The organism is Mycobacterium sp. 050272, assembly GCF_039023525.1.
Lineage (GTDB): Bacteria > Actinomycetota > Actinomycetes > Mycobacteriales > Mycobacteriaceae > Mycobacterium.
This window is the reverse complement of sequence record NZ_JBCHKV010000005.1, coordinates 171,753-396,126: the sequence shown is the minus strand read 5'-3', so window position 1 is coordinate 396,126 and position 224,374 is coordinate 171,753. Positions and strand designations below refer to the sequence as shown.

General features: G+C 66.0%; 187 protein-coding genes and 3 tRNA genes (1 of these 190 running past the window's edge). 118 read left to right on the top strand and 72 right to left on the bottom strand.

Features of this window, described 5'->3' with window-relative positions:
• Nucleotides 1-322: 322 nt before the first annotated feature.
• From AAHS21_RS13800 to AAHS21_RS13780, 5 genes are all read left to right on the top strand, one after another.
• Nucleotides 323-796, top strand: coding sequence for a single-stranded DNA-binding protein (locus AAHS21_RS13800; protein WP_342928206.1), 474 nt, complete (start codon nt 323-325; stop codon nt 794-796).
• A gap of 80 nt (nt 797-876) precedes the next feature.
• On the top strand, nt 877-2,553 hold the full coding sequence (ettA, locus tag AAHS21_RS13795) for an energy-dependent translational throttle protein EttA (protein ID WP_342928205.1): 1,677 nt from the start codon (nt 877-879) through the stop codon (nt 2,551-2,553).
• 103 nt (nt 2,554-2,656) lie between these two features.
• On the top strand, nt 2,657-7,483 hold the full coding sequence (locus AAHS21_RS13790; protein WP_342928204.1) for an NAD-glutamate dehydrogenase: 4,827 nt from the start codon (nt 2,657-2,659) through the stop codon (nt 7,481-7,483).
• Nucleotides 7,480-7,893, top strand: a complete 414-nt coding sequence (locus tag AAHS21_RS13785) for a thioesterase family protein (RefSeq protein WP_342928203.1) — start codon at nt 7,480-7,482, stop codon at nt 7,891-7,893. The genes AAHS21_RS13790 and AAHS21_RS13785 overlap by 4 nt, the downstream gene beginning before the upstream one ends.
• Nucleotides 7,881-8,552: a hypothetical protein gene (locus AAHS21_RS13780; protein WP_342928202.1), complete on the top strand. Its 672-nt coding sequence runs from the start codon at nt 7,881-7,883 to the stop codon at nt 8,550-8,552. The genes AAHS21_RS13785 and AAHS21_RS13780 overlap by 13 nt, the downstream gene beginning before the upstream one ends.
• 10 nt (nt 8,553-8,562) lie before the next feature.
• On the opposite strand, the gene AAHS21_RS13775 is transcribed toward AAHS21_RS13780, so the two are convergent.
• The 3 genes from AAHS21_RS13775 to AAHS21_RS13765 form a co-directional block, all read right to left on the bottom strand.
• A complete protein-coding gene (locus AAHS21_RS13775; protein WP_342928234.1) occupies nt 8,563-9,579 on the bottom strand; it encodes an FAD-dependent oxidoreductase in 1,017 nt (338 codons plus the stop codon).
• A 75-nt stretch (nt 9,580-9,654) separates the two neighbouring features.
• Nucleotides 9,655-11,220 (bottom strand): glycoside hydrolase family 13 protein, encoded by a 1,566-nt coding sequence (locus AAHS21_RS13770; RefSeq protein WP_342928201.1) that lies wholly within the window; start codon nt 11,218-11,220, stop codon nt 9,655-9,657.
• A 25-nt stretch (nt 11,221-11,245) separates the two neighbouring features.
• A complete protein-coding gene (locus tag AAHS21_RS13765; protein ID WP_096291272.1) occupies nt 11,246-11,641 on the bottom strand; it encodes a globin in 396 nt (131 codons plus the stop codon).
• A gap of 143 nt (nt 11,642-11,784) precedes the next feature.
• Here AAHS21_RS13765 and AAHS21_RS13760 point away from each other — a divergent pair, with 143 nt between their 5' ends.
• From AAHS21_RS13760 to AAHS21_RS13750, 3 genes are all read left to right on the top strand, one after another.
• Complete coding sequence (locus AAHS21_RS13760; RefSeq protein WP_342928200.1) at nt 11,785-12,432, top strand: HNH endonuclease; 648 nt, start codon at nt 11,785-11,787, stop codon at nt 12,430-12,432.
• Between the two features lie 67 nt (nt 12,433-12,499).
• Nucleotides 12,500-12,724 carry a hypothetical protein gene (locus AAHS21_RS13755; RefSeq protein WP_096289357.1) on the top strand — a complete coding sequence of 75 codons (225 nt, stop codon included), beginning with the start codon at nt 12,500-12,502 and terminating at the stop codon, nt 12,722-12,724.
• A complete protein-coding gene (locus AAHS21_RS13750) occupies nt 12,711-13,178 on the top strand; it encodes a DUF5130 domain-containing protein (RefSeq protein ID WP_207768555.1) in 468 nt (155 codons plus the stop codon). Before AAHS21_RS13755 ends, AAHS21_RS13750 begins: the two co-directional genes overlap by 14 nt.
• A gap of 3 nt (nt 13,179-13,181) precedes the next feature.
• Here the strand turns inward: AAHS21_RS13750 and pepN are convergent, their stop codons facing one another.
• Nucleotides 13,182-15,761, bottom strand: a complete 2,580-nt coding sequence (gene pepN, locus AAHS21_RS13745; protein WP_342928199.1) for an aminopeptidase N — start codon at nt 15,759-15,761, stop codon at nt 13,182-13,184.
• Nucleotides 15,762-15,879: 118 nt separating this feature from the next.
• Here pepN and AAHS21_RS13740 point away from each other — a divergent pair, with 118 nt between their 5' ends.
• The 3 genes from AAHS21_RS13740 to AAHS21_RS13730 all read left to right on the top strand — a co-directional run bounded on the left by AAHS21_RS13740 (nt 15,880) and on the right by AAHS21_RS13730 (nt 17,851).
• Entirely contained in the window at nt 15,880-16,500 is a 621-nt protein-coding gene (locus AAHS21_RS13740; protein WP_342928198.1) for a DsbA family protein, read from the top strand.
• A 69-nt stretch (nt 16,501-16,569) separates the two neighbouring features.
• Complete coding sequence (locus AAHS21_RS13735; RefSeq protein WP_342928197.1) at nt 16,570-17,049, top strand: ribose-5-phosphate isomerase; 480 nt, start codon at nt 16,570-16,572, stop codon at nt 17,047-17,049.
• 1 nt (nt 17,050) lies between these two features.
• The gene (locus AAHS21_RS13730; RefSeq protein WP_342928196.1) at nt 17,051-17,851 is read left to right on the top strand and encodes a DNA-formamidopyrimidine glycosylase family protein; all 801 of its coding nucleotides are present in this window, start codon (nt 17,051-17,053) and stop codon (nt 17,849-17,851) included.
• A gap of 118 nt (nt 17,852-17,969) precedes the next feature.
• On the opposite strand, the gene AAHS21_RS13725 is transcribed toward AAHS21_RS13730, so the two are convergent.
• Nucleotides 17,970-19,160, bottom strand: coding sequence for a serine hydrolase domain-containing protein (locus tag AAHS21_RS13725; protein ID WP_342928195.1), 1,191 nt, complete (start codon nt 19,158-19,160; stop codon nt 17,970-17,972).
• Between the two features lie 31 nt (nt 19,161-19,191).
• Nucleotides 19,192-19,262, bottom strand: a tRNA-Gly gene (locus AAHS21_RS13720).
• A 134-nt stretch (nt 19,263-19,396) separates the two neighbouring features.
• Between AAHS21_RS13720 and AAHS21_RS13715 the strand changes: the two genes are divergently transcribed.
• The 4 genes from AAHS21_RS13715 to clpP2 all read left to right on the top strand — a co-directional run bounded on the left by AAHS21_RS13715 (nt 19,397) and on the right by clpP2 (nt 22,263).
• Nucleotides 19,397-19,473 (top strand) — tRNA-Pro (locus tag AAHS21_RS13715).
• A gap of 40 nt (nt 19,474-19,513) precedes the next feature.
• Nucleotides 19,514-20,905, top strand: a complete 1,392-nt coding sequence (tig, locus tag AAHS21_RS13710; RefSeq protein WP_342928194.1) for a trigger factor — start codon at nt 19,514-19,516, stop codon at nt 20,903-20,905.
• Nucleotides 20,906-21,031: 126 nt separating this feature from the next.
• Complete coding sequence (locus AAHS21_RS13705; protein ID WP_096441443.1) at nt 21,032-21,622, top strand: ATP-dependent Clp protease proteolytic subunit; 591 nt, start codon at nt 21,032-21,034, stop codon at nt 21,620-21,622.
• The gene (clpP2, locus tag AAHS21_RS13700; RefSeq protein WP_096289341.1) at nt 21,619-22,263 is read left to right on the top strand and encodes an ATP-dependent CLP protease proteolytic subunit ClpP2; all 645 of its coding nucleotides are present in this window, start codon (nt 21,619-21,621) and stop codon (nt 22,261-22,263) included. Before AAHS21_RS13705 ends, clpP2 begins: the two co-directional genes overlap by 4 nt.
• Nucleotides 22,264-22,282: 19 nt before the next feature.
• Here the strand turns inward: clpP2 and mmuM are convergent, their stop codons facing one another.
• Complete coding sequence (mmuM, locus tag AAHS21_RS13695; RefSeq protein WP_342928233.1) at nt 22,283-23,185, bottom strand: homocysteine S-methyltransferase; 903 nt, start codon at nt 23,183-23,185, stop codon at nt 22,283-22,285.
• 288 nt (nt 23,186-23,473) lie between these two features.
• On the opposite strand from mmuM, the gene clpX reads away from it, so the two are divergent.
• The 17 genes from clpX to proB all read left to right on the top strand — a co-directional run bounded on the left by clpX (nt 23,474) and on the right by proB (nt 45,506).
• Complete coding sequence (gene clpX, locus AAHS21_RS13690) at nt 23,474-24,754, top strand: ATP-dependent Clp protease ATP-binding subunit ClpX (RefSeq protein ID WP_036470433.1); 1,281 nt, start codon at nt 23,474-23,476, stop codon at nt 24,752-24,754.
• A gap of 49 nt (nt 24,755-24,803) precedes the next feature.
• Entirely contained in the window at nt 24,804-26,003 is a 1,200-nt protein-coding gene (locus AAHS21_RS13685; protein ID WP_342928232.1) for an MFS transporter, read from the top strand.
• Between the two features lie 271 nt (nt 26,004-26,274).
• Entirely contained in the window at nt 26,275-28,218 is a 1,944-nt protein-coding gene (locus AAHS21_RS13680; protein WP_342928193.1) for a 2-oxoacid:acceptor oxidoreductase subunit alpha, read from the top strand.
• Complete coding sequence (locus AAHS21_RS13675) at nt 28,215-29,309, top strand: 2-oxoacid:ferredoxin oxidoreductase subunit beta (RefSeq protein WP_342928192.1); 1,095 nt, start codon at nt 28,215-28,217, stop codon at nt 29,307-29,309. Before AAHS21_RS13680 ends, AAHS21_RS13675 begins: the two co-directional genes overlap by 4 nt.
• 11 nt (nt 29,310-29,320) lie before the next feature.
• A complete protein-coding gene (gene mobA, locus AAHS21_RS13670) occupies nt 29,321-29,917 on the top strand; it encodes a molybdenum cofactor guanylyltransferase (RefSeq protein ID WP_342928191.1) in 597 nt (198 codons plus the stop codon).
• Nucleotides 29,918-31,023: 1,106 nt separating this feature from the next.
• Nucleotides 31,024-31,563 carry a transglycosylase family protein gene (locus tag AAHS21_RS13665; RefSeq protein WP_342928190.1) on the top strand — a complete coding sequence of 180 codons (540 nt, stop codon included), beginning with the start codon at nt 31,024-31,026 and terminating at the stop codon, nt 31,561-31,563.
• 111 nt (nt 31,564-31,674) lie between these two features.
• Nucleotides 31,675-32,931: a trans-acting enoyl reductase family protein gene (locus AAHS21_RS13660; RefSeq protein ID WP_342928189.1), complete on the top strand. Its 1,257-nt coding sequence runs from the start codon at nt 31,675-31,677 to the stop codon at nt 32,929-32,931.
• A 285-nt stretch (nt 32,932-33,216) separates the two neighbouring features.
• Entirely contained in the window at nt 33,217-33,849 is a 633-nt protein-coding gene (locus AAHS21_RS13655; protein WP_342928188.1) for a LysM peptidoglycan-binding domain-containing protein, read from the top strand.
• Between the two features lie 85 nt (nt 33,850-33,934).
• Nucleotides 33,935-36,583 carry a valine--tRNA ligase gene (locus AAHS21_RS13650; protein WP_342928187.1) on the top strand — a complete coding sequence of 883 codons (2,649 nt, stop codon included), beginning with the start codon at nt 33,935-33,937 and terminating at the stop codon, nt 36,581-36,583.
• Nucleotides 36,580-38,043, top strand: a complete 1,464-nt coding sequence (locus AAHS21_RS13645; RefSeq protein WP_342928186.1) for a Mur ligase family protein — start codon at nt 36,580-36,582, stop codon at nt 38,041-38,043. The genes AAHS21_RS13650 and AAHS21_RS13645 overlap by 4 nt, the downstream gene beginning before the upstream one ends.
• Entirely contained in the window at nt 38,040-38,417 is a 378-nt protein-coding gene (locus AAHS21_RS13640) for a DUF4233 domain-containing protein (protein WP_342928185.1), read from the top strand. The genes AAHS21_RS13645 and AAHS21_RS13640 overlap by 4 nt, the downstream gene beginning before the upstream one ends.
• 29 nt (nt 38,418-38,446) lie before the next feature.
• Nucleotides 38,447-38,857 carry a nucleoside-diphosphate kinase gene (ndk, locus tag AAHS21_RS13635; RefSeq protein WP_342928184.1) on the top strand — a complete coding sequence of 137 codons (411 nt, stop codon included), beginning with the start codon at nt 38,447-38,449 and terminating at the stop codon, nt 38,855-38,857.
• 319 nt (nt 38,858-39,176) lie between these two features.
• Entirely contained in the window at nt 39,177-41,984 is a 2,808-nt protein-coding gene (locus AAHS21_RS13630) for an Rne/Rng family ribonuclease (RefSeq protein WP_342928183.1), read from the top strand.
• Nucleotides 41,985-42,327: 343 nt separating this feature from the next.
• Entirely contained in the window at nt 42,328-42,639 is a 312-nt protein-coding gene (gene rplU, locus AAHS21_RS13625; protein WP_096289317.1) for a 50S ribosomal protein L21, read from the top strand.
• 15 nt (nt 42,640-42,654) lie between these two features.
• Nucleotides 42,655-42,921, top strand: a complete 267-nt coding sequence (rpmA, locus tag AAHS21_RS13620; RefSeq protein ID WP_342928182.1) for a 50S ribosomal protein L27 — start codon at nt 42,655-42,657, stop codon at nt 42,919-42,921.
• A gap of 42 nt (nt 42,922-42,963) precedes the next feature.
• Nucleotides 42,964-44,406 (top strand): GTPase ObgE, encoded by a 1,443-nt coding sequence (obgE, locus tag AAHS21_RS13615; RefSeq protein ID WP_342928181.1) that lies wholly within the window; start codon nt 42,964-42,966, stop codon nt 44,404-44,406.
• On the top strand, nt 44,403-45,506 hold the full coding sequence (proB, locus tag AAHS21_RS13610) for a glutamate 5-kinase (protein WP_342928180.1): 1,104 nt from the start codon (nt 44,403-44,405) through the stop codon (nt 45,504-45,506). Before obgE ends, proB begins: the two co-directional genes overlap by 4 nt.
• Here the strand turns inward: proB and AAHS21_RS13605 are convergent.
• Nucleotides 45,503-46,147 (bottom strand): TetR/AcrR family transcriptional regulator, encoded by a 645-nt coding sequence (locus tag AAHS21_RS13605; RefSeq protein WP_342928179.1) that lies wholly within the window; start codon nt 46,145-46,147, stop codon nt 45,503-45,505. The genes proB and AAHS21_RS13605 overlap by 4 nt on opposite strands.
• Before the next feature lie 94 nt (nt 46,148-46,241).
• Between AAHS21_RS13605 and AAHS21_RS13600 the strand changes: the two genes are divergently transcribed.
• Entirely contained in the window at nt 46,242-47,510 is a 1,269-nt protein-coding gene (locus AAHS21_RS13600; RefSeq protein WP_342928178.1) for a cytochrome P450, read from the top strand.
• Here AAHS21_RS13600 and AAHS21_RS13595 read toward each other — a convergent pair.
• Nucleotides 47,507-48,328, bottom strand: coding sequence for an NAD-dependent deacetylase (locus tag AAHS21_RS13595; RefSeq protein ID WP_342928231.1), 822 nt, complete (start codon nt 48,326-48,328; stop codon nt 47,507-47,509). The two genes, AAHS21_RS13600 and AAHS21_RS13595, sit on opposite strands and share 4 nt — an antisense overlap.
• Nucleotides 48,329-48,484: 156 nt before the next feature.
• On the opposite strand from AAHS21_RS13595, the gene AAHS21_RS13590 reads away from it, so the two are divergent.
• Nucleotides 48,485-49,978, top strand: coding sequence for an FAD-dependent oxidoreductase (locus tag AAHS21_RS13590; protein ID WP_342928177.1), 1,494 nt, complete (start codon nt 48,485-48,487; stop codon nt 49,976-49,978).
• Nucleotides 49,979-50,022: 44 nt separating this feature from the next.
• Here AAHS21_RS13590 and AAHS21_RS13585 read toward each other — a convergent pair whose 3' ends face one another.
• Together AAHS21_RS13585 and AAHS21_RS13580 are read right to left on the bottom strand one after the other, a co-directional pair.
• A complete protein-coding gene (locus AAHS21_RS13585) occupies nt 50,023-50,520 on the bottom strand; it encodes a CHAP domain-containing protein (RefSeq protein ID WP_342928176.1) in 498 nt (165 codons plus the stop codon).
• Between the two features lie 82 nt (nt 50,521-50,602).
• The gene (locus AAHS21_RS13580) at nt 50,603-52,540 is read right to left on the bottom strand and encodes a serine/threonine-protein kinase (RefSeq protein WP_342928175.1); all 1,938 of its coding nucleotides are present in this window, start codon (nt 52,538-52,540) and stop codon (nt 50,603-50,605) included.
• A gap of 127 nt (nt 52,541-52,667) precedes the next feature.
• On the opposite strand from AAHS21_RS13580, the gene AAHS21_RS13575 reads away from it, so the two are divergent.
• Entirely contained in the window at nt 52,668-52,970 is a 303-nt protein-coding gene (locus tag AAHS21_RS13575) for a hypothetical protein (protein ID WP_342928174.1), read from the top strand.
• 59 nt (nt 52,971-53,029) lie between these two features.
• On the opposite strand, the gene AAHS21_RS13570 is transcribed toward AAHS21_RS13575, so the two are convergent.
• A complete protein-coding gene (locus tag AAHS21_RS13570) occupies nt 53,030-53,569 on the bottom strand; it encodes an isochorismatase family cysteine hydrolase (protein ID WP_342928173.1) in 540 nt (179 codons plus the stop codon).
• Nucleotides 53,570-53,627: 58 nt separating this feature from the next.
• On the opposite strand from AAHS21_RS13570, the gene AAHS21_RS13565 reads away from it, so the two are divergent.
• Complete coding sequence (locus AAHS21_RS13565) at nt 53,628-55,670, top strand: NAD(+) synthase (protein ID WP_342928172.1); 2,043 nt, start codon at nt 53,628-53,630, stop codon at nt 55,668-55,670.
• 48 nt (nt 55,671-55,718) lie between these two features.
• Here the strand turns inward: AAHS21_RS13565 and AAHS21_RS13560 are convergent, their stop codons facing one another.
• From AAHS21_RS13560 to AAHS21_RS13535, 6 genes are all read right to left on the bottom strand, one after another.
• On the bottom strand, nt 55,719-56,126 hold the full coding sequence (locus AAHS21_RS13560; RefSeq protein ID WP_342928171.1) for a hypothetical protein: 408 nt from the start codon (nt 56,124-56,126) through the stop codon (nt 55,719-55,721).
• Nucleotides 56,127-56,250: 124 nt separating this feature from the next.
• Nucleotides 56,251-56,796 carry a YbhB/YbcL family Raf kinase inhibitor-like protein gene (locus AAHS21_RS13555; RefSeq protein WP_342928170.1) on the bottom strand — a complete coding sequence of 182 codons (546 nt, stop codon included), beginning with the start codon at nt 56,794-56,796 and terminating at the stop codon, nt 56,251-56,253.
• A complete protein-coding gene (locus tag AAHS21_RS13550) occupies nt 56,796-57,356 on the bottom strand; it encodes a 3-isopropylmalate dehydratase (protein ID WP_342928169.1) in 561 nt (186 codons plus the stop codon). The genes AAHS21_RS13555 and AAHS21_RS13550 overlap by 1 nt, the downstream gene beginning before the upstream one ends.
• Entirely contained in the window at nt 57,347-58,600 is a 1,254-nt protein-coding gene (locus AAHS21_RS13545) for an aconitase/3-isopropylmalate dehydratase large subunit family protein (RefSeq protein ID WP_342928168.1), read from the bottom strand. The genes AAHS21_RS13550 and AAHS21_RS13545 overlap by 10 nt, the downstream gene beginning before the upstream one ends.
• Nucleotides 58,591-59,475: an isocitrate lyase/PEP mutase family protein gene (locus AAHS21_RS13540; RefSeq protein WP_342928167.1), complete on the bottom strand. Its 885-nt coding sequence runs from the start codon at nt 59,473-59,475 to the stop codon at nt 58,591-58,593. The genes AAHS21_RS13545 and AAHS21_RS13540 overlap by 10 nt, the downstream gene beginning before the upstream one ends.
• A 10-nt stretch (nt 59,476-59,485) precedes the next feature.
• Nucleotides 59,486-60,916 (bottom strand): MmgE/PrpD family protein, encoded by a 1,431-nt coding sequence (locus AAHS21_RS13535; RefSeq protein ID WP_342928166.1) that lies wholly within the window; start codon nt 60,914-60,916, stop codon nt 59,486-59,488.
• Between the two features lie 78 nt (nt 60,917-60,994).
• On the opposite strand from AAHS21_RS13535, the gene AAHS21_RS13530 reads away from it, so the two are divergent.
• Entirely contained in the window at nt 60,995-61,813 is an 819-nt protein-coding gene (locus AAHS21_RS13530; RefSeq protein ID WP_342928165.1) for a GntR family transcriptional regulator, read from the top strand.
• On the opposite strand, the gene AAHS21_RS13525 is transcribed toward AAHS21_RS13530, so the two are convergent.
• Both AAHS21_RS13525 and AAHS21_RS13520 read right to left on the bottom strand, forming a co-directional pair.
• A complete protein-coding gene (locus AAHS21_RS13525) occupies nt 61,810-62,418 on the bottom strand; it encodes an isoprenylcysteine carboxylmethyltransferase family protein (protein WP_342928230.1) in 609 nt (202 codons plus the stop codon). The two genes, AAHS21_RS13530 and AAHS21_RS13525, sit on opposite strands and share 4 nt — an antisense overlap.
• The gene (locus tag AAHS21_RS13520; protein WP_342928164.1) at nt 62,418-63,293 is read right to left on the bottom strand and encodes a ribokinase; all 876 of its coding nucleotides are present in this window, start codon (nt 63,291-63,293) and stop codon (nt 62,418-62,420) included. The genes AAHS21_RS13525 and AAHS21_RS13520 overlap by 1 nt, the downstream gene beginning before the upstream one ends.
• A gap of 125 nt (nt 63,294-63,418) precedes the next feature.
• Between AAHS21_RS13520 and AAHS21_RS13515 the strand changes: the two genes are divergently transcribed.
• The 10 genes from AAHS21_RS13515 to AAHS21_RS13470 all read left to right on the top strand — a co-directional run bounded on the left by AAHS21_RS13515 (nt 63,419) and on the right by AAHS21_RS13470 (nt 74,257).
• Nucleotides 63,419-65,632 carry an adenylate/guanylate cyclase domain-containing protein gene (locus tag AAHS21_RS13515; RefSeq protein ID WP_342928163.1) on the top strand — a complete coding sequence of 738 codons (2,214 nt, stop codon included), beginning with the start codon at nt 63,419-63,421 and terminating at the stop codon, nt 65,630-65,632.
• Complete coding sequence (locus AAHS21_RS13510; protein ID WP_342928162.1) at nt 65,632-67,035, top strand: mechanosensitive ion channel family protein; 1,404 nt, start codon at nt 65,632-65,634, stop codon at nt 67,033-67,035. The genes AAHS21_RS13515 and AAHS21_RS13510 overlap by 1 nt, the downstream gene beginning before the upstream one ends.
• 58 nt (nt 67,036-67,093) lie before the next feature.
• Nucleotides 67,094-68,341 carry a glutamate-5-semialdehyde dehydrogenase gene (locus AAHS21_RS13505; protein WP_342928161.1) on the top strand — a complete coding sequence of 416 codons (1,248 nt, stop codon included), beginning with the start codon at nt 67,094-67,096 and terminating at the stop codon, nt 68,339-68,341.
• A 29-nt stretch (nt 68,342-68,370) separates the two neighbouring features.
• The gene (locus AAHS21_RS13500; RefSeq protein WP_342928160.1) at nt 68,371-69,246 is read left to right on the top strand and encodes a MoxR family ATPase; all 876 of its coding nucleotides are present in this window, start codon (nt 68,371-68,373) and stop codon (nt 69,244-69,246) included.
• Nucleotides 69,246-70,694: a VWA domain-containing protein gene (locus AAHS21_RS13495; protein ID WP_342928159.1), complete on the top strand. Its 1,449-nt coding sequence runs from the start codon at nt 69,246-69,248 to the stop codon at nt 70,692-70,694. Before AAHS21_RS13500 ends, AAHS21_RS13495 begins: the two co-directional genes overlap by 1 nt.
• Nucleotides 70,695-70,895: 201 nt before the next feature.
• A complete protein-coding gene (nadD, locus tag AAHS21_RS13490; protein ID WP_342928158.1) occupies nt 70,896-71,576 on the top strand; it encodes a nicotinate-nucleotide adenylyltransferase in 681 nt (226 codons plus the stop codon).
• Nucleotides 71,573-71,962, top strand: a complete 390-nt coding sequence (rsfS, locus tag AAHS21_RS13485; RefSeq protein ID WP_342928157.1) for a ribosome silencing factor — start codon at nt 71,573-71,575, stop codon at nt 71,960-71,962. The genes nadD and rsfS overlap by 4 nt, the downstream gene beginning before the upstream one ends.
• A complete protein-coding gene (gene gpgP, locus AAHS21_RS13480) occupies nt 71,959-72,633 on the top strand; it encodes a glucosyl-3-phosphoglycerate phosphatase (RefSeq protein ID WP_342928156.1) in 675 nt (224 codons plus the stop codon). Before rsfS ends, gpgP begins: the two co-directional genes overlap by 4 nt.
• Nucleotides 72,623-73,417: a diglucosylglycerate octanoyltransferase gene (gene octT / locus AAHS21_RS13475; protein WP_342928155.1), complete on the top strand. Its 795-nt coding sequence runs from the start codon at nt 72,623-72,625 to the stop codon at nt 73,415-73,417. The genes gpgP and octT overlap by 11 nt, the downstream gene beginning before the upstream one ends.
• A 3-nt stretch (nt 73,418-73,420) precedes the next feature.
• Nucleotides 73,421-74,257 (top strand): DegV family protein, encoded by an 837-nt coding sequence (locus AAHS21_RS13470; protein ID WP_342928154.1) that lies wholly within the window; start codon nt 73,421-73,423, stop codon nt 74,255-74,257.
• Here the strand turns inward: AAHS21_RS13470 and AAHS21_RS13465 are convergent.
• From AAHS21_RS13465 to AAHS21_RS13435, 7 genes are all read right to left on the bottom strand, one after another.
• Complete coding sequence (locus tag AAHS21_RS13465) at nt 74,240-77,176, bottom strand: MMPL family transporter (RefSeq protein ID WP_342928153.1); 2,937 nt, start codon at nt 77,174-77,176, stop codon at nt 74,240-74,242. The two genes, AAHS21_RS13470 and AAHS21_RS13465, sit on opposite strands and share 18 nt — an antisense overlap.
• Nucleotides 77,173-77,601 (bottom strand): MmpS family transport accessory protein, encoded by a 429-nt coding sequence (locus AAHS21_RS13460; protein ID WP_165796459.1) that lies wholly within the window; start codon nt 77,599-77,601, stop codon nt 77,173-77,175. Before AAHS21_RS13460 ends, AAHS21_RS13465 begins: the two co-directional genes overlap by 4 nt.
• Nucleotides 77,602-77,801: 200 nt before the next feature.
• Complete coding sequence (locus AAHS21_RS13455; protein WP_342928152.1) at nt 77,802-78,860, bottom strand: dihydrodipicolinate reductase; 1,059 nt, start codon at nt 78,858-78,860, stop codon at nt 77,802-77,804.
• Between the two features lie 70 nt (nt 78,861-78,930).
• Entirely contained in the window at nt 78,931-80,670 is a 1,740-nt protein-coding gene (locus tag AAHS21_RS13450; protein WP_342928151.1) for an AMP-binding protein, read from the bottom strand.
• 10 nt (nt 80,671-80,680) lie between these two features.
• Nucleotides 80,681-81,796 carry an acyltransferase PE gene (gene pe / locus AAHS21_RS13445; RefSeq protein ID WP_342928150.1) on the bottom strand — a complete coding sequence of 372 codons (1,116 nt, stop codon included), beginning with the start codon at nt 81,794-81,796 and terminating at the stop codon, nt 80,681-80,683.
• A gap of 57 nt (nt 81,797-81,853) precedes the next feature.
• A complete protein-coding gene (locus AAHS21_RS13440; RefSeq protein ID WP_342928149.1) occupies nt 81,854-84,841 on the bottom strand; it encodes an MMPL family transporter in 2,988 nt (995 codons plus the stop codon).
• A gap of 141 nt (nt 84,842-84,982) precedes the next feature.
• Nucleotides 84,983-86,404, bottom strand: coding sequence for a condensation domain-containing protein (locus AAHS21_RS13435; protein WP_342928148.1), 1,422 nt, complete (start codon nt 86,402-86,404; stop codon nt 84,983-84,985).
• A 302-nt stretch (nt 86,405-86,706) separates the two neighbouring features.
• Between AAHS21_RS13435 and AAHS21_RS13430 the strand changes: the two genes are divergently transcribed.
• On the top strand, nt 86,707-97,710 hold the full coding sequence (locus tag AAHS21_RS13430) for an SDR family NAD(P)-dependent oxidoreductase (protein ID WP_342928147.1): 11,004 nt from the start codon (nt 86,707-86,709) through the stop codon (nt 97,708-97,710).
• A 10-nt stretch (nt 97,711-97,720) separates the two neighbouring features.
• Here AAHS21_RS13430 and AAHS21_RS13425 read toward each other — a convergent pair whose 3' ends face one another.
• The 3 genes from AAHS21_RS13425 to AAHS21_RS13415 are packed head-to-tail and all read right to left on the bottom strand — an operon-like array spanning nt 97,721 to nt 100,442.
• Nucleotides 97,721-98,143 (bottom strand): PPOX class F420-dependent oxidoreductase, encoded by a 423-nt coding sequence (locus tag AAHS21_RS13425; RefSeq protein ID WP_342928229.1) that lies wholly within the window; start codon nt 98,141-98,143, stop codon nt 97,721-97,723.
• Between the two features lie 12 nt (nt 98,144-98,155).
• Nucleotides 98,156-99,274, bottom strand: coding sequence for an acyl-CoA dehydrogenase (locus AAHS21_RS13420; protein WP_342928146.1), 1,119 nt, complete (start codon nt 99,272-99,274; stop codon nt 98,156-98,158).
• Between the two features lie 7 nt (nt 99,275-99,281).
• Nucleotides 99,282-100,442: an acyl-CoA dehydrogenase family protein gene (locus AAHS21_RS13415; RefSeq protein WP_342928145.1), complete on the bottom strand. Its 1,161-nt coding sequence runs from the start codon at nt 100,440-100,442 to the stop codon at nt 99,282-99,284.
• A 197-nt stretch (nt 100,443-100,639) separates the two neighbouring features.
• Between AAHS21_RS13415 and AAHS21_RS13410 the strand changes: the two genes are divergently transcribed.
• From AAHS21_RS13410 to holA, 3 genes are read left to right on the top strand one after another with little or no spacing between them, the layout of a single operon-like run.
• A complete protein-coding gene (locus AAHS21_RS13410; RefSeq protein ID WP_342928144.1) occupies nt 100,640-101,482 on the top strand; it encodes a ComEA family DNA-binding protein in 843 nt (280 codons plus the stop codon).
• Nucleotides 101,475-103,079, top strand: a complete 1,605-nt coding sequence (locus AAHS21_RS13405; protein WP_342928143.1) for a ComEC/Rec2 family competence protein — start codon at nt 101,475-101,477, stop codon at nt 103,077-103,079. The genes AAHS21_RS13410 and AAHS21_RS13405 overlap by 8 nt, the downstream gene beginning before the upstream one ends.
• Before the next feature lie 14 nt (nt 103,080-103,093).
• Nucleotides 103,094-104,044: a DNA polymerase III subunit delta gene (gene holA / locus AAHS21_RS13400; protein WP_342928228.1), complete on the top strand. Its 951-nt coding sequence runs from the start codon at nt 103,094-103,096 to the stop codon at nt 104,042-104,044.
• 8 nt (nt 104,045-104,052) lie between these two features.
• On the opposite strand, the gene rpsT is transcribed toward holA, so the two are convergent.
• The gene (gene rpsT, locus AAHS21_RS13395; protein WP_025736070.1) at nt 104,053-104,313 is read right to left on the bottom strand and encodes a 30S ribosomal protein S20; all 261 of its coding nucleotides are present in this window, start codon (nt 104,311-104,313) and stop codon (nt 104,053-104,055) included.
• A gap of 273 nt (nt 104,314-104,586) precedes the next feature.
• On the opposite strand from rpsT, the gene AAHS21_RS13390 reads away from it, so the two are divergent.
• From AAHS21_RS13390 to AAHS21_RS13355, 8 genes are all read left to right on the top strand, one after another.
• Nucleotides 104,587-106,185 carry a circularly permuted type 2 ATP-grasp protein gene (locus tag AAHS21_RS13390; protein ID WP_342928227.1) on the top strand — a complete coding sequence of 533 codons (1,599 nt, stop codon included), beginning with the start codon at nt 104,587-104,589 and terminating at the stop codon, nt 106,183-106,185.
• Nucleotides 106,185-107,162, top strand: a complete 978-nt coding sequence (locus AAHS21_RS13385) for an alpha-E domain-containing protein (RefSeq protein WP_096289240.1) — start codon at nt 106,185-106,187, stop codon at nt 107,160-107,162. Before AAHS21_RS13390 ends, AAHS21_RS13385 begins: the two co-directional genes overlap by 1 nt.
• Nucleotides 107,162-108,001, top strand: a complete 840-nt coding sequence (locus AAHS21_RS13380; RefSeq protein ID WP_342928142.1) for a transglutaminase family protein — start codon at nt 107,162-107,164, stop codon at nt 107,999-108,001. Before AAHS21_RS13385 ends, AAHS21_RS13380 begins: the two co-directional genes overlap by 1 nt.
• Before the next feature lie 156 nt (nt 108,002-108,157).
• Nucleotides 108,158-109,600 carry a hypothetical protein gene (locus AAHS21_RS13375; protein WP_342928141.1) on the top strand — a complete coding sequence of 481 codons (1,443 nt, stop codon included), beginning with the start codon at nt 108,158-108,160 and terminating at the stop codon, nt 109,598-109,600.
• A gap of 193 nt (nt 109,601-109,793) precedes the next feature.
• Nucleotides 109,794-111,023: an EspA/EspE family type VII secretion system effector gene (locus tag AAHS21_RS13370; RefSeq protein WP_342928140.1), complete on the top strand. Its 1,230-nt coding sequence runs from the start codon at nt 109,794-109,796 to the stop codon at nt 111,021-111,023.
• Between the two features lie 25 nt (nt 111,024-111,048).
• On the top strand, nt 111,049-111,366 hold the full coding sequence (locus AAHS21_RS13365) for a type VII secretion target (RefSeq protein WP_342928139.1): 318 nt from the start codon (nt 111,049-111,051) through the stop codon (nt 111,364-111,366).
• Between the two features lie 40 nt (nt 111,367-111,406).
• Entirely contained in the window at nt 111,407-112,024 is a 618-nt protein-coding gene (locus AAHS21_RS13360) for a hypothetical protein (RefSeq protein ID WP_342928138.1), read from the top strand.
• A gap of 33 nt (nt 112,025-112,057) precedes the next feature.
• Nucleotides 112,058-112,396, top strand: a complete 339-nt coding sequence (locus AAHS21_RS13355) for a YbaB/EbfC family nucleoid-associated protein (protein WP_342928137.1) — start codon at nt 112,058-112,060, stop codon at nt 112,394-112,396.
• A 25-nt stretch (nt 112,397-112,421) separates the two neighbouring features.
• Here AAHS21_RS13355 and AAHS21_RS13350 read toward each other — a convergent pair whose 3' ends face one another.
• The 3 genes from AAHS21_RS13350 to AAHS21_RS13340 form a co-directional block, all read right to left on the bottom strand.
• Entirely contained in the window at nt 112,422-114,362 is a 1,941-nt protein-coding gene (locus AAHS21_RS13350) for a secretion protein EspK (RefSeq protein ID WP_342928136.1), read from the bottom strand.
• A 192-nt stretch (nt 114,363-114,554) separates the two neighbouring features.
• Nucleotides 114,555-115,592 (bottom strand): glycosyltransferase family 9 protein, encoded by a 1,038-nt coding sequence (locus tag AAHS21_RS13345; protein ID WP_342928135.1) that lies wholly within the window; start codon nt 115,590-115,592, stop codon nt 114,555-114,557.
• Nucleotides 115,593-115,596: 4 nt separating this feature from the next.
• Nucleotides 115,597-116,439: a ribonuclease Z gene (locus tag AAHS21_RS13340; RefSeq protein ID WP_342928134.1), complete on the bottom strand. Its 843-nt coding sequence runs from the start codon at nt 116,437-116,439 to the stop codon at nt 115,597-115,599.
• A 150-nt stretch (nt 116,440-116,589) separates the two neighbouring features.
• Here AAHS21_RS13340 and AAHS21_RS13335 point away from each other — a divergent pair, with 150 nt between their 5' ends.
• Nucleotides 116,590-117,018, top strand: a complete 429-nt coding sequence (locus AAHS21_RS13335; protein WP_342928133.1) for a CBS domain-containing protein — start codon at nt 116,590-116,592, stop codon at nt 117,016-117,018.
• Between the two features lie 92 nt (nt 117,019-117,110).
• On the opposite strand, the gene AAHS21_RS13330 is transcribed toward AAHS21_RS13335, so the two are convergent.
• Complete coding sequence (locus AAHS21_RS13330; RefSeq protein ID WP_342928132.1) at nt 117,111-117,713, bottom strand: type II toxin-antitoxin system PemK/MazF family toxin; 603 nt, start codon at nt 117,711-117,713, stop codon at nt 117,111-117,113.
• Between the two features lie 45 nt (nt 117,714-117,758).
• On the opposite strand from AAHS21_RS13330, the gene lepA reads away from it, so the two are divergent.
• Genes lepA through AAHS21_RS13315 form a run of 3 tightly spaced genes read left to right on the top strand, consistent with a single transcriptional unit; the run spans nt 117,759 to nt 121,181 of the window.
• Nucleotides 117,759-119,687 (top strand): translation elongation factor 4, encoded by a 1,929-nt coding sequence (gene lepA / locus AAHS21_RS13325; protein WP_342928131.1) that lies wholly within the window; start codon nt 117,759-117,761, stop codon nt 119,685-119,687.
• Nucleotides 119,684-120,415, top strand: a complete 732-nt coding sequence (locus tag AAHS21_RS13320) for a sensor domain-containing protein (protein ID WP_342928130.1) — start codon at nt 119,684-119,686, stop codon at nt 120,413-120,415. The genes lepA and AAHS21_RS13320 overlap by 4 nt, the downstream gene beginning before the upstream one ends.
• A gap of 46 nt (nt 120,416-120,461) precedes the next feature.
• Nucleotides 120,462-121,181, top strand: a complete 720-nt coding sequence (locus tag AAHS21_RS13315; protein ID WP_342928129.1) for a sensor domain-containing protein — start codon at nt 120,462-120,464, stop codon at nt 121,179-121,181.
• A gap of 53 nt (nt 121,182-121,234) precedes the next feature.
• Here the strand turns inward: AAHS21_RS13315 and AAHS21_RS13310 are convergent, their stop codons facing one another.
• Nucleotides 121,235-123,274 carry a glycoside hydrolase family 15 protein gene (locus tag AAHS21_RS13310; protein WP_342928128.1) on the bottom strand — a complete coding sequence of 680 codons (2,040 nt, stop codon included), beginning with the start codon at nt 123,272-123,274 and terminating at the stop codon, nt 121,235-121,237.
• A gap of 74 nt (nt 123,275-123,348) precedes the next feature.
• Nucleotides 123,349-124,575, bottom strand: a complete 1,227-nt coding sequence (locus tag AAHS21_RS13305) for an FAD-dependent oxidoreductase (RefSeq protein ID WP_342928127.1) — start codon at nt 124,573-124,575, stop codon at nt 123,349-123,351.
• 55 nt (nt 124,576-124,630) lie between these two features.
• On the opposite strand from AAHS21_RS13305, the gene AAHS21_RS13300 reads away from it, so the two are divergent.
• From AAHS21_RS13300 to AAHS21_RS13280, 5 genes are all read left to right on the top strand, one after another.
• The gene (locus tag AAHS21_RS13300; protein ID WP_342928126.1) at nt 124,631-124,825 is read left to right on the top strand and encodes a hypothetical protein; all 195 of its coding nucleotides are present in this window, start codon (nt 124,631-124,633) and stop codon (nt 124,823-124,825) included.
• A 320-nt stretch (nt 124,826-125,145) separates the two neighbouring features.
• Nucleotides 125,146-126,183 (top strand): sulfate ABC transporter substrate-binding protein, encoded by a 1,038-nt coding sequence (locus tag AAHS21_RS13295; protein ID WP_342928125.1) that lies wholly within the window; start codon nt 125,146-125,148, stop codon nt 126,181-126,183.
• Nucleotides 126,180-127,061 (top strand): sulfate ABC transporter permease subunit CysT, encoded by an 882-nt coding sequence (gene cysT, locus AAHS21_RS13290; protein ID WP_342928124.1) that lies wholly within the window; start codon nt 126,180-126,182, stop codon nt 127,059-127,061. Before AAHS21_RS13295 ends, cysT begins: the two co-directional genes overlap by 4 nt.
• Entirely contained in the window at nt 127,058-127,876 is an 819-nt protein-coding gene (gene cysW / locus AAHS21_RS13285) for a sulfate ABC transporter permease subunit CysW (RefSeq protein WP_342928123.1), read from the top strand. Before cysT ends, cysW begins: the two co-directional genes overlap by 4 nt.
• Nucleotides 127,877-127,891: 15 nt before the next feature.
• Complete coding sequence (locus AAHS21_RS13280) at nt 127,892-128,965, top strand: sulfate ABC transporter ATP-binding protein (protein ID WP_342928122.1); 1,074 nt, start codon at nt 127,892-127,894, stop codon at nt 128,963-128,965.
• A gap of 3 nt (nt 128,966-128,968) precedes the next feature.
• Here the strand turns inward: AAHS21_RS13280 and AAHS21_RS13275 are convergent, their stop codons facing one another.
• The 4 genes from AAHS21_RS13275 to AAHS21_RS13260 are packed head-to-tail and all read right to left on the bottom strand — an operon-like array spanning nt 128,969 to nt 132,462.
• On the bottom strand, nt 128,969-129,295 hold the full coding sequence (locus tag AAHS21_RS13275) for a hypothetical protein (RefSeq protein ID WP_342928121.1): 327 nt from the start codon (nt 129,293-129,295) through the stop codon (nt 128,969-128,971).
• Nucleotides 129,296-129,341: 46 nt separating this feature from the next.
• Entirely contained in the window at nt 129,342-130,073 is a 732-nt protein-coding gene (locus tag AAHS21_RS13270; protein WP_342928120.1) for a sirohydrochlorin chelatase, read from the bottom strand.
• Nucleotides 130,052-130,795, bottom strand: a complete 744-nt coding sequence (locus AAHS21_RS13265; protein ID WP_342928119.1) for a phosphoadenylyl-sulfate reductase — start codon at nt 130,793-130,795, stop codon at nt 130,052-130,054. Before AAHS21_RS13265 ends, AAHS21_RS13270 begins: the two co-directional genes overlap by 22 nt.
• A complete protein-coding gene (locus AAHS21_RS13260; RefSeq protein WP_342928118.1) occupies nt 130,792-132,462 on the bottom strand; it encodes a nitrite/sulfite reductase in 1,671 nt (556 codons plus the stop codon). Before AAHS21_RS13260 ends, AAHS21_RS13265 begins: the two co-directional genes overlap by 4 nt.
• Before the next feature lie 508 nt (nt 132,463-132,970).
• Here AAHS21_RS13260 and hemW point away from each other — a divergent pair.
• Entirely contained in the window at nt 132,971-134,143 is a 1,173-nt protein-coding gene (hemW, locus tag AAHS21_RS13255; protein WP_342928117.1) for a radical SAM family heme chaperone HemW, read from the top strand.
• A gap of 5 nt (nt 134,144-134,148) precedes the next feature.
• On the opposite strand, the gene AAHS21_RS13250 is transcribed toward hemW, so the two are convergent.
• The 12 genes from AAHS21_RS13250 to AAHS21_RS13195 form a co-directional block, all read right to left on the bottom strand.
• Complete coding sequence (locus AAHS21_RS13250) at nt 134,149-135,381, bottom strand: sodium-dependent bicarbonate transport family permease (RefSeq protein WP_342928116.1); 1,233 nt, start codon at nt 135,379-135,381, stop codon at nt 134,149-134,151.
• A 282-nt stretch (nt 135,382-135,663) separates the two neighbouring features.
• The gene (locus AAHS21_RS13245; RefSeq protein WP_342928115.1) at nt 135,664-135,870 is read right to left on the bottom strand and encodes a hypothetical protein; all 207 of its coding nucleotides are present in this window, start codon (nt 135,868-135,870) and stop codon (nt 135,664-135,666) included.
• A 545-nt stretch (nt 135,871-136,415) separates the two neighbouring features.
• Nucleotides 136,416-137,360: a MerR family transcriptional regulator gene (locus tag AAHS21_RS13240; RefSeq protein WP_342928114.1), complete on the bottom strand. Its 945-nt coding sequence runs from the start codon at nt 137,358-137,360 to the stop codon at nt 136,416-136,418.
• A 14-nt stretch (nt 137,361-137,374) separates the two neighbouring features.
• Nucleotides 137,375-138,877 carry an NAD(P)/FAD-dependent oxidoreductase gene (locus AAHS21_RS13235; protein ID WP_342928113.1) on the bottom strand — a complete coding sequence of 501 codons (1,503 nt, stop codon included), beginning with the start codon at nt 138,875-138,877 and terminating at the stop codon, nt 137,375-137,377.
• Nucleotides 138,874-139,794: a ferritin-like domain-containing protein gene (locus AAHS21_RS13230; protein WP_342928112.1), complete on the bottom strand. Its 921-nt coding sequence runs from the start codon at nt 139,792-139,794 to the stop codon at nt 138,874-138,876. The genes AAHS21_RS13235 and AAHS21_RS13230 overlap by 4 nt, the downstream gene beginning before the upstream one ends.
• A gap of 26 nt (nt 139,795-139,820) precedes the next feature.
• Nucleotides 139,821-140,681 carry an SDR family NAD(P)-dependent oxidoreductase gene (locus tag AAHS21_RS13225; RefSeq protein ID WP_342928111.1) on the bottom strand — a complete coding sequence of 287 codons (861 nt, stop codon included), beginning with the start codon at nt 140,679-140,681 and terminating at the stop codon, nt 139,821-139,823.
• Between the two features lie 2 nt (nt 140,682-140,683).
• Nucleotides 140,684-141,694: an alpha/beta hydrolase gene (locus AAHS21_RS13220; protein ID WP_342928110.1), complete on the bottom strand. Its 1,011-nt coding sequence runs from the start codon at nt 141,692-141,694 to the stop codon at nt 140,684-140,686.
• A 61-nt stretch (nt 141,695-141,755) separates the two neighbouring features.
• Entirely contained in the window at nt 141,756-142,745 is a 990-nt protein-coding gene (locus tag AAHS21_RS13215) for a toluene hydroxylase (protein ID WP_342928109.1), read from the bottom strand.
• Nucleotides 142,746-142,748: 3 nt separating this feature from the next.
• Complete coding sequence (locus AAHS21_RS13210) at nt 142,749-143,060, bottom strand: MmoB/DmpM family protein (RefSeq protein WP_342928108.1); 312 nt, start codon at nt 143,058-143,060, stop codon at nt 142,749-142,751.
• On the bottom strand, nt 143,057-143,395 hold the full coding sequence (locus AAHS21_RS13205; protein WP_342928107.1) for a Rieske 2Fe-2S domain-containing protein: 339 nt from the start codon (nt 143,393-143,395) through the stop codon (nt 143,057-143,059). The genes AAHS21_RS13210 and AAHS21_RS13205 overlap by 4 nt, the downstream gene beginning before the upstream one ends.
• Nucleotides 143,388-143,633 (bottom strand): toluene-4-monooxygenase system B family protein, encoded by a 246-nt coding sequence (locus AAHS21_RS13200; protein ID WP_342928106.1) that lies wholly within the window; start codon nt 143,631-143,633, stop codon nt 143,388-143,390. The genes AAHS21_RS13205 and AAHS21_RS13200 overlap by 8 nt, the downstream gene beginning before the upstream one ends.
• A 4-nt stretch (nt 143,634-143,637) precedes the next feature.
• Complete coding sequence (locus AAHS21_RS13195; protein ID WP_342928105.1) at nt 143,638-145,146, bottom strand: toluene monooxygenase; 1,509 nt, start codon at nt 145,144-145,146, stop codon at nt 143,638-143,640.
• 317 nt (nt 145,147-145,463) lie between these two features.
• On the opposite strand from AAHS21_RS13195, the gene AAHS21_RS13190 reads away from it, so the two are divergent.
• A complete protein-coding gene (locus AAHS21_RS13190) occupies nt 145,464-146,000 on the top strand; it encodes a MarR family winged helix-turn-helix transcriptional regulator (protein WP_342928104.1) in 537 nt (178 codons plus the stop codon).
• Nucleotides 146,001-146,039: 39 nt separating this feature from the next.
• Here the strand turns inward: AAHS21_RS13190 and AAHS21_RS13185 are convergent, their stop codons facing one another.
• Both AAHS21_RS13185 and AAHS21_RS13180 read right to left on the bottom strand, forming a co-directional pair.
• Nucleotides 146,040-147,122, bottom strand: coding sequence for a GGDEF domain-containing protein (locus AAHS21_RS13185; protein WP_342928103.1), 1,083 nt, complete (start codon nt 147,120-147,122; stop codon nt 146,040-146,042).
• A 158-nt stretch (nt 147,123-147,280) separates the two neighbouring features.
• Entirely contained in the window at nt 147,281-147,733 is a 453-nt protein-coding gene (locus tag AAHS21_RS13180) for a nitroreductase family deazaflavin-dependent oxidoreductase (protein WP_342928102.1), read from the bottom strand.
• Between the two features lie 232 nt (nt 147,734-147,965).
• On the opposite strand from AAHS21_RS13180, the gene AAHS21_RS13175 reads away from it, so the two are divergent.
• On the top strand, nt 147,966-148,436 hold the full coding sequence (locus tag AAHS21_RS13175) for a DIP1984 family protein (RefSeq protein ID WP_342928101.1): 471 nt from the start codon (nt 147,966-147,968) through the stop codon (nt 148,434-148,436).
• A 256-nt stretch (nt 148,437-148,692) separates the two neighbouring features.
• A complete protein-coding gene (locus AAHS21_RS13170; RefSeq protein ID WP_342928100.1) occupies nt 148,693-149,511 on the top strand; it encodes a 3-hydroxybutyrate dehydrogenase in 819 nt (272 codons plus the stop codon).
• 4 nt (nt 149,512-149,515) lie between these two features.
• Here the strand turns inward: AAHS21_RS13170 and AAHS21_RS13165 are convergent, their stop codons facing one another.
• The 3 genes from AAHS21_RS13165 to AAHS21_RS13155 all read right to left on the bottom strand — a co-directional run bounded on the left by AAHS21_RS13165 (nt 149,516) and on the right by AAHS21_RS13155 (nt 153,523).
• A complete protein-coding gene (locus tag AAHS21_RS13165; RefSeq protein WP_342928099.1) occupies nt 149,516-152,350 on the bottom strand; it encodes an RND family transporter in 2,835 nt (944 codons plus the stop codon).
• Entirely contained in the window at nt 152,347-152,745 is a 399-nt protein-coding gene (locus tag AAHS21_RS13160) for an MmpS family transport accessory protein (RefSeq protein WP_342928226.1), read from the bottom strand. Before AAHS21_RS13160 ends, AAHS21_RS13165 begins: the two co-directional genes overlap by 4 nt.
• 352 nt (nt 152,746-153,097) lie before the next feature.
• Nucleotides 153,098-153,523 (bottom strand): hypothetical protein, encoded by a 426-nt coding sequence (locus AAHS21_RS13155; protein ID WP_342928098.1) that lies wholly within the window; start codon nt 153,521-153,523, stop codon nt 153,098-153,100.
• A 208-nt stretch (nt 153,524-153,731) separates the two neighbouring features.
• Between AAHS21_RS13155 and AAHS21_RS13150 the strand changes: the two genes are divergently transcribed.
• The 10 genes from AAHS21_RS13150 to AAHS21_RS13105 all read left to right on the top strand — a co-directional run bounded on the left by AAHS21_RS13150 (nt 153,732) and on the right by AAHS21_RS13105 (nt 174,570).
• Nucleotides 153,732-155,180: an FAD-binding oxidoreductase gene (locus tag AAHS21_RS13150; RefSeq protein ID WP_342928097.1), complete on the top strand. Its 1,449-nt coding sequence runs from the start codon at nt 153,732-153,734 to the stop codon at nt 155,178-155,180.
• A 535-nt stretch (nt 155,181-155,715) separates the two neighbouring features.
• Nucleotides 155,716-156,474, top strand: a complete 759-nt coding sequence (locus AAHS21_RS13145) for an alpha/beta fold hydrolase (protein ID WP_342928096.1) — start codon at nt 155,716-155,718, stop codon at nt 156,472-156,474.
• A complete protein-coding gene (locus AAHS21_RS13140; RefSeq protein ID WP_342928095.1) occupies nt 156,461-157,786 on the top strand; it encodes a polyketide synthase in 1,326 nt (441 codons plus the stop codon). Before AAHS21_RS13145 ends, AAHS21_RS13140 begins: the two co-directional genes overlap by 14 nt.
• Entirely contained in the window at nt 157,786-160,839 is a 3,054-nt protein-coding gene (gene mbtD, locus AAHS21_RS13135) for a mycobactin polyketide synthase MbtD (protein ID WP_342928094.1), read from the top strand. Before AAHS21_RS13140 ends, mbtD begins: the two co-directional genes overlap by 1 nt.
• Nucleotide 160,840: 1 nt before the next feature.
• Nucleotides 160,841-167,419: an amino acid adenylation domain-containing protein gene (locus tag AAHS21_RS13130; RefSeq protein ID WP_342928093.1), complete on the top strand. Its 6,579-nt coding sequence runs from the start codon at nt 160,841-160,843 to the stop codon at nt 167,417-167,419.
• Nucleotides 167,416-171,810, top strand: a complete 4,395-nt coding sequence (locus AAHS21_RS13125; protein ID WP_342928092.1) for an amino acid adenylation domain-containing protein — start codon at nt 167,416-167,418, stop codon at nt 171,808-171,810. Before AAHS21_RS13130 ends, AAHS21_RS13125 begins: the two co-directional genes overlap by 4 nt.
• Nucleotides 171,807-173,090: an NADPH-dependent L-lysine N(6)-monooxygenase MbtG gene (mbtG, locus tag AAHS21_RS13120; protein ID WP_342928091.1), complete on the top strand. Its 1,284-nt coding sequence runs from the start codon at nt 171,807-171,809 to the stop codon at nt 173,088-173,090. The genes AAHS21_RS13125 and mbtG overlap by 4 nt, the downstream gene beginning before the upstream one ends.
• Nucleotides 173,087-173,314: an MbtH family protein gene (locus AAHS21_RS13115; RefSeq protein WP_342928090.1), complete on the top strand. Its 228-nt coding sequence runs from the start codon at nt 173,087-173,089 to the stop codon at nt 173,312-173,314. Before mbtG ends, AAHS21_RS13115 begins: the two co-directional genes overlap by 4 nt.
• A gap of 159 nt (nt 173,315-173,473) precedes the next feature.
• On the top strand, nt 173,474-173,989 hold the full coding sequence (locus AAHS21_RS13110) for a hypothetical protein (protein ID WP_342928089.1): 516 nt from the start codon (nt 173,474-173,476) through the stop codon (nt 173,987-173,989).
• A 62-nt stretch (nt 173,990-174,051) separates the two neighbouring features.
• The gene (locus tag AAHS21_RS13105; RefSeq protein ID WP_342928225.1) at nt 174,052-174,570 is read left to right on the top strand and encodes a hypothetical protein; all 519 of its coding nucleotides are present in this window, start codon (nt 174,052-174,054) and stop codon (nt 174,568-174,570) included.
• Here AAHS21_RS13105 and AAHS21_RS13100 read toward each other — a convergent pair.
• The 3 genes from AAHS21_RS13100 to AAHS21_RS13090 all read right to left on the bottom strand — a co-directional run bounded on the left by AAHS21_RS13100 (nt 174,567) and on the right by AAHS21_RS13090 (nt 176,445).
• Nucleotides 174,567-175,427: a sigma-70 family RNA polymerase sigma factor gene (locus AAHS21_RS13100; protein WP_342928088.1), complete on the bottom strand. Its 861-nt coding sequence runs from the start codon at nt 175,425-175,427 to the stop codon at nt 174,567-174,569. The two genes, AAHS21_RS13105 and AAHS21_RS13100, sit on opposite strands and share 4 nt — an antisense overlap.
• Nucleotides 175,424-176,020, bottom strand: coding sequence for a carboxymuconolactone decarboxylase family protein (locus AAHS21_RS13095; RefSeq protein WP_342928087.1), 597 nt, complete (start codon nt 176,018-176,020; stop codon nt 175,424-175,426). Before AAHS21_RS13095 ends, AAHS21_RS13100 begins: the two co-directional genes overlap by 4 nt.
• Nucleotides 176,021-176,103: 83 nt before the next feature.
• Nucleotides 176,104-176,445 (bottom strand): type II toxin-antitoxin system VapB family antitoxin, encoded by a 342-nt coding sequence (locus AAHS21_RS13090; protein WP_342928086.1) that lies wholly within the window; start codon nt 176,443-176,445, stop codon nt 176,104-176,106.
• A gap of 156 nt (nt 176,446-176,601) precedes the next feature.
• On the opposite strand from AAHS21_RS13090, the gene hrcA reads away from it, so the two are divergent.
• From hrcA to AAHS21_RS13020, 14 genes are all read left to right on the top strand, one after another.
• Nucleotides 176,602-177,633, top strand: a complete 1,032-nt coding sequence (hrcA, locus tag AAHS21_RS13085) for a heat-inducible transcriptional repressor HrcA (protein WP_096289136.1) — start codon at nt 176,602-176,604, stop codon at nt 177,631-177,633.
• Between the two features lie 68 nt (nt 177,634-177,701).
• A complete protein-coding gene (gene dnaJ / locus AAHS21_RS13080; RefSeq protein WP_342928085.1) occupies nt 177,702-178,844 on the top strand; it encodes a molecular chaperone DnaJ in 1,143 nt (380 codons plus the stop codon).
• A gap of 24 nt (nt 178,845-178,868) precedes the next feature.
• Nucleotides 178,869-179,675, top strand: coding sequence for a 16S rRNA (uracil(1498)-N(3))-methyltransferase (locus AAHS21_RS13075; RefSeq protein WP_342928084.1), 807 nt, complete (start codon nt 178,869-178,871; stop codon nt 179,673-179,675).
• 55 nt (nt 179,676-179,730) lie between these two features.
• Nucleotides 179,731-180,789, top strand: coding sequence for a PhoH family protein (locus AAHS21_RS13070; RefSeq protein ID WP_342928083.1), 1,059 nt, complete (start codon nt 179,731-179,733; stop codon nt 180,787-180,789).
• Between the two features lie 18 nt (nt 180,790-180,807).
• Nucleotides 180,808-181,341, top strand: a complete 534-nt coding sequence (gene ybeY / locus AAHS21_RS13065) for an rRNA maturation RNase YbeY (protein ID WP_096289128.1) — start codon at nt 180,808-180,810, stop codon at nt 181,339-181,341.
• Nucleotides 181,342-181,427: 86 nt separating this feature from the next.
• Nucleotides 181,428-182,618 carry a hypothetical protein gene (locus AAHS21_RS13060; RefSeq protein WP_342928224.1) on the top strand — a complete coding sequence of 397 codons (1,191 nt, stop codon included), beginning with the start codon at nt 181,428-181,430 and terminating at the stop codon, nt 182,616-182,618.
• Between the two features lie 5 nt (nt 182,619-182,623).
• Nucleotides 182,624-183,928 (top strand): hemolysin family protein, encoded by a 1,305-nt coding sequence (locus AAHS21_RS13055; protein ID WP_342928082.1) that lies wholly within the window; start codon nt 182,624-182,626, stop codon nt 183,926-183,928.
• Nucleotides 183,921-184,241, top strand: a complete 321-nt coding sequence (locus tag AAHS21_RS13050; RefSeq protein ID WP_342928081.1) for a cytidine deaminase — start codon at nt 183,921-183,923, stop codon at nt 184,239-184,241. Before AAHS21_RS13055 ends, AAHS21_RS13050 begins: the two co-directional genes overlap by 8 nt.
• Entirely contained in the window at nt 184,238-185,137 is a 900-nt protein-coding gene (gene era / locus AAHS21_RS13045; protein WP_342928080.1) for a GTPase Era, read from the top strand. Before AAHS21_RS13050 ends, era begins: the two co-directional genes overlap by 4 nt.
• A 159-nt stretch (nt 185,138-185,296) precedes the next feature.
• Nucleotides 185,297-186,766, top strand: coding sequence for a hypothetical protein (locus AAHS21_RS13040; protein WP_342928079.1), 1,470 nt, complete (start codon nt 185,297-185,299; stop codon nt 186,764-186,766).
• Nucleotides 186,763-188,715, top strand: coding sequence for a secretion protein EspK (locus AAHS21_RS13035; RefSeq protein WP_342928078.1), 1,953 nt, complete (start codon nt 186,763-186,765; stop codon nt 188,713-188,715). Before AAHS21_RS13040 ends, AAHS21_RS13035 begins: the two co-directional genes overlap by 4 nt.
• 24 nt (nt 188,716-188,739) lie before the next feature.
• The gene (locus tag AAHS21_RS13030) at nt 188,740-190,080 is read left to right on the top strand and encodes an EspA/EspE family type VII secretion system effector (RefSeq protein WP_342928077.1); all 1,341 of its coding nucleotides are present in this window, start codon (nt 188,740-188,742) and stop codon (nt 190,078-190,080) included.
• 63 nt (nt 190,081-190,143) lie between these two features.
• Nucleotides 190,144-190,458 carry an ESX-1 secretion-associated protein gene (locus tag AAHS21_RS13025; RefSeq protein WP_342928076.1) on the top strand — a complete coding sequence of 105 codons (315 nt, stop codon included), beginning with the start codon at nt 190,144-190,146 and terminating at the stop codon, nt 190,456-190,458.
• A gap of 114 nt (nt 190,459-190,572) precedes the next feature.
• Nucleotides 190,573-191,151: a hemerythrin domain-containing protein gene (locus AAHS21_RS13020; protein ID WP_342928075.1), complete on the top strand. Its 579-nt coding sequence runs from the start codon at nt 190,573-190,575 to the stop codon at nt 191,149-191,151.
• A 56-nt stretch (nt 191,152-191,207) separates the two neighbouring features.
• Here the strand turns inward: AAHS21_RS13020 and AAHS21_RS13015 are convergent, their stop codons facing one another.
• The gene (locus AAHS21_RS13015; protein ID WP_342928074.1) at nt 191,208-192,104 is read right to left on the bottom strand and encodes a manganese catalase family protein; all 897 of its coding nucleotides are present in this window, start codon (nt 192,102-192,104) and stop codon (nt 191,208-191,210) included.
• A gap of 244 nt (nt 192,105-192,348) precedes the next feature.
• A complete protein-coding gene (locus AAHS21_RS13010) occupies nt 192,349-193,836 on the bottom strand; it encodes an amidase (RefSeq protein WP_342928073.1) in 1,488 nt (495 codons plus the stop codon).
• A 61-nt stretch (nt 193,837-193,897) separates the two neighbouring features.
• Here AAHS21_RS13010 and recO point away from each other — a divergent pair, with 61 nt between their 5' ends.
• The 3 genes from recO to AAHS21_RS12995 all read left to right on the top strand — a co-directional run bounded on the left by recO (nt 193,898) and on the right by AAHS21_RS12995 (nt 196,179).
• The gene (recO, locus tag AAHS21_RS13005) at nt 193,898-194,719 is read left to right on the top strand and encodes a DNA repair protein RecO (RefSeq protein ID WP_342928072.1); all 822 of its coding nucleotides are present in this window, start codon (nt 193,898-193,900) and stop codon (nt 194,717-194,719) included.
• Between the two features lie 162 nt (nt 194,720-194,881).
• Nucleotides 194,882-195,751: a decaprenyl diphosphate synthase gene (locus AAHS21_RS13000; protein ID WP_342928071.1), complete on the top strand. Its 870-nt coding sequence runs from the start codon at nt 194,882-194,884 to the stop codon at nt 195,749-195,751.
• Nucleotides 195,751-196,179 (top strand): hypothetical protein, encoded by a 429-nt coding sequence (locus AAHS21_RS12995; protein WP_342928070.1) that lies wholly within the window; start codon nt 195,751-195,753, stop codon nt 196,177-196,179. Before AAHS21_RS13000 ends, AAHS21_RS12995 begins: the two co-directional genes overlap by 1 nt.
• 79 nt (nt 196,180-196,258) lie before the next feature.
• Here AAHS21_RS12995 and AAHS21_RS12990 read toward each other — a convergent pair whose 3' ends face one another.
• Together AAHS21_RS12990 and AAHS21_RS12985 are read right to left on the bottom strand one after the other, a co-directional pair.
• Complete coding sequence (locus AAHS21_RS12990) at nt 196,259-196,651, bottom strand: Fur family transcriptional regulator (RefSeq protein WP_342928069.1); 393 nt, start codon at nt 196,649-196,651, stop codon at nt 196,259-196,261.
• Nucleotides 196,648-197,058 carry a metalloregulator ArsR/SmtB family transcription factor gene (locus AAHS21_RS12985; RefSeq protein WP_342928068.1) on the bottom strand — a complete coding sequence of 137 codons (411 nt, stop codon included), beginning with the start codon at nt 197,056-197,058 and terminating at the stop codon, nt 196,648-196,650. Before AAHS21_RS12985 ends, AAHS21_RS12990 begins: the two co-directional genes overlap by 4 nt.
• 172 nt (nt 197,059-197,230) lie before the next feature.
• On the opposite strand from AAHS21_RS12985, the gene AAHS21_RS12980 reads away from it, so the two are divergent.
• The 4 genes from AAHS21_RS12980 to AAHS21_RS12965 all read left to right on the top strand — a co-directional run bounded on the left by AAHS21_RS12980 (nt 197,231) and on the right by AAHS21_RS12965 (nt 201,199).
• Nucleotides 197,231-198,622: a glycine--tRNA ligase gene (locus AAHS21_RS12980; RefSeq protein ID WP_342928223.1), complete on the top strand. Its 1,392-nt coding sequence runs from the start codon at nt 197,231-197,233 to the stop codon at nt 198,620-198,622.
• 154 nt (nt 198,623-198,776) lie between these two features.
• Nucleotides 198,777-199,952 carry a PPE family protein gene (locus tag AAHS21_RS12975; protein ID WP_342928067.1) on the top strand — a complete coding sequence of 392 codons (1,176 nt, stop codon included), beginning with the start codon at nt 198,777-198,779 and terminating at the stop codon, nt 199,950-199,952.
• A 642-nt stretch (nt 199,953-200,594) separates the two neighbouring features.
• Nucleotides 200,595-200,855, top strand: coding sequence for a hypothetical protein (locus tag AAHS21_RS12970; protein ID WP_342928222.1), 261 nt, complete (start codon nt 200,595-200,597; stop codon nt 200,853-200,855).
• Between the two features lie 59 nt (nt 200,856-200,914).
• On the top strand, nt 200,915-201,199 hold the full coding sequence (locus AAHS21_RS12965; protein WP_036469090.1) for a WXG100 family type VII secretion target: 285 nt from the start codon (nt 200,915-200,917) through the stop codon (nt 201,197-201,199).
• Between the two features lie 60 nt (nt 201,200-201,259).
• Here the strand turns inward: AAHS21_RS12965 and AAHS21_RS12960 are convergent, their stop codons facing one another.
• Nucleotides 201,260-203,242: a TPM domain-containing protein gene (locus AAHS21_RS12960; RefSeq protein ID WP_342928066.1), complete on the bottom strand. Its 1,983-nt coding sequence runs from the start codon at nt 203,240-203,242 to the stop codon at nt 201,260-201,262.
• Between the two features lie 65 nt (nt 203,243-203,307).
• Here AAHS21_RS12960 and AAHS21_RS12955 point away from each other — a divergent pair, with 65 nt between their 5' ends.
• The 3 genes from AAHS21_RS12955 to dnaG are packed head-to-tail and all read left to right on the top strand — an operon-like array spanning nt 203,308 to nt 207,202.
• Nucleotides 203,308-204,585 (top strand): deoxyguanosinetriphosphate triphosphohydrolase, encoded by a 1,278-nt coding sequence (locus AAHS21_RS12955; protein ID WP_342928065.1) that lies wholly within the window; start codon nt 203,308-203,310, stop codon nt 204,583-204,585.
• A gap of 30 nt (nt 204,586-204,615) precedes the next feature.
• Complete coding sequence (locus AAHS21_RS12950) at nt 204,616-205,224, top strand: superoxide dismutase family protein (protein WP_342928064.1); 609 nt, start codon at nt 204,616-204,618, stop codon at nt 205,222-205,224.
• Between the two features lie 55 nt (nt 205,225-205,279).
• Nucleotides 205,280-207,202 (top strand): DNA primase, encoded by a 1,923-nt coding sequence (dnaG, locus tag AAHS21_RS12945; protein ID WP_342928063.1) that lies wholly within the window; start codon nt 205,280-205,282, stop codon nt 207,200-207,202.
• Here dnaG and AAHS21_RS12940 read toward each other — a convergent pair.
• On the bottom strand, nt 207,177-207,455 hold the full coding sequence (locus AAHS21_RS12940; protein ID WP_342928062.1) for a hypothetical protein: 279 nt from the start codon (nt 207,453-207,455) through the stop codon (nt 207,177-207,179). The genes dnaG and AAHS21_RS12940 overlap by 26 nt on opposite strands.
• A 175-nt stretch (nt 207,456-207,630) precedes the next feature.
• On the opposite strand from AAHS21_RS12940, the gene AAHS21_RS12935 reads away from it, so the two are divergent.
• Both AAHS21_RS12935 and AAHS21_RS12930 read left to right on the top strand, forming a co-directional pair.
• A tRNA-Asn gene (locus tag AAHS21_RS12935) sits at nt 207,631-207,703 on the top strand.
• Nucleotides 207,704-207,898: 195 nt separating this feature from the next.
• Entirely contained in the window at nt 207,899-208,195 is a 297-nt protein-coding gene (locus tag AAHS21_RS12930; RefSeq protein WP_342928061.1) for a DUF3349 domain-containing protein, read from the top strand.
• Between the two features lie 178 nt (nt 208,196-208,373).
• Here the strand turns inward: AAHS21_RS12930 and AAHS21_RS12925 are convergent, their stop codons facing one another.
• From AAHS21_RS12925 to AAHS21_RS12905, 5 genes are all read right to left on the bottom strand, one after another.
• The gene (locus AAHS21_RS12925) at nt 208,374-208,820 is read right to left on the bottom strand and encodes a hypothetical protein (protein WP_342928060.1); all 447 of its coding nucleotides are present in this window, start codon (nt 208,818-208,820) and stop codon (nt 208,374-208,376) included.
• A 500-nt stretch (nt 208,821-209,320) separates the two neighbouring features.
• Complete coding sequence (locus AAHS21_RS12920) at nt 209,321-209,599, bottom strand: ANTAR domain-containing protein (protein WP_342928059.1); 279 nt, start codon at nt 209,597-209,599, stop codon at nt 209,321-209,323.
• A gap of 280 nt (nt 209,600-209,879) precedes the next feature.
• On the bottom strand, nt 209,880-210,560 hold the full coding sequence (gene cysE, locus AAHS21_RS12915; protein ID WP_342928058.1) for a serine O-acetyltransferase: 681 nt from the start codon (nt 210,558-210,560) through the stop codon (nt 209,880-209,882).
• A 2-nt stretch (nt 210,561-210,562) separates the two neighbouring features.
• The gene (cysK, locus tag AAHS21_RS12910) at nt 210,563-211,495 is read right to left on the bottom strand and encodes a cysteine synthase A (RefSeq protein WP_342928221.1); all 933 of its coding nucleotides are present in this window, start codon (nt 211,493-211,495) and stop codon (nt 210,563-210,565) included.
• Nucleotides 211,482-212,750: a thioester domain-containing protein gene (locus AAHS21_RS12905; RefSeq protein WP_342928057.1), complete on the bottom strand. Its 1,269-nt coding sequence runs from the start codon at nt 212,748-212,750 to the stop codon at nt 211,482-211,484. Before AAHS21_RS12905 ends, cysK begins: the two co-directional genes overlap by 14 nt.
• Nucleotides 212,751-213,119: 369 nt before the next feature.
• Here AAHS21_RS12905 and AAHS21_RS12900 point away from each other — a divergent pair, with 369 nt between their 5' ends.
• From AAHS21_RS12900 to AAHS21_RS12855, 10 genes are all read left to right on the top strand, one after another.
• Nucleotides 213,120-214,043 carry a family 2A encapsulin nanocompartment shell protein gene (locus AAHS21_RS12900; protein WP_090609307.1) on the top strand — a complete coding sequence of 308 codons (924 nt, stop codon included), beginning with the start codon at nt 213,120-213,122 and terminating at the stop codon, nt 214,041-214,043.
• Nucleotides 214,030-215,937 carry a family 2A encapsulin nanocompartment cargo protein cysteine desulfurase gene (locus tag AAHS21_RS12895; RefSeq protein WP_342928056.1) on the top strand — a complete coding sequence of 636 codons (1,908 nt, stop codon included), beginning with the start codon at nt 214,030-214,032 and terminating at the stop codon, nt 215,935-215,937. Before AAHS21_RS12900 ends, AAHS21_RS12895 begins: the two co-directional genes overlap by 14 nt.
• 667 nt (nt 215,938-216,604) lie before the next feature.
• Entirely contained in the window at nt 216,605-217,372 is a 768-nt protein-coding gene (locus tag AAHS21_RS12890; protein ID WP_090603872.1) for an ABC transporter permease, read from the top strand.
• Complete coding sequence (locus AAHS21_RS12885) at nt 217,369-218,217, top strand: ABC transporter permease (protein WP_342928055.1); 849 nt, start codon at nt 217,369-217,371, stop codon at nt 218,215-218,217. The genes AAHS21_RS12890 and AAHS21_RS12885 overlap by 4 nt, the downstream gene beginning before the upstream one ends.
• Nucleotides 218,218-218,220: 3 nt before the next feature.
• Nucleotides 218,221-219,489, top strand: coding sequence for an MCE family protein (locus tag AAHS21_RS12880; protein WP_342928054.1), 1,269 nt, complete (start codon nt 218,221-218,223; stop codon nt 219,487-219,489).
• Entirely contained in the window at nt 219,486-220,514 is a 1,029-nt protein-coding gene (locus tag AAHS21_RS12875) for an MCE family protein (protein WP_342928053.1), read from the top strand. The genes AAHS21_RS12880 and AAHS21_RS12875 overlap by 4 nt, the downstream gene beginning before the upstream one ends.
• Nucleotides 220,511-221,695 (top strand): MCE family protein, encoded by a 1,185-nt coding sequence (locus AAHS21_RS12870; protein WP_342928052.1) that lies wholly within the window; start codon nt 220,511-220,513, stop codon nt 221,693-221,695. Before AAHS21_RS12875 ends, AAHS21_RS12870 begins: the two co-directional genes overlap by 4 nt.
• On the top strand, nt 221,692-223,041 hold the full coding sequence (locus AAHS21_RS12865) for a virulence factor Mce family protein (RefSeq protein ID WP_342928220.1): 1,350 nt from the start codon (nt 221,692-221,694) through the stop codon (nt 223,039-223,041). Before AAHS21_RS12870 ends, AAHS21_RS12865 begins: the two co-directional genes overlap by 4 nt.
• A complete protein-coding gene (locus tag AAHS21_RS12860) occupies nt 223,038-224,159 on the top strand; it encodes an MCE family protein (RefSeq protein ID WP_342928051.1) in 1,122 nt (373 codons plus the stop codon). The genes AAHS21_RS12865 and AAHS21_RS12860 overlap by 4 nt, the downstream gene beginning before the upstream one ends.
• A protein-coding gene (locus tag AAHS21_RS12855) for an MCE family protein (RefSeq protein ID WP_342928050.1) crosses the window boundary here: on the top strand, nt 224,160-224,374 show its start. Its footprint extends 1,255 nt past the window's final position; the window shows 215 of its 1,470 coding nt (coding positions 1-215); the start codon lies at nt 224,160-224,162; its stop codon lies beyond the right edge, outside the window.

Here is a 224,374-nt window from a genome sequence, read left to right as displayed (position 1 = left end):
CAACCGCAACGCACGTTGACGAAACTCCGGCGAATACTGGCGGGGCATGTTCTCGATCCTCCTACAAAGATCGGAACAAAACCTGGGGCGGTTCACAGATGCGGTCAACGACATAACAACATCCTCGCCACCGAGTACGACAAATCCCGGCCGCTCAAAGCCGCACCGCACCCACCTCGCGTCCCTATCCACAGTCACGAATTTGTCCACAGACCCTGCCGACCATCGGCCGTGGTTAGCCATGGCTCGTCGGTGGCTCGGCGCTCAATGGGCAGCAAGCAAAGAGCGCTATCTGAGACACCTGCGAAAGGAAATTGAGCCCATGTTCGAAACACCGCTGACCGTGGTCGGCCACATCGTCAACAACCCCGAGCGTCGACAGGTAGGCACCCAGGAGGTGATCAAGTTCCGGGTGGCCAGCAATTCTCGACGCCGGACGGGTGACGGCAGCTGGGAGCCGGGCAACTCGCTGTTCATCACCGTCAATTGCTGGGGAAAGCTGGTCACCGGGGTCGGGGCCGCGCTGGGCAAGGGCGCGCCGGTGATCGTGGTGGGCCACGTCTACACCAGCGAGTACGAGGACCGCGACGGCAATCGCCGTTCGTCGCTGGAGATGCGCGCTACATCGGTCGGCCCGGACTGCTCGCGGGCGATCGTGCGCATCGAAAAACCCGGCTACACCGGTCCCGCTGTGGAACCGGCGGCTGCTAACAGCGCGGAGGAACCGGCCGACGTGGACTCGGTCGGATCCGGCGACGGCGCCGAGAACCCCAGCGCGCTACCTCTGTCGGCTTAGCGGGCGGGCCGGGCATCCCGGGCGATGCATAGGATGGTCCGCGAGATCATTCTCGAAGACCAGAAAGGCACAACCCCGGCATGGCTGAGTTCATCTACACGATGAAAAAGGTCCGCAAGGCGCACGGCGACAAGGTGATCCTGGACGACGTCACGCTGAGTTTCTTCCCGGGCGCCAAGATCGGTGTCGTCGGCCCCAACGGCGCCGGTAAGTCGAGCGTCTTGCGGATCATGGCCGGACTGGACAAGCCGAACAACGGCGACGCGTTCCTAGCCAACGGTGCCACGGTCGGCATCCTGCAACAGGAGCCCCCGCTGAACGAGGAGAAGACCGTTCGCGGCAACGTGGAAGAGGGCTTGGGCGAGATCAAAGTCAAGCTCGACCGCTTCAACGAGGTCGCCGAGCTGATGGCCACCGACTACTCCGACGAGCTGATGGAGGAGATGGGCCGGCTGCAAGAGGAGCTGGACCATGCCGACGCGTGGGACCTCGACTCGCAGCTGGAGCAGGCGATGGACGCGCTGCGCTGCCCGCCGCCCGACGAGCCGGTGACCAATCTGTCCGGTGGTGAGCGACGCCGGGTGGCGCTGTGCAAACTGCTGCTGTCCAAGCCCGACCTGCTGCTGCTCGATGAGCCGACCAACCACCTGGACGCCGAGAGCGTGCAGTGGCTCGAACAGCATCTGGCCAGCTATCCGGGCGCGATCCTGGCCGTCACCCACGACCGCTACTTCCTGGACAACGTCGCCGAATGGATCCTGGAACTCGACCGCGGCCGCGCCTATCCCTACGAAGGCAACTACTCGACCTACCTGGAGAAGAAGGCCGAGCGGATCGCGGTTCAGGGCCGCAAGGACGCGAAGCTGCAGAAGCGGTTGCAAGAGGAACTGGCCTGGGTGCGCTCCGGCGCCAAGGCGCGACAGGCCAAGAGCAAGGCCCGGCTGCAGCGCTACGAAGAAATGGCCGCCGAGGCGGAAAAGACGCGCAAGCTCGATTTCGAGGAGATCCAGATCCCGGTCGGGCCGCGGCTGGGCAATGTGGTGGTCGAGGTCGACCACCTGGACAAGGGCTTCGAGGGACGCACCCTGATCAAGGATCTGTCGTTCACCTTGCCCCGCAACGGCATCGTCGGCGTCATCGGCCCCAACGGCGTCGGTAAGACCACGTTGTTCAAAACGATCGTCGGTCTTGAGCAGCCGGACAGCGGCACGGTCAAGGTCGGCGAGACCGTCAAGCTCAGTTACGTGGACCAGAGCCGCGCCGGCATCGATCCGAAAAAGACCGTCTGGGAAGTCGTCTCCGACGGGCTGGACCACATCATCGTCGGCCAGACCGAAGTCCCGTCGCGGGCTTACGTGTCGGCGTTCGGATTCAAGGGTCCCGACCAGCAGAAGCCGGCGGGTGTGCTGTCCGGTGGTGAGCGCAACCGGCTCAACCTCGCGCTGACCCTGAAGCAGGGCGGAAACCTGATCCTGCTCGATGAGCCGACCAACGACCTCGACGTCGAAACACTGAGTTCGCTGGAGAACGCCCTCGAACAATTCCCCGGCTGCGCGGTGGTGATTTCGCACGACCGCTGGTTCCTCGACCGCACCTGCACGCACATCCTGGCTTGGGAGGGTGACGAGGACAACGAGGCCAAGTGGTTCTGGTTCGAGGGCAACTTTGGTGCATATGAGGAAAACAAAGTCGAACGACTCGGAGCCGAAGCCGCCAGGCCGCACCGGGTGACGCATCGCAAGCTGACGCGGGACTAGTGTCACCTTTGCCAGCAGCCCCGCAACGATGCGCCCGGTTCGGTCGCCGAGATGTGGGGTGACTGCGCGTAGTGCCAACCGTCCTGAGTAGGGAGCTAACGGCATGACGATCGGTTCCGGACCGAAGCAGGCAACCATCCCGTGGACCGCGTTCGCCACGATGTCGGACGTTCCTGACTGGATCTCCAAGGCCTACGTCGAGACCTATCGCGGCCCCCACGATAAAGAACCCGGAACGCTCGAAACCGGCGTCATCGACCTGACCATCCCGGCCACCATCCTCACCCCGGCGTTGCTGAGCGCCCACTACCGGCTGGGCCAGCACCGACCGCCCGGCGAGAGCTGCGTGGCGGTCTACCCTCCCGACGATCCCGCGGGCTTCGGGCCCGCGCTGCAGGTCGTCACCGATCACGGCGGCATGCTGATGGACTCCGTCACCGTGCTGCTGCACCGGCTCGGTGTCTCCTACTCCGCGCTGATGACCCCGGTATTCGATGTGCAGCGCAACCCGGCGGGCGACCTGGTCAGCATCGAACCCAAGGCGCCCGGCACCCCGCAATACGTCGGCGAGGCGTGGATCCACATCCAGTTCGTGCCCACCGTCGACACCAAGGCGCTCGCCGAGGTCGAGAGGGTGCTGCCCAAGGTCCTCAGCGACGTCCAACAGGTGGCCGCCGACGCCGCGGCGATTATCGCCGCCCTGAGCAACCTGGCCGCGGATGTCGAAAACAACCCTGGCGGGCGGTTCACCGCGCCCGACCGCGAGGATGTCGCGGCGCTGCTGCGCTGGCTGGGTGAGGGGAACTTCCTGCTGCTGGGCTACCAGCGGTGCCGGGTGCACGACGGTCTGGTTTCTGGCGACGGGACCAGCGAGCTCGGCGTGCTGCGCAGCCGGACCGGTTCTCGCCCGCGACTGACCGACGACGACAAGCTGCTGGTGTTAGCCCAGGCCACCGTCGGTAGCTACCTGCGCTACGGCGCCTATCCCTACGCCATCGGGGTGCGCGAATACGTCGACGGCGGCGTGCTCGAGCACCGCTTCGTCGGGCTGTTCACCGTCGCCGCGATGAACGCCGACGTGCTGGAGATCCCGTCGATCTCGCGCCGGGTCCGCGAGGCCCTGGCGATGGCCGACAACGACCCCGTCCACCCGGCTCAATTGATCCTCGACGTGATCCAGACCGTCCCGCGTTCGGAGCTGTTCACCCTCAGCGGCGAACGGCTATTCACGATGGCAAAAGCCGTGGTGGATCTGGGATCCCAGCGCCGGGCGTTGTTGTTCGTCCGGGACGACCGGCTGCGCTACTTCGTCTCCTGCCTGGTCTATGTGCCCCGCGATCGCTACACGACGGCCGTGCGGTTGCAGATCGAGGACATCCTGGTCCGCGAATTTGGCGGGACGCGACTGGAATTCACCGCACGGGTCAGTGAATCGCCTTGGGCGCTCATGCATTTCATGGTGCGGCTGCCCGAAGATGCGGGCCCGGTCGACGTCTCCGAAAAGAACCGGATGCGAATCCAGGCCCTGATCAGCGAGGCCGCGCGCACCTGGTCGGACCGGCTCGTCGCCGCCGCACCCACGGGAGCGATCTCGCACGCCGACGCCGAGCACTACGCCGGTGCCTTCTCCGAGGCCTACAAGACCGCGGTGACCCCGGCCGACGCCATTGGCCACATCAACATCATCAACGAGCTGACCAGCGATTCGGTCAAGCTCGTGTTCACCGATCGCGGCGAGGAAACCGCGCAGCTGACCTGGTTCTTGGGTGGGCACAGTGCCTCGCTGAGCCAGCTGCTGCCGATGCTGCAGAGCATGGGTGTTGTCGTGCTCGAGGAACGGCCGTTCACGGTCATGCGGCCGGACGGATTGCCGGTCTGGATCTATCAGTTCCGGATCTCGCCGCACCCGACCATCCAGGTGGCGCAGACGCAAGCCGACCGCGACGCGACGGCACAACGATTCGCCGAGGCCGTCACCGCGATCTGGCACGGGCGGGTCGAAGTTGACCGGTTCAACGAGTTGGTGATGCGGGCCGGGCTGAGCTGGCAGCAGGTCGTGCTGCTGCGTGCATACGCAAAGTACTTGCGGCAAGCCAACTTTCCCTACAGCCAGTCCTACATCGAATCGGTGCTCAACGAGCATCCCTCGACAGCGCGATCGCTGGTGCGGCTGTTTGAGGCGCTGTTCGATCCGAGCGGATCGGCGACGAGCCGCGACGCGCAAACGGCCGCCGCCGCCGTCGCCGCGGACATCGACGCGTTGGTCAGCCTGGACACCGACCGCATCCTGCGTGCCTTCGCGTCACTGGTGCAGGCCACGCTGCGCACCAATTACTTTGTGACGCGCGAGGGTTCGGCACGGGCCCGCAACGTGCTGGCGATCAAGCTGGATGCCCAACTGGTCGACGAGCTCCCGCTGCCGCGGCCCAAGTACGAGATCTTCATCTACTCACCGCGCGTCGAGGGTGTGCACCTGCGGTTCGGCCCGGTTGCCCGTGGCGGGCTGCGCTGGTCGGACCGGCGCGACGACTTCCGCACCGAGATCCTGGGTCTGGTCAAGGCGCAAGCGGTCAAGAACGCCGTCATCGTTCCCGTCGGAGCCAAGGGCGGTTTCGTCCTCAAACGCCCGCCGCTGCCCACCGGCGACGCCGCGGCCGACCGCGACGCGACCCGCGCCGAGGGCGTCGCCTGCTATCAACTCTTCATCTCCGGATTGCTGGATGTCACCGACAATGTCGACCACTCAACCGGAAAGGTAAGCCCCCCACCGCAAGTGACGCGCCGCGACGGCGACGACGCCTATCTGGTGGTCGCCGCGGACAAGGGCACCGCGACCTTCTCCGACATCGCCAACGACGTCGCCCACTCCTACGGGTTCTGGCTGGGCGATGCCTTCGCCTCCGGCGGATCGGTCGGCTACGACCACAAGGCCATGGGGATCACTGCCAAAGGCGCCTGGGAAGCCGTCAAACGACACTTCCGCGAGATGGGCGTCGACACCCAGACCCAGGACTTCACGGTGGTGGGCATCGGCGACATGAGCGGTGACGTGTTCGGCAACGGCATGCTGCTGAGCAAGCACATCAGGCTGGTCGCCGCGTTCGATCACCGGCACATCTTCTTGGACCCCGACCCTGACGCGGCCAGGACCTGGCCGGAGCGCCAGCGGATGTTCGACCTGCCGCGCTCCAGCTGGGAGGACTACGACAAGTCGCTGATCAGCGAGGGCGGCGGGGTATACAGCCGCGAGCACAAGTCGATCCCGATCAGCCCGCAGGTGCGCCTGGCCCTGGGCATCGACGACGAGGTCACCGAGATGGCCCCGCCCAACCTGATGAAGGCAATCCTGCTCGCACCGGTGGACCTACTGTTCAACGGCGGTATCGGTACCTACGTCAAAGCCGAATCCGAGTCCGACGCCGATGTCGGCGACCGGGCCAACGACCCGGTGCGGGTCAACGGAAACCAGTTGCGCGCCAAGGTAATCGGCGAGGGGGGCAACCTCGGCGTGACGGCCCTGGGCCGCGTCGAGTTCGACCTCGCGGGTGGGCGGGTCAACACCGACGCGCTGGACAACTCTGCCGGCGTGGACTGCTCCGACCACGAGGTCAACATCAAGATCCTGATCGACTCGCTGGTCACGGCCGGCAAAGTTCACGCCGACGAGCGCAGCGCGCTGCTGGAATCGATGACCGACGAGGTCGCGAAACTGGTGCTCGCCGACAACGAGGACCAGAACGACCTGATGGGCACCAGCCGCGCCAACGCCCCGAGCCTGCTGCCGGTGCACGCCATGCAGATCAAGTTCCTCGAAGAGAACGGCGTCGACCGCGAACTGGAAGCGCTGCCGTCGGAAAAGGAGATCGTGCGGCGCACCGAAGCTGGTCTCGGGCTGACCTCACCCGAGCTGTGCACGCTGATGGCCCACGTGAAGCTGCTCCTGAAAGCGGAGATGCTGACCACCGAACTGCCAGAGCAGGACGTCTTCGCGTCGAGGTTGCCACGCTATTTCCCGACGCCGTTGCGGGAGCGATTCACCCCGGAGATCCGCACTCACCAGCTGCGCCGCGAGATCGTCACGACGATGTTGATCAACGACATGGTGGACGCCGCCGGTATCAGCTACGCGTTCCGGATCACCCAGGACGTCGGGGTCGGGCACATTGACGCGGTCCGCACCTGGGTGGCCACCGACGCCATCTTCGGGATCGACGAGATCTGGCGCGGTATTCGCGCGGCGGATATCCCGGTCGCGCTCTCGGACCAGATGACGCTGGATACCCGACGTCTGATCGATCGGGCCGGACGCTGGCTGCTCAACTACCGCCCGCAGCCGCTGGCCGTCGGCGCCGAAATCAACCGCTTCGCCGCCAAGGTCAAAACGCTGACCCCCCGGATGTCGGAGTGGCTGCGTGGCGACGACAAGGCCATCGTCGAACAGGAAGCCGCAGCGTTCGCCGCCGAGGGTGCGCCGAAAGAGTTGGCCTACCTGGTGGCGGCCGGTCTGTACCGCTTCAGCCTGCTCGACATCATCGACATCGCCGACATCACCGATACCGAAACAGCCGACGTCGCGGACACGTATTTCGCGCTGATGGACCGGCTGGGCACCGACGGCCTGCTCACCGCGATATCCGCCCTGCCCCGATACGACCGCTGGCATTCCTTGGCGCGCTTGGCAATCCGCGATGACATCTACGCCTCGCTGCGGTCGCTGTGTCTCGACGTGCTCGCGGTGGGGGAGCCGGACGAAAGTGGGGAAGAGAAGATCGCGGAGTGGGAGCACATCAGCGCGTCCCGGGTGGAGCGGGCAAGGCGAACGCTCACCGAGATCTATGCCAGCGGCGCCAAGGATCTTGCAACGCTGTCGGTGGCCGCGCGACAGATCCGCCGCATGACCCGCACCAGCGGACGGGGGACTTCCGGGTGACCGTCGGATTCGTCGCCCAGGTGCCGGTGCGCTGGTCGGACATCGACATGTACCAGCACGTCAACCACGCCACGATGGTCACGCTGCTGGAAGAGGCGCGGGTTCCTTTCCTCAAACCGGCGTTCGAGGTCGATATCTTGGAGATCGGGCTGCTGATCGCCGACGTACGGGTCACCTACAAGGCGCAGCTGAAGTTGGTCGATTCGCCTCTGCAGGTGACTATTTGGACCAAGCAGCTGCGGACTGTCGATTTCACGCTCGGCTACGAGGTACGTTCGGTCGGCGCCGACCCCCAGTCCAAGCCGGCCGTCATCGCCGAGTCACAGCTGGCCGCGGTTCACATCCAGGAGCAGCGGTTGGTGCGCCTCTCGCCACAGCATCGGGAGTACCTGCAACGGTGGCTGCGCTAGCTGACCGCGGATTGTGGCTGGGCCCTGCATCGATGGCGGCCCATCGATCCGACCTGGCTGCGTTCGTCGATCGTGCTCTGCGCCTCGACGATGCCGCGGTCGTTCGGTTGCGGACTCGCGCACCCGGCTTGCTAACAGCTTGGATGGCAACGGGTTTCGACGTGCTCGCCAGCCGGGTAGTGGTAGGCCGGGTGAGCCCGGACGACATGACGGTCGCCGCGGACGGATTGGGCCGCGGGCTGTCGGCGATGGATGACACCGGCTACGTCGACCCGGGTTTCGCAATGGACTCGTCGTGGCGCAGTGCACTGCCGCCGGAGTCCGGCTTCACCCACCTCGACGACGTGCCGGCCCAGGTGATGCTGGATCTGGCGCAAGAAGGCGCACGACTGGCCAGGGAGCACAGCAGCTCGCACGGCCCGCCGGCCTCGCTGCTCGACCAGGAGGTGATCCGGGTCAGCTCGGCCGACACCAGCGTCGGGCTACCGATGCGTTGTGTGTTCGCTTTGACCGCAATGGGTTTCCTGCCGCAGTCAAGGGATGCAATCGACGCGAGTGAAATCATCCGGGTTCGCACCCTTCCGGCCTGGTTGCGTCTGGACGCCCGCTTCGGATCGGTCTACCGCCGGCGGGGCGAGGCGGCGATGGTGCTGCGCTGAGTGAAGCGTGTCAGGTCCGGTACAACAACCACAACGGCAAGACGGCATCCAGGTAATCCATAAACTTCTTGAGCCCCACCCGGTATTGCCCGAATCCGTATGGATCTTCGGCATATTCGGGAAAACCGATGCCCAGCCCGAAGAGTCCCGGGGCAAGGATGCCGTTTCTCCTGTTGTAATCCAACAGGCCCCACTGCGGCGTCTCGGGCAGCTTTCTGCGTTCGAAACCGACGGTGTAGACCACGCGATCGCATTGCGCGAGTTTGTCGTCGAATTCCGGGCTTGATACCCAGCATCGGTCCAGCCGTTCCGGATAGACGCCGTCGATGTTCTCCCGCGCCCACGCGGCCGCCTGGCCTTTGAGGCCGGTATCATCGAACAGAATCCAATCATCCAGGTACACAGCGTATTTCAGCGGGCTCTGGTAGAAGTTGATCACCCGTTCGACCGGGTGGCGCAGCAGATTCGGCAGCACGATCATCGACGAGTGTGACGAGCCGAAGACGGCCACCGTCGCGCCGTCGAGCGACTGCTCGGCCAGCCGGTCGGGATCCAGCGCGACCTCGACGTCGATCTCCCGCAGGCCGGGATATGCAAGCTTTTTGGGCGCCGCGCCGACGGCGAGGATCACATTTTCGGAGACGATCTCTTGTTGTCCGGTTTCAATTCTCCATTGCCTGTTGCCCAGAAAAAGCGAGGTCGCTGTGGTCTGAAAGACGTGTACCCGCTGGCGCAGGTGCGTGGTAATCCACACCAGCGGATCGGCCACCAGGTCCAGCGCGCACGTCTGGCCCGGCTTCACATCCCGCAGCGGTAGCGGCGGTGCCTCCGAGAACCGAAATGCCGCAGAGCCGTTCAGGAAGTGCAGGAAGGTTTCGGCGATGGTATTACTCGACACCGCCCGCCACTTCTGGCCGAGATCGCCTGCCGCAAAAGCGGGATCGATCCAAGCGATCTTCTCCGCCGCGATGCCCTGATCTAAAAGCCTTCCCACCGCGGCAATTCCGGCGGGGCCGGCTCCGATCACTGCCCACGCATACGCTGCCATGTAACACATATAGGCCAGCGCGGGCCGCGGCGCGAATCGGCCCCCGGTGGAAGGCTAGACCAACCAGGCCGCCGCGTCGGCCGGCAACTGGTCGTCGACCAACGGTGCACTGGCGAAAATGAGTTCACCGGCTGGCAGTGCCATCGGACGATCTCCGGTATTCAGCGCGCACACCAGGCCGCCTGGCCGCCGGAATACCAGCGCATCGTCGGTTGCCGTCAGCCACTCCAGCTCGACGCCGTCGAATTCGGTGCGCTCCCTGCGCAGTTTGAGCACCGTGCGAAAAAACGCCAACGTCGAATCGGGATCCGCGTCCTGCTTTTCGACCGTCAGCGACGCCCAGTCGGCCGGCATCGGCAACCAGGTGTCGGGCGAACTGGAGAACCCGAACGGGGGAGTGTCGCCCGACCACGGCAGCGGAACCCGGACCTTGTCGCGGCCCCGCTCGGTGTGCCCGGACCGTTCCCAGGTCGGGTCCTGCAGCGCCTCTTCGGGCAGGTCCAGCACGTCGGGCAGCCCGAGCTCCTCGCCGTTGTAGATGAACACCGTGCCGGGCAGGGCGAGCATCGCCATCGCCATCGCCCGCGCCCGGCGCAACCCGATTTCGCCGCCGCCGTAGCGGGTGACCTCACGGTCGATGTCGTGGTTGGACAGCGTCCAGGTCGGAACGGAGTCATAGATGGCGGTGGCCTTCAGCGAGTTCTCGACGGCGTCGTGAATTTGGTGCGCGTCGAAGGCGACCTTGGTCAACCGGAAATTGAAGCCGAGATGCAGTTCGTCGGGCCGCAGGTACTCGGCCCAGAGCATGTTGTCCAGCACCCACACTTCGCCGATGGTCACCGCGCCGTCGTATTCGTCGACGATCTTGCGAATCTTGCGATGGATGTCGTGTACGGCCGGGTTGTTGAAACGCGGGTCGTCGTCGCGGTGCGACAACACCTTGACGGCTTCCTGCGCGTCGGGCAGGCCGGCCGGCTTGGCCATCCCGTGTGCCACGTCGATGCGGAACCCGTCCACCCCACGCTCCAGCCAGAACCGCAGCGACGCCTCGAAGTCGTCGAAGACCTCGGGGTTTTCCCAGTTCAGGTCCGGCTGGTGGGTGTCGAACAGGTGCAGGTAGTACTGGCCGGGTTTGCCGTCAGGCTCGACCACCCGCTCCCAGGCCGGCCCGCCGAACACCGACGTCCAGTTGTTCGGCGGCAGTTCCCCGTCGGGTCCCTTGCCGTCGCGGAAGTAATACCGCTCCCGCGCTTCGGTGCCCGGGCCGGCGGCCAGCGCGGCCTGGAACCACGCGTGCTGGGAGCTGGTGTGGTTGGGCACCACGTCCATGGTGATCTTGATGTTGCGCTCGTGGGCTGCGGTGATCAGCCGTTCGATCGCCGGCATCCCGCCGAACAGGGGATCGATGTCACGCGGATCGGCGACGTCGTAGCCGTGGTCGGCCATCGGCGAGACGGTGACCGGGCTGAGCCAGATCGCGTCGATGCCCAGCTGCACCAGGTAATCCAGATGGGCGACGATGCCGTCGATGTCCCCGACGCCGTCGCCGTTACTGTCGGCGAAGGACCGTGGATAGACCTGGTAAAAGACCGCGTTCGACCACCATGCTGCGGGGCTCATATTGCTCCGTTCGGTTGCGAGGTATCTACAAGGGCGAATTGACGAGTGAGTGAGCTGCCATTTCCAGATAGTTGAGCAGCTCTCGGCGATGCTCGTCGTCGAGAGTGTGTGCGTCGATCGACGCGACGGCGGTGTGCATGCAGCGCAACCACGCATCGCGCTCGATCGGGGTGATCCGGAACGGCACGTGACGCATCCGCAGTCGCGGGTGCCCGCGCTGGTCGGAATAGGTGCGCGGGCCGCCCCAGTACTGCTCGAGGAACATGCGCAGCCGCTCTTCGGCGCCCTGCAGGTCGTCCAGCGGATACAGCTCACGCAGGATTTCGTCCTCGGGGACCTGGGCATAGAAGCGCGCCACGATCGTTTTGAAGGTCTCGGCACCGCCGACGGCGTCGTAAAAGGACTGTTGTACCTGATCCATCACCCCCCATTGTGGTGCATCGGCAAGCCGGCGCAGTCAAACGGGCGGAGTCGCTCCTGCTGTTCACCGGTTCGACACGGCGTGCACCAGCAATTAGGCGTGCGATTGGCGACGAATCATGGTGGACTATCGGCGGAGGATTTATGGCGCAGGGCAAGAGACGCCGCAGCCACCGAAGTTCAGGGGCCGCGGCAGGGCTGACCGGACCCACACCCGCGTCGTCTCTCCATAGCGTCGATACCCATCCGCCCAACCGGCACGAAAGCGCTTCCATCTGGAGCCGCCGCCGGGTTCTGCTGCTGAATTCCACCTACGAACCGCTGACCGCGCTGCCGATGCGGCGCGCGATCGTGATGGTGATCTGCGGCAAGGCCGACGTGGTGCACCACGACCCATCCGGGCCGGTCATCCACTCGGCGAGCGAGTCGATCCCGGTGCCGTCGGTGATCCAGCTGCGGACCTACGTCCGGGTTCCCTACCGGGCCCGCGTCCCGATGACCCGCGCGGCCCTGATGCACCGCGACCGCTTCTGCTGCGCCTATTGCGGAGCGAAAGCCGACACCGTCGACCACGTCGTGCCGCGCAGCCGCGGCGGCGGCCACTCCTGGGAGAACTGCGTCGCCTGCTGCTCGACCTGCAACCACCGCAAGGGCGACAAGCTGCTCGCCGAGCTCGGTTGGACACTGCGCCGGGCGCCGCTGCCGCCGACCGGGCAGCACTGGCGACTGCTGTCCACGGTCAAGGAAATGGATCCGTCCTGGGTCCGATACCTCGGCGAGGGCGCGGCCTGACGGCCAATCTCGTGTCCAAGCGCGCCGCGGGATCACTCGGTGGGATACGGTTTCCGTCGTGAGCGCTATGGAGATTCACCTGTACTTAATTGGAATCCCGGCGTTGCTGGTGATCGTGCTGGCGGCGCTGATCTGGTCGCGCAAGGGGCCGCACCCGGCGACTTACAAGATGTCCGAGCCGTGGACGCATCCGCCGATTCTGTGGGCGGCCACCGACGAATTCGTCGGCCACTCGCACGGACATCACGCATCGGAATTCTCAGTCGGAGGTGGCGCCAGTGGCACATGGTGAGGTAGCGACGAAGGCCCCGGCGGAACTGCCCGCCGGCTTTGCGATCACCTCCAGCGGACGGGTTTCCGGCGTCACCGAGCCCGGTGAGCTGTCGGTGCATTACCCATTCCCGATCACGGACCTGGTCGCGATCGACGACGCCCTGAAATACGGCTCGCGCCAGTCGATGACGCGGTTCGCCATCTACATCGGCGACCTGGGCAGCGACACCGCGGCCCGGGCGCGCGAGATCCTGGCCGACGTGCCGACGCCCAACAATGCGGTGCTACTGGCCGTTTCGCCCGACCAAGCGGTCATCGAGGTGGTCTACGGCTCCGAGGTCCGCGGACGCGGTGCCGAATCGGCCGCCCCGCTGGGCGTGGCCGCGGCCTCGTCGGCGTTCGAGCAGGGGCACCTGGTCGACGGCCTGGTCAGCGCGATTCGTGTGCTGAGCGCCGGTATCAGCCCGGCCTAACGGCTAGGCACCGTCGAAGAGGCGGGCCCGCAACGCCCGCTTCACCCCGGCCTGGCCCTCCAGCACCAGGCGGCGCAGCGCCGGGGGCACCTCGGAGTCCGGCGCCGACAGGAACTCGTCGGCGGCGGCGATGCCCTCCTCGCTGATGTTCCAGGACGGGTACAGCCCGATCACCACCGTCTGCGCGACCTCGCTGGAACGCCGTGCCCAGACGCCGGGAATGGCCTGGAAATAACGCGCCGTGAACGGCTTGAGCAACTCACCCTGGCCGGGCGCCGCGAATCCCCCGACGATCGAGCGCGCCGACGTGTTGGCCACGGTGTCGTCTTCGACCACCGTGATGAACGCCTGCTCCTTGACCTCGAGCTGGGGACGGGCCGCGGCGGCCTGGGCGCCGTGGCGCTTGCCGGTCGCGGTCGGGTCGCGTCGCACCTCGGCGTCGATGAACGGCGTCTCGATGCCGTCGGAGTCGATATCGCCGGCGGTGGCCAACGCGGTCACAATGCGCCAGCGCAGGTCGGTGTCGATCTCGAGGCTCGCCAGGCCCAATTCGGACGGATCCCGATCGAGCAGATCGGCCAGCACCGCGATGTGCCGGTCAGAAAGCACCGACGAGCACAGCGTGTTGACGAAGGCGAGCTGGTGATCCGATCCCGGTTCGGCAGCCCGCGCCAGCGCCAGCACCCGGTCGGTGAACTGCGGCCAGCCGTGCTCACTGGCCCAGCCCGGCTCGGCGTAGGAACCCAGCGCGGTCTGCGCCTGCATCAGCAACCGTTGTGCCACACCGACTTCCGTCTCGGCCTGCACACCGCCGGAGACCAGCGCGACGAAGTCGCGGGCCCGCAGCTCCGCCTCGCGGGTCATCTCCCACGCGGCCGACCACACCAGCGAGCGGGGCAGTGGATCGGCGATGTCGGCGATGCGCTCCAGCGCGGTCCGCAACGACTGAGTATCCAGGCGAAGCGAGCAGTAGGTCAGGTCGTCGTCGTTGACCAGAATCAACTTGCCCGACGAAACGCCAACCAGCCCAGGCACTTCCGTCTGTGGCCCGTCGACGTCGAGCTCCTCCCGGTGCACCCGCACCAGCTTGCCCGCGCCGTCGTCGTCGTAGATCCCGACGGCCAGCCGATGTACCCGGGTCTCACCGGCCCCCGGGGCCGCGCCGCTCTGCGTCACCACGAAACGAGTGAACTTCCCGTCGGCATCGGTGTCGAATTCGGGCCGCAGCGTGTTGAGCCCGGTGGTTTTCAGCCACTGCTGTCCCCAATTCGACAGGTCGCGACCGGAGGCCTGCTCCAGCGCGGACAGCAGGTCGCTGAAGGTGGCGTTGCCGAAGGCATGCGTGCGGAAGTAGTCGCGCAGGCCGGCCAGGAAGTGCTCCAGCCCGACGTAGGCCACCAGCTGCTTGAGCACCGAAGCGCCCTTGGCGTAGGTGATGCCGTCGAAGTTCACCTCGACCGCGTGCAGGTCGGGGATGTCGGCGGCGATGGGATGCGTCGACGGCAACTGGTCCTGGCGGTAGGCCCACGACTTCTCGACGGTCGCGAATGTCGTCCAGGCTGAGGTGTATTCGGTCGATTCGGCCTGACACAGCACCGACGCGAACGTCGCGAACGACTCGTTGAGCCACAGGTCGTCCCACCACGTCATGGTGACCAGGTCGCCGAACCACATGTGCGCCATCTCGTGCAGCACCGTTTCGGCGCGCCGCTCGTAGAAGGCACGGGTGACCTTGCTGCGGAAGACGTAATCCTCCAGGAAGGTCACCGCCCCCGCGTTTTCCATTGCGCCGGCGTTGAATTCGGGAACGAACAGCTGGTCATATTTGCCGAATGCGTATGGCACCCCAAAGTTCTTGTGGTAGAAGCCAAATCCCTGCTTCGTCTCGGTGAACAACCGCTCGGCGTCCATGTGTTCGGCCAGTGAGGACCGGCAGTAGATGCCCAGCGGGATCTCGCCGTGCTCATCGCGGTAGGAGTCGGTCCACTGCGAATACGGGCCCGCGATCAGCGCCACCAGATAGGTGCTCATCCGCGGGGTGACGGCAAAGCTGTGCACGCCGTCCTCGACCGACGTGGTGGCGCCGTTGGAGATCACCTTCCAGTGCGCGGGCGCGGCCACCCGAAGGTCGAACGTTGCCTTGAGGTCGGGCTGGTCGAAGCAGGCGAACATGCGCTTGGCGTCCGCGGTTTCGAACTGCGAGTACAGGTAGGTCTCGTTGTCGACCGGGTCGACGAAGCGATGCAGTCCCTCGCCGGTGTTGGAGTAGCGGCAGTCGGCGTCGACGACGACCACGTTGCGGTCGGCCAGTCCCCGCAACGGGATGCCGGTCGACTCGTCGTATCCCGAGACGTCCACGTCGCGCCCATTGAGGGTGGCGCTGCGTACGGTCTGTGCCGACAGGTCGATAACCGTGTCGGCGCCGGCGAGTGCGTCGAACACCACGGTGGTGGTGGAGCGGAAGGTTCGTTCGCCGGGCCCGCCTTTGCCGTCGGTGACGTCGAGGCTGATCTGGTAGCTGTCGACGGTGATCAGAGCCGCGCGTTCGACGGCTTGGTCGCGGGTCAGGTTAGGAAGGGCCACCCGTCCAACTTAATAGCGTCGCGCGCTCACAGTGCGCAACGGGAACACGCGCGCGGCGACTACGGTTGTCCACAACGGTGCTTTAACCGTTTCCGATCTCTTGCGAGAGGACTGCGCAATGTCCGAGAAGGCCCCCGCGAACAAGGCCGATTTCTGGTTCGACCCGCTGTGCCCATGGGCATGGATCACGTCGCGCTGGATCCTCGAAGTCGAAAAGGTTCGCGACATCGAGGTGAACTTCCACGTGATGAGCCTGGCAGTGCTCAACGAGAACCGCGAAGACCTGCCCGAGCAGTATCGCGAGAACATGAAGCGGGCCTGGGGCCCGGTGCGGGTGGCGATTGCCGCCGAGCAGGCGCATGGCGCCGAGGTGCTGGCCCCGCTCTACACCGCGATGGGCACCCAGATTCACAACAAGGGCAACAAGGAACTCGGCGACGTCATCAAGCTGGCGCTCGACGAGGTCGGCCTGCCGGCCGAGTTGGCCGCCGCCGCCGACAGCGACGCCTACGACGAGGCGCTGCGCAAGAGCCATCACGCCGGCATGGACGCGGTGGGCGACGACGTCGGAACGCCCACCATCCACGTGAACAACGTCGCGTTCTTCGGGCCGGTGCTGTCGCGGATCCCGCGCGGCGAGGAAGCCGGCAAGCTGTGGGACGCCTCGGTGACCTTCGCCGCCTACCCGCACTTCTTCGAGCTCAAGCGGTCGCGCCACGAAAAGCCCGAGTTCGACTGAGCCGTCTGGCGCCGGGCGGCGTGACCCCGCGCGTTGCGTCGCCCGGGCCGCCGGGTAAGGATTGCGGTCATGCGCGTCTACCTGGGTTCAGACCACGCTGGATTCGAGCTCAAGCAAGCGGTCATCGACCACCTCAAACAGACCGGACACGAGCCGATCGACTGCGGCGCCTTCACCTATGACGCCGAGGACGACTACCCCGCCTTCTGCATCGACGCCGCGAGCCGCACGGTGGCCGACCCCGACAGTCTGGGCATTGTGATCGGGGGATCGGGCAACGGCGAGCAGATCGCCGCCAACAAGGTGCCGGGCGCTCGGTGCGCGTTGGCTTGGAGCGTCGAGACCGCGTCGCTGGCGCGTCAGCACAACAACGCACAGCTGATCGGCATCGGTGGTCGGATGCACACCGTGGACGAGGCGCTGACATTCGTCGACGCCTTCCTCACCACGCCGTGGTCGAAAGCCGAACGCCACCAACGGCGTATCGACATTCTCGACGAGTACGAGCGCACTCACCAGGCCCCGCCGGTGCCCGGCGCGCAGGCTTGAGGTGCCCGAAGGGCATACCCTGCACCGCTTGGCCCGGTTGCACCAACGGCGCTTCGGTGGCGCGCCCGTCGCCGTGTCCAGCCCGCAGGGCCGCTTCGCCGATGCGGCGTCCGTGGTCGACGGTCAGGTGCTGCGCAAGTCCAACGCCTGGGGCAAGCACCTGTTCCACCACTACGCCGGGGGCCCGATCGTGCACGTGCATCTGGGTCTCTACGGCACCTTCACCGAATGGCACCGCGGCGACGACCTTCCCGAACCGGTCGGACAGGTGCGGATGCGGATGGTGGGCGCCGAGTTCGGAACCGACCTGCGCGGCCCGACGGTGTGCGAGGTGATCGACGAGGCTCAGGTCAATGACGTCGTCGCGAAGCTTGGTCCCGATCCGTTGCGCAGCGACGCCGACCCGGCATGGGCGTGGAACCGAATCACGAAGTCCCGCAGGCCTATTGGTGCGTTGCTGATGGACCAGGGCGTGATCGCCGGGGTGGGAAATGTGTACCGAAGTGAGCTGTTGTTCCGTCATCGCATCGATCCGTACCGACCCGGGCGAGGGGTCGGTGAAGCGGAGTTCGACGCCGCATGGACCGATCTGGTCGCGTTGATGAAAGTCGGATTGCGGGGCGGCAAGATCGTGGTGGTGCGCCCCGAACACGATCACGGCCCACCGTCGTATGCACCCGACCGGCCTCGCACGTATGTGTACCGGCGCGCCGGCGAGGCGTGCCGCGTGTGCGGCGGGCCGGTCAGCACGGCAGTCCTCGAGGGCCGCAACGTGTTCTGGTGCCCGAACTGCCAAAAGTGACGGGTTCGAATTATCAGGAAACCCGCCGCCGCCTCCCGGATGGCACCCCTGATTCACGTCCGTCGACAACTGCGCCCTGCCGGCATCTGTTCGGCAGGGCGCGGTTGTCTCGGGTGACTCAGCAGACGTCGACACCCAGCACGGTGTACACCGCGTTGGACAGGGCGAGGCTGCGTGGGTCCGCGTTGGCCTTGGTGGCATCGAAGCGGTTCGCCACATACGCGTAGCCGATGCCGTGCTCCAGGTCGACGAACCCGAACGAGCCGCCCAGCCCGCCGTGACCGAAGATGCGCGGGTTGGGCCCGTTGACGCACCGCTGGTTGAGCATGTAACCCAGGCCCCAGCCGTGGTCGGCGACGCGGGGGCCGAGCACCAGGTCGTTCTCCAGCCCGCCCTGCGATACCCGGATCAGGTCCATGTGTTCGCGGCTGAGCAGCTTCTCCTGGGCGAGCGCGTTGTAGAACGTGGCCAATCCCAGGGCCGACACCTGCCCGTTGGTGCCCGGGAATTCGAGCCGGCGCCACAGCTCGAGGTCGTAGGAGCTGACCTCGTCGTCGGGCGCGAAGCCCATGGCGACCGCCAGTCCCGCCTTGGGGTGGTCGCTGAGGGCGGTCGGGTCGCTGGGGATATGGGTGAGCAGGTCGCGCATATGCGGCTTGTTGACCCGCTCGGCGCAACGCCGTTGCTCGGCGTCGGACAGGCCGATGTGGACGTCGGCGCCCAGCGGCTCGGCGATCTCAGTGCGCAGGTACTGACCGATCGTGCGGCCGGTCGTGCGGCGGAAGACCTCACCGCAGATGAATCCGAAGGTCGTCATGTGGTAGCCCTGCGCGGTCCCTGGCTCCCACCACGGTTCGGCGGCGGCGATCTGTGCGCAGGCATAGTCCCAGTCGGTGACCTGCTGCCAGCTCATCGGCACCCGCGGTCCGATGACGCCGGATCGGTGGCTCATCACCATGGCCAGCGTGATGTCCTGCTTGCCGGCTTGGCCGAACTCGGGCCAATAGCGTGCGACCGGCGCGTGCAGGTCCAGTTCACCGCGGTCGATGAGCTGGTGCACACAGGTGGCCGACAAGCCCTTGGTGCCGGACAGCACCGTGGTCAGTGTGTCTTGCTCCCAGGGCCGCGTGCCGGCCGCGTCGGCCCAGCCGCCCCAGAGGTTCACGACGAGATCCCCGTCGACCCACACCGCGACGGCCGCGCCTTGCTCCAGACGCTCGGCAAAGTTGCGCTCGAACGCGTCGCGGACTCCCGCGAAGTCCGGCGTGCATGAGCCCTTAATGTCCACGTCCAGTTTCAGGTCGCTCATGGCGCCTTTCTGTGGAGCACTACTTACCCGGAGCGGGCGACGGGAATCGAACCCGCGTAGCTAGTTTGGAAGACTAGGGCTCTACCATTGAGCTACGCCCGCATGTATTAGTCGAGCGTGACTGTATCTGGCGGCGAACATCAAATCTAATCGACGCGGCCTTGTGACCGCTTCGTTAGGTCTGCGAGGCCGTTGGTGGGCCGACGCCGCCGCGCCGTAGGATCGCGAGGTCAGCGCGGGGTGTAGCGCAGCTTGGTAGCGCATCCGCTTTGGGAGCGGAAGGCCGCAGGTTCAAATCCTGTCACCCCGACCACGCGCCGCACCACCGAAAACAAAGAACGAGGAGCACATCCGTGAAGAGCAGCGTCGAGCAGTTGAGCCCCACCCGGGTGCGCATCAACGTGGAGGTGCCGTTCACCGAACTCGAGCCCGACTTCCAGCGCGCTTACAAGGAACTGGCCAGGCAGGTCCGGCTGCCCGGGTTCCGGCCCGGCAAGGTGCCGATGAAGTTGCTGGAGGCACGTTTCGGCCGCGAGGAGATGCTCGACCAGGTCGTCAACGAGGCGCTGCCCACCCGGTATGGACAGGCGGTCACCGAAACCGAGGTGCACCCGATCGGCCGGCCCGAAATCGAGGTGACCAAGAAGGAGTACGGCGAGGACCTCGCGTTCACCGCCGAGGTCGATGTCCGTCCCAAGATCACCCTCCCGGACCTCAGTGCGCTGAAGGTGTCGGTGGACCCGATCGCGGTCAGCGACGACGACGTCGACGCCGAGCTGCAGTCGCTGCGGGCCCGGTTCGGCACCCTGACCGGAGTGGACCGTCCGGCGGCCGACGGTGACTTCGTCTCGATCGACCTGTCGGCGACGATCGACGGCGAGGAGGTTCCGGGCGCCGCCGCGCAGGGCCTGTCGCATGAGGTTGGCTCCGGCCGGCTGATCGAAGGCCTCGATGACGCGATCGTCGGGCTGTCCGTCGAGGAGTCCAAGGAATTCACCGCCAAGCTGGCCACCGGCGAACACGCTGGCAAGGACGCGTTGGTGACCGTCACCGTCAAGACGATCAAGCAACGCGAACTGCCCGAGCCGGATGACGAATTCGCGCAATTGGCAAGCGAATTCGACACGATCGAGGAGTTGCGCAGCAACCTGCGCGATCAAGTGGCCAACCTCAAGCGCGCCGAGCAGGCGGGCAAGATCCAGGAAGCCGCGATGGATGCCCTGCTCGAACAGGTCGAGGTGCCACTGCCGGAAGGCATCGTCGCCGAGCAGTTCGACAGCGCCATGCACGGCGCCATCGACAGCGTCAACCATGACGAAGCCAAGTTCGTGGAGGTGCTTGCCGAGCAGGGCAAGACGCGCGAAGAGTTCGAGACCGAGACGCGCGCCGCGGTCGAGAAGGACGTCCAGCGCCAGCTGTTGTTCGACGCGCTGGCCGATGAATTGGAAGTCCAGGTCGGCCAGGATGACCTGACCGAGCGACTGGTGGCCACATCGCGGCAGTACGGCATCGAGCCGCAACAACTGTTCTCCTACCTTCAGGAAAACAACCAGCTGCCGGCCATGTTCGCCGATGTGCGGCGCGGTCTGGCGATCGCCGCGGTGGTGTCCAAGGCGACCGTCACCGACACCGACGGCAACACCATCGACACGAGTGAGTTCTTCCCGGACCGCACGAAGAACGACGCCGAAGCCGAGGACGCTACGGACGCTGACGACGCGGCCGAAGAGTCGAGCGAGGAATGATCCGACCGTGACGCTGTGAGCGAACGCGCCCGTTTCGGGGGTGCGTGGCCGCGAAACGGTGCGCTTGGTTGGTTAGTGTCGTCAGTACAGATCGCAAAGAAAGCAGGTAACCCAGTCGTGACTGATATGCGTTCGAATTCGGTGGGCCTCAACCTCACGGACTCGGTCTATGAGCGCTTGCTCTCCGAGCGCATCATCTTCCTGGGTTCGGAGGTGAACGACGAGGTCGCCAACCGGTTGTGCGCGCAGATTCTGCTGCTCGCCGCCGAGGATGGCGACAAGGACATCAACCTCTACATCAACTCCCCGGGCGGATCGATCAGCGCGGGCATGGCGATCTACGACACGATGGTGCTGGCGCCGTGCGATATCGCCACCTACGCGATGGGCATGGCCGCGTCGATGGGCGAGTTCCTGTTGGCGGCGGGGACCAAGGGCAAGCGCTACGCGCTGCCGCACGCCCGCATCCTGATGCACCAGCCGCTGGGTGGGGTGACCGGTAGCGCGGCCGACATCGCCATCCAGGCCGAGCAGTTCCACGTCATCAAGAAGGAGATGTTCCGGCTGAACGCGGAGTTCACCGGTCAGTCGATCGAGCGCATCGAGGCCGACTCCGACCGCGACCGGTGGTTCACCGCGCAGGAGGCCCTGGAATACGGCTTCGTCGACCACATCATCACCCGCGCCGCCCACATCACCAATGGAGAAGCCCGATGAGTTTCCAGAACCCCGAAACCCAGCCCCAGGCGCGCTACATCCTGCCGTCGTTCATCGAGCACTCGAGCTTCGGCGTCAAGGAATCCAACCCCTACAACAAGCTGTTCGAGGAACGCATCATCTTCCTCGGCGTGCAGGTCGACGACGCCTCGGCGAACGACATCATGGCGCAGTTGCTGGTGTTGGAGTCGCTGGACCCCGACCGCGACATCACCATGTACATCAATTCGCCCGGTGGCGGATTCACCTCGCTGATGGCGATTTACGACACCATGCAGTACGTGCGCGCCGACATTCAGACGGTGTGCCTGGGTCAGGCCGCCTCGGCCGCGGCGGTGCTGCTGGCCGCCGGCACGCCGGGCAAGCGGATGGCGCTGCCCAACGCGCGGGTGCTTATCCACCAGCCCTCGCTGCAGGGTGTGATCCAGGGGCAGTTCTCCGACCTGGAGATCCAGGCCGCCGAGATCGAGCGGATGCGCACGCTGATGGAGACCACGCTGGCCCGGCACACCAACAAGGAGCCCTCGGTCATCCGCAAGGACACCGACCGGGACAAGATCCTGACCGCCGAAGAGGCCAAGGATTACGGGATCATCGACACCGTTCTCGAGTACCGGAAGCTGTCCGCTCAAACGGCATGAGTTTCCGCCCAGCGTGCACTCACTGCGAATCTCGGCTTGATTTCTCGCGCTGAGCGCACACTCGGCGAACATCGGCAATGTCCTTCGGCCCGACCTGGCAGCATCCGCCGACGATGCGCGCGCCGGCGGCGATCCACTGCCGGGCGAGCTCGGCGGAGAACCGCGACGTTCCGGTCCAACTGTGACCGTCCCATTGTTGGCCGCTGTTCGGGTAGACGATCACGGGCTTGCCGACGGCCGATGCGAGCTCGATGGCTGCCAGCACGTCGTCGGGTGCGCAGCAATTGACACCGACCGCGACGATCTCGTCGACCCCGGCAGCCACCGCGAACGCCTCGGCGAGCGGTTGACCCGCACGCGTCGCCGTCCCGTCGATGGTGTAGCTGAGCCAGGCCGGCACGCCGACCGTACGCACCAAGTCCACTAGCGCCTCGGCCTCGTCGGCGTCCGGCACGGTTTCGCACGCCAGCACGTCGGCGCCCGCAGCGGCCAGGGCCTCCAGTCGCGGCCGATGCCAGCGCCTCAGTGCCGCAACCGAGAGGCCGTAGCGGCCGCGGTATTCGGATCCGTCGGCCAGCATCGCGCCATAGGGCCCGACCGAAGCGGCGACGAGAAGGCCGGCGGCGCCGGTCGCTTCGCGCGCCACCCGGGCGAGTTCGACACTGCGGCGCAACAATTCGGCGGAGCGGTCGCGGTCAAACCCGCGAGCCGCAAAGCCCTCGAACGACGCCTGATAGCTGGCGGTCGTCGCGATCGCGGCGCCGGCCCGAAAGTAAGCGGCATGCACCGCGACGATTTCCTCCGGGGCATCGGCCAGCAGCCGCGCCGACCACAGCGGGTCCGACAGGTCGTGACCGCGTGCTTCCAGCTCGGTGGCCAGGCCGCCATCGCTGATCAGGACCGATTCGTCCGCCCTGAAAATTCCCCCAGCCAATCCCACCTGGCCACTGTATGGTGGTGGCCTGGCAACCAGCCCGTTTGGTGTTAGCAGCCTCGGTGGGGTAACGACCGCGACACGCCAAAGACACGGAAAGCGCGTCTGCGGCAGTGACGGGGGTTGTCGGGCTATATGTTTTCGGACAGGCATGAATACCACCGACGCGATTCGGCGCTAATGGTCGCGGCGGGCCCGATCCAACGGGTAGCGTCGGGGGAATACATGCGGCACGTTAAAAGACGTACGGCAACAGGAAGTAGGCACTGAGGCACCATGGCGCGCATCGGAGACGGCGGTGATCTGCTGAAGTGCTCGTTCTGCGGAAAGAGTCAGAAGCAGGTCAAGAAACTCATTGCGGGCCCCGGGGTCTATATCTGCGATGAGTGCATTGATCTTTGTAACGAGATCATCGAAGAGGAGCTGGCTGACGCCGACGACGTCAAGCTCGACGAGCTCCCCAAGCCCGCTGAGATCCGGGAGTTCCTCGAGGGCTACGTGATCGGGCAGGACACCGCCAAGCGCACCCTGGCCGTCGCGGTCTACAACCACTACAAGCGAATTCAGGCCGGCGAAAAGGGTCGTGACTCCCGGTGCGAGCCGGTCGAGCTGACCAAGTCCAACATCTTGATGCTCGGCCCCACCGGTTGCGGCAAGACTTACCTGGCCCAAACCCTGGCCAAGATGCTCAACGTGCCGTTCGCCATCGCCGACGCCACCGCGCTGACCGAAGCCGGTTACGTCGGTGAGGACGTCGAGAACATTCTGCTCAAGCTGATCCAGGCCGCCGACTACGACGTCAAGCGCGCCGAGACCGGCATCATCTACATCGACGAGGTCGACAAGATCGCCCGCAAGAGTGAGAACCCGTCGATCACCCGCGATGTCTCCGGCGAGGGCGTCCAGCAGGCCCTGCTGAAAATCCTGGAGGGCACGCAGGCGTCGGTTCCCCCGCAGGGCGGCCGCAAGCACCCGCACCAGGAGTTCATCCAGATCGACACCACCAACGTGCTGTTCATCGTCGCGGGTGCGTTCGCCGGTCTGGAGAAGATCATCTACGAGCGCGTCGGCAAGCGCGGCCTGGGCTTCGGCGCCGAGGTTCGTTCGAAGGCCGAGATCGACACCACGGACCACTTCGCCGAAGTGATGCCCGAGGACCTGATCAAGTTCGGTCTGATCCCCGAGTTCATCGGCCGGCTCCCGGTCGTCGCCTCGGTCACCAACCTCGACATGGAGTCGCTGGTCAAGATCCTCTCCGAGCCGAAGAACGCGTTGGTCAAGCAATACACCCGCTTGTTCGAGATGGACGGTGTCGAGCTGGAGTTCAGCGACGACGCGCTCGAGGCGATCGCCGACCAGGCGATTCACCGCGGCACCGGTGCCCGCGGTTTGCGCGCCATCATGGAAGAGGTGCTGCTGCCGGTGATGTACGACATCCCGAGCCGCGACGACGTCGCCAAGGTGGTCGTCACCAAGGAGACCGTGCAGGACAACGTCTTGCCGACGATCGTGCCGCGCAAGCCGTCGCGCACCGAGCGCCGCGACAAGAGCGCCTAACTAGGACTCGGGCACGCCCGTACCGTCCAGCGACGCAGTTCCGCGCCGACTGGCCCGTTCGCTGGATCTGCTTAATTTCCTGCTGGCCGACGTGCGCGACGGGCTGGGGCCCTATCTCTCGATCTACCTGCTGCTGACCCACCACTGGGACCAGGAGTCGATCGGCTTCGTCATGGCCATCGGCGGTGTCGGCGGCATTCTTGCGCAGGCGCCGGTAGGTGCGCTGGTCGACAACACCACCGCCAAGCGAGCCCTGATCATTGCCGGTGCCTCGACCGTCACCGTCGCGTCGCTGGCGATGCCGATCTTTCCCGGCTTTTACTCAATATCGGCGCTGCAGGTCCTGACCGGAATCGCCGGCTCGGTATTCGCGCCGGCATTGGCCGCGATCACCCTGGGCATCGTCGGGCAGGGACGGTTTTCGCGCCGAATCGGCCGCAACGAGTCGTTCAACCACGCCGGAAACGCCACGGCCGCAGCCATTACCGGGGGGCTGGCCTACTTCTTCGGACCGGCGGTGGTGTTCTGGGTGCTTGCCGCGATGGCTGCGGCCAGCATCGGCGCGACCCTGGGCATCCCGCGCGATGCCATCGACCATGACGTCGCCCGGGGCATGGATCACGTGCCCGGTGCGGAGCACAACAAGCCGTCACGCCCGAGCGTGCTGTGGCACAACCGCAGGCTGATGATCTTCGCCGCCTCGGTCGTCGCCTTCCATTTTGCGAACGCCGCGATGCTGCCGCTGGTCGGCCAGTTGCTCGCGCTGCACAACAAACAAGTCGGGACCGCGCTGATGGCTCTCTGCATCGTCGCGGCGCAAGTGGTGATGGTGCCGGTTGCCTATCTGGCCGGCGCCAAGGCCGACTCCTGGGGACGAAAGCCGCTCTTTTTGTTCGGATTCGCGATTCTGACCGCTCGCGGCTTTCTCTACCCGCTGTCGGGCAATTCGTATTGGTTGGTCGGTGTACAGCTACTGGACGGGGTGGGTGCCGGCATTTTCGGGGCGCTGTTTCCTCTCGTCGTGCAAGACGTGACTCATGGAACGGGCCGATTCAACCTCAGCCTGGGAGCGATCACAGCGGCGACGGGATTGGGTGCCGCGGTGTCGAATTACGCCGCGGGCGCCATCGTGGTCGCGGCCGGCTACAACGTCGCCTTCTTGGCTCTGGGCGGCCTCGCCGGTGCGGGTTTCGTGCTGTATTTGCTCGCGATGCCCGAGACGGCGGTGCGTGCACTACGTGCTGGGTAACGATTGATTACGGCGGACAAACGCATTGGCAACGACGTGACCAAGACCACAGTTTTGTGTCGTACTCGTCGGTAGCCCTTGCTGACTACGTGTTTTGCTTAAGATATTGGTAAGTACGCGTAGCCGAGGACGTCCTTGTGACACGAAAACCAGTGCAATAATTGGTACTACGAGTCTCATACAACCGTAAGTGCGTGGGACTCGCTTTGACGGCGCGTAACCTGAAACTTCGGCAGTGTGCCTGTCCGGTTAACAAATGGAAGGCGGAGACGTGGATTTGAACGGCAGTGGAGCCGGATCAGATTCTCATGGCGGGTCCGCGGACCGTCAACGCCTGGAACAGGTCGTCATCCGATTCGCCGGCGATTCCGGCGACGGTATGCAGCTGACCGGTGACCGGTTCACCTCGGAGGCCGCGCTGTTCGGCAACGACCTCGCGACCCAGCCGAACTATCCCGCCGAGATCCGCGCCCCCGCAGGCACATTGCCCGGGGTCTCGTCATTCCAGATTCAAATCGCCGACTACGACATCCTGACCGCCGGCGACCGGCCCGACGTGCTAGTTGCGATGAACCCGGCCGCGCTGAAGGCCAACATCGGTGACCTGCCGCGCGGCGGAATGGTGATCGCGAACTCCGACGAATTCACCAAGCGAAACCTGACCAAGGTCGGTTACGTAGCAAACCCGCTGGAGACCGACGAGCTGTCCGACTACGTGGTGCACTCCGTCGCGATGACCACGCTGACGCTCGGCGCCGTCGAGGCGATCGGCGCGTCCAAGAAAGACGGACAGCGCGCCAAGAACATGTTCGCGCTTGGACTGTTGTCGTGGATGTACGGGCGGCCGATCCAGACCAGCGAGAACTTCATCAGGGAGAAGTTCGTCCGCAAGCCCGACGTCGCAGAGGCCAATGTGCTCGCGCTGAAGGCGGGCTGGAACTACGGCGAGACCACCGAGGCCTTCGGCACCACGTATGAGGTGTCCCGGGCGACCCTGCCGACCGGCGAATACCGTCAGATCTCCGGCAACACCGCGCTGGCTTACGGCATCGTGGCGGCCGGCCAGTTGTCCGGCATTCAGGTCGTGCTCGGCAGCTACCCGATCACTCCGGCGTCGGACATCCTGCACGAGCTGTCCAGGCACAAGAACTTCAATGTGATCACCTTCCAGGCCGAGGACGAAATCGGCGGCATCTGCGCCGCGATCGGCGCCTCGTACGGCGGCGCGCTGGGTGTGACCAGCACCTCCGGGCCGGGTATCTCGCTGAAGTCCGAGGCGGTCGGCCTGGCCGTGATGACCGAACTGCCGCTGCTGGTCATCGACGTGCAGCGAGGCGGACCGTCGACCGGCCTGCCCACCAAGACCGAGCAGGCCGACCTGCTGCAAGCGCTCTATGGCCGCAACGGCGAGTCACCGGTGGCGGTGCTGGCGCCGCGGTCGCCGTCCGACTGCTTCGAGACCGCCCTGGAGGCGGTGCGCATCGCGGTGTCGTACCACACGCCGGTGATCCTGTTGTCCGACGGCGCGATCGCCAACGGCTCGGAGCCGTGGAAGATCCCCGACGTCTCGACGCTGAAGCCCATCACGCACACCTTCGCCAAGCCCGACGAGCCCTTCCAGCCCTACGCGCGGGACCCGGAGACGCTGGCCCGCCAGTTCGCCGTTCCGGGCACGCCGGGTCTGGAGCACCGGATCGGCGGCCTGGAGGCCGCAAACGGTTCGGGCGCTATCTCTTACGAGCCGGTCAACCACGATTTGATGGTTCGGCTGCGCCAGGCCAAGATCGACGGGATCTCGGTGCCTGACCTGGAAGTCGACGACCCGACCGGGGATGCCGAGCTGTTGCTGATCGGCTGGGGCAGCTCGTACGGCCCGATCGGCGAAGCCTGCCGGCGCGCGCGGCGCAAGGGCATCAAGGTCGCCCACGCCCACCTGCGCTATCTCAACCCGTTCCCCGCCAACCTCGGCGACGTGCTGCGTCGGTACCCGAGGGTGGTGGCACCGGAGATGAACTTGGGTCAGCTGGCGATGCTGCTGCGCGCCAAGTACCTGGTCGACGTGCAGTCGGTCACCAAGGTGCAAGGCGTCGCCTTCCTCGCCGACGAGGTCGGGCGGCTCATCCGCGCGGCCCTGGCCGGGACCCTGGCCGAGATCGAGCAAGACAAAGCGATGGTCGCCAGAATGGCGGCAGCAACGGTTGGAGCTAACGCATGACGAGCGGGATCGCTGGCGACCTGGCGGGCACGGACCTCGGCTTGACTCCGAGGTTGAAGAAGAACGATGGTGTGCCCACCACCGATCAGCCGCAGAAGGGCAAGGATTTCACTAGTGACCAGGAGGTCCGCTGGTGCCCGGGCTGTGGTGACTACGTCATCCTCAACACGATCCGCAACTTTCTGCCGGACCTCGGCCTGCGCCGCGAGAACATTGTGTTCATCAGCGGTATCGGCTGCTCCAGCCGCTTCCCCTATTACCTCGAGACCTACGGGTTCCACTCGATCCACGGCCGCGCGCCGGCGATCGCGACCGGCCTGGCACTTTCTCGCGAGGACCTGTCGGTCTGGGTCGTCACCGGCGACGGCGACGCGCTGTCGATCGGCGGCAACCACCTGATCCACGCGCTGCGTCGCAACGTCAACATCACGATCCTGCTGTTCAACAACCGGATCTACGGGTTGACCAAGGGCCAGTACTCGCCGACGTCCGAGGTCGGCAAGATCACCAAGTCGACGCCGATGGGTTCCCTGGATCACCCGTTCAACCCGGTGTCGTTGGCACTGGGCGCCGAGGCGACCTTCGTCGGTCGGGCGCTGGACTCCGACCGCGCCGGGCTGACCGAGGTGTTGCGCGGTGCCGCCGAGCACCGCGGGGCCGCGGTGGTCGAGATCCTGCAGGACTGCCCGATCTTCAACGACGGCTCGTTCGACGCGCTGCGTAAAGAGGGAGCCGAGGACCGCGTGATCAACGTGCGTCACGGTGACCCAATTGTGTTCGGCGCCAACGGCGAATACTGCGTGGTGAAGTCGGGCTTCAGCCTCGAGGCCGCCAAGACCGCCGACGTGGCCGTCGAGGAGATCGTCAAGCACGATGCGCACACCGACGACCCGGCCTACGCGTTCGCGCTGTCGCGGCTGTCGGACCAGAACCTCGATCACACCGTGCTGGGCATCTTCCGGGATGTCTCGCGGCCCACCTACGACGACGCGGCCCGCGCTCAGGTCACCGCGGCCCGGGCCGCCACTGCGTACGACTCGGCCGCGCTGCAGTCTCTCCTGCGCGGGCGTGACACCTGGACCGTCGACTAAGGGCAGCGCTCGTGTCCGATGCAGTGTCCTTGGCCGCAGTAGTACTCGCCGGGGGCGAATCGCGGCGCATGGGCCGCGACAAGGCCACCCTGCCGGGCCCCGGCGGAGCCGCGACGATGGCCGAGTATGTCGTCGGTGTCGTGGCGCAGCGCTGCGAGCCGGTATTCGTCGTCGCCGCCCCGGGCCAACCGCTGCCCACGCTAGCGACGGCGCATGTCATCCGTGACGAGATCCAGGGACTGGGGCCACTGCCGGCAACCGGGCGAGGACTGCGCGCTGCCGCGGAGGCGGGTGCCCAATTCGCCTTCGTCTGCGCGGTCGACATGCCGCTGCTGACACCGGAATTGATCGACGAGCTGATGGCGCTCGCCACCAAGACCGACGCCGAAGTGGTCGTGCCCTGGGACGGCCGCAGCCACTTCCTGGCTGCGGTGTACCGCACCGCTCTTGCCGACCGCATCGATGCACTGGTGGCCGCCGGCGAGCGCAGGATGAGCGCGCTGATCGACGCCTCAGACGCCCAGCAGATCGTGCTGCCGGATTCGCGCGCGTTGACCAACGTCAACACCGACGCCGAGCTCCGCGCCCTGGTGCTCCCCGGCGCCTGACGCGCCTCGGCGAGTTTTCGCCATTCTTGAGATTAGTTATTCGGTTTCATCTCAATTATCGCGATAAAAGCATCGCTTTAATGCTCGACCAGTTAACCGTTTATTCATCCTCGTCTGTGATTCGAATGTAGTAAATATCCGGGTATTCGGCGCGTCGTTTCCGCATGTGCCGTAATCGGAGCCTGCCATGGGCAGTGGGTCACGTTGTGCCACAGCATGTTTCGAGTGCTGCTCGGCGTGCTGGCGGGACGGGTCGTCACCGGCGCGGTCGTGCGGGCAGTTGAAGAAGCGCGGTGGATTTCTCCAGCAAATTGCTTTGTGCAAATCAGTCGGCGCGCGGCACACGGTCTCGTCCTTGGCGCCAGGGACCGACGTGTCGGAGGGGCGCCGCAGCTCCTCCAGGCCGGAGTTCTCATTAAAGTCGTTGAAGCACTGCGTAACTCGGCTGAAACGTTTGTCGAGACGTGTTTACGCGATGCTGACGCCTGCCGCTGGGGCGCCCCGCGCTTGCGTCGACGAACGACGTTGTGGAAGAGCATGTTTCAGCCGCTAGCAGCGTATTTTTTCGGATGATGCGACTCGAGCTGAACCGATCAAGATCAATGATAGTGCGCCTGCCGATCGACCTCGATCGCGTCCGCCAGCGAGCGAACCGGCCGGTAGCTCGACCGTCCGGCAAACAGGTGGCCCAGCTCACAAAATGGGCGTGATTCGAGTCACGAAAACGCCATGATCTTGACCTGGGAGTTTGCGAAGAAAAGGCGTCGCTGACCTGCAGAAATTATTCTCTACTCACGTCGTGATCTGCTCGTTATTGTTCCGAGATATCGGCGTGTCGGATATGACGAACGCTCCGCCGTCCCATACGGTGCCTTTTAGCCCGAAAGGGGTTAAACAAAATTTAATCCACATACCCGTGTGTGAGCGAGGTTGCGGACGGCGATCGCCGTCCGACAGCCAGCGGCTTTGTGCCTGCTGGGCAAACCCTGCCCTCGCTGTCGTGCCGGAACGAGACGGCACGGTCCAGAGCACCTATTTCCACTTCACGAACCACCTAAACCCATCCGTGGGTTTGCTTTGGCGCGCGCGCTCGCGAAAGGAACGCTTTGAAAAACGTCCGTAAGACGCTCATCCTCGCTGCTATCACAGGTTCGCTGGTGACGCTTCCGTCCGCCACCGCGAGCGCGGATGTGCCCCCGCCGCCGGCTCCCGACGCCCCCGCTCCCGGCGCGCCCGCGCCGGCGGGCTTCGACGTTCCGCCGCCTCCGGCACCGGACGCCCCGCCGCCTGCGCCGGTGGGCTTTGACCCGAACGTCCCGCCGCCGCCGGCGCCGGACGCTCCGCCGCCGCCCGCCCCGGTCGGCTTTGACGCCCCGCCGCCACCGGCACCGGAAGCCCCGGCGCCGATCAAGGCGTACAGCGTGAACTGGGATGCCATCGCGCAGTGCGAGTCGGGTGGCAACTGGGGCATCAGTACCGGCAATGGCTTCTCCGGTGGCCTGCAGTTCACCCCGAGCACCTGGCGCGCCAACGGCGGGTCGGGTTCCCCGTCCGGCGCAAGCCGCGAGGAGCAGATCCGGGTGGCCGAGAACGTGCTGCACTCGCAGGGGATCGGCGCGTGGCCGGTCTGCGGCCGTCGCGGCTGACCTCACAGATCACAGAAAATGCCGGGCCTTTGTGCCCGGCATTTTCTGTTGGGCAAGCTGCGGTACGCGCGGCTGCGGAGCAGCCGATGTCGATCCGGTACCGTCGCGACGATGACCGCATCGGGGCGTGAATTCGACATCGTGCTGTACGGGGCGACCGGCTTCGTCGGCAAGCTCACCGCCGAATACCTGGCACGCGCCGGAGCCGGTGCGCGGATCGCCTTGGCCGGCAGGTCGGCAGATCGCGTGCGCGCCGTCCGCGACAGCCTCGGGGAGTCCGCGCAGTCCTGGCCGGTGCTGAGCGCCGATGCGGCGTCGCCCTCGACCCTGGAAGAGATGGCCGCTCGCACCCAAGTCGTCGTCACCACGGTCGGGCCGTACGCCCGCTATGGCATGCCGTTGGTGGCTGCGTGCGCCGCGGCGGGTACCGACTACGCGGACCTGACCGGTGAGGCGATGTTCATCCGCGAGGCCATCGATCTGTATCACAAGCAGGCTGCCGACAACGGCGCCCGGATCGTGCACTGCTGCGGATTCGATTCTGTCCCTTCGGACCTGACGGTGTACGCCCTGTATCGGGCGGCCCAAGACGACGGCTCCGGCGAGCTCGGGGATACCAACTTCGTGATGCGCGCATTGATGGGTGGGTTCTCCGGCGGGACGGTCGCGTCGCTCATGGGCGTGCTGCGAGCCGCGTCCAGCGACGCGAATGTCCGCAGCCTGCTTGTCGACCCGTACACGCTCAGCACTGATCGCGGCGCCGAACCCGAACTCGGGCGGCAGCCCGATCTGCCCTGGCGGCGGGGTCGCTACATCGCGCCGGAGCTGACCGGAGTATGGACAGCCGGTTTTTTCATGTCGTCCATCAACACCCGAATCGTGCGCCGCAGCAACGCATTACTGGGTTGGGCGTACGGCCGGCGCTTTCGCTACACCGAACACATGAGCCTGGGCTCGTCGCCGCTGGCACCGGTGGCGTCGGCGATCATGGCCGGGATCGGCAACGCGACGTTTGGACTGGGCAGTCGCTACTTGCGGCTGCTGCCGGAAGCGCTGGTGGACCGCATCACACCCAAACCCGGCACCGGTCCGAGCGAAAAAACGCGTGACCGCGGCTACTACCGGCTCGAGACCTACACCACTACAACCAGTGGTGCGCGGTATGTGGCGCGGATGGAGCAGCAGGGGGACCCCGGCTATAAGGCGACGGCGGTGTTGCTGGGGGAGTGTGGCCTGGCCCTCGCACTGGACCGGGACAAGCTCACGGACTTGCGCGGTGTGCTCACTCCGGCGGCTGCGATGGGCGACGTTTTGCTGGCCCGGCTGCCCGCCGCCGGCGTGTCGCTGCGGACCGAGCGGTTGGATTAAACCCGCTGCCACAACGGCTTTCGATCGGCACCGCATCGGACTAGTGTCCTAGGCGACCTGCCTGAACATCCGTGCAAGAGATGGTTCGTCGCGACAGACCACGCCGCACGAAGGAGCCAAGCGTCACAGCACGTCTGGGGCGATCTCCGAAGATTTCAGATGGTTTCGATTCCGTCGAGGGAGGTATGCCAGCTGCGACCGATTTTCAGTGGGCGCCCACTCACCGGGCACCGGCAGACGCGTCCGGCGTCATCACGCCGGACTAGATGATGAGAGGGAAAAGCCATGTCAGACACGCTAACTGAAGGACAACAGCTGCAGCGGGGGCAATCGCTCGCCTCCAAGAACGGGGCCTACACACTGACGCTGCAAGACGACGGCAACCTCGTGCTGGCCGCGCGTGGGGAAGCGCTGTGGGCGACGGCGACCAACGGCCAAGACGTGCAGCGCGCCGAGGTGCAGCCCGACGGCAATTTCGTCCTGTACACATCGGACAAGCCGGTATGGCACACCGACACCAAAGGCAAGAAGGACGTCCGGCTGGTGCTTCAGGACGACTGCAACCTTGTGCTCTACGCCGCGGACGGACCGGCGTGGTCCACCCACACCGAGACCGACGGTCCGCCACCTCCGGCGCCGGCCGCCGAACCCGCGGATGTGACGACCGACACGTCCGAGCCCGTCGCCGAGCCCGCCCCGGAACCGATGTCCGGTCCCGTCGGCGGCATTCCGGAGCCCGCGGGCGAGGCGCCCCCCGAGCCCGCGCCGCGCACCTACACCGTCGTATCCGGCGACACGCTGTGGGCGATCGCGGAGCGGATTTACGGTGACGGCAGCAAGTATCAGGTGATCGCGGACGCCAGCGGTGTCTCCGATCCAGACCTGATCCACCCCGGCCAGGTGCTCACGATTCCCTGATTGGGGCGGTGGCACCGAGAGTGACCGAGCACACCCGTGTTCGGGCGCTTACACGCGGGCCTGTCGCGGTTCCTAGAATTGACCGGTGACCGCCAGCCCCCGCTCCGCCGCCGACCTGCCCAAGTCGTGGGATCCGGGCGCGCTGGAGTCGGCCATCTACCAGAAATGGGTGGACGCCGGTTACTTCAAGGCCGACCCGACCAGTTCCAAGCCCGGGTACTCGATTGTGCTGCCGCCGCCGAACGTCACGGGCAGCCTGCACATGGGCCACGCGCTGGAACACACGATGATGGACGCCCTGACCCGTCGCAAGCGCATGCAGGGATACGAGGTGCTGTGGCAGCCGGGGATGGATCACGCCGGCATCGCGACGCAGAGCGTCGTGGAAAAGCAGCTCGCGGTCGACGGCAAGACCAAAGAGGACTTCGGCCGCGAGCTCTTCGTCGACAAGGTCTGGGATTGGAAGCGCGAGTCCGGCGGCGCCATCGGCGGCCAGATGCGTCGCCTCGGCGACGGGGTCGACTGGGACCGCGACCGGTTCACGATGGACGAGGGCCTGTCCCGCGCGGTCCGGGCCATATTCAAACGGCTCTACGACGCGGGGCTGATCTATCAGGCCGAACGACTGGTCAACTGGTCGCCGGTGCTCCAGACGGCGATCTCCGATATCGAGGTCGACTATCAGGAGGTCGAAGGCGAACTGGTGTCGTTCCGGTACGGGTCGCTCGACGACTCGCAGCCACACATCGTGGTGGCCACCACCCGGGTCGAGACGATGCTCGGTGACACGGCGGTCGCGGTGCATCCCGACGACGAACGCTACCGCCGCCTGGTCGGCACCACGCTGCCGCACCCATTCCTCGATCGGCAGTTGATCATCGTCGCCGACGAGCACGTGGACCCCGAATTCGGCACCGGCGCAGTCAAAGTCACGCCTGCGCACGACCCGAACGACTTCGAGATCGGGCTGCGTCACGAGTTGCCGATGATCTCGATCCTCGACACCAAGGGACGGATCGTCGATACCGGAACACAATTCGACGGGATGGACCGCTTCGAAGCTCGTGTCGCCGTGCGTGAGGCGCTGGCCGCGCAGGGCCGGGTGGTCGCGGAGAAGCGTCCCTACCTGCACAGCGTCGGGCACTCGGAGCGCAGCGGCGAACCGATCGAGCCCCGGCTGTCGCTGCAGTGGTGGGTCCGGGTGGAGTCGCTAGCCAAAGCCGCCGGCGACGCGGTGCGCAACGGGGACACCGTGATTCACCCGGCCAGCCTGGAACCGCGCTGGTTCGGCTGGGTCGACGACATGCACGACTGGTGCATCTCGCGACAGCTGTGGTGGGGCCACCGCATCCCGATCTGGTACGGGCCAGACGGCGAACAGGTCTGTGTCGGCCCGGACGAGACCCCGCCACAGGGCTGGACCCAAGACCCCGACGTGCTGGACACCTGGTTCTCGTCGGCGCTGTGGCCTTTTTCCACGCTGGGCTGGCCGGATAAGACTCAGGAACTGGAAAAGTTTTATCCGACAAGTGTTTTGGTGACCGGATACGACATCCTGTTTTTCTGGGTAGCGCGGATGATGATGTTCGGCACCTTCGTCGGCGGCGACGACGCGATCACGCTCGGCGGCTCCCGCGGCCCGCAGGTGCCGTTCACCGACGTCTTCCTGCACGGGCTGATCCGCGACGAGTTCGGCCGCAAGATGAGCAAGTCCAAGGGAAACGTGATCGACCCGCTGGACTGGCTGGAGATGTTCGGGGCCGATGCGCTGCGGTTCACCCTCGCCCGTGGTGCCAGTCCCGGCGGCGACCTGTCCGTCGGTGAGGATGCCGTCCGGGCGTCGCGCAACTTCGTCACCAAGCTGTTCAATGCCACCCGCTTCGCGTTGCTCAACGGCGCGCAACTGGCACCGGTGCCGCCGGCCGCAGAGCTGACCGATGCCGACCGGTGGATCCTGGGGCGGTTGGAAGAGGTTCGCGCCGAGGTGGATTCGGCGTTCGACAGCTACGAGTTCAGCCGGGCCTGCGAGGCGCTCTACCACTTCGCGTGGGACGAATTCTGTGACTGGTATGTCGAAGTGGCAAAGGTGCAGCTCGCCGACGGGCTCATCCACACCACCGCGGTGCTGGCCGCGGCCCTCGATACGCTGCTTCGGCTGCTGCACCCGGTCATCCCGTTTGTCACCGAGGAGCTGTGGCAGGCCCTGACGGGGGAGGAGTCCCTGGTCATCGCCGAGTGGCCGAAGCCCTCCGGTATCAGCCTGGATCAGGTTGCGGTGCAGCGTGTCAGCGATATGCAGCGGTTGGTCACCGAGGTTCGCCGGTTCCGCAGCGACCAGGGTCTGGCCGACCGGCAGAAGGTGCCGGCCCGGCTGGCCGGTGTCGAGGACAGCGGTCTGAGCACTCAGGTGTCCGCGGTGACGTCGCTGGCGTGGCTCACCGCGCCGGGCCCCGAGTTCAACCCGTCGGCATCGGTGGAAGTTCGGTTGAGCGGCGGCACCGTCGTCGTCGAACTCGACACCTCGGGCACCATCGACGTCGCCGCCGAGCGCCGCCGCCTGGAGAAGGACTTGGCTGCAGCGCAGAAGGAATTAGCCTCCACTGCAGCTAAATTGGGCAACACTGACTTCCTGGCCAAGGCGCCGGAACAAGTCGTCACCAAGATCCGCGACCGTCAGCGGGTTGCTCTAGAGGAAACCGAGCGCATCAACACCAGGCTGGCCGGGCTGCAATGACCGACGAGCCCGACTGGCTCGACGAACCTGGGCCCACCAGCTCTGCTCCGGCGCCGGATGCCGCTCCGACGCCGGACGAGATCGCGTCCCTGTTACAGGTCGAGCACCTGCTGGACCAGCGTTGGCCCGAGACGAAAATCGAACCGAGCCTGACCCGTATCAGCGCCCTGATGGATCTGCTCGGCTCGCCGCAGCTCGGCTATCCGTCGATCCACGTCGCGGGCACCAACGGAAAAACGTCAGTGGTGCGCATCATCGACGCGCTGCTGACCGCGCTGCACCGGCGCACCGGCCGCACCACCAGCCCGCATCTGCAGTCGGCGATCGAGCGCATCGCGATCGACGGAAAGCCGATCAGCCCAGCGCAATACGTGGCGACCTACCGCGAGATCGAGCCGTTCGTCCAGATGATCGACGCTCAGTCGCAGGCCGTGGGCGGTCCGGCGATGAGCAAGTTCGAGGTGCTGACGGCGATGGCATTCGCGGCCTTCGCCGATGCGCCGGTCGAGGTCGCCGTGGTCGAGGTCGGCATGGGTGGGAGCTGGGATGCCACCAACGTGATCAACGCGCCCGTCGCGGTCATCACCCCGGTCGGCATCGACCACGTCGAATACCTCGGTGAGGACATCGCCGGGATCGCGGGCGAGAAGGCGGGCATCATCACCAAGGCGCCAGAAGGTGCGCCCGACACCGTCGCGGTCATCGCCCGCCAAGTGCCAGAGGCGATGGAAGTGATTCTGGCACAGACTGTTTCGGCCGACGCCGCCGTCGCGCGTGAGGACTCGGAGTTCGCGGTGCTGAGCCGTCAGGTCGCAATCGGCGGGCAGGTCCTGGAGCTGCAGGGCCTCGGCGGGGTGTACTCCGACATGTACCTGCCGCTGCACGGCGAGCACCAGGCGCACAACGCGGTGGTGGCTCTAGCGGCGGTCGAGGCCTTCTTCGGCGCCGGTGCGCAGCGTCAGCTCGACGTCGAGGCGGTGCGGGCCGGTTTCGCCGCCGTCACGAGTCCGGGCCGGCTGGAGCGCATGCGCAGCGCGCCAACGGTTTTCATCGACGCCGCCCACAATCCCGCCGGAGCGGCCGCGCTAGCGCAGACCCTGGACAGAGAATTCGACTTTCGCTACCTGGTCGGGGTCCTGTCCGTTATGGCAGACAAGGACGTCGACGGAATCCTGGCCGCGCTGGAGCCGGCGTTCGATGCCGTCGTCGTGACCCACAACGGGTCGCCGCGGGCACTGGATGTCGAGGCGCTGTCGCTGGCCGCCCAGCAGCGGTTCGGGCCCGACCGGGTGCTGACCGCCGAAAACCTGCGCGACGCGATCGACGTCGCGACCGCGCTGGTCGACGATGCCGCCGCCGAGGGCGAAGCGGAAGAGTTTTCCGGCACCGGGATGGTGATCACCGGCTCGGTGTTCACCGCCGGGGCGGCGCGTACCTTGTTTGGTCGTGACCCCCAATGACCGATAGCGAGCAGAACCCGCCGCCGGCCGACCCCTGGAAGAGCTTCCGGGGCGTGATGGCAGCAACGCTGATCCTGGAGGCGATCGTGGTGCTGCTGGCGATCCCGGTGGTCGGTGCGGTCGGCGGCGGATTGACCTCGGTGTCCCTGGGCTATCTGGTCAGCGTGGCCGGGTTGCTCATCGTGCTGTCCGGAGTGCAGGGCAGGCCCTGGGCGATCTGGGTGAACCTGAGCGTGCAGGTCGTCGTCCTCGCCGGGTTCGCGGTGTACTCGGGCATCGGATTCATCGGCGTGTTGTTCACCGGGCTGTGGCTGCTGATCGCCTACTTCCGCGCCGAGGTCCGTCGCCGTCAGCGGCAAACACCGCCGGGCTGAGTCGCGATTCTTTCTGTACGCTGACCGCCGTGACGGAACGGACCCTGGTACTGATCAAGCCCGATGGCGTCGAACGGCGGCTGATCGGCGAGATCATCAGCCGCATCGAGCGCAAGGGCCTCACGATCGCGGCGCTCGAGCTGCGCAGCGTCAGCAAAGAGCTGGCCACGCAGCACTACGCCGAGCACGACGGCAAGCCGTTCTTCGAGTCGCTGCTCGACTTCATCACGTCGGGGCCGGTCGTGGCGGCGATCGTCGAGGGACCGCGCGCCATTGCGGCGTTTCGGCAGCTCGCGGGGGGTACCGACCCGGTGGAGAAGGCCATCCCGGGCACCATCCGCGGTGATTTCGGGCTGGAAACGCAGCTGAATCTGGTGCACGGATCCGACTCGGTCGATTCAGCCAAGCGCGAAATCGCGCTATGGTTTCCCGGCGCTTAGGCCCTTAGACCCACTCCCCGTCGCCGGGGTTCCAGGTCAGGCTCGTTTGGGCCCGCGGCGTGATGTGGGATACTGACTGCGGGTGAACGTCGCCGGACCGGCGTCAGACACCCGAATGAAGACTTAGACAAGCGCGACCATTGCCAGCTCGCAATGTTGCGCCGCATGTCAGGCCGACATTCAGCACGGTACCGAGTGGGTTCTAGCCGAGCCGCTCGGGGCAAGACCATCACAAGTCCGGGAGAAGTGACCCGGGTACATAGCGAAGCCCTCGCGTGGCCGCGTCGACAAGACGCGCCCGGGGGCTTGAGGAGAATAAGTGATAGACGGTGACCAAACTTCAGACAGTTCAACTGTGCCGGCCCAGGAGGACCTGCCGGACCGTTTGAGAGTCCATTCACTGGCACGAGCACTGGGAACGACCAGCAAGCGAGTGGTCGACGCGCTCAGCGCACTGGATGGACGCATCCGCAGCGCGCATTCCGGCGTGGACTACGAGGACGCGATTCGGGTGCGCGATCTGTTGTCGCCGCGGCCCCCGGAGAACTTCGTGGCCTTCAGCAGCGCGGAGGTCGCTTCACCTGGAGAAACCGCGTCCCGGACGACGGTCGAGAACGCGATCGACCGCCCCGCCTACATGCCGCTGTTCGTGGCGCCACAGCCCGTGGCGACCGACGTTCAAAGCCGCGCCGACGACGGCGTCGACACTGAGACCGACGATTCCGATGACGGTGACGACGACGAGGAACAGGCCGACCGGCCGGCTAACCGGCGGCGGCGCCGGGGCCGGCGGGGCCGCGGCCGGGGCCGTGGCGAACAGGGCGGGTCCGACCTGGACGACGACGGTGACGGCGAGCAGCGCGGCCAGAGATCCGCTGACTCCGACGACTCGGACGACTCCGACGATCAGGACTCGGACGACTCCGACGACGACAACGGCGCCGATGACGGTTCGCCGGACAGCGCCAACCGGCGTCGTCGCAGGCGTCGTCGTCGTAAGTCGGGTTCGGGTGACGACAACGACGACAGCTCCTCCGCGCCCGACGATCCGCCGAACACCGTGGTGCACGAACGAGCGCCGCGCGGCAAGGGCGGCTCATCCGATGACGGCAGGGGCAACAACGGCTCGAGCAATGCCGAGATCAAGGGCATCGACGGGTCGACGCGGCTTGAGGCCAAGCGGCAGCGCCGCCGCGACGGGCGTGACGCCGGACGGCGCCGCCCGCCCGTACTCACCGAGGCCGAATTCCTGGCGCGCCGCGAGGCCGTCGAACGGGTCATGGTGGTGCGCGACCGAGTCCGCACCGAGCCGCCGCACCCGGGTGCGCGCTACACGCAGATCGCCGTGCTCGAAGACGGCATCGTGGTTGAGCATTTCGTGACATCGGCGGCGTCGGCGTCACTGGTCGGCAACATCTACCTCGGCATCGTGCAGAACGTGCTGCCCTCGATGGAGGCGGCCTTCGTCGACATCGGTCGCGGCCGCAACGGCGTGCTGTACGCCGGCGAGGTCAACTGGGAGGCCGCGGGGCTGGGCGGGGCCGAGCGCAAGATCGAAAAGGCACTCAAGCCAGGCGATTACGTTGTCGTCCAGGTCAGCAAGGACCCGGTCGGACACAAGGGCGCCCGATTGACCACCCAGGTCTCGCTGGCAGGCCGCTACCTGGTTTATGTCCCGGGGGCCTCATCGACCGGGATCAGCCGCAAGCTGCCCGACACCGAGCGCCAGCGTCTCAAGGAGATCCTGCGTGAGGTGGTGCCGTCCAACGCCGGAGTGATCATCCGGACCGCGTCCGAGGGTGTCAAAGAAGAAGACATCCGTGACGACGTCAACCGACTGCAGGAGCGATGGGAGCAGATCGAGGCCAAGGCGGGCGAGACCAAAGAGAAGGCCGCCGGCGCGGCAGTCGCGCTGTACGAAGAGCCCGACGTGCTGGTCAAGGTCATCCGCGACCTGTTCAACGAGGACTTCGCCGGTCTCATCGTCTCTGGCGACGAGGCGTGGAGCACCATCAACGACTACGTGAATTCCGTTGCGCCCGATCTAGTTTCGAAGCTGACGAAATACGATCCCCCGCCCGTTGCGGACGGGCAGCCCGGGCCGGACGTGTTCGCGGTGCACCGCATCGACGAGCAGCTGACCAAGGCGATGGAGCGCAAGGTGTGGCTGCCCTCGGGTGGCACCCTGGTCATCGACCGGACCGAGGCCATGACGGTGGTCGACGTCAACACCGGCAAGTTCACCGGATCCGGCGGCAACCTCGAGCAGACGGTCACCAAGAACAACCTCGAGGCGGCCGAGGAGATCGTGCGTCAGCTGCGGCTGCGGGACATCGGCGGCATCGTGGTCATCGACTTCATCGACATGGTGCTCGAGTCCAATCGCGACCTGGTGCTGCGGCGGCTCACCGAGTCGCTGGCCCGGGACCGCACCCGCCACCAGGTGTCCGAGGTGACATCGCTGGGCCTGGTGCAATTGACCCGCAAGCGACTGGGAACCGGTCTGATCGAGGCGTTCTCGACGTCGTGCCCGAACTGCGGCGGCCGCGGGATCCTGCTGCACGCCGATCCGGTCGACTCGGCCCCGTCGAACGGGCGCAAGTCCGAGTCGGGCGGCGGCCGTCGCGGCAAGCGGTCGAAGAAGAATCGATCCGAAGAGCCCGCCGATCAGCCCGCCGTCGCCAAGGTGCCCGTGCATGCGCCGGGCGAGCATCCGATGTTCAAGGCGATGGCCACTCGCGACAACGGTGACGTCGAGGAGGCCGGCGAGGACGTCACCGAGATCGACGAGCAGACCCAGGTGGAGGGTGAGGGTCCCGCCGACCTGGAGGACACCGACTCCGATGCCTTCGAGGACGACGACACCGATCAGGACACCGACGACGTCGACGAGGAGGACTCGGTCGACGAGGATCTCGACGACGAGGATCTCGACGATGACGACGAAGACCTCGACGACGACGAGGATCTCGACCTTGACGACGAGGACGAGGATCTCGACGACGACGAGGATTCCGACGACGAAAACGGTTCGCCGAACGGGTCCGACAGCGACTCGGGCTTCGGACGTCCGCGTCGCCGGCGCGCGGCGGGCAGACCGGCAGGTCCGCCCATCCACGCGGACTGAACCGTCACGCGGCGGCGGGCACGATCGGCAGAAGACGGGCACCTCGGCGCTTTGGCCGGCCTCCGGCGCTGTGTGGAGTTAGCTAGAAGCTAAGATATGCCTGGAAGGATCGATTTGTCCGGTTGCTGACGCTGGTCTCGGGGGAGCGCGGATCCCGCTGCGGCGGGCCCGGGTGCTGGTTTGACCCTGTAGCCGCTGGTCACGTACCCTTGGACAGTTGTCGTCAAGCCGGGCAGCTGACTTCGGCGGACGACAGGCGGGAAATTCTCCCGCTCCCCAGACCCACCACGCGCATCGCAGTTGGTACGCGCGCGGAAGACGTGAAGAAGAGGCAGGAGCAACGATGGCGACCTACGCAATCGTCAAGACCGGTGGCAAGCAGTACAAGGTTGCCGTCGGCGACGTGGTCAAGGTCGAGAAGCTCGAATCCGACCCCGGCGCCCAGGTGTCGCTGCCGGTGGCGCTCGTGGTTGACGGTGCGACCGTCACTTCCGACGCTGCCGCGCTGGCCAAGGTAGCCGTGACCGGCGAGGTGCTCGAGCACACCAAGGGCCCGAAGATCCGTATCCACAAGTTCAAGAACAAGACCGGCTACCACAAGCGTCAGGGTCACCGTCAGCAGCTGACGGTCCTGAAGGTCACCGGAATCAAGTAGCGGGAGGCGACAGACATGGCACACAAAAAAGGCGCTTCCAGCTCGCGCAACGGTCGCGACTCCGCCGCTCAGCGGCTGGGCGTCAAGCGATTCGGCGGCCAGATCGTCAAGGCCGGCGAGATCATCGTCCGCCAGCGTGGCACCCACTTCCACCCCGGCGTCAACGTCGGCCGTGGCGGCGACGACACGCTGTTCGCGACGGCGGCCGGTGCGGTCGAGTTCGGCGAGAAGCGCGGCCGCAAGACCGTCAACATCGTCGCGGCCGGGCAGACCACCGACTGAGGTCGTCGCGCCCGTGCATGCGGGTAGCTGAGAGGACCCCCGATGCCTCGGTTCGTCGATCGAGTCGTCATCCACGCCCGAGCTGGCTCCGGCGGTAACGGCTGCGCCTCGGTTCATCGCGAGAAGTTCAAGCCGCTCGGCGGTCCCGACGGCGGCAATGGCGGCCGCGGCGGCAGCATCGTCTTCGTCGTCGACCCCGCTGTACACACGCTGCTGGACTACCATTTCCGTCCGCACGTCACCGCTCCCAACGGCAAGCAGGGGGCGGGCAGCAACCGCGACGGCGCGGCCGGTGCGGACCTGGAAGTCAAGGTGCCCGACGGCACTGTCGTGCTGGACGAAAACGGCCGGCTGCTCGCCGATCTGGTCGGCGCGGGCACCCGATTCGAAGCGGCCGCCGGCGGCCGTGGCGGGCTGGGCAATGCGGCGCTGGCGTCGCGGGCGCGCAAGGCACCCGGCTTCGCGCTGCTCGGTGAGCCCGGCCAGGCGCGCGACCTCACCCTCGAGCTCAAGTCCGTGGCCGATGCCGGCTTGATCGGCTTTCCGTCCGCGGGCAAGTCGTCGTTGGTATCGGTGATCTCGGCGGCCAAACCCAAGGTCGCCGATTATCCGTTCACCACGCTGGTTCCCAATCTCGGCGTCGTCTCGGCCGGCGAGCAGTCGTTCACCGTTGCCGACGTGCCCGGCTTGATCCCGGGCGCCTCGCAAGGCCGGGGCCTGGGGCTGGATTTCCTGCGCCACATCGAGCGATGCGCGGTGCTGGCGCATGTCGTCGACTGCGCCACTGCTGAGCCCGGCCGCGACCCGATCTCCGACATCGACGCGCTGGAAGCCGAACTCGCCGCCTACACTCCGACCCTGCAAGGCGATGCGGCGCTGGTCGACCTGGCCGAGCGGCCGCGGGCAGTGGTACTCAACAAGATCGACGTACCCGAGGCCCGTGAGCTTGCCGAGTTCGTCCGCGACGAGATCGCCGAGCGCGGTTGGCCGGTGTTCCTGGTATCGACGGCAACCCGGGAAGGGGTGCAGCCGTTGATCTTTGGGCTGCAGAAGATGATCTCGGAGTACAACGCCTCGCGCCCGGCGCCGGTAGCGCGACGCCCGGTGATCCGCCCGGTTCCTGTCGACGACAGCGGTTTCACCGTCGAGTCCGATGGCGAGGGCGGCTTCGTGGTCACCGGGGCCCGGCCCGAGCGCTGGATCGGCCAGACCAATTTCGACAACGATGAAGCGGTGGGTTATCTGGCCGATCGCCTCGCGCGCCTCGGTGTCGAGGAGGAGCTGTTGCGGCTGGGCGCACAGCCCGGCTGTGCGGTGACCATCGGCGAGATGACATTCGACTGGGAGCCGCAAACCCCAGCAGGCCAACAGGTTCCGCTGACGGGCCGCGGCACCGACGCACGGCTGGAACGCACCGAGCGCATCGGTGCCGACGAACGCAAGGCCGCCCGGCGTCGGCGGCGCGAACGCGGTGACGAGCTGTGAGTGTTCATCGCGAAGCCATCCGCACCGCTCGCAGTCTGGTCGTCAAGATTGGGACCAACGCGCTGACCACACCGTCCGGGGTGTTCGACGGGGGTCGGCTGGCCGGCCTGGCCGATGCGATCGAGGCGCGCATGAAGGCCGGCACCGACGTGGTCATCGTGTCCTCGGGCGCCATCGCCGCCGGGATCGAGCCGCTCGGATTATCCCGTCGTCCAAAGGATTTGGCGACCAAGCAGGCTGCGGCCAGCGTGGGCCAGGTCGCGCTGGTGAACGCGTGGAGTGCCGCGTTCGCACGTTACGGCCGTATGGTCGGGCAGGTACTGCTGACCGCACACGACATTTCGATGCGCGCCCAGCACACCAACGCCCAGCGCACCCTGGACCGGTTGCGTGCGCTGCACGCGGTGGCGATCGTCAATGAAAACGACACGGTGGCCACCAACGAGATCCGGTTCGGTGACAACGACCGCCTGTCGGCACTGGTGGCCCATCTGGTGGGCGCCGAGGCGCTGGTGCTGCTCTCCGACATCGACGGCCTCTACGAGGCTGATCCGCGAAAGACCAACGGCGCCCGCTTCATTCCCGAGGTTGCCGGTACGTCGGACCTTGTCGGTGTGGTGGCCGGTCCGGGCAGCGCGCTGGGCACCGGCGGCATGGCGTCGAAGATGTCCTCGGCGCTGCTGGCCGCCGACGCCGGGGTGCCGGTGCTGCTGGCCGCGGCATCGGATGCCGCGACGGCGCTCACCGACGCCGCGTCGGGTACGGTGTTCGCCGCTCGGCCCGCGCGGATGTCGGCCCGGCGGTTCTGGGTGCGATATGCCGCCGAGTCCGCCGGTTCTCTCAGCCTCGACGCCGGCGCGGTGCGCGCGGTGGTGCAGCAACGCCGCTCCCTGTTGGCCGCCGGCATCACCGCCGTGACGGGCCGGTTCTACGCAGGCGACGTCGTCGAATTGCACGGACCGGACGCGACCATGGTGGCCCGCGGCGTGGTCGCCTACGACGCGGCCGAGCTCGCGACCATGATGGGGCGGTCGACCTCGGAGCTGCCCGACGAGCTGCGCCGGCCCGCCGTGCATGCCGACGACCTGGTTGCCGTCTAGTACGCGGTCTTCAGATACAGTGTGTTCCAAATGATTTCGGCCAGGGTCGCGGCCAGCTCGGCGTCAAAAGATTCCGGCGCGCCGGGCAGATTCTGCTGGCACGCCCGCTCGGCCATCCACGTCAAAGCGCTGGCCGTGGTGGCGGCGGATAGCTCCGGGCGAATCGAACCGTCGGCCTGGCCCTCTTCGATCACCCGGGTCAATCGACCGGTGATCGCGGTCAACAGATTGCGGTACGTCGCCCCGACCACCGGGTCGTAGCCCGACATTTCGTTGAGCGCGATGAGCACCGGCTGATGGCGCCGATAACTGGCCACCAGGCTCGTCATCGCCGCGCGCACGTCGGCCGGATCGTGGCGCCCCGCCACGCTCCACCACCGATTCGCGCTGTCAGCCAGATCGGCGAACACCTGTCCGGCGAGCCGGCGCAGCAGATGACCCTTGTCCTCGAAGTAGATGTAGAAGCTCGCCCGCGAAATCCCGGCCTCGGTCGACAGCCGGTCCACGCTGAGCTCGGTGAAACTGGCCCCGCCACGCATCAGTCGCTCGGTGGCGTCCAGCAGGCGGCGCTCCATCTCCTCGCGCCGCTGCTGGCGCGACTGCTCGCGCTTCGGCTGCGGCGTGCGGGTGACCGAGGGCATTTGCCGAGCATAACTGACATTTCAACATCTTGACTAGACATAGTGTCTAGGCATAGTGTTCCCCGCAGTTTCATGACGTGATGGAGGGCAAACGATGGCAGTACTGACCGGGCAGTCCGGCCGCCCACGCGCCTACGACGCGATTGACCTGTCCTCGCGCGAGTTCTGGTCGACGACGGCGGCCGACCGCGAGCGCTCGTTTGCTGTGCTGCGGGCCGAGCGGCCGGTGAGCTGGCATCCTCCCGTCGAAGACGCCCTGATGCCGGATCCCGACGACCCCGGCTATTGGGCGGTCACCCGGCGCGCGGACATCGCCACGGTCAGCCGCGACAGCGAGGTCTTCCTGTCCGGCAAGGGGGTGATGTTCGAAAGCATTCCGGTGGAGCTGCTTGAGGCGTCCCAGTCGTTCCTGGCGATGGACCCACCGCGGCACACCAAGCTGCGCAAACTCGCCCACGCCGCATTCACGCCGCGGCAGGTCCGCCGCATCGAGGAATCGATCCAGGCGAACGCGAAGGCGATCGTGGAGGAGCTCCGCGACGCCGGCAGCGGAGCGGATTTCGTCGACCTCTGCGCCAAGGAGCTGCCCATCCGCACGCTGTCGGACATGGTCGGCATTCCCGAGTCCGAGCGGGAGCGCATGGCACATGCCACCGATGCGCTGGTGTCGTGGGCCGACCCCGACTTTCTCAATGGGCGCCCCGCACTGGAGGTCATCTTCGAACAGCAGATGTACCTGCACCAGGTCGTCGGCACGCTCGCCGCGCAACGCCGCGAGCAGCCGGGCGAAGATCTGATCAGCAGCCTGGTGCATGCCGAGGTGGACGGCGACCGACTGACCGACGCCGAGGTGGCCGCGTTCTTCGTGCTGCTCTCGGTGGCGGGTAACGACACCACCCGTCAGACCATGAGCCACACTATGAAAGCGCTCACTGATTTCCCGGCCCAAAGGGCTTGGCTGCTAGCCGATTACGAGAACAGGATCGGCGTGGCGGTCGAGGAGTTCGTTCGCTGGGCGACCCCGGTCATGACCTTCCGCCGCACGGCGGCAACCGATTTCGAGCTCGGCGGCCAGAGAATCGCCGCGGGTGAGAAAGTGGTGATGTTCTATTCGTCGGGTAACTGGGACACCGATGCCTTCCAGCATCCGGATCACTTCGACCTGGGCCGCAGCCCCAATCCTCATGTCGGATTCGGGGGCGGCGGACTGCATTTCTGCCTGGGTGCCCATGTGGCGCGCGCACAACTGCGCGCCTTCTTCGGTGAGCTGCTGAGTCAGCTGCCCGACATTCAGGCAACCGAGGCGACGTACGTGGCGGGCAACTTCGTGCACGCGGTGCGCAGCCTGCCCTGCACGTTTTAGTGCAGGGCCAGCGGCGCCGGCGCACCGCCTAATTCCGAGGCGAGTAGCACCAAAAGCTCCGAGCATCCGCCGTCGAGTTTGACGGTGGCCAGGTTGTCACCGCGGGTGGGTCCGCGGTTGACGATGGCGACCGGGATGCCTCGTGCGGCAGCGTGCCGCACGAATCGGTAGCCGGAGAATACCGTCAGCGACGAGCCCGCGACCAGCAGCGCGTCGGACTCGTCGACTAGCGAAAAGGCTTGTGTCACAGTTTCTTTAGGAACGCTTTCGCCGAAATAGACGATGTCGGGTTTGAGCATGCCGGTGCAGCGCGGACAGTCCAGATACTGAAATGACGTGGTATCGGCGACGACGGCGTCGGCATCGGGCGCCACCGCCAGGCCTCCGATGGCCTCGGTGCGTTCGATGAATCCCGGGTTGAGTGCCTCGAGTTCGTCGGCCAACGCGGCGCGGCTCATGGTGCCCCCGCAGCTCAGGCAGATCACCCGTGCGTAGGTGCCGTGCAGATTGATCACGTTGTCACTGCCGGCCTTGGTGTGCAGCAGGTCGACGTTCTGGGTGATCACGCCGGTCACCACCCCGGCAAGCTCCAGCGCGGCCAGCGCCCGGTGCCCCGCATTCGGCTGCGTCGCGTCCATGTGCCGCCAGCCCACGTGGTTGCGTGCCCAGTACCGCTGGCGGAACGCCGGATCCGAGGTGAACTGACGAATCGTCATCGGGTTGCTTGGCGGCGAATCTGGCCCTCGGTAGTCGGGAATGCCCGAGTCGGTGGAAATCCCCGCGCCGGTCAGCACCGCGACCCGGCGTCCAGCCAACATCGCGACCAGTTCCGGAGATTCAGGTCGGCCAGGCACGTATTCGAGAGTACGGGTTGATCGTGCGGCGACGTCCGCGCTAGTGGGGTACTCGATTACGCATCCCGGTAGCGCGGGTGCCTACCCATACTTGACGCCTCGGCACGGAAAGGCGGGACGATGACCGAATCCCAGTCCCCGCGGGTGGAAACCTGCGACCTCTGCATCATCGGAGCCGGCATCGCCGGGCTGAACGCTCTGTTCGCGGCCAGCCGGTACCTGTCGCGGGACCAGAAGGTGATCCTGATCGATCGTCGGCCGCGTCCGGGCGGCATGTGGGTCGATGTGTACTCGTATGTGCGCCTGCATCAACCGCATCCGATGTTCACTGCGGGCAACATCGAGTGGACCCTCGACCAGGACCGCGCCCACTTGGCGACCAAAAGGGAGGTGCTCGACCATCTTCGCTATTGCGTTGACGTGATAGCCGAACGCGTGCCGGTCGACGAGTACTTCGGCTGGGAATTCGAGTTTCACGACGAAGTGAACGGAGTCGTGCGGGCTACCTGCCGGGCTGCTGACGGCCGGTTGCTTGTCGTTGAAACCAAGCGATTGATCAAGGCATTCGGCCTGGCAGTCACGCCCAACGAGCCTCTGGACATCTCCAGCAAACGGGTCCATTCGGTGTCACCTGACTTTTGCGACATCCGGTCGGGCGACATCAGGGAAAGCCGTGCGCCGGTGTGGATCATCGGTGGCGGGAAAACCGCGATGGACACCGCACACGCTCTGATTACGGCCTACCCCGGTCGCCAGGTGAATCTGGTCGCGGGCCGGGGAACATTCTTTTCCAGCCGCGACAGGCTGTTACCCAGTGGCGCCCGGAGGTGGTGGACGGGCACCGTACCGAGCACCCTTGCCGCACAGCTGAGTCGCCGGTTCGACGGCACAAACGAATCGGAGGTCCAGGATTGGTACCGCGCCACCTACGGCACGTTCCTGACGCCTCAATCGGACAACTTCGTGTTGGGGGTGTTGTCGGAGGCGGAGAACGAGACGATCTCCGCCGGGCTCAACGATGTCGTCATGGACTACCTCGACGATGTCGTCGATTGCAACGGGACGACCGAGTTGCTACTCCGAAGCGGATCGACGAAGACGATCGAGCCGGGCAGCTGGGTGGTCAACTGCACGGGCTACGTCAAAATCACCGATGACTACCCCTACGAGCCCTACGTTTCGCCCAGCGGCGCAGTCGTTTCGATCAATGTGCGTTCGGCTGTCCTGCACTTGCCCGCATTCATGGGGTACTTCCTGGGTCATCTGCTGTTCTTGGACAAACTCACGCAGATCCCGCTTTATGAACTCGACTGGCAGGGACTGAGAGACGAGGCGCCGATGGCATTTCCGTATGTACTTTTTGCGCTCGTCCAGCACAACCTCAGCCTGATCTACGACAACGTCCCGAGAGCTGTGTTCAGCGAGAACGGTCTTGATTTCGATAAGTGGTACCCGCTACCGCGCCGCTTGCCGGGCCTGGCACGGTTCGTGCTGACGCATCGCCGCGAACGCGAGCGGCAGCGCCGTGTTCTCAACACGGTACGGGAGCGATTCGATATCCGTTGCGGGCCAATTGGTGAGCAGCGCACATTCCGCGCCAAAGCGGACCGGTGAGAGCGGCCGAATGTGTTGAAGCGTAGAACATTTGGTGGTCCCGTTCAGGGGATCAGGATGTAGCTCATTCCCGGTGCCTGGGCGATGCTGCGCGTGTCGAACTGGTGGAAGCCCGTGGTTCGGAATTCGTTGGCCGCGGTGGCCCCGTAACCCATGTTCATTTCGGTGATGGTGAGGCGGTTGCCGTCGACGGCGTCGACCCAGGCGACGTGTCCGACACCGCCGACGAGCGCGCTGCTGAACACCGCGATCGAGTGGGGCTGCGCATCGTTGACGACCGTCCAGCCTGCCGCTCTGGCTTGGTTGGCCCAGTCTTCGGCATTGCCGGTGAGCGCCTTGATGTAGTAGCCGGTGTGGGCGTGTATCTGTTCTTGGGCGCCCCACGTGCAGTAACCCTCGTAGTCGCCGCTAAACGGGTTGTGGTCGATCGTGCGGCCTACGATCGCGGCCGGGTCTCCGCTGGCCGGTGCCGGGGCCATTGACGCTCCCAGCGAAAGGGCGCTGCTCACGGCGATTGCGGCCATGATTCCGCTGCGCTTCATGCGCGTCCTCTCGCCGGCCCATCAACGCGTTACCTTCCTGTTATCGCGGCGAGATCAGAATTCGTTTCACGGCTTCGACTACTCAGTCGCCGGTGCGTTCGAATTTCACGTTTTCGTCATACGATCCCGCACAGCTATCGGTGGCCGTGACCTGCTTGTGGCCGTGTCCCGTCAACAGCGTGATCGGGTTTTGCGGTGGCTCGGGCAGCGGAAATTCCCAATGGAAGTTAGTCGCATCCCTGGTTTGCGATTTGTCGCAGGTCCGCTTGGTGTCCAGGTTGAAAACCCATTTACCGTTCGAAAAGTGGTAGACGTCGTACCCGACCTTGCTGACGCAGCGTTCACCCGTGCGCAGGCAGTCTGTCGCGACGATGGGTTCCCAGGTGCCCGTTTTGTGAGTGTCCAGTGGCGTCTGCGTCGCGTGGTAGCGGCCGTGGAATGCGCTGGCCGGGGATCCGACAGGTGCGGGGAGGCCGGCCGGGTCCGGGAGCGTGTTCACATCGACGTCACCGATCCGGGTAAAGGTGACGGTGCGCTCGGTCTCGCACTCGGGGGGCCCCGTTGCACGGTACTGGCCGGCCACTACTCCGTCGGGTCGCTGCTGCAGAGTGATGACCGTCCAGTATTCGGCGGGGAACTGGCAGCCGTCGAAGCCCGACACGCCTGGTGGCGGAGAGGCCACCGGGTATGCGCCGACCGCATGCCACTGTCCGCCAACGTCATCGAACACAAACGACGATTGCAGGGTTGGCCCTCCGTTTGCCGTCGCTGTTGCTATGCAGCCCGTTTGGCGGCATACCGAACGGACCGACCACTGCCCGGTTGACGGCGTCCCTCCTTCATCCGGCGTGCCATTGGTGGCCGACGGGCCGAAGTCGGCGCGGTAGACGCCGGTGAAGGGGCCGGTGTTGGGAACCGCGACCGGCTTCGGGTTGTCGGGTGGCTTGGAGGATCCGAGGTTGGTGAATGCGATGACAAGGACGACCACGACGGCCGCGGCCGCAATCGCCCCGCCCACCATCGCGATTCGCCGGCGTTTCTGGCCTCGCCCGTCCGCAGCGGGTGGGGCCGGAGGCGAGGTGGCGTCGGTCAGTGCGCCGAACTGGGTGGGCGCGGTCGAAGACGCGTAAGCGGTCGCGGGTAGGCGGGGATCTGGTGCTCGCATGGTGGCCGGTTGCGCGGCTGCGGCCGTCGGCGTCCCGATGCGGTCGGTGACCGCGTCGCGAGCAGCGTTGGCCAATTCCACCGTGGTCGCATAACGCTGTTCGGGATCTTTGGCCATGCCGGTCGCGATCACGTCGTCGACCTCGGCGGGCACGTCGGGTTGAGTGGTCGAGGGTCGAGGCGGCGGTGTGTTGAGGTGTGCGGTAATCAGGTGCGCTGCCGAGCTACCGGGGAAAGGTGGCTGGCCGGTGAGGGATTCGTAGAGCACACACGCCAACGAGTAGATGTCGGCGCGGGCGTCTTCGTGCGCGGTGGCGTCCAGGCGCTCGGGTGCGATGTATTGGAAGGTGCCAATTGTGTCGCCGGACTTCGTCATTCGTGTTTCTTCGATCACACGGGCGATGCCGAAGTCGATCAAGTAGGCGAAATCATCGTGGTCCAGCAGGATGTTGGAGGGCTTGATGTCGCGGTGCAGCAGCCCAACCCGGTGGGCCGCCTGCAGGGCATTGGCGACCTGCTCAATGATGCGCACCGCGCGTACCGGATCCAGTGGTCCGTCGGCCAGGATGGTCTGCAGATCGCGGCCCTCGATGAGCCGCATGTCGACATAGAGTTGGCCGTCGATTTCGCCGTAGTTGTGAATCGGGATGACGTGCGGGTTGTTCAGCCGGGCCGCGGCGTGGGCTTCCCGGCGGAATCGCTGTTGGAACTCCTCATCGTCGGACAAGAACGCGGGCAAGAGTTTGATCGCGACAATGCGGTCGGTTCCGGTGTCGTGAGCCCGCCACACTTCGCCCATGCCGCCGCGGCCCAATAACTCCACCAAGCGGTACCGCCCGAACGGTGTCCCATCCATTTCAGCCTCCCGGCAGCCACGGTCGAGAACACGATAAATCGGGCGACGGCCCCGTACCTAGGAAATGCAATACCCAGACTTCAGTATCTAAGGCCATTCTCATTTCTGAGGCATAGAAAATTCGGGTGTGAGATCCCGGCGCCCTCACGCCTCATCGAGGGCGGGGCGCCCATGCGCTGATCGCGATTTCCGTGCGTCGCGGCCGGCCGTCGACGGAACAATTCACGAGTTCCTCAGCGAGGGCAGTGCGTCCGACATCGAGTTCCATGACGATGACGACACAGCGGTCTGGCGAATCGGCGACGCCAACGCGCAAGAAATTATCGAGCTGTTGACAGATATGCGTCAGAACCTCGGGATGGGGCACTATTACGTCGACGTGTCCACACCCGTTAGGACACTGGTGATTTCGCTCAACGAGTACGCTTAGCCGCGCTTGGTGCACCTACGCGTGCCAGCAAACTTCGGTGAGAAATCAACCTTCGACTCTTACCCGAGGCAGTCCGCCGCCGTCGTCAGCTCCGCGGACATGTTGCTTTCCATCATCTTGCATGCCGCCGCGCCGAGTTCTTCGTCGATGTGGGCGACGGCATCCGTGGGAATGACGACCTGGAAATGGCGCACATAGGCATCCAGTGCGCTGTAGAGGATGCACTGCTCGGTGACTTGTCCGGTCAGGACCAGCCGTTCGGTGCCCAGGCGATTGAGCAGATACGCCAGCGGCGTCGAATAGAAGGCGCTGTGGCGGACCTTGGTCAGCAACCGGCTGTCCTTCGCCGGCACGATCGGCTCCACCAGCTCGGGGCGCGCGCCGTGGCATGCGGATTCGACGAGGTCGGCGAACTCGGCGGTGAAGTCGCCGTAGTTGTCATTGACGTAAATCAGGTCTACGTCGTCGGATTCGCGCGCGCGGCGCACCACATCGGTCAGCGGGTCGATGATCTTTTCGACATTGGGTATCAGGAGATCAGCGTCGGGATGCTGATAGCTGTTCATCATGTCGACCACCAAGACAGCGGTATCACTCATGTCGAGGTGATACCCGGCGCATGCTTGTTAACACGGATCGGGCGACAATGGGAGGGCGATGGACTTCTACAACAGCTACCGCCAGGGATTTGTCCGGGTTGCCGCGTGCACGCACCACACCACGATCGGCGATCCGGCGGCCAATGCGGCCTCGGTGTTGCGATTGGCCGCCCAGTGTCACGACGAGGGCGTCGCGCTGGCCGTCTTCCCGGAGCTGACGCTGTCCGGGTACTCCATCGAGGACATCGTCCTACAGGATCTGTTGCTCGACGATGTCGAAACCGCGTTGGCCGACATCGTCGCCGCATCCAACGACCTGCTGCCGATCCTGGTGGTCGGCGCCCCGCTGCGCTACCGGCAGCGCATCTACAACACTGCCGTCGTCATCCACCGTGGCGTCGTGCTCGGGGTGGCGCCCAAGTCCTACCTGCCCACCTATCGCGAGTTCTACGAGCACCGCCAAATCGCGCCCGGCGACGACGAGCACGGCATCATCCGGATCGGCGAGTTCGAGGCGCCGTTTGGGCCCGATCTACTATTTGTGGCCTCCGATTACCCCGATTTCATCTTGCACGTCGAGATCTGCGAAGACATGTTCGTGCCGATTCCGCCCAGCGCGCAAGCGGCGCTGGCCGGTGCGACGGTGCTGGCCAACTTGTCCGGCAGCCCGATCACGATCGGGCGTGCAGAGGATCGTCGGCTGCTGGCTCGCTCGGCGTCGTCGCGATGCCTGGCCGCCTACGTCTATGCCGCCGCGGGCGAGGGTGAATCGACGACCGACCTGGCCTGGGACGGGCAGACGATGATCTTCGAAAACGGGGTGCTGCTCGCCGAATCCGAGCGCTTCCCCAAGGGAGAGCGACGTTCGGTCGCCGACGTCGACACCGAGCTGCTGCGCTCGGAGCGGCTACGCATGGGCACTTTCGACGACAACCGGCGTCATCACCGGCCCCTGACGGACACGTTTCGGCTCATCGAATTTCCGCTCGACCCGCCAACCGGCGACATCGGACTACGCAGAGCGATCGAGCGTTTTCCGTTCGTTCCCGCCGACCCGCAACGGCTGCAACAGGATTGCTACGAGGCCTACAACATCCAGGTCTCCGGGCTCGAACAGCGGCTGCGTGCGCTGAACTATCCCAAGGTCGTCATCGGGATTTCCGGCGGTCTGGACTCCACCCACGCGCTGATCGTTGCCGCGCGGGCGATGGATCGCGAAAACCGGCCGCGCAGCGACATTCTGGCGTTCACCCTGCCAGGGTTTGCGACGGGTGAGCGCACCAAACGCAACGCGATCGAGCTGTGCCGCGCACTCGGAGTGACCTTCGCCGAGATCGACATCCGCGATACCGCGGCGCTGATGCTCAAGGAGATGGATCACCCGTTCTCCCGCGGCGAGAGCGTCTACGACGTGACCTTCGAAAACGTCCAGGCCGGATTGCGCACCGACTACTTGTTCCGGCTGGCCAATCAGCGTGGCGGGATCGTGCTGGGCACCGGCGATCTCTCCGAGCTGGGCCTGGGCTGGTCCACCTACGGCGTCGGTGACCAGATGTCGCACTACAACGTCAACGCCGGCGTGCCGAAAACACTGATACAGCATCTGATCCGCTGGGTCATCTCGTCGGAACAGTTCGAGTCCGACGTCGACGCGGTGCTGCAGTCGGTGCTCGACACCGAGATCACTCCCGAACTCGTCCCCACCGGCGAGGAGGAAGAACTGCAGAGCAGCGAGGCCAAGGTCGGGCCTTATGCCCTGCAAGACTTTTCGTTATTCCATGTACTGCGCTATGGGTTCCGGCCTTCGAAGATCGCGTTTCTGGCCTGGCATGCCTGGACCGATCCCGAGCGGGGCAACTGGCCGCCCGGATTCCCGGAGGACAAGCGACCGTCCTATCAGCTCAAGGAGATCCGGCACTGGCTGCAGATCTTCGTGCAGCGGTTCTACTCATTCAGTCAGTTCAAACGCTCGGCATTGCCCAACGGCCCCAAGGTGTCCCACGGCGGCGCGCTGTCGCCGCGCGGAGACTGGCGCGCCCCGTCGGACATGTCCGCGCGCATCTGGCTCGACGAGATCGACCGTGAGGTTCCCGAGGACTAGGCGGCTCGAAGCCCGCCCGGAATGACCGAGCGGGCCCGAGCTGTGGGGCTATGCCCGCGCGCGGCGCCAGCCCTGGTATTGCAGCTCGGCGAAGAGCAGGGTGTAAATGCCGGATGCCAAGGTGAGAACCACACCGGTGGTGCTCAGCGGGAAGACATCGGCGAGCACGAGCGCGACGGCGGCCACCGTGAAGAGCAGGTTGCCGAGCACGACGGCCATGCCGGCGCGGCGCACCGACGGCAGTGCGGCCAGCCAGAGCACCAGCACGCCGTAACCAATCAGGAAGCCGGCCATGCCGTACTCGAACGCCTTGGTGGTGCCGGAGGCCTGGGCCAGGTATCCGGCCAGCGGGACGCCGGCCAGGCCGACCAGGCCGCTGATGGCGGCGTCGGCGCGCATCGCGAGGCGAAGCAATCCGTCGTGGGTACCTGTGCGATCAAGAGTGGTGGCGGACATGACGTTCCTTTCTGGTTGGTTACCGACGCCATCGACGTTGCCCGCAAAGCACTGCCAGATCGACGCCAGGCGCTGCCAGTTACTGCCAACCGCAGCTCAGCCTTAGTCCGGCGGCCGCTGACGCCTAGCGCTCGTAGGTGCCAGTGAGTGTGCCGCGGGCCAGTACATGCCCGGCCATTGCCGCGAAGAGAGCCCTTGCCGTACTGACGTTTTCCGCAATCGGCCAATCGATCGCCAACACATGGAAGCGGTAGCGATGCGCTCCGTGGCCGGGAATCGGACGCGGGCCGGCATAGCCGCGGTGACCCAAATCCGCGCGGATGAACCGGACCCCAGCGGTTCCCGGCTGCAGCGCGTCCGCCGCGACTCGGTCAAGCGGCGGTTCGATCAGCGCGATGGTGTGCAGCAGCGGGCGGGGCAACGGAACATCGATGTCGTCGATGATGAGCACCGTCTGCCGGGTCCCGGGCGGCAGCCCGTCCCAGCGCAGCGGCGGCGAGGCGTTCTCACCCACACCCTTTCCCGCACTGGACGACGGCATCGCGGCACCGTCGGCGAACGCCGTACTGGTGACCGTGATGGATTCGGGCGCAGCAAAATCAGCACCGCACAACGGGCCTCGGTGTGCACCGGCACGCACACCCCGCAGCAGCCGGCCAAGTAGCGCCATCAAGCACCGCTTCCGGCGCCTCGCATGGCGACCGCGCTGGAACGCAGCACGTCGCCGAGTTCGGCGGGCAGATAACCCTGCGCCGCCAGTCGGGGCATGACGCCGCCGCTCTCAATGATCTCGAGAATCAGGGTGGGCAGCCTCGCAACCGTGCCCGATTCTCCGGTGCTGTCATTGCGCCAGGTGCCTTCGGTCAGGTTGAAGGTTCCGGTATCGCCCTCGGTGAACACGGCGGTGGCGCCCGGCACGGTGATCGCAGGCAGTCCGGCGTTCACGGCATTGCGGAAGAACAGCGAATTGAATTCCTCGGCCACCAGCCCGGCGACACCGAGTTCAGTGAACAGAGCAGCCACCGGGCGCGACGAGCCCATCCCGAAGTTCTTGCCGGCCAGTACGATATCGCCCGGAGAAACCTGATCGGTCCAACCCGGCCGGACCTCGGAGAAGATGTGCTTGGCCGCTTCGGGAGGATCCATTTTCATTGCGAAGGCCGGGTACATCGCGTCGGTGTTGAGGTTGTCCCCGAACACCCACACCTTGCCGGAAAAACTCACCGCCATGCCGCCACACTCCTCGGGTCGGTGATGTAACCGGTGATCGCCGACGCGGCAACGGTCGCCGGAGAGGCCATGAAAATTTCCGCCTCGGTGCTGCCCATGCGTCCGGTGAAGTTGCGGGTGCTGGAGGTGATGCACACTTCGCCGGGGCCGATGACGCCCATGTGGTAACCGAAACAGGCGCCGCACGTCGAGTTGGTGACAACACCCCCCGCGTCGGCGATGTCCTGCAGGTAACCCAGCCGCATGGCCTCCCGGTACACCGACTGGGAGGCAGGCGTGACGAGCAGCCGCACCCCTGGGGCAACGGTCTTGCCGCGCAACACTTGTGCCGCGATCTCGAGGTCCTCGAGTTGACCGTTCGCGCACGACCCGATGAACGCCTGGTCCACTTTCTGCCGGCCCAGCTGTGACACGGGTAGCCCGTTGCGGCTGACTGTGCCGGGCCGCGCCACATAGGGTTGCAGCGCGGACAGGTCGATATGCCGTACATCGTGGTAGGTAGCGTCGGGATCCGGTGCGGCAGAGGTATACCCGGTGACGTTGGTGTCGTCGAGGAATCCGGCCAGCACGTCGTCGGCTTCGAAGGTGCTGAAATCGGCCGACACCTCCGCACCCTGGGTCGCGATGGTGCGTCGATCGTGCATCGGAATGCCGCCCAGGCCGGGGCCGCCGAATTCCAGGTTGAGGTTGGCGGCTTCGCCGTATTTGTCGGCGATGTACAAGAAGATGTCCTTGCCGCTCACCGTGTGTGGCTTGTTGCCTTCGAGTTCGTAACGGACGGTCGGCGTGACTTGGAACCATGTGGTGCCGGTGCACATGATCGAGTAGATCTCGGCGGGACCGAGTCCGCGGGCCGCGGTGTTATAAGCACCCGCCGCGCAGGTGTGAGAGTCGGTGCAGGCCAAGATTTCTCCAGGTCGGGCCAGGCCATTCTCGGCGATGACCTGATGGCAGATGCCGTGGCGTCCGACATCGTAGAAGCGTTCGATGCCGAAGTCGGCGACGAATCTGCGGGCATGCGGACCGCCTGCAGCGTCCTTGATGGTCGGTGCGGGCACGGCGTGGTCCATCACGACGGCCAGTTTGTCGGGGTCGTGAATCCTGTTGGGCTGGACCCACATCGTCGCGAATTGCAGATCGATCAGCACGGTCATATCGACGTCCACGACCACGGTATCGCCCGGCGCCACCGAGTCCAGGCCAGCTTTGCGCGCGAAGATCTTTTCGATGATGGTCATGCCCATGAGGCATCCTTACCTGTGTACTTCGTGTCGAGCTCCAGCCACTCTGACATGCCGACCAGGTTGAAGAAATCGGCGGGGCTGGTGGGCAGCTGGGTGGCCACGTCGCTGCCGTTGAGTTGACAAAGGCTGTGCAGCATCCCGAATGTCGCTTGCATCAGCGGGTTGCTCGGGTGGATCGCGATCGCGTAGCCCAACTCCTGCAACCGGGACGCAGACTCCAGTGGGGTCAGCCCGCCGAGCACCATATTGATCAGCAGGGGAGCATCGACCTCGCGCGCGATGCGCTCGACCTCCTGCTCGTCCTGTGGTGCTTCGACGAAGATGATGTCCGCTCCCGCTTCGGCATAACGATTCGCCCGCTCGATCGCGACGTCCAGCCCCAGCGGGCCGCGGGCGTCGGTGCGAGCCACGACGAGCAGGTTGTCGTCTGACCTGGCGTCCAGCGCGGCCCTCAGCGTCTGCTCGAACACTGCGGCATCGACGACCTGCTTGTCGGGCAAATGGCCGCAACGCTTCGGAAAAACCTGGTCTTCCAATTGAATTGCGGCCGCTCCGGCCGCCTCATAGCAGCGCACGGTGCGCACTACGTTCATCGGTGCGCCGTAACCGGTGTCGGCGTCGGCGATCAGCGGAATGTCGCCCAGTGCGCCGGCGACCATCCGGACCCGGTCGGCCATCTCGGTCGCGGTGACCAACCCGATGTCGGGCAGGCCGAAGCCGGACGCCGCGACACCCGCCCCGGTCAGGTACGCGGCCACATGTCCGGTGCGTTTGGTCAACTGTGCTGAGATACCGTCGAAAACCCCTGGCGCGACGATGAGCTGACGTGCATCCAACAGGTCTCGCAGCCGTTGACGGGCCGGTGTGCTGGCCATGGCCGTCCTTTCAGTCCAGGGCGCCCGCGACAGGCGCGCCGAGCAGGTCAATCAGTTCGTCGATGTCGTCCAGGTTTTCCAGACCGACCACCGCCCGCTCGATGGCATCGGTGCGTTGCCGGCTCGTCACCCGATCGGCGAGGGAATGAAACTTCGCGACGAGTTCGTCGTTGGTGACCGGATCGGTGGGCGCGCCGTGCGGCAGGTCGACGCGGGCACGGTGCACCGCGCCGTCTCGCGTGGTGACCGTGACATCGGTCCGGAACCGCTCGGTGATCGGCGCGTTGGTCAGCGATTCATCGAGGTGTACCGAGGTATTGGAGATCAGCGACCAGATGTCGTCGGAGTCCAGCCGCGCAGCGGTGAACTGCTCGGCCAGCACGTTGCCGTCCAGCAATGCCACGGCGGTGGCGTAACCGATATTCATCTGTGCGCCGATCGGCGTGAGCGGACGTTGCGGAGGCCACCAGCCGTGCTTGTAGACCGTCTCACCGACGGTGATGTCTACTGTCGAGATATCCTCCGGCGCAATCGAACTCCGCAATCGCCGCGCCGCATCGATCGCCCCGTGCAGACCGCCCATTGCGGCGTAGGACTTGACCATGATGAAGGTGGTCTCCCAGCGCTGGCCGAGCTGACCGGTTAGCTGAGCGGCATCCGGATCGTGGCCTTCGCCGAAAACGGCGAGGAATCCGCCATATTCGCGCTCGAACACCCGCTTGATGCCGGTATAGCCGGCGGCCGCAAGCCCGGCGGCGTAGAAGCCGTTGCGGGCGGCCAAGCCATGGTGCATGCGCTTACTCATCGCCTCGTACTGCGCGGCCATCAGCCCGGCGGACTGGGTGCCGGCCAGGCCTAGGGCGTCCTCGAGCTGGGCAGGCGGCAGACCGCGCAGCTTGCCCGACGCCATGGCCGCCGAATGGGTGCCGAAGACCGGGCCCGAGTGCCAGCCACGGTCGAGCATCTGCGTTCCGTGCAATGTGTAGCCCACGCGCGGACCCACTTCGAACCCAGCGACCGCCCCGAGCAGGAACTCGGCACCCGTGGTCCGACGCGGCCGAACCGACGCCTTCGACAGCAATGCCTGAATCAGCAGCGAGCAGCTGTGCATCGGGGCCAGTGGATGGAAGTCATCAAGCTCGAAACCCTGGATGAAGGTGCCGTTGAGCACCGCGGCCGCGGGTGCTCCGGTGGTATGACCGGTGCCGATCACCACGGTGTCGCCGGCACCCTCCAGCCCCAGCACCGCGTCGGTCGCGACCCGCGACCAGGGCAGCTGCGCACCGACCAGTGCGCAACCCAAGCCGTCGAGCAGGAGATATTTCGCCCGTTCAAGCACGTCCGGGGGGACGTCGTCGAGCGTGAGGTCCGCGACCCAGGTGGCCAGTTGCCCGGTCGGGCCCGCCGGATCGCTGGCTGCGTGCTGCTGAACCGCGGTCATCGGGACTCCCCACCATCGATCAGTTGTTATAGGCATATAACAACCGATGCTCGGGCGCAAGGGGGACGGTGTGGGAGCATGGCGACCATGCAGGGGGCCCAAGCAGAAGGCGGTCCGGTGTCCGCCGGCGCCGGTGTGCCGCTGCACCGGCAACTGTTTTTGGTGTTGCACGACGAGATCGACCGCGGCGTGCTGGCCGCCGGCGACGCGTTGCCGACCGAGCAGACGCTGTGCGATCAATTCGGGGTTTCGCGCATCACGGTTCGCCGCGCCCTGGCGGACCTGGCCGACCAGGGATACATCGAGCGTCGGCAGGGCGTCGGTTCGTTCGTGCGGGAGCACGCGGCGGCCGACCTGCCCGCGGCCGGCGGCTCCTACATGGACGGCCTGCGGCAGGCCCAGTTCGAGACCGAGGTGGATGTGCGCGAGTACGACTCGCACCGGCGCCCGCCACGTCCCGTCGCCGACGCGCTCGAGACCTCCGCGGAGCTGCTGCACATCGTGCGGGTGCGCCGCCAGCGCCGGACTGGCGAGCCATTGATGGTCACCGAAGCCTGGCTGCCAAACACATTGGCGGACAAGTTGACCGAGTCCGCGATGCGGCGCGAACCGCTCTACAAGCTGCTGGCCGATGTCGGCGTCGTGGTGGAGCGGATGCGCCACGAGATCACCGCCGAGATCGCGGGCCCACGCTACGCCCGCCTGATCGACACCGCGATCGGCACGGCGCTGCTACGGGTCAACCGGCTCGCATTCGTGGCGAACCTGCCGCATCACTACCTGTCGATCCTGTTGTCGCCGAGCCGCAGTCGCGTGCTGATGAGTCAGTCGGCCGTCGAGCTGGAAACGGGCGACGGCCTGGCGATCGCCCACGATGTGCGGCGGGACTGGCGCTAACGAATCAGTCCGACCCCCGGGACGAAGCGGCCGACGGTGGCGGCGTAGTCCCGGTACGCATCGCCGTGGGCTCGCAACAAGTGCGGCTCCTCGACACGGCGTACCTGTAGCTCGACGGAGGCGACGAGCAGGATAAATCCGGCACAGGCAACGACATTCGGGGTTACCAACGCGATCCCGAAGCCAAAGGTGAACATCGCGGTATAGATCGGGTTGCGCACCTTCCCGAACACGCCGGTGTGCACCAGCGTCGTCGTTTCCTTTTCGTCCACCCCGATCCGCCAGGAATCGCCCATCTCGAGCTGCGCGTACACCGTGGCGGCGATGCCGAGAATCGCGACCACGATCCCGACGTATTGGATCCATCCGGCCCTCAGCGCATGTAACGGCTCAACGACGTTGCAGAGCTGCAGGATTGGAGCGCTCGCCGCTACCGCGAGTGCGATGGCGAATCCGGCGCCGGCGACCCATTCCGTCACCCCGCCGCGGATGCCGCGAAAGCCGGTGGATCCGGTGCGGCGATACTGCAGCCAACTGCGCCAACCGAATCCGAACACCCCGAAAGCGGCAAAGAGCGTCACGGCGACGACGGCGACGTCGTCCATCACGTGGGCCCGGACATTGCCGCGGCGATGGCGCCGGCATCCGGAGCGCAGTCACCGGCTCCGGGCACCAGTGTCGACAGCGCGGCCGCGGTGCAAGCCCGCTCCAAGGCCGCCAATCGGTCGGCCCGCGAACCCGGGTCCCGCGGCCAGCTCGCTGCCAGCACTCCCGCAAAGACATCACCGGCACCGGTGGTGTCCACCGCGTGGACTGTGGGTGCGGGTACCCAGAGCTCGTCGTCAGGGCTGACGTAGCGAGCGCCGCGGGCACCAAACGTGGTCACCAAATGATTTGGCCGCCAGGGTAATTCCTCGGTTTCGTTCTCGTTGGCGATCACCACGTCCGCGAGATCCGTCAGTTGGGCGAGCGCGCTTCGCACCTGGTGGCACGGCGAAGCGTTGACGATGACGACCGCACCCGCCGTCTTGGCTTCGCGTGCCGCCGCCACCGCGGTGGCGATCGGAATCTCCAACTGGGTTAACAACACATCGCTGTCGGTGATCACCCGGGCGGCCGCCGTACTCGCGGTGAGCTGTCCGTTGGCCCCCGGCGCCACCACGATGGTGTTCTCGGCGTCGGCATCCACCACGATGATCGCCGTGCCGCTGGGACCCGGGACGGTCACGGTCGCGTCCAGCCCAACACCGTTGGCCACCAGATGTGCCCACAAGCTCGCGGCCGCGTCGTCGTCGCCGAGCGCCCCGACGAATTGCACGTGCGCCCCCGCGCGTGCCGCGGCCACGGCCTGGTTGCCGCCTTTGCCGCCGGGCGCGTAACTCAATGACGACGCGAGCACCGTCTCGCCCGGGCGGGGAAGCGCGGCGACGTCGCAGGTGATGTCCATGTTCACGCTGCCGACGACGCAGACCCGGGCCATCTGTTCAACGTTAGTCGCGTGTTGCTTGTCATTCGACGGCAATCGCATGCCTCAAACGCCAATTTTGTGATGTCCGCGCGCTAGTGTGCTGCGTGAACAGCGCCTCGTTGGGAAGAAGGAAGCCAGTGACATCGAGTGAGCTGACCGACGCCGCATCGGCCACCGAAACCCTCCCGGCCCAAGAGGCAGTGACCCAAGACGGTGCGTCTCGCACGACTCGCAGGTTTCGCCGGCGGCGTTTCCTGCGGGTAGGCATCCAGTCCAAGCTGTTGATGACTCTGTTGATCTGCAGCATCTTTTCGGTGGCCGTCGTTGGCCTCATCGGGGCTCTCACCGGCCGCAGCGCGCTACGCCAAGTCGAGGCCGAACGGCTGACCGAGCTGCGCGAATCTCAGAAGAGGCAACTGGAATCGCTGTTCAAGCAGATGACGAACTCCCTCATCGTCTACAGCGGCGGGTTCAGCATTGTTCAGGCGATGGACGCGTTCTCCGCCGGCTTCAACCAATTGGGCAACGCGACGATCAGCCCCGCGCAGCAGCAGTCGCTGGTCAACTACTACGACAACGAGATGATCAAACCGATCAAACGCATCACCGGCGACACGATCGATATCAATGCCGTGATGCCGAGTACCAACGCGCAGAAGTACCTTCAGGCGAACTACACCGCGCCGCCCAGGACCAGTGCTGACGGGCTGCCGGTGGTGGACGCGGGCGACGGCAGTGCGTGGTCGGCGGCTAACGCGCGATTCGACTTCTACATGCGCGGCATCGTCACTCGTTTCGACTATCGAGACGTGCTGTTGCTCGACAACGGCGGCAATGTCGTCTACTCCGTGGCCAAGGGTCCCGACCTGGGCACCAACATATTCACCGGACCCTATCGCGAATCCAATCTGCGCGATGCCTATCAAAAAGCCTTGCGTTCCAACGATGTCGACTTCGTCTGGATCACCGACTTCCAGACGTATCAACCGGCGCTGGATGCTCCCACCGGTTGGGTGGTGTCGCCGATCGGCATGAACGGCAAGATCGACGGCGTAATGGCTTGGCCGCTGCCAACTCCGAAGATCAACCGGATCATGACCGCGGACAAACAATGGCAAGCCGCCGGCATGGGCCCGTCGACCGAATCGTATTTGGTGGGTCCTGACGGCCTGATGCGCTCCGATTCCCGGATATTCCTCGAGGATCCGGAGGAATATCGTAAGGAGGCCATCGCGGCCGGAACCCCGCCCGACGTGGCGAACCGGGCGATTCAGTTGGGGACGACGATCCTCGTGCAGCCGGCGCAAACCTCAGGCTTTCGTGCCGCCCAACGCGGTCAGACCGGAACCGTCACCGGCACCGACTACACGGGCAATAGCGAGATGGAGGCCTTTACCCCGTTCAACGTGCCCAATTCCGATCTGCACTGGTCGATCTTGGTGACGCGCGACGACTCGGATGCTTTTGCGCGGCTGGGCAGATTCAGCCAAACACTGGTCGTCGGTGTCGCGTCGATGATCTTCGTCGTGTGTGTCGCCTCGATGCTGCTCGCCCAGATCATGCTGCGGCCCGTCCGGCGGCTACAGGCCGGTACCCAGAAGATCAGCTCCGGCGACTATGAAGTCAATATCCCGGTCACCTCGCGCGACGAAATCGGGGACCTCACCCAGGCTTTCAACGAGATGAGCCGCAACCTAGCGATCAAGGACGAACTGCTCAACGAGCAGCGCAAAGAAAACGACCGCCTGCTGCTGGCACTGATGCCGGAGTCGGTGGCGCAACGCTATCGCGAGGGTCAGGAGACCATCGCCGAAAAGCACCAGGACGTGGCCATCATCTACGCCGATATCGTTGGCCTGGATGAGATTTCGATCGAGATGTCCGGCGACGAACTGGTGGGCATCGTCGATGATCTGTTCCGCCAGTTCGACGCGGCAGCCGAAGCCCTCGGCGTCGAACGGATTCGCACCTTCCACAACGGTTACCTCGCCAGCTGCGGGGTCGTGACGCCGCGGCTGGACAGCATCTACCGAAGCCTTGACTTCGCGCTGGAGATGCGTCAGATCATCGATCGGTTCAACAGCCAGAGCTCACACGAGCTGAAGCTGCGAGTCGGCATCAACACCGGCAACGTGATCAGCGGACTGGTGGGACGATCAAGTCTCGTCTACGACATGTGGGGCGGCGCGGTGAGCCTGGCATACCAAATGCACAGTGGTGCACCGCAACCCGGCATCTACGTAACCTCGAGTGTGTACGAGGCTATGCGGGACGCCCGGCAATTCACGCCGACCGGCACGATTTCGGTCGGCGGCAAAGATCAGGCGATCTACCGGCTGTCGGAGCGGTAATGAACGCATTTCATTCGACGTGGTTCTACTGGGCCGTCGGCGTCGCGATCGGATTCCCGGTCATGCTGATCCTGCTGACCGAGCTGCACCACGCACTGCTGCGCCGACACAATCGCCTGGCCCGCCAGGTGAGCCTGCTCCGCAATTTCGTGCTGCCGCTGGGCGCGCTGTTGGTGCTGCTGGTCAACGCCGCACAGGTCTCGGCCGGAGACGGTCTGGTACGCATCCTGTCCACGCTTTTCGGCTTCCTGGTGCTGGTCATGTTGCTGTCCGGGCTCAACGCGACCGTATTCGAGGGCGCACCGCAAAACAGCTGGCGTAAACGACTGCCCACGATTTTCCTCGACGTGGCCCGGTTCGCGCTGATCGGCGCCGGCCTGGCCGTCATCTTGTCCGTCATTTGGGGTGTCCGGATCGGCGGTCTGTTCACCGCGTTGGGGGTGACGTCGGTCGTCCTCGGTTTGATGCTGCAGAACTCCGTCGGCCAGATCGTGTCCGGCCTGTTCATGCTGTTCGAGCAGCCCTTCCGCATCGACGACTGGCTGGACGCATCCAACGAGCGCGGCCGCGTCGTCGAGGTCAACTGGCGGGCCGTGCACATTCAAACCGGCAGCGGGATTCGGGTCGTGCCGAACTCGATGCTGGCCAGTACCTCGTTCACGAACCTCAGCCGCCCGCCCGGCACCCACAAGCTGTCGATCAAGACGACGTTTGCGGCCGCGGACCCGCCCGATCGGGTCTGCGCAATGCTGACGCGTGTCGCGAGCGAGCTGCCGCAGCTCAAGACCGGCAGCGTTCCCCGGTCTGTTCCCGTCGGCCAGGGCGAGTACGCGACCAGCCTCGGGCTGAATTCGCCCGCTGAGGATGGTGCCGCGCGATCGACCTTTCTGCGCTGGATCTGGTACGCGGCCCGGCGCGAAGAACTGCACCTCGACGACGCCGACGACGACTACTCGACCAGGGAACGGGTCGAAGACGCGTTGCGATCCGTGGTGGCACCGGCATTGCGGCTCAGCGTTGCCGATCAGCAGGCGCTGCATTCCTCCGCGCGAATCGTCCTGTACGGCGCGGACGAGGTCGTCGAATACGCGGGACAGGTGCCGGCGGGGATGACTTTCGTGATCGCCGGGCGGGTACAGATGATGGCCACGGCCGAGGACGGGTCGGTCGTCCCGATCAGCACGCTGGAGGCGGGCTCCTTCCTGGGCCTGACCGCGCTCACCCGTCAACCCAACCTCGCCAGCGCGTATGCGCTGGAAGAGGTCACCGCCCTGATCATCGACCGCGATCACCTCGAGCACCTGGTCATGCGTGAACCGTTGCTGCTGCAGGACTTTGGCAACATCCTGGAAGAACGGCAGAGCAAGGTGCGGCAAGCCGAACGTGGTGAGCGCGTCGGTTGAGCCCGGTCGCCACCCAGGCCGCCTTACTTGGCCAGCTCAAGCCCGATACCCTGGATCAATGAGTCTGCAAGCACCGTCGCGTCCTGACTTGCGTCAGGAGGTTCACAACGCCGCCCGCCGCGCCCGCGCCGCGTCCCGCGTGCTGGCGTTGTTGCCGACGGTTGCCAAGGACCAGGCGCTGCAGTCCGCCGCGGCGGCGATCGTGGCCGACACCCCCCAGATCCTGGCGGCAAACGCCGAGGATCTGAAGGCCGCCCGGGCTGCCGGGACGTCGAACGCGATGCTCGACCGGTTGGCGTTGGACACTACGCGTGTGGAGGGAATCGCCGCAGGTGTGCGCCAGGTCGCGGGCCTGCCCGACCCGGTCGGCGAGGTGCTGCGCGGCTACACCTTGCCCAACGGGCTGCAGCTGCGCCAGCAGCGGGTTCCGCTCGGCGTGATCGGCATGATCTACGAGGGCCGGCCCAATGTCACCGTCGACGCGTTCGGGCTGGCGCTCAAGTCCGGCAATGCCGTGCTGCTGCGCGGCAGTTCGTCGGCGGCGCGATCCAACCAGGCGCTGGTCGAGGCGTTGCGGGCGTCGCTGGTCAGCGAGGACTTGCCCGCCGATGCCGTCCAGTTGCTCTCGGCCGACGACCGATCCACGGTCACCCACTTGATCCAGGCGCGCGGCCTGGTCGACGTGGTGATCCCGCGCGGGGGAGCGAGCCTGATCGACGCGGTGGTCCGCGACGCTCAGGTGCCCACCATTGAGACCGGTGTCGGCAACTGCCACGTCTACGTGGACGGGGGCGCCGACCTGGATGTGGCGGAACGAGTCCTGCTGAACTCCAAGACTCGGCGGCCCAGCGTCTGCAACGCCGCCGAGACCCTGTTGGTGGACGCCGCGATCGCCGCAACCGCGGTGCCCCGGCTGGTGGGCGCCCTGCAAGATGCCGGCGTGACGGTGCACCTGGATCCGGACGAGGACAACTTGCGTCGCGAGTACCTGTCGATGGACATCGCGGTGGCGGTGGTCGACGGCGTCGACGCCGCGATCGCCCACATCAACGAATACGGCACCGGGCACACCGAAGCCATCGTGACCACCAATATGGCTGCGGCCCAACGATTTTCCGACGGCGTCGATGCGGCCGCCGTGATGGTCAACGCATCGACATCGTTTACCGATGGCGAGCAATTCGGCTTCGGTGCCGAGATCGGCATCTCGACGCAGAAGCTGCATGCCCGCGGTCCGATGGGCCTGCCCGAACTGACCTCGACAAAATGGATCGCATGGGGTGACGGCCAGATTCGGCCAGCCTGACCCGATCTAGTTTTAGGAGAATTGAGATTGTGAGCGTGCCCGCCCGGTCCACTCCGCTGTTCGCGGACATCAGCGACGTCTCACGACGGCTGGCCGAGACGGGTTACCTGCCCGACACGGCCACCGCGACCGCGGTGTTCCTCGCCGACCGGCTGGGCAAGCCGCTGCTGGTCGAGGGTCCCGCCGGCGTGGGCAAGACCGAGCTGGCGCGCGCCATCGCGCAGGCCACCGGCTCGGGTCTGGTTCGGCTGCAGTGCTATGAGGGCGTCGATGAGGCTCGCGCCCTGTACGAGTGGAACCACGCCAAGCAGATACTGCGCATTCAGGCCGGCTCTGGTGACTGGGACCAGACCAAGGACGACGTGTTCAGCGAGGAGTTCTTGCTACAGCGTCCGCTGCTGACCGCGATCCGGCGCACCGAACCGACGGTGCTGCTGATCGACGAGACCGACAAGGCCGACATCGAAATCGAGGGCCTGCTGCTCGAGGTGCTCTCCGACTTCGCGGTGACCGTGCCGGAACTGGGCACGATCACCGCCGAGCGAACGCCGTTGGTCGTGCTGACCTCCAACGCCACCCGTGAACTGTCCGAGGCGCTCAAGCGTCGCTGCCTGTTCCTGCACATCGACTTCCCGACCCCCGACCTGGAACGGCGCATCCTGTTGTCGCGGGTTCCCGAGTTGCCCGCGCATCTCGCCGAAGAGTTGGTGCGCATCATCGGCGTCATGCGCGGCATGCAGCTCAAGAAGGTGCCGTCCATCGCCGAGACCATCGACTGGGGCCGCACGCTGCTGGCGCTGGGGCTGGACACCATCGACGACGCGGTGGTTGCCCAGACGCTCGGCGTGGTCCTCAAACACCAATCCGACCAGCTACGCGCGGCCGGGGAACTCAGGCTCAACTGATGCCCCCGCGCCGTATCCGCCCCAAGCGGCCACTCGCTCCGCACGGGTTGCCGGGCCACTTGGTGGGATTCGTGGAAGCGCTTCGCGGAAGCGGGATTTCGGTGGGCCCGTCGGAGACGGTGGACGCCGGCCGGGTGATGGCCACCCTGGGTTTGAGTGATCGCGAGGTGCTGCGCGAAGGCATCGCGTGTGCGGTGCTGCGCCAGCCCGATCACCGCGACACCTACGACGCGATGTTCGACTTGTGGTTCCCCGCGGCGATGGGTGCGCGGGCGGTCGTCGTCGGAGACGACGATGGTGGCGGCCAAGACCACGACGTCCTGCCCGCCGACGACGTCGACGCGATGCGGCAGATGCTGCTCGATCTGCTGACCCAGAACGAAGATCTGGCCGACATGGACGAACGCCTCGTCGCGATGATCGCGCGAATCGTGGAGGCTTACGGCAAATACAGCTCCAGCCGCGGTCCCTCGTTCTCGTCGTATCAGGCGCTCAAGGCGATGGCACTGGACGAGCTGGAAGGCAAGCTGCTCGCCGGCCTGCTCGCGCCCTACGGCGACGAGCCGAGTCCCACGCAAGAGCAGATCGCCAAAGCCCTTGCCGCGCAACGGATCACCCAGCTACGCAAGCTGGTTGACGCCGAGACCAAGCGGCGCACGGCCGAGCAGCTGGGCCGCGATCACGTCCAGATGTACGGCATCCCGCAGCTTGCCGAGAATGTCGAATTCCTGCGGGCCTCCGGCGACCAGTTGCGCCAGATGCAGCGGACGGTGGCGCCACTGGCCCGCACCTTGGCGACCCGGCTAGCGGCGCGGCGGCGCCGTAGCCGGGCCGGGACGATCGACCTGCGCAAGACGCTGCGCAAGTCGATGTCCACCGGCGGCGTGCCAATCGATGTGGTGCTGGCCAAACCTCGTCCGGCCCGTCCCGAACTGGTCGTGCTGTGCGATGTGTCCGGTTCGGTGGCCGGCTTCAGTCACTTCACCCTGCTGCTGGTTCATGCGCTGCGCCAACAATTCTCGCGGGTTCGGGTGTTCGCCTTCATCGACACCACCGACGAGGTGACCCACATGTTCTCCCCGGATTGCGATCTGGCCGTGGCGATCCAGCGGATTACCCGCGAAGCCGGCGTCTACAGCCGCGACGGCCACTCCGACTACGGCAATGCGTTCGTCTCGTTCCTCCAAGCCAATCCGCATGTGTTGTCGCCGCGCAGCTCGCTGCTGGTGCTCGGCGACGGGCGCACCAACTACCGTGATCCAGCCATCGACGTGCTGTCCGATATGGTCAACGCCGCCCGGCATGCGCACTGGCTCAACCCCGAGCCCAGACACCTTTGGGGCAGCGGAGATTCGGCGGTACCACGCTACGAAGAAGTGATCACCATGCACGAATGCCGGTCCGCCAAGCAGCTCGCCACGGTGATCGACCAGCTACTGCCGGTCTGATCACGTCGTCTTCCGACAGACGAGCGCGGGCCAATGTCCACACCCGGGCGGCCGGCTGGTTGCCGAACGGCGACGGCCCGGTTTGGGTCAGGGACCCGGCTGGCGTGGCGGTCCCGGCAGTCACATGCGCCAGGGCTGGGCCCGTATGTGACCGCAGCGCGGCGACCGCCCGGCTCGAGCGGCCCGGTAAGCTGGCAAATCGTGCAAAAGCGCCGTCGCAGGCTGGGAGTGATGGGTGGGACATTCGACCCCATCCATTACGGGCACCTGGTCGCCGCCAGTGAGGTGGCCGACCTGTTCGACCTCGACGAAGTGGTGTTCGTGCCCAGCGGTCAGCCGTGGCAGAAAACCCGCAATGTCTCCGCCGCCGAGGACCGGTACCTGATGACGGTGATCGCCACCGCGTCCAACCCCCGGTTCTCGGTCAGCCGCGTCGACATCGACCGCGCCGGCCCCACCTACACCAAGGACACCTTGCAGGACCTGCACGCGCTCAACCCGGAGTCCGAGCTGTTCTTCATCACCGGAGCCGACGCCTTGTCGTCCATCCTGTCCTGGCAGGGCTGGGAAGTGGTGTTCGAGTTGGCGCGGTTCATCGGCGTCAGCAGGCCAGGTTACGAGCTGCGCCACGAACACATCACCGAGGTGCTCGGCGAGCTGGCCAAGGATGCGCTGACCCTGGTTGAGGTTCCGGCGCTGGCGATCTCGTCGACCGACTGCCGCCAGCGTGCCGCCCAGCGCCGCCCACTGTGGTACCTGATGCCCGACGGCGTGGTGCAATACGTCTCCAAACGCCGGCTCTACCGCGCCCCCGTCGAGGGAGAGGCCAAAGCGACGCTCGGCCCCACGCAGTCCAGCCTGTCGGCGGGGAACAACTCATGAGCGCCACGCAGGAAGCCATCGACATGGCGACGATCGCGGCGAACGCCGCGGCCTCGAAGCTCGCCAACGATGTTGTGGTGATCGATGTTTCGGGGCAACTGGTCATCACCGACTGCTTCGTCATCGCCTCGGCGTCCAACGAGCGGCAGGTCAACGCGATCGTCGACGAGGTCGAGGAGAGAATGCAGAAGGCCGGCTACAAACCCGCACGCCGCGAGGGTGCCCGGGAGGGACGCTGGACGCTGCTGGACTACCGCGACATCGTCGTGCACATTCAGCACCAGGACGACCGCAACTTCTACGCCCTCGACCGCCTGTGGGGTGACTGTCCGGTCATTCCCGTCGACTTGTCGGACGGTTCGCAGGATTCGGCGAGCGTGCAATGAGTATTCGTCGGCTGCTGATGTTGCGCCACGGGCAAACTGATTTCAATGCCGGCAGCCGGATGCAGGGGCAGCTGGATTCCGCGCTGACCGAACTGGGCCATGCGCAGGCGGCTGCCGCGGCCGAGGTGCTGGGCAAGATGCAGCCGCTGCTGATCGTGTCCTCCGATCTGCATCGCGCCTACGACACCGCCGTCAAGCTGGGGGAGCGGACCGGGCTGCGGGTACGGGTCGACGAGCGGCTGCGTGAGACGCACCTGGGTGAGTGGCAAGGCTTAACGCACACCGAGGTTGACGGACAGGCTCCCGGTGCCCGGCTCGCTTGGCGCGACGACGCCACCTGGGCACCGCACGGCGGGGAAAGCAGGGTCGACGTCGCCGCCCGCAGTGTGCCGCTGGTCGCCGAGCTGGTAGCCGGTGAACCGGAGTGGGGAAATGCGGACGAGCCGAGCCGGCCGGTGGTGCTGGTGGCCCACGGCGGTCTGATCGCGGCGTTATCGGCTGCGCTGCTGAAGCTTCCGGTCGCCGACTGGCCGGTCCTGGGCGGGATGGGCAACGCTAGCTGGGTGCAGCTCTCCGGCCACTCCCAGGAATCCGACGGCGAATTCGACAGCATCCGCTGGCGCCTCGACGTGTGGAACGCTTCGGCGCAGGTCTCCAACGATGTCCTCTGAGGTACGGCGCACGCTGCTGGTCTTCGCCGACTCGCTGGCCTACTACGGCCCCACCGGGGGATTGCCCGCTGACGATCCCAGGATCTGGCCGAATATTGTTGCTAACCAATTGGGTTGGGATGTCGAGTTGATCGGTCGGATCGGCTGGACGTGCCGCGACGTGTGGTGGGCCGCCACGCAGGACCCGCGGGCATGGGCGGCGCTGCCGCGAGCCGGCGCGGTGATCTTCGCGACCGGCGGGATGGATTCGCTGCCGTCGGTGTTGCCGACCGCGCTGCGCGAGCTGATCCGATATGTCCGGCCGCCGTGGTTGCGGCGCTGGGTGCGCGACGGCTACGGCTGGCTGCAGCCGCGCCTGTCACCGGTGGCCCGACCGGCGCTGCCTGCGCACTTGAGTGCGGAGTATCTCGAACAGACGCGCGGCGCAATCGATTTCAACCGGCCGGGTATCCCGATCGTCGCGTCGCTGCCGTCGGTGCACATCGCCGAAACCTATGGCAAGGCCCACCACGGCCGCGCCGGCACCGTGGCGGCGATCTCACAATGGGCGCAACAGCACGACATTCCGCTGGTCGATCTCAAAGCCGCCGTGGCTGAACAGGTGATGAATGGACGCGGCAATCCCGACGGCATCCACTGGAATTTCGAAGCCCACCAAGCCGTCGCGGAACTGATGCTCAAGGCGCTGGCCGAGGCCGGGGTGGCAACGATGCAGAGCGCGCAGCGCGATGAGGAGGCGCCGCCCAATCAGGCCGGAGTGTCCAACGAGAAGTCGCGCGGTTAACGCATGGCCGTCGTGGTGCTGACCGATGCCTCGTCGCGCCTGCCGGCCGATCTGCTCGAACGGTGGGCGATACGCGTTGTCCCGCTGCATGTCCTGCTCGACGGCGGCGACCTGCGCGACGGGGTGGACGATATCCCCGACGATGTCTACGCGCACCACGCCACGACCGCGGCGGCCACCCCCGCCGAACTCGGGGCCGCCTACCGCAAGGCGCTGGCCGACTCCGGCGGCGATGGTGTGGTGGCAGTGCACATCTCATCGGCGCTATCGGGCACCTGTGGCGTGGGTGAACGGGCCGCAGCTGAAATCGGTCCGGCCGTGCGCGTCATCGACTCGCGGTCGGCGGCGATGGGCACCGGATTCGTCGCACTGGCCGCCGCACGGGCCGCGGCCAGCGGTGCGGACCTGGAAGCCGTTGTGGCTGCGGCGAACTCGGCGGTACACCGCGGTCACGCGTTCATCGTGGTGCACGGCTTGGATAATCTGCGGCGCAGCGGCCGTATCGGCGGCGCCAAGGCGTGGCTAGGCACCGCATTGTCGCTGAAGCCGCTGCTACGTATCGATGACGGCAAACTCGTTCTGGCCCAACGGGTCCGAACGGTCAGCAAGGCGACGACGGCGATGCTGGACCGGGTCTGCGAAATCGTCGGCGACGATTCCGCGGCCGTTGCGGTGCACCACGTCGTCAACCCCGGCGGCGCGAACGACGTGGCGGCCGCGTTGGCCCAGCGGCTACCGGCCTGCCAGCCCGCCATCGTCACCTCGCTGGGGCCGGTGCTTGGCCTGCATGTCGGCCCCGGCGCCGTCGCGGTGTGCCTGGACCTAGCTCCTGGCAGCTGAGGCGGCCGGCGCCACTCGGGCGGGCGGCAGACCGTAGTCACCGCGCGGATGCACGACTTGCGGCCACCAGAACCAGCGACCGAGCAGCGTCGCGATGGACGGCATCAAAAGCGTTCGCACGATCAGCGTGTCGAGCAGCAGACCGATGCAGACGGTGGATCCGAACTGGCCCAGCACCCGCAGGTCACTGCCCAGCATCGATGCCATCGTGAACGCGAACACCAGACCCGCGGCCGTCACCACTCCACCGGTGCCGGCCATCGACCGGATGATGCCGGTCTTGAGTCCGTGGTGGATCTCTTCTCGGAATCGGGAGACCAGTAGCAGGTTGTAGTCGGATCCGACCGCCAACAGGATGATCACCGAGAGCGCGGCGACGATCCAGTGGATCTTGATACCGAATAGATCCTGCCAAATCAATACGGACAGACCGAATGACGCGGCAATGGAACTGGCCGCGGTGCCGACGATGACCAGCGCGGCCACCACGCTGCGGGTGAGCAGCAACATGATCATGAAGATCAGCGTCAGCGCGGACACCACCGCGATCATCAGGTCGTACTTCTCGCCGTCGGCCATGTCCCGGAAGGTCGCGGCGGTTCCACCGAGATACACCCTCGCGTCGGACAGCGAGGATTGCTTCAAGCCCTCCTGCGCGGCGGTGCGTTCGGCGTCGACCCGCGAAATCCCTTCCGGCGTCATCGGATCACCCTGATGGGTGATGAAGAATCGCGCCGACTTACCGTCCGGCGACAGGAACATGCGCAGACCCGTCTGGAAGTCGGGGTTGTCGAACGCCTCGGGTGGCAGATAGAAGAAATCGTCGTTCTTCGACTGGTCGAAGCTTTGCCCCATCACGATGGCGGTGTTGCTCATCGCCTCCATCTGGTTGATCATCGCCTTGAACGTCTGGTAGAGCGTCAGCGTGATGCCCCGGGTGGTCTTCAGGGTGGTGATCAGCGTGGGGAACAGCTCAGTCAGGTCGCGTGATGCCTTGGCGGTGTGCTTGATGTCCGTTGTCAGGTAGTGGAACTGCTCGGCGAGTTGGTCGAAGCCGTCCAACGTGTCGAACAGCGACCGGAAGCTGTAGCACAACGGAATGTCGTAGCAGTGCTTCTCCCAATAGAAGTACGTGCGCACCGGCCGGAAGGTGTCGTCGAAATCCGCGATGTGGTCGCGCAAGCTGTCGGTGATCTGTGACGTCACTTCAGTCGTCTTCGCGCTGTCCTCGGCGGCATTGGCCAAGTCCTTGGACACCTCGTATTGGCGCTGCGTGGTGTCGATCTGGGTCTGCAGGTCGTCGGCCATCCTGAGGATGTCGGCGATGCGGTCCTTGAGGAAGCCCATGTTCTGCATCGTTGTCTGGCTCTGGATGCTGTTCTGGAACGGAATCGAGCTGTGCTGAATCGGAATGCCCAGAGGCCTGGTGATGTCCTGGACCATCGCGATGCCGAGCGTGCGCATCTCGTTTTTGGCCACCCGGTCCAAAACCAGCATGTCGGCCGTGTTGCGCATGTCATGGTCGGATTCGACCATCAACAAATCGGGGTTCATCCGAGCCTCGGAGAAGTGCCGGTTGGCGGCCTCTTGGCCTTGGTTGGACGGCGCCGAGAGCGGCAGATAGAAGCGGTCGTTGTAGCTCGTCACGTAGCTCGGCAGGGCGATCATGCCGACCAGCACCACCGCGGCGCTGACGGCCAAAATAGGTGCGGGCCAACGCACTACGGCGGTGCCCACCCGACGCCACAGCCGGCCTTGTTTGGCGGCGCGCTTGGTCTCGAACAGGTGAAAGCGACTGCCGATGAAGATCACGGCAGGACCCAGCGTCAGGCCGGCCAAGACCACGACCAGCATGCCGATCGCCACGGGTGCGCCCATGGTGTTGAACCAGGGCAGCCGCGAGAAACTCAGGCAGTAGGTCGCCCCGGCAATCGTCAGGCCCGACCCCAAGACGACCGGCGCGACTCCCTTGAACGTGGTGTAGTACGCCGATTCTCGATCCTCGCCGGCGCGCAAGGCCTCTTGATAGCGGCCGACGAGAAAGATCCCGTAGTCGGTTCCCGCCGCGATCGCCAGCATGGTGAGGATGTTGGCGGCAAACGTCGTGAGCCCGAATGCGTTGTGGTAGGCCAGAACCGCGACCACGCCACGTGAACAGGCCAGCGCGACAAAGGTCATGAACAACTGGACCAGCGTGGTGACGATGGACCGGTAGACCAGCAGCAACATGACCGCGATCGCGCCCAGGGTGAACAGCGTGATCGTCGCCAGACTGGCGTTACCGATCAAGTGCATGTCGTCGGACAGCGCCGCGGGACCGGTGACATAGGCCTTTACGCCGGGCGGTGCCTTATTCTCGTCGATCACCTTGCGGACGGCGTCGACGGACTCGTTGGCCAGCGTGGTGCCTTGGTTACCGGCAAGGTTGATCTGCACGTACGCGCCCTTGGCGTCGGCGCTCTGGGCGCCCGCCGCCGTCAGCCGGTCCCCCCAGAAGTCCTGAATGTGCTGGACGTGCTTGGGATCCTGGCGCAGTTGCCGAATCAGCTTGTCGTAGTACTGGTGTGCCTCGGGGCCCAGCGGTTGCTGGCCCTCCAGCACGATCATCACGGTGCTGTTCGAATCGAACTCGTGGAAGTTGTGGCCCATGCGCATCATCGCCTTCATCGACGGTGCGTCCAGGGGCGTCATCGGCGCCGAGTGTGCTTCGCCGACGACTTCCAGGGTGGGAACGATCACGTTGACCAGGACCGTCACGGCTACCCAGATCAGGATGATCGGCACCGCGAAGATGCGGATGGTGTGGGGGAGGTAGGGCCGGTGCCCACGCTCGGGCTTATCCGAACTCTGGGTGCCGATCGGCCCGGTGTCGGCGGCGTCGTCGACACCCAGGTGGCTCTTGCTATTGAGATCGCTCATGCGGACTTCACCAAGCAGAAGGTTTGGGCGTTGTGGCCATCGGAGTTTTGCGTGTCGCGGACGACGCCGTCCACGGTGATCTTGCAGACGATTCGGCTGCCGTCACTTTGCGCCATGATGTTGGCGCTCACCGACGGCAGCGTGGTTGAAATCGTGGTCGTCCACGGCAGCGGCGCGTTGTCGATTTGATGAGTGTTGGCGTCGGCATCCCAGTAATTGATGTTCGCGGTAGCACCCGGCGGGCCGGAGATCTCGTAGACGACGACCTTGGGATTGAACTGCACGATCTCGATCCCCTTGCCGGCATTCGCGTTGAGATCCTGCGAGCCGAATATCTTGTGCAGCCGCGACACGACCAACGCCGAGACTGCCAGTACCACAATCAGCAGCAGCGGAATCCACGCCCGTTTGAGCACCTGGGATATGGCATCCGAGTTCGGCGAACCGCTCACCTTGACCGCCCTTCCGCTCACCGCTGCGGCGGCCTGCCGTCCTGCCTCGGAACGCTCGCCACCGTGTCGACAACCTTAATTGTCGGCGGAACCTTTGCTCGGCTAAGCACTCTAAACCTTAGAGGACGGAACCGTTCCTCCGGGGGCCCCTGACTATGGCCAAAGTCATATGGTTAGCGCGCCAGGCGGCCGGTCACCGGCGGCAGGTCGGCGAGGGTCACGATCCCGGGCCGGGCGGCCACCACCGCGGGGACGGCGTTGGTGACCGGCATCGCGGTATAGATCATGCCGAGGCCCATGAACCCGGGCTCGGTCCAATCCTTCGGCGGCAGGCAATGCAGGACGGTGCGCATGTTGGGCATTCCGAAGACCTGAATTACGTGGCCGTGCTCTAGTGGCTTGGGCGGGACGACGTGGTTACCCATGGTCCAGTTGAACCCGACACTGACGACGTTGCGGTCGCCTTCCCAGCCGCGATGGAAGCCGTACACACCGCCGACCGTGCCCGCGGGAATCTTCATGAAGCCCAAATCGGAGTCACCGGTGGCCGCGGTGAACGTGACGTCGAAGGTCATCCTGTCCAGCTTGGCGCCGATAGCGTCGGCCATCATCGCCGCCGACTCGGCGAAGACTTCGCTTTCCCGGCGGACGTTCTCGGCCAGCCCCGGCGTATCGGGGTCTTGGGAGAACCCCATCGCCGTCTGGGTTTCCGCGGATTCGTAGGTCGAGCAGTCCACCGATTCGGTGATCCGGATTTCGTCCACGCGCTCGCAGGAGGCCGAGAGCACCATGCCGACCATGTTCGTCATGCCGGGATGCGCGCCGCTGCCGAAGATCGTCGAATGCCCCTTCTGGCAGGCATCTTCGATGCGTTTGCGGTCCTGCGGGGTCTGTTTGCCGCCGGTGATCCAGGCCGCGCTGGTGCACACGTTGACACCGGACTCCAGGAGACGCACCAATTCGTCGATGTTGGGCCACAACGGGTTATAGCAACACGCGTCGGCGCCCAGCGCGATCAGCGAGTCGATGTCGTTGGTGGCGTGCACCCCGGTCGGCTCCGGCCAGCCGCAGAGTTTGGCGGCATCGACACCCACCTTGTCGGCGCCATGCGCGTACACCCCGACCAATTCCATGTCGGGCCTGGCGATGATGGCGTGCAGCGAGCGCCGCCCGATGTTGCCGGTCGTCCACTGAATGACACGTAACGGACGGTCTGGGCTGGCTGTGCTCATCGTGGCTCCTTTGCCGCTGCGGGGGTGGAACCATTATGCGAAGGGCGCAACCCGGGTACCGGCCGGGGTGTTAGACGTCCAGCCGGACGAATCGGTCCCGGCGGTACTGCTCGACACAAGCGGCCCGGCGGATCTTGCCGCTGGTCGTGGTGGGGATCGACCCGGCAGCCACCAGCACGAGGTCCCCGACATTGAGACCGTGCGCATTGGATATCGCCGAGGTGACCTCGCTCTTGACACCGCTGAGCCATCGCTTCGCGTCCTCATCGAAGTCGGCTCGCCTCTTGAGCTCGACGACGGTGACCAGTTGCTCGGTCCCGTCGGTCGGAACCGAAATCGCCGCGACCCGGCCACGGGTGATCTCCTGGACCGTGGTCTCGATGTCCTCGGGGTAGTGATTGCGCCCGCGGATGATCAGCAGGTCCTTGATGCGCCCGACGATGAACAGCTCACCGGAGTAGATGAAGCCCAGGTCCCCGGTTCGCAGCCACGGACCATCCGGCGTGCCGGGCGACGGGTCGACCAGCGTTGCGCCGAAGCAACGCTGCTCGGAAGCTGGCTTGCGCCAATAGCCGTCGGCGACATTGTCGCCATGCACCCAGATCTCGCCGATCAAGTCCGGTGGGCATTCGCGATTCGTATCACCGTCGACGATGCGCACCACAGGGGAGTGCGGTACCCGGTATTTGACCAGCGCCGTGCCGTTCCTGGCCCCGCACGGCTCAACCCGTCCCGCGCCCAGCGCTTCGGCATCGAAGTGGGCCGCCGGCGAGGATTCACTCCAGCTGCCGGTGGTGACGAAGACCGTGGCCTCGGCCATGCCGTAGGAAGGGCGCATCATGTGGTCTTGAAAGTTGAAGTGCGCGAACCGATCTACGAAGCGGCGCAGGGTGGCCGGCTCGACACGCTCGGCACCGCTGATGATGCCCAGCACACCGCCGAGGTCGAGCCCGGCCAGGTCTTTGTCGGTGGTCTTGCGGGCGGCCAGGTCGAAGGCGAAGTTGGGCGCCGACGACCAGGTGTGGGGATTCTCGGCCAACGCTCGGACCCACCTGGCCGGCCGCTCCAAAAACCCGACGGGACTGGTCAATTCGGCACGATGGCCGCTCAAGATCGGAGCGCAGACTCCCAGCACCAGGCCCATGTCGTGGTAGAAGGGCAACCACGATACGAGAGTGAGGTCCGACGGGATTGTTATTCGCGCGGCCGCGAAGAAGCTGTGCATCAGCTGCTCGAAATTCGCCTCGAGGTTTCGGTGCGAGATCATCACACCGGTCGGCGTCCGGGTCGAACCCGAGCTGTACTGCAAATACGCGATGCTCGGCAAATCGACTGTCCGGGAACTCGTTTCGATATCGGCGTCCAGATTCAGTGAATCGATTTCGATGATCTTCGGCACATCGTTTAGGTGTGCTTGGTCGACGAATTCGGCGACGTCTGCGGCGAAGGCGGAGGTGGTGAGTACCACCGAAGGCGACGTGTCGGCGAGGACCGCGCCTACCCGCTCGTGGCTCGAGCCGCGATGCGGCAGCGGAAGTGGAACGGCGATGAGCCCTGCCTGCATGGATCCCAGGAACCCGGCGATGTAGTCAAGGCCCTGCGGAGCCAGGATGACCGCCCTGTCTCCGACCGACCCGTGCGGGCCGAGATCGCGTGCGACATTGAGCGTTCGCCGCGAGGTCTGCGCCCAGGTGAGGCTCTCGCGAGCACCGTCGGGGTTGGCTTCGTAGTTGGTGAACGTGTACGCCACGTCATGCGGCCGCAGGCTGGCCCGCCCATGCAGCATGGCGAGAATCGACGATCCGGACATCGGCGCGTTATCAGCCGGTGCCGTGGGACAACACCGACGTGGCACCGGCGAGAATCTGCGACAGCGGATCGGCGCCGCCGCCGAACGTCGCCTGGTTAGCCGGTGCCGTGACTTCGGCTGGGTCAAACCCATGCACCGGGTCTACCTGAACCGGAGCGGTCGCCGGGTCGTCGTTGCGCGAGTACCCGGCATTCACCCGGGGGATCAGGATGGCGTCGAGTTTGTTGAGCGTGTCTTCGTCGATCCCGACGTACTTCAGCGGCATGACAAGCGGCAGGTGCTTTTCCGGGACCATAATCGTGGTGTCCCTGGCACCCCGGGAGTTGATCGTCGTCCTGATGTTCTGTGGCGGCACCATGCTCGGATTCGTGAAGGCCACCGCTGTGTGACCGGTGGCCAGGCCCAGCAGCGTGTTGGCGAGCGCGAACAGGTTGTCGGGCCGGTCGGGGAAGTCCGCGATCGAGTCGTACGCGGCCACGAACCTGTTTGTGTCGTACTGACTTTCGTACGGCGGTGGCATGGTGTAGTCGAGAGCGGGGACGGTGCTGCCGACTGGGAACATCGCGCTCAGGAAGCTCTGACCGAACGCGTGGCGACCGATCGGATCGCCGAAGGTGGCGAAGTTCAGCCGGTCCGGCGGGGGAGCGGTCGGGTCATTGGCCAGCCGCGCCTGCTCGCCGTCGACCACGAACCCGCCCTCGGACAAACCAATCGCGGTTCCGGGGCGACCGGCGCGGATCGCCGCATCGAGGTTGTTCACTCCGACGTCGACCGACTCGCCGACGCTGGGGCCGTCCAGACCGAGGCCCGGGAAGAGTTCATCGAAACGGCCAATGCCGGGGAAGAGTCGCTCCAGCACGTGGCCCTGGACCTGGCCGGCCGGGTAGCGCACGATTTCGCGCTGCTGTCCCGGGAACCATTGCGCGCCCTCTTGGCGGATGTATTCGTCGTAGGGGATGCCCAGTACGTGAGCGCCGCCGAGTGCGAATGCGGTCTGGTCACCCGGCGCGCCGGGAGTCGGCGGTCCGCCGATGGGCGTGTCGTCAGCCGACGCGGTTGCGACGCCGAAATAGCCTGTGGCGCCCACCGTTACCAGCGCCGAAACTCCTGCGAGTAGCTTCTTCATTCCTGATCCTGACCGCTCGGATTCGTCTCGTAGTCTCACATAGATCATGCCTACCCCCTAACCGGGTTGTGGCTCGGCGCGTCGGCGCACGCCCACTCGGGATGGCCACCAGTTCGCCCGCCCGACCAGCGCAGCGATGGCGGGAACCGTGACGGTGCGCACCAAAAAGGTGTCCAGCAAAATCCCCACACCGATCACGAAACCGCCCTGCACCACGGTGCCGATGCTGGAGAACAACAGTCCGCACATCGACGCGGCGAAGATCAGGCCGGCCGCGGTGATCACGCCGCCCGTCGAACTGAGCGTGCGAATGATGCTGTAGCGCATGCTGTGTCCGGACTCCTCACGCATTCGCGAGACGAGCAGCATGTTGTAGTCGGCCCCGACGGCGACCAGCACCACGAACGCCAGCGGTGGCACGCTCCAATGCAATTGCTGACCCAGTAGGTATTGAAAGGTCAGTACGCCGATACCGACTGCCGACAAATAGGAAATGACCACGGAAGCGACCAGATACAGCGGCGCAACGATCGCACGAAGCAGCGCGACCAAGGTCACCAGGACGACGAGCAGGGTGACCGCGATGATGAACCTGATGTCGTGCTGGTAGTAGTCGCGGGTGTCCTTCAAACCAACCGTGTACCCCGCCATCGAAATCGTGGCGTCGGACAGCGCGGTATTCGGTTGTGCTCCCCGAGCGGCCGCGGTGATCGCGTTGACCTGATCCATCGCTTCGGTGCTGAACGGATTCAGTTTGGTTTGAACCAAATACCGCACCGAGTGGCCGTCCGGCGAGATGAATACCTTGGCCGCTTTCTGAAACTCCTCTAACTGCAGCAGCTGGGGCGGGATATTGAATCCCGCCATGGCGGGTTGTGCCGCATCGCGTTTCAGCGACAACAGAAATGCCGCGGACTCGCCGAGGCCGGAACCGAGCTGTTTGACTTGGTCGACGAGCTGGGCCACGGCGTCGGCTATTTGCCGGCTGCCTCCGGCCAGCCGGTTCGCGCCATCTTGCACGCTGTTCAAATTCGCTTGCAGGCCACCGGGTTTGTCCATGCCCATCGAGTGCATCACCTTGGTGAGCTTCCCCAACGCGGCGCGCACCCGGTCCGTCGACGCCTTCAGTGCCTTTTTGTCCTGGTAATCCTGCAGTTGGTGGGCCAGATCGTTGATCGCGTCGAGGTCGGCCTGATCGCGGGAACCCACCAGCTGCTCGAATGTCCCGCGGGTCGCGCTGCACGATTGATCGGCATCGCAGATCGGGTTGCCCTGCAGCGCCGCCAGCACCGGGCCTATCCAGGCGAACACGTTCTTGGCCGCCGAGAAATTCCAACCCATCGCGTTGCTGAGCGAGTTGACGTGATCGATGAGCTGGGCTGCGATGTCGACCTGTTTGACCAGGGCGTCGCCGCTGTACTGGCTTTTCGCCGACGAGAAGGCACTCTGCAGTTCCTCCAGGCTGGCCGCGAGCTGGCTGACCTGACCGCGGACCTCGCCCAGGCTGTTGGCCAGCGTGCCGCTCCCGGCGACCAGCCGGTTGAGGTCACCGGTGTGGTCGCTGATCATGGTGGACCCGCCGGCCAGCAGGGTGCCGATGGCGCCCGCCTGATAGGTGGCCCGGAATTGTTCCGGCACGGTTCCGGTAGGTCGCGTAATGCCGCTGACCGCAGCGATATTCGGCAGTTGGCTGACTCGGTCCGCCAGCTGCTCCAAGTCCGCCAGGGCCTTGGGCGTGCGAAGGTCATGCGGAGATTGGATGAGGATGTACTCCGGAATGGATTGATTCACCGGGAAATGACGATCCAGCGCGGCATACCCGGCGGAGCTCGGAGCGGACGCCTGCAGCGCCTTGCGGTCGTCGTAGTTGTAACGCACCAGCCCCGCGCAGCTGGCCAGGATGATCAGCACCAGCACACTGGCGACCAGGTTCGCCCTGGGCCGGCGCACGATGCGGATCCCCGAACGCCGCCAGAATCGGGCGGTTAATTCGCGACGTGGCTTGACCCAGCCACGCGGCCCGGCGATCACCAGAATCGCCGGCAGCAACGTCACCGCGGCGAGGAAGGCCACGCCGACCCCGATCGCCGACGACGCACCGACTGTTTTGAACACGCCCATTCGCGCGAAACTGATCAGCAGAAAAGTAATGCCGACGGTGGCCGCGGATGCGCCGATGACTTTGCCGATCGAAATCATTGCGCGTTTGATCGCCTGATCGGAATCGGCCCCCGAGCGCAGATAATCGTGATAGCGACTGATCAAAAAGACCGCGTAATCGGTACCGGCGCCGGCCATTATGGCGCTCAGAAATACGATGGACTGATTCGAGACGCCGGCTCCGGTGAATAGGGAATAAGCCGCCACCACCGCTTGCGCGATGACCAGCGATATCCCGATTGTCAGCAACGGCAGCAGCATGGTGACCGCACTGCGGTAAATCACGAGCAGGACGATCAGCACCAGCGCGGCGATCGCCAGCTCGATGGGAAGCCGGTCCTTGTCGCCGGCGACCGTGAGGTCGGCGACGGTCGCCGCGGGGCCGGTGAGGTTGACCGTCAGCGGCGATCCGGCGAGGGAGTGTTTGACGGTGTCGCTGATCCGGTTGAACGCGGCATAGGACTGTGGCGTGCCCAGTTCGCCGGCGACGCCGACCGGCAGCACCCATGCCTTGTGATCCTTGCTGGTCACGACCGAGCGCAGCGGCGGCGTGCTGATGAAATCCTGCACCATCACGACGTCTCGCGTGTCGTGGCGCAGGGTGTCCACCAACGAGCGGTACGCGGCTTCGTCGGCGGGGCCAAGCCCCTTGTCGTCCGTCAGGACCACCAGCAACAGGTCCTCGGAACCCGATTCGTGAAACGCCTTGGTCATCTCGCGCGCGGTGATGCTCGAGGGGGCATCATCGGGCAAGAGCGCCAGCGGATGCTTCTGGGCCATCTCCCCCAGCGAGGGCAAAGTCAGTGCTAGCGCGACCGCGGCCGCGACCCAGGCCCCGATCACTACCCAGGGCCACCGCACCACGAAATCGGTCAGCCGTCGCATATCGCCCTCGCCCCTGGTAGGCGCGGTCGGGTGTGCCCGCCGGCGACGCTTGCCGGCGTTCTGCCACGCCGCGCTCGTTCATGCCGTGCGCGACCGCAGTTCGCGCACTTGAGAAAAGCCCTAGCCTCGGATGGACCCACGCTACGCGACGCGCCCCCAGTGCCCACTGCCAGCGACGCGGCCGCACACGGACTTCATAGCCGCCATGTAGCGGCTGACTGATTTCAGGGCGACCGGATTGTCGGGGTGCATGATCGCCATGACGGTGCCCTCGCCGTACCGGAATACATAAATGGTCAGCTGATAGGAGTACCGGCCGTCGGGATAGATCCCGATATTGTCCGCGAGGCCCAACTCGGCCGCCGCGAGAATCGCATTGAGCGGAGCGGCGCCGCCATGAAAGAAGTTCGACACCGGAAAGTTTGGCTGGGGCCAGCGCAGCCACGGCGCCAATTCCAGTACGCGGTAGTACGGCACCTTCGCCATGTCCAGACCGGAATCGAAAGAGGCCTGAGCGGCCCACGCCGCATCTCCGAAAGATGCGGCCGCGATGGGCACGGTGATCGGAATCAATCCGGTAAACCAGCCCTGCGTCATGAAATTGTCGGCGGCGGTGCGCGAATCTCTAGGCGTGAGCCCGTAATACGTCAGGGCGCCGGTGAATTCATGCTCGAGCAGGGCGAAGCAGGCGAACAGTCCACCCACGAAGCGTGCACCGGCGGCGGTGCAGGCGGATTCGAATCGCTCCGTCTGGGCCACGTCCATCAGAAGTTCGGAGGTCATCTGACTGCGACTGGACTCCAACGGGTTGCCCAGTGGTAGCGGGAACTCAGGGAAACCGCCATTGTTGTTGTCGGCGAAGTCGATCCACGCACGCACCTCGGGTGAATCGACGGTCAATGTCGAGGTGTACTCGCGTTCGCGGATACAGAATTCGTCGAAGCTACCGGCATCGGGAAGGGCCAGCGCCTCACCGCCGCTGCTCAGCGCCGAGTACATTCCGTTGGCTTCCATCATCGTGGTGCCGATCAGCGTCGCGTCCCCGTGCACGTGATCCATGGCGGCAAAAAATGTGAAATGGCTCTCGTTCTGGATGATCCCGAAAGTGAAACAGCCCCACTGCAGCGGGTTTGGTATGGCCACGACATGAGCGTGTATTTCGTCAACGGTCATCCGGCCGTGGTCGATTGGCGCGAACTCGATATCCGCCGGATCGCGCACGGTATGCCGGACGAACTCGCCGGTGTCGGTGTGCTCGAACCAACTGCGGAACGTGTCGTGTCGTCGCAGATAGGCGTTGACCGCGTGGTTCATCGCCGCGACATCACAAGTCCCAGCCAACTCACAGGTCGCGATGATCTGCCGGGAGAAGTTCAGCCCCGCGGCCGTCCGTTCACAGTAGTTCCGAAGATGCTGGCGCTGCATGTAACTGACCGGCACGGAGCTGACCGGCGCTTGTCGGACCTTGTCTTTTGCCGCGTCCGTCGGGTGCCACGAGGTGACGGAGCCCGGGGTCAGCGTCCAATCATCGAGCGCGCCGATCGTAATTTTCCCGATGCGCAAAACTACGTCCCCCTCGGTGTAAACAGTCCCCGTCCGGCCACTGGTGGCGCCACCAAGATAACCCGCCGGGCGATTGCCTCCCCAGACGCGCGCGCTCCACGGCCTACACTCACTGACGGATCCGGCGTGCGGTTGTGGCGATCGAACGGCCGGGCGGGAGACGCAAAGCGGCGGACACAGTGGCTGTCGTTGCGCGGTGGGGGTGCTGCGATTGCAGTGCTGGCCTTCGGAAACTGACTCTGAAGCGCAACCGCCCGTGGGGATCGAAGTCTTCATCCGCCAACACAGGGGAGGTCAAGGAAATGGCATCCGTCGAAGAGCTGGACGAGCCGGCTTCGGGTTTTGCGATCGTCGGCTACGCCGCTCGTTTTCCGGGTGCCGCGGATGCGGATGAGTTCTGGGATGTGTTGCGGCACGGCCGGGACGCGATATCCGAGGTGCCGCCGGACCGCTGGGACGTCGACGAATTCTTCGACCCGGAACCGGGCGCACCGGGCAAGGTCGTGACCCGTCGTGCCGGATTCGTCGATGACGTGACGGGCTTCGACGCGCCGTTTTTCGGCATGTCGACGCGCGAGGTCAGATTGATGGACCCGCAACACCGGATCTTGCTGGAGACGGCATGGCGTGCGGTGGAGCATTCGGGCACTGCACCAACGGCCCTGGCCAACAGCAACACTGGAGTCTTCGTCGGTCTGGCGACCCACGACTACCTCGGAATGGCGTCCGACGAGCTGACTTACCCCGAGATCGAGGCCTACATGGCCATCGGTACCTCGAATGCCGCTGCGGCGGGCCGAATCAGCTATCGACTCGGGCTGCAGGGTCCCGCGGTCGCCGTCGACACGGCCTGCAGCTCGTCGCTGGTGGCGATCCATCAGGCCTGCCAAGCGCTTCGCCTCGGCGAATGCGACCTCGCGCTGGCCGGGGGGGCGAACGTTCTGCTCACGCCGGCAACCATGATCACGTTCTCCAGCGCTCACATGCTCGCCCCGGACGGCCGATGCAAGACATTCGACGCGGCCGCCGACGGCTATGTTCGGGGCGAGGGATGCGGCGTCATCGTGATCAAACGCCTGGACGACGCGATTCGCGACGGCGACCGGATTCGGGCCGTGATCCGCGGCAGCGCGATCAACCAGGACGGTGCATCGGGTGGATTGACGGTGCCGAACGGCGTTGCCCAGCAACGGGTCATCGCCGAGGCGTTGAAGCGCGCCGACCTCCAACCCCGCGACGTCGGGTACTTGGAAGCGCACGGCACCGGGACATCGCTGGGCGACCCCATCGAGGCCCAGGCCGCCGGTGAGGTGCTCGGCGCCGGCCGCGAACCCAACCAACCGCTGCTGATGGGGTCGGTGAAGACCAACATCGGTCACCTGGAAGCGGCCGCGGGTATCGCCGGTGTGATCAAAGTCATTCTCTCGCTCGAGAACGAGCTGCTGCCGCAGCACCTCCACTTCGAGAACCCGTCGCCGCACATTCCCTGGGACCGCCTTGCGGTGCGGGTGGTCGACGAGGCCACGGCCTGGGAACGCAACGGTCGGCCGCGCATTGCCGGGGTCAGCTCTTTTGGGTTCGCGGGGACCAACGCGCACGTCATTGTCTCCGAAGCGCCACCGCACGCGGCAGCACCGCTGGCCGCACCGGTTCCGGTCGAGCAGCCCGGGGACCGACGGTTCAGCATTCTTCCGCTCTCGGCCCGAACCCCCGCCGCATTGGTGCGGCTCGCCGGCGAGTACCGCAGCTGGTTGAGCACCCACCCGCAGGCCTCCCTGGCCGACGTGTGCTTCACCGCGGGCACGGGGCGAGCGCACTTGGAGCACCGCGCCGCGCTGGTGGTCAACTCGCGGGAATCCGCGATGGAGCTCCTCGGCGCACTCGCCGACGACCGGCCGGCGCCCGGTTTGTTCCGCGGCGAATCCCATGACACCCCGAAGACCGCGTGGCTGTTCACCGGGCAGGGCAGCCAATACCCCGGCATGGCCCGGGAGTTGTTCGACACCGAGCCGGTGTTCGCCGAGACGCTGAACCGCTGCGCGGCAGCGGCCGCCTCGATTCTCGAAAAGCCGTTACTGGACGTTGTTTTCGATATCGACGGCCCCGATGGCGAAGCGACGCTGCGGCAGACCTCTTACGCACAGCCCGCCTTGTTCGCGGTGGAAATGGGCCTGGCCCGGCTGTGGCAGTCGTGGGGTTTCGAGCCAGACATCGTGCTCGGCCACAGCGTCGGCCAGTATTCGGCAGCCTGCGTCGCGGGCGTCGTCGGTCTCGAGGATGGCGCGGTGCTGATGGCCGAACGCGGTCGCCTCTTCGCGAGCTTGCCCGCGGGTGGTCGGATGGTCGCAGTGTTCACCGCCGCCGAGCGTGTCGAGAACCTGACCAATGACTTCCCGAGCCTGTCGGTTGCCGCCTACAACGGCGCGAACACCGTATTGTCCGGGCCCGCAGCGGATTTGGAGCAGGTGGTTGCGGGGCTGGCCGCCGACGGTGTCCGGTGCGACTGGCTCGACACCAGCCACGCGTTCCACTCGGCGCTGCTCGACCCGATTCTGGACGAATTCGAGTCGTTTGCGGACCGGTTCGATTACGGTGCACCACAACGGATGTTGATTGACAACCGAACCGGCGCCGCGCTCGGCCGCAGCGTGCAGCTCGACGGTGCCTACTGGCGGCGGCACGCCCGCCAACCGGTGCAATTCGCCAAAAGCGCGCACACCCTCGCCGGGCTCAATTGCAAGGTATTGCTCGAGGTCGGCCCGCGACCGGTGCTCACCGCGGCGGCACTGAGCTGCTGGCCCGACCCGGCCACCGCGCCGCGGGCGATCGCATCGTTGCGGCGCAACACCGCCGACCACCGACAGATCACCGAAGCCGTTGCCGAGGCGTACGTGTTGGGCCACCTGCCCGAATTCGCCGCCTTGCGGCCGGCGCAAGCGCGCAAACTGGACCTGCCCACCTATCCATTTGAGCGTCGCCAATATTGGTTCCGCGACGACCGTGACCGCCCCGACCAACAGCAGCGGCGCGGCGGCCCACGTACCGAAGCCGTCCGTCTGCTCGAGGACGGCCGGATCGAGGAACTTGCGGCCTTGCTCGACGCCGAAGGCGACGATCCTCAAACCCTGCGCGTGCTGACCAAGCTTGCGGCACAACATAATCAAGAACGGACTACCCGGGCAAACGCCGACGACCGTTACGAGATCCGGTGGGAGAAAGCCCCTGCTGCGCCTTCTCGCGCGCAAGCCGGCGAGGAACTGCTGCTGATCGGCCAGGATTCTCCGGCGCTGCAGCCGTTGGTCGACGAACTCGTCGCACGTGGACAGCGGTACCGGTTCCTCGGGTTGCCGATGTCCGACGCCGAGGAGGATCAGCTCGCCGATGCGTTGCGCGCTGCGGCGGCAGCCGATTCGGCGCTGCGCATTGTGAGCGTTGCGGCGGTGGACGCCGATCTCGGTGTGAAGGCCGCCCCGTCGATGCAGTCACTGTTGCGGATGCAACACCGGATCCTGGGCGGAACGCGGCGCCTTTTCCGCGCCGCGGTCGCCGCCGACCTGCGCGCCCCCATCTGGCTGGTAACGGCCGGCGCCCAGCGAGTCGTTGACCGGGACACCGTGGCGCCGGAGCAGAGCTCGCTGTGGGGATTCGGGCGTGCGGCGTCGCTGGAACATCCGCAGCTGTGGGGCGGACTGGCGGATCTGGCCGACGGCACCGCCGACGAGTGGGCTCGCTTCATCGGCTGGATCTCGACGTCGCAGAATTCGGCGTCGCGTGAGGATCAACTGGCGCTGCGCGATCAAACCGTCTACGTGCCGCGGCTGGTTCGGCGGGAGGGGCAGCCGAACGGAACTCCGCTGGAAATACGTCCCGATGCAACGTATTTGGTGACCGGTGGGCTGGGTTCGATTGGGCTGGAGATCGCCGGCTACCTGGCCGCCCGCGGCGCCAAGCATCTCGTTCTGACCAGCCGCCGTCCGCCTGGCGAAGCCGCGCAAAAGCGCATCGATGCACTGGCCGCCCAGCATGGCTGCGAGATCCGGGCAATCGCCGCCGATGTCGCCGACGCTCACGACGTCACCCGGCTGTTGGCCGGTCTGCAGCCGCCGTTGGCCGGCATCGTGCACGCCGCCGGTGAGATCGGCACCACCGCGCTGAGCGACCTCGCTGACGCTGAAGTCGATCGCGTCTTCGCCGGGAAGGTCTGGGGTGCTTGGCATCTGAGCGAGGCCGCGGCGGACCTGCGGCTTGACTTCTTCCTCAGCACGTCCTCGATCGCGTCGGTATGGGGCGGATACGGTCAGACCGCCTACGGCGCGGCCAACGCGTTCCTCGACGGGCTGGCCTGGCGCCTGCGCGAACGAGGCGTCTCGGGGACAAGCGTCAACTTCGGTCCCTGGTCGGCGGGTATGGCCGACGCCCAGTCCCGTGCGCGACTGGACAAGCGCGGGATCCGTACGCTGTCGCCCGCCGATGCGCTGGCGGGGCTGGCCGATGCCGCCGCGTCGTCGTCGGCGCAGGGCGTGGTGGCCCGGATCGACTGGGCCCGCTTCCTGCCGCTCTACGAGCAGGCCGGCCGACGGGCGTTTTTGACGGAGTTGGAGCGCGAGGTGCCCAATGCGGTGCCGCCCGTGACGGCGTCGGGGAAGACCCAACTCGTCGAGCAACTGACCAACGCCCCAGTGCAGCAACGTAAGCGGCTGCTCACCGATTACCTGCGTGACGCGGTCGCCGAGGTGACGCGGGTCGATGTCGCGGAGATCCGCGAGGACGCGGGTTTCTTCGACCTCGGCATGGACTCACTGATGGCCGTCGAATTGCGCCGCCGCATCGAGCACGGGGTGGGTCGGGAGATCCCCATCACCCTGGTGATGGATCACCCGCGGCTGTCCGACGTGGCCGACTATTTGCTCGGCGATGTCCTCGAGCTCAGCGCGCAAGCGGCGCCGCGCCCGGTGGCAGCGGTGACGACGCGCACGGACGAACCGATCGCGATCGTCGCGGTGTCGTGCCGATTCCCCGGCGCGCCCGACCCGGAAGCCTTCTGGGAGTTGCTGTCCAGCGGTGTCGATGCGATCCGGGAAGTCCCGGAGGACCGCTTCGACATCGACGAGTTCTACGATCCGGACCCCGAGACGCCGGGCAAGACCTACACGCGCTTTGGTGGATTCCTCGACGAGATCGACGGATTCGATCCGGAATTCTTCGGCATCTCACCGCGCGAGGCGGTGTGGATCGAACCGCAGCAGCGGCTCATGCTCGAAACCGTATGGGAGGGGCTGGAACGCGCCGGGTACGCGCCGGGTGCGTTACGCGGCAGCCGAACCGGCGTCTTCGCGGGCGTGGCCGCCAACGAGTATGCGCACCTGCTGTCCGCCGAGCCGATCGACAAGATCGAGCCGTACTTCATCACCGGCAACGCGCTCAATGCCATTGCCGGCCGGGTCGCCTTCGCGCTCGGGCTCGAAGGGCCCGCGGTGGCGGTCGATACCGCATGCAGTTCGGCCCTGGTGGCCGTGCATCAGGCGTGCCAGGCATTGCATGCCGGTGATTGTGACCTCGCGTTGGCCGGCGGCGTCAACGTGCTGCTTTCTCCGGTGACCGTGATTGCGGCCTCGCGCGCCCGGATGCTGTCGCCGGTCGGCCGATGCAAGACCTTCGATGCCTCCGCCGACGGCTACGTGCGCAGTGAAGGTTGCGGAATTTTGGTACTCAAGAGGCGCAGCGACGCGGAGCGCGACGGCGATCGGGTCCTCGCCCTTATTCCGGGCAGCGCGGTCAACTCCGATGGCGCTTCGAGCGGTCTGACGGTACCCAATGGTGGTGCGCAGCAACGACTCATCGGGGCGGCGCTGAGTCGCGCCGGTCTGGTGGGCGAGGACGTCGACTACCTCGAGGCGCACGGAACCGGTACCCCGCTGGGTGATCCGATCGAGGTGCAGGCGGCCGCGGCCGTTTACGGAGGTTCGCGCAGCGCGGACCGCCCGTTGCTGATGGGATCGGTGAAGACCAATATCGGCCACACCGAGTCGGCATCGGGCGCGGCGGGTCTGATCAAGGTCGTGTTGTCCCTTCAGCACGAATTGCTGCCGCAGAGCCTGCATTTCGACACACCGTCGCCGCATATCCCATGGGAGTCGCTGCCGGTGCGGGTGGTGGACGAGTCGACCCCGTGGCAGGCCAACGGCAGGCCGCGGCGCGCCGGCGTGAGCTCCTTCGGGTTTACCGGCACCAACGCACACGTGTTGATCGAGGAGGCGGCCCGCACCGGATCGCCCGTCGAAGATCCGTCGGACTCGGCGGACGATGCCGCGGCCGCCGGCACCGGCGAGGTCAATGTGCTCGCGCTGTCCGCCCGATCACCCGAAGCACTGGTGGCGTTGGCGCAGCGCTATGCGGCCTGGCTGAGTGCCCACCCGAAGGTGGACCTCGCCGATGTCTGCCTCACCGCAGGCACGGGTCGTTCACATTTCGAGCACCGCGCCGCGCTGGTAGTCGATTCGATCGAGGGCGCCCGCGAGGGCCTGGCCGAACTGGCCGAGAACCGCCTGCGGCCCGGCGTGGTCCGTGGTGAGCACGCTCACCACCCGACGACGGCATGGTTGTTCACCGGGCAAGGCAGCCAGTATCCCGGCATGGCACGTGAATTGTTCGACACCGAGCCGGTTTTCGCCGACACCGTGACGCGGTGTGCGGCCGCGGTCGAGGATTTGTTGCCGCGCCCGCTGCTGGAGGTGCTGTTCGCCGCGGATCGGGAAGCCGGAGAAGCGGTGCGGCACACGTCGTTCGCCCAGCCGGCGTTGTTCGCCATCGAGATGGGCCTGGCGAGGTTATGGCAGTCCTGGGGCATCGCGCCTGATGTGGTGCTGGGGCATAGCGTGGGCCAGTACGCGGCGGCCTGTGTGGCCGGCGTCTTCAGCCTCGAGGACGGCGCACGGCTGATGGCCGAACGCGGCCGGATGTTCGGCAGCTTGCCCGAAGGCGGCCGAATGGTGGCCGTGTTCACCGATGCCAAGCAGGTCGAGCAGATCGCCGGCGAGTTCCCGCGCGTGTCGGTCGGCGCTTACAACGGACCCAACACGGTGCTCTCGGGTCCGGGCGACGACCTCGAACAGATCGTCGCCAAGTTCAGTGACGAGGGTGTCCGCTGCACCTGGCTGGACACCAGCCACGCCTTCCACTCCGAACTGCTGGACCCGGTGCTCGATGAATTCGAGTCGTACGCAGCGCAATTCGAGTTTGCTGTACCGACGTTGCCGTTGGTGTGCAACCGCACCGGCGCCGTGCTCACGGCCCAGACCCCGCTCGATGCCCAGTACTGGCGGCGGCATTCCCGCCAGCCGGTGCAGTTCGCCGAAAGCGTGCGCACCGTGGCGGCGCTCGGGTGCTCGGTAGTGATGGAGATCGGCCCGCAACCTGTGTTGACCGCGGCCGCGGTGCAGGTCTGGCCGGAGCACCTGGCCGCCCCGCGCGCGATCGTCTCACTGCGTAAGGGTGTGGCCGACCGGCGCCAGATCGCTGACGCGCTGGCCGCGGCGTACGTCGGTGGTCACCGCCCCGATTTTGCAGCGCTGCATCGGCAGAACGGTCGCCGACTCGAATTGCCCACCTATCCGTTCCAGCGCCGCCGGTTCTGGCCCAAGTCGTCCGGGATCGCCATCGATGGACCGGCCGTGTCCGGAATCCTGGGCAGTGCAAAAGATCTCGCCTCCGGTGACTCCGTCTACACCAGCAGGTTGTCGGTCAAGTCTCAGCCGTGGCTTGCCGACCACGTCATCTACGGCACCGTCGTCGTCCCCGGGGCGACGTATGCCGCGATGGCCTTGGCCGCGGTCGGTACTCCGGCGCGGGCGAAGGATGTCTTCTTTTACGAGCCGATTATCTTGCCCGAGAAGAGTTCTCGTGAGGTCCAGCTGACGTTGCACCCGCAGGAGGACGGCGACGGGTGGAAATTCCAGGTACACAGCCGACCGTATGGTGAACGCGGCGCCGAATGGTCGCTGAACGCCGAAGGCATGGTGGTCGCCGGTGCCGACGGCGAGCCGGAATCCGAAGACGACCCGGTCGACGAAGCGCTCGAGCGGTTGAACCGGATGCGGCCGCAAGAGTTGTTCGAGACCTTCGCCGACCTGGAATTGGCCTGGGGCCCGACCTGGTCGGGTTCGCTGAAGTCGCTGTGGCTCGGCGACGGCGAGGCGATCGGTGACATCGTCGTCGGCGAAGAGCTCGCCGAGCAACTCGGCGCCGAGCCGATGCACCCGGTGCTGATGGACCTGTGCACCGGCGTCGCTTTCCCGGCATTCCCGGCACTTCTCGCGGCCGAACAGGGTGTCAACGATCTGTTTCTGCCGCTGCGGTACGGGCAGGTGACGCTGCGGGAGAAGATGCCGCGGCGGTTCTACTGCCGGGCGAAGTGGCATGCCAGCGCGCTGGACAGTGAAACCCAGGTGTTCGACCTCGAGTACCTCGACCGAGATGGTCGGCACTTGGGCGGAATTCGGGAGTTCACGGTCAAACGGGCACCCCGCGAGGCATTGCTGCGCGGTCTCGGCGGCGATGCCACTCGGCTGCTCTACACCCTCGGCTGGCACGAGGTGCCGTTGCCGGCGCCGAGCGAGGATGCCGGCAGCGTCAGCGGCACCTGGCTGATCGCCGGATTCGACGAACTGGCGGCCAATGTCGCGGGCTGCATTCCCTTCGACCGCACCACTGATCCGGAGCTGCTGGGTGAGCTGTTGGCACAGGCCCACCAGCGTGGTCTGCCGTTCGCCGGAGTCGTCTGGCGCAGCGCCGCGCCAACCGGAACGGAGTCGAGCACCGAGAGCGCGGCGCGGCTCGAGACGGAGATCGCCAACCTGCTCAGCGCCGTCCACGCGGTGCAGCGTGGTGAGGCGAAACTGCCTGGGGGACTGTGGATCACCACCGAGCGGGGGGTGGCCACCGAATCCGGTGAGCCGGTCGATCCGGTGCAGGCGGCGCTGTGGGGCTTCGGGCGCACCACCATCAACGAGGAACCGGCTCTGCGCTGCAAGCTCGTCGACTGTGACGGATCCGAGGAAGCCGTACACGCGTTGGCCGGTCTGTTGGCCTCCCCAGTCGACGAGCCGGAACTCGCTTTGCGACAAGGCAAGCTGCTGGCGTCTCGGTTGTTGCCATGGTCGCGCAGCGGTCATCTCACGGTGCCTCGCTCGTCGGACTACATCCTGGCGCCGACCGAACGCGGCGCGATCGACAACCTGCGGCTGACCGAGGCGGAGGTACCGGCGCCAGACGAGGGCTACGTGCAAGTTCGGGTGGAGGCCGCCGGCCTCAACTTCCGGGATGTGCTCAACGTCCTTGGCCTTTACCCGGGTGATCCGGGCCCGATCGGCGGCGACTTCGCCGGAACGGTCACCCAATTGGGCGACGGCGTCACCGGACTCGAGGTGGGCCAGCGCGTCTACGGCTTCATGCAGGGCGCGTTCGCCAGCCGGTTCAATGTGCCGGCCCAGTTGCTGGCGCCGATTCCCGACGGGGTGGGGGCGGTGGCCGCGGCGACCATTCCCGCTGCGGCATTGACCGTCCGGCTCGCGTTCGACTGGGCGCAGGTGCAGCCCGGCGATCGGGTGCTCATCCACGCGGCCAGTGGTGGCGTCGGCTTGGCGGCGATTCAGATGGCACAGCAGTGCGGTGCCACCGTCTTCGCCACCGCCAGCACCTACAAGCGCGCGACGCTGCGCAAGCTGGGTGTGCAGTATGTGTACGACTCGCGCACAACGGATTTCGCCGACCAGATCCTCGCGGACACGGACGGTGCCGGTGTCGACGTGGTGCTCAACAGCCTGACGAACGAAGGATTCCTCGAAGCGACCGTGCGGGCCACCGCGCAGAATGGCCGGTTCGCCGAGATCGCCAAGCGGGACATTTGGACGCCCGAGCAGATGGCGCAGGTCCGTCCGGACATCGCCTACGAGATCGTGGCCCTGGACACGGTGACCTTCCAGGAGCCCGAGCGTATCCGTGGCTTGTTGACCGAGGTGTCGGAGGGACTGGGCAAGGGCGAGTGGGCGCCACTGCCCGCCGAGATCTACCCGCTCACCGAAGCGAGGGCCGCGTTCCGGCGCATGCAGCAGGCCCGGCACATCGGAAAGATCGTGGTGCAGATACCGAATCCGCTTGCGCCACAGCCGGATCGAAGCTACCTGATCACCGGCGGACTCGGAGCCATCGGCCTGCACACGGCGTCGTATCTGGCCCAACTCGGTGCCGGTGACATCGTGTTGACCAGCCGGCGCCAACCCGATGTGGAGGCACAACGCGCAATCGAGGAGATCACCGAGCGCTTCAAATGCCGCGTCCACGTCTTCGCGGCCGACGTCAGCGACGAGGCCGAGGTCGACAAGCTGCTGGAGCGAATCCGCGCGGAACTGCCACCGCTCGCGGGTGTGGCGCATTTGGCCGGGGTACTCGACGACGCGCTGCTGTCTGAGCAGAGCGTGGAGCGATTCCGAACGACCTTGGCGCCCAAGGCGTTCGGTGCCTGCCACTTGGACAGGCTGACGAAGGATGACGAGCTGGACTTCTTCATCGTGTCCTCGTCTGTTTCCAGTTTGTTCGGTTCGCCCGGACAGTCCAACTACGCGACGGCCAACGCGTTGCTCGACGGTTTGGTCGCGCAACGAAGGGCGCAAGGCCTGCCCGCCACGGGTGTCAACTTCGGCCCCTGGGCCCAGGGCGGCATGGCCTCGTCGGAGGCCGCAATCGCGAATATCACCGCGCAAGGCCTGATTCCGCTGGAACCTTCGGCGGCGCTGAGCGCGCTGGCCGAGGTTGTCGCGAACGGGACCGGCCAGGCCACCGTCCTCAAAGCCAACTGGCAGCGTGCCGCGAAGGTGCTGGGCAGTTCGCGCCCGCCGATTCTCGACCTCGTATTGCCCAGTGCCGTCGGGGAAGTCGCCGGTGACAGTGAGCTGCTCAAGCAGCTGATGGAGATACCCGTGCCACAGCGCGCGGGCTTCGTGACCGAGTTCCTGCAACGCGAGGTGCAGCATTTCCTGCGGCTCGCTCAGCCGCCGGCGGCGACCAGCCGGTTCCTAGACCTGGGTACGGATTCGCTGATGGCGATAGAACTGCGCAACCGATTGCACAGTCAGTTCGGCGGCAAGTTCACGATCAACGCCACCGCGGTTTTCGACTATCCCACCATCGGCGGTCTCGCCGAGTACCTGGTGGCTCAGCTGCCCGACGCGGAATCGCCGGCCGGACAGGCGGAGTCGAGCACCGAACAGGTCGCGGGGGCAGAGGCGGTCGCGGGGCCGGAGGCGAGCTGAGTCCGGCGGGTCAGCCGCTGATATCGAATCCGGCGACGACCTTGGTCGGGTTGACCCGCACCACCAGTTCGCCGGCCGAGGAGTTACGCCGACCGAACTCCTCGGCACGCTCGGCGCCCATGTAGCGGCCGCCGGTGCGGGTCGCGATGTCCAGCACGTCGGCCGGATCCTCGCTCACCGTCGCGACGCCCTGCACCTGTACGAAGGAGTAGGGCGGGTGCGGATCGTCGACACAGATCACGACACGCGAATCACGAGCCAGCGCTCGCCCTTTCGACGTGTCACGGCCGGTGTTGAACGCCAGTTGCCCACGGTCGACGACGAACCACACCGGGGCGACCAGCGGCCTGCCGTCGGCGGCCACATACCCCAGCATCCCGGTGCGGGTGCCGGCGGAGAGGAACTCGACGACTCTGTCGGATAACTCCGCCAGTTCGGCCATGGGCTAGAGCCGGGCCAGGTCGTAGTCGCCGAGGTGGTCGATCAGGTTGTGCACGTGATCGCCCGAGGTCCCCAGGGTGTGCTCGATGGCGGTGAGCCGAGCGGCGTAGTGGCTCACCGGATATTCGGCGGTCACCCCAATTCCACCGTGCATCTGGATCGACTCCTGCGCGATGTGCCGGCCAGACCGGCCGATCTGCACCTTGGCTCGCGACGCGATCAGCGGGTCGAGGTTGCCATCGGCGATCGACATCGCCGCGTACAGGCTCATGCTGCGTGCCATCTCGAGCGAGACGTACATGTCGGCGGCTCGCTGGGTAAGCGCCTGGAACTTGTTGAGTGTGACGCCGAACTGCTTGCGCGTCTTGAGGTAATCGGTGGTCAGCCGCAGCGCTTCCTCCATCGCCCCGACCGCCTCGGCGCACAGCGCCGACTGGATGCGAACGAGGGCGGCGCTGATGGCGCCCGACGCGTCGACGGCGTCGCCCAACGGCTCGGCAGCCGCGCCGTCCAAATCGACCTGCGCGCCGCGTTGACCGTCGAAGGTGCGGAAACGGTGGCGGGTGACCGAGGTGTTTTCTGAGCCGGCGTCGACCAGGAACAGACCGGTGCCGCCGTCCGGCAATGCGGCGCTGACCACCAGCGCATCGGCGCAGTCACCTGCAAGAACCGGGTTCTTGCGCCCGGTCAATGTCCACGAATCACCTTGTTGCGCAGCCTGAGTCGTGACCGTTGTGGTGGGCGTGCGATGCCCCGGCTCCAGGTGGGCAAAGGCCAGCAGCCGTTGGCCCGCCGCGACCTCGTCGAGTTGTTCTTTCTGCGCGTCGGTGCCCAGTTCGGCGATCAGCGCACCCGGCGCCAGCGCGGCGTGCAGGATCGGTTCGGGGGCCAGCCGGCGCCCGGCCTCGGCGAGCACGACCATGATCTCGATCTGGCCGGCCTCGTCCGGGTCGAAGCCCAGGCCGAGGATGCCGGTGTCGGCAAGCTGACTCCACACCTCGCGGCTCCAGCCGAGATCAGTGTCGATGACCTTGATGCGGCTCTCCGGGTCGTAGCTGCGGGACAGCAGATCGCGGGTCGTGTCGCGCAGCAGGCCCTGCTCGTCGGTCAACTGAAAGTCCATGGCTGCCTCACAATCCCAGAATGGTGGACGCGATGATGTTGCGCTGCACCTCGCTACTGCCGCCATAGATCGACGTCTTGCGGTAGTTGAGGTAGCGCGGCGCACTGTGCTGCGCCCAGTCCGGAGACGCGATACCGTCCCCGTCGGCGGGCAGCGAGTCCGGGCCGGCGACCTCGACAAGGAGCTCGGTGGCGATCTGCTGCAACTGGCTGCCGCGCAGCTTGAGCACCGACGACGCCGGGTTGGGCTGGCCGTCCGCGGAATCCGTCACCACTCGCGACTGCGTGAGTTCCAGTGCCAGCAGCTCATTTTCGGCCTCCGCCAGCCGGGCCGCGAACAGCGGATCGGCGATGATGCCGGTCTCGGTGGCGAACTTCTTCACCTCGGCGAGGCGCACTTTGGTACGCCCGACGCCGGCGATGCCGGTGCGCTCGTTGCCCAGCAGGAACTTCGCGTAGGTCCAACCTTTATTCTCTTCTCCGACAAGCTGATTGGCGGGCACCCGGACATCTTCGAAGAACAGCTCGTTGACCTCGTGGCCGCCGTCGATCGTCTTGATGGGCCGCACGGTGATGCCCGGCGTCTTCATGTCGAAGAGCAGGAACGAGATGCCGGCCTGTCGCTTGGGCGCCTGCGGGTCGGTGCGGACCAGGCAGAAGATCCAGTCGGCGTACTGGCCGAGCGTGGTCCAGGTCTTCTGTCCGTTGACGACGTAGCTGTCGCCGTCGCGCACCGCAGTGGTGCGCAGCGACGCGAGGTCGGAGCCGGCTTCGGGCTCGGAAAAGCCCTGGCACCACCAGATGTCGAGGCTGGCCGTCGGCGGCAGGAAGCGCTCCTTGATCTCCTGAGACCCGAATTCGGCGATCACCGGGCCCACCATCTTGGTGTTGAAGTTCAGCGGCTCCGGGACACATGCCAGCTGCATCTCGTCGGCCCAGATCTGGTGCTGGGTGGGCGTCCAGTCCTTGCCGCCCCACTCCACGGGCCAGCTCGGTACGGCCAGACCGTGCTCGTGCAGGATCTTGTGGCTGGTAACCACGTCCTCGTGCACTACCTCCGCCGAGCCCCGGCGTACCCGGTCGCGCGCGTCTTGCGGGATCTTGGTCGTGAAAATGGTGCGGAGCTCGTCGCGGAACGCGGCTTCCTCCGGCGTCAGCGCCAGTTGCATGCAGACTCCTTTGCCTGGGTTGAGCGTGGCGACCGCTGTTGCGACGGATGGGCGCCCCCGTCCGGTCGTGCGCTCCGAGTTCCATCTTGACCCATCCCTGGCTGTGCTTGTCCACAGCCTCCGGTTAATCCACAGCGAGCGGTTGAGACGGCGCCGATCGGAACCGTGTTGGCGGTCGGCGCACCTACCGTCGGCGCATGCGAACAGAACTTCCCGCCGAGCGGTTACACCGGCGCCTCGGCGCCGACCCCGACATCGATTCGGATGCCGAGCAGCCGGGCCAGGACGCACCGGAGGAGGATCAGAACTCGTTGCTGCCGCGGTGGCTTCCCACCGCGTCGGAGAGCGGGAGCTGGCGGGCCCGGCTGCGTGCCGATCCGGGCCGCGCCGGTGCGATCGCGTTGGCCGTGATCGCCGCCCTGGCCGTGCTGATCACGATATTCACGCTGGTTCGCGACCATCCCGCGCCGGTGATGTCCGCAAAGCTGCCCCCGGTCGAGAAGGCGTCCACGGCAAGCCCTCGATCCTCAGCGACTCCTGGTCCGGACCGGCCGGTGGTGGTCAGCGTGGTGGGCCTGGTGCACAAGCCGGGTCTGGTGACGTTGAACCCGGGTGCGCGGATCGCCGATGCGTTGCAGGCCGCCGGCGGTGCCATGGACGGCGCCGACACGATCGGCCTGAACATGGCCCGCCCGCTCGGTGACGGTGAGCAGATTGTCGTCGGGCTGGCACCGGTGTCCGGCCAGCCGGCCGCGCTGGGCAGCTCGGTGACGCCCGGCTCGTCGCCGTCGGCGAAGACGCCGGCGCCGACGGGGCCGGTCAAGGCCTCCGGGCGGCCGAAGGCGGGCGAGGTGCTCGACCTGAATACCGCGACCGTGGAGCAGTTGGACGACCTGCCCGGGGTCGGCCCGGTCACCGCCGCCGCGATCGTGAGCTGGCGGCAGGCCAACGGGAAGTTCACCAGCGTCGATCAGCTCGCCGACGTCGACGGCATCGGGCCGTCGCGGCTGGATAAGCTGCGCGCCTTAGTTCGTGTCTGACACGCCTGCGCGAGCGCTGTCGGAGCTCGCCCGCCTCGATGTACGGCTGGTTCCCGCCGCGCTCACCGGCTGGATCGTCACCGCGTCGGGCATCGTGTGGCCCGTTGGCCGTGTGCTGGCGTGGTGCTGCGTCGCGTTGGTCGCCGCGGCCGCAGCGCTGGCCTGGCGAGCGGCACGACGACCCGCCGGACATCGGCGGGCTGTCGCTGCCGGTCTGGTGGCGATCGGAGTGGTCGGCTCGGGATTCGGATTCGCGATCGCACTGCGCGCCGACGCGGTGGCTCGGCATCCGATCACCGCGGCGTTCGGGACGGTCGCCGCGGTGACCGTGACGCCCAGCGAGAGCGCGCTGTCGTTGGGCGCGGGCCGGCTGATGTTTCGTGCCACCCTGCAACGGCTGCGCGACGACGAGATATCGGGCCGGGTGATCGTTTTCGCGCGGGCATCGGACTTCGATGTGATGGTGGGGCAACCGGTGCAGTTCTCCGCGCGGATCAGTCGCCCCGCCCGCCACGACCTGACCGTCGCGGTGCTCAACGCGGCGGGCCGGCCCGTCCCGGGCCGGGCGGGGGCGGTGCAGCGCGCCGCGCACGTGGTGCGCGGCCGCTTTGCCGCCACCGCGCACGAAGTGCTGCCCGCCGCGCAGGCGGCGATGCTGCCGGCGCTGGTCCTGGGCGACACCTCGGCGCTCACCGCCGACACCGGCCGCGAGTTCCGGGCGGCCGGCATGACGCATCTGACGGCCGTGTCGGGAGCCAACGTCACGATCGTGTGCGCCGCGGTGCTGTTCTCTGCCCGGCTCATCGGACCGCGGGCGGCCGTGCTGCTCGCGGGTGTGGCATTGCTGGCGTTCGTGATCGTCGTCCAACCAACCCCCAGCGTGTTGCGGGCGGCGGTGATGGGCGCCATCACGCTGGCGGGGATGTTGACTGCACGCCGGCGGCAAGCGATTCCGGCGCTGTCGGCCACGGTGCTGCTGTTGCTTGCCCTCGCTCCCCAGCTCGCTGTCGATGCCGGCTTCGCGCTGTCGGTGCTGGCGACGGGCGCGCTGGTGGTCATCGCGCCGGTCTGGTCGCGTCGGCTGGCGGCCAAGGGCTGTCCCAAGCCGCTCGCGGATGGACTCGCCGTTGCCCTCGCCGCGCAGCTGGTGACCGCGCCCCTGGTTGCCGGCATCTCGGGTCGCTTCAGCCTGGTGGCCGTGGCCGCCAATCTGGCCGCCGCGCCGGTCATCGCACCCATCACCGTGCTGGGCAGCGCGGCGGCAGTCATGTGCGTGCTCTGGCTCCCGGGGGCACAGCTGCTGATGCGTTTCACCGGCCCGGAGGTGTGGTGGGTGTCCACGGTGGCGCACATCGCGGCCGGGGCGCCCGCGGCGACCGTGCCGGTACCCGATGGCCTGGCCGGCGTGCTGCTGGTGTGCTGTGCCACCGCGCTGCTGCTCGCGCTCGCGGTGCTGCTGTGGCGACGGCCCTGGTTTCGCGCGTCGACCCGAGTAGCCGGGCTGCTCGCAGTGGTGTGTGCGCTGGCCTGGTCGGCGTCGGAGCTGCTGGATCCCCGAGCGGATTGGTCGGCCCTTCGTGACACCATCGTGGGGTGAGTGAGGCGTCGCCGTTGCACCTGGTCCTGGGAGACGAGGAACTGCTGGTCGAGAGGGCCGTGGCGGACGTGCTGCGGGCGGCGCGCAAGCGTGCCGGTAGTGACGACATCCCGGTCAACCGCATGCGGGCCGGCGACGTCAGCACGTTCGAGCTCGCCGAGTTGCTCAGTCCGTCGCTGTTCGCCGACGAACGCATCGTGGTGCTGGAGGCCGCGGCCGAAGCGGGCAAGGACGCGGTCACGATGATCGCCGCGGCCGCAGCGGACCTGCCGCCGGCCACGATGCTGGTGGTGGTGCATTCGGGCGGCGGGCGCGCCAAGGCGCTGGCCGACCAGCTGAAGTCGCTGGGCGCCGAGGTTCATCCCTGCACGCGGATCACCAAATTGAGCGAACGCATCGACTTCATCCGCAAGGAGTTCCGCGCACTGCGAGTCAAGGTCGACGAGGACACCGTCACCGCCCTGTTGGACGCCGTCGGCTCCGACGTGCGCGAGCTCGCCTCGGCGTGCTCGCAGCTGGTCGCGGACACCGGCGGTGAGGTCGACGAGGCCGCGGTGCGGCGCTACCACAGCGGCAAGGCCGAGGTGAAGGGCTTCGACATCGCGGATAAGGCCGTGGCCGGCGATGTTGCGGGCGCGGCCGAGGCATTGCGGTGGGCAATGATGCGCGGCGAGCCGCTGGTGGTGCTGGCCGACGCGCTGGCCGAAGCCATCCACACCATCGGTCGGGTCGGGCCGCTTTCCGGCGACCCATACCGGCTGGCCGGGCAGCTGGGGATGCCGCCCTGGCGGGTGCAGAAGGCTCAGAAGCAGGCTCGGCGCTGGTCGCGCGACAGTGTGGCAACCGCGATGAAAGTGGTCGCCGAACTCAACGCCGACGTCAAGGGTGCCGCCGCGGACGCCGATTACGCGCTGGAATCAGCCGTCCGAAAGGTGGCGGAGCTGGTCGCCGACCGGGCCCGATAGCCCGGGGCTCAGATCTTGTTGAGGGAACGCGCCAGCGCCGACTTCTTGTTGGCGGCCTGGTTCTTGTGAATGACGCCCTTGGTGGCCGCCTTGTCCAGCTTGCGGTTGGTCGACACCAGCAGCTCCGCGGCCTTGTCCTTGTCACCGGCTTCGGCCGCCTCGCGGAACGCGCGCACGGCGGTGCGCAGCGACGACTTCACCGACTTGTTGCGCAGTCGGGCGCGCTCGTTGGTCTTGATGCGCTTCTGCTGCGACTTGATGTTGGCCACGCGGAACTTTCCTTCGTCGTATCTGGTGTTTGCAAGTATTCGTCTCGGGGGGCGCCTCACACCCGATTGCGACTGCTCAGGTTAGCAGTCGGTTACGTTTTCTCCCAAAACGGGAACTCGTGGCCTGCCATAACGTCGATTTGAGGCAGCATCCTAAAAGTGAGTCTTCCGAACCAGGTTGAAACAGCCAGGCGGGGTTCGCGCGGCGCTGCACAGGCGCTGGCGCGCTCCGAGCGCATCTTCCGCGGGTACAACTCGTCGGACGCCTACGAAATGGCCTTCGACGAGATGTTCGACGCGCAGGGCAACGTGCGCGGCCCATATAAGGGCATCTACGCCGAGCTGGCGCCGTCGGACGCGTCGGACCTGCGAGCCCGCGCCGACGCGCTGGCCCGAGCGTTCATCGACCAGGGCATCACGTTCTCGTTATCGGGCCAGGAACGGCCGTTTCCGCTGGACCTGGTGCCGCGGGTGATCTCCGCGGCCGAATGGAACCGGCTCGAGCGTGGCATCGTCCAACGGGTCAAAGCCCTGGAGATGTATCTCGACGACATCTACGGCGATCAGGAGATCCTCAACGACGGCGTGATCCCGCGTCGTCTGGTCACCTCCTGCGAGCACTTTCACCGCCAGGCTTTCGGCATCGTCCCGCCCAACGGCGTGCGTATCCACGTTGCCGGCATCGACCTGATCCGCGACGAGAAGGGCACCTGGCGGGTCCTCGAGGACAACCTGCGCTCCCCGTCCGGCGTGTCGTACGTCATGGAGAACCGGCGCACGATGGCGCGGGTCTTTCCGAACCTTTTCGCGACCCACCGGGTGCGTGCGGTCGACGATTACGCATCGCACCTGCTGCGCGCGCTGCGCAATTCCGCGGCGACCAACGAGGCCGACCCGACCGTGGTGGTGCTGACCCCCGGCGTCTACAACTCCGCCTACTTCGAGCATTCGCTGCTCGCCCGTCAGATGGGTGTCGAACTGGTCGAGGGCCGCGACCTGTTCTGCCGCGACAACCAGGTGTACATGCGCACCACCGAGGGGGAGCGCCAGGTCGACGTCATCTATCGGCGCATCGACGACATCTTCCTCGACCCGCTGCAGTTCCGGGCCGACTCGGTGCTGGGGGTGGCCGGTCTGGTCAACGCCGCCCGCGCCGGCAACGTCGTGATCTCCAGCGCGATCGGCAACGGCGTCGGCGACGACAAGCTGGTCTACACCTACGTGCCGACGATGATCGAGTACTACCTCGGCGAGAAGCCGATGCTGGCCAATGTGGACACCTACCGGTGCTGGCTGGACGACGAACGCGAGGAGGTACTCGACCGGGTCGACGAGCTGGTCATCAAGCCGGTCGAGGGATCCGGTGGCTACGGCATCGTGTTCGGTCCGGAAGCTTCCGAAAAAGAATTGGCGGCCGTCAGCAAGAAGATTCGCGACGACCCCCGAAGTTGGATCGCGCAGCCAATGATGGAGCTGTCCACCGTGCCGACCCGGATCGGCAACGCGCTGGCCCCGCGCTACGTCGACCTGCGACCGTTCGCGGTCAATGACGGCGACGACGTGTGGGTGCTGCCGGGCGGGTTGAGCCGGGTGGCTCTGGTCGAGGGCTCGCGGGTGGTCAACTCCAGTCAGGGCGGCGGCTCCAAGGACACCTGGGTGCTGGCGCCGCGCACGTCGGGCGCCGATCGCGAGCTGGGCGCCGCCGAAGTCGTGCGGTCGTTGCCGAAGTCCAGGCCGGACCACGAGGCCGACGACTCGCCGGCCTCCTCGCATCAGCAGCCGCTGCAGGGGGAGCAACCGCAGGAGGAGAAGCGGCCGAAGAAGCAAAAGCAAAAGCAACAGCAGCAACAACAGCAGAGGACGGTCCGCTGATGTTGGCTCGAAATGCCGAAGCGCTCTACTGGATTGGCCGTTACGTCGAGCGAGCCGATGACACGGCGCGCATTCTGGATGTGGCGCTGCACCAGTTGCTGGAGGATTCCAGCGTGGACCCCGACCAAGCGTCCCGGCTGCTGTTGCGGGTGCTCGGCATCGAGGCGCCGGACCACGACTTGGATGTCTGGTCGTTGACCGACATGGTGGCCTACAGCACCGACAACAAAGGCGGTTCCTCCATCGTCGACGCGATCACGGCGGCGCGCGAGAACGCCAAGTCGGCGCGTGAGGTGACGTCCAGCGAAATCTGGGAATGCCTCAACACCACCTACCACGCCCTATCCGAACGCCAACGTGCCGCCAAACGCCTTGGGCCCCATGAGTTTCTGTCGTTCATCGAGGGCAGGGCCGCGATGTTCGCCGGCCTGGCCGACTCGACTCTTTCGCGTGACGACGGATACCGATTCATGTTGTTGGGCCGCGCCATTGAGCGCGTCGACATGACGGTGCGGCTCTTGCTGTCTCGGGTGGGGGACAGCGCGTCCTCGCCGGCCTGGGTAACCCTGCTGCGGTCGGCGGGCGCTCACGACACCTATCTGCGTACCTATCGCGGGGTGCTGGACGCCGGCCGGGTGGTCGAATTCATGATGCTCGACCGGTTGTTCCCGCGTTCGGTGTTCTACTCGCTCAAGCTCGCCGAAGAGAGCATCGAAGAGTTGGTGCGCAATCCGATGAGCCGGGTGGGGGCCACCGCCGAGGCGCAGCGACTGCTCGGACAGGCCCGCAGCGAACTGGAATTCCTGCCACCGGGCGTATTGCTCGACACGCTCGAGACGCGGCTGGACGGGCTGCAGACAACGTGTCGAGATGTCGGAGATGCGTTGTCGCTGCAGTACTTCCATGTCACGCCATGGGTGGCGTGGTCGGATGCGGGCAATAGTGCCAGCCTGGTCGCCCGGAACGGGGACACCTGATGTGGCGGCTGCGCGTGGTGCACACGACCGGGTTCGCCTACCAGTCGCCGGTGACCGCGTCCTATAACGAGGCCCGGCTGACCCCGAGTTCGGACACCCGGCAAAACGTCATCCTCAACCGGGTCGAAACCATTCCGGCAACCCGGTCTTACCGCTACATCGACTACTGGGGCACCGCCGTCACCGCGTTCGACTTGCACGCACCGCACACCGATCTGACAGTGACGTCGTCGTCGGTCGTCGAGACCGAACAGCCGGAACCGGCCGCCAAGGATGTCAGCTGGACGGACCTACAGTCCGCGGCGGTGATCGATCGGTTTGACGAATTACTCCAGCCCACCGACTACACCCCGGCAAGCAAGCGGCTCAGCTCGGTCGGCAAGAAGATCATCAAAAGCCATGAGCCGCAGGAAGCCGTGATCGCCGCGGCCAACTGGGTGCACGGCGAGCTGGAATACCTTCCGGGGACCACCGGGGTGCACTCGCCCGGGATCGATGCGCTCAAGGCGGGCAAGGGCGTCTGTCAGGACTTCGTCCACCTGTCGCTAATGCTGTTGCGCGAGATGGGAATTCCAGCCCGTTACGTATCGGGGTATCTGCACCCCAAACGCAACGCCGTCGTCGGGGACACCGTGGACGGTAGAAGCCACGCGTGGCTGCAGGCCTGGACGGGCGGTTGGTGGAACTACGACCCCACCAACGACACCGAGATCACCGAGCAATACGTCAGCGTCGGCGTCGGCCGTGACTACACCGATGTGTCCCCGCTCAAGGGCATTTTCTCGGGGCAGGGCGCAACCGACCTCGACGTCGTCGTCGAGGTCACCCGCCTGGCCTAGCGGCATCCGATCGGCGATCGCAGATCGCGCTGCGACAGGGGCCGTGCTGCATTACGATGAGCCTCGCCCGCACGGTGCAGCAAATGCTGACGAGTGCATTTGAGCCGGGCGATTGGCTTCCGTGATGATCGCTTCGGCGCCGAAGGAGAGTCGTTCATGGCCGAGATGCTGAAGGTCGAGTACGACGAACTGATGGCCCGGGCGGCCGAACTCGAGGTGCCGCTGCCCGTTCCGCCGCAGCAGAACGCCCGGCCCCCGTGCGCGATTTCTTTTGTCGAAAATTCCGGCACGCAGCTGGATTATTCCGCTGGCGCGATTCGCGAAAGCATCAAACGCGCCGAGCAGGAATACCTGATACTTGCGGAATCGCTGCGGAATGCGGCGCTGGCCTACGAGGAAGCCGATCAGGCGGCCGCGGACGCGCTCACCACGGGCTCATCCAGCACGCCCGAGTCCGCGAGCACGCCTCCTGCGCAGAAAACCGGTAGGGACGAACATCTCCCAACGCCGCCGGAAACACCGGGATATGACGGCTATTACGACCTCAGGAAGGCGATCGCGGATATCGAGGCTCCCGATCAGGGCCCGGCGTACACCGCGTTCGAGCGCACCTGGAACAGCTACGTGTTGGCATTGCAATCGGACGCTGTCATGCAACGGTTCCGCCCCTTCGAATATTGGGAGGGCCAGTCGGCGGAAGCGGTCGAAGCCAATTTCGAGCAACAGAAAAAGTATTTGATCCAGCTGTGCAGCAGCTATTGCTACCAGATCGCCGGTCAAGCCAAAGGCGTTGTGGACGCCCACAAATGGGCCGTCACCGTGCACCCCACGTCCTACGAGCTATCCATCGCCGATTTCTGGTATGACGAATATGGCAAAAGGGGAGACATCACCCGGCAGGCCGAAGTTCTGTCGTGGTACGTGGATATGCAGGAAAGGTCGGAGACGGTGCTGGCCGACTACAACCAGCGCGCCGCCCTGCCGCTGGCGCTCGTGTATCCCTCCACTCCGCCGGCCGCGGTCACGATAAAGGCGCCGCTGCAGATACCGGATAACGCCGGGGAAATCATCCGTGGCGCTATCGGTGGCGTCGTGGACTCGGGGACCGGTGTCGCCAACCCCGGTGCGCTCGCGTCGCAGCTGGGCAACACCAACATCGCGGACACGGTGAGCAGCCTCAGCAACATGGCCTCCAGCCAAACCGACCCGGCCGCTGACCCTTTTGCCCAGCCGGCCGCGCCACTGCCGACGGGAGTGCCCGGACTCTCGACGGGCGGTGGGGTCAAGCCGGCGTCCTTCGGCGGCGGCGGCGGCATGCCGTCGATGCCGTTGCAGGGTTCATCGGACGCCGAAGCGGGCTCGGGTGGTTCGACACGTCCCGCGGCCGGCGGGGTCGGCGCAGGCCCGGGTGCGGGCGGCGCGGCGGCCGGGCGCGGCGCCATGGGCGGCGGGATGCCGATGGGCGCCGGCGCGGGTCAGGGCCAGGGCAAGGACTCCAAGGCCAAGCGCTACGGGGACGAAGAGGACATCTACACCGAAGAGCGGCCATGGACCTCATCGGTCATCGGTGTTCGCCGACGCAACGACACACCCGAGTAATCGTGCGCCGGCGTTGCCGAGATGGCGCTGCCAGCAAAGGTGAACAACAGTCGACCAACAAGCGTCGCATAAGTGTCAAGCGGCGAAAGCGCCTGCTACACAGCAAGATTGGTGCACGGTACACTCGATGCGCTGTTAGACTCCATTCGAATTACGGCGGCCGGGTTCCGGTGAATTTCGGAGGAAATTAGCGATGCCCAAGATTTCGGATACCTGGAAGCCCGGCTTCAGCGCGGTCGCGGCGGGCAAAGCCTTCGCGACGGGCAATTATGCCGATGGTGCGCTCAACCTTTTCCTGGCTTTAGGTCAATCCGGGTATGCGATCGGTAAGAACTACCTCCCCAAATCCAAAGGCCTCGACCTGCTCTCGGGTAACTGGGGCAGCGAAGAATCGTTAAGAGACGCCTTCGGGGTAGAGGCCGTCATCCTGGAACGCGGCATACAGATTGTGACCGCTTTGACGCTTCTCCTCGGCAGCGGCAAGGAGCAAGGTCAAACGTACGAATCGGCCTCCAAAGACTTCGACCTCGCGTGGCAGAACCTCAAAGATGCTGCGGTGGACAGTGAATCATGGTCGGGCGCGTCGGCCGACGCCTACAACGCCCGCAACGCCGAACAAATGCAATGGGCGTCAACGGCGGCGGATCTCGATCTCCAGGTCGCGGCGCTGCTCTTGCAAAACTCCGACATGCTGGGAAATTGCAAGATCACCCTGACGAGTGTCAGGGCCTTTTTCACCGTGTGTATCCCGATAGCGGCGACCCTGCGATGGGCCGCGGGCCCGGCCGGGCCCGCGATCTCACGCTGGTTCCAGTGGGCGGCCTTCGGGATAGGTATGGCGGTGGCGCTGCCCACGACTGGTCTGGCCGCTCTCAAAGCCGGACAAAACGCGAATCAACTCCAGCTCGTCAACGTCGAATACGCCGGGATCGCCGCCAGTGCGGTCGTCACCGGTTCGGAGTCGACGACGCCGCAGGTGGCGCCCGCGCCGAAGTCCAGCGTGAGCGGGTTCGACCAGATCAACGCGGGGTCCTCGACCGCGGTATCGGGTGGCTTCGACGAGGGCGCATCGCAATCCGCCCGCAGACCCTCCCCGGGTGCGGCGAACAGCGGCGAAGGTGAAAGTCCGCAGGGCGTGTGGGCCGGGGAGTCGTCCGAACGTGCTGTCCCACAAACCGGTGCCGCGCCGGCATACGCCATGCCCGCCGTCGGTCAGGTGCCGGGCCGACAGTCGGGCTCGCGGGCCGGGTCGGGGTCGGCCGCGTCCTCGGAGAAGTCCACGGCCCGGGAGACCCCCGCCGTCGAGGACGACGTTCTCACGCCGGACCTCGAAACGGCAGCCACGGGCGCCGGGGCCGGAGAACGTGCGCCGGTCGACACCACCGCACGCGGCGCCGAACAGGCGCAGGAACGCGTCCGCTGAGACTCGAAGGTCGAGGAAAGAATCCATGACAGACAATGTGCAAGTCAACCCCGCCGCCCTGGAAGCGGCCGCTGTCGAGCAGGATGAATCCGCTGTCGAAATCAGCAACGCGATGGCAACGGCCAATGGGTTGGCCCAAAAGCTGATCTGGGACCACGGTCTGATCTCTGCGGCGTTCTGGGGCGTCATGTTCGTCACGGAACGAGAACGAGAAGCCGCGTGCACCAACATGATCAGCGTGTGCGAGGACCTTGCCCAGAAATTGCGCGACAGCGCGACCGCGTACGGCGGCACCGACACCCAGACCAGTGTGAATCTCAAACGGCAGGTGTTACCTGGCTGATCGGCCGCTTACCGTTTTCAGTTCGAAGGAGAGACGCCAAGTGGACACCACACAGCACGGGCACGGCGACGACGGGAATTACGCTGCCTGGGATTTCGGCGATAACCCCGGACCCGAAAGCGGTGACGGTTCCGGACAGGACAGCGGCGCGTTCCTGGACTTCGGGGACGGCGTCGAGGCCGCCGAGGCGTCGGTGATCGACTCATTGGTAGAGTCGGCCCCGCTCGCGCACACCGGGGACGAATTGATCGATGTGCTGGCCGAGAACGACGGTGACCTTGACGCCGCCGGCGCTGAAGATGATGATGCCGTGCCGACGGCCAAGGTGACCAATCCCCCCGAGAGCGTATCGGTTACGGCGACCATGGACGGCAGAATTTCACTGGTCGAGCTGTCGGCGGATGCGGCTAAGATGACCGAATCCGGGCTTGCGGCAGAGATATTCGCCATCGCGGACCTCGCTCGGCAACGGGCGCTGTCGATTCAGCACTCATTCGTGCTCGATGCCTTCCGGCATTTGGGGATATCGGATCAAGAGGATGAAGAGTTTATCGCCGAAGCACTGGAGACCGGCGTAACGCAGTTGCGATCGCCGGACCAGGCTATTCGCGCACAGGCGGACCTGTTCGCCGCGCGCTACGGCAGCAACGATCAGTAAGGACGCCACATGAGCACCGAGATGCACCCTGTAGTGGCCGAGGTGCTGCGCACTGCGCAGCAGATTCAATCGATGGCGGATGCGCAGACAGACAATCTGAAAGCCGAATCCTTCAGTGGCTCAGATGAAACCGGAACCGTACGGGCAACGGTCGACGGTCACCAATGGCTGACCAGCTTGGACATCGACGACGGCCTGCTGCGACTGGGTATCGAAACCGTGGCGCAGCGGGTCAACGAGGCGATACAAAACGCGCAGGCAACCGCGGCGCCGGTGGTCGAGGCAGAACAGCAGCAGTTGATCGAGTCGCTGGGACAGATGGCAGACTCGCTCACCGCGGCGACGAGCTCACTTCAACCTAAACCGGAGTAGCGCAACGCTTTTGATGCCGCCGGGGTTAAGGCGTGGCCGCCGGCTGCGCCGGTGACGGCGCGGTTGCGGCATCGAGCAACTCGGTGACGTGCTTCCAGTAAAGCCAGTCGGCGACGGCGCAACGTTGGGCACCCGGGTCGGCCGCCGCGCGCGCCTCGCTGAGGAGCACTTCTTGTGCGTGCGTGGCGTATCCGCGGAAGGCTCGCAGGTGGGCGTTCTCGCGGCCGCTGGCCCGGCTTGCCAAGGGGCGCATCACCTCCAGCCACAACTTTGAGCGCCCGTCCGTGGGCGCGCTGGCCGGCGCCGCCGGCAACAGGGTGGCCAACCGCGAATCGGCAGTACCCGCCAGGCGCTGCGCCGACGAAGGATCAACCACCTCCAGCCGGGACCGCCCGGCCATTGCGCCGTTTTCCGGGATGTCCTCGGGCTTCAGCACGATCTTGGCCACGCCCGGATCGGAATCGCCGAACTGCTCCTCGGTCGCAATCACCGCCCGCAGCTTGGTGTTTCGATGTTCTGCCCAACCCTGTACGGCGACCACCGGGTAGGTGGCCCAGCGTGCGCGCTCGGTGGCCGGAATCGCCTCCTCGGCACTGGCCATGTGCACCTGTTCGGGTAGCTGCACGCCGTCGGGGAGGTAGGCCAGTCCGTAGTTGTTGGCCACCACGATGGCGCCCTCGGTGGTCACCGCGGTCACCCAGAAGAACTTCAAATGGCCTGCGCCGCCGCTGTCGGGTGCATTCAACGCGGCCGCGATGCGCCGCGCGAGCACCAGGGGATCGGCCTCACCGCGGCGCGCCGCCGCGGCGGCGGCATCGCGTTCGGCTCGCGCCGCTGAAACCGGAACCCCGGCGGCCGGATCCGATTCGGTGGTGCGTTGCACCGCCTTCGGTCGGGCCGCGGCGGCACTGCGCGGCGACGGATGGGCCGCAGCCGGTCGCATACCGGACGATGAACCGGGCGAGTTTTGCCCGACCGGCGCACCGGACCCCGCGCTCGAGCCCGCGGCGGCACCGCGTGATCCGGCGGGCGTCGCCGGCGCGGCAGGCATGCCGGTCGCCGACGCCGGTGCCATCGCGGGACCCGTGTCGCGCGGCCCCGCCCACTGCGCGGCCGGCGCCGCCGGCGCGGCAGGCATGCCGGTGCTGCGGCCGCCCGCGCCGAGAGGTTGTGCGGATTCCGCCGGGCTCAACGGTTTCGGTGCGCTCGGCGGCACTGGCGCAGCGGTTCCGCCGGTGCTGGCTGCGGGTGCTACCGGTGCCGGAGCCATCACCGCCGTCGGCGGTGGCGCGGTGGCGACCGGTGGGGGAGTCGCGGTCGATGGCTGCGCGGCGCCATCCGGTGAACCCTGTCCCCAGGAGCGCCCGCCCCGGCGCGGGTCACGATCACCCAGCAGCGGGTCCGGGGACGAGGAGTCCGGCGGTGCTTTCTGGTCGAGCAGATCCCGCAGCGCGCGCTCGGGCGGCTTCCAGTCCTTGCTTTGCAGAATCTGCTCCGCGGTGCCTTGGACCACGCCGACATTGGCGGTATGCGTCGCGGCGACCACCGAATTGATGACGGCGGTTCGCTCGGCGGGCTCGAGCTTGGCGTCCTGCTCGATCAGATTGATCTGCCGGTGCGCGGCATCCACGTTGTCGCCGATGTCCGACTTCGCCTGCTCGATCGATCCGGCGACCTTTCGCTGCCAGGTAATCGCGGTAGCCAAATCGCTTTGCAGCTTCACCAATTCGTCGATATTCGCGTCGACCTGGCCGTTGGCGGCTCCAGCTGCACTGCCCGACCAGAGCCCGCTGGCGAAGATCTCGCCCTGCTGGCGGCGGAAGGTGTCGAGCACCTCGGTTACCTGCCGCAAGACCTGCAGGTACTGCTGGGCTCGGTCGTAGAAGGCGTCCTCGGCTACGTCGGGCCAGCCGCCACCGTCGAGCATGGCTTCGGCAAACCCGCCCGTCGGCTTGACCATGCCCATAACCTAGGTCCTCTCCCATTGCCGAACCCCCGCATCGGAGGTGGCGGCCAGCAACTCAACGGTCGCGGGCTTGGCGTGCTTGGTCAATAAGCTTAATCGAGGTGAGGCCAAGGTATTTCCGCAAAATTGCGCTGGCGGACACATGGCCGCAAGCCGGATTTCGGTTAACGAGATCTGAGCAGTGGCCATCGTTCAGACGTGTTCGTCGGCAATGTCTTGCAATGCGGCGAACACCTCTTCGACGTCGATGTCGGCCATCCGCCGCTGATCGAGGTGCCGGTGCGGCCCGAATCTGAATCCCCATGTCAGCGATCGTGTCGGGCCGAAGAGTCCGACGCCCGGCACCCTCGCCAGATCGGCGGCATGCAGCATGCAGGAGTCGATGCCCAGGAAAAGGTCCGCGTGGGCGACCAGGCTCATGCTCAGATCGAGCGGGAGCCCGAGATGGGAGACGATGCGATCCCGTTCACGCCCGACGTTGAGGTCCTCGTGTCCCATCCCGACGACCCATGCCAGGAAGTCGGGCCGGCTCGACAAGAATCGGTTCAGCAGATCGATGAATCGTGTGACGGGCCAACGCTTTTCCTTCCAATCGGTGTCGGCGTGCACGGCCAGTACCTTGGTCCCGGGCCGCAGCGCCGCACGCATCGACCGGGCTTGCTCGTGCACTGACGACGGGATGGGCACCGGCTGGGCGTAGTCCTCGATCCGCAGCGACCGATCGAAAAGACGCGACAACTTGAACAGCAGGTCGCAGGCGTGCCATGCCTGTTTGGGAACCGTGACGTCGTATTCGGCGTAGTCGCCGGCGAAGCCGATGGTCGTGGTAGGCGCAACGCGCCGCTGCAGGTCCCGAAAAGCGTCCATCGGCAGGTTCGTGCTCACGGCGTTGATGAGCACATCGACGGGGCCGAGCTGTGCGGCCAAGGCCGCATAGTCGGGGGATCGAACGGGAAGAGCGGACGGCCCGGTTTCCGGCACTCCGGTGACATCGACAAGGCGGGTGCTCACCTCCCGGAAGCAGAGGTCGAAGGACACCTTGGGGGAAAGCACCGTCAGTGGGGCGTCGAACATCTCGCTCAAGGCGCGCACGGTCGGCAGCGTCAGGACGGCGTCGCCGACGTTGGCGGTGAAATACAACGCGGGCCGGCGTGCCTTGAGCAGATGGGACAGCGTGCCGGGTTCGATGTCCGCCCAGTTCTCGTCCGGGTGGACTGCGACGTCGTTCACCCGGCTACGGCCGCGGCGGGACTTCGACCCGGTGCAAGTCGTCGCCCAGCTCGATGCGCCCGCCGAATTCCTGGGCGGCCAGTGTCCGCCACTGTTCTTCTTGTCCGGGTATCAGCGCCGGCACGTAGTGCGTCATGACCAGCGTGCCGACCCCGGCGCGGGCCGCGGTGGCCGCGGCTTCCTCGACCGACGAGTGGTAGTCGCAGATGTCCTGCAGCCGCTGCTGCGGGATCTGGGTGACGATGTCCTTGCGGATCACGGTGTGCACCAACGCGCCTGCCCCGGCCGCCAGCTCGTCCAGGCCCGCGCACGGCACCGTGTCTCCGGCCAGCACCGCCGAGGCGCCGTCGGCGTCGACCCGGAACCCGATCGTCGGTGCGACCGGCCGGTGGTCGGTCGGAGCCACCCGAATCGAGACGCCGTCGCGGTCCCACACCGGGCCGTGCGTGTACTCGTGCACCTCGACCGCTGGTGGGGTGTTCAGGTCGTCGTGGTGGGCGATCCGGTAGCTGATGTCGTGGCCGAACGCCTTCAGCGTCGCCTCGACCGTCTCCGCGGTGCCCGGTGGCCCGATGATCGGGAACGGCGCCGGATCGGGCGTGAACGTGGTGATCCATCGCGTGATCAGCAGGTCGCCGAGATCGCCGATGTGGTCGCTGTGCAGGTGGGTGAGCAGCAGGGCCGACAACCCGGCGGCGCCCACACCGACGGCCGCGGCGCGCTGCAGGACGCCGCGCCCGCAATCCACCAGGAACACCTGCCCGCCGGCCCGCACCAGCGTGGCCGGTCCCGCGCGGTTCGGGTCGGGGATGGGGCTGCCGGTGCCCAACAGGGTGATCTCGATCATGGCCCTCATCCTTCAAGACACGCCGGCGGATTGTGGCTCATTCGCCGGTATCGACGGGTGATCGGGGCCGCCGCTTTTCGCGTTGGCTTTCCCACCGCGCGAGTTAGCCGTAGCCTGATGTGAAGCAGATCACAACCAGCTGGAGGCTTGATGCGGATAGCGGACGTTTTGCGGAACAAAGGCGCGGCGGTCACCACGATCCATCCCGACGCGACGGTCCGGGAATTGCTCGCCGGCCTCGCCGAGCAAAACATCGGCGCCATGGTGGTGGTCGGAGACGAGGGAGTCGTCGGCATCGTGTCCGAGCGCGACGTGGTGCGCCAACTGCACGTACATGGCCCCGGCATGCTAACTCGGCCGATCTCCAAGATCATGACCGCGACCGTTGCGACGTGCACGAAGTCCGACACGGTCGACGAGATCAGCGTGCTGATGACCAAGAACCGGGTGCGTCACGTGCCCGTACTCGACGGCAAGAAGCTGATCGGCATCGTCAGCATCGGTGACGTCGTCAAGACGCGCATGGAAGAGCTCGAGGCTGAACAGCAGCAGCTGCAGTCCTACATCACCCAGGGCTGAGTGCGGGAGACTATGCCTGCGAGCGTAAGCACACTGCGAAATCCGGCGCCGCACATGGCCGTGCGCTTACGCTCGCGACGCAACGCCAAGGCTTACCGCCAGGCGTAATCGGTGCGCAGGCGCGTGGCCACCACGTCGAAGACCTCGCGCTGCAGGATCGCGCCCTCGCGGCGAATGCCCTCCTCGGGCACGTCGAGCACCCGATCCAGCCGCACCCAGCTCTGCCTGCCCTCGTAATCCCAATCGCCGGTGCCGATCCCGACCCAATCCGGGTCGGAGGCATAGCGCTCCTGGCTGGACAGCATGAGTCCGAGCAGGACGCCGCGCTCGCGGCCGACGACGAGGACCGGGCGGTCCTTGCCCTGGGTGGGGTCGTCCTCGTAGACCACCCACGTCCAGACGATCTCCCCGGGATCGGCCCGCCCGTCGAGGTCTGGGGCGTAGACCACCTTGCGGGCGCGTTGCGCGGTCGGAAAGCTGTCGCTGGTGACCGGCCGGCCCTCGGTGATCGACGTCGCCTGCGAGTCGCTGCTGGACGCGCGCGCGTTCGCGGTGGTTTTGACGACTTGCTCGATTTCACGGTAGACCGCGTGCGCGGTCTGAACCTGCTGGATGAAACGCGGAACCCCGTAGACCACGACGTTCTGGGCAAACCGCTGGAAGGTCTTCCACTGCGATTTCCGGCTGGACGCCATAGTCGCAGCATAGTCGTCGGTGCACGGGTGCGACTGTGTCCGAGTATGTCCCGACCAGCTTGCATAGATACCCTGGACGTACCCGCGAACCGCCGGTCAAGCAGCATCAACAGCACCCGCCAGGAGATCCCCATCAGCAGTTTCGCCGACAAGACCTTCACCGCGCCGGCGCAGATCAGGAACTTCTGCATCATCGCTCACATCGACCATGGCAAGTCCACGCTGGCCGATCGGATGCTTCAGCTCACCGGCGTCGTCGACGAGCGGTCGATGCGTGCGCAGTACCTGGACCGGATGGACATCGAGCGGGAGCGCGGCATCACCATCAAGGCGCAGAACGTCCGGTTGCCCTGGCAGGTCGATGGCACCGACTACGTCCTGCACCTGATCGACACCCCGGGCCACGTCGACTTCACCTACGAGGTGTCCCGCGCGCTGGAGGCGTGCGAGGGCGCGGTGCTGCTGGTCGACGCGGCGCAGGGCATCGAGGCCCAGACGCTGGCAAACCTGTATCTGGCGCTGGACCGCGACCTGCACATCATCCCGGTGCTCAACAAGATCGACCTGCCGGCCGCCGACCCGGACCGCTATGCCGGTGAGATCGCGCACATCATCGGTTGCGACCCCGGCGACGTGCTGCGGGTCTCCGGCAAGACCGGCGAGGGCGTGGCCGACCTGCTCGACCACGTGGTGCGCGAGGTGCCGCCCCCGCAGGGCGACGCCGACGCCCCGACCCGCGCGATGATCTTCGACTCGGTCTACGACATCTACCGCGGCGTGGTGACCTACGTCCGCGTGGTGGACGGCAAGATCGTTCCACGTGAGCGCATCCTGATGATGTCCACCGGCGCCACCCACGAGCTGCTCGAGGTCGGCATCGTTTCGCCCGAACCGAAGCCCAGCGCGGGGCTGGGTGTGGGCGAGGTGGGGTACCTGATCACCGGCGTCAAGGACGTCCGCCAATCCAAGGTCGGGGACACCGTGACGACGGCGCGCAACGGCGCCAAGGAGGCGCTGACCGGTTACCGGGAACCCAAGCCGATGGTCTACTCGGGACTGTATCCGGTGGACGGCTCGGACTACCCGGACCTGCGCGACGCTCTGGACAAGCTGCAGCTCAACGACGCGGCGTTGACCTACGAGCCCGAGACCTCGGTCGCGCTGGGCTTCGGATTCCGTTGTGGCTTTTTGGGTTTGCTGCACATGGAGATCACTCGCGAACGCCTGGAGCGTGAATTCGACCTGGACCTGATCTCGACGTCGCCCAACGTGGTGTACCGGGTGATCAAGGAGGACGACAGCGAGATCGTGGTGACCAACCCGTCGGACTGGCCCGAGGGAAAGGTCCGCGAGGTGTACGAGCCGGTGGTCAAGACCACCGTCATCGCTCCCAGCGAGTTCATCGGAACCATCATGGAGCTGTGCCAGTCGCGCCGCGGCGAGCTGGGCGGCATGGACTACCTGTCGCCCGAGCGCGTCGAGCTGCGTTACACAATGCCGTTGGGCGAGATCATCTTCGACTTCTTCGACTCGCTGAAGTCGCGCACCCGCGGCTACGCCAGCCTGGATTACGAGGAGGCCGGAGAGCAGGAAGCTTCGTTGGTCAAGGTCGACATCTTGCTGCAAGGCGAGGCGGTAGACGCGTTTTCCGCGATCGTTCATAAGGATTCGGCGTTCGCTTATGGAAACAAGATGACCACCAAGCTGAAGGAGCTGATTCCGCGCCAGCAGTTCGAGGTGCCGGTGCAGGCCGCGATCGGATCCAAAATCATTGCGCGCGAGAATATTCGCGCGATCCGCAAAGACGTGCTCTCCAAGTGTTATGGGGGAGACATCACGCGTAAGCGCAAACTTCTGGAAAAGCAGAAGGAAGGCAAGAAGCGGATGAAAACGATTGGGCGCGTTGATGTTCCGCAAGAGGCATTCGTCGCGGCGCTGTCCACCGATGCCGCGGGGGACAAAGCCAAGAAATGACCCGCCGGCGGTGGCGGGCGGCACCGCTGGCTGCGGTGCTGCTGGTCACCGGGTGCGCCGCCGTGATCGACGGCAAAGCGGTCCCGGCGCCGGGGGCCTCGATCACGCGGCTCATGCTCGACGGTGCCACGCTGGCCAAGCTGCTAGCTCAACCGTTCAACAGCGCCCCACCCTTCCCGCCGTCCTACGGCGGCAGCGAAAAGTTCAGATCCGGTTGGGAAGACGCCAAGCCGCCGGAGTGCATCGGCGTCGCGTTCATGATGCAGAAGACCGTCTATCAGGCCGCACCGGTACAGGACGTTGCCGACGAGATGTGGACGACCGATCGTCACTCCGACGCGCAGGTGGACAGCGTCGACGAGGGCGTGATCGCGTTTCGCTCTGCGAAAGACGCCGGCGCGGCATTCGCGAGGTTTACTAATCAGTGGCAGGGATGTGACGGCACCACACTGGTCGCGAACTCCGTCATCTCCGCGCGAAATGTCATCTCCGACGTCCACGTCGCGGATTCCGTTGTCCAAGCACGCATTTTGATGCACCCACACGAGCACTCGATCTTGGCGTCGATACCGGTAGCTCGCGCCCTTGGGGTACGGGGCAAGTACCTGGTCGAGGTCGAGGTGCGCTTCTTCGGTAATGGCAACTTCGCGGCCCGGGGGACCGCGGACATCAACACCACCGCCGCCTACATTGCGCACGCCATGCTGGACCGGCTCGCGCTGAGCTGACGTGCTAAAAGTAGCCATGCGCATCCTGAAACCGGCGGCCACGCTGATGGCCGTCGCCGCCCTGGCGGCCGGCTGCGATGCGGTTGTCGGCGGCGCGGCCAGGCCGGCGCCGAACCTGGTGCCGCATCCGGTGATTGGTGAAACAGTCAGGCAGGTACCGCTGGATGCCGCCACCTTGTCGAAACTCCTCGACCGACGTCTCCAGGCCATCTCGCAATTCCCGCCGGTCTTCGGCGGTGCCGAGATACTGGACGACGCCTATCCAGACGTTTCACCCACCGAGTGTCTAGGGGTGATCTACATGACACAGAAAAGCGTCTACCAGTCCGCGGGGGTGAAGAACATCGCGACGCAGCTGTGGCAGCAGGAGGGCGACCCGGCCACAGCCGCCGACATCGCCGAGGGCGTCATCGCGCTGCCCACGCGGGCGGACGCAAACGCGTTGTTCGCAACATTCAACGACCAGTGGCGGCACTGCGATGGCAAAACGGTGTCGGTGCCCTCCAGCAGTTTCGTAGAGAACGTCGTGACGAATGTCCGCGTTGCGGATTCGGTTGCCGCGGCGAACATCTCGAAGAATCCTGATGCGCAATCGATCCTGCATGCCGTCCCGGAAGTGCGCGCCCTCGGGGTGCGGGGGAACTGCCTGGTCGAGGTCGAGGTCGCCTATGTCGGCACCAGCGCGCTGTCGGAGCAGCCGCCCGCCCAGACCGAAGCCGTTACCATCGCGCACGCTTTGATGGACAGGGTCAGCGCGTTGAGCTGACGCGGCTACACCTGTATTTCCAAGCCGGGTAACGACTTTCGTTACCCGAGCCTTTACATAGGCGCGTTGGCGGGCTGGAACATCCCAGAGCCGTCGGATTCCTCCTCGGCGCGAATCACGTGCACGACCGCGTTGATCAGTGCCAGGTGGGTGAACGCTTGCGGAAAGTTGCCCAGGTGCCGGCCGGTGCGCGGTTCGATCTCCTCGGCGTAGAGATGCAGCGGGCTGGCGTAGGACAGCAGCCGCTCGCACAGCCGCTTGGCCCGCGCCACCTCGCCGATCTCGACCAGCGCGGACACCAGCCAGAACGAGCAGATCGTGAACGTGCCTTCCTCGCCGGACAGCCCGTCGTCGGTCTGCTCGACCCGGTAGCGCAGCACCAGGCCTTCCTCGGTGAGTTCGTTGGCAATCGCCAGCACCGTGTTGCGCACCCGCGGGTCGTCGGGCGGCAGGAATCGCGTCAGCACTACCAGCAACAATGAGGCATCCAGCGCGTCACTGCCGTAACGCTGGGTGAAAACACCGCGGGAGTCCACGCCGTTCTTCAGAATGTCGGCCTTGATCTCCTCGGCGATGACCCGCCACTGCTGGGCATAGCTCTTCTCGCCTTGGCGCTCGGCCAGTTTGGAGCCGCGGTCGAGTGCCACCCAGCACATCACCTTCGACGACGTGAAGTGCTGCGGCTCCCCGCGCACTTCCCAGATGCCGCGATCGGGCTCGCGCCAGTGCGCGATAGCCTCCTCCACCTGCTTCTTGAGCACCGGCCACAATGTCTCCGGAACCTGTTCGCGTGACTTGGCGTGCAGATAGAACGAGTCCAGGATCGAGCCCCAAATGTCGTGCTGGATCTGGTCATAGGCGCCGTTTCCGATCCGCACCGGCCGCGCGTGGTCATAGCCGGACAGATGGTTCAGTTCCTCTTCGACCAGGCTGCGCTCGCCACCGACCCCATACATCACCTGCAGAGGATGACGCTCGTTGTTGTTGGCGCCCGACACGTCGGCGATGAACGCGAAGAAGTCGTCGGCCTCGCGATCCAGGCCCAGCGTGTACAGACCCCACAACGCGAAGGTCGAGTCGCGGATCCAGGCGTAGCGGTAGTCCCAGTTGCGCTCGCCCTGCGGCGTCTCCGGCAGCGACGTGGTGCTGGCGGCCAGCAGCGCGCCGGTCGGGGAGTAGGTCAAGCCCTTCAGGGTGAGCGCACTGCGCTGCAGATAGGCCCGCCACGGATGGTCGGGGAAGTTGCCGATGTTGATCCATTGGCGCCAGCACTCGGTGGTCTGCCACATTTTCTCGGCGGCCTCTTCATAGGTCTGCGGCGCCGGGTGCTTGGTCCAGCTGAGCGCGACGAACACATCGTCGCCCTCCTTCATCCGGGTGCGCGCCCGCGCCTCGCGGCCCTCCAGCCCGATGTTCAGGTTGCTGGTCAGGCGCAGCTGCGGGTGGTCGTCGGGCTGCTTGCTGGCGCGCGCGAGCACCTCGCCGTATGCATGGGCGGAGTATTCCCAGGCGGGGCCGATGCGGTGGTAGTCGAACGCCGGTTCGCAGCTCATGACCAGCTCGACGGTGCCACTGACGCAGCGCACCGTGCGCAGCAGGATGTGCTCGGCATCCCAGTCCATCGGCGTGCGGCGGTGGGTCTTCGACCGGCGCTCGATGTCATGCCAGGGGCCCATCACCAGCGCGTCGCGCACGATCAGCCAGCCGGTATGGGTCTGCCAGGTGGTTTCCATGATCAGGCTGCCGGGCAGGTAGCGGCGCGCCGAGGGCACCGAGACGCCGTACGGGCCGAGCCGGAAATGGCCCGCGCTGCGGTCCAGGATCGCGCCGAACACGCTCGGCGAGTCCGGCCGGGGCACGCACAGCCACTCGACCGAACCGGCGGGGGAGATCAGGCACGTCGTTTCCCAGTCGGACAGGAATGCGTAGTCGGCGATCGGCGGAAACGGGTTGCGCAGCGAGCTGCTGGAGGTGAACGGAGCCGCGGCGCTGAAATCGAGCGGCGAAGCCAGCGGTGGTTGGCGCGCGGAAGAAAATGACTGCTCGGGCTCCCCGTTGGCGGGCTGGTCGGCGGGTTCGGCGTGCATGACCATCCCGCCATCATCATCTGTCGAGGTGCCCGGCGTCCATTTTTTGTCCAGCCGCTGGCGTGGCGGCGACCGGCGGATCAGCTGGTCGACCGGGCAAACTTCGGTGCGTGTTCGGGCAGCGGACCGATCGCCACCAGGTAGGCAAGGAATCGCCGCAAGGACGGCAGCCGGCCGGCCAGTCGCACGCCCCGGGGCGCTTCGCCGTCGCTTCCGGCCACCACGTCGGCGACCACCTGGGCGTGGATTGTCCGCTGTACCGCCTGGATGATCGCCGTGGGTATCCAGCGGCGCACCTGCACCCGCAACAGCTCCAGGGTCGAAACCCGGCCGGCTCGCAGCGGACCGGCCAGCAGGCGCGCGGCGGCCACCGCGTCGGCGACCGCGAGGTTGATCCCGACACCGCCGACCGGCGACATCGCGTGCGCCGCGTCGCCGATGCACAGGGCGCCGTCGGTGTACCACCGGCGGAGCCGATTGAGTTGCACGTCAAGTAGTTTCACGTCATCGAACGAAGTCAGCGTGCCGACTCGGTCGGCGAGCCAGGGCACCAGATCCACCAGCACCCGGTGCAACGCTTCGATGCCCTGGCCGCGTAGGTCGGCATCGGCGCCCTTCGGAATGATGTAGGCGATCTGGTAGTAGTCGCCGCGGTCGATCATGATGATTCCGTGTCCGGCCACGAACATGCCGGCCAGCCCGCTCGGGTCGTCGGCATGACGAGGCAACCGGAACCACCACACGTCCATCGGGGCGCCGAACCGCCGCGGTTGGAATCCGAGCGCGGAGCGCACCGTGGATCCGCGCCCGTCGCAGGCCACTGTCAGCAGGGCGCGCATCTGCTTGCTTTCGCCGTTCGAGTCGCGATAGGTGACGCCGGTGACGCGGTTGCCGTCGCGCACCACCCCGGTCACTTCGGTGCTGCGCAGCAACCGGAAGCTGGGTTCCGCCTCGGCCGCGGTGGCCAACATCTCCAGGAAGTCCCACTGCGGCACCAGGGCGATGTGCTGGTGCGCGCCCGGCAGCCGGGACAAATCGAGGTTCAGCGGTTGGCCCTGCATCTCCAATGTGATGCTGTCGATCAGGCGATGCGGGAGCTGGGTGAAGCGCGAGCCCAAACCGAGTTCGTCGAGCAGGCGCAACGTGCTCGCGTGCACGGTGTCGCCCCGGAAGTCACGCAGGAAGTCTGCGTGTTTTTCCATCACCGTGACTCTTACACCGGCCCGCGCTAACAGCAGGCCAAGCACCATTCCGGCTGGACCGCCGCCGGCGATGACACAGGTAGTTTCCTCGGATGCGACAGGCACTCGCCGATCTTGACACATTGGTGTTTCCACAGCTCGGACGAATAGTGTGAGCCGGGTGAACGGGTTTCTCAATTGGTGGGACGGAAATGAGCTGTGGCTTTCCGGACTTCCCTTCGTGCTGCAGGCCATGGTGGTGATGCCCGTCGTGCTGGCGGTCGCCTACCTCACGGCGGTGGCGCTGGACGCCGTGCTCAGCAAAGGCCTCGAATTGATGCAGCGCGCGCGTCAGACCGACGGGACGACCAGGTAACCGGCGATGCCCCGTTCTCACGTGACGTTGGTTCTCGTCACGCTCGTGGTGTTGGTGATCGTCGCCTGGTGGGTGACGCACTGAGGTGGGCGCGCCGACGTGCGACGCCACCCGGTCCGGTGGCGGGTCAGCGAATTCCTGTTAGGCTTCGCGCCATGCACCTGACATCCGAAGCCCCGGAATGTGATGTCTTCGTGCACTGTTGTCGCTGACTACCACCCGCGCGCGGTTTGGTAGGGAGTCCGCGAATTCCCCTGACGTTTGATCGCCTTTCCGCAGCAACGGACCGAAATCCGTAAGCCCGCACCGAAAGGCCGTCAATGCTTATCGACAACGCCGGCGCACCGCGCTGGCGGCCTCTTGTCGCGCTCGCACTGATCGTCGGTGTCGTCGCGGCCTGCGGCGGTGGCCCCAGCGATGTCGTTGGCGGCAGCGGGCCCTCGGGCGCGCACACCACGATCACCCTGGTCGCCTACTCCGCTCCAGAACCCGGATGGAGCAAGGTGATTCCCGCGTTCAACAACTCCCAAGAGGGCAAGAGCGTGCAGGTGATCACCTCCTACGGCGCCTCGGGTGACCAGTCCCGCGGCGTTGCCGAAGGCAAGCCGGCCGACCTGGTGAACTTCTCGGTGGAGCCGGACGTGACGCGATTGGTCAAGGCGGGCAAGGTTTCCAAGGAGTGGAACACCGACGCGACCAAGGGCATCCCGTTCGGGTCGGTGGTGACTTTCGTAGTGCGCAAAGGCAATCCGAAGAACATCAGGGATTGGGATGACCTGTTGCGGCCCGGCATCGAGGTCATCACGCCCAGCCCGTTGAGTTCCGGCTCGGCCAAATGGAATCTGCTGGCCCCGTACGCCGCCAAGAGCGAAGGTGGCCGCAATGCCCAAGCGGGAATCGACTTCATCAGCCGATTGGTGCGCGACCACGTGAAATTGCGACCCGGGTCGGGGCGAGAAGCCACCGACGTTTTCGTCCAAGGCAGCGGCGACGTGTTGATCAGTTATGAGAACGAGGCCATCGCCACTGAGCGACAAGGCAAGCCGGTCGAGCACATCACCCCACCGCAGACCTTCAAGATCGAAAACCCGCTGGCGCTGGTGACAACGAGCCCGCACCTCGACATCGCCACCGCGTTCCGCAACTTCCAATACACGGCCGCTGCGCAGAGGTTGTGGGCGCAGGCAGGTTTTCGGCCGGTCGACCCGTCGGTCGCCGCCGAATTCGCCGACCAGTTCCCGTTGCCGCCGAAGCTCTGGACCATCGCCGACCTGGGCGGCTGGGCGACGGTCGATCCGCAGCTGTTCGACAAGAGCAACGGCAGCATCACCAAGATCTATACGAAGGCCACCGGATGACCGTGACGACGCCCCCGGACCCGAAAGCTGTTCGGCCCGAACTCAACGCGCCCGGTGAGACCCACAAGGTCGCGCGGGCTTTCGGGCGCGGCGGCACCTCGTCGCTTCGCGTCGGGGTGGCGACGCTGTGGCTCTCGGTGATCGTGCTGCTGCCGCTGGCGGCCATCGTGTGGCAGGCCGCCGGTGGTGGCTGGCAGGCGTTCGCGGAGGCCGTCACATCGCGTGCCGCAATCGACTCGTTTCGCGTGACGCTGACCATCTCCGTCGGGGTCACGGTGGTCAACCTGCTCTTCGGCCTGCTGATCGCCTGGGTGCTGGTGCGTGACGACTTCCCCGGAAAGCGTCTCGTGGACGCGATCATCGACCTGCCGTTCGCATTGCCGACGATCGTCGCAAGCCTGGTCATGCTGGCTCTGTACGGGAAAAACAGCCCGGTCGGCCTGCATCTTCAGCACACCGCCTGGGGTGTGGCGGTGGCGCTGGCGTTCGTCACGCTGCCGTTCGTGGTGCGCGCCGTTCAACCGGTGCTCCTGGAAATCGACCGGGAAACCGAGGAGGCCGCCGCGTCGCTGGGCGCCAGCGGGCCCAAGGTCTTCACCTCGGTCGTGTTGCCCGCGCTGCTGCCGTCGTTGTTGTCCGGTGCCGGCCTGGCGTTTTCGCGGGCCATCGGCGAATTCGGTTCGGTGGTCCTGATCGGCGGCGCGGTACCGGGCAAGACCGAGGTGTCGTCGCAGTGGATACGCACATTGATCGAGAATGACGACCGCACCGGGGCGGCAGCGATTTCGATTGTGCTGCTGCTGCTTTCCTTTGTGGTGCTGTTCGTCCTACGTCTGGTCGGCGCGCGGGCGGCCCGACACGAGGAGCGGGCGCAGTGACATCGTCACGCTGGGTTCGTTACCTCACTCGCTATGTCGCGTTGGCCTATGTCGCGGTGCTGCTGATCATCCCGGTGGCGGTGATCTTGTGGCGGACGTTCGCGCCAGGGTTCGGTCAGTTCGTCGACTGGATCAGCACCCCGGCGGCGATATCAGCGCTGGACTTGTCACTGCTGGTGGTGGCCATCGTGGTGCCACTGAACGTCTTCTTCGGCATTCCCACCGCACTTGTCTTGGCGCGCAACAGGTTCCGCGGCAAAGGCGTGCTGCAGGCGGTCATCGACCTGCCGTTCGCCGTCTCGCCTGTCGTCGTTGGTGTCGCCCTGATCGTGCTGTGGGGGTCGGCCGGTGCGCTCGGCTTCGTGGAACGAGACCTGGGTTTTAAAATCATCTTCGGCCTGCCCGGCATCGTGCTTGCCAGCATCTTCGTCACGCTGCCGTTCGTGGTGCGTGAGGTCGAGCCGGTGCTGCATGAGCTGGGAACCGACCAGGAGGAAGCGGCGGCCACCCTGGGTTCTGGCTGGTGGCAAACCTTTTGGCGGATCACGCTGCCATCCATCCGGTGGGGTCTGACCTACGGCATCGTGTTGACCATCGCTCGTACTCTCGGTGAATACGGTGCGGTGACCATCGTGTCGTCCAACCTCCCGGGCAAGTCGCAGACGCTGACGCTGCTGGTCTCTGATCGCTACAACCGTGGGGCCGAATACGGTGCCTACGCATTGTCGACGTTGTTGATGGGTGTTGCCGTGGCCGTGCTCATCGTCCAGGTGATTCTCGATGCCCGCCGGGCACGAGTGGCGAGCAAGGCCTGACAAGGAGATTGGGACATGACTGACGCCAAAACCGGCGACCTGGCGATCACCGTGCGCGATGCCAATAAACGCTACGGTGATTTCGTCGCATTGGAGCATGTGGACTTCGTGGTCCCCACCGGCTCGCTGACGGCCCTGCTCGGCCCCAGCGGTTCCGGCAAGTCAACCCTGCTGCGCACCATCGCGGGTCTCGACCAGCCCGACACCGGCACGATCACGATCAACGGCCGTGACGTTACGCGGGTGCCGCCGCAGCGGCGCGGCATCGGATTCGTGTTCCAGCATTACGCCGCGTTCAAGCACATGACGGTCCGCGACAATGTCGCGTACGGATTGAAGATTCGCAAGCGTCCCAAGGCCGAAATCAAGGAGAAGGTCGACAACCTGCTGGAAGTCGTGGGGCTCAGCGGGTTTCAGGGGCGCTATCCCAACCAGTTGTCCGGTGGTCAGCGACAGCGTATGGCGCTGGCGCGCGCTTTGGCCGTCGACCCGCAGGTGCTGCTGCTCGACGAGCCGTTCGGGGCGCTGGACGCCAAGGTTCGCGAGGATCTGCGCGCCTGGCTACGCCGGTTGCACGACGAGGTCCACGTCACCACGGTGCTGGTCACTCACGACCAAGCCGAGGCGCTGGATGTCGCCGATCGGATCGCGGTGCTCAACAAGGGCCGTATCGAGCAGGTCGGGTCCCCGACCGAGGTTTACGACGCCCCGGCGAACGCGTTCGTGATGTCGTTTCTCGGTGCGGTCTCGACACTGAACGGCAATTTGGTTCGCCCGCATGACATTCGGGTCGGTCGCAATCCCGAGATGGCGATCGCCGGCGGTGACGGCACCGCCGAATCGATCGGAGTCGTCCGCGCTACCGTCGACCGTGTCGTGGCATTGGGATTCGAGGTGCGCGTCGAGTTGACCAGCGCGGCCACCGGCGGCAGTTTCACCGCCCAAATCACCCGGGGCGACGCCGAGGCGCTGGCCCTCAAGGACGGGGACACCGTCTACGTGCGCGCCACCCGGGTGCCCGCCAGCATCGCTGCTGTCGCGCCGTCCGGCGGAGCCGACGAAGAACAGAGCACGTTGACGTCGGCCTGAGAGTTATTGCAGCGACCAATAGGGCGGTTGCTGGGTCAGGCGCTCGATGTACTCGGTCACCGTCAGCTCGTCGGACTCAACCGTGTCGTCGCCGTGGGCGAATGGGCACCTTCGTGGATCGGTTTCGACAATCCACACCGCTTCGAGTTCGACTTCGGGGACGGGGGCGCCCGGCGCGGGTGAGATCAGGTCCGCGGCGAATCCTTCCGCGCCGGGCCACGTCAGGCCGTCGCTGTAGATAACCTCGTTGTTCCGGTTCAGGGCGACGACGTGGAAGTGCGGCAGGCCGGCCAGATGCTCGGCGAGTCCACGTGGTTCGTAATCGCCCATTGCGCCATGGTAGTGCCGCAAGCGATTTGACGTACCGTCAGGCCGCTCAGGCCGCGATCTGGCCGGTGGCCGTCGCGGTGAAGCGATCGAGCACCGTCTCGGCCACCAACCGGTCGGCGCCCAGCGGGGCCGCCATCTCGATGCCGGCCTTGGCGGCGAATCTCTGCACCCGATCCGGGATGAGTCCCGGCGCCAGGAACCACGGCGCGACGACTACCCGCTGGGCGCGCTGGCGGCGCAACCTGCCCAACGCTTCGGAGAGCGAACGTTCCTGTTGGGTGGCGAACGCGGTCGTTGCCCCCGCCCAAGACGTGCCCGCCAACAGCTTTGGCGCGACCCGGCCGGTACGCGCGTTCACCGCCAAGTCGGAGGTGCCGATCGCCACGACGAGGACACCGACGCCCTCGTCGCGGCGCGAGACACCCAGCTCGGTCACGCGCCGGCGCAGCAACGCCACCATCCGGTCGTCCTCGCCGAGCACCGGCGCCTGCCACACTTGTTGGTTCGCAACGCAATTGGCGATCTGGGCGGGAATGTCGACGCGGGCGTGGTACGCGTTGGCCAACAGCAACGGAGTGACGACGGCCGGGCCATCTACCGACGTGAGGACATCGGCCAGGCTCGGTGAGCTGTGTTCCAGGAAGGCCAGTCGCACATCGAGGTTTGGCCGCAAGCGCATCAACTGGGCGGCGACGGCCCGTGCATTGGCCCCCGACCGTGGATCCTTGCTCCCGTGTGCGGTCAGGACGAGCGTGTTCACGACGCGTGCAATCCGCATTCGGTTTTGGCCTGCCCCTGCCAGCGTCCGCTGCGCGGGTCGGCGCCCTCGGCGGGCTTGGCCGTGCAGGGGGCGCAGCCGATCGACGGATAACCCTCGTAGACAAGCGGATTGACCAACACATCGTGCTCGTCGATATAGGCCTGCATATCTTCGTCGGTCCATGCCGCCAGCGGGTTGATCTTCACCAGCTTGAATGCTTCGTCGAAGCTGATCAGCGGCGCGTTCGCGCGGGTCGGTGCCTCGACCCGGCGTATCCCGGTCACCCACGCGGAGTAACCGCTGAGAGCTTTGCTCAGCGGGGCGACCTTGCGTAGCCGGCAGCATTCACCGGGGTCCCGCGCGAACAGGTCCTTGCCCTTCAGCTTGTCCTGCTCGGCCACCGTGTGCTCCGGCGTGACGTTGAGAACCCGCACGTCGTAGACGGATTCGATCGCATCCCGGGTACCGACGGTTTCGACGAAGTGATAGCCGGTGTCCAGGAACAGCACCGGCACGCCCGGGCGCACCTTGGACGCCAGATCCACCAGAACGGCGTCTTGCATATTGGAGGCGACGATGTAATTGCAGGTCGCCCAGCCGCGTGGACCGTTGATACCGCCGAAGTTCGCATCCGTCCAGCGCAGGAGCTCGCTAGCGCTGGCGCCATCGAGTTCGGCCGCGCCCCGGGCGGCCAGCTCACGCAGTGCGGCGTATTCCGGGTCGGTCGATTGGGTGCTCATCGCAGGTCGCCCTCCTCGGCACGAAGTGCCCACTGCGCGAACCGCTCTCCCTCGCTGCGGTGCTTGACGAAGTTGCGTACCACCCGATCGATGTAGTCGCCCAGCTCGTCACTGGTCACCTTGTGCTGGCGCAGCTTTCGGCCGAATCCGCTGTCCAGTCCGAGGCTGCCGCCCAAATGCACCTGGAAGCCCTCGACCGAGTTTCCGTCGCCGTCGTCGACCATCTGACCCTTGAAGCCGATGTCGGCGACCTGAATTCGGGCACACGAGTTGGGGCAGCCGTTGATGTTGACGGTGATCGGCACGTCGAGGCGCGAGTTGAGGTCATCGAGCCGCTTTTCCAGCTCTGGCACCAAGGTCTGTGCCTTGACCCGGGTTTCGGCGAAGGACAACTTGCAGAATTCAATCCCGGTGCAGGCCATTAGGTTCCGCCGCCAGTGCGACGGGTTCGCCTGCAATCCGAGGGCCTCGAGGCCGGCGACGAAGTTGTCGAGCTTGTCGTCGGGGATGTCGAGGATGACCAGCTTCTGGTAGGGGGTGAACCGGATCCGGTCCGAACCCGCCTGTTCGGCCAGGTCGGCCACCGCGGAGAGGATGGTCCCGGAGACCCGGCCCGCGATCGCGGCGACACCGACGGCGTTGAGTCCGTTCTTGAGCCGCTGCACTCCGACGTGGTCGATCGGGTGCGTGACCGGCTCGGGGGCCGGGCCGTCGATCAGCGGGCGCTTGAGGTACTCCTGTTCGAGAACTTCACGAAATTTTTCTACGCCCCAGTCCTTGAGCAGGAACTTCAGCCGCGCCTTGGCACGCAACCGCCGGTACCCGTAGTCGCGGAACACCGAGGTGACCGCGGCCCATACCTCGGGCACCTCTGCCAGGGGCACCCACGCGCCGAGGCGCTGGCCCAGCATCGGGTTGGTGGACAGCCCGCCTCCTACCCACACATCCAGGCCCGGGCCGTGCTCGGGGTGGTTGACGCCGATGAACGCGATGTCGTTGACCTCGTGCACCACGTCCTGCAGACCCGAGATCGCGGTCTTGTACTTGCGCGGTAGGTCGGCGAATTCCGGCTGACCGATGTAGCGCTTGACGATCTCGTCGATCGCCCACGTCGGGTCGAGCACCTCGTCGAGCGACTCACCGGCCAGCGGTGAGCCCAGGATCACGCGCGGGCAGTCGCCGCACGCCTCGGCGGTCTGCAATCCGACCTTGGCCAGCCGCCGCCAGATCTCCGGGACGTCCTCCACCCGGATCCAGTGGTATTGCACGTTCTCCCGATCGGAGATGTCAGCGGTGTCGCGGGCGAACTCGGTGGAAATCTGGCCCAGGGTGCGCAGCGCGCCGGCTGAGAGGGCGCCGCCGTCGCAGCGCACCCGCATCATGAAGTACCGGGCTTCGAGCTTGTCCATGTTCTCGTCGCCGGTCCAGCTGCCGTCGTAACCCTGCTCGCGCTGGGTGTACAAACCCCACCAGCGCATACGGCCACGCAGATCGTTCTTTTCGATGCTGTCGAAGCCGTCTTTGGCGTACGTATTCAAGATGCGTTCACGCACTTCCAGCGGGGGGCCGGCCTGCTTGAACTCCTCGTTGGCGTTCAGCGGCTCGCGTTCTCCCAGTGCCCACTGGCCCTCGCTTCGAGGTGCCTTGGCGGGACGGGCTGTGGTCATTCGAAGATCTCCTTCGCGGGCTGTGCAGGCGTGGACGCGCGACTCACCGGTCAATTGCGGCGGGCGCAGATCCGGCGCCAGCTGGACGTACAGGTGGGCGGGTCTACGACATCAAGCCGGACAGCTACAGCTGCAGACACGTTTGAGATCGATGTGCCGCCGAACCACTAGCGCAATGCGCTGGCTGGGCTGGGCGACGGTCACGCGCCCATTCTGCCATGGATAGCGGCGGCCAGCGCCACCAGGTCAAATTTGCCCTCACGATGAGCAAAACTACCCGGTAATCCTGGGTAATCGGATAGACAAAACCGAGAAACCCCTGAGAGGCCGGTCTGCCCGGCGTCTGACGTGGTCAATCGGCCGACCGTGCGTTCAGGCCACGTCGATCCCGTCCGCCCAGCGACGCCGTGAGGTGACTCGTACAATCCGCCGCCATCCGGGGTGAATTTGCTCACCCCCGCCGTGGCCGAGCGGCTGGCGTGCCCCGGTGCACGTGTAATCATTTGGCATGGCCCTTCGCGCGGCACCGGTTGAGCTTCCCGGCATACAGCGCAGTCCTGGGCAGTCGTTCGGGGTGTACGTCCACGTCCCGTTCTGCATAACTCGTTGCGGGTATTGCGATTTCAACACCTACACGCCGGCCGAGCTCGGCGGCGTCAACCCGGACGCTTGGCTGGAGGCGCTGCGCACCGAGTTGGCGCTGGCCGCGGCGCGGCTGGATGCACCGACGGTGAATACGGTGTTCGTCGGCGGCGGGACCCCATCCCTGCTGGGACCTGCGCGCATCGTCGCGCTGCTCGACATGGTCCGTGCACACTTCGTGCTCGCGCCGGATGCTGAGATCACCACGGAGGCCAACCCGGAATCGGCCTGGCCGGACTTCTTCGAGGCCGCCCGAGCGGCCGGGTACACCCGGGTGTCGCTCGGCATGCAGTCGGTGTCCCCGTTCGTGCTGGGTGTCCTCGACCGGATCCATACGCCGAACCGTTCGGCGGCCGCGGCCCGCGAGGCGCTGCAGGCGGGCTTCGAACACGTCAGCCTTGACCTCATCTACGGCACGCCGGGGGAGACCGACGACGAGCTGCTGCGCTCGGTCGATACGGCGATCGCGACCGGCGTCGACCATGTCTCCGCGTATGCACTGGTCGTCGAGGAGGGGACCGCGCTGGGGCGCCGGGTCCGCACCGGTGAGCTGGCCGCACCCGACGACGACGTGCTGGCGCACCGTTACGAACTGCTCGACGCGCGCCTGTCCGCCGCCGGTTTCGATTGGTATGAGGTGTCGAACTGGTCGCGGCCGGGTGGTGAGTGCCGGCACAACGTGGGCTATTGGGACGGTGGTCAGTGGTGGGGCGCGGGGCCGGGTGCGCACGGGTATGTCGGCGCCACGCGGTGGTGGAACGTCAAGCACCCCAACGCATACGCGCAGATACTGGCGGATTCCGCGTTACCCGTAGCAGGCTTCGAGCAGCTGGACGCCGAGGCGTTGCACACCGAGGACGTGCTACTGAAAACCCGTATGCGTCAGGGGCTTTCGTTGGAGGCGCTGAGCGCCGCCGAACGCGAGCGAGCCAAAACCGTTGTCGCCGACGGCTTGCTGGTGGCCGACGGCGACCGGCTGGTCCTCACTGCACGCGGCCGGTTGCTGGCCGACGGGGTGGTGCGGACCCTGCTGGGGTGACGGCGTCAAACGCCGAACCACCCTTCGACGAGGCGGGCAATCTCGATGTAGAGCGGGATGCCGATCGTGACGTTGTAGGAGAACGTCAGACCCAGTGACGCGGCCAACGGCAGCGTCGGACTCGCTTCCGGGATTGCCAGTCGCTGGACTGCCGGCACCGCGATGTAGGACGCCGCGCCGCACAAGACCGCGAACAGCACGTAGGTGCCCGTCTTGAAGTCGGTGTGGGTCAGGCTCGCGTAGGAGCAGGCAACGATAATCCCCAGCGTGGCAAAGACATTCGGCGCAAGTATTGCGAAGAAGATGAACCCGGGCCCGGCCGTTCGCAGGTCCTTCAACTTGCGCGAGGCCGTCATGCCCATCTCGAGCAGGAACAAACACAGCACACCCTGGAATGCCATCACGAAGAACTTGTCGTCGTCCTGTACGACCTTTTGACCCTGCAGACCACTGATCAGGCCGATCACAATCCCGCCGATCAGCAGCACCAACCCGGGGTTGAGGAACACCTCCCGGAACAGCTCGCGGGAGAAGATGGACGGCTTCTTCTGGGTGAGCTGCACGCCCGGGCTGACGTCGAGTTCGTCTGTGCGCTCGCCCTTTTCCAGCGAGAGTTCAAGTTCGTCCTCGATCGCGCGCTCGGTCTCCAAGCTCTGGCCCTGCGGAGGCCGTGCCGCGGTGCCAGGCCCGATGCCGACCTTCACCGGCGCGTAACCCGGCTCGTCGGCCATGTTGCCCGCCGCGTCTATTCCCCGGTGCCGCAGGTGGGCCACCAGGTAGAGCGCCACCAGGCAGCCCGGAATCTCCATAACGGCCAGCATCACGGGCATGTACGCATTGAAGGCGATGTTCACTGCGGCCAGGACCGCCACACAGGTGGCGAATGTCCCGGCAGAGTCCGACCCGTAATAGCCGGCGATCGTCGCCCGATCGATCCTGCGCAATTTGGTCACCCAACCGAGCAGGTAATAGGCGATGATGCCGATCACGAAGTTGAGTGCGAAGCCCAACACCATGAATCCGACGATCGCCCCGACACTGGAGGCATTGACCTCGGCGAGTTCCTCACCACCGTGCCAGCCGATAGCCAGCAGCAGGTACATGGTGAGGCCTTGATAGATCACATAGGGGAACTCGAATCGCACCTTCAAGATCGGGATCATGAATCCGAAGTAGAAGAAAAGCAGAAGCGGTTTGAACAGGTTATGCGTGAAGTTATGCCAGAACTCTTGCAGCATTGGTGCCTCTCTTTTTCCGTCCGGTGGCCCGGGGGAAGCACCGTCCGCAAGCGGGGGCTACCACGAACATCCCGACGACCGTGGAAAATTTAGCTCTGCCGCTGCCAAACCGCCACTCGGATCTGACCCGAATTGTGCATGTCGTTCCAAGCCGCGCCGAAATGGCTGTGGATCCCAAAACCCGTGGTCACAGCGATGCTGGTCGGACGGGGTAAGGTGGGATTAGCGTGAATCTGGTGTGAGTTCGCTGTGCATTTACTGTCAGGATTAGCGTGTCGCTGCTCAACCGGAAATTAGCGAGGGCCGCACGCCGGCGCCCCGTTTGCGGTGGGTCACCGACAGCCAGGCGGACGGCGAGTAATACGTCGTAATTTCTTCGAATCCGTCGACCCGGGAAACCGTAAGCACGCCTGTTTCCTGGTTTATTTCGAGTTCGTCGCCGTCCGAACCGTGGACTTCCTCACCGTTCGCGAGCCTGATCACGAACATGATGTTCCTCTCAGTGGATGAGTTTTAATCGCGATCGGGCATTTGCTGGATCATCCGCACCGGCCGGATTAAACCTTTGTTACGTTTTTCTGTCAGAGTCCGTGGGAAACGTCCGGCGCGGTTCTTCCGGCCCCGAAATGCTTCGGCGGTTCGAATCCTTTGGGTAGCGGTTCACCCGAACTACCCCCTTCTCCGCGCCGGTCGGCTGGTCAGCCCCCCATGCAGTCCGCGTCGGAGCCAGTGATTTTACGGGGAACACCGTCATGGTAACCCTTTCCTATTCGCTAAGCAGGTGAACGGGGGGCAAACGTACTGGGCCGCCGATGCCTCCGGGTGGCCTGCTCGACCGGCCCTCATGCGATGAGTTTCGCGGCTGCTGCCTGCGGAAACGGGTCGGACGCAGAACTCGGGCGGCCGACCGCCCGGGCCACTGCGAAGCGGCGACGCCGGATTAATTCCAGGAGCGACCGATCGGCGCGCAGCGCCCCGGGAGACGCGGACGGCAAACCTGCGTGAAGCGCTCGACGCCGGCGTTAACGGCCGCGCTAATTGGCGTTGCGCCGGCGTGCCGACAATTCGTCGGGCGGCGCCTCGGTTCCGGCTTCCGGTGAACGTTCCAGGTAATCGGCCAGGATGCGGCTGGTCAATGACTCGATGTTCGACTCGATCGACGACGCGAGCGTTGCGGTGACGGTCGCCACCGCCTGGGTGCGGAACCGCACCAGCATCGTGATCAACTCGGCGATCTCGGCATCCGCGGGCAGCGCCTGGCCGGGTTTGATCTTGTCGATGACGTGTTCGGCGCCAGCGCGCACCAACAGGTCGCTGATCTTGTCGATCTCGGGCACGATCTGCTCGTGCAGGTCGACTAGCTTCTCCAATTCGACGCCGTAGCCCCGGATCTCGTTGAACGCTTCGATCAGCTTGGGCCGGGTCACAGTGGCCTGCTGGCCGTCGACGCGGATCACCTGTAAGCCGACCAGCCGGTCGAACGCGGTCGGGTCGTCGACGAGCGCCTCGGCGTCGGCGAGCGGCATGGTCTCCGGCTTCTCGGTGGTCCAGCTGCCCACGATGGCCGTCTCGAGGCCCAGCACGTCGCCGAGGCTCTTGCCTTCTTCCCAGGCGCCCAGCATTTCCCGCACATGGGCGATGTTGTAGCCGCGGTCGAGCATCGAAGTGATCAGCCGCAACCGGGTGAGATGCGTGTCGTTGAACAACGCGATACGCCCGACCCGCATTGGCGGCGGCAGCAGCCCGCGATCCCGGTAGACCCGGATGTTGCGGGTGGTCGTGCCGGCCAGCCGGGCCAGGTCGTCAATCCGGTACTCCCCGGAAGCCGCGTCGCCGTGCGGGTGACGCACGGCCGCGTCGAACAGCTGCGACACCGCGGTGTCGATGAAGTCGCGCGATTGGCGCCGAACGCGTTTGGGCGCCCGTCGCACGTTGTACAGGACGCTGGCGATCGTGCCGGGTTCCGGTTTTTGTGCCATCTCAGTGCGTCAGCTTAGGCCGACGACGTGACGCGCGCGGTCGCCCCGCGCGCCACCGCCTGGTAGTCCGCATAGCGGAAATCGCTCATCTGGCGAAGATACTGGGTCGCGAAACCGGGGTACATCGAGCCGTTGAACCCGTCCTTGGTGAGATACCAACTGCGACAACCCGACATCCAGGTCGTCTTGGTGAGCCGGCGCTGAATGCTCTGATTGTGGCGCAGTTGCACGTCTTCACGTACGTCGAGATAGCGCAGGTCGTCGTCGAGGATGGTGCGGATGCCGCGCACCGCGTAGTCGAGTTGGCCCTCGATATAGACCAGCAGCGAGTTGTGTCCCGGCCCGGAGTTGGGGCCGGTCATGAAGAACAGGTTCGGGTAGCCGTGTGCGTTGATGCTCTTGTAAGCCTGTGCGCCATTGGCCCATTCGTCGGCCAGCGACCGCCCGCCGAGGCCGGTGACGGCGAACGGCGGGCCGGTGAGGTGGACGTCGTACCCCGTGGCGAACACGATGCAGTCCAGGTGATGCTCGATACCGTCGCTGGTGCGGATGCCGACGGGACTCAGCGTCGCGATTGGCCAGGAGATCAGCTTGCAGTTGTCGCGCTGCAGCGCGGGGTAATAGTCGCTGGAGACCAGCATCCGCTTGCAGCCGGGGGCGAAATCGGGGGTTAGTTGCCGGCGCAGCCACGGGTCCTTGACGGTGGCGCGCAGATGAGCCTGGCCGAGCCGAGCCACCAGCGAGGTCAGCGGGGTGTCCCACACCAGGGCGGTGGCGCTGGCTTCGTGTCCCCAGAACAGCGCCTGGCGGGCAAGTTGTTGGGCGGCAGGCACTTTGGCGAAAAGAGCTTGCACTGCCGATGGGGTTGCCATATCGAGGCGGGGCAGCACCCAGCCCGGGGTGCGCTGGAATACCTTCACGAATCCAGCCTGTTTGACCAGTTCGGGAATGATCTGGATCGCGCTGGCGCCGGTCCCGATGACGGCGACGCGCTTGTCCGTGAAGTCGTAGTCGTGATCCCAGCGGGCACTGTGGATCTTGTGTCCCCGGTAGGTGTTCAGACCACGAATGTTCGGGAAGCTGACATCCGAAAGGGGACCGGAGGCCAAAACGACGGTGCGGGCCCGAAATTTCTTGCGGTTCTTGGTCTTCGCCGTCCACACGCCGGTGACCTCGTCGAAGGTCAGATCGTTGACCTCGTGCTTGAAACGGATGTGTCGACGGATGTCGAACTTGGTCGCCATGTCTTCGAGGTGGCGACAGATCTCGGGTGCGGGGGAGTACGTCCGCGACCATGTCGGGTTTTTCACGAACGAGTAGGAGTAGAGCAGCGACGGCACGTCACAGCTGGCCCCCGGGTAGGTGGTGTCGCGCCAGGTTCCGCCGACCCGGTCGGCGCGCTCCAGGATGACGATGTCGGTGATTCCGGCTTCGGCCAACCGAATTGCGGTACCGAGCCCGGTGAAGCCGGCTCCGATGATCAGCGTTGCGTAGGTGTGGTCGTTTGCCATGGTCACGCTGCCGGCTCGTGGGTGAGTTCCTTCGACCAGCTCGGTGCCGGCCTCAGCAGCGGCTTGGGATAGAAATCCGACAGCCACAGCATGGAATTGGCCAACAGTTGATAGGGGTGTCTCGGGTTGACTACCCACATGCCGTGGCGCTTGAGCAACTTGTAGGTGGGCACCCGCCGGGTGCGTTCACCCCGGTCGCCGAGTTGCTTGAAACGGTTGACAGCGTTGAACAACCGCTCCGAATCCATACCCATGCCGGCCATCTCGTTGCGGACTCGATTGAGCAGCGGCACGTACATCAGCACGCCGATGATCAGACCAGGGGACGCGAAGCGCCCGACGAATTCGATGGCGAGCCGCCGCGCGCTGGCATTGCCGATCATCTCCAGCACCTCGAAATCGACGGCGATGTGCCGTGATTCGTCGTTGTTGATCTTCTCGAAAACCTGATGGCAGACGGGGTCCTGCACAGTGTCGAGGAGGAACTTCAGCAACGCGCCGTCGAGTGCGACCTCCAGCATCGGGATCACGGTGCCCAGCACCGACAGCGGCATGTCATCGGCGAATGTGTCCAGCCACTCGATGGCCAACCGGATGTTGACGTTGGGCTTGGGAATCTCGCCGTCGTCGAGCATGCCCCAGCGCTTCATCAGCGCCAGTTCGGCGTTGGCATGCCGTTGCTCCTCGGCGTGGAAATATCGGTAGATCTCGGCGATGGTGGGGTTCGGCGCCTTCTTGGCGAGCGCCGCGAATCCCCGGGCGCCGATGTTCTCGATCCAGCACAGGTCGGCCATGAAGGCCCGGAGTTTGGGCCGAAACTCGGGCCTGATGGTGTCGGCCCCCGGTGCGTCCCAATCGATATCGGCGAGCGCCCACTGGCGATCCTTGATCTTGGCAAGCATGGCTTCCATGTCGATGGCCACCAGCAGCCCCCTTCTCGTTGCGTTTGTCAGTGCATGTTTGCCCGCGACACCAGGCCAACTACGCGGGTATAGGCCTGCGGCGCAAGACGTTTGATGTTCCAGCCGATCTTGGCGTCGAGTTGTGGCATGCAATAGAGCTCACCGCGATCGTGAGCATCCAGGCAGGTCCGTGCGACCTTATGCGCCGAGAACCCGGTCCAGCGCATCAGCGTGTTGGCGAGGTCGCTGGATTCCTCGCTGATCCGGCCCGATGCCACGATATTGGTCTTGACGAACGTCGGACACAACACGGTGACCCGGATGCCGGTACCGGACAATTCGGCGGCCAGCGTTTCGGAAAGCGAGAGCACGCCGGCCTTGCTGACGTTGTAGGCAGCCATGCCGGGAGCGGCACCGAACGCTGCCGCCGAGGCGACGTTGATGATGCCCCGTGCGGCGTGCGCGGGCCCGGCCTCGCGCAGGATCGGGGTGAACACGTGGCAGCCGTGAATCGGCCCCCACAGGTTGATGCCCAACGTCCATACCCAATCATCCAGGGGCACATCGCCGATGGCTGCGCCGCCGGCGCCGACACCGGCGTTGTTGATGATCAGCGTGGGAGCGGCCCCGAAGAAGGACCGTGCTTCTTCGGCCAGCGCGCGAACGTCGTCGATTCGCGAAACGTCGCAGCGGATCGCGATCGCCTTCGCGCCGTGTTCGGCGATGGCGTCCGCGGTCTGTTGCGCGGCGACCTCGTCGATGTCACTGCATACCACCGTGCCGCCACGGCGAGCGAGCTCGACGGCGAACGCGGCCCCGATCCCGCTGCCGGCCCCGGTCACCACGGCCAACGCGCTGTGGCTGGTGGTCTTCGACGTGCCGAGCAGTTTGTCCAGTGGTCCGAGCACCGTCAGCCCACCTCGTCAACGACGGCGCGGGCATCCTGCAAGGCGTGGGCGATGAACCGCGCAACGTAGCCCATGGCCTTTGCCGCTTCAGGCGTCATGCGCGGAAGTGCTTGGAACACATGGACTTGGTGCGGCCAGACCTGCAGCTCGCAGCGGCCGCCGGCGGCTTTGATGTCGGCGGCCAACTGCCGCGCATCGTCCTGCAGCATCTCGGCCCCGCCGGCCTGAACCAGGGTCGGCGGCAGCATCACACCGCCGGCGACGTCGAGTGTCAACCGAGGATGGGTGAGTTCGATTTCCGGGTGGTACAGCGCGACCAGACGGGCCGCGTCGGCGACTCGGATGGCGGGATCGGGACGAATCTTCTCGCGAGCGAGTGCGAGTGCGAACGTCATGTCGATCAGCGGCGAGAACAGCACCAGCGCGGCAGGAGAGTTCGCGGCGACCTCGGGCTGCAGCAGCATGTCGACCGTCAGGTGACCACCCGCCGAATCACCGGCTATCACAATATTTTTCGTCGGCACGTCACACGTTTGCACCAGCCAGTCCCAGCCTGCCCGGACATCGTCGGCGGCGGTCGGAAAACGATGACGCGGCGCCAACCGATAGTCGACGCTGAACACCGGCAAGCCGGTCAGCGATGACAGCCAGGATGTCAACCGCCGGTGGGTCTTTGGCGAACATACGGCATAACCGCTGCCGTGCACGTAGTAGATCGCGCCGAGTTTGCGCGACGAATGCCTGGTTTCGCTGGTCGGCGTCCGGGGCCCGTACACCCATTCGCCCTTGACCCGGCGACCGTCGGGCAGTCTCGTGTCGACCAGTTCAACGCGGGTGCCCGACAGTGAGGGGCCGAAGGTGGCCATCACCCGCGCGATCATCTGGCGCGACAGCCAGATTCCCCACGGGCGCTCGGGCGGCACCAGCCCACTGAACGGCCGCAGGGTGTAGGTGCTTACCGCCGCTGCGCCGCGGGACCGCAGTGACCCGCGGGCCGGAACGATGTCCGCCATGCAACGCAGTCAACAGCAAATGGTGACATTCGTCAATGGCAGGTTTTGTCCGGAGCGGTTGTCAGTCCGCCCATTGAGTCGTGAAGTTGGCAACCGACTCCGTGACGCGACGACGGGCCGCCGCGGGATCGGCAAACGCTGTGGCCAGGCCTTCGACGGCACGGTCTGCCAGCGGACGCCATTTCTTTACCCAGCCGTCGATTACCGATGTGTTGGCGGCGTTGGCGTTCAATGCATAGCGGGCCAGGGCGGCGCTCCACGCCTGGCTGCGGGTGGTGTCGACGCGGGACTCCTGCAACAGCGCGGCGGTCAAACCGTCACTGTTGGATGTGGCGAGATCCACGAACGCCTCCTTCAACAGCGCGTCGAGCGCCGGCTTGACCACCAGGTTCAGCGCGGTGAATGCCTCACCCCAGTCGTAGGCGAGCAGCAGGCGCTCAAGGGTTTCGCGGGCCGGCTGCCACGCCTCGTCGATCTCCCAAATCCTCCGTGTCGCTTCGGTATTGGCCAGGTGTGTGCCGTGACTCAGCGAGAGTGACTTAGCCCGGTAGGCGGTCCATTGCAGGGTGCGCAGTTCGTCGGCGCCTTGGAAGAACGCCGCGTTGGTGATGTAGGCGCTCGGCGCCAGTTGCCCGACATAGAGGCCGGTGATCTGTAGGACGTGATAAGCGTAGCGAGCCGGCAGGTAAATCCGATTCAGCGTCTCGACCCAGCTGGCGTCCAGCTGCGCGTCGTGGTCGAGCGCCTCGTAGTGGTCGACGACGCCCTCGGCGTAGACCTCACGGTCGTGCTGCAGCGCGATGTAGCGGCGATAGTTCAGTGCGGCCGGATCGCGAAAGCCTTCCCAGCTGTCGGCTTGCAGCGGTGAGCCTTCGCGATATTTGAGGTACCACCGGTTGATCCCGCTGGCCGCATCGAGGTCGAAGGGAGCGGGCTTGCGATTGAAGTGGTAGTGGAATCGACCGGTCACGGCCTCGTACTCGGTTGGCTTGCGCCGGGTGTCGCCGGCGATACTCCACGTCTTGAGCCGTCGGGGCGTGGCGGCAGTCATCTGTCAGTCCTCTCGATCCAGGTACCAGTGCAGCTCGTCGTCGCCGACGTAGCGGATCCGGCCGGCAAACCCCACCAATGCCGGCTCCAGCGTGGCGAGCGGGAATGGCTGTCCCGCAGCGGCTTCCAGACTGGATCGGGTGACGCGCAGGAAGCGCGGCGCGTGAATGCGCACATAACCGGCATTGTCTTCGATGACGACCGCGGCATCGGGGTTGTCGGCGTAGATGGCGTCGGTGAGCGCCGAGACGATCTCGGGATCAAAGCCCCGCACCACGGGACCGACAAGCTTGGCCTGCTCAGCTGCTGCGGTCATACTTGGCTCCCATCTTCGATAAGCGATACGACGATGTGGTCGCCATCGCGGCGCACCGGGTGGCTGCGTAGCCGGCAGCCGGCGGGATTCACGCCGGCGCCGGTGTTCAGATCGAATTCCCAGCTATGCGCGGCGCATGTCAGTACGTCGTCGTCGACATTGCCCTCGGCCAGTGGGTAACTCGCGTGCGGACACCGGCCGTCGTAGGCGCGGATCTCCCCATTGCGCAAGTGCGCCAGCAGGATCGGCCGATCACCGACATAGAACTCGGCGATTTCGCCCTCCCACAGCTCGTCGATGGTGGCGACCGGTGTCCACGTCTGGGTGCTAGTCATAGAAGGCCTCGACGTGGTCAAGTGGTCCGACACCGGACGCGGCGATACCCACGTGCGGGTCGAGCACTTTTCCGTTGTGGCGCAGCCTGATCGGTGCATCGCGCTTGGCGACGCGATGGCCGACGACGTGTTGAGCGATCGCCGCACCGACTGCCTCGACGGTGTCGGCGTCGTCGACCGGGACCAGTAGTTCGAGCACATCCCCTTCGAACAATGCGGTCAGCGGAAGTAGCGCCATGAACCTAGCCCTTCGACCCGTTCTTCGAACCGTTCAATGCCCACGCGTAGTCGTCGGCGTCCTGGCCCTGCTCCTCGGCTGAGAGCCCGAAGTACTGCAGCACGGTGCCGAGGTCCGGTGGGCTGATCTCTCCGGAAAGCACCCGGTCGATCAGCGATTGGTGGCCGGCGAATCGGTCCGGCCGCTGGGCGAAGACCCATCGGCACGGCTCCGAGCAGAACAGGTACTTGCGCCCGTTGTGCACATGGGTCGGCGGGGCCGGATCGGTGTGCGCGCCCACGATTACGCCCGCGGCGCGAACCACCGGCAGCTGGCACAGGTTGCAGGTGATCGGCAGCGTCTCGGGCAGGGTTGCCGCGATATCGCCGTTGCGGACGTTCTCGGTGATGACGTCCCAGTGTTTGCCGAAGTCCCGGTTCCAACCCGGGTACTTCTCCTCAAGCCACAGCCGTTCGGCTTCGGACACGCCGGCGTCGGGATTCCACCACACCGTGGGCCGGTAGTACCACACGCCGAGGTGGATGGCGTGGTGATACCAGGTCAACTCGTTGATGAATTCGTCCCAATACCAAGGAAACTCGAGCCCGTAATCGCGGAACTGGTTGGCGAATTGCTTGACCACCCAGTCCTCGATGAACTCCTTGAAGCTCATCCGCCGGCTGTCCAGCGGCGTGTAGTAGTCCATCGACAAACCGGTCAACAGTGCGAAAATTCGCCACGACCGCCAGAACATGTGGTCGATCAGGAACTGGCCCCACTCGGCCTCACCGTTGTCGATAAGCACCTTGATCGTCGGCTCGCCCTGTTGGGCGTGGCGCGCCTCGTCGGTCTGGATCGAGCTGATCAGGGCGCCGAACTCCAGGTCACCCACGTCGATGGCGTCGGCGGCCATACCGAGGAACTGTAAGTTGGTGAAGCCGGTCTCCAAGGTGAATGTCAGCTGCAGTGCGATGGACAAGGCGTCGTTGGCCACGAACATGTCGTCGAACAAATAGCGGACGGCTAGCACGATCCAGTTATTGGTGTGAAATGCCTTGAGTGCCCAGTCGCCTCGTGGTTCCTTGTCGAGCAGACCGAACGGGAAGAACGCCTGGATTTGACCGTGCCGGACCTCATCAAGGGTGCCGAAGGTGGCGGTGTTGCGCCACGCCGCGGAGCGGCCAAACCGGGCCATCCGGGCTTCACCGATGGACGCCAGGTACTCGGGCATCGTGATTGCCCCGTAGTGCGCGACGATCACCGACTTCCAACCCGGATCCAGTTGATCGAACAAGTTCGAGCGCCCGATCGCGTTCTTCAACGAGTACGTCGTGGTGTCCTTGGTGACCTGGTTGTGAACGTACTCGCGGTAGCCGATCTTGTAGGGCTCGTCCCATTTGAGCCAGCTCTCGGCGGAGACGCGATGCGTCCCGGACAGCTCATCAGGAAACACCTCGTCGTCAGTGACGTAGCGGAAGGTCCAGTTGGTGTCGCGAGCGAGGTCGTACCAGTCACTGCGTGCGAGTTTCGGCATAGGTCGTCCTTGGTGCCTCGGTGAACTGCGTGAATTACGAAGTTGGCCTTCATGATGAGGTATATTTCAAGGACTCCTAAGGGTTCTGCTCACGCAGATTCGCATCGTCATCTGCGTTGGGCTGCCAGCGTTACGATCCGGTGCGAACTCGATGGACAGCAGAGGAAGAAGGCCGGCGTGACCGTTGCTGACGAATACCGGGCGGACGACGCCACTCACGGCCGCGCGCCGGGCCTGCTCAACGAGGTCGAGTTCTGAAGTCCGAAGGGGCACGGCATCGCAGCCTCGATTCGAAGATCGTCGCGGCGCTGGATCGCGTGGGTGACGCGCTGCATGTGCTCGCGCGCCGTAACGCGGAGGCGCACGATCTGTCGAGCACTCAGATGCGGGTGTTGGTCTGGCTTTTCGTCGGACCGCCTCCCGTTGCGCGCAGCACCGCGCTCGCCCGCGAACTCAATGTCGCCGATCCCACTGTCAGCGATGCGATCGCCGCGCTGATCCGCAAGGGCCTGGTGGTGCGTACCCGAGATCCGCAGGATGGACGCCGTCACGACCTGGTGTTGACCCAAGCCGGCCGCAAGGCCGCGACCGAAGTGTCCCGGTGGACGGCGCCGGCGGAGATCGCCACGTCGAAGCTGGACCGAGTCGAGGCCGAGCAGTTGCTCGACAGCTTGCTGGTGGTCATTGCGAGACTGCATGAGGCACAACTGCTTCCGGTTGTGCGCGCGTGCAGCACCTGTGTGCAGCTGGAAACAATCGCAGCCGACACGCGACGCTATCGGTGCAGGTTCTACGACACGCCGATGTCGGTCTCCGACCTACGGGTCGACTGCGCCGAACACGTCACCGCCTAGCGCATCGTCGTGGAGCTGCCCTTCCCGGCAGCCACGTGGCTAGTCCATCTGGTAGCGGTATCCGGACAACCGAACCTGGTTTCCGCCGGCGCGTTTCGCCTCGTACATCGCGGCGTCGGCGGCCTCGACCAGGCTTTCGATGATCTGGCGCCCGGGACTTTCGACCACCATCGGCAGACGAACGCTGCTGACACCCACGCTGGCGGTCACGTACCAGGGGGTCGCGGCAATGGCCACCCGCATGGCCTCGGCGGCTTGGAGTGCTTCCTGCTTCCCAATGCTCTCGGCGACCAGGAATTCCTCCCCGCCGACGCGAGCGATCACCGTCTTGCCGTCGCGAATTCGGCGGAGGCTGTCGGCAACGGCCACCAAGATCCGGTCTCCGGTCGCGTGACCGTAGGTGTCGTTGATGCGCTTGAAATTGTCGAGATCGATCATCAACACGCTGATGCACAGCGGGCGCTCGTCCCCGGCGAGCAGCTTGGGCGCCATTCGATAAAAGCCCCGCCGGTTGCGCAGACCGGTGAGCGGATCGGTCGAGGACTTCAAGGCGTCCACCGACAACCAATGCACGAGGACCTGACCGCAGAACGGTACTGCCAGCAGCCCTGCGCTGAGCACCAGCCAATTCGCTGTTGCGATCAATGCGTCGCTGTTCGCGGCGATCCGGGCGGCGCAGATTGCTGCCGCACCCGACGCGGTGCCGAGCGTGAAAACCAACACGCGAGCCGAGTGAAAGAACGCGACGTAACCCGCCAGGCCGCCGAATGCCGCACACCCGAGCATTCCGTTTCGCGGGTCGGTCTGCGCAATGCAGACCACCGCGATGCCCAGCGCGCCGACCATTGAAAAGATCTTGGATTGCGCCCGGGTCGGCCAGCACCGCCCGTATACCAGCGCGAACCCCGCGAGGATCGCGATGGCCGCCACGGCGGCCGCGCGCTGCGCGGGTGCGTGCGGACCTGACGGGCTGCTGAGCATCAACACCGTCGCTGCCACCAGGGTGGTCAGGATCGCGACGAGCAGGAAGCGGACAAACGGCTTCAGTCCGCGCGCAGCAAGGTATTCCGACAGCCAGTCGTAGTGGTCGGGCTGCCGCCACCACGCGCTGATCCACCCCATTTACCGACGCCCCTCGCCCCCGGTGACGTCGGAAATCGACGGCGCCGACCAAACCTTCGGTCGTATGCTACTTACCGGTTGCTGAAATGCAGGGCTGTTCGCGCAAAGCGGGATCGCGGAGCCCGGTGGGCAGGCGTCGTCGGCCTTTCAATTGCCGCTCACTTGCCGCGCTGGAGTGCGAACACCGGGATGACACGCGTGGTCTTGGTCTGATAAACCCCGAAATTCGGCGATCTGGACACTACCTGGTCGAACAGCGAATCGCGCTCCTCGCCCAGCGCCTCGCGGGCCATGGCCTCGAACGATTCGGTGCCTATCTCCAGGCGCACCTGTGGATTGGCGCGTAGGTTGTGCACCCATGCGGGGTCGTTCGGTGCGCCGCCACGCGAACCGATGATCACCAGGGCGTCATCGATCGGGAAGTACGCGAGTGCGGTCAACCGCGGCAGGCCTGACTTGGCGCCGGTCGAGGTCATCAACAGCACGTTGACTTCCTCGAAGACGCCGCCGACCTTGCCGGCGTTCTGCCGAAACTCGTGAATGATCTGCTGGTTGAACGTCTGCAGTGCGACCGTGTCGGTCCGAAACAGCTCGTCGTCGAATTTCTGCACCCCGCCGAGGCTAGGGCGCCCCGCGCCGAACGCGGGCTATCGCCGAGCCGGAAAACGACGGTTGTCAGGCAGCAAGTCGTGATCGGTTGGTACGCATAGCTTTTTGCCCGTGATATGGGCGCTGTTGGGAAAGTGAATTGCCGGCTGCCCAAGCCGGGTTCATGATGCTAGTGGCCCGGGCCGCCCGACGCGGTCACTTGGCCGGTTCGGCAATCACAAAGGAGTCGGAATCGTGAAGCTCGCAGAGGCTTTGTCGCTTCGCGCGACTGCGGCGCGGCGGATCGAGCAGCTACGCACTCGCATCGTCAACAACGCTCGATATCAAGAAGGCGAAGAGCCCGCTGAGGACGCGTCGGCCCTGCTGACCGAGGTCGGCGAGGTGCTCGATGAGTTCGAAACTCTGATCCGGCGTATTAACCGCACCAACGCCGCCACCACCGTCGACGCGGACGGCACCCTGACCGATGCGTTGGCCCGCCGCGACGCGTTGCGCCACCGTCACTACGTGGTGACCGTGGCGGCAGATGCCGCTGCGGGCACCAGCCAGCCCAGCTACTCGCGCCAGCTGCGATCCGAGCTGAAAATGCAGTCCGCCTTGCCTGTCGCCGAGTTGCGCGCGCAGGCCGATGTGCTGGCACGCGAGCTTCGTGAGTTGGACATGCGGATCCAACGCTCCAATTGGGAGGTAGATCTGCTGGATTAAGAAGGTGGAGCAGGTAGTTGTCGCGAAGGCGTGCACAAGCCCTGATCGGCGGGCGAAGTCCGGTCTCTCCTGGCGCACGAAGGGCAGTGCAGAGGGTCCGATTCCCTCATCACATCGCAGCCCAGCATTGCGCACCGGTGACGGCGCACAGCACACAGCACATCACCACGTGCAGATTCGTGACAATGAGGGCGGGCACGGGGCATCCACCTCGGGAAGCGCCGGCCGAAAAGCTTTCGGCGGATAATCACCTCCGATGGCCGAGATGCGGCCCCAAGGGGAGAGTGTGGCGATGATCCACGGAAAGTCGGTCGTTGTAACGGGTTCCACGTCGGGTATCGGGCTTGCGATCGCACGGGCTTTCGCCGCCGAGGGAGCCAACGTGACCCTCAATGGCTTCGGTGACCCGGAGGCTGTCGAGCAGCAGCGGTCCGACATCGAAGAGACTTTCGGGGTGACGGCGGCATATTCGGGCGCCGACGTGACCAAGCCGGACGAGATCGCCGACATGATCGGCGACGCCGAACGGACCTTCGGATCGGTCGATGTCCTCGTCAACAATGCCGGGGTCCAGTTCGTGGCGAAGCTGGAGGACTTTCCGATCGAGAAGTGGGACGCGGTGATCGCGACGAATCTGTCGGCGGTGTTCCACACGTCTCGGTGCGCACTGCCGGGGATGAAACGGTGCGGCTGGGGCCGGATCATCAACATCGCCTCGGCGCACGGGTTAGTCGCGAGTGCGGAGAAATCGGCCTACGTGGCGGCCAAGCATGGCGTGGTGGGGCTGACCAAAGTGACGGCGATCGAAACCGCCGAGCACGGCATCACCTGCAACGCAATCTGTCCCGGGTGGGTCATGACCCCTCTGATCGAGCAGCAGATCGAAGCGTTCGCCACGTCGGCGGGGAAGTCTTTCGACGAGGCCAAGCAAGAGTTCGTCGCCGACAAGCAGCCGATGGCGCGCTTCACCCGCCCGGAAGACGTTGGGGCGCTTGCGGTTTTCCTGGCCGGCGAGGCGGCGGCCACCATCACCGGTGCCAGCTACTCGATCGACGGCGGCTGGACCGCTCAATGACGCCCTAGGTGGTGTGCGCCTGCCGCAGCGGGCGACTGCGTACCAGGGTCGGCCACCAGAACCACGGCCCGAGAATGCGCAGAATGCACGGCACCACGAACGACCGCACGATCAAAGTGTCGAGCAGCAATCCGATGCACACGGTGGAACCCACCTGGCCGATCGTTCTCAGATCGCTTGTCAGCATTGCCAGCATCGTGAACGCGAACACCAAGCCTGCGGACGTCACCACACCGCCGGTGCTGCCGAGCGCGCGGATCAGACCGGTGTGGATTCCGGCGTGCAACTCCTCTTTGACGCGAAGGATCAACAGCAGGTTGTAGTCCGAACCGACCGCCACCAGGATGATGAACGTGAGCGGCAATATCAGCCAGTGCAGCGGCAGACCGATGAGATGCTGCCAAACGAGGATGGAAAGCCCGAACGCGCCAGCGTAGGAGAAGGCCACCGTCAGCGGAATTACCAAGGCCGCCATCAGACTTCGCGTCAGGAACAACATGATCAAGAAGATCAGCACGAAGGCGGCGATGGCCACGATCAGCAGATCGGACGCGGCGTATTGCTTGATGTCCTTGTTGGTTGCTCCGGAGCCGCCGATATACACTTTCGAGCCGGCCAGCGAGGTCTCCTTGAGCGCCACCGTGATGGCGTTGGGGAACTGTTCGACGTGCTGCACACCCTCTGGGCCGTTGGCGTCTCCCTCGTGGGTCACGATGATCCTGGCGGCCTTGCCATCCGGTGACATCAGCAGCTGCATACCGGTTTTGACGTCGTCGTTGTCGAAACCCTCGTGGGGGATATAGAAGAAGTCATCGCTGCGGGACTGGTCGAAGTCGAGCCCGACATTGATCTGGTCGTCGAAGGTCTGGTCGGTCTGCGTGGTCTGCAGGGACGACTGGCCGTAGGTGTTGACCAATAGATTGGCCAGCGCCTCCGAGTCGTCGGCCGTGAGTTTGAGCTGCGTGATGATTTGCGGCAAGGTCTTGTCGATGACCTCGAGCGAGGCTACGGCGTCCTTGATGTCGTCGGCCATCTTGTCGAGGCCGTCGATGGACTCGAACAGCGACCTGAATGCGTAACACACCGGAATGTCGAAACAGTGCTTCTCCCAATAGAAGTAGCTGCGCATCGGCCGGAAGAAGTCTTCGAGGTTGGCCAGGTTCGACCTCAACTCGTCGGTGACCTTTTGCATGTCCTCCATCGTGAGGACCGTCTTGTGCATTTCGTCCGACATCGTCTCGAAGAAGCCAATCTCCTTGCGCAAGACCGCGACCGTGTGCTGCGTGATCTCAGCCTGCTCGCTGGTATTGGCGTTTTGCCGCTGGTTGAACGGGAGCTGTTGGCCCAGACCGCTGCCCTGCGTGGTGAACAGGTAAGGGATGTGGGCATGTTCCAACGCTCGACCCATGGGCCTGGTGATGCTCTGCACCATCGCGACGCCGGGGAGGCGTTCCAGAGCCTTGGCCGCGCGGTCCAGTGAGATGAAGTCGGCCGAGTTTCGCAGGTCGTGATCCGACTCGATCATCAGCAGCTCCGAAAAGAGCTTGCTCTTCGGGAAGTGCCGATCCGCCGCCTGGAAGCCAAGATTGGCGGGGGAATCGTGCGGCTGGTACTGACGGTCGTCGTAGTTCTGGCGGTACGTCGGCACGAAGACCGCCCCGAGCATGACGGCGGCGGTGCTGGCCGCCAGGATCGGCACCGGCCATCGGACCACGCTCGTCCCGATCCGCCGATACCCATGCGCCTTGGCCTTGCTTCTCGGGTCGAAGAGCCCAAAAAGGCTGCCCACGGTCAAGAAGGCCGGACCGAGCGTCAGCGCTGCCGCGATGGTGAACAGCATGCTGATCGCCACCGCGGGCCCCATGGTGTGAAAGTAGTTGAGGCGCGCGAAAGTCAGGCAGTAGCACGCCCCGGCGATCGTCAGCCCCGAGCCGAGGATGACGGGCGTGACGCTCTTATATGCGGTGTAGAACGCCTGCTCCCTGCCCTCGCCGTCGTGTCGCGCCTCGTGGTAGCGGCCCATCAAGAAGATGCCGTAATCCGTGCCCGCGCCCAGGGTCAGCGCGACGACGATGTTCACCGCGAATGACGAGAGCTCGATGTAACCCAGATGCCCAAGGGTTGCGATCACGCCTTTCGCGACCAGCATCTCGAACAGAACTCCGGCCAACGGCACAAACAGGATGACGACGGAGCGGTACACCAGCAGCAGCATCGCGATGATGAGAAAGATCGTGACGATCGTGATGTTGTTCAAGCTCGAATTCGCAATGCCGACCGTGTCCGAAGCGAGCGGCGCCGCGCCGCTGACGTAAACCTTGAGCCCGGGCGGCGGTGGGTCCTTCGCGACGATATCCCGAACGGCCGCAACGGATTCATTCGATTGCATTTGGCCGATATCGCCGGCCAGGCGCAACAGCACGTAGGCGCACTTGCCGTCGAGGCTCTGCGCGCCGGCCGCGGTGATCGGCTTGCCCCAAAGGTCCATCGCGTACTGCACATGCCTGGGGTCTTGCTTGAAACGGCGCATCAGATCGTCGTAGTACTGATGATCCGGGTCGCCCAGGGACCGGTTGGCTTCCAGCACGATCATGGCCAAGCTGGTGGAATTGGACTCCTGGAACTTCGCGCCGATGGACAACAGTGCGCGCTGCGATGGCGCGTAGTGCGGGACCAGTGGTCCCGCGAGTTCTTCGGCGACCCGCTCAACCTGCGGCATGAAGGTGTTCGTCGACACGGCCAACAGCGCCCAGAAGGCGATGATCGGTATCGCGAAGATGCGGACCATTCTGGGGACGAAAGGTCGCTTCGCCAGGGGCTGCGACCGATGCTCGCTCATGCGGACTTCACCAGGCAAAAGACGTGTGCGTCCTGATGGGCATCGGACTGTTCGGCGCGGACGACACCGTTCACCCGCAACCGGCAGCCGACTTGACCACCGTGGACCTGCGCCGAGATGCTGCCGGACACCACGGTCAAGGTGGTCGACTCCGTGTGCGACCACGGCAGCGTCGTGAGATCAACCCGATGCGGATGTCCGTCGACGTCTACCCAGACCAGCATTCCGCCATCTCCGACGGAGCCGAACAACTCGTAGGTGAGCCGTTTGATACTGAATTCCGGCGGTGCCGCGGGCTGATTGACGGTGATGACCGGCGGGGGATCGGAGAACTGGTGCACCTTCCACATGGCCACCCCGCCGATGGCGAGCGCAATGACGGCAACCAGCGGCATCCACACTCGTGCCAAGACGGTCCTGCCGACCGAACGAGGGCTCACTCGATCACCTTTTCGGACTCCGGTTAAGGCCTTGCGCTCTCATCCCATCCCCGCCCTCAGGCCGCCCAGATAGTAGACGGTCATGTGCCCAATGCGATCGACTGATGGTAAAGAGTAGCGGCTTCGAGCCAAAACGAGAACACGATGACCACGGACGTTGCCACTCCCCGGGGTTCACGGCAACGGGCATGCGCCCCGTCGCGCCGATTGCAGCACGAACCCGTGCGCTCATGGCTGTTTGCTTAGGGCGCTGCCAGCGCGTGAAAAGGCGCGTCAGAAACGGTGCGAGCGGCGCTCGTGCTGTTGCTCACGACAATTTCCGCAAACGCCTTTTCAACCTCGCGCTGCGCAGGATCTGAGTCGTGAAGTTCAGCGAGGCGAGCATGGGGAACAGCCCGAGGAATGTCCGCTCCGACGGCGTCGCCCCGTGCAGGTGGTACAGGCTCCCGAACACGTAAAAGCAACCCACCGAGAACAAGGCGCCGGGGATGCTGAACGTCAGCAAGGAGCTGCGGACGGCCACGATCTGCTTGGCGTAGTCGAGTTCTTCTTGCGACATAGGTTCGCGTTTGCGCACCTTGGTGGTGACCACTCTGGCGATGCCGATTTCGTCGGCTATCGGAGGGGAAGGTCGTTGTCCCAGGCGCACGACGTACACGGCAGCAATGCTGGCGAACACCAGGGCCATTACCAGGGCAACGACGGTGAGCAGTCCGTACAAACCTTGCACCATTGCCCGCTCCTTGCCTCACGGTAGCCGTTGTGGACGCGACCGAGCACTAGCTTAGGCCCGAGCCGGCGGCGCGGGGAATCACTGCCAGCCTTTGGTCAGGCGGCGGTAACGGTTCGAGCTCGTTTCGGTTATGGCGCCGCACGTCGGGCGCTGCCGCGGATCGCGCGGTTTAACAATGCGGGCATGACGCAATCGCGGGAGTCCGACGATGGCGCGTGAGATCTCGCGGCAGACGTTTCTGCGCGGTGCCGCCGGAGCGATAGCGGCCGGCGCGGTGTTCGGCACGGGCCGATTCGGCTCGGCCCCGGCGACCGCCGCGCCGAATGCCACTGGTTGGGACGGTCTTTCGTCGGCGCTTGGCGGCAAGGTGCTGCTGCCGGACAGCCCGCAATTCGGTTCGGCCAAGCAGGTTTTCAACACCAACTACAACGGTCTGACCCCGGCCGCGATAGTCACCCCGACGTCGGCGGCCGACGTGCAGAAGGCGATGGCCTTCGCCGCGGCCAACCATCTCAAGGTCGCTCCGCGCAGTGGTGGACACTCGTACATCGGCGCGTCGACGGCTAACGGCGCCATGGTTTTCGACCTGCGTCAGCTGCCCGGGGGAGTCAACTACGACGCCGCCACCGGGCAGGTCACGGTGACGCCTGCCACGAGTCTGTATTCGATGCACGAGACGCTGGCCGGTGCGGGCCGGGGTCTGCCGACGGGCACTTGCCCCTCGGTGGGCGCCGCGGGACACGCGCTGGGCGGCGGAATGGGTGCCGACTCCCGGCATGCCGGCCTGCTGTGTGACCAACTGACCTCGGCCCAGGTGGTGCTTCCCGGTGGCCAAGCGGTCACCGCCTCGGCCAACAGCAACCCGGACCTGTTCTGGGCGTTGCGCGGGGGCGGGGGTGGCAACTTCGGGGTGACCACCTCGCTGACCTTCAACACCTTCCCCACCCACGACGTCGACGCCGTCAACCTGAACTTCCCGCCACAGTCGTTCGCACAGGTGCTCGTCGGCTGGGCCAACTGGTTGCGTACCGCCGACCGCAACAGCTGGGCATTGGCGGACAGCACCACCGACGGATTCGGAACGGCCTGCCGCATTCTCGCGACCTGCCCGGCCGGATCGGGTCCCAGCGTGGCCAACGCCATCGTCTCGGCCGTGGGCCTGCAACCGACCGGCACCGAGAACCACACCTTCAACCGTATGGACCTGGTCCGGTATCTGGCCGTCAACAATCTGAACCCGCAGCCGCTGGGTTACGTCGGCGGGTCGGATGTCTTCCAGAGCCTCACCCCGGCCGCCGCTCAGGGAATTGCCGCCGCGGTCAACGCTTTTCCGCGCGGCGCCGGCCGCATGCTCGCCATCATGCACGCCCTGGACGGTGCCCTGGCCACCGTCGCCCCGGGTGCCACCGCCTACCCGTGGCGCCGCCAGGCGGCACTGGTGCAGTGGTACGTCGAAACCGGCGACCCGGCGGCCGCGACCAACTGGCTCAGCACGGCACACCAAGCGGTGCAACAGTACTCGGTCGGCGGCTATGTGAACTACATCGAGGCGAACCAGCCGCCGGCGCGCTATTTCGGGCAGAACCTGTCCCGGTTGTCGGCCGTGCGGCAGAAGTTCGACCCGGGCCGGGTCATGTTCTCCGGGTTGAACTTCTAGCCATTCCGTCGAGTGTGCGCCGGTGGCGTCGAGTGTGCGCTCAGGGCGCCGACACGCCACGCCGGGACGGGCCCGCCGTCAGTGCACCCTCGACGCCGCAGGAGCCAAGACAGCGCCACCGCAAACGGATGCCGGTCGGCATCCCATCGCCGGATGCGCGGCGACTCGGTGACACCAAAGCCTTGCGCGGGGCCGTGCTGTGTCCGGGATCACCCGGGTGCCTTGGAGGGGGCTTAGTAGCAACAGCGCAGGGAGAGAGGATAGGGTAACCAAACAAATTAGGGCAGCCTGTGCTAATTCAGGGAGGTTTTCGTGGTGCGTGCCCCCGCGGGCTCGGAGAGCATCCGTGCGGAGGTGGCCGAACTGGTCGGCATCGGTGTTGACGCTGTTCAGCACGCTGGCAACCTGCGGTGTCGAGGCCTTGGCTCGCTGCGAGAGACGTCGCCGGCCGGCTGGTCGCGACGAGTGGCGGCAGGGTCCCAGCCCCACTCGGCCGTCGCCCTCGGCAACGCCGCCCATGGATCCGGTGAGCATCATGACCTTCCGTGACCTGATCAGCATGCCTTCCACATTTCCGTCCTGGGTCAAGCTGGTTCCCGGGCGCAAGTCGACTGACGGCGCCACGGTGGTGTTTCCACACGCCGGCGCGGCCGCCGCGAGCTACCGGCTGCTGGCTGCCGCGCTGGCTGCTGGGGGCGACATCTACATCGTTCAGTACCCGCAGCGCGCCGACCGGCTCGCCGAACCTGCCCACGAGACCGTGCACGACCTTGCCCTCGGGCTCTTCGAGGCCGGGCCTTGGCGCAGCGTCGCACCGTTGCGGTTGTTCGGGCACAGCATGGGCGCCGTAGTGGCGTTCGAGTTTGCCCGGGTGGCCGAAGAGCGCGATGTCGCCGTGCGGAAGCTCTGGGCTTCCGCGGGTCCGCCGCCGTGTGTCGTCGCCGACATGCCCGAGCTGCCGACCAGCGACGACGGCGTGCTCGCCGAGATCGCCGACCTCGGCGGTACCGATCCCGAACTGCTCGCCGACGAGGAATTCTCCGAGCTGCTCACCACCGCGATGCGCGCCGACTATCAGGCCTTCAATCGCTATGACCCCAGTCCCGATATCCGCATCGGCACCGACATCCACGTCCTGGGCGGCCGCGACGATCACCGCATCGCGATCGACGTGCTGCGCCAGTGGGAACGGCATACCGCCGGGTCCTTCGAGCTGTCGGTGTATGACGGCGGCCATTTCTACGTCTACGACCACGTCGATGCGATCGCCGCACAGGTGAATGCCGATGTCTGACAACGGGGTCCACGACACCGAGGTCGATCCGGTCGTGATCGTCGGGATGGCCGTCGAAGCACCCGGCGGTATCGACACCGCCGACAGCTACTGGGACCTATTAGCGCACGGCCGTGAGGCCTTGGGCCGGTTTCCCACCGACCGCGGCTGGTCGGTCGCCGAACTGCTCGCCGGTTCGCGCCGCAGTGGATTCAAACAGATCCACGATCGCGGCGGATTCCTCAGCGGGGCAGCAACATTCGATCCAGAGTTCTTCGGGATCTCGCCCCGCGAAGCGATCGCGATGGACCCACAGCAGCGGGTGACGCTGCGGGTGTCTTGGCGGGCGCTGGAGAACAGCGGCATCAATCCCGACGACCTGGCCGGCCACGATGTGGGCTGTTTCGTCGGCGCGTCCATGACCGGGTATGGGCCCGAAATGGCGGAGTTCTCCCGGCACAGTGGCCATCTGCTCGCCGGGACGGCGCTGAGCGTGATCTCGGGACGGGTGGCGTACACGCTCGGGTTGACCGGCCCCGCGCTCACCCTCGACTCCTCCTGCGCGTCGGCGCTGGTGGCCTTCCACGTCGCGGTGCGCGCCCTGCGCGACGGCGATTGCGACCTGGCGCTGGCCGGGGGAGTCAACGTACTGGGCTCGCCCGGTTTCTTCGTCGAGTTCTCCAAGCAACACGCACTCTCCGACGACGGCCACTGCCGCCCCTACAGCGCGCAGGCCAGCGGGACGGTCTGGGCCGAAGGATCGGCAATGTTTGTGCTGCAACGCAAATCGGCGGCGCTGCGGGCCGGTCGCCAGATCATCGCCGAGGTCCGTGCCACCGCGGTCAACCAGGACGGTCGCAGTGCCGGTCTGTCCGCCCCCAGCGAGGAGGCGCAGGTCCGGCTGTTCCGCCGCGCGATCACCCAAGCCGGAATCCAGCCCGACGAAGTGGGCATGATCGAGGGGCATGGCACCGGTACCCGGCTCGGCGATCGCACCGAATTACGTTCGCTGGCGAAGACTTACGGTGACACCGAGCCCGGCGCCGGGGCGCTGCTGGGTTCGGTCAAGTCCAACCTGGGTCACTCGCTGGCCGCTGCCGGTGCGCTCGGGTTGGCCAAGGTTCTCGTCTCGGCCGAACACGGTGCGGTACCGGCCACCCTGCACGCCGACCAGGCCAGTCCGGAAATCGACTGGGATGGGCAAGGTTTACGCCTGGCGCAGACCCTGACTCCGTGGCCGGCCGTTGCCGGACACCGCACGGCCGTGGCGTCGGCCTTCGGGATCGCGGGTACCAACGCGCATCTGATCGTTTCCGTGCCAGAGGTGGCATAGTGCTCGATCGCATGCTGCCTGACCGCCGTGTCCCGGTGCTGCTCACCTCGCACGACAAAGACCTGATTCCCCGGGATGCCGCGGCGATCCTCGACTACCTGGACCGCACCGGCAACGCCGCACCGGATCTGGCGGCGTCGGTCGCGTCGACGTTGTCGCGGTTGCGGCGGCTGCGGCGTCACCGTGCGGTGGTGCGGGCAGCCGACCGGGCCGAGCTCGTCGACGGCTTGTCGGCGCTGGTACGCGACGACGAGCACCCCCTGATCAGCCGGTCGTCGAAGAGCTCGGCGCCGCGCATCGCTTTCGTGTTTCCGGGGCAGGGCAATCAATGGCAGGCGATGGGAGCCGACGCCTACCGGGTGCTGCCGGCCTATCGGGAGACCGCGGACGAGTGCGGGCGGGCGTTCGTCGCGGCCGGGTTACCCTCGTCGCTGCCTTACCTGGTGGGGGAGCAGGAGCAGAACTGGTCGCGCACGCAGATCCAGGGTGCGCAGTTCACCCACGCGGTCAGCCTGGCCGCGGCATGGCGAAACTGCGGGGTGGTTGCGGAGGTCACCATCGGGCACAGCCTCGGTGAGGTGGCGGCGGCCTACGTGGCCGCGACGATCACATTGCCGGACGCGGTCCGATTGGTCGGCGCTCGCGCGAGCGTCGTCGACCGGCTGACCGGCCGGTACGCGATGGCGGTGCTGGGCATCGGCCTCGAAGAGGCGGAGTCCCTGCTGACCGATGTGCCCGGCTGGCTGGAAGTTTCGGCGGTCAACGGGCCGTCGTCGACCGTGGTCTCCGGTGAGCACGACGCGGTGGCCGCGGCGGTGCAACTGGCGAGGCGTCGCGGCATCTTCAATCATCAACTGTCCGTGGACTATCCGGGTCACACCAGCGCACTGCGGCCGTTGCGGACTCCGTTGATCGAGCTGATGCCCGATTCGGGCTTCCGGCGCGGCGAGGCACGGTTCGTCGGCTCGACGTTCGGCAGCGAGGTGGACGACGGCATCGACTTCGCCGAGTACTGGTACGAGAACCTTTGTGGTACGGTGCGATTCGACCGTGCCGTGCGACATGCGCAGAAGCTGGGTGCCGACACGTTTGTGGAACTGTCCGCGCACCCGTCGCTGCTCTATCCGCTGGCAGACATCGTCGACGAGGAGTCGGCGGTGGTCGTCGGGTCGGGGCATCGCGACAAACCCATCGTCGAGGCGCTTTCGGCGAACATCGCCGCCGTCGCGACCGCAGATCCCGGTAGCCCGTGGGGCACAACCATCCCGGATGGTATCCGGGCGCCGCTGCCGAAGTTCCCGAACGCGCCGATGCGGGCGGTGCACCTGTGGGCGACGCCGGAACCGCTGACCGACACGGTCGCGGTGCCGGCGTTGACCGCTGCCGTTGAGGACTGGCAGCAGGTGACGTCGACGACGGGTGCAACCGGTTGCAGCATCGGGTTTTTCGGTGAGGACGCTGCGAGCGCGTTGACGCGGCAACTGATCGCCGCCGTCGCCACGCACGACGGCTGCCGGGCGGTGCCGCTCGGCGAAGCAGAAATCGTCGTGGTGGTCGCCCCGGAACTCGACCGGCTGGATGCGCTCGCCGCGATCGACCAGATCGCGCGACGATCCGACGCGGGCCTGCCCGACTACGCCGCGATCACCGGCCCCCGTTGCCGGGCCGTGTGGTTGCTGACCGTCGGTGCCGAGCAGGTCGAGCGAGAGGATCCGACTGTCTCGCCCGCACAGGCCGCCCTGGCGGCGATGCACCGCAGCGTCGGGTTCGAATTCCCGGACCAGATCTTCGGACACCTCGACCTGCCCAGCCGCGATGTCGACGCCACAACCGCGCTCGAGGTCGTCCAAGCGCTGATCGGTGAAGGGGCAGAAATCGCGGTGCGGGGGACCGAACCGCCCCGACGCTATGCTCGGACGTTCCGGGAGTGCCGAGACTCGGCAATCAGCCGGCCATTGGGCGGCGCCGCCCTGGACCACGTGGTGATCACCGGCGGCAGCGGTGCGATCGGCCTGCGGTACGCGCGGTACTGCATCGAGCACGGGGCACGCACGGTTACCCTGTTGAGCCGCAACGGCGTTGACCCCGACACGTTGGCACGGCTTGCCGAGAACCATGACGCGGTGGTGCAGGCCCCGCGCTGTGACATCACCGACCGCGCCGCGCTGTCCGCCGCCGCGCTCGAATATGCCGGCTCCGGTGCGTCGTTGCTGATACACACCGCCGGCATCGCGAAAGCGGTGGTGCGCGAGGATCTCACCGGCACGGATGTAGCCGAGGTATGTGAGGCGAAGGTTCGCGGATTGGCACTGCTGGCCGAGGTATGGCCGATGCGGCCCGACTGTCGGATTCTGGCCTGCTCGTCGGTATTTGGCGTGTGGGGCGGCTACCACCATGCGGCGTATGCGGCGTCCAACCGGATGCTCGACGTGCTGGCCGCCCAGTTGCGGGCCAGGGGCCGGGACTGCACGGCGATTCGATGGGGACTGTGGCAGGCCGCCGGTGTGGTGGCGGCCCACGAGATCACCCGCACCGAGCGCTCGGGATTGATCGCCATGGACCCCGAATTGGCGATCGAGGCCAGCCTGCACCGTTACGACGGCGATCCCCTGATTTTCGACGCGGACTTCGACCGGCTCGCGGTCTTCTTCGAAAGCCAGGGAATGCCGACGCCGTTCAGCGGCTCGCTCGGCGAGAGTTGTGAGCATGACAACGGCTCGGCTGTGCGACCGGTCGCCGACGTGGTGCGTGCCGAACTGGCCGCGACACTGCACTTGGGTGATTCGTCGTCGATTGACTCGAGTGCCTCGCTGATCGACCTGGGTGTGGATTCGTTGCTCGCGCTGGATCTGCGCAAGCGGCTGCGTCGGACGGTGGGGAACTCGGTTCCGGTGGCCCGCATGCTCGGTGGCATCACCGTCCACGAATTGATCGATGCGGTGGGCGCCGGCTCAACCGGCGACCCGAATGCCGCGCCGACGTTGGGTGCCGCCGCCGCTGCGGCCGGAGCGCACCATTCGACGCTCGCGATGCTAGAAAGGTTGGACTCCTAGCGTGACTGAAACCAATGCCAGCGCCCGGCTCGACGAAAGGCGCTTGGAGTTGTTGCGCCGCAAGCTCGCTGAGCGCGGCCTGACCCGGGCCGATGCCGAGGGGCCGGTGACGACCGTCGACGAGCCGCGCATGTCCGGTGGCCAGCACCGGATGTGGTTCGTACAGTCGGTCGACCCCGACAGCGCGCTGCTCAACGTCTGTGTCTCGTACCGGGTCAGCGGCACGGTCGACGTAGCGCGGCTGGGGGATGCCGTCAACGCCGTGGCCGCGCGGCATCAAGTGCTGCACACGACCTACGAGACCGACGCCGACGGCTTGCCGTATCCGGTGGTCCGCGAAGACCTTCGGCCGGATTGGACCGAGCACGATCTGTCGGATCTGTCCGATCAGTCGCGGCGGTTGCGCCTGGACGTGCTGGCGCAGCGGGACTTCTGCCGCCCCTTCGACCTGGCCAAGGATGCGCCGCTGCGGGTCACCGTGGCACGCTTGTCGGCCGAAGAACTGATGCTGCTGTTCACCGCCCACCACATCGCGTGGGACGACGGGTCTTGGGCGCCGTTCTTCGCCGATCTGACGCACGCCTACACCGACCCGGACGGATTTGCCGCCGCGCCGGCCGCACCGACCCCCGCGGTCGAGCCGGCCTTCGCCGACGCCGCGAGCCATCACCAGGACGCGGACTACTGGCGTCCTCTGATCGCGAACCTGCCGGAGCCACTTGAGCTTCCGGGGCCCAACGGTTCGGTGGTACCCAGCACCTGGCGTGCGCAGCGCGCGACGACGCGGTTGTCTGCCGACCTGGTTGATCGGGTTGCGGAATTGGCTAAGCAAACCGGCGCCACCCCGTACATGGTGTTGATGTCAGCCTTCGCGGCACTGGTCCAGCGCTACACGCAGTCGAGCGATTTTCTGGTCGCTGTCCCGGTGCTCAATCGCGGCGTCGGGACCGAGGATGCCATTGGCTACTACGGCAACACCGTGGTGATTCGGCTCCAACCGCACTCCCGCCTGACATTCCGCGAACTGCTCGCCCAGACGCGCGACAGCGCCGTGGGAGCCTTCGCGCATTCACGCGCCGACCTGGATTGGCTGGTGCGCGAATCCAATCCCGATCGCCGCCACGGAGCGGACCGGATGACCCGGGTGAGCTTCGGACAGCGAGACGCCGATGGCGCCGGCTTCTGTCCCCCGGGGGTGCGGTGCGCGCGCGCCGAGTTGCGCGGTCACTTCAACCAGCTGCCACTGAGTCTCATGGTCGAGCTGGAGCGATCGGGGAACGGCGGCGGGCTGCTCGAGGCCGAGTACCTCGTGGAGGTGCTCGATCGCCCGCTGGTCGAACAGCTGCTGCGACACTACGTCGTCTTGCTGGACAGCGCGCTGAGCAACCCCGACGCGACGCTGTCGGCATGCGCGCTGATGAGCGGCGAAGACGCCGAATGGCTGCGCCGAGTGTCGACGGGACAAGAGTTCACGACTGCGGCGGCCACGTTGCCGGAGTTGGTCAGTCGGCGCGCGAGTGGGGCGCCCGACGCCATCGCGGTCGGCTACGAAGGCCGCAATTACAGCTACCGGGAGATTGACGAAGAGTCCAACCGGGTGGCGCACTGGCTCATCGAACAAGGGATCGGCACCGAGGACCGGGTCGCGCTACTGCTGGACAAGTCGCCCGAACTCGTCATCACGGCACTGGGCATCCTCAAAGCCGGTGGGGTCTACCTGCCGGTGGATCCCACCTACCCGCAGGATCGCATCGCGTTCATCCTCGGGGATGCCGACGCCAAACTGGTTCTGCGCGAACCGGTTACCGGTCTATCGAATTACCCGGTGAGCGCGCCCGAGCCGATTCGGCCACTGAGCCCGCACAACACGGCCTACCTGATCTACACCTCCGGCTCGACCGGGCTGCCCAAGGGTGTTCCCGTTCCGCACGCGCCGATCGCCGAGTACTTCGTCTGGTTCGGCGACGAATACCAGGTCGACGCAACGGAATCGCTGCTGCAGGTCGCCTCGCCCAGCTTCGACGTGTCGATGGGCGAGATCTTCGGCACGTTGATCATGGGCGCGCGACTGGTTATTCCGCGGCCCGACGGGCTGCGCGACATCGGCTACCTGACCGATCTGCTCAGCCGCGAAGGCATCACCTCGATGCACTTCGTGCCTTCACTGCTCGGGCTGTTTCTCTCCCTGCCCGGCGTCAACCGATGGCGTACCCTGCGGCGGGTCCCGATCGGCGGCGAGGCCTTGCCGGGCGAGATCGCCGACAAGTTCCATGCCACCTTCGATGCGCTGCTGTACAACTTCTACGGACCGACCGAGACCGTCGTCAACTGCACCAGCTACCCCGTGCAGGGCACCCAAGGCACCCGCATCGTGCCGATCGGACGGCCGAAGATCAACACCCAGGTGTATCTGCTCGACGATGCGCTACAGCCGGTCCCGGTCGGCGTGATCGGCGAAATCTACATCGCCGGAACGCATGTCGCGCACGGATATCACCGCAGGCCGGCACTGACGGCCGAACGCTTCGTCGCCGACCCGAACACCGCGGGCGGGCGGATGTATCGCTCCGGTGACCTGGCTCGCCGCAACGCCGACGGAGACATCGAATTCGTCGGCCGCGCGGACGAGCAGGTAAAGATCCGCGGCTTCCGTATCGAGCTCGGTGAAATCGCCGCCGCCATCTCGGTGGACCCCAGCGTCGGGCAAGCGGTGGTGCTCGCCGTGGATCTGCCCCGACTGGGCAAGAGCCTGGTCGGCTATGTGACCCCGGCACCGGACTGCGGCACCGAATCCGTTGACGTCGAACGCATCCGGGCCCGGGTGGCCGCCGCTTTGCCGGACTATATGACGCCGGCCGGCTATGTGGTGCTCGACGAGATCCCGATCACCGCGCACGGCAAGATCGACCGCGTCGCGCTGCCGCAACCGGAGATCGCCGCCGCCGCCGAATATCGCGACCCGACGACGCCCACCGAACGTCGCATCGCCGCGCTGTTCGCCACGCTGCTCGGCCACGACCGAGTGGGTGTCGACGACTCGTTCTTCGATTTGGGCGGCCACTCGCTGGTGGCCACCAGGCTGGTCACCGCGATCCGCTCGGATTGCGGTGTGGAGCTTGGTATCCGCGATGTGTTCGAGCTGGGGACGGTGGGCCGGCTGGCCGAGCGGGTCGACCAGCTCGGGTCCGGCGAGCTCGTCGAGTCTCGGCCCAAGCTGATCGCCACCGCGCACGACGAACCGTTGCCGCTGTCGGCATCGCAGCTGCGCAGCTGGTTCGCCTACCGCATCGACGGGCCCAGCTGGGTCAACAACATTCCGTTCGCCGCGCGACTGAGCGGGCCGTGGGATATCGAGGCGCTGATCGCCGCTATCGGCGACGTCGTCGCGCGTCATGAAATCCTGCGCACCAGCTACGTCGAAATCGACGGCGTGCCCTATCAAGTGGTCAATCCGGCCGGTACTGTGGCGATCCGCCGCGCGTCCTTCGACGGCGCCGGTCAGGACAGCGTGGCCTGGCTGCAAGAACAGCTGGACCAAGAGCGTCAGCACTGCTTCGAGCTGGACGCCGAACGGCCGATCCGGGTTGCGTTGCTGCGCACCGGTATCCGGGGCGAGTATGTGATGTCGTTCGTGGTCCACCACATCGCCTCCGACCACTGGTCCGCGGGCGTGCTGTTCACCGATGTGCTCACCGCGTACCGGGCCCGCCGCAGCGGGGAGGTTCCGTCCTGGGCACCGCTTCCGGTGCAGTATGCCGACTATGCGGCATGGCAGAGCGCGTTCCTGGGTGACTCCGGCGGCCAGGAGTCCGCCATCGCCGCCGAACAGCGCCAGTACTGGACCCGCCAGCTGGCCGGGATGCCAGAGGACACCGGGTTACGGCCGGACTTCGCCCGCCAGCCGGTGCCCAGCGGCGCGGGTGAATCCGTCGCGTTCCGCATCGACTCGGCCACCCGCGCCAAGCTCGCCGAGTTGTGCCGCGAGGTGGGCATCACCGAATTCATGCTGCTGCAAACGGCCGTCGCCGTGGTGCTGCACAAGGCCGGCGGCGGTGTGGACATTCCGTTGGGCACCCCGGTGGCCGGGCGTACCGAGGCCGAATTGGACCAGCTGATCGGCTTTTTCGTCAACATCCTGGTGTTGCGCAACGACCTGGACGGCAACCCGACGCTGCGCGAGGCGCTGGCCCGGGCGCGCGAGACGGCGCTGGCCGCCTACGCCCATCAGGATCTACCGTTCGACCGGGTGGTCGACAGCGTGAGCCCGGTGCGTTCGCTGTCGCGCAACCCGCTGTTCCAGGTCGTCGTGCACGTGCGCGATCACCTGCCGGCCACCCGGGTCATCGATTCGGGACCCGCCGCCGGTGACGGCGAGGACACGGTGTGCACCTCGCTGGACCCGGTCTTCGACATGGCGCACGCCGACCTCAGCGTCAACTTTCTGGGCACCGACGGTACTGACGGCGCCGGATACGACTGCGACGTCATCTACCGCACCGAGCTGTACAGTCGGTCGACGATCGAGCGATTGGCCGGCTGGCTGGCGCGGATCATCAACGAGTTCGCCGAGAACGTCGACCAAACCCTGCGCGACGTTGCGGTGATCGACGGCAACGAGCAGCACCGCATCCTCGACGAGTGGAGCCGCGGTGCCCCGGCGCCACCCGACCGACCCCGTACCATTCCGGAGTTGCTCGCTCCCAGCCGCAATTGGGGATCCGACCGGATTGCGGTGCGCTGCGGCAGCGAGCAGCTCGATTATCCCGCGCTGCACCGCCGTTCGGACAACCTGGCGGCGCTGCTCGCCGAACACGGAGTGGCACCGGGGTCACTGGTCGGGCTCTCGACACGGCGCGGCATCGACATGGTGGTGGCGCTGCTGGCCATCATGAAAGCCGGTGGTGGATACTTCCCGATCGATCCCGGCTATCCGCTGGCACGCAAGCAATTCATGCTCGACGACGTGGTGCCGCCGGTGGTACTGGCGACGGCCGAGGCAGCGGCCAGCACGCCGGAAGTGCCTGGGGTAAAGGTCATTTCGCTGGACGATCCGCAGGTGCGCACGACGGTGGAGAACGGCACGGCTGACCCCGACCTACCGGTACCGCATCCTGACGACCCGATGTATTTGGTGTTCACGTCCGGCTCGACCGGCAAGCCCAAGGGTGCGGTGGGCACGCATCGATCGATGTCGGCCCGACTGGATTGGCAGCTGCGGCACTACCCGCCCTGCGCCAGCGACATTCGTTTGGCTCAGGCCTCGATCACCTTCCTCGAGGGCGGTATGGAGATGCTGGCCGGCTTGGCGGCCGGGGCCACGATGATTCTCGCCGACGACGCCGAGCACCGGGACGCCGAAGCACTGGCGGCGCTGATGGATCGGCATTCGGTGGCGCAGGTGACCGCGGTGCCCAGCCTGGTTTCCGCGCTGGTGGACATCCGGCCCGATGTGGTGCGATCCCTGTCGCGGCTGGTGTGCGGTGGCGAGCCGGTGAGCACGTCGCTGTTGGAGCGCCTGGTAGCCGCGTGCGCGGGCAATACGGATATCCAGCTGTTGAACAATATCGGCTCCACCGAGACCTCCGGTGCGGTGTCGCGCGGGCCGCTTACTTTGCCGAATCCGCTGGTGGGCAAGCCGGTCCCGGGTAGTGATGCCTACCTGCTCGATGACGGTCTGCGCCCGGTGCCGGTGGGTGTGATCGGTGAACTGTATTACGCCGGCGACCAGCTGGCCCGTGGCTATTGGAAGCGGCCCGGCCTGACCGCGACGCGGTTCATCGCCAATCCCTATGCGGCCAAACCTGGTTCGCGGCTGTATCGCAGTGGTGACCTGGCCCGGTGGACCGAGGACGGCCAACTGGAGTTCGTCGGCCGGGCCGACCATCAGGTTCACGTGCGGGGCTTCCGCGTCGAGCTGGCCGAGGTCGAGTCCGCATTGGCGGCCGTCGACGGCGTCGCCGCCGCGGCGGCCCGTACCTGGGAGGTGCGCGGAGGTCTCTCGCTGGCCGGATACGTTGTACCGCAACGGTCGATCGTCGACGATGCCGAAAAGGCGGCCTTCGCGGCCGCGGTGCGCGCCGCGATCGCGATAACGCTACCCGGCTACATGATGCCCTCGTCGCTGACGGTGCTGGACGCGATGCCCAAGACCGACTCGGGCAAGCTGAACCGGCCCGGGCTGCCGAAGCCGGCGGTCAGCACCGGCGGACAGATCGAACCGGCGCGTACCGACACCGAACGGGCGCTGGCCAAGGTATTCGCCGAACTGCTCTGCACGCCGGAGGTCGGCCGCCACGACAACTTCTTCGCCCTCGGCGGCGACAGCATCCTGTCGGTTCAGCTGTCCTCGCGGGCCCGCGCGGCCGGTCTGGCGGTCAGCCCGCGCATGGTCTTCGAGCATCCGACCGTAGCGCAGTTGGCCGCCGCCCTGGATGCTGTGGGCGACAGCGAGGCCGACACCGGGCAGGCGGATGCGCCGGCCGATGCCCGCTTCGAGCCGATGGCCGTGTCCGGACTGTCGGCCGACGACCTGGCCGCCGTGTCGCAGCTGTGGGCGTCGTCACGCGACGGAACGTCATGACCGCTACCAAAACCGATGTCGCACCCGACATCGAGGACGTGATGGCGTTGAGTCCCCTGCAAGAGGGCCTGTATTCGCTGAGCGCGCTCACCGAATTCGTCGAAGGCGAAGCGGCCGACGACCCCTACATGATCGGTATGGCCGCGGACATCACCGGCGTACTCGACGTCGAGCTGTTACGTGACTGTGCGACAAAGATGTTGGTCCGGCACCCGAACCTGCGGGCCAGCTTCTTCAGTCGGGGCATCGCGCGCCCGGTGCAGATCGTGCCGTCCCGAGTCGAGTTGCCGTGGCGACGTGTCACGGCCACACCCGGCGAACTACCGGCGCTGGAGGTTGGCGAACGCCGGCGACCGTTCGATCTGGAACGCGGGCCGGCCATCCGTTTCCTGCTGATTGAATTGCCCGGTCCACAATGGCGTTTGGTGATCACGGCCCACCACATCGTGATCGACGGATGGTCGTTGCCGGTGTTCGTCAACGAGATGATGATCCTGTACGCGGCCGGGGGAGACCCCGCGGCGCTGCCCGTGGCGCCGCGACCGTACCGGGACTACATCGGGTGGCTCGCGAGCCGCGATCCGCAGGCCAGCCAACAGGTTTGGCGCCAGCACCTGGCCGGCCTGGCCGGTCCCACCCTGCTGGCCGCCGCGCTCGGCTCGACCGGGGCGGCCGAGGGCCGGCCGGCCGGCCTGCCGCGCACCACCGAACTGCGGCTGGCGCCCGAAGTCGCCGACCGCCTCGTCGATGGCGCCCGGTCGCGCGGCATCACCGTCAACACCCTGATGCAAATGGCGTGGGCCCTGGTGTTGTCGCGGCTGACCGACACCCACGACGTGGTCTTCGGCGTCACCGTCTCCGGCCGCCCGCCCGAGCTTGCCGGTGTCGAGACGATGATCGGCCTGTTCATCAACACCGTGCCGATGCGGGTACAACTGGACCCGGCCGCCGGCGTGGGCGATCAATGCCGCGCCGTGCAGCGCGATGCCGCGCTGCTGCGCGAACACGGCTATCTCGGGCACGCACAGCTGCGCGCGCTGGGCGGGGTGGGCGAGATGTTCGACACCCTGCTGGTCTACGAGAACTTCCCGATGGACGGGCTGGTCGCCGGCGGCGAATTGACCGCGGGTGCTGCAACATTCCGGCCGTCCGCGCTGGAGAGCCTGTCACACTTCCCGATCGCGATCGCCGCCCACCTGGAAGGCCGCGATCTGGTGGTGCTGGTCGAGGTGGTGGACGGCGCGCTGGGTGTCGCCTCCGCCGAGCGGCTGGGCTGGCGGGTGATGGCCACCGCCGAGCGACTGCTGCAGGGCTGGGATCGGCCATTGCGTGAGGTCAGCGTGCTCTTCGACGACGAGGCCGTCACGGCCACCGGCGCAGCGCCTGCGCCCGCGGCCGGCATCCACACCCGGTTCGCCGCGATCGCGGCGACAACACCCGATCACGTCGCGGTCAGCTGGGCGGGCGGCACGCTGAGCTATCGCGAGCTCGACGGTCGCGCTAATGGGCTGGCCGCCCGGCTCGCCGAGCGCGGGGTGAGGTCCGAAACCCCAGTGGCCATAAAGCTTGTCCGCGGCCCGGAGTACATCATCGCGATGCTCGCGGTGCTCAAGGCCGGCGGGATGTGCGTGCCGATGGAGCCGGGGCTGCCGCCCGAGCGGGTGGAATCGATTCTGCGCCAAACCGGGGCGTCGATCGTCGTCGACGAAGACCTGATGCGGGCCGGCGAGGCCCGCGACTTCCGCGCCGTCGAGGTACCCCCCGGGCAGGCCGCGTACGTCGTCTTCACCTCGGGAACTACGGGAGAACCCAAGGGCGTCATCGGAACTCACGCGGCCGTCGGCGCGTATGCCGACGATCATCTGGACAGCGTGTTGCGGCCGGCGGCCGCCCGGCTGGGCCGTCCGCTGCGCATCGCGCACGCGTGGTCGTTCGCGTTCGATGCCGCGTGGCAGCCCCTGGTCGCGCTGCTCGACGGCCACGGCGTGCACGTCGTCGACGAGCGGACCCAGACCGACGCCGAGGCCCTGGTCGCCGCGATCGCCGCGCACGGCGTCGACATGATCGACACCACGCCGTCGATGTTCGCCCAACTCGCCGCCTGCGGATTGCTGACGACGGTTCCGCTGGCGGTATTGGCGCTGGGCGGGGAAGCGCTGGGTAAGTCCGCGTGGACCCTGATCCGCAACGAGTGCGCACGAACCCGGTTGCGCGCGTACAACTGCTACGGCCCGACCGAGACCACGGTCGAGGCGGTGGTGGCCGCGATCGCGGAGTACGACGAGCCGTCGATCGGACGCCCGACTCACTGCACCCGCGGGTACGTGCTCGACTCCGGACTGCGTCCGGTGCCCGTCGGGGCGACCGGCGAGCTCTACCTGGCCGGCGCGCAGTTGGCCCGCGGCTATCTGGGCCGTCCGGGAGAGACCAGCCACCGCTTCGTTGCCGATCCATTCGCCGCCGGCGAGCGGATGTACCGCACCGGCGACGTGGTGCGCCGGGGTATCGACGGCTCGCTGCAGTACGTGGGGCGCGCCGACGCGCAGGTGAAGATTCGCGGCTATCGGGTCGAGCCGGGTGAGATCGCTGCCGCGCTCGAGTCGCACCCCGCGGTCCGGCACGCCGGTGTTCTGGTGCGGCGCCTGCAGACCGGAGCGCGGCTGACCGCCTACGTGGTGAGCTCGGACGGGCACACACCGCCGACCGCGCAGCTGCGCGCCATGCTCGCTACCCGGTTGCCGCGCTACATGATTCCGCAACGCATCATCGGGGTCGACGAAATCCCGTTGACCGCCAACGGGAAACTCGACGAAGCCGCGCTGAGCGCAGTCGATGCGGCCGACACCGCGAGCACCGCCGTTGCCGAGCCCGAAACGCCGACGGAAACCGCACTGGCAGAAGTGCTTTCGGAGCTGCTACACCTGCCTCGGGTCGACGTCGCCGTGGACTTCTTACAGCTGGGCCTGGACAGCATCATGGCGTTGTCAGTGGTGCAGGCGGCGCGGGCGCGGGGTCTGGCATTGCGTGCCAGGCTGATCCTCGACTGCGTCAACATCCGGGAATTGGCGGAGGCCATCGACTCCGAGAGTGCCTCTGCCGCGAGCAATATCGAAGAATCAGCCGGTCCGATACCGGTGCTGCCCAACGGCCGCTGGCTCTACGAATACGGCCAACCCCGTCGGCTGGCGCAGACCGAAGCCGTCCGGCTGCCCGCCGACGTCAGGCCCGAACACCTGGATGCCGCGCTGGCGAGCATCGTCGCCGGGCACGAAGTGCTGCGCACGCGACTGGACCGCGCCACGATGACCCTGGTTCCGGCCGAGGCCACCGTGACTCTTGTCGACGAGATAGCCGTGTCCGGCGATCTGCCGGCCGTCGTCCCCGGACACGTCGCGGCGGCCGTCGAACGTCTCGATCCCGAGCGCGGGGTGCTGCTGGCCGCGGTCTGGCTTCGCCCCCCGACCGGACCGAGCGTTCTGCTCCTGGTCGCCCACGTGTTGGCCATGGATCCGGCGTCGTGGCGGGTCGTTCTCGGCGAATTGGACACCGCGCTGCGGGCTTTGGCCACCGGCCATTCGCCCGCGCCGATTCGGGAGCACACCAGTTACCGGCGCTGGGCAGAGGCGCTAACCGAGCGTGCTGAGAAGTTGGACACCACGGGATTCTGGGCGGCGCAGCTCGAAGGGGACGATCCCAATCTCGGTGCCCGACGGGTGGATCCGAATCGCGACCGAGCCGGCGATCTGATCGTCCGGATGGTCGCCGCCAATGCGGACACCACCCACCGGCTCCTGGATTCCGGGCTGCCGCTGCCGCATCTGCTGGTGGCCGCCACCGCGGCGATGGTGACACGCTGGCGCCAGCAGAGAAACCAGGCCACGCCGCCGCCACTGCTGGCGCTGGAAACCCATGGTCGCGCAGACAGTTTGGTGGACGACACCACCGACACCGGCGACACGATCGGACTGCTCAGTTCGATCTATCCGGTGCGGGTGTGCTCCGCCGACCCGCGGCAGGTCGGGGAGCAATTGGCGGCCATTCCGGGCGACGGACTCGATTACGGCCTGCTGCGCTACCTGCGCACCGACACCGCTGAACGGCTGGCCCCGCTGCCCGGTCCGCAGGTCCTGCTGAACTACCTGGGCGCGGCCCACACCGGCGGCGGCACCGTGCTGAAGCTGGAGCGCGAACTGCTGGCCGGGGTCTCGCCGCAGCCGGAGCCGGATCTGGCGGTGCGCCACGAGCTCACAATCATGGCCACCGTGCTGCCCTTCGATTCCCAGCGTGTTCTGGCCGCGCAGTGGCGCGCGTTGCCCGGCATTCTCGATGACACGGAAATCTCTGCGTTGCAACAACTTTGGATCGAAGCACTGCGGGAGGTGGTGACATGAGCACCCTGGCCATCCTCGGCGCCGGCGCCAAGGCGGTGGCGGTGGCCGCCAAGGCCAAGGCATTGCGTGACATGGGCGTCGAAGTTCCCGACGTGATCGCTGTCGAACGCACCGGCGTCGGAGCGAACTGGCAAGCGAGCGGCGGCTGGACCGACGGGGCGCACCGGCTCGGAACCAGCCCGGAAAAAGATGTCGGCTTTCCCTATCGGTCGGCGTTGGTGCCGCGCCGCAACGGCGAGCTCGACGAGCTGATGACCCGGTACAGCTGGCAGTCCTATCTGATCGCGACCGCGTCGTTCGCCGAGTGGATCGACCGCGGCAGACCCGCTCCGCCGCATCGCAAATGGAGCGAATACCTGGGCTGGGTCGCCGACCAGGTCGGCATGCATGTGGTGCACGGCGAGGTCGACGGGCTCGGCATCGCCGGCGACCGCTGGGCGCTGCACACCCGCGAGAGGACCGTGCACGCGGACGCGTTGATGATTACCGGGCCAGGTCAGGCCGAGAAGTCGCTGTTGCCCGGCAACCCGCGCATGATGTCGATCGCGCAGTTCTGGGATCGCGCCGCCGGACACGACCGGATCAACGCCGAGCGGGTCGCGGTGATCGGCGGCGGCGAGACGGCCGCCTCGATGCTCAACGAGCTTTTCCGGCACCGGGTTTCGACGATCACGGTCATCTCGCCGCAGGTGACGTTGTTCACGCGGGGCGAAAGCTTCTTTGAGAACTCGTTGTTCTCCGACCCCACCGACTGGACCGCCCTTACGCTGGATGAGCGCCGCGACGCGCTGGCCCGCACCGACCGCGGTGTCTTCTCGGCGAATGTGCAGGAAGCGCTGCTGGCCGACGACCGCATCCACCACCTGCGCGGCCGGGTCGCCCACGCGGTGGGCCGCGACGGGCAGATCCGGCTGACGCTGTCCACCAACCGGTTCAGCGAGAACCTGGAGACGGTGCACGGATTCGATCTCGTCATCGACGGCTCGGGCGCGGACGCGCTCTGGTTCACCTCACTGTTCAGCCAGGACGCGCTCGATCTGCTCGAGCTGGGTCTGGGTGGACCGCTGGCGTCCGATCGCCTGCAGGAGGGGATCGGCTACGACCTGTCGGTCAGCGACGTCGCCCCGAAGCTGTTTCTGCCTAACCTGTCCGGCCTCACCCAGGGGCCCGGTTTTCCGAACCTGAGCTGTCTGGGCCTGTTGTCGGACCGGGTTTTGGGGTCCTGGGTCGGTCCGGCGGCTGGTCTGTCCCGATTCCCGACGATGGTGGAGAAGCGATGAGTACTAACCCGTTCGACGACGACAACGGCACCTTCTTCGTGCTGGTCAACGATGAACAACAGCACAGCCTGTGGCCGGTGTTCAGCGACGTCCCAACGGGCTGGCGGGTGGTCTTCGGCGAAGCGACCCGCGCCGAATGCCTGGATTATGTCGAACAAAACTGGCCCGACATCCGTCCGAAGAGCCTGCGTGACTCCCTCTCCGGGAGCCGTTCGGCGGGTTAGCCGCGAAGCACAAATTCTGGGCTGCTACACAGGTTGCGCACAGATTAGTCCGTGTGATCCCGCGTAGCATCTGTCACAAGGTGCACAACCACACCATCTACACCAGGTGGGGGTGTGGGGTGACATTCCGTCACGTCGTTGCACGTCGAAGGGGGAACCATGAAATCTCTGAAAGCCATTCTCACGGGCGTGGCAGCCCTGGGCGCCGTCGGCGCCGCGGCCACCGGCGTCACCTCGGGCGCCTCCATTCCGGCGGTGAGCGCGGTGCAGCTGGCCGCCTTCGGTGCCCCGCTGCCGCAGGACCCACCGTCGGTGCCGGCTCCCGCCGTCGACGTTCCGACCGCCGACCAGCTGACCGGGCTGCTCAACACCCTCGCCGACCCGAGTGTGTCGTTCTCGAACAAGGGCAACCTGGTCGAAGGCGGCGTCAGCGGCACCGTGGCCCACATCGCGGACAAGAAGCTGCAGAAGGCGGCCAAGAACGGCGACCTGCCGTTGTCGTTCACCATCACCAACATTGCGCCGGCCGCCCCGGGATCGGTCACGGCGGATGTGGCGGTTTCGGGCCCCAAGCTGACGAACCCGGTGATGCAGAACGTCACGTTCGTCAACCAGGGCAGCTGGATGTTGTCGCGCTCGTCGGCGATGGAGCTGCTGCAAGCCGCCGGGCAGTGAGTAGCATCCGTCAGGTTGGTCTGGACCGGGCCTTTAAAGGGGGAAATGTGAAATCCGTAGCTATGAGCGCGGCGGCGCTGGCCGTCATCGGCGGCGCCGCCGTCGGCATCGCTGCTGTGGCAGCGCCCATGACTGAGGTGCGGCTGGCCGCGGTGGGTGCGCCGTTGGCACCACTGCCCCAGGAACCCCCGCCTCCTCCCGCGCCTGCGCCGGTGGTGCCGGGCCAGCAGCTGCCGACGGCCGAGCAGTTGACCAACCTGTGCATCCAGGCCACCGATCCTGGCGTGGGCTACTCCGTGAAGGTCGGCCTGGTCGAGAACGGCATCAATCCCGATGAGGGCCACGTTGCCGACCACGACCTGCGTAAGGCCTACCGCAACGGCAACTTCCCGGAGACGTTCACCGTGACGAACATCGTCCCGGCCGGGCCCAATACGGCCGCCGCGCAGGTGGCCATCGCGGGCCCGAAGTTCGCCGGGCCGGTCAACAAGCAACTGGTGTTCGTCCAACAGGGTGGCAACTGGGTGCTACAACACGACGCCGCACTGGCGTTGTTGCAGGCTGCGACCGCCGTCAACTAGTCGCGCATCGCTTTCGCGACGCGCTCCGGGTCGGCCAGGACGTCGATGGCGGCGACCAGGCCGTCGCGGACCACGAAAGCCATGATCGCGGTGGGCCGGCCGGTCACGAACACGACCGCGCCGGCCGCACCGTTGATGGTTGCCGCACGGACCTCGCGCTCGGCGGAAGCGTAGCCGCGGGCCAGCTGGGCCACCGACGACGCTCCCTCGGCGCGGAAAAGCCCTGCGCCGGAACCGAAGTCACCCCGCAGCACGACGTCGGGATGCAGCACCGACACCAGCCGGTCGAAGTCACCCGAGCGCCCGGCCGCGAAGAAGGCGTCGACCGCTTCGCGCTGCGCGGTGATGCCGACGTCGGGCAGCGGGTCCGCGTCCCGGATTCGACGGCGTGCGCGGCTCGCCAGCTTGCGGGTCGCTTCCGGGGTGCGCTCGACAATGGGTGCTATCTGCTCGAACGGGACGGTGAAGACGTCGTGCAGCACGAACGCCAGCCGCTCCGCCGGCGCCAGGGTGTCCAGCACGACGAACAACGCCAGCCCCACCGCGTCGGCCAGCATCGCGCGATGTTCGGGGTCGAACTCGCCCTGGGTGTCCACGATCGGATCGGGCAGCTGCGCGAAGAGTTCCTCGCGATGCCGACCGTGGCGGTCGCGCAAGGTGTTCAAGCAGATGCGGGCCACCACGGTGGTCAGCCACGCATCCAGGTTGACGATGTCCTCGGCGGAGCTGCCGTTCAGCCGTAGCCAGGCTTCCTGCACGGCGTCCTGCGCATCGTCGATCGAACCCAGCATCCGGTAGGCGATGGCGCCGAGCTGCGGCCGGACCGCCTCGAAACGTGCCGTCAGTGCAGCCGTCACGCGCGACCGGATTCGGGCAGGGCGCACACCCGGTTGCCGGAGAAGCCGGACGAGCCGATGCCGAGCGCGACATTGAACCGGGCACGCAGATTGCCCAGGTTGATGACGTGGGTCAGGGCGACCAGCTGCGGGGTGTCGAAGTGGGCGCGCAGCGCGTCGAACAGCTCGTCGGTCACCTCGACGGGGGTCCGGCTCATCGCCGTGGCGTACTGCAGGATCAGCTTGTCGACGTCGTCGAAGCACGCGGCGTCGCGGTAATCGGCCATGCCCAGCAGTTCTTCGTCGGTGATGCCCCACTGGCGGGCGATCTGCGAGCCGAGGTCGATGCAGTACTCGCAGCGCACCGTCGTCGCCGCCTTCAGCTCGGCCAGTGCGCGGTGGCGCGGGCGCAGGATGTCCAGCTTCGATTCGGCCATTTCCAGCTTCCCGATGGCGCTGAGCAATGCGGGGACGTGGGCATACATCCGCAGCGGCTCGAGCATGCCGGCCGTTTCCAGTCCGGCCATTCGCCCGAGCTGGCGCTTGGTGAAGAAGAAGGCGATCTTGGCGCCCAGACCGGCGTCGCGGTCGGAGACTCCCTGCAGCCGGGACATGGCGAACCTCCCGAATAGTCCTAGTGCGGACCCGATTTGGGCCTCACTAGGTCGACACCCGGCGACGCCCGAATGTGACCGGGCTAGTGCCCGAACGTCGAACCCGGTCCCTGGGTCTGCTGGCTCAGCGGCACATCCATGTCGTATACCCGGGCATGGAACACGGTGCGATTCCGCAGCGCGGCTTGGACCGCGCGATGCAGGCCGTCCTCGAGGTAGATGATGCCTTTCCACCGCACCGCATGCGGGAAAAGATCGCCGTAAAAGGTGGAGTCTTCGGAGAGCAGCCGGTCCAGCGCCAGGACCGTCGTCGTGGTGACCAATTCGTCGAGCCGGATCTGCTGCGGGGGTATCTGGGACCAGTCCCGGTAAGAGAGCCCGTGTTCCGGGTAGGGCTTGCCTTCTCGTACGCCCTTGAAAATCATTGGTTGATCTTCTCCGATGCGTCGTCGAGGCCCTGCGGATACCTGCTGAACAGGCTAGCCGCAAAGTTGTCGGACGTGCGCGGCTGACGCTCGCGCAGCGAGGTCAGCGCGTCGTATGAGACCGTAAAATGGACGCGATCAAGGAGGTAGCAACCGATGGGCAGTGCTGACGAGCGTCGCTTCGAGGTACTGCGCGCCATCGTCGCCGACTTCGTCGCGACCAAGGAGCCCATCGGGTCGAAGTCGCTCGTGGAGCGCCACAATCTCGGCGTGTCCAGCGCTACCATCCGCAACGACATGGCGGTGCTGGAGGCCGAGGGCTACATCACCCAGCCGCACACCAGCTCCGGGCGGGTGCCCACCGAGAAGGGCTATCGCGAGTTCGTCGACCGGATCGATGACGTCAAGCCGTTGTCGTCGGCGGAGCGGAAGGCGATCCAGAGCTTCCTGGAATCCGGCGTCGACCTCGACGACGTATTGCGCCGGGCGGTGCGGCTGTTGGCTCAGCTGACCCGTCAGGTGGCCGTGGTGCAGTATCCGACGTTGTCGACGTCGACGGTTCGGCATCTGGAGGTGATCGCGTTGACGCCGGCCCGGCTGTTGATGGTGGTCATCACCGAGTCCGGGCGGGTGGATCAGCGCATCGTCGAGCTCGGCGACGTCATCGACGACCATCAGCTCTCGCAGCTGCGCGAGATCCTGGGCCAGGCGCTGGAAGGCAAGAAGCTCTCCGCGGCCTCGGTCGCGGTGGCAGACCTGGCACAGCAGCTGGGCGGCGCCGGCGGGCTGGGCGACGCGATCGGCCGGTCGGCGACGGTGTTGCTGGAGTCGCTGGTGGAGCACACCGAAGAGCGCCTGTTGATGGGCGGCACCGCGAACCTGACCCGCAACTCCGCGGACTTCGGCGGGTCGTTGCGCTCCATCCTGGAGGCACTCGAGGAGCAGGTGGTGGTGCTGCGGTTGCTGGCAGCTCAGCAGGAGGCAGGCAAGGTGACGGTGCGCATCGGCCACGAGACCGCGGTCGAGCAGATGGCGGGCACTTCGATGGTGTCGACCGCGTACGGCACCATGGACACCGTGTACGGCGGGATGGGTGTGCTGGGGCCCACCCGAATGGACTATCCGGGAACTATCGCCAGCGTGGCCGCGGTTGCTCTTTATATTGGCGAAGTCCTGGGTGCTCGATGATCGCGCACCATCAGGTTTTGTGGACAGACGTGGTAAGTCGGCCTTAAAAAGGCCCAGAAAGGTCAGGCGTGGCACGCGACTATTACGGGCTGCTGGGCGTGAGCAAAAACGCCGGCGACGCGGAGATCAAACGCGCATACCGAAAGCTGGCGCGCGAACTGCATCCGGACGTCAACCCTGACGAGGCTGCGCAGGCCAAGTTCAAGGAGATCAGTGCCGCCTACGAAGTACTGAGCGATCCCGAGAAACGCCGGATCGTCGACCTCGGCGGCGATCCGCTGGAGAACGCCGCCGCCGGCGGCGGCTTCGGCGGGTTCGGCGGCCTGGGTGACGTGTTCGAGGCGTTCTTCGGCGGCGGCTTCAGCGGGGGCGGGACGTCGCGCGGTCCGATCGGCCGGGTTCGGCCCGGCTCGGACTCGCTGCTGCGGATGCGGCTCGACCTCGAGGAGTGCGCGACTGGCGTGACCAAACAGGTCACCGTCGACACCGCGGTGCTGTGCGACCGCTGCCAGGGCAAGGGCACCAACGGCGACTCCGCGCCGATCCCCTGTGACACCTGCGGCGGCCGCGGCGAGGTGCAATCGGTGCAGCGCTCGCTGCTGGGCCAGATGGTGACGGCGCGACCGTGTCCCACCTGTCGCGGCGTCGGCGTGGTCATCCCCGACCCGTGCCATCAGTGCATGGGCGACGGCCGGGTGCGGGCCCGTCGCGAGATCAGCGTCAAGATTCCCGCCGGCGTCGGTGACGGCATGCGGGTCAGGCTCGCCGCCCAGGGCGAGGTCGGGCCCGGGGGAGGGCCGGCCGGCGACCTCTACGTCGAGGTGCACGAGCAGACCCACGACATCTTCGTCCGTGACGGCGACGACCTGCACTGCACGGTTTCGGTGCCGATGGTCGACGCTGCCCTCGGCGCCACCCTCAGCGTCAACGCGATCCTCGATGGCACCAGCGAGATCACCATTCCGCCTGGCACACAACCGGGTTCGGTCATCACGCTGCGCGGCCACGGGATGCCGCAGCTGCGCTCGGCGACCCGGGGTGATCTGCACGTCCACGTCGAGGTGGTGGTTCCCACCCGGCTCGACGGCCACGACAGCGAACTGTTGCGCGAGTTGAAGAACCGCCGCAGCCGCGACGTGCCCGAGGTCCGCTCGACGCACGCCGGCGGTGGGCTGTTCAGCCGGCTGCGCGAGACCTTCACCGGGCGCTAGCCACGATCTGAGGGGTCCCCGCAGATGGTGGCGACGCTGTTCTACGTCGAAGCACTGCCCGACGCCGGTGGGGTGGCCGTCGTCGACGGTGACGAGGGATTCCACGCGGCGACGGTGCGCCGGATCCGGTCCGGGGAGGAATTGGTGCTCGGCGACGGCGCCGGAAGCCTGGCCCGCTGCGTGGTCGAACAATCCGGGCGCGACGGCTTACGGGCCCGGGTGCTGGACCGCTGGACCGTCGACCCCGGCACGCCGCCGGTGACGGTGGTGCAGGCGCTGCCCAAATCCGAGCGCTCGGAATTGGCGATCGAATTGGCCACCGAGGCCGGCGCGGATGCGTTCCTGGCCTGGCAGGCGGCCCGCTGCGTGGCCAGCTGGCAGGGCGCCCGCGTCGAGAAGGGGTTGCGCCGCTGGCGTGCGGTAGCCCGGTCGGCGGCCCGGCAATCGCGACGGGCCTACATCCCACCGGTCGACGGGGTGTTGTCGACGGCGGCACTGGTCCAGCGGATCCGCGACGAGGTGGCCACCGGCGCGGCCGTCGCGGTCCTGCACGAGTCGGCGACCGAACGGATCGCGGACGTCGCGGTGGCGGGGGCGAACTCGCTGTTCGTGGTGGTCGGTCCCGAGGGAGGTATCGCCCCGGATGAGCTCGCGTCGCTGATCGACGCCGGCGCCGTCGCGATACGGCTGGGCCCGCAGGTGTTGCGGACTTCGACGGCCGCCGCGGTAGCACTGGGCGCACTCGGCGTGCTCACGGCGCGATGGGAGCAAACCGCCGAGGTCGAGTCGACGGAGCCGCTCGGAGCTGACCAGACGGAGCCCTCGGCGTAGACTGAGACATCCGATCAAACCCTGACGAGCCGAGAAGGCAGGCACCGGAAACCACGTGACGCCACGCGAGACCAACGCTGCTGACGCAGCTAGGGCCCTGCAGGCCGACGCTCAGGTTCGCAGCAGCATCGACATCCCTCCTGATCTCGTCGTGGGCTTGCTGGGTTCGTCGGACGAGAACCTGCGCGCCCTCGAACGCATCCTGGCCGCCGACCTGCATGTTCGCGGCAACGCCGTCACCCTCTCGGGTGAACCGGCCGACGTCGCCCTGGCCGAGCGCGCCCTCTCCGAACTGATCGCGATCGTGGCCAGCGGCCAATCGCTGACCCCGGAGGTGGTGCGCCACAGTGTTGCGATGCTGGTCGGCACCGGCGACGCGTCACCCGCCGAGGTGCTCACCCTCGACATCCTGGCCCGACGCGGCAAGACCATCCGGCCCAAGACGCTGAACCAGAAGCGTTATGTCGACGCCATCGACGCCCACACCATCGTGTTCGGGGTCGGCCCGGCCGGTACCGGCAAGACCTACCTGGCCATGGCCAAGGCAGTCCACGCGCTGCAGTCGAAGCAGGTCAGCCGGATCATCTTGACCCGGCCCGCGGTGGAAGCCGGTGAGCGTCTGGGCTTTTTGCCGGGCACGCTGAGCGAGAAGATCGATCCGTACCTGCGACCGTTGTATGACGCGCTGTACGACATGATGGACCCCGAGCTGATTCCGAAGCTGATGTCCGCCGGGGTCATCGAGGTGGCGCCGCTGGCCTACATGCGGGGACGGACGCTCAACTCCGCGTTCATCGTTCTGGACGAGGCGCAGAACACCACCGCCGAACAGATGAAGATGTTCCTCACGCGGCTTGGCTTCGGGTCCAAGATCGTCGTGACCGGGGACATGACGCAGGTCGACCTGCCGGGCGGCGCCCGGTCCGGGCTGCGGTCGGCCGTCGACATCCTCGATGACGTCGACGACATCTACATCGCCGAGCTGACCAGCGTGGATGTGGTGCGCCATCGGCTCGTTTCGGAGATCGTCGACGCCTATGCGAGGTTTGAGGAACCCGACTCGGGCATGAATCGGGCGGCTCGGCGGGCATCCGGAACCCGAAATCGCCGATGATGGTGCGGTGAGCAGGCCATGACGATCGAGGTGTCCAACGAGTCCGGCATCGACATCTCCGAAGCGGAGTTGGTGAGCGTCGCGCGCTTCGTCATCGCCAAAATGGATGTCAATCCGGGCGCCGAGCTGTCGATGGTGCTGCTGGACACCGCGGCGATGGCCGACCTGCACATGCGGTGGATGGACCTGCCCGGCCCAACCGACGTGATGAGTTTCCCGATGGACGAGCTCGAGCCCGGTGGCCGTCCGGACGCGCCCGAGCCGGGGCCGTCGATGCTGGGCGACATCGTGCTGTGCCCGGAATTCGCCGCCGAGCAGGCCGCGGCGGCGGGCCATAGTCTCGGACAAGAGTTGGCGCTGTTGACGATTCACGGCGTGCTGCACCTGCTCGGCTACGACCACGCCGAGCACGACGAAGAGAAGGAGATGTTCGCCCTGCAGGGGCGGCTTCTCGAAGAGTGGGTAGCCGACCAGGTCGAGGCGTACCACTACGACCGGCAGGACGAGCGAGACCGCCGGTTGCTGGACAAGTCAAGGTATTTCGACAATTGAGCCCTTTGAAACAAGCTCCGAAGCGAGCACTCTGGATCGCGGTTTCGGCCGTGATAGCCTTCGCGCCCTCGGTGGTGCTGGTGAGCATGCCCGGCGCGGCGGCGGCGTCGCCGTGCGCCGGCGAGGGGGCAAACCCCGTGTCCTGCCAGCACTGCATGTTCTATGTCGAGGCGTATCACACCGCGAACGTGTGTAACGCCCCGGCGCCGCGGCCGGCCCCGGCACCGACGAGCACCCCGGTGTACATCCCGGAGCCGCCGCCGTTGCCCCTGCCGCCGAGCCCCACGCGCGCGGCGCCGACGCCCGTGCAAACCCCGAAGATCAATCCGCCGGCCCCTGGAGCGCCGCGCAACGTCGGGGTAGTGGCACCGCCGAAGAAGCTGGATGCACCGCCGCAGGCGGTCGCGGCGGCCAAGGCCGCACCGGTGGCGCGCCTGAATCCCGCCGACCCGCCGAAACCGCCGACCTCGACGGACTTCAATCAGCAGGTCCAGAACGTCATCACCAACCACAGCGAAAACATCGAGCAGATCAGGGCCGACAACAAGGTGCTGGTCCGGCCCCGGCACTGGGACTTCGTCGACTACGACGAGGATCACCGCCCGACCCTGTACAACCCGCTCAGCCAGGCGATGACTTTCCGCTACACCTATGACGGCGCGTCCCGGGACGCGTACCTGCCGGCCGGTGGCCGGATCGTGCTGGATGCCGGTGCCGCGGGCCTGGTCCCGTTCACCGCGGTCGGCGAAAGCTACCTGGTCGCGGGCAGCTTCTACGGCGGGGCCTTCGTGCCGCCGCCCAACGCGCAGGGCCCGCCGCCGCCGGAGTACGCCGCGCCGGCGCCCCCGACGCTGTACCAGAACGTCCTGGCCGAAGTTCCCGCCGACAACCAGATCGTGCAGGTCGGCCAGGTGGCGGTGCTGGGGCGCGACGAAAGTCAACCCGCGGGCAGCCAGGACAGCTTCCTGCTCGACGACACCACCGTGGCCTGGGGCCAGGTGACCGATCCCACCAGCGGCGTGCAGATCAGGGTCAGCAAGACCCAGTCACTGCCGGGCTTCGGGCCGACCGACAACGGCGACTTCTTGGTGACGCTGGCCGTCCACGGGGACCAGACCCAACCCGCCATGCCCGCCGCGCCGTCCCAACCCTGGTGGCCGTGGGCAGTGCGGTACGGGCTGCTGGTGCTGGCGGTGGTGCTCATCGCCGGTCTGCTCAATCGTCGAGCCAAGAGTGACGAGGCCAAGAAAGAGTCCGCGACCGAGCTAAGGCATTAGCACCGTTGACCGGGATATCTCAGCTCCTCGGTGCGCTCGCGTTAATAATTCTGGGTGGGGTCTTCGCGGCGATCGACGGGGCTATCAGCACGGTGTCGCTGGCCCGGGTGGCCGAGCTGGTGCGCGACGAGCGGCCCGGCGCGCGATCGTTGTCGAAGGTGATGGCCGACCGGCCGCGCTACATCAACCTGGTGGTGCTGTTGCGCATCACCTGCGAAGTCACCGCGACCGTGCTGCTGGTGGTCTTTCTGTACGACAACTTCGGCCTGAGCTGGGCGGTTTTCGGCGCCGCGACCATCATGGTGCTGACTAGCTTCATCGTCATCGGAGTGGGCCCGCGCACGCTCGGCCGTCAGCACGCGTACACGATCTCACTGGTGCTGGCCATTCCGCTGCAGGTGATTTCGTCGCTGCTGATGCCGGTCAGCCGCCTGCTGGTGGTCATCGGTAACGCGCTCACCCCCGGCCGCGGCCTGCGAAACGGGCCGTTCGCGTCCGAGATCGAGTTGCGCGAAGTCGTCGACCTGGCCCAGCAGCGCGGCGTCGTCGCCGCCGACGAGCGCCGGATGATCGAGTCGGTGTTCGAACTCGGCGACACCCCGGCGCGTGAGGTGATGGTGCCCCGCACCGAGATGATCTGGATCGAGAGCGACAAATTCGCTATCCAGGCGACCAATTTGGCGGTGCGCAGCGGACATTCGCGAATTCCGGTGATCGGCGAGAACGTCGACGACATTGTCGGCGTGGTCTATCTGAAAGACCTTGTCGAGCAGACGTTCTTGGCTCCCGATGGTGGTCGCGACATCAAGGTGGCGCAGGTGATGCGCCCGGCCGTCTTCGTGCCCGACTCCAAGCCGCTGGATGCGCTGCTGCGCGAAATGCAGCGCGACCGCAACCACATGGCGCTGCTCGTCGACGAGTACGGCGCGATCGCCGGTCTGGTCAGCATCGAAGACGTGCTGGAGGAGATCGTCGGTGAGATCGCCGACGAATACGACGAGGCCGAGGTAGCGCCGATAGAAGACTTGGGCGACAAGCATTTTCGGGTGTCGTCGCGGTTGCCGATCGAAGACGTCGGCGAACTCTACGACGTCGAATTCGACGACGATCTCGACGTCGACACGGTGGGCGGCCTGCTGGCATTGGAGTTGGGCCGGGTTCCGCTGCCAGGTGCCGAGGTGGTCTCGCACGGCCTGCGGCTGCGCGCCGAGGGCGGGCCTGACCATCGCGGGCGGGTGCGGATCGGCACCGTGCTGCTGAGCCCGGCCGAGTCGCAGGACCACGAGCACGAGGGCACGCATCATGGTTGAGCAACTCGACTCCGAGGACGCCAAGCTGGTGGCGTTGGCCCGGTCGGCGATGGCCCAGGCGAAGGCCGGCAGCGCCGCCTCGGTGCGCGACGTCGACGGCCGCACGTATGCGGCTGCGCCCGTGGAGTTGTCGGCGCTGCGGCTCACCGGACTGCAGGCCGCGGTGGCCGCGGCCGTATCCAGCGGGGCGACGGGCCTGCAGGCCGCCGTGCTGGTGGCGGGGTCGGCCGACGACGCCGGCATCGCCGCGGTGCGCGAGCTCAGCCCGACCGCGGCGATCATCCTCACCGATGGCGCCGGCGACCCGCTATGAGCGAATTCCGTTCGGGCTTCGTATGTTTGGTGGGCCGGCCGAACACCGGCAAGTCGACGCTGACGAACGCTCTGGTCGGCACCAAGGTGGCGATCACCTCGAAGCGCCCGCAGACCACCCGCCACACGATCCGCGGCATTGTGCACCGGGAGAACTTTCAGATCATCCTGGTCGACACCCCGGGCCTGCACCGGCCGCGCACGCTGCTGGGCAAGCGGCTCAACGAATTGGTGCGGGACACCTACACCGAAGTCGACGTGATCGGATTGTGCATCCCGGCCGACGAGGCCATCGGACCCGGCGACCGCTGGATCCTCGACCAGATTCGTTCGGTCGCTCCGAAGACCACCCTCGTCGTCATCGTCACCAAAATCGACAAGGTGCCCAAGGACCGGGTGGCCGCCCAGCTCCTCGCGGTCAGTGAACTCGTCGACGGTGCGGCCGAAATCGTTCCGGTGTCGGCGGCGGCAGGCACCCAGGTCGACGTGCTGATCGATGTGCTGGCCGCCGCGCTGCCCCCGGGCCCGGCGTATTACCCCGACGGCGAGCTGACCGACGAGCCCGAAGAGATCCTGATGGCCGAGCTGATCCGCGAGGCCGCGCTCGAAGGGGTTCGCGACGAGCTTCCGCATTCGCTGGCGGTGGTGATCGACGAGGTCAACCCGCGCGAGGACCGCGACGACCTGATCGACGTGCACGCGCTGCTCTATGTCGAGCGGGACAGCCAGAAGGGCATCATCATCGGCAAGGGCGGGGCCCGCCTGCGTGAAGTGGGCACGGCGGCGCGTGGGCAAATCGAGAAGCTGCTGGGCACCAAGGTGTACCTCGACCTGCGGGTCAAGGTTGCCAAGAACTGGCAAAGCGACCCCAAACAGCTTGGGCGACTGGGCTTTTAGCTAAACCGGCGTCGCGATCACAGACGGCGCGCCGTGATGGGCGGATCCGTTCCAAGAATCTTTTGAGGGCTTTCCCAGAAGGTTTCTCTAACGGTCGACGCGGACCGACGAATTCGGAACGCACAGAAGCCGATCACGGTAAAAGGAGGGTCGCTGGCGATGACGCAACCGTTGGCGGTCAACGTCGAGAAGCAAGAACTTCTGGCCCGGGCCGCCGAGCTGGAGCAGCCGATCCCGGGTCTGCCGTCGGAATTGCAAGCGCTGCAGGCGCCGTGCAACCTCGCGCCGATCGTCGCGGCAGCCGAACAACTTGTCTTGTCCGCCAACAACATGCGGATCTATCTGGCGGTGGGCGCAAAGGAGCGGACAGATCTGGCGGAGTCACTGCGCAACGCCGCCGCGGCGTACGAGGATGCGGACGAGGGCGCCGCACAGGCTCTGCACAACGGAACCTCCGTGCCGAACCGGCCGGTGCAGCACGCCGCTCAGGTGGTGGACCGGGCCTCGTTGAAGGACACGCGGCTGGCGGCCGACCCGTTGCCGAACGAATTTCAGGCGGTCAAACAACGGGCGTTCGACTTGGAGCAACCCGACCAAGGTGCCGCATTTCTCGCCTTCGCCGATGCGTGGGCGGCCCATCGGATCGCGTTGCTGCAGGCCGTCGTTCGCTTTCGGCCGTTCACCGAATGGTCGGGCACGGCGTGCGCGGCCGTCGAGGCGAACTTCGATCAACAGCGATCGTGGCTGACCGGGATGGCGGAATTGTGCAACCAGTTGGTCACTCAGGCCCACACCGTCGTCGATGCGCATCGCTGGATGCGCGGTGCGCACATCGTATTTCCCGATCTCAACCCCGCCGGCGGTGACTACGTCCTGGACTACGCGGAAATTCTGCGTTGCGAACAAACCTGGGAACGAATCTGGGACGACCCCTCCCAGGCCGGATACAAGCAGTCTTACATCGAGTTTTTCCAGAAAGCTCAGGAGAAGTCTGACGAGCTCATTGCGCAATACCAGCAGAAGGCGAACCTGCCGTTGGCTCCGATCAACCCGCCGACGCCGCCGGCGGCCACCGGAATCCAGCCGCCGTCGGACGACAACCTTCCTGACGGCGGCGGGCCCCTGTATCCGGACGGCTCACCCGGCGATGCACCAGTCGGGGTACCCAGCGTCCCCAGCATCCCGAGTCTGCCGACGGGCAACACCCCAAAGGCGCCGCCGCCGCCCAGCCCCGCCGTGGCGGGCATCGACAACGCCAAGGTTGCGGGCCTGCCGAAAGCGGGCGCGCCGGGGCTCAAGCCGGCGTCGATCGGCCTCGGCGGGCTCGGAATGCCGTCGACTCCGTTGCAGGATCCGCACTACGCCACGGCATCGCCGGGTGCCGCGGCCAAGGGTGCCGAGGGCCCCGGCTTCGCGGCCCCCGGCCGGAGCGCGGCCGGTGCGATGGGCGGCGGCGGCATGGGCGCAGCTCCACTGGGCACCCAGGGCGATCGGGGTGCCGGCAAGGGCACGCGCCTGCAACGCGACGATGACGCGATCTACACCGAGAACCGCGCATGGACCGAGGGGATCATCGGGCGACTCCCGGCGCCGAAGAGCGCTACCGACCAGAAGGGTCAGAAGCCGTGAGCATCGTGCGGCCGACGGGTCAGTACGCCGAGCAGATGCTGGCGCCGAACGGGTGGCCCCAGGTCGATGAGGACGCCTTGTATGACCGGGCTCAGGAGTACATGCGGGTGATGTCGGAGGTCACCCGAGTCCTGGAAGCCTGCCGGCACGAGCAGATCTCGATCTTCGAGACCAGTGTCTGGACGGGCGGGGCGGCCGGCGCCGCTGGCGACGAGCTGGCAACACGTATCGACGAGCTGACCACGCTGCGGCGTCATTTGGCGAGAGTGATTGCCTGGCATCGGGATATCGCGGGGTCGGTTGTCGGGGCCAAGTCGGAGATCGGTGACAACGTGGAGCTCGCTCACCGGCGGATCAACGAACTGGAGAACGACTCCCGCCTCGAGGCCGCCGAGCGAACCGACGCGATCGAGGCGCTGGTGAGTGCGACGCTGGCGGCCAATGTCAGCGTCGTGAACGACACCGCCGAGCAGATTCGGGCAATCAAGCAGGGAACCCTCCCGTCCAGTGCCCCGCGGAACCTGCTCAGCCAGCAGGCATTAGCGCCCGCCGCCGGCCACGATTCCCCGGCGGATGCTCCCGATCGGTCGGCTTCGTGCGCGCCCGCCAGCCTTGCGCCGGCAACGGTGTTGCCGTCAGTTCCGGGTGTGAGCCCGCGACCGACTCCTCAGCTGCCTTCGTTGCCGGCGACAACGGCCGCGCCGGAAGGGGCGTCGGTGCCGCTAACGCCAGCGGCTGCTGGGCGCCCCGCGGCCGCGATGCCGGAGACTTCCGGTGGGGGACCGGCCGTGCACGCTTCGGCGACACCGCCGAGTTCGCATGGAGGCGTGCGCAGCAAGGGTGTGGTCTCCGTCCGGCCGTTGTCGGGAGACCCGTCACCAGCGCCCGCCGCTGATCCCGGTATGCCGGGGATGCCCATAACAGCCCCGGCACCGATGACGCCGGCCACAACGGGCGGTGCTCAAGGAGCGGGGTCGGGGTCGCGTGCCCCCGCCGGGCAGTCGTCGTGGCGTAAGCCGTCCCCGGTGCGACCGGCGGCGGCCGCCAAGCAGTCGTCGCGGCATCGGGCCGCTACGCGTGCGGAGTCGGCTGACTCCAGCCGTGCATCCAACGGTGTTGCGGCGCAGCTGATTTCGGTCTCACTGGCGCGGGCTGCCCGTGATGCCATCGCCAATGCCTCCGTCGGCAATGCCGCGGGTGACACCGGCACCGACGCGCTGCGGATGGCGCGCCACGTCGCGGCCGCCTTGAACGCGCCGGTCGCCGGCAGCACCGGGGATATCGGCTTCTTCTGGCTGACCGCGCTGACCACTGACGGCGAGATCGTGGTGGCCAACAGCTATGGGCTGGGCTACATTCCCGACGGCGTGCAGTTGCCCGAAAAGGTGCACATGGCAAGCGCCGACGGGTCGATACCGGCCGGCGAGCGGGCGCGCTGGGCCACCTATCCGGTGCTGGCCGTGCAGGCCTGGGCGAGACATCGCGGCACAGAGCTGCGGGCGGTGATCGGAACCGAGAAGCAGTTGGCCGATTGCGATCCCGGCGCGGCCAAGATCGTCCTGAGCTCCGATGACATCCCGGACAGCGGCGTGATGGTGGGGCGAACCCGGCTCGAAGTAGTGGACCCGCAAGCGGCTCATCGATTGGCAGCGACCCCGGATCGGGATCTGCTCGACCTGCTATCGCCGGCAGCGGCCGGCGACCGGCCGACCGACCGACGAGCCACGTTGTGGATCGCGGTGATGCAGCCGCTGGCCAGCCAGCTTGCCGGCCGGCAACCCGCACATCTGCGGGCCATGCACGCCTACGCCGTGCACACCCGGGAGGTACTCCTGAACCGGTCCCACACCACGGTGGATCCGGTCGTCCAGCGCAACACCATCGCTGACTGGCTGTACTGGAATCACCTGGTGTCGCGACTCGACGACACCCTCGCCGAGGCGGCATAAGTCTGCGTTTCGCTCCAAGAATCCGTGAAGGGCCGTCGCTCAAAATTTAGTCAGCGGCCGGAAAGCCACCGGCCCGGTTCATCGCCGAACCGCATCAAACGCATCGAGAGCAAGGAACCGCAGATGAACGTATTCGTAGATGCCGCAAGGCTGATCGCCAATCTGGGCGGCCTAGGCGCACAATTCAACGGCTCAGGTAGCGGGAGTTACGGCGGCGAATACATCGCGTCTAGTGTGACCAGTATGAGCGCCGACGCGCTGTCCGGCGGCCTCGTTGGCTACAAGATGGTTCAGCAATATCGACTGTCCCGGAACATGTCTCCCGAAGAGTTGGAAGAGATGAACAAGGGGATGAAGGACAGCACCAGTCTCATCCTCAAGACGCTCACCGTCGTCGACGTCGTGGAGCTGATGACCGGATTCGGGCCGCCCTGCGACGGCGGGGATTTCGCGGCAGGATCTCAACAGCTCATCGAAATCTCGGACCAGCTGATGTCGGCGCTCCCGGATGACGACTGGCAGGGCGATGCGTCCCAGGCCTATGCCCAACAGGTGACGGCACTGAGGACTCTTGCGCAAGGGATGGCCGAGCTAGACCGCCAGCTTGCCGACATCACCAAGAATCAGGCCGAGTGGGTCACTCATATGCGGTTGGCCTTCGGCATATTGAAGGATCTCCTGATGGCGGCATTTGGCATTGAGTTGGCCCTGAAGATATCGGTGCCTCAGCCGGCCGGCCTCGCCCTCGCCGAAACATTCGCCACCACCGTTGCCGTCTTGGGGATCGGTGCTGCCAGCTCCTTCGTTTTCACGCTGTTCCGCTACTCGCAAGACAACGCGGGCAAGGCCAACGAAATAATCTCCAAATACCAAAAGCTGGCTCCGGTTTCAACGGGTACCACGTCTGCCGAGTCGCACGTGGCCGCCGCGCTGAAGTCCACCACGCCCGACTTCGGTGAGGTCTCGAGGAAGATGACTGACGTGTTCAGCGCAGTCGAGCTCGCCACGCCGGCACGCCCGGATGCTTCGACGAAGCAAAGCACCCCCGCCGGCGCGGGTGAAACCTCGCAGCGACGGCGCGTGTTGGACGCGCGCGATGAGGCGGCTGCGGCCACGCCGTCATCGGGCGCGCCTACCTTGGCTCCAATCGCTCAAATGCCTGGCAAAGCCGCACAACTCAGTCAGAGTGCGGGGCCGCGACCGATTTACCCCGTGCCCCGAACGGGCCAGAAGGCGGGTCTCTCCGAGGACGAGAGGTTTGCCGACGACGTCGACGACGGCGCAGCGGCACCGGGTGCCCAGGGCGCCGAGCGCGCACCGATCGAGTTCGCAGCGCCCGAGGCCACCGTACGACGTGCCGGGTAAAGCACACGTGCAGTCAAAACTATTGGCAGACACGCCAATACATCCTGAAAAGGAGAATAAACCATGTCCGATTTAGTCGTTACGCCGAACTACCTCGACCAGCTGGCCACAATTGAGAACCAAACATCCGCGAAGATCGGATCGGCGGCCGAGGTGACCAACGGGATCAGCTCCGCCGTCTGGCTTACCCACGGGGTGGGCAGCGAGCCCTCCAATATCGCGCTGACTCGTGTCGAGGCCGCGCGCCGTTGCGCGGTCGAGGCGATGCAAAGTGTCTGCCGAGACCTCGCCGCCAAGCTGGGCACCGCCGCCGCCGCCTATGCCAGCACCGACGAGTTGGCGGCCGGCACCATTGACAAGCAACTCGTTGGCCGCTGAAAACGATGCCCTCCCACGCCCGGTGGGAGGGCATCGTCGTCTGCGCAATCGTTTCAACACCCATGCGCCGGGTACCACTGACCGACCGATACAGCCTCAATCGGAAGGCAGGACATGGATGCATTGACTTTTCTCCGCCAAGACCACAAAAGCGTGCTCGGATTGTTCGAGACGCTCGATGGTGCCCCGTCGGGCTCCGGCGCCGAAGCCAGCGGCCTGGAAACCACGGTGAACAACCTGATCATCGCCGAGTCGCAGCACGAGGCGATCGAAGAGCAGTTCTTCTGGCCCGCTGTGCGCGAGGCGCTCGGTGATGCCTTCGCCGACAAGGCGATCGAACAGGAGCAGACCGGCAAGAAGCTGCTCCAGCGGCTAGAAGACGGCAAGCCCGGCGACCCGGATTACCACGAAGCGTTACAGCAATTCGTCGAAGCGGGCCGGGAACACATCGCCTACGAGCAAGAGGTGGTGTGGCCCCAGGTCGAACAGGTTATGAGTCGCGAGGAGCTGGAGAAGATCGGCGAAAAGCTGGAAGCGGCAAAGAAAATCGCCCCCACCAGGCCGCACCCCGACACTCCGCCGAACGCTGCGGTGCAGAAGACGATGGGAGTGGGGGCGGCAGTGGTAGACCACGTGCGCGATGCGGTCACCGGCCGCAGCCAAGACAACCCGCCGGACCCTCAGGCCCACTAGGCAACGCGAAGACTGGGCATCGGAGTATCCGATGCCCAGTCTTCGTTGTTACCCGATCATGTTGTGGGCGAGTGCTGTTCGTGCGTGAACGGCTTTTCGGCCTCGACCGCCGGCGAGCCCTGCGGGTTCTGTTCGGCACCCTTGTTTTGGCGCGTCTGTCCACCCAGCCATTGCTTTTCCGGCCTTTCGACGTAGTCCCATTCCATGCCCTGTGGCCACGGGCCCTGCCCCTGGTTCCACGGCCCACGGATCGATTCGCCGCCGCCGTCGGACATGTTGAACGCCACATTTTGGAACCGGGGATCGCCCGCCAACTGTCCGGGCGGGAAGTTGACCGGAAGTTCGTTGAGCGCAGCGGTGAATTGCTGATAGTGCGCCACTTCACGCGTCATCAAGAACGTCAGGGTTTCCTGCACACCCGGATCATCGGTGAACTGCTTGAGGTACTCGTAGACGACTTTGGCCCGGGACTCGGCGGCGACGTTGTTGCGCAGGTCGACGGTGGGATCGCCGTTGGCATCGATGAATGCCCCGGTCCAGTTGTTGCCTCCGGAGTCTTTGACGTCGGGTCCACCGCCGCTGAGCACGAGGAACATCGGGTTGACGGCGACCTGATGAATGATGTTGTCGCGCCCGTTCGTACTGGCGACGGTCGGCATCCAGTCGCACCGTTGATTCGCGATCTTGAGATCTTCGCTGAGTCCGTCGAGCAACATGGTGATCATCGATCCGACCATCTCGAGATGGCTGAGCTCCTCGGTGGCGATGTCCATGAACAGGTCGTACATCTTGGGATTCTTTTGGCGCAGCACGAACGCCTGGGTGAAGTACTGCAGCGCTGCGGTGAGTTCGCCGTTGGCGCCGCCGAATTGCTCCATGAGCAGCGACGCGAATCGCGGGTCGGGCTCGGTGACCCGCACTTCGAACTGAAGATCTTTGTTGTGCATGAACATTGATTGCCTCCTGGGTGTCGGCACGGCTGGTGTGCGCAGCCGGGTACCCGGGGCATTCGGCGCCAAACGCGGTTATCCAGGTACCCATAGAGACCGTTTGCGGATGCCGACCGCGGGTAGCCGATGCGGATGACGCAAGCAAAGTTGGCGCTGGTGACCGGGGGCGTCCAGTGGATTGATTTCGATACCGATCAGTCGCTAGGAACTAGAAATGCGTTGGGCACCTGAGCATTAACGCTGTGGCCTAATCGTGTGGACGGAAGTGGTCGTGCTCCCACCACACCTTTGGCTGCTTGGCGGCCCAGCCGCAGACGGCCTCCAATTCCGCGGCCAGCGAGATCAGCACGCCCTCGCTGTTCGCCGGGCCCATCAGTTGCACACCGATCGGCAAGCCGTCCGAGGTGAACCCGGCCGGCACGTTGATCGAGGGCCAGCCCAACACATTCCACGGCCAGGTCGCCGGGCACGCCTTGATCATGGCGCGGTCGGTGCCCAAGCCACTGAGCCGGTCGAAGGATCGGGCCAGGGGCGGTGGCTGCGCGGTCGTCGGAGCCACCACCACATCGACGATGTCGAAAATCGAGCCGACCCGTCGCTGCAGCGCGGCTTCGTGCACCCGCGCGTTGCGCAGGATCGCCTGCCCCAGCACATGGCCCATCCGCAGGTTGGACAGGGTGCGAGGGTCCAGGACGACGCCGTCGCCTAACCGCTCCTCCCATTCCCTCAGTCCCGCAGTCGATCTGGCCAGAAAATCCCATCCCAGCCGCACGCCGTAGTCCGGATTACCGTTCACGACCGTGTGGCCGAGCAATTGCAGCTGCTTGCCCACTGCTCGGGTCGCGGCCAGTATCTCCGGATGCAGCTTGGCCCGAAAAAAGGTGTACGCGAACCGGGTTGACAGCGCGATGTTCAGCGGGCCCGGGGCGATACCGACATAGTCGGACGCCCGCAGCGGCGGCGGCTTGTGCCGGTCACCCTCGACATTGCCCGACGCGGCGTCGAGCACCAGTGCCGCGTCGGCGACCGTGCGGGCCAGCACGCCGTTGACCGTGATCCCGTTGAACGACTCCGGTAGCGGCCAGGTCGAGATGCGGCCGCGCTGCGGTTTTATGCCGACCAGATGGGTCCACGCCGCCGGGATGCGGATGCTGCCGGCGCCGTCGGAGCCGATCGCCGCGGTGACCAGGCCGGCGGCCACGGCGGCGGCGCTACCGCCGGACGAGCCGCCCGGGGTGTGCCGCCGTGACCACGGATTGCGGGTGTGCCCGAACCCCGGCCCGCTGGTGAACGGCCACTGTCCCAGCTCGCAGGTGTTGGTCTTGCCGACGATGACCGCTCCGGCGGCCTTGAGGCGGCGCACCACCTCGGAGTCCTGGGTGGCGGGGCGCACATGGCCGTCGGTGCCGAAGGCGGTGGGCACGCCGGCAACATCGACGTCGTCCTTCACCGCGATCGGGACGCCCAGCAACGGCGCCGTTTCGCCGGCGGCTCGTCGCCGGTCGGCCTCGGCCGCGTCCGCCAGCGCGGACTCCGTCAGGACCACCCGGAACGCGTTCAGCGTGGGCTGGCTGACATCGATCGCATGCAGCGAACGGCGCACCAATGTGTCGGAGGTCACCGCACGGCTGTTCAGCTGATACAGCAGGTCAGTGAGTGTGGGCAGGCGCGTGCCGCGGGACCCGGAAACGGGCCCGGAAGGGGACCCAGAACCGGGTCCAGGAGCGCCAATCACGGGGTACGAGACTATCGGCGCGGATCCCCGCGATGTCGCGGCGGGGTGCAAAACTATTGATATGCGGCTGTATCGAGACCGAGCGGTAGTGCTGCGCCAGCACAAGCTCGGCGAAGCAGACCGAATCGTGACTCTGCTGACCCATGATCACGGGCTGGTCCGTGCGGTGGCCAAGGGGGTGCGCCGCACCCGCAGCAAATTCGGCGCGCGGCTGGAGCCGTTCGCGCACATCGATGTGCAGTTGCATCCCGGCCGCAATCTGGACATCGTCACCCAGGTCGTTTCCATCGACGCGTTCGCCACCGACATCGTCAGCGACTACGGCCGGTACACCTGCGGGTGCGCGATGCTGGAAACCGCCGAGCGCCTCGCCGGCGAGGAGCGCGCGCCCGCCCCGGCGCTGCACCGGCTCACGGTGGGCGCGCTGCGGGCGGTGGCCGACGGACGCCGCCCTCGTGACCTGCTCCTGGACGCCTACCTGCTGCGGGCCATGGGCATCGCCGGTTGGGCGCCGGCGCTGACCGAGTGTGCCCGTTGCGCCACGCCCGGCCCGCATCGGGCATTCCACATCGCCGCGGGGGGCAGCGTCTGCCCACACTGCCGTCCCGCGGGCTCGACGACACCGCCGCTGGGCGTGCTGGAACTGATGTCCGCGCTGCACGATGGCCATTGGGAGGCCGCCGAGGCGACGCCGCAATCCCACCGCAGCCATGTCAGCGGATTGGTGGCCGCCCACCTGCAATGGCATCTGGAACGCCAGCTCAAGACGTTGCCGCTGGTGGAGCGTAATTATCGGAGCGACCGTCCCGCGCAAGCGGGAGCTGCTCCCACCATCGCCGATCAGCGCGCCGCGCTGATCGGGCAGGATGAGGCCTGTGGCTAATCGGATGGCTGACTGGGCCGTGAACACATCCGTCACATCCGCCCCTCCGCCGGTCGACATGTGTTTTGCCCGCCTCCGAGCGACAACCGCTGGACGCCGATTTTTGTCGCGCGGAGGCGGGCAAAAGACCGTCCAGCCCCAGCCGAGGCCGGTGGGGCGGACGTGACAAACCGGGCCTTCCCGCAGTTGCCCGCCGCGCCCGAGGACTATCCGACTTTTCCCGACAGGTCAACGTGGCCGGTGGTGTTCCCCGAGTTGCCGCCGTCTCCCAACGGCGGCCCGAGTCGGCCGCCGCAGCACACTTCGAAGGCGGTCGCTCCGCGGATCCCGGCGGATCGACTGCCCAATCACGTGGCGATCGTGATGGACGGCAACGGCCGCTGGGCCACCCAACAAGGCCTGACCCGCACCGACGGCCACAAGGCGGGGGAGGCCGTCGTCATCGACGTCGTCTGCGGCGCAATCGAAATCGGGATCAAGTGGCTCAGCCTGTACGCCTTCTCCACCGAAAACTGGAAGCGGTCTCCCGAGGAGGTCCGCTTCCTGATGGGCTTTAACCGCGACGTGGTGCGCATGCGCCGGGTGAGCCTGCAGGCGATTGGGGTCAAGATCCGCTGGGTGGGGTCGCGGCCTCGCTTGTGGCGCAGCGTGATCAACGAATTGGCGGTCGCTGAGGAGATGACGAAGGGCAACGACGTCATCACCGTGAACTACTGCGTCAACTATGGCGGCCGTGCCGAAATCGCGGACTCCGCAAAGGAAATCGCACGCTTGGCGGCTGCCGGCCGGCTGAATCCCGAGCGCATCACCGAGGCGACGGTGGCCCATCACCTGCAGCGGCCCGACATCCCCGACGTGGATTTGTTTCTGCGGACCTCGGGGGAGCAGCGCTCCAGCAATTTCATGCTGTGGCAGGCGGCCTACGCCGAATACATTTTTCAGGACAAGCTGTGGCCCGACTACGACCGTCGCGACCTGTGGGCGGCCTGCGAGGAATACGCGGACCGCAACCGACGGTTTGGGAGCGCCTGATGCCATCTCTACAAGAGCGCCTTGGGTCGGTTCTGCGCGACGTGCTGACCGTCGAGGACGAACCCGACGGCGGGCTGACGGTGCACCATGACGGCACCTTCGCGTCGCTGCGGGTGGTGAACATCGCCGAGGGACTCGACCTGGTGTCGCTGACCCAGGTGGTGGCGTGGGATCTGCCGCTGACCAAGAAGCTCAGCGATCAGGTGGCCAAGCAGGCGCACAACAGCAACTTCGGCAATGTGACCGTGGTCGAGAAGGTCAGCGACAAGGCCGCGCAGCGCAACTCCGGCAAGGGCGCGGCCAAGACCGCGGACGTGATGCTGCGCTACAACTTCCCCGGCGCGGGCCTGGCCGACGACGCCCTGCGCACCCTGATCCTGTTGGTGCTCGACTCGGGCGCTCAGATACGGCGCGTCCTGACGGCCTGACGGCCTCAATCGCCGAGCGCCCGGCCAGCCGGGCGTCAGACGCCGACCGCCCGGACAGCCGGGCACTCGCGGGCGAAGATTAGCGGCCGCAGTCCGAGCAGGTCCCGAAGATCTCGATGGTGTGGCTGACCTCGGAGTAGCCATGCTTGGCGGCGACCTGCGCCGCCCACTCCTCGACCTCGTGGTCGCCCACCTCAATGGTGGACCCGCAGTGGCGGCACACCAGGTGGTGGTGATGGTGCTCCGAGCAGCGCCGGTAGACGGACTCGCCGGTGTCGGTGCGCAGCGTGTCGACCAATCCCGCCGACGCCATCGACTGCAGCGTCCGGTAAACCGTGGTCAGCCCGATGTTCTCGCCGCGGCGGCGCAGCTCGTCGTGCAGCTCCTGGGCCGAGCGGAATTCATCGAGCGTTTCCAGCAGCGTGGAGATCGCCGCCCGCTGACGGGTGGAACGGACGCTCGGTTGGGTCATGGCGTGTCCTCGCTGGCGTGGGCGACGGCGTCGACGACGATGTGCGCCAGGTGGTGGTCGGCCAGTCGGTACAGCACCTCGCGGCCGGACCGCTCCCCGGCGACCACTCCCGCCGCCTTGAGAATCTTCAAATGCTGGCTGACCAGCGGTTGTGGCACGCTCAGCGCGTCGACCAGCTCGTGCACGCAGCGCTGGGATTCGCGTAGTTGCAAGACGATGGCGATCCGTACCGGTGCGGCCAGGGCCCGCAGCAGCTCACCGGCGGCATCGAGGACTTCTCGCGACGGTGGCTCGGGATATTCGGCGAAGGCAGTGTGCTCGCCGGCGCTCACCTCGGCGTGCCGGTGGGCGACCAGATCCGACGGTGAGCCGTTGGCGGCTGTCGGCGATGAGGAGGGCATCACCATGCGAGCGTCATCTCCTCGAAGTGCCGGGTACGTGGAGTGCCCACTATAGAGAACGACTTCCACTGTCACATGCATGATGACGCATGTCAAAGACTGCGGCCCGGTCGATACGATTGCTGATGTTTCGCGGGCGACGATTCGCCGCCCCGCCTCCTCAGTGATCCGAAAGGGAGTGGACCACCCCGTGGCGTCCGTCATCGACACCGTCGTCAACCTGGCCAAACGGCGTGGATTCGTCTATCCCTCGGGGGAGATCTACGGCGGCACCAAGTCGGCGTGGGACTACGGGCCGCTGGGCGTGGAGCTCAAGGAGAACATCAAGCGGCAGTGGTGGCGCGCCGTGGTCACCGGCCGCGACGACGTCGTGGGACTCGACTCGTCGATCATCCTGCCGCGCCAGGTCTGGGTGGCCTCCGGCCACGTCGAGGTGTTCCACGACCCGCTGGTGGAGTCGCTGATCACGCACAAGCGCTACCGCGCCGACCACCTGATCGAGGCCTACGAGGCCAAACACGGGCATCCGCCGCCCAACGGACTGGCCGACATCCGCGACCCGGAGACCGGCGAGCCGGGTCAATGGACCGAGCCGCGCGAATTCAACATGATGCTCAAGACCTACCTCGGCCCGATCGAGACCGAGGAGGGGCTGCACTACCTGCGGCCCGAGACGGCGCAGGGGATCTTCATCAACTTCGCCAACGTGGTGACGACAGCGCGGCGCAAGCCGCCGTTCGGCATCGGGCAGATCGGCAAGAGTTTTCGCAACGAGATCACCCCGGGAAACTTCATCTTCCGCACCCGCGAGTTCGAGCAGATGGAGATGGAGTTCTTCGTCGAGCCGTCGACCGCAAAAGAGTGGCACCAGTACTGGATCGATACCCGACACCAGTGGTACATCGACCTCGGCATCAACCCCGAGAACCTGCGCCTGTACGAACACCCCAAAGACAAGCTGTCGCACTATTCCGACCGCACCGTCGACATCGAGTACAAGTTCGGATTCCAGGGCAACCCGTGGGGTGAGCTGGAGGGCGTCGCCAACCGGACTGATTTCGACTTGTCAACGCACGCAAAGCATTCCGGTGCCGACCTATCCTTCTACGATCAGGCTAGCGACACTCGGTACACGCCGTACGTGATTGAACCCGCGGCCGGCCTGACCCGGTCGTTCATGGCGTTTTTGATCGATGCCTATGCCGAGGACGAGGCCCCCAACGCCAAGGGTGGCGTGGACAAACGCACCGTGCTTCGCCTGGACCACCGGCTGGCCCCGGTCAAGGCGGCGGTGCTGCCGCTGTCCCGGCACGCCGACCTGAGTCCCAAGGCGCGGGACCTGGCCGCCGAATTGCGAAAGTCCTGGAACATCGATTTCGACGATGCCGGTGCGATCGGGCGCCGCTACCGGCGCCAGGACGAGGTCGGTACGCCGTTCTGTGTGACGGTGGATTTCGACTCCTTGGAGGACAACGCCGTCACTGTGCGTGAACGCGACGCCATGACGCAGGAGCGGGTGGCAATGGATGCTGTCGCCGACTACCTGGCGGTTCGACTCAAGGGCGCCTAGCGGCCGTCAATCGGCTATTTCGGCAAACCGGGCCATTTAGGTGTAGTGCTGCCCTACGCTCCGGCCTTAGTCTTATACGCAGTGTCCAGTCGCTGGTGACTGTCGGGGTGCAGTGGTAAGGCCGTAGGAACGGCTGGTCGTGTCGAGGTAGTAGATGGTTCTGAATTTCGCGTTTTTGCCGCCGGAGATCAACTCGGCCCTGATGTACGGAGGTGCAGGCTCAGGGCCGCTGTTGGCTGCGGCCGCTGCCTGGGACGGCCTGGCCGCCGACATGTGGGCGTCGGCGTCGTCCTTCGACTCCGTCGTTTCGGGCCTGGCGTCCAATGGACAGTGGACGGGTCCGTCGTCGGAATCGATGACGCAGGCGGCAGCACCGTATTTGCAGTGGTTGCACACCGCGGCGGCGCACGCCTCGATGTCGGCCGTGCAGGCCCGGGTGGCGGCGACGTCGTACGAGTCGGCATTCGCCGCGACGGTGCCTCCCGCGGCGATCGCCGCGAATCGCATCCAGCTGATGGTGTTGATCGCGACGAACATCCTGGGCCAGAACACGGCGGCGATCGCGGCCACCGAATTCGAATACATGGAGATGTGGCTTCAGGACGTGATGGCGATGTTCGGGTATCACGCCGGCGCGCAATCCGTCATGGCGGCATTGCCGTCGATCACTTCGGCACCGTCGAGCCTGGCCGGCCTGTTCACGACGCCGCTGAGCACGCTGGCGTCGCAATTCGCCGGGGCGTTGTCATCGGTGGGTGGTCAGATTTTCGGTCCGGGGTTTTCGTCGGCGGTGACCGCGATTCAGTCCGCGTTGACCCAGGTGGGCTCAATAGTCACCTCGACGCCGGTTTCCTCGTTGATGTCGGTGGCCCAGATCGGGGTGTATCCGGCGACCACGTTGCCGCCGATGATGGCGCTGACCCAGGGCGCCGCGCCGGTGACGTCGTTGGCCGGTGCGACGAACATGGCGGCGACGGGTGCATCGCAGACGGTCGGGTCGACCGCACCGGCAATGAGAATGATGAGCGGCGACGGGAGCTGGGGCTCGTCCATCTCGGCCAGTCTGGGCCGGGCGCGGTTGGTGGGCGCGATATCGGTGCCCCCGGTGTGGCAGGGCTCGACGCCGGCCCCGATCGCCACCTCCGCGATGGCGGGTGCGGGAGCGTCCGGCGCCGTGGCCGAGCCGGTCGGATCCACCAGCGGCATGCCGATGCCCGCGCGGGTGGCCGCGGATCATGACAAGCCGGCCGAAATGGTGGGGAAGGCCGGAACGAGTGCGACCCACGTGGTGCAGTCCCGGCCGAAGGTGGTGCCGAGAAAGGGCGCGTGAACGGGGCCGCAGCGTAGCCGGGCGCAATTGCCGCGGCGGTCATACGAATGAATCGGGCGTGTCGCAAATTTCTCGACATGCAGCCAACTTCTATTCATCGGTTACCCGCTTAATCAAACTATTAGGTACGGTTTGCGGCCGCGAATGATTCCGGCCACGCAATGTTCGCCAGAAGACGCGTACCGCAACCACCCTCATCGTCGGGCGCTGGTCCTGTTGTCGAGTCTGACGGGCCTGAGTCGGTGGCTGTCGCGCCGGCGGCCGCTGCCACGAATGAGCCTGTCGACGGCCCGCAGAATCCCTGTCGAGCAACGGTTTTCGCGCTCACGCCGGCTGGCCTGCCGGGTGCGGCGTGCCACCTCCCAGCGTCGCATCCGGCAATGCCGCGACCGGGCGGCTCGAGCTGGCCGCACTCCCAGGTTGCCGGGTGGGCCGAATTTTGATGATTAACGTCGACAAAACCGTAAATCTCCGACAATTGTCCTTAGCTTTGCTTTAGTATGAAAAATACTCGGCGGCGATTTGTGCGCCGTTGGGGTCTGTGTGAACAGAGTTTCGGGTGTGGAAGGGGGCGTCATGCTTTTGCCTCTTGGTTCACCCCTGCCGAACGATTCGGTCGCGGCAGTTCGGGGTGAGTCAGGCATGCTCGGTCGCTTGACGGTTCCGCTCAGTTGGGGCGTGGCCGTTCCGCCGGACGACTATGACCATTGGGCACCGGAGCGCGAAGAGCTCTCCGACGCCGCTGGCAAGGCGATCGACGGGCCGGATTCAGAGGCGGCTGCCGACGGCATGAGTGAAAAGAAGGAATGGGGGCATTGGAACGAATGGGGAGGCGACGCCGAACCTCGTTTCGAAGCGCCACGAACCGGCCGCGTTGTACCGCATTCTCCGTGGGCCGGTTGAGAGGGAAGACCCGCACGCGATGCGTGCGATGGCGAGCCAGTCACTTGGAGACGTAGACGATGTCGATCAATTACCAGTTCGGAGATGTGGACGCCCACGGCGCCCTCATCCGCGCGCAGGCCGCTTCGTTGGAGGCCGAGCACCAGGCCATCGTTCGCGATGTGCTGGCTGCCGGCGACTTCTGGGGTGGCGCCGGTTCGGTGGCGTGCCAGGAGTTCATCACCCAGTTGGGTCGCAACTTCCAGGTGATCTACGAGCAGGCCAACCAGCACGGGCAGAAGGTGCAGACCGCGGGCAACAACATGGCCAGCACCGACAGCGCCGTCGGGTCCAGCTGGGCCTGACAGATTTCGGGTAGTAGGGGCGTACCGAGCAATCGGTGCGCCCCTACTACTGTGCAGAACTCAGAACCGCCCGCCGCCGCCCATGAAGCCGCCGTCAAAGCCGCCCGGCGAGGAGTTCGACGAGCCGCCGAACGACGTCGAGCTCCAGCCGCCGAATCCGCCCCGCATGCCTCCGCTGAGCAGGTCGCCGATGATGATCCCGCCCAGCATCGCGCCGGCGTCGCCCCCGCTGCTGCGGGTGTAAGCACGCTGGGCCGAGGCCACATCGGAGTTGGCCAGCGACTGCGCATTGGCCGCCAGTGTCGACGCCGCATTGGCGTGCGAGATCGCCTCGGCCGGGTTGGTCGACCGCTTGGCGTGCGCGGCGTCGAGATGCCGCTGGGCCTCGGCGAGGCGGGTGCGAGCGTCGGGCCCGACGCTGCCCCGGCGGGTGTCGATGTACTCCGAGACTCCGCGCACCCGCGATTCCGCGGTGAACAACGCCTGTTCGAGTGAACGGTTGAGCCGATCGGCGTCCGCCTGTTCCTTGGCCACCGTGGCCAGCAGCCGGTTGAGGTCGGAGTCCGCCTTGGCCAGTTGCGCGAAAGTGCCCAGTGGATCGGCCGATTGACCGCCGGTGGCGTCGACTGCTCGAATAGCGGCATCACGGGCCGCCGCGAGTTCGCCGGCATGCGGGGCTTTCGCGTTCTGCCCCTGCAGCTGCGCGGTGGCGTGCTGGATGGCGGCCTGGATGTCGCTCATCACCGCGGGCAGTTGCTCGACGGCGCGCCGGATGTCGGCGGCCGCGTTGTCCACCGCATCGAGCAGCGCGCGAGCTTGCCCGAGCGCCGACTCTGCCGCCCGCACCGCATCGACCAAACCGCTCTGCTGTCCACTGACGGCGTTGGCGGCCAGCGCACGCGCTGCGCTGATGTTGCGGTCGGCGAACGCCAGCCGCTCCTTGGTGGTGACGACATTGCCCGACACCGAAGTCAGTGCCGCAGGGCCGAATTCCTTGTTCAACTGGGCCAGCCGCCGTTCGGCCGGCTCGACGCGGCTGGTGAGTTCGACGACCTGCTGGGTGAGCGCATCCAGGCGGGTGCCGGCGTTGACCACCAAATCGCGGAGCTGCTCGAACGCCGCGGTCTGTGCGTCCAGCTCGCGATCGGCGGTGGCCGCCGACACGATTACCTGGGTGAGCAGGTCGCGCTGTTGTTCGGCCGTCTCGGGCATGGCGTCATCGAGTTGCTGACGGACCGTAAAGGCTTGGGATAGCGCGGCTTTGGCGTTGTTGATGGCCCGGGTGAAGGGTTCGGTGCGCTCGGTGCCGAACTCGTCGACGGCCAGGGCGAGCTCATTGGAGCTGGTGCGTACCGCGTTGTCGACCTCCACCACCATCGAGCGCGACAGGTCGTCGAGGGCGGTCAGTGGCACGGCCGCCAGCGCGGTCGGGTTGGTGGGGTCCACCCGGCGTGCGGCGGCCAGATCGGCGCGGCGGCGCCGGCGGCGGCGATAGCGCATCACGAACACCAGGGCCACGACCGCGACGATGACCAAACCAAGGGTGGCCAACAGCCAGAAGCGGTTCGCCGGATTCGGCTGTGCATCAAGGCCATTCGCTGCGGAGACCGCGGCACCCCGCCAGTCCCCTGCGCGCAGAGCGGGTTCGATTTCGTTGCGGCGCAGCTCGTCCACCTGAGTTTGGGTCACGCCTTTCACCCCGGACGGCACCAGGAAGGCATACGCGCGTGCGGTGGTGGCCACCGCGAGCAGCGCGTCGTAGGTACCCAGGTCGCTTTCGCGGATTGTGCGCTGCGCCCAGGCCACCGAGTTCTGACCGGAGAAGTCGTCGACATAGACCACCCACAGCCGGATGTGGCGGTTGTTGTACAGCTTGTCGATGGCTCCGCTCACATCGGTGCGGCCCGACGGTGACAATGCGCCCGCGTTATCGGTGACATACCCCGGCAGCCGAAACGGGGGCTGTGCGTCGGCGGCCGGTGCCACCAGCAGCCCGGTGACGAGCATCGTCAGGATCACGCCGAGGAAGCGGGCAAAGCGCATAGGTCAATTTAGCGCCGGGGGAGACCGGGGCCATGTCCCGGCATTCCCTGGCAGACTGTGCTGCGGTGACTAAGAAGGTGATCACGAACGTGCAAGACCCATACGACGACTTCGAACGTCAACGGCGGGTTGCCGAAGCGCCGAAGACCGCGGGTCTGCCGGGCACGGAAGGTCAGCACCGCACCGACTTCGCCCGGGACCGGGCGCGCGTGTTGCACAGTGCCGCGCTGCGCCGGTTGGCGGACAAGACGCAAGTCGTCGGGCCCCGCGAGGGGGACACCCCGCGCACCCGGCTGACGCACTCGCTCGAGGTCGCGCAAATCGGGCGCGGCATGGCGATCGGGCTGGGATGCGATCTGGACCTCGTCGAGCTCGCCGGGCTGGCGCACGACATCGGCCACCCGCCTTACGGACACAACGGCGAGCGCGCGCTCAACGAGATCGCCGACGAGTACGGCGGGTTCGAAGGCAACGCCCAGAACTTTCGCATACTCAACAGCCTTGAGCCCAAAGTGCTTGACGAGCAAGGTAATAGCGCGGGGCTGAACCTGACCCGCGCTTCGCTGGATGCGGTCACGAAATACCCGTGGACACGTCGTGACGGTGTCCGCAAATTCGGGTTCTACGAAGAGGACCGCGAGGTTGCGGAGTGGATGCGCGCGGGGGCGCCGCGCGACCGAGTGTGTCTGGAAGCGCAGGTGATGGACTGGGCAGACGACGTCGCCTACTCGGTGCATGACGTCGAGGACGGTGTCGTCTCACAGCGCATCGACTTGCGGGTACTCGCCGACGATGACGAGGCCGCGGCGCTGGCCAAGCTGGGGGAGAGCGAGTTCTCCCGGGTAAGCGCCGACGATTTCATGGCGGCCGCGCGCCGGCTGTCGGGGCTGCCGGTGGTCGCTGCGGTCGGCAAGTACGACGCGACGCTGGCCGCGTCGGTCGCCCTCAAGCAGTTGACCAGTGAACTGGTGGGCAGATTCGCCTCGGCCGCGATCGCGACTACGCGCGCGGCGGCGGGTGCCGGGCCGCTGGTGCGTTTCCAAGCCGACTTGCAGGTGCCCGACTTGGTGCGGGCCGAGGTCGCGCTGTTGAAGATTCTGGCGTTGCAGTTCATCATGTCCGACCCGCGTCATCTGGAGACTCAGGCTCGGCAGCGCGACCGCATTCATCAAGTGGCGCAGTGGTTGTACGCCGGAGCTCCCCGCACGCTTGACCCCTTCTTTGCCTCGGCATTCACCACCGCAGCCGACGACGGCGCCCGGTTGCGGGTGATCATCGATCAGATCGCCTCGTTCACCGAAGGCCGGCTGGAGCGAATCGATGCCAGCCCGGCGAGCCCGTAACGGTCTTGTGCCACCCGTTAGGCTGCGGGCATGCGCAGAAACACCGCCGTTGCCGCCGCCCTGTTCTCGATGCCGATCGTGGCCATGACCGCGTGCAGTTCGCCCCAGCATGCGAGCACCCAGCCGGGTACCACGCCACCGGTGCTCAGCGGGTCCCCGAGCTCGTCGACGACATCGGGTCCGGCGCCCAGCGGCCAAGCCCTCTCGGCTCAACTCAAAGCGCCCGACGGCAAGCAGGTCGCCACGGCCACCTTCGACTTCACCGACGGATACGTCACGATCACCGTCAAGACGGACACCCCAGGCATTCTGGCGCCCGGTCTGCACGGCATGCACGTGCATGAGATCGGCAAGTGCGAGCCGAACTCGGTGGCCCCGACCGGCGGTGCGCCCGGGAACTTCTTGTCGGCGGGTGGCCACTACCAAGCACCGGGACACACCGGAAAGCCCGAAAGCGGCGACTTGTCGTCGCTGGATGTGCGCAAGGACGGCTCGGCTTACCTGGTGACCACGACCGACGCGTTCACCAGGGACGAGCTGCTGGCGGGCAACAGGACGGCCCTGATGCTGCACGGCGTGCAGGACAGTGACATGGCGATGGAGCGCGTGGCGTGCGGCGTGATCGGTCCGGCCAGCTGACCTGGTCGTCACGGGTTTGATGGGACAGCCGTATCCGGCGTCCTAGACTGAGCCGATGGCTGGCCGGATCTCCGATCGTGATATCGCCGCCATCCGTGAACGCGCCCGCATCGAGGAAGTCGTCGGCGACTACGTCCAGCTGCGCCGCGCGGGAGCCGACTCGCTGAAGGGGTTGTGCCCCTTTCACAACGAGAAGTCCCCGTCGTTTCACGTCCGCCCCAACCACGGCCACTTCCACTGCTTCGGCTGCGGTGAGGGCGGCGACGTATACGCGTTCATCCAGAAGATCGAACACGTCAGCTTTGTCGAAGCCGTCGAACTGCTCGCCGACCGGATCGGCCACACGATCACCTACACCGGCGCCGCGGCCACCAACGTGCAGCGCGATCGCGGCAGTCGCAGCAGGCTGATCGCGGCCAACGCCGCCGCGGCCGAGTTCTATGCCGCGGAGCTGGAGTCCGACGAGGCGGCGCCGGCACGTCAGTATCTGAAGGAGCGCAACTTCGACGCCGAGGCCGCCCGTCGCTTCGGCTGCGGATTCGCGCCGTCGGGCTGGGAGAAGCTGACAAAGCATTTGCAGCGCAAGGGTTTCGAGTTCAAGGAGCTGGAAGCAGCCGGCCTGTCCCGGGAGGGGCGCCGTGGGCCGATGGACCGCTTCCACCGCAGGCTGCTGTGGCCGATCCGCAGCTCGGCCGGCGAGGTGATCGGGTTCGGGGCGCGGCGGCTGTTCGACGACGACCCGATGGAAGCCAAGTACGTCAACACGCCCGAGACGCTGCTGTACAAGAAGTCGTCGGTGATGTTCGGCATCGACCTGGCCAAGCGCGACATCGCCCGGGGACACCAGGCCGTCGTCGTCGAGGGCTACACCGACGTGATGGCGATGCATCTGGCCGGGGTCACCACGGCGGTCGCGTCGTGCGGCACCGCTTTCGGCGACGAGCATCTGTCCATGCTGCGCCGGCTGATGATGGACGACAGTTTCTTCCGCGGCGAGTTGATCTACGTTTTCGACGGCGACGAGGCCGGCCGCGCGGCCGCGCTCAAGGCCTTCGGCGGCGAGCAGAATCTCGCGGGGCAGTCGTTTGTCGCGGTCGCCCCGGACGGTATGGATCCCTGCGATCTACGGCTGGCGTCCGGTGACGGCGCGCTGCGCGACCTGGTGGCGCGACGAACTCCGTTGTTCGAGTTCGCGATTCGCACGGCGATCGCCGAGTTCGACCTGGACAACGCCGAAGGCAGAGTCGCCGCGCTGCGTCGCTGTGTGCCGATGGTGGGCCAGATCAAGGACTCCACGCTGCGTGACGAATACGCCCGCCAGCTCGCCGGCTGGGTGGGTTGGGACGACGTCGCGCAGGTCATCGACCGAGTGCGGACCGAGGCCAAGAAGTCCAAGGCGCCGGCGACACCGTCCGGCTCGACGCCCGGCCCCCGCCGCGGCGCCGAGCAGCCGGCCCGACGCGCGCCGGCCGAGCCCGCCGCCCGTCCCGACCCCAAGGACCCGACGTTGTGGCCACAGCGCGAGGCGCTCAAGTCGGCGTTGCAGTACCCGGCGTTCGCCGGCCCGGTGTTCGACACGCTGACCGTCGAGAGCTTCACCCACCCCGGGTACGCGGCCGTGCGCGCGGCCATCGACGCGGCCGGCGGCACGTCGACCGGCATCACCGGCGCGCAGTGGATCGACACGGTGCGCCGCCAGACCACCTCGACCCTGACAGCCGGACTGATCAACGAGCTCGGCGTGGAGGCCGTCTCTGTTGATGACGAGAAGCTGCCCCGCTACATCGCCGGGGTACTGGCGCGTCTGCAGGAAGTCTGGATGGGCCGCCAGATCGCCGAGGTCAAGTCCAAGCTGCAGCGCATGTCACCGATCGACCAGGGCGACGAGTACCACGCGTTGTTCGGCGACCTGGTTGCCATGGAGGCCTACCGGCGCAGCCTGCTGGAGCAGGCTAGCGGCGACGATCTGACGGCGTGAGGGCCTCGTCGGCCGGCCGCTCGACCTCGCGCTGCACGACGGCCGTCTCGTTGTCGATCTCGGCCACGGTGACAAAACCCGCGTCGGGCGAGATCGTGTTCGCGATCTTGCGCCGCCCCCCTTCGATCATCGAACGGGCCATCGGACTGCTGGTCAGCGCGCGATAGGTACCGACGAGCTGCTCGTATCGGCGGCGGCCGGCTTTCGAGCCCAGCACGTAGCCCAGTCCGAGCACGACGACATAGCGGATCAAAGCGTCCCTCCCCACGCGGTGCGGATGGGTCCATCCTGCCTCACTCGGCGCGGTGCGTGCGCGCCCGATCGGTCTAGCTGGGCGCGCACGGCCGGCCGGCGAACTTGGGCGCGGCCGGGCCAGTACGCTAGAGTCGTCCAGCGATCCGCGCCAGATTTCGCGCGGGCCAGGTTAATCCCCTGTAGCTCAATTGGCAGAGCATTCGGCTGTTAACCGAAGGGTTGGTGGTTCGAGTCCACCCGGGGGAGCAGGCAACGGCGCATCTGCAGTCCAGCGTGCTCGGGAGCGCCGGCAACAGGGGGCTCGATATCCATGGTTCGAAATTTGACGGGTGTACAGAGCATGGTGCGTTTACGTCACCGTCAGTTAAATAGCGATGCGTACGGTTGGCCCGTCTCACTCGTGTGTGACCGCACATGACGGCAGGAGGGTGGTGTCGGGCGGTGCCGTTGACCGGATTGGTGACCACATTCGACGCTGTCATTCGCGCCGGCTACCCGCAGGGTGTGCCGTACGCCGACTACGTCCCGCTGTTGGCGCTGCTGCGGCGGCGCATGCCCGACAACGCGGTGGCCGCGGTGGCGACCCACGTCGCGGCCAGCGGTGAGCTCAACATCGATGCCTCCGATATCCAGGCGGCCATCACGCGCGTCGCGGCCGAACTGCCTTGCGCGGCCGATCTCGAACGTGTCCAGGGCCGGCTCGCGGCGATCGTCGGATTGACCCAACAACCCGCGTAGTTACCGGTCTAGTCGTAGCTCGCGGCCGGCCCCTAGTGAAAGCCGTTGCGGCACAGCGAATCCTACTAGATTCGCGATGCTGTGGTTGCCTATCAGAGCAAAGAGAATAAGCGATGGCGCGAACCGGCTTCCGGATTACAGTGACCGCCACGGTCAGACGTTTGCCAAAAGCCCGCTGTCAAATGACGCGGAAAGGCACTCGATCGTAGAAGTCGCTGAAAGCTCTGGAAGCGCCATTTTTTTGGTTGTGGAGAACCCGCGCGGCGTCGCGATCCCAGCTGGTGATGTCGAGGCCGTCGAAACCCGCGCCGATCGGCAGGATTGCGCGGCCGCCGTCGACGTTGGCGTAGTCGACGCGGTCGACTAGTGATCCCCGCCAGAAGACGTCGGCGCTCGCGATGAGCACCGAGCTGTCGGGGAAGACTGCGGACCATCCGAATTCGGTGTCAGACCGGGTCGGGGAGCCAAAGCGCAACCCGTAGCAGATGGTCAGGTCGATGTCAGACTTGTACACGAGTGTGGTGTGATCGAACCGGCTTTTGTAATTGTCGCTTTCCTCGATTTTATGCCAGTCGGCCGGTTCGGATTCCCGCACCAACTGGCGCAACTCAGCCAATGTTGTCATTTCAACGTGTGCCCCTTAATGAGCTTTTCACCGTTCCGCGCGGGAAGCGTACGCCGATAAGGTGTTTGCTGCACGCCTAATCATTCCGAATTTGTGCGTTGGTGGTCCGAGTCCATCCTGGGAGCCACCTGAGTCGAGGCCTCCTATTAGGCCATTAGGTCTGGCCGAGCCAAAATCTAGTTCTCGCACCGAGTGCCGGGCCACGATATGGCCCATCGCTGCAGTTGGGTTGCGGTCGGAGCGCTTCGCGGAGGTGCTCGCCGCGCTATCCCGGCGACACCGAAAAGGTGCAGTTCGAGGCCGAGCGAATCGCCGCAGCCCGACCTTGGTCGGGGCCATGCGGGAGAGCGCGTCCTATATCAGGATCGCGTACGCGATTGGCCTGCCCGCCAACTCGACGACGCGGCCGGCTGGTCGGTGCTGGGGGTGGCCCGAGCTGGAGAGCCCAATTCCCCGCGGCCGCCGCATCGTTGGATCGACTCATTCGCGCAGGTCGAGCTTCACAGCAGGTAAGTCAGGCCCCACTCACGCTCGGCGGCGAGCTGGGCGGCGATGTCGCCCTTGATATCATCCTCCCCGCTGGCCAGGCTGACCAGGGCGCCGGCCAGGGCGAAGATGGGGGCGCGGTGCCGCTCGCTGACCGAGATCAGCTCCCGAAATGCGGCGTTAGCGCTGTATCGGCGCCAGCCGACGAGGATGCCGATTGCGGTGTCCAGGGCCCGGATGTCCGGCTTGCGCCCCGGGCTGAGGTGTGGCTGACTCGCGAGGGTTTCAGTCATGTCGATCTCCTGAGTTGAAATATGGTGTCCGGTAGGCGTTCTAACGCCTAATGAGTGGTAGCTCATCGAAGAGCATGAGAGGCAAGCAAATTGGACGACGCGCCGAATGGCGCGGGGACCTCAATGGCAACAGTGCGCCGCGCGGCAGCGCCGATCGACGAGGCGCCGCGGGAACTGTTGCATCAGTTCAGTCTATTTGATCGGGCGTGTAGCAAAAGGTTTGGGGTACAAGTGATTTAAATCGCGCTCACGCTGTCGGCTGTTGTCGTCAACTCGACGCTCAGATCGAGAAGTCCTCGCCGTTCCAAACCCCCTTTTCGGGAGGCCGGATGACGCGGCCGCTTTGCGGGCTGCTGCTTTGAGCCTCGAGTTTGGCAACGCGGGTGAGCAATTGCTGCAGGCTCACCCCCACCAGATCGGGCAGTGAATCGTCCTCACCGCCCGGTCCGGATCGGCTGACGATCTGGCCAGGCACCCCGACAACCACGCTGCTCGACGGAACCTCTTTGACCACAACGGCATTGGCGCCGATACGGCTGTCTTCGCCGATTTTGATCGGGCCGAGAACCTTGGCCCCGGCGCCGATAATCACCCGGTCGCCGATAGTGGGGTGCCTTTTGCCGGGATCCGTGCTGATACCGCCGAGCGTGACGCCGTGGTAAATGGTGACGTCGTCGCCGATTTCGGCGGTCTCGCCGATCACCACGCCGGTCGCGTGGTCGATGAACAATCCGCTGCCCAGCGTTGCGCCGGGATGGATTTCGACCCCGGTGAAGATACGGATGAGCTCGCCCATGATGCGGGCGGCGACCCGCGCGCCGCGGTGCCACAGCCAATGGCTGATCCGATGCCCCCAAATGGCGTGCACGCCCGGGTAGGCGAAAATCACCTGCAGCGCCGACGGCCGGGCCGGATCCCGCTCGATTGCGGCCCGAATGTCCTGCCGTATCGCTGCCAGCATTACTAGTCGGCCAAATCCGCGAACAACGGAGTGCTCAGATAGCGCTCGCCGAAGGACGGCAGCACGACGACGATCAGCTTGCCGGCGTTCTCCGGGCGGCGGGCCACCCGAAGCGCGGCTACCACGGCAGCACCCGACGAGATGCCGACCAGCAGCCCCTCTTCCCGGGCCAGCCGGCGGGCCAGGTTGATCGACTCGTCGTTGCCGACCGCGATGACCTCGTCGATGAGATCGAGGTCCAGCACCGGTGGGATGAACCCGGCCCCGATGCCCTGAATCGGATGGGGGCCTTTTTGGCCGCCGGACAGCACCGGCGACGCCTCCGGTTCCACCGCGATGAACTGAACCGAGGGCTTTCGCTCCTTGATGACTTGGGCGACTCCGGTGATGGTGCCCCCGGTGCCGACCCCCGCGACGAAAAAGTCGATCTTGCCGTCGGTGTCACGCCACACCTCTTCGGCCGTGGTCTTGCGGTGGATCTCCGGGTTGGCGGGGTTTTCGAATTGTTGCGGAATGAAATAGCGCTGGTCGGTCTTGGCCAGTTCCTCGGCCTTGGCGATGGCCCCCGGCATACCCTCCGAACCGGGGGTCAGGATGATTTCGGCACCATATGCCCGCAGCACCTTGCGCCGCTCGACGCTCATCGTCTCGGGCATCGTCAGCACCAGCTTGTAGCCGCGGGCCGCGGCCACCATCGCCAGGGCAATTCCGGTGTTCCCGCTGGTCGGCTCGAGGATGATGGTGTCTTCCCGGATCAGGCCGGCGGCCTCGGCCGCATCGATCAGAGACACGCCAATGCGGTCCTTGACGCTGGCGGCAGGGTTGAAGGACTCCAGCTTGGCGACGACCGTCGCACCTGCGCCGTCGGTGACCCGGTTCAGCCGGACCAGGGGAGTGTTGCCAACAAGTTGGGTGATGTTCTCAGCGATGGTCACAGTCGCCATTCCAGCGAATGTCGAGGTGGATTGCAACGTCGGCTGGTACGGCGAGCGCGACCGGAGTGAATTGATCGGCCGACTCGGGCGCCAGTCCGGTCAGCACTCGTCCGGCGATTCGGTGCGGCGTCGAGGCGGTCAACGTCGTCGCCGAGGTGCCGGATGCCGGACGCATGTAGAAGTCGTTACCCGGGTGCACGGTTCCCTCGATGGCAAAGCCGTCGGCATCGACCAACGAGTGACCGTCTCCCACGTTGAGCGTCAAGGGAATTCGCACCCGGAACGGCCCGATGAGTTCGGGTCCGGCGATGGCCTGGGTATCGACGAGCACCTGTTCGTCGGACGGGGCTATGGACCTCAAAGCTCCAGAAAGCAGGTAGTTGTACAGATGTACGACGCCCTCGGCGTTGCGGTAGTGCCGAGTTCCGGTGAGCCGGAAGTCCACGTGGCCGATCGGCGGTGTGGTGCCGGGCTCGGCGTCGGTGATGAGTCGGTAGTAGCGATAGCCGCGTCCGCGGTGGCCGTGGCTGCTGCTCGACAGGGTGCTGCCGATTCCCAGTGTGCGTTCGTAGCGGCCCATGGCCGCGTCGGTGGTCAGCTTGGATCCCGAAACATCTTGCCAGTCAACATTATCGATGGATTTTTGTAGTCTTACAGAGACGGCGTGATCGGAGGTGGTCCAGACCGAGTAGCCGCCGAGTTGTGGTTGGCCGTCGAATTCGAACGTCATCACCGGACCGGGTACCCCGTGTACGGCGACGGGAACATTCAGCGGCTGAGTATCCAGAGCCAGGCCATTGGTCAGGTACCAGATCGCAGCCTGCGTAGCGGCAATCGCTTCGTGTTCCTCGAGATTCGCGTGTCCCAGTGGGTAACCGGCCTGGCGCAACCGCCGACTGAGGTCGGCGGTCGTTCGCATCGGATAGGAATGGCGCAGAATCCAATCCACCTCGGCTTCGCAGTCGCGGCTGCGCAGGTGTTGCAAAGCGGACCAGCTCCCCAACCGATAGCGCGACGGCAGGTGTGGTGCGATGCCCGCGAAGTCCAGCGAATAGGCGCGCAGATTGGGGTGCAAGCGGATCAGGTCGGTTCGCGCGGTGCTGCCGTCGCTGAACACGATCGTGTCCACGGTGTGGGAGTAGGTGCCACCGCGGTAGCGCGTCATATGCGGCAGTTCTTCGGCCGGTCGGCCGGTGATGCGTTGTCGGATGGCCACCGGCGCCAATGTGCGGCCGGATAGGGATAGCACGGTCATGAATCGCTGTTCTTCCTGCAAGCTGTCGACTGGGGCGGCGCGCCTCGGTACGCGCGGGCCGGTCCGCCCGCTAGCGGGATAAAAGCGCGACGATTAGAACGTCAGATTTGGGGTCGTCAGGAATCAACAACAGCGACAACAGTCCACGGCAAGGCAGCGCGAAGGGATGGGGCGCAGCTGTGCAGCGTGGTGCATGCGTCCACTATAGGGCAACATCCGCTGCGGGTTTGCCTGCCCGATAGCGCCTCGAACTGCGGTTGAAAAAACCCCGGTGAGTCTTACGATTGCCTCGGCTCAGCGGTGCGCTGGCGGCAGGTGGCCCTCGTTGGCTCGACACCCGCGCAGGTACTCCACGACGGAAGGATCAAGATGACGTCGGCTCAGAACGAGTCTCAGGCACTCGGCGACCTCGGTGCCAGGCAGCTCGCAAATGCGACCAAAACCGTCCCGCAGCTCTCGACGATCACCCCCCGGTGGTTGCTGCACCTGCTGAGCTGGGTGCCGGTCGAGGCCGGTATCTACCGGGTCAACCGCGTCGTCAACCCCGAGCGGGTGGCCGTGACCGCCCAAGAGGGCGCCTCGCTGGACACGCCACTCGCCGAGACCTTCGTCGACTATGAGACCAGCCCGCGCGAATACACGCTGCGCACGATTTCCACGCTGCTCGACGTGAGCACCCGCGTTTCCGACCTGTACTCCAGCCCGCACGACCAGATCACCCAACAGCTGCGGCTGACCATCGAGACGATCAAAGAGCGCCAGGAATTCGAGCTGATCAACAGCCCCGAATACGGGTTGCTGGCACAGGCGACCCCGGAGCAGACGATCGAAACGCTCGGTGGCGCCCCGACGCCGGATGATCTGGACTCGCTGATCACGCGGGTGTGGAAGACGCCGAGCTTCTTCCTGACCCACCCGCAGGGCGTCGCCGCGTTCGGCCGCGAAGCCACCTACCGCGGCGTGCCGCCCGTGGTCGTCAGCCTGTTCGGCGCGCAGTTCATCACCTGGCGCGGCATCCCGATCATTCCGTCGGACAAGGTGCCGCTGGAAGACGGCAAGACCAAGATCCTGCTGGTGCGCACCGGCGAAGAGCGTCAGGGTGTGGTGGGCCTGTTCCAGCCGGGCCTGGTTGGTGAGCAGGCGCCGGGGTTGTCGGTGCGGTTCACCGGGATCAACCAGTCGGCGATCGCCCGCTACCTGGTCACGCTGTACACGTCCCTGGCTGTTCTGACCGACGACGCGCTCGCCGTCCTCGACGGTGTGGCTGTGGACCAGTTCCATGAGTACAAGTGAGTACCGGTCGGTAGACGCCGAAAGCGACCTGCCCGTCAGCGCCGCGGAGCTCGCGGCCCTGGCCACGCAGCTGTATGCGGCGCGTTTCCGGCCCGGTCCGGACACCCCGCCGCAGACGGCGCCGGTCGCCCCGCGCGGAAACCTGCCGGACACTACGGCCGCGGCCTCGGCGGTTAGGACTGCCGCCGGTTCGTCGGATCCGTTCCCGACACAGGTTCCGCCCCTCGGCTTCACCGACATCTACGTTCCGGCTCCGACTTCGCCGGGGCCCGACGGTCTGCCCCAGGCGGTGCCCGTCGCCCCGCGTGGCAGCGTGCCCGACACCACGGCGGCGCCCTCGGCCGCCTGGACGACGGCCGGTGCCGCGGATCCGTACGTGCCGCCCGGGGTTGCCGATCTCAGTGCGTTCGCGGTGCCCACCGAGGGCATCGTCTCGACGCAGCCGGGTGTACTGGCCGGCGCGAGGCCCAGTGCTCCGGTGGCGCCCCGCGGCTCGGTGCCGTATTCGGGGACCGAGTGGCCGACGACGGCGCCGTCGGTGCCCGACATCGGTTGGGTCGACCCGGTTCCGGTAGCTGTGCCCGCGGGCGACGAGGTCAACTACCACTTCCTGACCTCTTCCTTGTCGGAGGCCGATCCGGTCCCGGTATTGCCGGACGACCACGAGGTGTTCGACGTCAACGCGATACGGGCCGACTTCCCGATCCTCAAGGAGACGGTCAACGGAAAGCCGCTGATCTGGTTCGACAACGCCGCCACCACTCAGAAGCCGCAGGTGGTGATCGACCGGCTGGCCTACTTCTACGCCCACGAGAACTCCAACATTCACCGGGCCGCACACGAATTGGCGGCTCGCGCCACCGATGCGTATGAAGAGGCGCGCGAGACCGTGCGGCGCTTCATCGGTGCACCCAAGGCCGAGCAGAACATCTTCGTGCGGGGGACCACCGAGGCCATCAACCTGGTGGCCTACGCGTGGGGCGGCAAGCATCTGGGCCCCGGCGACGAGATCGTCATCACGCACTTAGAGCACCACGCCAATATCGTTCCGTGGCAACTGCTTTCGCAACAGACCGGGGCGGTCCTGAAAGTGGCGCCGGTCGACGATGCCGGTAACCTGCTGCTCTCGGAATTCGAGGACTTGCTGGGACCCAAGACGAAACTGGTTGCGGCCACTCAGGTTTCGAATGCGCTGGGCACGGTGACGCCGGTGGAGAAAATCGTTGCGCTGGGTCACCGGTACGGGGCGCGGGTGCTGATCGACGGCGCGCAGTCGATTCCGCACATTCCGGTCGACGTCGCGGAGCTCGGCGTGGACTTCTTCGCCTTCTCCGGCCACAAGATTTACGGCCCGACCGGGATCGGGGTGCTGTACGGCTCCGAGGAGGCGCTGGCCGAGACTCCGCCGTGGCAGGGTGGCGGCAACATGATCGCCGATGTCACGCTGGAACGCTCGCTCTACCAAGGGCTTCCGAACAAGTTCGAGGCCGGCACCGGCAACATCGCCGACGCTGTCGGTCTGGGCGAGGCGCTGCGCTACGTCGAACGCGTTGGGATCGAACGTATCTCGGCCTACGAGCACGCGCTGCTCGACTACGCGACCCCGCGCCTGGCCGACATCCCCGGCGTTCGCCTGGTCGGTACCGCGGACGAGAAGGCCAGCGTGCTGTCCTTCGTGCTGGCCGGCCACGAGCCGCTCGAGGTCGGTAAGGCGCTCAACGCCGAAGGGATCGCGGTGCGTGCCGGACACCACTGTGCCCAACCGATTTTGCGTCGGTACGGCCTGGAGGCAACGGTTCGCCCGTCGTTCGCCTTCTACAACACGTTCGAGGAGATCGACGTGTTCCTCAAGGCGGTGCGCCGGATCGCCGAGGGTGGCACCAACGTCGGCTAGCTTCGACTGTGCGGCCAGGGATTCGAGTGTGCGCCCACGCCGGCATCGCTCGGCGTGTCGCGGCCGGGGCTGCACACTCGTTGCCGAGAACGCACACTCGACCGACATAGCCGGCGCCCAGCAACGTGATTTCTGTTCATTCTGAACGGAACTCTTGATTTGGGCCACGGTTCGCCGAACCGTGGCGAGCGGCGGCAATAACCGCACGCCGACGGTGGCCGGGAATGCTCAAGTGGGTTTCGAGATGACGGAAAGAATTTCGCGCGGCGATTTCAGTATCGGCATGGGCGAGCGGCCTTTTATCGATTCCTGCCGCCGCCGCCACGACCTCGCGATCGAAGGCTTCGCGGCCCGCTGGCCGGGGCGCCGCCGCGCGCCTCCGTGCGCCCTGCAGCTCCGGGATTCGGCCCCACCAGCGGGTTCGTCACGAACGTCCGTCGGACGTTACCGGCGTCTGCCAGATTTCTTCTGGTTGATTGCAACCCTGACGCCGGGCATAGCTTTGCCCGTAAATTGCTGCGATGTTCCATGTGTACAAACAGACGATGCGGTCCACGTGTAAACAAAGCCGACCCTTCCGGGCCGGCTAGTTACATACGAGTAAAAAGCATTACGAAAATGGGGGCCGCATGAGTCGAATGGGTCGTCGGTGCTCTGGGCAGGTCCTGTGAACGGCACCGCCATCGCAAAGCCGATGAATGCGCTGGGTGAGTTTTTCATGCTCAGCGCCGAGGCATTGGTGACCGCGCTGCGCCGCCCGTGGGCCTGGCGCGAGATTCTTGAGCAGATCTGGTTCGTCGCGCGGGTGTCGATCTTTCCGACGATCATGCTCTCGATTCCCTACACGGTGCTGATCGTGTTCGTCCTCAACATTCTGCTCGTTGAGATTGGTGCAGGAGACTTGTCCGGTGCAGGGGCGGGGCTGGCCTCGGTGACCCAGGTCGGACCGGTTGTCACGGCGATGGTGGTCTCGGGTGCCGGGTCGACCGCCATGTGCGCCGATTTGGGTGCTCGCACCATCCGTGAGGAAATCGATGCGATGAAGGTCATCGGCGTCAACCCGGTTCAGGCACTGGTTGTTCCGCGCATCATTGCTGCCACCTTCGTCGCGGTGCTGCTGTACTCGGTGGTCGCGGTGACCGGATTGACGGGCAGCTACATCTTCGTGGTCTTCGTGCAACACGTCACGCCCGGCGCGTTCATCGCGGGCATGACACTGGTCACCGGTCTTCCGCAGGTGGTGATTTCGCTGATCAAGGCGACCCTGTTCGGGCTGTCTGCCGGCCTGATCGCCTGCTACAAGGGCCTTTCGGTGGGCGGTGGCCCGACCGGCGTCGGTAACGCGGTCAACGAGACGGTGGTCTTCTCCTTCATGGCGTTGTTCTTCATCAACATCGTGACCACCGCGCTCGGGGTGAAAGTGACCGCCAAATGACCGCTCTCACACGCGGTCCGTCATGGCTGGAGGCTGTTGGCCCGAAGCTGGTGGCCTCTACCCGCAAGCTGGGAGAGCAGACCGAGTTCTATGGGAAGTCGTTGGCGGCCACCGTTGACGCGGTTCGGCGCTACCCCAACGAGTTGCTACGGCTGATTGCCGAGATGGGCATGGGCACCGGCGCACTGGCGGTGATCGGCGGCACCGTCGGCATCATCGGGTTCTTGACCCTGACCACCGGTGCGCTGGTCGCGGTGCAGGGCTACGACACGCTGTCCAACATCGGCGTAGAAGCGCTGACCGGATTTCTGTCGGCGTTTTTGAACGTCCGGATGATCGCGCCCTGCACGGCCGGGCTAGCCCTGGCGGCCACCATCGGCGCGGGTGCAACGGCACAGCTGGGTGCGATGCGCATCAACGAGGAGATCGATGCGCTGGAAGTCATGGGCATTCGCTCGATCACCTATCTGGCCTCCACGCGGATCATCGCGGGCGTCCTGGTCGTCATTCCGCTCTACGCCGTCGCGGTGCTGATGTCGTTCATCGCGGCGAAGTTCCTCACGATCTATGCCTACGGCCAGTCACGAGGCGTGTACGAGCACTACTTCTCCACCTTCTTGCGTCCCAACGACTTGATGTGGTCGTTCCTCTCGGCGCTGACGATGGCGACGGGTGTGATGGTCGTGCACACGTATTACGGCTTTAACGCGACAGGTGGTCCCGCCGGAGTGGGGGAGGCCGTCGGTCGTTCAGTGCGGTCCTCGATGATCGTCACGGCGTTCGTCTGCCTGATGATCTCGCTGTCCGTCTACGGGCAGTCCGGCAACTTCAACCTGTCCGGATAGTCAATGAGCAACCACAGGGAAAGCGGACCCGGTAGACCAAATAGAGTTCGCGCCAGCAGGATCGACCCGATCTGGTGGGCGCCGACGTTATTCATCCTGATCGGTGGGCTGATCGTGGTGACCGCCGGTTCGTTCTCCGGAAAGTTTCAGGACTTCGTCCCGCTCACGTTGGTGTCGGATCGGGCCGGGCTGGTGATGGAACCGGGCGCCAAGGTGAAGTTGCGCGGGGTGCAGGTTGGCACGGTCGCCTCGATCGGCACCGATGTGAAAGCGGCTCAGCTGCAACTGAAGATGGATCCCGGCTCGTTCAAGTATCTGCCGAGCAACCTCGAGGCCGAGATCAAGTCGACCACCGCGTTCGGGTCCAAGTACGTCAACCTGATCGTGCCCGAGCAGGCCAGCCACACCCCGTTGAAGCCCGGGGCGGTGGTGCGCTCACGCAATGTCACCGTCGAGGTGAATACGGTTTTCGAAAACCTGCAATCGGTGGTCCAGGCGCTCGACCCGGCCAAGCTGAATGCGATCCTGTCGGCCTTCGCGCAATCGGTGCGCGGTAAGGGCGACCGGCTCGGACAGGCGATCACCGATTCGAACAATCTGCTGCTCACCGTCAACCCGCGCATGGACACCATCCACCGGGACTGGCAGCTGTTCGGCAAAACCACTGCTATCTATTCCGATGCCGCGCAGGACATCCTGTCCATCCTCGATTCCGCGGCAACCACCAGCACCACCCTCACCGAAAACCAGCGGTCGCTCGACTCGCTACTGCTGTCCGCGATCGGCTTCAGCCAGACCGGTATCAACGTGATCGGTAGAAACGAACCCAACATCGTGCGGTCGATGAGCCTGCTCGACCCGACCTTGACTCTGTTCAACAAGTACTCGCCGACCTACACGTGCTTGTTTCAGGGGGCGCAGTGGTATGTCGACCACGGTGGCCGAGATGCGCTGGGCGGCAATGGGTATTCGGTGATTCTCGACGCTGCGCTGCTCTTCGGCGACGACCCGTACCGGTTCCCGAAGCACCTTCCGAAGGTCAACGCCACCGGCGGGCCGGGCGGTAGACCCAGCTGCGGTTCGCTACCCGACCCGAGCGCGAACTTCCCGGTGCGCGCGCTGGTCACCGACACCGGTTGGGGCGCGGCGCCGAACGAGATCCGCACCAACGTGGCCACCGGAAACCCATGGTGGGCCAACTACTTCCCGACCACGAAGAACCCTCCCGAGCCGCCTCGCTACTTCTGGCGCGGGGGGCAGCCGCCACCATGAGAAGGAAACTCTCGAGCATCATCGCGCGTGTCGCGATCTTCACGCTGGTGTGCCTGCTCTTCACCTTCTCGCTGATCGCGGTGTTCGGGCAGCTGCGCTTTGAGGACCGCACCGATTATCAAGCGGTCTTTACGAACATCTCCGGTCTGAAGTCCGGAAACTTTGTTCGTATCGCCGGCGTGGAGGTCGGCAAGGTCGGCGATCTCACTCTGCACCGTGACGGCACCGTCACGGTCGGCTTCGCGATCGACAACGGGATCCGGCTCACCGAGGGAACCAAAGCCGTCGTACGGTACGAAAACCTAATCGGTGACCGCTATCTCGCGCTCGAAGAGGCTCCCGGGCCGCCGCGCCGGCTGCCGCCGGGTTCGACTATTCCGCTGGCCCGGACGTCGCCCGCTCTTGACATCGACGCGCTTATCGGCGGTTTCCGCCCGCTGTTCCGGGCGCTGGATCCCGATCAGGTCAACGCATTGTCCGGTCAGCTCCTTCGAATCTTCCAGGGACAGGGCGGCACGCTGGCGTCGGTGCTGTCGCAGACCTCGATGCTGACCTCGACGCTGGCCGGGCGCAGCCAATTGATCGGCGAGCTGATCACCAACCTGAATACGGTGCTGCACACCTTCGCCGCGCGCGATCGCGAGTTCTCCGACGGCCTGGACAAACTGGTCCAGTTCGTGGAGGGACTGGCACAGCGCAAGGACGACATCTCCACCGGGCTGGCCTATGTCAACGCCGCCGCCGGTTCCGTCGCCGATTTGCTTGTCCAGTCCCGCCAGCCGATCAAGGACGTGGTACACGAGACCGACCGCGTATCCGCACAGGTGCTTTCCGACCGCGACTATCTCGACAAACTGCTCAAGGACCTCCCCGATATCTATCAGGTGCTGGCCCGCCAGGGTCTCAACGGTGACTACTTCGGCTTCTACTTCTGCGAGGTTTTGCTGAAGGTCAACGGCAAGGGGGGCAACCCGATCTTCGTCAAACTTTTGGGCCAGCCCAGCGGGCGGTGCACGCCCCAATGAGACTGAAGCTGCCCAAGATCAAGCCGCTTGGCCGCCGGAGCCCGTTCGCGTTAGGACTGATGGGCACCGCGATTCTGGCCTGCATCACGATCGTCGCATTTCAGTACAACAAGCTGCCCTTCGTCAAAAACACGGATGACTACGCCGCCTACTTTTCCGAGGCGGGTGGCATCAAACCCGGTAATACCGTGCGGGTTTCGGGGCTGGGCGTCGGTCGGGTCTCCGATATCCGGCTGGAGGGCACCAAGGTCCGGGTCGGCTTCACCGTTCGCCAGGGCATCGAGCTGGGCGACCGCACCGAGGCGGCGATCAAGACCGAAACGATCCTGGGCTCCAAGATGCTGGAGCTCACGCCGCGTGGCGAAGGTCGGTTGTCCGGCCCCATTCCGCTGTCCCGCACACACTCGCCCTACGACCTGCCCGACGCGCTGGGCGACCTAACCACCACCATCAGCGGCCTTGACACCGTTCAATTGTCCTCGGCGCTGACGACATTGGCGGATACCTTCAAGGAGACACCGCCGAACCTACGGCCCGCACTGGAAGGTGTGGCCCGGTTCTCCGACACTCTCAACGGTCGTGACGCGCAGCTGCGCAACCTGCTGGGCAACGCCAACAAGGTGTCGACCGTGCTGGGCAAGCGCAGTCAGCAGATCGCCGGCCTGGTCGCGAACTCCAACGCGCTACTGGCCGCACTGCTCGACGAGCGGGATTCGCTGGACGCCCTGATGAACAACCTCACCGCGGTGTCGCATCAAATCTCCGGGTTGGTCGCCGACAACAGAACCCAACTCAAGCCGGCCCTGGACAAACTCAACGGTGTGCTCGAGATCCTGGACAACCGCAAGGAAGATATTCAGCGCACCTTGCCGAAGTTCAAGCGATACGCGATGTCATTCGGCGAATGCCTGGGTTCTGGACCATTTTTCAAGGCCTACGTGGCGAACCTGCTTCCCGGCCAGATCGGTGGGCCGGTCCTGGACGCGGACATGTATGACCGTTTCCTGGATCCCGATCAGAAGCTGCCCTCCGAAGCGGTGGATCCGCCTACCGGAACCCCGCCCGTGCCGCCGGAGAACGCACCGGTCCCGTTGTGGTCGCAGCCGCCGTCCCCGCCGCCGTCGACGCCGCCGGTGCGGACCATCCCGCCGCCTTCACCACACGACTTCGACGGGCCATGAACATGACTCGAGACACCATGCGCAAGGCCACCGCGATCTGCCTAGTGCTGACGCTGGCCGCGGCGTCGTTCCTGATTGTCAGGAATCTGTGGAAAGAGGTCGAAAAGAACACGTACACCGCGTATTTCACGGAGGCCAACGGTCTGTTCGTCGGCGACGAGATTCGCATCCTCGGTGTGGCCGTCGGCGTCGTGGACAAGATTGAACCGCAGCCCACCAGCTCCAAGGTGACGTTCTCTGTCGACAAGCAGTACCCGGTCCCGGCCGATGCGCGTGCCGCGATCTTGTCGCCGTCGCTGGTGACGTCACGAGCTATTCAACTCGTACCGGCCTACTCCGGCGGGCCCAAACTGAGCCCAGGCGCGTCGATTCCGTTGAACCGCACGGCGGTGCCCGTCGAATGGGACGACTTCCGCAGACAGCTGGAGAAGCTGAGCGAGGCGTTACAGCCGACCACTCCGGGCGGGGTCAACTCCGTCGGCGAGTTCGTCAACTCGGCCGCTGATAACCTGCGTGGCCAGGGGGACACGGCGCGCGACACCGTTATCAAGCTGTCCCAGGCGATCTCGGCGCTCGGCGATCACGCCGACGACATCTTCAGCACGGTGCGCAATCTGCAGCTACTGGTCTCGGCCCTGTACTCCAGCAGCGATCTGCTGGCCTCGTTCAACAGGAATCTGGCCAGTGTGACGACGGTGCTGACGAATAGTCCGAATGAAGTCGGCAATGCGTTAAAGGCTTTGGATGGCGCCCTGGTGGATGTACGCGACTTCCTCGCCGAGAACCGCGAAGCGATGGGCGTCACGTTCGACCGGCTGGGGTCGATCACGACCGCGCTGAACGACAGCCGCGGCGACATCAAGCAGATACTGCACATCGCCCCGACGGTGTTTCAGAACTTCCTGAACATCTATCAACCCGCACAGAGCGCGATGACCGGCATCTTGGCGTTGAACAACTTTGCCGACATTCCGCAGTTCATTTGCAGCTCGATCGAAGCGGCATCCCGGGCACGCCTGGCCAGGGTGTCGAAGTTGTGCCTGCAGTACATCAACCCGATTATCAAGAACCGCATCTACAACTACATCCCTGCCGGCATCAATCCCTTTGTCGGGACGCAGGCCCGGCCGAGCGAGATCACCTACAGCGAGGACTGGTTGCGGCCCGGTTATACGCCCCCGCCGCCACCCGAGGCGCCATCACCGCCGGACGCACCACCGCCTGCGGGATCGCCGCCCCCGGCGCAGGCGCCGCCATCGGTCGAGGCGCCGCCACCGCCGAGTGCCGGCATGAGCTCGATCCAGGTGTTGCAGAACCTGATGCTGCCGACGGGGCCTGAATCATGAGGCGGGCGATGGCCGCAGTGCTCGGTTTAGCCTGTCTCGCAGCGCTTTCCGGGTGCGGATGGCGGGGCCTGAATTCGTTTACCCTGCCCGGTACCTCCGGTGGCGGGCCAGGTGCCTACACGATTCAGGCGCAAATGCCGGACGTGGTGACCATTCAGCAGAACACGCGTGTTCGGGTCGACGACGTCAACGTCGGTAACGTCACCAAGATCGAGCTGCAAGACTGGCACGCGCTGGTCACCATGCGTATCAACGGCGATGTGCGGTTGCCGGCCAATTCGACCGCCAAGCTGGGCCAGACCAGCCTGCTCGGTTCGATGCACATTGAGCTCACGCCGCCCAAGGACGAGCCTCCGGTGGGCCAACTCAAAAACGGGTCGGTCATCCCGCTATCGCGGGCGAGCTTGTACCCGACCACCGAACAGACGTTGGCGTCGGTGTCAATCTTGCTCAACGGCGGGGGAATTGGGCAGTTGCAGGAGATCAACCAGGCCGTCGCCAAGGCGTTCGCGGGCCGCGAAAACGACATGCGCAGCCTGCTGAACCAACTGGATGAATTCATCGCGAAGACCAATGATCAGACCGACGACATCATTGCCGCCGCCGAGAACCTCAACGCCCTGGCGGGCCAGGTGGCCGCCAGCGACCCGGTCGTCGACAAGGCCCTGATGACGGTGCCCAAAGCGCTCGCGGTGTTGGCGGCCGAGCGCACCAAGATCGCCGAAACAATCGACCAGGTCGGCAAGTTCAGCGCGATCGCGGCCGACACCATTCACCAGAGCAGGGAGTCCCTGGTCAACAATCTGCGCAATATCGCACCGGTACTGCGCTCGCTTGCCGACGCCGGGCCCTCGCTCACCAGGGGCCTCGACGGCCTGGCGACGTACCCTTGGCCGACGTCCACGGTGCGCAACTGGTTCCGCGGCGACTACGCCAACCTGACCCTGGTCGTCGACTTGACGTTGAGCCGTATCGACCAGGGACTGTTCACCGGCTCGCGATGGGAAGGCAACCTGACCCAACTCGAACTGCTGTGGGGACGCACGATCGGCATGCAGCCCAGCCCGGTCACCGGTGGCAACCCGCTGACCTACCCCTATCACTTCGGGGGGTACTAGATGCTGCGTCTGAATCGCCGTACCTGGATCCAGTTGGCCATTTTGACCCTGGTGACCGTGGTTTCTTGTGGCGCAATGGCGTTCAACTTCATGAAGCTGCCCGCCACGCTGTTCGGCATCGGCGAGTACGGCGTCATCGTCGATCTGCCGCAGTCGGGTGGTTTGTACCAGACATCGGTCGTCACCTACCGCGGCACCGACGTGGGCCAGGTCAA

What these genes read in the sequence shown, in the direction of transcription:
- AAHS21_RS13800 (WP_342928206.1), top strand. Translation starts at nt 323, where the DNA reads ATGTTCGAAACACCGCTGACCGTGGTCGGCCACATCGTCAACAACCCC.
- ettA (WP_342928205.1), top strand. Translation starts at nt 877, where the DNA reads ATGGCTGAGTTCATCTACACGATGAAAAAGGTCCGCAAGGCGCACGGC.
- AAHS21_RS13790 (WP_342928204.1), top strand. Translation starts at nt 2,657, where the DNA reads ATGACGATCGGTTCCGGACCGAAGCAGGCAACCATCCCGTGGACCGCG.
- AAHS21_RS13770 (WP_342928201.1), bottom strand. Translation starts at nt 11,220, where the DNA reads ATGAGCCCCGCAGCATGGTGGTCGAACGCGGTCTTTTACCAGGTCTAT.
- AAHS21_RS13765 (WP_096291272.1), bottom strand. Translation starts at nt 11,641, where the DNA reads ATGGATCAGGTACAACAGTCCTTTTACGACGCCGTCGGCGGTGCCGAG.
- AAHS21_RS13760 (WP_342928200.1), top strand. Translation starts at nt 11,785, where the DNA reads ATGGCGCAGGGCAAGAGACGCCGCAGCCACCGAAGTTCAGGGGCCGCG.
- AAHS21_RS13755 (WP_096289357.1), top strand. Translation starts at nt 12,500, where the DNA reads ATGGAGATTCACCTGTACTTAATTGGAATCCCGGCGTTGCTGGTGATC.
- AAHS21_RS13740 (WP_342928198.1), top strand. Translation starts at nt 15,880, where the DNA reads ATGTCCGAGAAGGCCCCCGCGAACAAGGCCGATTTCTGGTTCGACCCG.
- AAHS21_RS13735 (WP_342928197.1), top strand. Translation starts at nt 16,570, where the DNA reads ATGCGCGTCTACCTGGGTTCAGACCACGCTGGATTCGAGCTCAAGCAA.
- AAHS21_RS13725 (WP_342928195.1), bottom strand. Translation starts at nt 19,160, where the DNA reads ATGAGCGACCTGAAACTGGACGTGGACATTAAGGGCTCATGCACGCCG.
- AAHS21_RS13705 (WP_096441443.1), top strand. Translation starts at nt 21,032, where the DNA reads ATGCGTTCGAATTCGGTGGGCCTCAACCTCACGGACTCGGTCTATGAG.
- clpP2 (WP_096289341.1), top strand. Translation starts at nt 21,619, where the DNA reads ATGAGTTTCCAGAACCCCGAAACCCAGCCCCAGGCGCGCTACATCCTG.
- clpX (WP_036470433.1), top strand. Translation starts at nt 23,474, where the DNA reads ATGGCGCGCATCGGAGACGGCGGTGATCTGCTGAAGTGCTCGTTCTGC.
- AAHS21_RS13675 (WP_342928192.1), top strand. Translation starts at nt 28,215, where the DNA reads ATGACGAGCGGGATCGCTGGCGACCTGGCGGGCACGGACCTCGGCTTG.
- AAHS21_RS13660 (WP_342928189.1), top strand. Translation starts at nt 31,675, where the DNA reads ATGACCGCATCGGGGCGTGAATTCGACATCGTGCTGTACGGGGCGACC.
- AAHS21_RS13655 (WP_342928188.1), top strand. Translation starts at nt 33,217, where the DNA reads ATGTCAGACACGCTAACTGAAGGACAACAGCTGCAGCGGGGGCAATCG.
- AAHS21_RS13645 (WP_342928186.1), top strand. Translation starts at nt 36,580, where the DNA reads ATGACCGACGAGCCCGACTGGCTCGACGAACCTGGGCCCACCAGCTCT.
- AAHS21_RS13640 (WP_342928185.1), top strand. Translation starts at nt 38,040, where the DNA reads ATGACCGATAGCGAGCAGAACCCGCCGCCGGCCGACCCCTGGAAGAGC.
- rplU (WP_096289317.1), top strand. Translation starts at nt 42,328, where the DNA reads ATGGCGACCTACGCAATCGTCAAGACCGGTGGCAAGCAGTACAAGGTT.
- rpmA (WP_342928182.1), top strand. Translation starts at nt 42,655, where the DNA reads ATGGCACACAAAAAAGGCGCTTCCAGCTCGCGCAACGGTCGCGACTCC.
- obgE (WP_342928181.1), top strand. Translation starts at nt 42,964, where the DNA reads ATGCCTCGGTTCGTCGATCGAGTCGTCATCCACGCCCGAGCTGGCTCC.
- AAHS21_RS13605 (WP_342928179.1), bottom strand. Translation starts at nt 46,147, where the DNA reads ATGCCCTCGGTCACCCGCACGCCGCAGCCGAAGCGCGAGCAGTCGCGC.
- AAHS21_RS13600 (WP_342928178.1), top strand. Translation starts at nt 46,242, where the DNA reads ATGGCAGTACTGACCGGGCAGTCCGGCCGCCCACGCGCCTACGACGCG.
- AAHS21_RS13595 (WP_342928231.1), bottom strand. Translation starts at nt 48,328, where the DNA reads ATGTTGGCTGGACGCCGGGTCGCGGTGCTGACCGGCGCGGGGATTTCC.
- AAHS21_RS13590 (WP_342928177.1), top strand. Translation starts at nt 48,485, where the DNA reads ATGACCGAATCCCAGTCCCCGCGGGTGGAAACCTGCGACCTCTGCATC.
- AAHS21_RS13585 (WP_342928176.1), bottom strand. Translation starts at nt 50,520, where the DNA reads ATGAAGCGCAGCGGAATCATGGCCGCAATCGCCGTGAGCAGCGCCCTT.
- AAHS21_RS13580 (WP_342928175.1), bottom strand. Translation starts at nt 52,540, where the DNA reads ATGGATGGGACACCGTTCGGGCGGTACCGCTTGGTGGAGTTATTGGGC.
- AAHS21_RS13570 (WP_342928173.1), bottom strand. Translation starts at nt 53,569, where the DNA reads ATGAGTGATACCGCTGTCTTGGTGGTCGACATGATGAACAGCTATCAG.
- AAHS21_RS13565 (WP_342928172.1), top strand. Translation starts at nt 53,628, where the DNA reads ATGGACTTCTACAACAGCTACCGCCAGGGATTTGTCCGGGTTGCCGCG.
- AAHS21_RS13560 (WP_342928171.1), bottom strand. Translation starts at nt 56,126, where the DNA reads ATGTCCGCCACCACTCTTGATCGCACAGGTACCCACGACGGATTGCTT.
- AAHS21_RS13555 (WP_342928170.1), bottom strand. Translation starts at nt 56,796, where the DNA reads ATGGCGCTACTTGGCCGGCTGCTGCGGGGTGTGCGTGCCGGTGCACAC.
- AAHS21_RS13550 (WP_342928169.1), bottom strand. Translation starts at nt 57,356, where the DNA reads ATGGCGGTGAGTTTTTCCGGCAAGGTGTGGGTGTTCGGGGACAACCTC.
- AAHS21_RS13545 (WP_342928168.1), bottom strand. Translation starts at nt 58,600, where the DNA reads ATGGGCATGACCATCATCGAAAAGATCTTCGCGCGCAAAGCTGGCCTG.
- AAHS21_RS13540 (WP_342928167.1), bottom strand. Translation starts at nt 59,475, where the DNA reads ATGGCCAGCACACCGGCCCGTCAACGGCTGCGAGACCTGTTGGATGCA.
- AAHS21_RS13535 (WP_342928166.1), bottom strand. Translation starts at nt 60,916, where the DNA reads ATGACCGCGGTTCAGCAGCACGCAGCCAGCGATCCGGCGGGCCCGACC.
- AAHS21_RS13530 (WP_342928165.1), top strand. Translation starts at nt 60,995, where the DNA reads ATGGCGACCATGCAGGGGGCCCAAGCAGAAGGCGGTCCGGTGTCCGCC.
- AAHS21_RS13525 (WP_342928230.1), bottom strand. Translation starts at nt 62,418, where the DNA reads ATGGACGACGTCGCCGTCGTCGCCGTGACGCTCTTTGCCGCTTTCGGG.
- AAHS21_RS13520 (WP_342928164.1), bottom strand. Translation starts at nt 63,293, where the DNA reads ATGGCCCGGGTCTGCGTCGTCGGCAGCGTGAACATGGACATCACCTGC.
- AAHS21_RS13510 (WP_342928162.1), top strand. Translation starts at nt 65,632, where the DNA reads ATGAACGCATTTCATTCGACGTGGTTCTACTGGGCCGTCGGCGTCGCG.
- AAHS21_RS13505 (WP_342928161.1), top strand. Translation starts at nt 67,094, where the DNA reads ATGAGTCTGCAAGCACCGTCGCGTCCTGACTTGCGTCAGGAGGTTCAC.
- AAHS21_RS13495 (WP_342928159.1), top strand. Translation starts at nt 69,246, where the DNA reads ATGCCCCCGCGCCGTATCCGCCCCAAGCGGCCACTCGCTCCGCACGGG.
- rsfS (WP_342928157.1), top strand. Translation starts at nt 71,573, where the DNA reads ATGAGCGCCACGCAGGAAGCCATCGACATGGCGACGATCGCGGCGAAC.
- gpgP (WP_342928156.1), top strand. Translation starts at nt 71,959, where the DNA reads ATGAGTATTCGTCGGCTGCTGATGTTGCGCCACGGGCAAACTGATTTC.
- octT (WP_342928155.1), top strand. Translation starts at nt 72,623, where the DNA reads ATGTCCTCTGAGGTACGGCGCACGCTGCTGGTCTTCGCCGACTCGCTG.
- AAHS21_RS13470 (WP_342928154.1), top strand. Translation starts at nt 73,421, where the DNA reads ATGGCCGTCGTGGTGCTGACCGATGCCTCGTCGCGCCTGCCGGCCGAT.
- AAHS21_RS13465 (WP_342928153.1), bottom strand. Translation starts at nt 77,176, where the DNA reads ATGAGCGATCTCAATAGCAAGAGCCACCTGGGTGTCGACGACGCCGCC.
- AAHS21_RS13455 (WP_342928152.1), bottom strand. Translation starts at nt 78,860, where the DNA reads ATGAGCACAGCCAGCCCAGACCGTCCGTTACGTGTCATTCAGTGGACG.
- AAHS21_RS13450 (WP_342928151.1), bottom strand. Translation starts at nt 80,670, where the DNA reads ATGTCCGGATCGTCGATTCTCGCCATGCTGCATGGGCGGGCCAGCCTG.
- pe (WP_342928150.1), bottom strand. Translation starts at nt 81,796, where the DNA reads ATGAAGAAGCTACTCGCAGGAGTTTCGGCGCTGGTAACGGTGGGCGCC.
- AAHS21_RS13440 (WP_342928149.1), bottom strand. Translation starts at nt 84,841, where the DNA reads ATGCGACGGCTGACCGATTTCGTGGTGCGGTGGCCCTGGGTAGTGATC.
- AAHS21_RS13430 (WP_342928147.1), top strand. Translation starts at nt 86,707, where the DNA reads ATGGCATCCGTCGAAGAGCTGGACGAGCCGGCTTCGGGTTTTGCGATC.
- AAHS21_RS13420 (WP_342928146.1), bottom strand. Translation starts at nt 99,274, where the DNA reads ATGGACTTTCAGTTGACCGACGAGCAGGGCCTGCTGCGCGACACGACC.
- AAHS21_RS13415 (WP_342928145.1), bottom strand. Translation starts at nt 100,442, where the DNA reads ATGCAACTGGCGCTGACGCCGGAGGAAGCCGCGTTCCGCGACGAGCTC.
- AAHS21_RS13410 (WP_342928144.1), top strand. Translation starts at nt 100,640, where the DNA reads ATGCGAACAGAACTTCCCGCCGAGCGGTTACACCGGCGCCTCGGCGCC.
- AAHS21_RS13390 (WP_342928227.1), top strand. Translation starts at nt 104,587, where the DNA reads ATGGCCTTCGACGAGATGTTCGACGCGCAGGGCAACGTGCGCGGCCCA.
- AAHS21_RS13385 (WP_096289240.1), top strand. Translation starts at nt 106,185, where the DNA reads ATGTTGGCTCGAAATGCCGAAGCGCTCTACTGGATTGGCCGTTACGTC.
- AAHS21_RS13380 (WP_342928142.1), top strand. Translation starts at nt 107,162, where the DNA reads ATGTGGCGGCTGCGCGTGGTGCACACGACCGGGTTCGCCTACCAGTCG.
- AAHS21_RS13375 (WP_342928141.1), top strand. Translation starts at nt 108,158, where the DNA reads ATGGCCGAGATGCTGAAGGTCGAGTACGACGAACTGATGGCCCGGGCG.
- AAHS21_RS13370 (WP_342928140.1), top strand. Translation starts at nt 109,794, where the DNA reads ATGCCCAAGATTTCGGATACCTGGAAGCCCGGCTTCAGCGCGGTCGCG.
- AAHS21_RS13365 (WP_342928139.1), top strand. Translation starts at nt 111,049, where the DNA reads ATGACAGACAATGTGCAAGTCAACCCCGCCGCCCTGGAAGCGGCCGCT.
- AAHS21_RS13350 (WP_342928136.1), bottom strand. Translation starts at nt 114,362, where the DNA reads ATGGGCATGGTCAAGCCGACGGGCGGGTTTGCCGAAGCCATGCTCGAC.
- AAHS21_RS13340 (WP_342928134.1), bottom strand. Translation starts at nt 116,439, where the DNA reads ATGATCGAGATCACCCTGTTGGGCACCGGCAGCCCCATCCCCGACCCG.
- AAHS21_RS13335 (WP_342928133.1), top strand. Translation starts at nt 116,590, where the DNA reads ATGCGGATAGCGGACGTTTTGCGGAACAAAGGCGCGGCGGTCACCACG.
- AAHS21_RS13330 (WP_342928132.1), bottom strand. Translation starts at nt 117,713, where the DNA reads ATGGCGTCCAGCCGGAAATCGCAGTGGAAGACCTTCCAGCGGTTTGCC.
- lepA (WP_342928131.1), top strand. Translation starts at nt 117,759, where the DNA reads ATGTCCCGACCAGCTTGCATAGATACCCTGGACGTACCCGCGAACCGC.
- AAHS21_RS13320 (WP_342928130.1), top strand. Translation starts at nt 119,684, where the DNA reads ATGACCCGCCGGCGGTGGCGGGCGGCACCGCTGGCTGCGGTGCTGCTG.
- AAHS21_RS13315 (WP_342928129.1), top strand. Translation starts at nt 120,462, where the DNA reads ATGGCCGTCGCCGCCCTGGCGGCCGGCTGCGATGCGGTTGTCGGCGGC.
- AAHS21_RS13310 (WP_342928128.1), bottom strand. Translation starts at nt 123,274, where the DNA reads ATGGTCATGCACGCCGAACCCGCCGACCAGCCCGCCAACGGGGAGCCC.
- AAHS21_RS13295 (WP_342928125.1), top strand. Translation starts at nt 125,146, where the DNA reads ATGCTTATCGACAACGCCGGCGCACCGCGCTGGCGGCCTCTTGTCGCG.
- cysT (WP_342928124.1), top strand. Translation starts at nt 126,180, where the DNA reads ATGACCGTGACGACGCCCCCGGACCCGAAAGCTGTTCGGCCCGAACTC.
- AAHS21_RS13280 (WP_342928122.1), top strand. Translation starts at nt 127,892, where the DNA reads ATGACTGACGCCAAAACCGGCGACCTGGCGATCACCGTGCGCGATGCC.
- AAHS21_RS13275 (WP_342928121.1), bottom strand. Translation starts at nt 129,295, where the DNA reads ATGGGCGATTACGAACCACGTGGACTCGCCGAGCATCTGGCCGGCCTG.
- AAHS21_RS13270 (WP_342928120.1), bottom strand. Translation starts at nt 130,073, where the DNA reads ATGCGGATTGCACGCGTCGTGAACACGCTCGTCCTGACCGCACACGGG.
- AAHS21_RS13265 (WP_342928119.1), bottom strand. Translation starts at nt 130,795, where the DNA reads ATGAGCACCCAATCGACCGACCCGGAATACGCCGCACTGCGTGAGCTG.
- AAHS21_RS13260 (WP_342928118.1), bottom strand. Translation starts at nt 132,462, where the DNA reads ATGACCACAGCCCGTCCCGCCAAGGCACCTCGAAGCGAGGGCCAGTGG.
- hemW (WP_342928117.1), top strand. Translation starts at nt 132,971, where the DNA reads ATGGCCCTTCGCGCGGCACCGGTTGAGCTTCCCGGCATACAGCGCAGT.
- AAHS21_RS13250 (WP_342928116.1), bottom strand. Translation starts at nt 135,381, where the DNA reads ATGCTGCAAGAGTTCTGGCATAACTTCACGCATAACCTGTTCAAACCG.
- AAHS21_RS13245 (WP_342928115.1), bottom strand. Translation starts at nt 135,870, where the DNA reads ATGTTCGTGATCAGGCTCGCGAACGGTGAGGAAGTCCACGGTTCGGAC.
- AAHS21_RS13240 (WP_342928114.1), bottom strand. Translation starts at nt 137,360, where the DNA reads ATGGCACAAAAACCGGAACCCGGCACGATCGCCAGCGTCCTGTACAAC.
- AAHS21_RS13220 (WP_342928110.1), bottom strand. Translation starts at nt 141,694, where the DNA reads ATGGCGGACATCGTTCCGGCCCGCGGGTCACTGCGGTCCCGCGGCGCA.
- AAHS21_RS13215 (WP_342928109.1), bottom strand. Translation starts at nt 142,745, where the DNA reads ATGACTGCCGCCACGCCCCGACGGCTCAAGACGTGGAGTATCGCCGGC.
- AAHS21_RS13210 (WP_342928108.1), bottom strand. Translation starts at nt 143,060, where the DNA reads ATGACCGCAGCAGCTGAGCAGGCCAAGCTTGTCGGTCCCGTGGTGCGG.
- AAHS21_RS13205 (WP_342928107.1), bottom strand. Translation starts at nt 143,395, where the DNA reads ATGACTAGCACCCAGACGTGGACACCGGTCGCCACCATCGACGAGCTG.
- AAHS21_RS13200 (WP_342928106.1), bottom strand. Translation starts at nt 143,633, where the DNA reads ATGGCGCTACTTCCGCTGACCGCATTGTTCGAAGGGGATGTGCTCGAA.
- AAHS21_RS13195 (WP_342928105.1), bottom strand. Translation starts at nt 145,146, where the DNA reads ATGCCGAAACTCGCACGCAGTGACTGGTACGACCTCGCTCGCGACACC.
- AAHS21_RS13185 (WP_342928103.1), bottom strand. Translation starts at nt 147,122, where the DNA reads ATGGGGTGGATCAGCGCGTGGTGGCGGCAGCCCGACCACTACGACTGG.
- AAHS21_RS13170 (WP_342928100.1), top strand. Translation starts at nt 148,693, where the DNA reads ATGGCCGAGATGCGGCCCCAAGGGGAGAGTGTGGCGATGATCCACGGA.
- AAHS21_RS13165 (WP_342928099.1), bottom strand. Translation starts at nt 152,350, where the DNA reads ATGAGCGAGCATCGGTCGCAGCCCCTGGCGAAGCGACCTTTCGTCCCC.
- AAHS21_RS13160 (WP_342928226.1), bottom strand. Translation starts at nt 152,745, where the DNA reads ATGCCGCTGGTTGCCGTCATTGCGCTCGCCATCGGCGGGGTGGCCATG.
- AAHS21_RS13155 (WP_342928098.1), bottom strand. Translation starts at nt 153,523, where the DNA reads ATGGTGCAAGGTTTGTACGGACTGCTCACCGTCGTTGCCCTGGTAATG.
- AAHS21_RS13150 (WP_342928097.1), top strand. Translation starts at nt 153,732, where the DNA reads ATGGCGCGTGAGATCTCGCGGCAGACGTTTCTGCGCGGTGCCGCCGGA.
- AAHS21_RS13145 (WP_342928096.1), top strand. Translation starts at nt 155,716, where the DNA reads ATGACCTTCCGTGACCTGATCAGCATGCCTTCCACATTTCCGTCCTGG.
- AAHS21_RS13140 (WP_342928095.1), top strand. Translation starts at nt 156,461, where the DNA reads ATGCCGATGTCTGACAACGGGGTCCACGACACCGAGGTCGATCCGGTC.
- AAHS21_RS13125 (WP_342928092.1), top strand. Translation starts at nt 167,416, where the DNA reads ATGACCGCTACCAAAACCGATGTCGCACCCGACATCGAGGACGTGATG.
- mbtG (WP_342928091.1), top strand. Translation starts at nt 171,807, where the DNA reads ATGAGCACCCTGGCCATCCTCGGCGCCGGCGCCAAGGCGGTGGCGGTG.
- AAHS21_RS13115 (WP_342928090.1), top strand. Translation starts at nt 173,087, where the DNA reads ATGAGTACTAACCCGTTCGACGACGACAACGGCACCTTCTTCGTGCTG.
- AAHS21_RS13110 (WP_342928089.1), top strand. Translation starts at nt 173,474, where the DNA reads ATGAAATCTCTGAAAGCCATTCTCACGGGCGTGGCAGCCCTGGGCGCC.
- AAHS21_RS13105 (WP_342928225.1), top strand. Translation starts at nt 174,052, where the DNA reads ATGAGCGCGGCGGCGCTGGCCGTCATCGGCGGCGCCGCCGTCGGCATC.
- AAHS21_RS13095 (WP_342928087.1), bottom strand. Translation starts at nt 176,020, where the DNA reads ATGTCCCGGCTGCAGGGAGTCTCCGACCGCGACGCCGGTCTGGGCGCC.
- AAHS21_RS13090 (WP_342928086.1), bottom strand. Translation starts at nt 176,445, where the DNA reads ATGATTTTCAAGGGCGTACGAGAAGGCAAGCCCTACCCGGAACACGGG.
- hrcA (WP_096289136.1), top strand. Translation starts at nt 176,602, where the DNA reads ATGGGCAGTGCTGACGAGCGTCGCTTCGAGGTACTGCGCGCCATCGTC.
- AAHS21_RS13075 (WP_342928084.1), top strand. Translation starts at nt 178,869, where the DNA reads ATGGTGGCGACGCTGTTCTACGTCGAAGCACTGCCCGACGCCGGTGGG.
- ybeY (WP_096289128.1), top strand. Translation starts at nt 180,808, where the DNA reads ATGACGATCGAGGTGTCCAACGAGTCCGGCATCGACATCTCCGAAGCG.
- AAHS21_RS13060 (WP_342928224.1), top strand. Translation starts at nt 181,428, where the DNA reads ATGCCCGGCGCGGCGGCGGCGTCGCCGTGCGCCGGCGAGGGGGCAAAC.
- AAHS21_RS13050 (WP_342928081.1), top strand. Translation starts at nt 183,921, where the DNA reads ATGGTTGAGCAACTCGACTCCGAGGACGCCAAGCTGGTGGCGTTGGCC.
- era (WP_342928080.1), top strand. Translation starts at nt 184,238, where the DNA reads ATGAGCGAATTCCGTTCGGGCTTCGTATGTTTGGTGGGCCGGCCGAAC.
- AAHS21_RS13040 (WP_342928079.1), top strand. Translation starts at nt 185,297, where the DNA reads ATGACGCAACCGTTGGCGGTCAACGTCGAGAAGCAAGAACTTCTGGCC.
- AAHS21_RS13025 (WP_342928076.1), top strand. Translation starts at nt 190,144, where the DNA reads ATGTCCGATTTAGTCGTTACGCCGAACTACCTCGACCAGCTGGCCACA.
- AAHS21_RS13020 (WP_342928075.1), top strand. Translation starts at nt 190,573, where the DNA reads ATGGATGCATTGACTTTTCTCCGCCAAGACCACAAAAGCGTGCTCGGA.
- AAHS21_RS13015 (WP_342928074.1), bottom strand. Translation starts at nt 192,104, where the DNA reads ATGTTCATGCACAACAAAGATCTTCAGTTCGAAGTGCGGGTCACCGAG.
- recO (WP_342928072.1), top strand. Translation starts at nt 193,898, where the DNA reads ATGCGGCTGTATCGAGACCGAGCGGTAGTGCTGCGCCAGCACAAGCTC.
- AAHS21_RS12995 (WP_342928070.1), top strand. Translation starts at nt 195,751, where the DNA reads ATGCCATCTCTACAAGAGCGCCTTGGGTCGGTTCTGCGCGACGTGCTG.
- AAHS21_RS12990 (WP_342928069.1), bottom strand. Translation starts at nt 196,651, where the DNA reads ATGACCCAACCGAGCGTCCGTTCCACCCGTCAGCGGGCGGCGATCTCC.
- AAHS21_RS12985 (WP_342928068.1), bottom strand. Translation starts at nt 197,058, where the DNA reads ATGGTGATGCCCTCCTCATCGCCGACAGCCGCCAACGGCTCACCGTCG.
- AAHS21_RS12975 (WP_342928067.1), top strand. Translation starts at nt 198,777, where the DNA reads ATGGTTCTGAATTTCGCGTTTTTGCCGCCGGAGATCAACTCGGCCCTG.
- AAHS21_RS12970 (WP_342928222.1), top strand. Translation starts at nt 200,595, where the DNA reads ATGCTCGGTCGCTTGACGGTTCCGCTCAGTTGGGGCGTGGCCGTTCCG.
- AAHS21_RS12965 (WP_036469090.1), top strand. Translation starts at nt 200,915, where the DNA reads ATGTCGATCAATTACCAGTTCGGAGATGTGGACGCCCACGGCGCCCTC.
- AAHS21_RS12960 (WP_342928066.1), bottom strand. Translation starts at nt 203,242, where the DNA reads ATGCGCTTTGCCCGCTTCCTCGGCGTGATCCTGACGATGCTCGTCACC.
- AAHS21_RS12950 (WP_342928064.1), top strand. Translation starts at nt 204,616, where the DNA reads ATGCGCAGAAACACCGCCGTTGCCGCCGCCCTGTTCTCGATGCCGATC.
- dnaG (WP_342928063.1), top strand. Translation starts at nt 205,280, where the DNA reads ATGGCTGGCCGGATCTCCGATCGTGATATCGCCGCCATCCGTGAACGC.
- AAHS21_RS12925 (WP_342928060.1), bottom strand. Translation starts at nt 208,820, where the DNA reads ATGACAACATTGGCTGAGTTGCGCCAGTTGGTGCGGGAATCCGAACCG.
- AAHS21_RS12920 (WP_342928059.1), bottom strand. Translation starts at nt 209,599, where the DNA reads ATGACTGAAACCCTCGCGAGTCAGCCACACCTCAGCCCGGGGCGCAAG.
- cysE (WP_342928058.1), bottom strand. Translation starts at nt 210,560, where the DNA reads ATGCTGGCAGCGATACGGCAGGACATTCGGGCCGCAATCGAGCGGGAT.
- AAHS21_RS12905 (WP_342928057.1), bottom strand. Translation starts at nt 212,750, where the DNA reads ATGACCGTGCTATCCCTATCCGGCCGCACATTGGCGCCGGTGGCCATC.
- AAHS21_RS12900 (WP_090609307.1), top strand. Translation starts at nt 213,120, where the DNA reads ATGACGTCGGCTCAGAACGAGTCTCAGGCACTCGGCGACCTCGGTGCC.
- AAHS21_RS12895 (WP_342928056.1), top strand. Translation starts at nt 214,030, where the DNA reads ATGAGTACAAGTGAGTACCGGTCGGTAGACGCCGAAAGCGACCTGCCC.
- AAHS21_RS12885 (WP_342928055.1), top strand. Translation starts at nt 217,369, where the DNA reads ATGACCGCTCTCACACGCGGTCCGTCATGGCTGGAGGCTGTTGGCCCG.
- AAHS21_RS12880 (WP_342928054.1), top strand. Translation starts at nt 218,221, where the DNA reads ATGAGCAACCACAGGGAAAGCGGACCCGGTAGACCAAATAGAGTTCGC.
- AAHS21_RS12875 (WP_342928053.1), top strand. Translation starts at nt 219,486, where the DNA reads ATGAGAAGGAAACTCTCGAGCATCATCGCGCGTGTCGCGATCTTCACG.
- AAHS21_RS12870 (WP_342928052.1), top strand. Translation starts at nt 220,511, where the DNA reads ATGAGACTGAAGCTGCCCAAGATCAAGCCGCTTGGCCGCCGGAGCCCG.
- AAHS21_RS12865 (WP_342928220.1), top strand. Translation starts at nt 221,692, where the DNA reads ATGAACATGACTCGAGACACCATGCGCAAGGCCACCGCGATCTGCCTA.
- AAHS21_RS12860 (WP_342928051.1), top strand. Translation starts at nt 223,038, where the DNA reads ATGAGGCGGGCGATGGCCGCAGTGCTCGGTTTAGCCTGTCTCGCAGCG.